The sequence below is a fragment of the Paraglaciecola hydrolytica genome (genome assembly GCF_001565895.1).
Taxonomy (GTDB): domain Bacteria; phylum Pseudomonadota; class Gammaproteobacteria; order Enterobacterales; family Alteromonadaceae; genus Paraglaciecola; species Paraglaciecola hydrolytica.
The window spans coordinates 903722-1113594 of record NZ_LSNE01000003.1; the positions used below are offsets into that span (position 1 = coordinate 903722).

Annotated in this window: 185 protein-coding genes, 1 tRNA gene, 1 other RNA gene, 2 pseudogenes and 1 riboswitch (1 of these 190 cut by a window edge); of the genes and pseudogenes, 100 read left to right on the plus strand and 89 right to left on the minus strand. The window is 42.8% G+C overall.

What is annotated here, in order from left to right; genetic code table 11:
* From AX660_RS06455 to rpmE, 3 genes are all read right to left on the minus strand, one after another.
* Positions 1-1631 carry the 5' end (the start) of an nSTAND1 domain-containing NTPase gene (locus AX660_RS06455; RefSeq protein ID WP_068374156.1) on the minus strand. 1660 nt of this gene lie to the left of the window's left edge, so the window shows 1631 of its 3291 coding nt (coding positions 1-1631); the start codon lies at positions 1629-1631; its stop codon lies beyond the left edge, outside the window.
* A gap of 251 nt (positions 1632-1882) precedes the next feature.
* On the minus strand, positions 1883-2503 hold the full coding sequence (locus tag AX660_RS06460) for a PEP-CTERM sorting domain-containing protein (protein WP_068374159.1): 621 nt from the start codon (positions 2501-2503) through the stop codon (positions 1883-1885).
* A 263-nt stretch (positions 2504-2766) separates the two neighbouring features.
* Positions 2767-2991 (minus strand): 50S ribosomal protein L31, encoded by a 225-nt coding sequence (gene rpmE / locus AX660_RS06465; protein WP_068374162.1) that lies wholly within the window; start codon positions 2989-2991, stop codon positions 2767-2769.
* A gap of 220 nt (positions 2992-3211) precedes the next feature.
* Between rpmE and priA the strand changes: the two genes are divergently transcribed.
* Entirely contained in the window at positions 3212-5392 is a 2181-nt protein-coding gene (priA, locus tag AX660_RS06470) for a primosomal protein N' (protein ID WP_068374164.1), read from the plus strand.
* Positions 5393-6247: 855 nt separating this feature from the next.
* On the plus strand, positions 6248-8146 hold the full coding sequence (locus AX660_RS06480) for a DNA topoisomerase III (protein ID WP_068375297.1): 1899 nt from the start codon (positions 6248-6250) through the stop codon (positions 8144-8146).
* Between the two features lie 76 nt (positions 8147-8222).
* Here AX660_RS06480 and AX660_RS06485 read toward each other — a convergent pair whose 3' ends face one another.
* The 14 genes from AX660_RS06485 to AX660_RS06550 all read right to left on the minus strand — a co-directional run bounded on the left by AX660_RS06485 (position 8223) and on the right by AX660_RS06550 (position 20287).
* Positions 8223-8405 carry a hypothetical protein gene (locus AX660_RS06485; RefSeq protein WP_068374170.1) on the minus strand — a complete coding sequence of 61 codons (183 nt, stop codon included), beginning with the start codon at positions 8403-8405 and terminating at the stop codon, positions 8223-8225.
* Positions 8402-9070: an urease accessory protein UreG gene (gene ureG / locus AX660_RS06490; RefSeq protein WP_068374173.1), complete on the minus strand. Its 669-nt coding sequence runs from the start codon at positions 9068-9070 to the stop codon at positions 8402-8404. Before ureG ends, AX660_RS06485 begins: the two co-directional genes overlap by 4 nt.
* Before the next feature lie 11 nt (positions 9071-9081).
* Positions 9082-9768 (minus strand): urease accessory protein UreF, encoded by a 687-nt coding sequence (locus AX660_RS06495; protein ID WP_068374176.1) that lies wholly within the window; start codon positions 9766-9768, stop codon positions 9082-9084.
* A gap of 3 nt (positions 9769-9771) precedes the next feature.
* Positions 9772-10263 carry an urease accessory protein UreE gene (gene ureE, locus AX660_RS06500; RefSeq protein ID WP_068374178.1) on the minus strand — a complete coding sequence of 164 codons (492 nt, stop codon included), beginning with the start codon at positions 10261-10263 and terminating at the stop codon, positions 9772-9774.
* A 54-nt stretch (positions 10264-10317) separates the two neighbouring features.
* A complete protein-coding gene (gene ureC / locus AX660_RS06505) occupies positions 10318-12021 on the minus strand; it encodes an urease subunit alpha (RefSeq protein ID WP_068374180.1) in 1704 nt (567 codons plus the stop codon).
* On the minus strand, positions 12021-12350 hold the full coding sequence (locus tag AX660_RS06510; protein WP_068374183.1) for an urease subunit beta: 330 nt from the start codon (positions 12348-12350) through the stop codon (positions 12021-12023). The genes ureC and AX660_RS06510 overlap by 1 nt, the downstream gene beginning before the upstream one ends.
* An 8-nt stretch (positions 12351-12358) precedes the next feature.
* A complete protein-coding gene (gene ureA / locus AX660_RS06515) occupies positions 12359-12661 on the minus strand; it encodes an urease subunit gamma (RefSeq protein WP_068374186.1) in 303 nt (100 codons plus the stop codon).
* Positions 12662-12684: 23 nt separating this feature from the next.
* Positions 12685-13656 carry an urease accessory protein UreD gene (locus AX660_RS06520; RefSeq protein WP_082768759.1) on the minus strand — a complete coding sequence of 324 codons (972 nt, stop codon included), beginning with the start codon at positions 13654-13656 and terminating at the stop codon, positions 12685-12687.
* A 44-nt stretch (positions 13657-13700) separates the two neighbouring features.
* Positions 13701-14396: an urea ABC transporter ATP-binding subunit UrtE gene (gene urtE / locus AX660_RS06525; protein WP_068374189.1), complete on the minus strand. Its 696-nt coding sequence runs from the start codon at positions 14394-14396 to the stop codon at positions 13701-13703.
* Positions 14393-15196, minus strand: a complete 804-nt coding sequence (urtD, locus tag AX660_RS06530; RefSeq protein WP_068374192.1) for an urea ABC transporter ATP-binding protein UrtD — start codon at positions 15194-15196, stop codon at positions 14393-14395. Before urtD ends, urtE begins: the two co-directional genes overlap by 4 nt.
* Positions 15193-16314 carry an urea ABC transporter permease subunit UrtC gene (gene urtC, locus AX660_RS06535; RefSeq protein ID WP_068374195.1) on the minus strand — a complete coding sequence of 374 codons (1122 nt, stop codon included), beginning with the start codon at positions 16312-16314 and terminating at the stop codon, positions 15193-15195. Before urtC ends, urtD begins: the two co-directional genes overlap by 4 nt.
* Positions 16311-17924, minus strand: coding sequence for an urea ABC transporter permease subunit UrtB (gene urtB, locus AX660_RS06540; protein ID WP_068374198.1), 1614 nt, complete (start codon positions 17922-17924; stop codon positions 16311-16313). The genes urtC and urtB overlap by 4 nt, the downstream gene beginning before the upstream one ends.
* Before the next feature lie 102 nt (positions 17925-18026).
* On the minus strand, positions 18027-19307 hold the full coding sequence (gene urtA, locus AX660_RS06545; RefSeq protein WP_068374201.1) for an urea ABC transporter substrate-binding protein: 1281 nt from the start codon (positions 19305-19307) through the stop codon (positions 18027-18029).
* Between the two features lie 41 nt (positions 19308-19348).
* Complete coding sequence (locus AX660_RS06550; RefSeq protein WP_068374204.1) at positions 19349-20287, minus strand: porin; 939 nt, start codon at positions 20285-20287, stop codon at positions 19349-19351.
* A gap of 348 nt (positions 20288-20635) precedes the next feature.
* On the opposite strand from AX660_RS06550, the gene AX660_RS06555 reads away from it, so the two are divergent.
* On the plus strand, positions 20636-24016 hold the full coding sequence (locus tag AX660_RS06555; protein ID WP_068374207.1) for an ATP-binding protein: 3381 nt from the start codon (positions 20636-20638) through the stop codon (positions 24014-24016).
* Positions 23997-24884, plus strand: a complete 888-nt coding sequence (locus tag AX660_RS06560) for a response regulator transcription factor (protein WP_068374209.1) — start codon at positions 23997-23999, stop codon at positions 24882-24884. The genes AX660_RS06555 and AX660_RS06560 overlap by 20 nt, the downstream gene beginning before the upstream one ends.
* 64 nt (positions 24885-24948) lie before the next feature.
* Here the strand turns inward: AX660_RS06560 and AX660_RS06565 are convergent, their stop codons facing one another.
* The gene (locus AX660_RS06565) at positions 24949-25221 is read right to left on the minus strand and encodes a ribbon-helix-helix domain-containing protein (RefSeq protein ID WP_068374212.1); all 273 of its coding nucleotides are present in this window, start codon (positions 25219-25221) and stop codon (positions 24949-24951) included.
* Entirely contained in the window at positions 25181-25870 is a 690-nt protein-coding gene (locus tag AX660_RS06570) for an AAA family ATPase (protein ID WP_068374215.1), read from the minus strand. Before AX660_RS06570 ends, AX660_RS06565 begins: the two co-directional genes overlap by 41 nt.
* 110 nt (positions 25871-25980) lie before the next feature.
* Positions 25981-26076, minus strand: a riboswitch (cyclic di-GMP riboswitch).
* A gap of 167 nt (positions 26077-26243) precedes the next feature.
* Between AX660_RS06570 and AX660_RS06575 the strand changes: the two genes are divergently transcribed.
* Entirely contained in the window at positions 26244-27305 is a 1062-nt protein-coding gene (locus AX660_RS06575) for an energy transducer TonB (protein ID WP_068374218.1), read from the plus strand.
* 86 nt (positions 27306-27391) lie between these two features.
* Here the strand turns inward: AX660_RS06575 and AX660_RS06580 are convergent, their stop codons facing one another.
* Positions 27392-29035: a methyl-accepting chemotaxis protein gene (locus tag AX660_RS06580; RefSeq protein ID WP_068374221.1), complete on the minus strand. Its 1644-nt coding sequence runs from the start codon at positions 29033-29035 to the stop codon at positions 27392-27394.
* A 310-nt stretch (positions 29036-29345) separates the two neighbouring features.
* On the opposite strand from AX660_RS06580, the gene AX660_RS06585 reads away from it, so the two are divergent.
* Together AX660_RS06585 and AX660_RS06590 are read left to right on the plus strand one after the other, a co-directional pair.
* On the plus strand, positions 29346-30722 hold the full coding sequence (locus tag AX660_RS06585) for an aldehyde dehydrogenase family protein (RefSeq protein ID WP_068374224.1): 1377 nt from the start codon (positions 29346-29348) through the stop codon (positions 30720-30722).
* A 25-nt stretch (positions 30723-30747) separates the two neighbouring features.
* Positions 30748-31167 (plus strand): VOC family protein, encoded by a 420-nt coding sequence (locus AX660_RS06590; RefSeq protein ID WP_068374227.1) that lies wholly within the window; start codon positions 30748-30750, stop codon positions 31165-31167.
* Positions 31168-31236: 69 nt separating this feature from the next.
* Here the strand turns inward: AX660_RS06590 and AX660_RS06595 are convergent, their stop codons facing one another.
* Positions 31237-32463: a threonine/serine exporter family protein gene (locus AX660_RS06595; protein ID WP_068374230.1), complete on the minus strand. Its 1227-nt coding sequence runs from the start codon at positions 32461-32463 to the stop codon at positions 31237-31239.
* Positions 32464-33058: 595 nt separating this feature from the next.
* Here AX660_RS06595 and AX660_RS06600 point away from each other — a divergent pair.
* Positions 33059-33529 carry a Dps family protein gene (locus AX660_RS06600; protein ID WP_068374234.1) on the plus strand — a complete coding sequence of 157 codons (471 nt, stop codon included), beginning with the start codon at positions 33059-33061 and terminating at the stop codon, positions 33527-33529.
* 87 nt (positions 33530-33616) lie between these two features.
* Here AX660_RS06600 and nhaA read toward each other — a convergent pair whose 3' ends face one another.
* Complete coding sequence (gene nhaA, locus AX660_RS06605) at positions 33617-34822, minus strand: Na+/H+ antiporter NhaA (RefSeq protein ID WP_068375301.1); 1206 nt, start codon at positions 34820-34822, stop codon at positions 33617-33619.
* Positions 34823-35159: 337 nt separating this feature from the next.
* Here nhaA and AX660_RS06610 point away from each other — a divergent pair, with 337 nt between their 5' ends.
* The 3 genes from AX660_RS06610 (at position 35160) to AX660_RS06620 (ending at position 38854) form a co-directional block, all read left to right on the plus strand.
* On the plus strand, positions 35160-36533 hold the full coding sequence (locus AX660_RS06610) for an N-acetylmuramidase domain-containing protein (protein WP_068374237.1): 1374 nt from the start codon (positions 35160-35162) through the stop codon (positions 36531-36533).
* Between the two features lie 15 nt (positions 36534-36548).
* Positions 36549-36980: a 3TM-type holin gene (locus AX660_RS06615; protein ID WP_068374240.1), complete on the plus strand. Its 432-nt coding sequence runs from the start codon at positions 36549-36551 to the stop codon at positions 36978-36980.
* 272 nt (positions 36981-37252) lie between these two features.
* Entirely contained in the window at positions 37253-38854 is a 1602-nt protein-coding gene (locus tag AX660_RS06620) for an ABC-F family ATPase (protein ID WP_068374243.1), read from the plus strand.
* A 50-nt stretch (positions 38855-38904) separates the two neighbouring features.
* Here the strand turns inward: AX660_RS06620 and modC are convergent, their stop codons facing one another.
* Genes modC through modA form a run of 3 tightly spaced genes read right to left on the minus strand, consistent with a single transcriptional unit; the run spans position 38905 to position 41441 of the window.
* Positions 38905-40005 (minus strand): molybdenum ABC transporter ATP-binding protein, encoded by a 1101-nt coding sequence (gene modC / locus AX660_RS06625; protein ID WP_068375304.1) that lies wholly within the window; start codon positions 40003-40005, stop codon positions 38905-38907.
* A 6-nt stretch (positions 40006-40011) separates the two neighbouring features.
* Positions 40012-40707 (minus strand): molybdate ABC transporter permease subunit, encoded by a 696-nt coding sequence (gene modB / locus AX660_RS06630; RefSeq protein ID WP_068374246.1) that lies wholly within the window; start codon positions 40705-40707, stop codon positions 40012-40014.
* Positions 40704-41441, minus strand: coding sequence for a molybdate ABC transporter substrate-binding protein (modA, locus tag AX660_RS06635; protein WP_068374249.1), 738 nt, complete (start codon positions 41439-41441; stop codon positions 40704-40706). Before modA ends, modB begins: the two co-directional genes overlap by 4 nt.
* A gap of 156 nt (positions 41442-41597) precedes the next feature.
* Here modA and AX660_RS06640 point away from each other — a divergent pair, with 156 nt between their 5' ends.
* A complete protein-coding gene (locus AX660_RS06640; protein ID WP_068374252.1) occupies positions 41598-42272 on the plus strand; it encodes a nitroreductase family protein in 675 nt (224 codons plus the stop codon).
* Between the two features lie 23 nt (positions 42273-42295).
* On the opposite strand, the gene AX660_RS06645 is transcribed toward AX660_RS06640, so the two are convergent.
* Positions 42296-43087 carry a substrate-binding periplasmic protein gene (locus AX660_RS06645; RefSeq protein ID WP_068374257.1) on the minus strand — a complete coding sequence of 264 codons (792 nt, stop codon included), beginning with the start codon at positions 43085-43087 and terminating at the stop codon, positions 42296-42298.
* A gap of 310 nt (positions 43088-43397) precedes the next feature.
* Between AX660_RS06645 and AX660_RS06650 the strand changes: the two genes are divergently transcribed.
* On the plus strand, positions 43398-45494 hold the full coding sequence (locus AX660_RS06650; protein ID WP_068374260.1) for an amidohydrolase family protein: 2097 nt from the start codon (positions 43398-43400) through the stop codon (positions 45492-45494).
* 51 nt (positions 45495-45545) lie between these two features.
* Here the strand turns inward: AX660_RS06650 and AX660_RS06655 are convergent, their stop codons facing one another.
* Entirely contained in the window at positions 45546-47009 is a 1464-nt protein-coding gene (locus AX660_RS06655; RefSeq protein ID WP_068375306.1) for a carbon starvation CstA family protein, read from the minus strand.
* Positions 47010-47207: 198 nt separating this feature from the next.
* On the minus strand, positions 47208-48173 hold the full coding sequence (locus AX660_RS06660; protein WP_068374263.1) for a class 1 fructose-bisphosphatase: 966 nt from the start codon (positions 48171-48173) through the stop codon (positions 47208-47210).
* 242 nt (positions 48174-48415) lie between these two features.
* Between AX660_RS06660 and mpl the strand changes: the two genes are divergently transcribed.
* Positions 48416-49771 carry a UDP-N-acetylmuramate:L-alanyl-gamma-D-glutamyl-meso-diaminopimelate ligase gene (gene mpl, locus AX660_RS06665; RefSeq protein WP_068374266.1) on the plus strand — a complete coding sequence of 452 codons (1356 nt, stop codon included), beginning with the start codon at positions 48416-48418 and terminating at the stop codon, positions 49769-49771.
* Positions 49772-49820: 49 nt separating this feature from the next.
* Entirely contained in the window at positions 49821-50597 is a 777-nt protein-coding gene (locus tag AX660_RS06670) for a S1/P1 nuclease (protein ID WP_068374269.1), read from the plus strand.
* 53 nt (positions 50598-50650) lie between these two features.
* Here the strand turns inward: AX660_RS06670 and hemE are convergent, their stop codons facing one another.
* Together hemE and nudC are read right to left on the minus strand one after the other, a co-directional pair.
* Positions 50651-51718 (minus strand): uroporphyrinogen decarboxylase, encoded by a 1068-nt coding sequence (gene hemE / locus AX660_RS06675; protein ID WP_068375309.1) that lies wholly within the window; start codon positions 51716-51718, stop codon positions 50651-50653.
* 244 nt (positions 51719-51962) lie between these two features.
* Positions 51963-52790: an NAD(+) diphosphatase gene (nudC, locus tag AX660_RS06680; protein WP_068374273.1), complete on the minus strand. Its 828-nt coding sequence runs from the start codon at positions 52788-52790 to the stop codon at positions 51963-51965.
* Positions 52791-53146: 356 nt separating this feature from the next.
* Here nudC and AX660_RS06685 point away from each other — a divergent pair, with 356 nt between their 5' ends.
* The 3 genes from AX660_RS06685 (at position 53147) to AX660_RS06695 (ending at position 55658) form a co-directional block, all read left to right on the plus strand.
* Positions 53147-53581 carry a transcriptional repressor gene (locus AX660_RS06685; RefSeq protein ID WP_068374276.1) on the plus strand — a complete coding sequence of 145 codons (435 nt, stop codon included), beginning with the start codon at positions 53147-53149 and terminating at the stop codon, positions 53579-53581.
* A gap of 60 nt (positions 53582-53641) precedes the next feature.
* Positions 53642-54106: a chemotaxis protein CheX gene (locus AX660_RS06690; RefSeq protein ID WP_068374279.1), complete on the plus strand. Its 465-nt coding sequence runs from the start codon at positions 53642-53644 to the stop codon at positions 54104-54106.
* A 346-nt stretch (positions 54107-54452) separates the two neighbouring features.
* Positions 54453-55658: an OmpA family protein gene (locus tag AX660_RS06695; protein WP_068374282.1), complete on the plus strand. Its 1206-nt coding sequence runs from the start codon at positions 54453-54455 to the stop codon at positions 55656-55658.
* A 249-nt stretch (positions 55659-55907) separates the two neighbouring features.
* On the opposite strand, the gene AX660_RS06700 is transcribed toward AX660_RS06695, so the two are convergent.
* Positions 55908-57107 carry a class I SAM-dependent methyltransferase gene (locus AX660_RS06700; protein WP_068374285.1) on the minus strand — a complete coding sequence of 400 codons (1200 nt, stop codon included), beginning with the start codon at positions 57105-57107 and terminating at the stop codon, positions 55908-55910.
* Positions 57108-57331: 224 nt separating this feature from the next.
* Between AX660_RS06700 and AX660_RS06705 the strand changes: the two genes are divergently transcribed.
* Both AX660_RS06705 and AX660_RS06710 read left to right on the plus strand, forming a co-directional pair.
* Positions 57332-57718: a DUF1304 domain-containing protein gene (locus AX660_RS06705; protein ID WP_068374288.1), complete on the plus strand. Its 387-nt coding sequence runs from the start codon at positions 57332-57334 to the stop codon at positions 57716-57718.
* 73 nt (positions 57719-57791) lie between these two features.
* On the plus strand, positions 57792-58973 hold the full coding sequence (locus AX660_RS06710; protein WP_068374291.1) for an acyl-CoA dehydrogenase: 1182 nt from the start codon (positions 57792-57794) through the stop codon (positions 58971-58973).
* Here AX660_RS06710 and AX660_RS06715 read toward each other — a convergent pair.
* From AX660_RS06715 to AX660_RS06730, 4 genes are read right to left on the minus strand one after another with little or no spacing between them, the layout of a single operon-like run.
* Entirely contained in the window at positions 58966-61119 is a 2154-nt protein-coding gene (locus AX660_RS06715; protein ID WP_068374294.1) for a sensor domain-containing protein, read from the minus strand. The two genes, AX660_RS06710 and AX660_RS06715, sit on opposite strands and share 8 nt — an antisense overlap.
* Positions 61116-61613 (minus strand): Rab family GTPase, encoded by a 498-nt coding sequence (locus tag AX660_RS06720; protein ID WP_068374297.1) that lies wholly within the window; start codon positions 61611-61613, stop codon positions 61116-61118. The genes AX660_RS06715 and AX660_RS06720 overlap by 4 nt, the downstream gene beginning before the upstream one ends.
* A gap of 21 nt (positions 61614-61634) precedes the next feature.
* On the minus strand, positions 61635-63401 hold the full coding sequence (locus tag AX660_RS06725) for an OmpA family protein (RefSeq protein ID WP_068374300.1): 1767 nt from the start codon (positions 63399-63401) through the stop codon (positions 61635-61637).
* A gap of 8 nt (positions 63402-63409) precedes the next feature.
* Positions 63410-63952, minus strand: a complete 543-nt coding sequence (locus AX660_RS06730; protein ID WP_068374303.1) for a hypothetical protein — start codon at positions 63950-63952, stop codon at positions 63410-63412.
* A 282-nt stretch (positions 63953-64234) separates the two neighbouring features.
* On the opposite strand from AX660_RS06730, the gene hemH reads away from it, so the two are divergent.
* From hemH to AX660_RS06755, 5 genes are all read left to right on the plus strand, one after another.
* Positions 64235-65311 carry a ferrochelatase gene (hemH, locus tag AX660_RS06735; RefSeq protein ID WP_068375312.1) on the plus strand — a complete coding sequence of 359 codons (1077 nt, stop codon included), beginning with the start codon at positions 64235-64237 and terminating at the stop codon, positions 65309-65311.
* A 170-nt stretch (positions 65312-65481) separates the two neighbouring features.
* Entirely contained in the window at positions 65482-66756 is a 1275-nt protein-coding gene (locus tag AX660_RS06740; RefSeq protein WP_068374306.1) for a DUF819 family protein, read from the plus strand.
* An 8-nt stretch (positions 66757-66764) separates the two neighbouring features.
* Positions 66765-67181, plus strand: a complete 417-nt coding sequence (locus tag AX660_RS06745) for a DUF4112 domain-containing protein (protein WP_068374309.1) — start codon at positions 66765-66767, stop codon at positions 67179-67181.
* Between the two features lie 8 nt (positions 67182-67189).
* Positions 67190-67798 (plus strand): glutathione S-transferase family protein, encoded by a 609-nt coding sequence (locus AX660_RS06750; RefSeq protein ID WP_068374312.1) that lies wholly within the window; start codon positions 67190-67192, stop codon positions 67796-67798.
* Between the two features lie 48 nt (positions 67799-67846).
* Positions 67847-68278, plus strand: a complete 432-nt coding sequence (locus AX660_RS06755; protein ID WP_068374315.1) for a DUF3859 domain-containing protein — start codon at positions 67847-67849, stop codon at positions 68276-68278.
* Positions 68279-68331: 53 nt separating this feature from the next.
* Here AX660_RS06755 and AX660_RS06760 read toward each other — a convergent pair whose 3' ends face one another.
* From AX660_RS06760 to AX660_RS06785, 6 genes are all read right to left on the minus strand, one after another.
* Positions 68332-69159 (minus strand): type 2 periplasmic-binding domain-containing protein, encoded by an 828-nt coding sequence (locus AX660_RS06760; protein WP_068374323.1) that lies wholly within the window; start codon positions 69157-69159, stop codon positions 68332-68334.
* Positions 69160-69252: 93 nt separating this feature from the next.
* Positions 69253-70665, minus strand: coding sequence for a CotH kinase family protein (locus AX660_RS06765; protein ID WP_068374325.1), 1413 nt, complete (start codon positions 70663-70665; stop codon positions 69253-69255).
* A gap of 270 nt (positions 70666-70935) precedes the next feature.
* Complete coding sequence (locus AX660_RS06770) at positions 70936-71643, minus strand: LytR/AlgR family response regulator transcription factor (RefSeq protein ID WP_068374327.1); 708 nt, start codon at positions 71641-71643, stop codon at positions 70936-70938.
* Positions 71628-72677, minus strand: a complete 1050-nt coding sequence (locus tag AX660_RS06775; protein ID WP_068374330.1) for a sensor histidine kinase — start codon at positions 72675-72677, stop codon at positions 71628-71630. The genes AX660_RS06770 and AX660_RS06775 overlap by 16 nt, the downstream gene beginning before the upstream one ends.
* 1 nt (position 72678) lies before the next feature.
* A complete protein-coding gene (locus AX660_RS06780) occupies positions 72679-74076 on the minus strand; it encodes an alpha/beta hydrolase family protein (RefSeq protein ID WP_157884308.1) in 1398 nt (465 codons plus the stop codon).
* A gap of 277 nt (positions 74077-74353) precedes the next feature.
* On the minus strand, positions 74354-76150 hold the full coding sequence (locus AX660_RS06785) for a DEAD/DEAH box helicase (protein WP_068374333.1): 1797 nt from the start codon (positions 76148-76150) through the stop codon (positions 74354-74356).
* A gap of 421 nt (positions 76151-76571) precedes the next feature.
* Between AX660_RS06785 and prsT the strand changes: the two genes are divergently transcribed.
* Complete coding sequence (prsT, locus tag AX660_RS06790; RefSeq protein WP_068374336.1) at positions 76572-79337, plus strand: XrtA/PEP-CTERM system TPR-repeat protein PrsT; 2766 nt, start codon at positions 76572-76574, stop codon at positions 79335-79337.
* 43 nt (positions 79338-79380) lie between these two features.
* Here the strand turns inward: prsT and AX660_RS06795 are convergent, their stop codons facing one another.
* Positions 79381-80196, minus strand: a complete 816-nt coding sequence (locus AX660_RS06795) for an ion transporter (protein ID WP_068374338.1) — start codon at positions 80194-80196, stop codon at positions 79381-79383.
* Between the two features lie 172 nt (positions 80197-80368).
* On the opposite strand from AX660_RS06795, the gene AX660_RS06800 reads away from it, so the two are divergent.
* Positions 80369-81520 carry an iron-containing alcohol dehydrogenase gene (locus tag AX660_RS06800; protein WP_068374341.1) on the plus strand — a complete coding sequence of 384 codons (1152 nt, stop codon included), beginning with the start codon at positions 80369-80371 and terminating at the stop codon, positions 81518-81520.
* A gap of 182 nt (positions 81521-81702) precedes the next feature.
* On the plus strand, positions 81703-82137 hold the full coding sequence (locus AX660_RS06805) for an acyl-CoA thioesterase (RefSeq protein ID WP_068374344.1): 435 nt from the start codon (positions 81703-81705) through the stop codon (positions 82135-82137).
* Between the two features lie 42 nt (positions 82138-82179).
* On the opposite strand, the gene tolC is transcribed toward AX660_RS06805, so the two are convergent.
* Entirely contained in the window at positions 82180-83499 is a 1320-nt protein-coding gene (tolC, locus tag AX660_RS06810; protein WP_068374347.1) for an outer membrane channel protein TolC, read from the minus strand.
* Between the two features lie 247 nt (positions 83500-83746).
* Here tolC and nudF point away from each other — a divergent pair, with 247 nt between their 5' ends.
* The 6 genes from nudF to AX660_RS06840 all read left to right on the plus strand — a co-directional run bounded on the left by nudF (position 83747) and on the right by AX660_RS06840 (position 89478).
* Complete coding sequence (gene nudF, locus AX660_RS06815) at positions 83747-84379, plus strand: ADP-ribose diphosphatase (RefSeq protein WP_068374350.1); 633 nt, start codon at positions 83747-83749, stop codon at positions 84377-84379.
* Positions 84372-84806 carry a DUF1249 domain-containing protein gene (locus AX660_RS06820; RefSeq protein ID WP_068374353.1) on the plus strand — a complete coding sequence of 145 codons (435 nt, stop codon included), beginning with the start codon at positions 84372-84374 and terminating at the stop codon, positions 84804-84806. Before nudF ends, AX660_RS06820 begins: the two co-directional genes overlap by 8 nt.
* A 34-nt stretch (positions 84807-84840) precedes the next feature.
* Positions 84841-85593, plus strand: a complete 753-nt coding sequence (locus AX660_RS06825) for a metallophosphoesterase (protein WP_082768761.1) — start codon at positions 84841-84843, stop codon at positions 85591-85593.
* A 7-nt stretch (positions 85594-85600) separates the two neighbouring features.
* Positions 85601-86179: a YqiA/YcfP family alpha/beta fold hydrolase gene (locus AX660_RS06830; protein WP_068374356.1), complete on the plus strand. Its 579-nt coding sequence runs from the start codon at positions 85601-85603 to the stop codon at positions 86177-86179.
* A gap of 84 nt (positions 86180-86263) precedes the next feature.
* Positions 86264-88153: a DNA topoisomerase IV subunit B gene (gene parE, locus AX660_RS06835; RefSeq protein ID WP_068374359.1), complete on the plus strand. Its 1890-nt coding sequence runs from the start codon at positions 86264-86266 to the stop codon at positions 88151-88153.
* Between the two features lie 44 nt (positions 88154-88197).
* Positions 88198-89478: a hypothetical protein gene (locus tag AX660_RS06840; protein WP_068374362.1), complete on the plus strand. Its 1281-nt coding sequence runs from the start codon at positions 88198-88200 to the stop codon at positions 89476-89478.
* 119 nt (positions 89479-89597) lie between these two features.
* Here the strand turns inward: AX660_RS06840 and AX660_RS06845 are convergent, their stop codons facing one another.
* The gene (locus AX660_RS06845) at positions 89598-89906 is read right to left on the minus strand and encodes a hypothetical protein (RefSeq protein ID WP_068375318.1); all 309 of its coding nucleotides are present in this window, start codon (positions 89904-89906) and stop codon (positions 89598-89600) included.
* 92 nt (positions 89907-89998) lie between these two features.
* On the opposite strand from AX660_RS06845, the gene AX660_RS06850 reads away from it, so the two are divergent.
* Entirely contained in the window at positions 89999-90187 is a 189-nt protein-coding gene (locus AX660_RS06850; RefSeq protein WP_068374365.1) for a hypothetical protein, read from the plus strand.
* Between the two features lie 78 nt (positions 90188-90265).
* On the opposite strand, the gene epmB is transcribed toward AX660_RS06850, so the two are convergent.
* Positions 90266-91291, minus strand: coding sequence for an EF-P beta-lysylation protein EpmB (gene epmB, locus AX660_RS06855; RefSeq protein ID WP_068374368.1), 1026 nt, complete (start codon positions 91289-91291; stop codon positions 90266-90268).
* A 35-nt stretch (positions 91292-91326) separates the two neighbouring features.
* On the opposite strand from epmB, the gene efp reads away from it, so the two are divergent.
* From efp to AX660_RS06875, 4 genes are all read left to right on the plus strand, one after another.
* Positions 91327-91896 carry an elongation factor P gene (gene efp, locus AX660_RS06860; protein WP_068374372.1) on the plus strand — a complete coding sequence of 190 codons (570 nt, stop codon included), beginning with the start codon at positions 91327-91329 and terminating at the stop codon, positions 91894-91896.
* Positions 91897-91973: 77 nt separating this feature from the next.
* Entirely contained in the window at positions 91974-92951 is a 978-nt protein-coding gene (gene epmA / locus AX660_RS06865; RefSeq protein ID WP_068374375.1) for an elongation factor P--(R)-beta-lysine ligase, read from the plus strand.
* Positions 92952-92995: 44 nt separating this feature from the next.
* Complete coding sequence (locus tag AX660_RS06870; RefSeq protein WP_068374378.1) at positions 92996-93430, plus strand: hypothetical protein; 435 nt, start codon at positions 92996-92998, stop codon at positions 93428-93430.
* Positions 93431-93451: 21 nt separating this feature from the next.
* Positions 93452-93967, plus strand: a complete 516-nt coding sequence (locus tag AX660_RS06875) for a GNAT family N-acetyltransferase (protein ID WP_068374381.1) — start codon at positions 93452-93454, stop codon at positions 93965-93967.
* Here the strand turns inward: AX660_RS06875 and AX660_RS06880 are convergent.
* From AX660_RS06880 to AX660_RS06905, 6 genes are all read right to left on the minus strand, one after another.
* Positions 93954-94556: a peptidylprolyl isomerase gene (locus AX660_RS06880; protein ID WP_068374384.1), complete on the minus strand. Its 603-nt coding sequence runs from the start codon at positions 94554-94556 to the stop codon at positions 93954-93956. The two genes, AX660_RS06875 and AX660_RS06880, sit on opposite strands and share 14 nt — an antisense overlap.
* A gap of 279 nt (positions 94557-94835) precedes the next feature.
* The gene (locus tag AX660_RS06885) at positions 94836-95189 is read right to left on the minus strand and encodes a hypothetical protein (RefSeq protein ID WP_068374387.1); all 354 of its coding nucleotides are present in this window, start codon (positions 95187-95189) and stop codon (positions 94836-94838) included.
* A gap of 71 nt (positions 95190-95260) precedes the next feature.
* The gene (locus AX660_RS06890) at positions 95261-95521 is read right to left on the minus strand and encodes a hypothetical protein (protein WP_068374391.1); all 261 of its coding nucleotides are present in this window, start codon (positions 95519-95521) and stop codon (positions 95261-95263) included.
* A 126-nt stretch (positions 95522-95647) separates the two neighbouring features.
* Entirely contained in the window at positions 95648-95941 is a 294-nt protein-coding gene (locus tag AX660_RS06895) for a hypothetical protein (protein ID WP_068374394.1), read from the minus strand.
* The gene (locus AX660_RS06900) at positions 95941-96921 is read right to left on the minus strand and encodes a YHYH protein (protein ID WP_068374397.1); all 981 of its coding nucleotides are present in this window, start codon (positions 96919-96921) and stop codon (positions 95941-95943) included. Before AX660_RS06900 ends, AX660_RS06895 begins: the two co-directional genes overlap by 1 nt.
* 148 nt (positions 96922-97069) lie before the next feature.
* On the minus strand, positions 97070-98215 hold the full coding sequence (locus AX660_RS06905; RefSeq protein ID WP_068374401.1) for a methyltransferase: 1146 nt from the start codon (positions 98213-98215) through the stop codon (positions 97070-97072).
* On the opposite strand from AX660_RS06905, the gene AX660_RS06910 reads away from it, so the two are divergent.
* From AX660_RS06910 to nqrM, 12 genes are all read left to right on the plus strand, one after another.
* The gene (locus tag AX660_RS06910; protein ID WP_235594671.1) at positions 98214-98876 is read left to right on the plus strand and encodes an alpha-ketoglutarate-dependent dioxygenase AlkB family protein; all 663 of its coding nucleotides are present in this window, start codon (positions 98214-98216) and stop codon (positions 98874-98876) included. The two genes, AX660_RS06905 and AX660_RS06910, sit on opposite strands and share 2 nt — an antisense overlap.
* Before the next feature lie 195 nt (positions 98877-99071).
* Entirely contained in the window at positions 99072-99392 is a 321-nt protein-coding gene (gene bolA / locus AX660_RS06915) for a transcriptional regulator BolA (RefSeq protein ID WP_068374404.1), read from the plus strand.
* Positions 99393-99590: 198 nt separating this feature from the next.
* Complete coding sequence (locus tag AX660_RS22765; protein ID WP_082768762.1) at positions 99591-99767, plus strand: YqaE/Pmp3 family membrane protein; 177 nt, start codon at positions 99591-99593, stop codon at positions 99765-99767.
* A gap of 108 nt (positions 99768-99875) precedes the next feature.
* Positions 99876-101054, plus strand: coding sequence for an enoyl-ACP reductase FabV (fabV, locus tag AX660_RS06920; RefSeq protein WP_068374406.1), 1179 nt, complete (start codon positions 99876-99878; stop codon positions 101052-101054).
* 392 nt (positions 101055-101446) lie between these two features.
* On the plus strand, positions 101447-102790 hold the full coding sequence (locus tag AX660_RS06925; protein WP_068374409.1) for a Na(+)-translocating NADH-quinone reductase subunit A: 1344 nt from the start codon (positions 101447-101449) through the stop codon (positions 102788-102790).
* A 3-nt stretch (positions 102791-102793) separates the two neighbouring features.
* Positions 102794-104002 carry an NADH:ubiquinone reductase (Na(+)-transporting) subunit B gene (locus AX660_RS06930; RefSeq protein ID WP_068374412.1) on the plus strand — a complete coding sequence of 403 codons (1209 nt, stop codon included), beginning with the start codon at positions 102794-102796 and terminating at the stop codon, positions 104000-104002.
* Positions 103992-104747: a Na(+)-translocating NADH-quinone reductase subunit C gene (locus tag AX660_RS06935; RefSeq protein WP_068374415.1), complete on the plus strand. Its 756-nt coding sequence runs from the start codon at positions 103992-103994 to the stop codon at positions 104745-104747. Before AX660_RS06930 ends, AX660_RS06935 begins: the two co-directional genes overlap by 11 nt.
* A 12-nt stretch (positions 104748-104759) precedes the next feature.
* Positions 104760-105392, plus strand: coding sequence for an NADH:ubiquinone reductase (Na(+)-transporting) subunit D (locus tag AX660_RS06940; protein WP_068374418.1), 633 nt, complete (start codon positions 104760-104762; stop codon positions 105390-105392).
* 3 nt (positions 105393-105395) lie between these two features.
* Positions 105396-106004, plus strand: coding sequence for an NADH:ubiquinone reductase (Na(+)-transporting) subunit E (gene nqrE / locus AX660_RS06945; protein ID WP_068374421.1), 609 nt, complete (start codon positions 105396-105398; stop codon positions 106002-106004).
* A 27-nt stretch (positions 106005-106031) separates the two neighbouring features.
* On the plus strand, positions 106032-107264 hold the full coding sequence (gene nqrF, locus AX660_RS06950) for an NADH:ubiquinone reductase (Na(+)-transporting) subunit F (RefSeq protein WP_068374424.1): 1233 nt from the start codon (positions 106032-106034) through the stop codon (positions 107262-107264).
* Between the two features lie 106 nt (positions 107265-107370).
* Complete coding sequence (locus AX660_RS06955) at positions 107371-108387, plus strand: FAD:protein FMN transferase (protein WP_068374427.1); 1017 nt, start codon at positions 107371-107373, stop codon at positions 108385-108387.
* 14 nt (positions 108388-108401) lie between these two features.
* The gene (gene nqrM, locus AX660_RS06960; protein ID WP_068374430.1) at positions 108402-108635 is read left to right on the plus strand and encodes a (Na+)-NQR maturation NqrM; all 234 of its coding nucleotides are present in this window, start codon (positions 108402-108404) and stop codon (positions 108633-108635) included.
* A 35-nt stretch (positions 108636-108670) separates the two neighbouring features.
* On the opposite strand, the gene AX660_RS06965 is transcribed toward nqrM, so the two are convergent.
* The 4 genes from AX660_RS06965 to AX660_RS06980 form a co-directional block, all read right to left on the minus strand.
* On the minus strand, positions 108671-110176 hold the full coding sequence (locus AX660_RS06965; RefSeq protein ID WP_068374433.1) for a tryptophan halogenase family protein: 1506 nt from the start codon (positions 110174-110176) through the stop codon (positions 108671-108673).
* 29 nt (positions 110177-110205) lie between these two features.
* Positions 110206-111234 (minus strand): cupin-like domain-containing protein, encoded by a 1029-nt coding sequence (locus AX660_RS06970; RefSeq protein WP_068374436.1) that lies wholly within the window; start codon positions 111232-111234, stop codon positions 110206-110208.
* A gap of 10 nt (positions 111235-111244) precedes the next feature.
* Positions 111245-112762 (minus strand): tryptophan halogenase family protein, encoded by a 1518-nt coding sequence (locus AX660_RS06975; protein WP_068374440.1) that lies wholly within the window; start codon positions 112760-112762, stop codon positions 111245-111247.
* Between the two features lie 154 nt (positions 112763-112916).
* Entirely contained in the window at positions 112917-116183 is a 3267-nt protein-coding gene (locus AX660_RS06980) for a TonB-dependent receptor (protein WP_068374443.1), read from the minus strand.
* Between the two features lie 390 nt (positions 116184-116573).
* Between AX660_RS06980 and AX660_RS06985 the strand changes: the two genes are divergently transcribed.
* The 4 genes from AX660_RS06985 to dinB all read left to right on the plus strand — a co-directional run bounded on the left by AX660_RS06985 (position 116574) and on the right by dinB (position 127267).
* Positions 116574-118100, plus strand: coding sequence for a glycosyl hydrolase family 18 protein (locus tag AX660_RS06985; protein WP_068374446.1), 1527 nt, complete (start codon positions 116574-116576; stop codon positions 118098-118100).
* A 408-nt stretch (positions 118101-118508) separates the two neighbouring features.
* The gene (locus AX660_RS06990) at positions 118509-119198 is read left to right on the plus strand and encodes a PEP-CTERM sorting domain-containing protein (RefSeq protein WP_068374449.1); all 690 of its coding nucleotides are present in this window, start codon (positions 118509-118511) and stop codon (positions 119196-119198) included.
* 14 nt (positions 119199-119212) lie between these two features.
* A complete protein-coding gene (locus AX660_RS23535) occupies positions 119213-126025 on the plus strand; it encodes a di-heme oxidoredictase family protein (protein ID WP_082768763.1) in 6813 nt (2270 codons plus the stop codon).
* Positions 126026-126196: 171 nt separating this feature from the next.
* On the plus strand, positions 126197-127267 hold the full coding sequence (gene dinB, locus AX660_RS07000; RefSeq protein ID WP_082768764.1) for a DNA polymerase IV: 1071 nt from the start codon (positions 126197-126199) through the stop codon (positions 127265-127267).
* 39 nt (positions 127268-127306) lie between these two features.
* Here the strand turns inward: dinB and AX660_RS07005 are convergent, their stop codons facing one another.
* Complete coding sequence (locus tag AX660_RS07005) at positions 127307-127786, minus strand: FKBP-type peptidyl-prolyl cis-trans isomerase (protein WP_068374456.1); 480 nt, start codon at positions 127784-127786, stop codon at positions 127307-127309.
* 209 nt (positions 127787-127995) lie between these two features.
* On the opposite strand from AX660_RS07005, the gene AX660_RS07010 reads away from it, so the two are divergent.
* Positions 127996-129177, plus strand: coding sequence for an MFS transporter (locus tag AX660_RS07010; protein WP_235594672.1), 1182 nt, complete (start codon positions 127996-127998; stop codon positions 129175-129177).
* A gap of 2 nt (positions 129178-129179) precedes the next feature.
* The gene (locus tag AX660_RS07015; protein WP_068374462.1) at positions 129180-129395 is read left to right on the plus strand and encodes a DUF1653 domain-containing protein; all 216 of its coding nucleotides are present in this window, start codon (positions 129180-129182) and stop codon (positions 129393-129395) included.
* 114 nt (positions 129396-129509) lie between these two features.
* Here AX660_RS07015 and AX660_RS07020 read toward each other — a convergent pair whose 3' ends face one another.
* Positions 129510-131264, minus strand: coding sequence for a Na+/H+ antiporter NhaC family protein (locus tag AX660_RS07020; RefSeq protein WP_068374466.1), 1755 nt, complete (start codon positions 131262-131264; stop codon positions 129510-129512).
* Positions 131265-131362: 98 nt separating this feature from the next.
* Between AX660_RS07020 and AX660_RS07025 the strand changes: the two genes are divergently transcribed.
* Positions 131363-132226 (plus strand): MBL fold metallo-hydrolase, encoded by an 864-nt coding sequence (locus tag AX660_RS07025; protein ID WP_068374469.1) that lies wholly within the window; start codon positions 131363-131365, stop codon positions 132224-132226.
* A gap of 3 nt (positions 132227-132229) precedes the next feature.
* Complete coding sequence (locus tag AX660_RS07030) at positions 132230-132748, plus strand: GNAT family N-acetyltransferase (protein WP_068374472.1); 519 nt, start codon at positions 132230-132232, stop codon at positions 132746-132748.
* 1 nt (position 132749) lies between these two features.
* Here the strand turns inward: AX660_RS07030 and AX660_RS07035 are convergent, their stop codons facing one another.
* The 4 genes from AX660_RS07035 to AX660_RS07050 form a co-directional block, all read right to left on the minus strand.
* Positions 132750-134411, minus strand: coding sequence for an amidohydrolase (locus tag AX660_RS07035; RefSeq protein ID WP_068374475.1), 1662 nt, complete (start codon positions 134409-134411; stop codon positions 132750-132752).
* Positions 134412-134496: 85 nt separating this feature from the next.
* Positions 134497-134871, minus strand: a complete 375-nt coding sequence (locus AX660_RS07040; RefSeq protein ID WP_082768765.1) for a hypothetical protein — start codon at positions 134869-134871, stop codon at positions 134497-134499.
* Positions 134872-134921: 50 nt separating this feature from the next.
* Complete coding sequence (locus AX660_RS07045; protein ID WP_068374481.1) at positions 134922-135917, minus strand: serine/threonine dehydratase; 996 nt, start codon at positions 135915-135917, stop codon at positions 134922-134924.
* A gap of 223 nt (positions 135918-136140) precedes the next feature.
* Complete coding sequence (locus tag AX660_RS07050) at positions 136141-138309, minus strand: S9 family peptidase (protein ID WP_407669346.1); 2169 nt, start codon at positions 138307-138309, stop codon at positions 136141-136143.
* Between the two features lie 130 nt (positions 138310-138439).
* On the opposite strand from AX660_RS07050, the gene AX660_RS07055 reads away from it, so the two are divergent.
* The 5 genes from AX660_RS07055 to AX660_RS07075 all read left to right on the plus strand — a co-directional run bounded on the left by AX660_RS07055 (position 138440) and on the right by AX660_RS07075 (position 143907).
* Positions 138440-139069, plus strand: a complete 630-nt coding sequence (locus tag AX660_RS07055) for an NAD(P)H-binding protein (RefSeq protein WP_068374487.1) — start codon at positions 138440-138442, stop codon at positions 139067-139069.
* 6 nt (positions 139070-139075) lie between these two features.
* Positions 139076-139825: a tRNA1(Val) (adenine(37)-N6)-methyltransferase gene (locus AX660_RS07060; protein WP_068374491.1), complete on the plus strand. Its 750-nt coding sequence runs from the start codon at positions 139076-139078 to the stop codon at positions 139823-139825.
* A gap of 107 nt (positions 139826-139932) precedes the next feature.
* Positions 139933-140310: a hypothetical protein gene (locus AX660_RS07065; protein WP_068374494.1), complete on the plus strand. Its 378-nt coding sequence runs from the start codon at positions 139933-139935 to the stop codon at positions 140308-140310.
* Between the two features lie 200 nt (positions 140311-140510).
* Positions 140511-141491 carry an MlaA family lipoprotein gene (locus tag AX660_RS07070; RefSeq protein WP_235594673.1) on the plus strand — a complete coding sequence of 327 codons (981 nt, stop codon included), beginning with the start codon at positions 140511-140513 and terminating at the stop codon, positions 141489-141491.
* A 1-nt stretch (position 141492) separates the two neighbouring features.
* Positions 141493-143907: an efflux RND transporter permease subunit gene (locus tag AX660_RS07075; RefSeq protein ID WP_068374497.1), complete on the plus strand. Its 2415-nt coding sequence runs from the start codon at positions 141493-141495 to the stop codon at positions 143905-143907.
* A 1-nt stretch (position 143908) separates the two neighbouring features.
* Here AX660_RS07075 and queG read toward each other — a convergent pair whose 3' ends face one another.
* Entirely contained in the window at positions 143909-145060 is a 1152-nt protein-coding gene (gene queG, locus AX660_RS07080; RefSeq protein WP_068374500.1) for a tRNA epoxyqueuosine(34) reductase QueG, read from the minus strand.
* A 47-nt stretch (positions 145061-145107) separates the two neighbouring features.
* On the opposite strand from queG, the gene AX660_RS07085 reads away from it, so the two are divergent.
* The 9 genes from AX660_RS07085 to hflC all read left to right on the plus strand — a co-directional run bounded on the left by AX660_RS07085 (position 145108) and on the right by hflC (position 154991).
* Positions 145108-146598, plus strand: coding sequence for an NAD(P)H-hydrate dehydratase (locus AX660_RS07085; RefSeq protein WP_235594674.1), 1491 nt, complete (start codon positions 145108-145110; stop codon positions 146596-146598).
* The gene (gene tsaE / locus AX660_RS07090; protein ID WP_068374503.1) at positions 146595-147077 is read left to right on the plus strand and encodes a tRNA (adenosine(37)-N6)-threonylcarbamoyltransferase complex ATPase subunit type 1 TsaE; all 483 of its coding nucleotides are present in this window, start codon (positions 146595-146597) and stop codon (positions 147075-147077) included. Before AX660_RS07085 ends, tsaE begins: the two co-directional genes overlap by 4 nt.
* 36 nt (positions 147078-147113) lie before the next feature.
* Positions 147114-148460 (plus strand): N-acetylmuramoyl-L-alanine amidase, encoded by a 1347-nt coding sequence (locus tag AX660_RS07095; protein WP_068374506.1) that lies wholly within the window; start codon positions 147114-147116, stop codon positions 148458-148460.
* A 43-nt stretch (positions 148461-148503) separates the two neighbouring features.
* Complete coding sequence (gene mutL, locus AX660_RS07100; RefSeq protein WP_068374509.1) at positions 148504-150300, plus strand: DNA mismatch repair endonuclease MutL; 1797 nt, start codon at positions 148504-148506, stop codon at positions 150298-150300.
* Positions 150293-151237, plus strand: coding sequence for a tRNA (adenosine(37)-N6)-dimethylallyltransferase MiaA (gene miaA, locus AX660_RS07105; protein ID WP_068374512.1), 945 nt, complete (start codon positions 150293-150295; stop codon positions 151235-151237). The genes mutL and miaA overlap by 8 nt, the downstream gene beginning before the upstream one ends.
* A gap of 77 nt (positions 151238-151314) precedes the next feature.
* Positions 151315-151557 carry an RNA chaperone Hfq gene (gene hfq, locus AX660_RS07110; RefSeq protein WP_068374515.1) on the plus strand — a complete coding sequence of 81 codons (243 nt, stop codon included), beginning with the start codon at positions 151315-151317 and terminating at the stop codon, positions 151555-151557.
* A gap of 18 nt (positions 151558-151575) precedes the next feature.
* Positions 151576-152874, plus strand: a complete 1299-nt coding sequence (gene hflX / locus AX660_RS07115) for a ribosome rescue GTPase HflX (protein ID WP_068374518.1) — start codon at positions 151576-151578, stop codon at positions 152872-152874.
* Positions 152875-152957: 83 nt separating this feature from the next.
* A complete protein-coding gene (hflK, locus tag AX660_RS07120; protein WP_068374521.1) occupies positions 152958-154109 on the plus strand; it encodes an FtsH protease activity modulator HflK in 1152 nt (383 codons plus the stop codon).
* Positions 154110-154112: 3 nt separating this feature from the next.
* Entirely contained in the window at positions 154113-154991 is an 879-nt protein-coding gene (hflC, locus tag AX660_RS07125) for a protease modulator HflC (protein WP_068374524.1), read from the plus strand.
* Between the two features lie 249 nt (positions 154992-155240).
* On the opposite strand, the gene AX660_RS07130 is transcribed toward hflC, so the two are convergent.
* The gene (locus AX660_RS07130) at positions 155241-155702 is read right to left on the minus strand and encodes a thioesterase family protein (protein ID WP_068374527.1); all 462 of its coding nucleotides are present in this window, start codon (positions 155700-155702) and stop codon (positions 155241-155243) included.
* 2 nt (positions 155703-155704) lie between these two features.
* Positions 155705-156325 carry a MarC family protein gene (locus AX660_RS07135; protein ID WP_068374530.1) on the minus strand — a complete coding sequence of 207 codons (621 nt, stop codon included), beginning with the start codon at positions 156323-156325 and terminating at the stop codon, positions 155705-155707.
* Positions 156326-156812: 487 nt separating this feature from the next.
* Between AX660_RS07135 and AX660_RS07140 the strand changes: the two genes are divergently transcribed.
* Positions 156813-158543, plus strand: coding sequence for a potassium/proton antiporter (locus AX660_RS07140; RefSeq protein WP_068374533.1), 1731 nt, complete (start codon positions 156813-156815; stop codon positions 158541-158543).
* Positions 158544-158687: 144 nt separating this feature from the next.
* Positions 158688-160469, plus strand: a complete 1782-nt coding sequence (gene recQ, locus AX660_RS07145) for a DNA helicase RecQ (RefSeq protein WP_068374536.1) — start codon at positions 158688-158690, stop codon at positions 160467-160469.
* On the opposite strand, the gene AX660_RS07150 is transcribed toward recQ, so the two are convergent.
* Positions 160466-161050, minus strand: coding sequence for a uracil-DNA glycosylase family protein (locus AX660_RS07150; protein WP_068374539.1), 585 nt, complete (start codon positions 161048-161050; stop codon positions 160466-160468). The two genes, recQ and AX660_RS07150, sit on opposite strands and share 4 nt — an antisense overlap.
* Positions 161051-161146: 96 nt before the next feature.
* On the opposite strand from AX660_RS07150, the gene dnaB reads away from it, so the two are divergent.
* Positions 161147-162553: a replicative DNA helicase gene (gene dnaB, locus AX660_RS07155; RefSeq protein WP_068374542.1), complete on the plus strand. Its 1407-nt coding sequence runs from the start codon at positions 161147-161149 to the stop codon at positions 162551-162553.
* Between the two features lie 74 nt (positions 162554-162627).
* On the opposite strand, the gene AX660_RS07160 is transcribed toward dnaB, so the two are convergent.
* The 5 genes from AX660_RS07160 to AX660_RS07180 form a co-directional block, all read right to left on the minus strand.
* Positions 162628-163587, minus strand: coding sequence for an SMP-30/gluconolactonase/LRE family protein (locus AX660_RS07160; RefSeq protein WP_068374544.1), 960 nt, complete (start codon positions 163585-163587; stop codon positions 162628-162630).
* A 177-nt stretch (positions 163588-163764) separates the two neighbouring features.
* On the minus strand, positions 163765-165756 hold the full coding sequence (locus tag AX660_RS07165; RefSeq protein ID WP_106404050.1) for a YjbH domain-containing protein: 1992 nt from the start codon (positions 165754-165756) through the stop codon (positions 163765-163767).
* 110 nt (positions 165757-165866) lie between these two features.
* Positions 165867-166589: a capsule biosynthesis GfcC family protein gene (locus AX660_RS07170; RefSeq protein ID WP_157884309.1), complete on the minus strand. Its 723-nt coding sequence runs from the start codon at positions 166587-166589 to the stop codon at positions 165867-165869.
* A gap of 32 nt (positions 166590-166621) precedes the next feature.
* Positions 166622-167296, minus strand: a complete 675-nt coding sequence (locus tag AX660_RS07175) for a YjbF family lipoprotein (protein ID WP_157884310.1) — start codon at positions 167294-167296, stop codon at positions 166622-166624.
* 81 nt (positions 167297-167377) lie between these two features.
* Positions 167378-167785 carry a hypothetical protein gene (locus tag AX660_RS07180; RefSeq protein WP_068374557.1) on the minus strand — a complete coding sequence of 136 codons (408 nt, stop codon included), beginning with the start codon at positions 167783-167785 and terminating at the stop codon, positions 167378-167380.
* Between the two features lie 127 nt (positions 167786-167912).
* Between AX660_RS07180 and AX660_RS07185 the strand changes: the two genes are divergently transcribed.
* Together AX660_RS07185 and AX660_RS07190 are read left to right on the plus strand one after the other, a co-directional pair.
* Positions 167913-168611, plus strand: a complete 699-nt coding sequence (locus tag AX660_RS07185; RefSeq protein ID WP_068374561.1) for a transporter substrate-binding domain-containing protein — start codon at positions 167913-167915, stop codon at positions 168609-168611.
* 260 nt (positions 168612-168871) lie between these two features.
* Positions 168872-170122 (plus strand): malic enzyme-like NAD(P)-binding protein, encoded by a 1251-nt coding sequence (locus AX660_RS07190; protein ID WP_068374564.1) that lies wholly within the window; start codon positions 168872-168874, stop codon positions 170120-170122.
* A 98-nt stretch (positions 170123-170220) separates the two neighbouring features.
* On the opposite strand, the gene AX660_RS07195 is transcribed toward AX660_RS07190, so the two are convergent.
* Positions 170221-170730 (minus strand): hypothetical protein, encoded by a 510-nt coding sequence (locus tag AX660_RS07195; protein WP_068374567.1) that lies wholly within the window; start codon positions 170728-170730, stop codon positions 170221-170223.
* Positions 170731-170990: 260 nt separating this feature from the next.
* On the opposite strand from AX660_RS07195, the gene AX660_RS07200 reads away from it, so the two are divergent.
* Positions 170991-171626, plus strand: a complete 636-nt coding sequence (locus tag AX660_RS07200; RefSeq protein WP_068374570.1) for an RpiB/LacA/LacB family sugar-phosphate isomerase — start codon at positions 170991-170993, stop codon at positions 171624-171626.
* A gap of 33 nt (positions 171627-171659) precedes the next feature.
* On the opposite strand, the gene AX660_RS07205 is transcribed toward AX660_RS07200, so the two are convergent.
* From AX660_RS07205 to AX660_RS07215, 3 genes are all read right to left on the minus strand, one after another.
* Positions 171660-172424 (minus strand): substrate-binding periplasmic protein, encoded by a 765-nt coding sequence (locus AX660_RS07205; protein WP_068374572.1) that lies wholly within the window; start codon positions 172422-172424, stop codon positions 171660-171662.
* Between the two features lie 127 nt (positions 172425-172551).
* The gene (locus AX660_RS07210) at positions 172552-174360 is read right to left on the minus strand and encodes a protein-disulfide reductase DsbD (RefSeq protein WP_068374574.1); all 1809 of its coding nucleotides are present in this window, start codon (positions 174358-174360) and stop codon (positions 172552-172554) included.
* A 328-nt stretch (positions 174361-174688) separates the two neighbouring features.
* Complete coding sequence (locus AX660_RS07215; RefSeq protein WP_157884311.1) at positions 174689-175645, minus strand: TlpA family protein disulfide reductase; 957 nt, start codon at positions 175643-175645, stop codon at positions 174689-174691.
* A gap of 237 nt (positions 175646-175882) precedes the next feature.
* Between AX660_RS07215 and pdxR the strand changes: the two genes are divergently transcribed.
* From pdxR to AX660_RS07270, 11 genes are all read left to right on the plus strand, one after another.
* Positions 175883-177355 carry a MocR-like pyridoxine biosynthesis transcription factor PdxR gene (gene pdxR, locus AX660_RS07220; protein ID WP_068374577.1) on the plus strand — a complete coding sequence of 491 codons (1473 nt, stop codon included), beginning with the start codon at positions 175883-175885 and terminating at the stop codon, positions 177353-177355.
* Positions 177356-177464: 109 nt separating this feature from the next.
* Positions 177465-177968, plus strand: coding sequence for an FxsA family protein (locus AX660_RS07225; protein ID WP_068374580.1), 504 nt, complete (start codon positions 177465-177467; stop codon positions 177966-177968).
* A 39-nt stretch (positions 177969-178007) separates the two neighbouring features.
* Positions 178008-178634 (plus strand): tetratricopeptide repeat protein, encoded by a 627-nt coding sequence (locus tag AX660_RS07230; protein WP_068374583.1) that lies wholly within the window; start codon positions 178008-178010, stop codon positions 178632-178634.
* Positions 178635-178704: 70 nt separating this feature from the next.
* Positions 178705-179367 (plus strand): response regulator, encoded by a 663-nt coding sequence (locus AX660_RS07235; protein ID WP_068374586.1) that lies wholly within the window; start codon positions 178705-178707, stop codon positions 179365-179367.
* A 3-nt stretch (positions 179368-179370) separates the two neighbouring features.
* On the plus strand, positions 179371-180696 hold the full coding sequence (locus tag AX660_RS07240; RefSeq protein ID WP_068374589.1) for an ATP-binding protein: 1326 nt from the start codon (positions 179371-179373) through the stop codon (positions 180694-180696).
* Positions 180689-181039, plus strand: coding sequence for a cupredoxin domain-containing protein (locus AX660_RS07245; protein ID WP_068374592.1), 351 nt, complete (start codon positions 180689-180691; stop codon positions 181037-181039). The genes AX660_RS07240 and AX660_RS07245 overlap by 8 nt, the downstream gene beginning before the upstream one ends.
* Positions 181029-181805: an FTR1 family protein gene (locus tag AX660_RS07250; protein WP_068374595.1), complete on the plus strand. Its 777-nt coding sequence runs from the start codon at positions 181029-181031 to the stop codon at positions 181803-181805. Before AX660_RS07245 ends, AX660_RS07250 begins: the two co-directional genes overlap by 11 nt.
* 2 nt (positions 181806-181807) lie before the next feature.
* The gene (locus AX660_RS07255) at positions 181808-182509 is read left to right on the plus strand and encodes a hypothetical protein (RefSeq protein ID WP_082768802.1); all 702 of its coding nucleotides are present in this window, start codon (positions 181808-181810) and stop codon (positions 182507-182509) included.
* Between the two features lie 165 nt (positions 182510-182674).
* Entirely contained in the window at positions 182675-183085 is a 411-nt protein-coding gene (locus tag AX660_RS07260) for a DUF6491 family protein (protein ID WP_068374601.1), read from the plus strand.
* Positions 183086-183195: 110 nt separating this feature from the next.
* A complete protein-coding gene (locus AX660_RS07265; RefSeq protein ID WP_068374604.1) occupies positions 183196-183471 on the plus strand; it encodes a peptidylprolyl isomerase in 276 nt (91 codons plus the stop codon).
* A 98-nt stretch (positions 183472-183569) separates the two neighbouring features.
* On the plus strand, positions 183570-185510 hold the full coding sequence (locus AX660_RS07270; RefSeq protein WP_068374607.1) for an endo-1,4-beta-xylanase: 1941 nt from the start codon (positions 183570-183572) through the stop codon (positions 185508-185510).
* A 20-nt stretch (positions 185511-185530) separates the two neighbouring features.
* Here the strand turns inward: AX660_RS07270 and AX660_RS07275 are convergent, their stop codons facing one another.
* The 10 genes from AX660_RS07275 to AX660_RS07320 form a co-directional block, all read right to left on the minus strand.
* Positions 185531-186364: an FAD:protein FMN transferase gene (locus tag AX660_RS07275; RefSeq protein ID WP_068375333.1), complete on the minus strand. Its 834-nt coding sequence runs from the start codon at positions 186362-186364 to the stop codon at positions 185531-185533.
* A gap of 123 nt (positions 186365-186487) precedes the next feature.
* Entirely contained in the window at positions 186488-187789 is a 1302-nt protein-coding gene (locus tag AX660_RS07280) for a DUF3570 domain-containing protein (protein WP_068374610.1), read from the minus strand.
* Positions 187780-188004 carry a DUF4266 domain-containing protein gene (locus AX660_RS07285; RefSeq protein ID WP_068374613.1) on the minus strand — a complete coding sequence of 75 codons (225 nt, stop codon included), beginning with the start codon at positions 188002-188004 and terminating at the stop codon, positions 187780-187782. The genes AX660_RS07280 and AX660_RS07285 overlap by 10 nt, the downstream gene beginning before the upstream one ends.
* A gap of 5 nt (positions 188005-188009) precedes the next feature.
* Positions 188010-188468 carry a TlpA disulfide reductase family protein gene (locus AX660_RS07290; protein WP_068374616.1) on the minus strand — a complete coding sequence of 153 codons (459 nt, stop codon included), beginning with the start codon at positions 188466-188468 and terminating at the stop codon, positions 188010-188012.
* Between the two features lie 176 nt (positions 188469-188644).
* Positions 188645-189352, minus strand: a complete 708-nt coding sequence (gene arcA, locus AX660_RS07295; RefSeq protein WP_068374619.1) for a two-component system response regulator ArcA — start codon at positions 189350-189352, stop codon at positions 188645-188647.
* A gap of 165 nt (positions 189353-189517) precedes the next feature.
* On the minus strand, positions 189518-191170 hold the full coding sequence (locus AX660_RS07300; RefSeq protein WP_068374622.1) for a sensor histidine kinase: 1653 nt from the start codon (positions 191168-191170) through the stop codon (positions 189518-189520).
* Positions 191171-191328: 158 nt separating this feature from the next.
* The gene (glgA, locus tag AX660_RS07305; protein ID WP_068374625.1) at positions 191329-192756 is read right to left on the minus strand and encodes a glycogen synthase GlgA; all 1428 of its coding nucleotides are present in this window, start codon (positions 192754-192756) and stop codon (positions 191329-191331) included.
* A gap of 88 nt (positions 192757-192844) precedes the next feature.
* A complete protein-coding gene (locus AX660_RS07310) occupies positions 192845-193870 on the minus strand; it encodes a methyltransferase (RefSeq protein WP_068374628.1) in 1026 nt (341 codons plus the stop codon).
* Positions 193870-194589 carry a tRNA (guanosine(46)-N7)-methyltransferase TrmB gene (gene trmB, locus AX660_RS07315; RefSeq protein WP_068374631.1) on the minus strand — a complete coding sequence of 240 codons (720 nt, stop codon included), beginning with the start codon at positions 194587-194589 and terminating at the stop codon, positions 193870-193872. The genes AX660_RS07310 and trmB overlap by 1 nt, the downstream gene beginning before the upstream one ends.
* 104 nt (positions 194590-194693) lie before the next feature.
* Entirely contained in the window at positions 194694-195344 is a 651-nt protein-coding gene (locus AX660_RS07320; RefSeq protein WP_201027411.1) for an alpha/beta fold hydrolase, read from the minus strand.
* A gap of 167 nt (positions 195345-195511) precedes the next feature.
* Between AX660_RS07320 and mutY the strand changes: the two genes are divergently transcribed.
* From mutY to AX660_RS07335, 3 genes are all read left to right on the plus strand, one after another.
* Entirely contained in the window at positions 195512-196585 is a 1074-nt protein-coding gene (mutY, locus tag AX660_RS07325; RefSeq protein WP_068374638.1) for an A/G-specific adenine glycosylase, read from the plus strand.
* Positions 196586-196676: 91 nt separating this feature from the next.
* Positions 196677-196952, plus strand: a complete 276-nt coding sequence (locus AX660_RS07330) for an oxidative damage protection protein (RefSeq protein ID WP_068374641.1) — start codon at positions 196677-196679, stop codon at positions 196950-196952.
* 196 nt (positions 196953-197148) lie between these two features.
* A tRNA-Phe gene (locus tag AX660_RS07335) sits at positions 197149-197224 on the plus strand.
* A gap of 227 nt (positions 197225-197451) precedes the next feature.
* Here AX660_RS07335 and AX660_RS23675 read toward each other — a convergent pair.
* Positions 197452-198087: pseudogene (locus tag AX660_RS23675) on the minus strand (site-specific integrase); the annotation flags it as partial.
* Between the two features lie 49 nt (positions 198088-198136).
* Between AX660_RS23675 and istA the strand changes: the two are divergent.
* Together istA and istB are read left to right on the plus strand one after the other, a co-directional pair.
* Positions 198137-199645: an IS21 family transposase gene (istA, locus tag AX660_RS07340; protein ID WP_164483514.1), complete on the plus strand. Its 1509-nt coding sequence runs from the start codon at positions 198137-198139 to the stop codon at positions 199643-199645.
* Positions 199635-200390 (plus strand): IS21-like element helper ATPase IstB, encoded by a 756-nt coding sequence (istB, locus tag AX660_RS07345; RefSeq protein WP_068374644.1) that lies wholly within the window; start codon positions 199635-199637, stop codon positions 200388-200390. Before istA ends, istB begins: the two co-directional genes overlap by 11 nt.
* Positions 200391-200752: 362 nt before the next feature.
* Here istB and rnpB read toward each other — a convergent pair.
* Positions 200753-201121: RNase P RNA component class A (gene rnpB / locus AX660_RS07350), an RNA gene on the minus strand.
* A 324-nt stretch (positions 201122-201445) separates the two neighbouring features.
* Here rnpB and AX660_RS07355 point away from each other — a divergent pair.
* The 4 genes from AX660_RS07355 to AX660_RS07370 all read left to right on the plus strand — a co-directional run bounded on the left by AX660_RS07355 (position 201446) and on the right by AX660_RS07370 (position 207015).
* The gene (locus AX660_RS07355; protein ID WP_068374647.1) at positions 201446-201886 is read left to right on the plus strand and encodes a hypothetical protein; all 441 of its coding nucleotides are present in this window, start codon (positions 201446-201448) and stop codon (positions 201884-201886) included.
* Positions 201887-201926: 40 nt separating this feature from the next.
* A complete protein-coding gene (locus AX660_RS07360) occupies positions 201927-202679 on the plus strand; it encodes an alpha/beta hydrolase (protein WP_068374650.1) in 753 nt (250 codons plus the stop codon).
* A 187-nt stretch (positions 202680-202866) separates the two neighbouring features.
* A complete protein-coding gene (locus AX660_RS07365) occupies positions 202867-203904 on the plus strand; it encodes an efflux RND transporter periplasmic adaptor subunit (protein WP_068374653.1) in 1038 nt (345 codons plus the stop codon).
* Between the two features lie 9 nt (positions 203905-203913).
* Positions 203914-207015 carry an efflux RND transporter permease subunit gene (locus AX660_RS07370; RefSeq protein WP_068374655.1) on the plus strand — a complete coding sequence of 1034 codons (3102 nt, stop codon included), beginning with the start codon at positions 203914-203916 and terminating at the stop codon, positions 207013-207015.
* Between the two features lie 125 nt (positions 207016-207140).
* On the opposite strand, the gene AX660_RS07375 is transcribed toward AX660_RS07370, so the two are convergent.
* Positions 207141-208082 carry an alpha/beta hydrolase gene (locus AX660_RS07375; protein ID WP_068374660.1) on the minus strand — a complete coding sequence of 314 codons (942 nt, stop codon included), beginning with the start codon at positions 208080-208082 and terminating at the stop codon, positions 207141-207143.
* 287 nt (positions 208083-208369) lie between these two features.
* Here AX660_RS07375 and AX660_RS07380 point away from each other — a divergent pair, with 287 nt between their 5' ends.
* Positions 208370-208612, plus strand: coding sequence for a helix-hairpin-helix domain-containing protein (locus AX660_RS07380; RefSeq protein WP_068374662.1), 243 nt, complete (start codon positions 208370-208372; stop codon positions 208610-208612).
* A gap of 70 nt (positions 208613-208682) precedes the next feature.
* On the opposite strand, the pseudogene AX660_RS23680 reads toward AX660_RS07380, so the two are convergent.
* Together AX660_RS23680 and AX660_RS07385 are read right to left on the minus strand one after the other, a co-directional pair.
* Positions 208683-208745 (minus strand): annotated as a pseudogene (locus AX660_RS23680) (Txe/YoeB family addiction module toxin); the annotation flags it as partial.
* Between the two features lie 257 nt (positions 208746-209002).
* A complete protein-coding gene (locus tag AX660_RS07385) occupies positions 209003-209320 on the minus strand; it encodes a ribonuclease E inhibitor RraB (RefSeq protein WP_068374665.1) in 318 nt (105 codons plus the stop codon).
* Positions 209321-209873 lie beyond the last annotated feature (553 nt).

Below are 209873 nucleotides of genomic sequence, written 5' to 3' on the forward strand. Positions count from 1 at the left end.
CTTTTGCCTTCATTTAACCAGCGTTGGGTCAGTATATGTAAGCGGCTTTTAATCGCCAGACTGTCTTGATGTTCTACGATCCATTCGCTCGCTCGTGACCAGCGGCGTAACAGGGCTTCGTGGGCCAAACTAAAACAGGCTTCATCGTTTTGTAGGTGAGAGACAAATAAACGACTGTCGACCATGGCTTGTACAAATGCGCTTTGGTTTACTTGTTTGAGCTGCGACCAGCGCGCGGCACGGCTGGTAATGGTTTCGCCGTCTGGGTTTAAGGTGACTAATAATGATAAGACATAGGCGAGTTGTAGTTGCTGCTCTTGCGGAAGCTGTTGATAAATCTCTTCAGCTTTTTTACCTATGGCGCCTTCAATACCACCTAAATCTTGATAAACACTAAACAACAATTCATCTTGTTCACTACGTTGCAAATACAGTTCTTGCAAGGTGTATTGCAACATGGGTAGCGAATCAGGATGTTGCGCCGCTTCAGCACATAAAATTTCATCAAGTGGTGTGGCGCTGCTGGGGTCTTGCGACCAACTTAAGTTAGCTGCGATGGCGGGCAAGCGGATCATCTGCATGAGATCGGTGCGCTTAGGCGGCATTAAATCAAAATGCGCACCGTTATCTTTACCTGCCATTAAACTCGGATGGCTCACCACTAAGGGGTAAAAGTCATTGCGACAGGCACTAAACACCAAAATACAACCTGAGGTGGCGAGTGTTTCAATAAGCTTTAAAAATAGGTTTCTTTCATTTTCGCTAAATAAAGGTGAGGAAAGCAGCACTTCAAGACGGTCGATAAACAAAAAAAAGTGTGGTTTAGCAAACTGCTTAGGCGCACGACTTAGCGCCTGTTTGCATTGCTTGAGCACGCTATCACAGTCATGTTGCAGTAGCTCTGCAAGGCTATCGGCACTGAGGCCGTCAAATACCGGCTGGTCGGCAATATCCCAATCAAGTAGGGCAGAGGCCAAATCAATAAATAACCGTTGTTGGTTAATGTCAGCAAAATCTAAACCGCTATAGGACACTGCGCCAATACCATCGTAACCATTACGATGCAGTAATTTGGGTAACAGACCAGCGTTAATTAACGAGGATTTACCTGTACCACTGGGGCCTAAGATCAAACAAAAGCCCCGGCCAAAGTTAATCTGTTTAGACACCCGCTCTAATAAGGTGCTGATTTGCTCATTACGACCAAAAAATACCTGAGCTTCTTTTGGCTCAAAGGCACTTAATCCCGGAAAAGGCGACTCTCCTTGCCAATTACTTTGTTGGGCTTTTAATTCGTCATTTAAAGGAAAGTTGAGCTGCGCAATAATACGATAACCACGTTTACGAATGGTTTCGATGTAAGTGGGCTCAGAGGGTTTGTCGTCAAAAGCTTTACGCAGTTGGTTGATGGCTTTGTGTACAGGGTTATCGCCCATTGCAACATCACCCCAACATTGGTTGGCAATCTCGTCTGCACTGAGTACTTCGCCTTGTTGTTGGCAAAGTACTAACAGCACATCCATTGCCTTGGGCTCAAGCTGCTTAACAACATCACCGCAGCGTACGCTGTTGGTACTAGGCGATACCTGCCACTCACCTAAAAAGAAATGTCGATGGGTTTTTAACACCACTTGTTTAACCTGGGCTCATCAAGGTTAATAACCTTGATACATATTACGTAAACAAAAGTGAGTAGGGACATGGCGCATCATATTCTTCTTTTTATTAGGCTGCGTGTGCCAAGCGGGCACAGGGTAAATGCCAATATACGTGATAATAATCTATAGATCACCTAGGTTTTATAGGCTTAATTTGTAAAATTCAGCAATCAACAGGCACAAAAAAAGGCGCTAAACAGCGCCTTTTTGTTATCTAAACTGAATTAGTTTTTACGACGTTTACCCAAAGCTAAAGCAATAAGACTTAAGCTTAATAATGCCAAAGGCGCAGGCTCAGGAACTTCTGCAAGTGTTCCGAATACATCCAATTTTGCATCAGCTAATCTAAAATTTTGGTTACCCAAGCCTAAATGAGCGAACCATAAGTAAAAATTTTGGTTATCTACAATTTTATCAAAAACATTGTTGTTCACTACGTTGAACGTAAAGCTTTGGGTAAGTGATCCATATGCAGGGATAAGTGTCTGCAAATCTAACAGTTGAGTGGCATCGGTACTAGAGGTAGAGGCCGCAGGGCGAACAGTCCACCATTCAGCAATGCCAAGTGTTCTTGAAAAAGATAAAGTCAGTTCAAAATAATCGATTGTGTCATAATTGATCGAAGATAAATCAAACAAATCATAAAAACGCTGACAGTTGGATGAGTTTCTAATCGTAACCGAATCGCTATTCATAGTATCGCAAGAGTTAGCCGAGTTCAGACTACTAGCTGTGTATTGAGAACCATAGTCATGGGTAATTGAACCAATGAGCGAGGCTTGAGAAAAAGTGGCGATTAAACTTAAGCTGGTGATTGCGGCTATCTTAACAAAAATATTTTTCATACTACTTCCTTAAAAAATGACAACATTTGTTTGGAATAAACTAAAAATCAACAAGGTAAAACTGTCTTAGCAATTAATTGGCCATGTTTGTTATTTTAGATAAAAATTATTTATCATGCTGTTTTTTATATATTTATTTTTTCTATTCAAAATATTTTTTGGCAGATTCAAAAGTGCTGTGTAAAATATTTTGACATTCCTGGCGTAAAATTTAGGCACAAAAAAAGGCGCTTATTAGCGCCTTTTTCCGTTCGAACTAACGATTATTCAGCAGTTGTCTTTTTAGACAAAGCAGTAAAACGTTTGTTGAACTTCTCGATACGACCACCGGTATCTACGTTACGTTGTTTACCAGTATAAAACGGGTGACAAGCAGAACATACGTCAAGGTTAAGTGGTTTCTTAACAGTAGAACGAACTTTGATTACGTTTCCGCAAGCACAAGTTGCAGTCATAACTTGATAATCGGGATGAATACCTTCTTTCATGGGGTTACCTCTTAGTTAAGGCCGTATCGCCATCCAACCCGAAGTTGAACACCATACGAAAATTAAATTCAATTTGATAAGCTTTACGGGCTTGCCGCAAAGTGGCGCGCATATTAATGTACCTGCCTTATGTGATCAAGGCTTTTGCTGTTTTTATCAACAATAGTGCGGCTTTGATTTGCTGATCTGTGATTTTTTAAGCGAGTTGTTAAAAAGCTAGATGACCATTCTGCGTATTGCTTTACCCATTCCCAAACGCCAGTTGTTTGATTATAGCTATCAAGGCCAAACTCCTGAGCTGGGTTGTCGTGTACAAGTTCCTTTTGGCAGTAGAACTTTAGTCGGGGTGGTATGGGAAATTGCCGAGCAATCTCAATGGCCAGAAAACAAACTTAAGGCAGTGATCAAACTGCTCGACACTCAAGCAGTGTTTAATTCTACTCAGCTTAAATTATGTCAGTGGTTAGCCAGTTATTATAAACATCCTATTGGGGATGTAGTGCAAACCGCCCTACCTGTGGCCCTGCGTAAAGGCGTGGCAAATCAGCAAAAACTACAGCAATACTGGTGTTTGACTGAGCAAGCTACAAAGCTTGAACTGAGCGAGCTAAAACGCGCACCCAAACAACAGGCTTTAATCGAGACTTTGCGTCACGCGACCATGGAAAAATCCCAAGTTAATCAGGATTTTGGTTCTGCAACGAGTAAGGCGCTATTAAACAAAGGATTAATCGAATTAGTTGAACAATCCTACGAGGATGGTGAGCCTTGGTCGGCGCAAATCAAAATAAGCGAAAAACCTCAAGCCAATGTGCAACAAGCTTTAGCGATTAGTAGCATTGAAGCAAAACTGGGCGAATTCGGCTGCTTTTTATTAGAAGGCGTTACCGGTAGCGGTAAAACCGAAGTGTATTTACAAGCCATCGAATCGGTATTGTTACGCGGCCAACAAGTCTTGATCTTAGTGCCAGAAATAGGCCTTACGCCCCAAACGGTTTATCGTTTTAAACATCGATTTGGTATACAGGTGGGAGTATTACATTCTGCCTTGACCGATAACGAACGTTTAGAGGTATGGCAACAAAGCGCCCTTGGCCAGCTCGGTTTAATTATTGGTACTCGCTCTGCAATTTTTACCCCCATGCTTAAACCCGGTTTGCTTATCGTCGATGAAGAGCACGATTCATCTTATAAACAGCAAGACGGTCTGCGTTACCACGCCCGCGATCTGGCGGTGATGCGCGCCCATACTGAAAATATCCCTTTGGTGCTTGGTACCGCCACACCAGCACTCGAAACCCTAAACAATGCCTTAAGTGGCAAATACCAACATTTACAATTACCGGTCAGAGCCGGTGATGCTGCCATGGCACGTCAGCAAGTGTTTGATATTCGCCAGCAACCTCTGGAATTTGGTTTAGCCAAAGGCATGTTAGAGCGAGTGGCCCTGCATCTTAAGCAAGGCTCTCAGGTGATGTTGTTTATTAACCGCCGTGGTTATGCGCCAGCCTTGGTATGTCATAGCTGTGGCCACGTTGAACAATGTCATAGCTGTAACAAGCCTTTCACTCTGCATAAGAGTTTATACAAGTTGCAATGCCACCATTGTGCGGCGGCTAAGCCAATACCTAAACGTTGCGAAAATTGTCATTCTGGCGAGCTAACATCACAAGGTGTGGGGACTGAACAACTTGAACAAGGTTTGGCAGACTATTTCCCCGCTTACAAAAGTGTGCGCATCGACAGCGATACTACCCGCGGCAAAAACAAACTCGACGATATGCTGAATAAGATTAACAACAACGAATTTCAGTTGTTAATCGGCACTCAGATCTTATCCAAAGGTCATCATTTTCCTAATGTCACTTTGGTGATCATCCTCGATGTAGATGGTGCCTTGTTTAGCGCCGACTACCGCGCCGCTGAGCATCTGGCGCAGCTCATTACCCAATTAGCAGGACGAGCAGGCCGAGCCGAAAAACCCGGTGAAATGTGGTTGCAAACTCACGACCCAGCCCACCCTTTATTGCAAGATTTAATCAATAACGGTTATGGCCACTTTGCTCGTTATGCCCTGCTTGAGCGCCAGCAAGCCAACTTGCCACCCTATAGTTTTCAAGCCTTGTTCAAAGCCCAAGCTCTGAGCGCCCGTGATGCTCATGAGTTTTTACAACAAGTCGCTGACTTTTTTAGTGGTGCAGAAGGTGTGATGTGTTTAGGGCCCATCCCCGCCTTGATGGAAAAGCGCCAAGGTCAGTACCGCATGCAACTGTTATTACAAAGCAATCAGCGCGGTTTATTGCAACAAGCGCTTAATCAACATGTTGGCTCGGTTGAGGCCTTGCCGTTGGCGACTAAGGTGCGTTGGTCGCTGGATGTGGATCCGCAGGATTTTAGCTAGCGCAGCGGTAGAAGATGCGCTTTGCTTATAAAGCTATGGCCTGCGGCCACAAGGCATCGCTGCGCGACATAGCATTCGCTTCGCTCACCGCAATCCATTGCGTTTTTCAACCGCCATCCCTAGCTGTCGAGCATACTTTTTTGCAACAGCTCCAAAAAGTAGCCAAAAAACGCCGCTCTCCAACCAACTTTCTAAACCAGAAATGGCTCCTGATTTGAATTCAGAGTAAACACGTCCGTGATGATCGGCACCCAGTCTCGCCTTCCATGGCGAGCCGTTCAACTGGGCGCAACTTCTTTGCTAAAAATACCAGTTTCACCCTGTTTGGACATTTGACAAGCCGAAACTTCTATCGGGAACGTTGGAGTCGAGAGAAAATCAAAAGCATCGGCTTCGCCGACAAAATTAGTGTGTGTGCCTGTTTGTGGTGCGCATGTATATTGTTGTAGAGCTTGGAACTCAGAAACCTTCGGTTAAGAGTTTAAGCTACCTCACACAAATCCATCTCTAGATATGACGTGCTGAGTTGAAAGAAATTATGCTGCCATATCCGCTCAGCCGACGACGTATCGTTTCAATAGTACTTTGCTCGACTATGGGATTAAATTTCAGGAACGTTTAGATCACTCATATCGTTGTCTTTATGAAGTGAGTGGCGATAAGGCTTACATCATGTTGATATTACATTCCAGACAAGATCTTGTGAGTGCCTTATATCGCCATCTAATTATCCGCAATGTGAACTAATTCCAGACATAAAACATCACGCCTTTTATGTTTACCAACTTTTGACAAAGCTTGTTACTATACTGTTTTTTCATCCAGTTACTTTTTTATGATCGTTTATATCGCCCTATGATTGTTTATATTGCCGAAAAACCCAGTTTAGGTCGTGCTATTGCGCAGGCCTTTGGTGGTCAGCAACAAAAACGTGATGGTTATATTGAGCTGGCCAACGGCGATTGTGTTACCTGGTGTATTGGTCATTTATTGGAGCAGGCCGAACCGGATAAATATGATCCAGCCTTTGCTAAATGGGCCTTACAGCATTTGCCCATCGTACCCACAAAATGGCAATTGGTACCAAAAAAGAATACCCAAAAACAACTCACTGTAGTCAAACGCCTGTTAAAAACCGCGAGCCATATCGTCAACGCTGGTGATCCTGATCGAGAGGGTCAACTGCTGGTGGATGAAGTTATTACCTATTGCGGCGTCAAAGCCGCCTTGATTGAAAGCGCGGGGCGACTCTTGATCAACGATTTAAACACCTCTGCGGTGCAAAAAGCGCTGCAAAATATGCGTTCTAATAAAGAGTTTGTTGGTTTGTCTACCTCAGCGCTGGCGCGTTCTCGAGCCGATTGGTTATACGGCTTAAACCTAACGCGTGCTTATACTTTGTTAGGCCAGCGTGGTGGTTATAGCGGTGTATTGTCGGTAGGGCGAGTGCAAACACCGGTATTAGGTTTGGTGGTTAGGCGCGACCAAGAGATCGCCAATTTTGTGTCTAAACCCTTTTTTGAGGTGATCGCCACCTTAGAAACACAACAGAAAGTGAGCTTTAGCGCTAAGTGGCAACCTAGTGAAGCTTGCGAGCCTTATCAAGATGAAGAGGGCCGCGTGCTGTCGCGTAAACTCGCGCAAACCGTGGTAGATAAAACCCGTGGTCAACCTGCCTTAGTAAAAGACTATAAAGCCCAGAGCAAACAAAGCCCCCCGCCTTTGCCCTATAGTTTGTCGGCCTTGCAAATTGACGGCTCTAAACGTTTTAACTTATCGCCCAAGGCGGTATTAGATATCTGTCAATCTTTGTACGAAAATCATCAACTCATTACCTATCCTCGCTCGGATTCACGTTATTTGCCCAAAGAACATTTTTCCCAAGCTCGCTCGGTATTAAATGCTATTAAAAATAATGTACCCAGTTATGCAGGCGCGGTGGAAAAAGCTAATCCGGCACTAAAATCTAAAGCGTGGGACGACAGTAAAGTGGATGCTCACCACGCGATTATCCCCACCACTCGTACTCGGGCAGTTGCCAGTTTACGTGGTGATGAAGCTAAAATTTATCAGCTCATTGCTAACCAATATTTGATGCAGTTTTATGGCCCACATCAATATCAAGAACAAATCGCCAAGATTGATATTGCAGGGGGTGTGTTTATCGCTAAGGGCAAAACGACCCTAGAACTCGGCTGGTTAGCCTTGACTATCAGAGACAACAACAAAGTTGAAATGGTATTGCCAACACTAACCAAGGGCGAGCCTTTGCAGTGTATTGACTCGCAACTTGTTGAAAAACAAACCTCAGCCCCTAAACATTTTACTGATGCGACCTTATTGGCGGCCATGACTGGTATTGCCCGTTATGTGCAAGACAGTGAGATTAAAAAAATCCTTAAAGATACGGATGGCCTTGGTACCGAAGCCACTCGCGCGTCGATTATCGATTTGTTATTTAAACGTCAGTTTATGCAAAAAGTGGGTAAAGAAATCCATGCTACAGACACAGGTAAGGCACTGATCAATGCTTTACCCAGCGAAACGACTCATCCGGATATGACAGCGATTTGGGAGTCGAATTTAGACAAAATATCCCAACGGCAAATGCGCTACGAAGCCTTTATGCAGCCCTTAACCGAATCGATAACGCAGTTGATTAAGGGCAGTCAGCAATTGGATACCAGTCAGTTTGCAGGCTTGGCAAGGGCCAAACCTGCAGGTAAGAAGCGTTTTTATAAGAAGAAATCTTAAAATATGTGTTGCGTCAATCTTGTCGCTTCGTAACGTTAAAATGGATAACTACACAAACGCAGTTGATCACCCCCCTTTATTCTGCTGACTTATTTTTAGCTTGCCACCAGCGATAGCCTTTGACTGCGACAACCACAGCTAACAGCCAAAACAATACATGAAATACGTAATGCCAGTTATTGTCTGCCATGCCGTGTCCGGGATGTGCCATCACTAATGAGGTAAATAATAGTTGGCTTAGGGCGATTAATTTTTTCATGCAGATACTCCTTGCACTAGATGGGTTTGAGTGGTCGGTGAGGGTACTAACATGCCCTCTACTTCAATAAATTTAATAATTTCTGCTAAACCATGGCCGCTTTTTAAGTTGCTGAAGACAAAAGGTTTTCCCTTACGCATACGGGTTGAATCTTCGTCCATTACTTTTAAAGACGCGCCTACCAAGGGGGCTAAATCAATTTTATTAATGATCAATAAATCGGATTTAGTAATGCCCGGCCCACCTTTACGGGGGATTTTGTCGCCTGCGGAAACATCGATTACATAGAGGGTTAAGTCGGATAATTCAGGGCTAAAAGTGGCACTAAGGTTATCGCCACCACTTTCGACCAATACAAAATCTAAGTCGGCATGACGTTGTTGTAACTCGTCAATGGCCGCTAAATTCATTGAAGCATCTTCACGAATGGCGGTATGGGGGCAGCCACCGGTTTCAACACCGATAATGCGATCAGCATCCAAGGCACCATGACGAGTAAGAAACTGAGCGTCTTCGTGGGTATAAATGTCGTTGGTGACCACGGCCATATTGTATTTATCCCTAAGGGCTAAACACAGTTCACGCAGTAGCGCGGTTTTACCTGAACCTACCGGACCACCGACGCCAATTCTTAAAGTTTGTTTTTTTGTGATCTGTTTTTCCATAATCAGCTCTCCTATGAGCGAAATAATCGTGAATATTGTTGTTCATGCCAACTGCTGGCCATGCTTAAACCCACCAAAGATTGGCCCAATTGTGAGGCTGGGCCACGTTGATAATTGTCTACGCAGTGGGGGATGACAGCGGCTAGTTTAAACAGTAAATTTTGACTTTGAGTTTGCCCTAAAGGCACCAATTTAGTGGCTGCAGCAATTTGGTTGTCGATGTAGGTCCAAGCAAAACCGGTCAACATGTCAGCATGTTGCACATCAAATAAACACGCGGCCAAGGCAAAACTGCTGATAAAACTCAAAGACTGGTAATCTTGCATCACAGCAAAATATGGGTGAGTTTGTAACTCGTCTAAATTGCCTAATAAACGCAACATGGCCTTACCCATGGCGAGATCGGCCATTAATATTTCGCTGCTTTCGCGGGTCGCTTTGATCCAGTCTTCGTTATGGGCAAAGTCTTCAAGTTCTTGGTTTTGTAAGGCACTAAACTGCGCCGCTAACAAAGGTAAGTCGCTACGCAACATGGCTTGTTGCAGGTAGGTATGGCACCAGTCATAGGTGCTCTCGGCACTGTCTACCCAGCCTAGTTCAACGGCTTGCTCTAAACCTTGGGAAAAGGAAAACCCGCCCACAGGTAAATTGGCACTGCACAGTTGCAACAAACGGGTAAGCGCTAAGCTACTGGTCATAAACTAGTGATCATGGCCGTGGTGATCGTCGTTATGATGAGCATGACCGTGGTTATGACCGGACACACTTAAACCATTGTAAGCGCCATTTTCTGGTTCAAATATGGCGCTTTCATCACTCACACTACAACCTAATTGCTGTACCAGTTCACTTAATACATGGTCGGGTTTAAAACGTAACCAGCGCTCGCCAACTTGTAACTTAGTATGGCGATTACCCAAGTGATAACAGACCTTGGCAAAGGTCAGCCAATCATCACAACTAGCGGTGGTCACTGGCTCCAAAGCGCCGAGTACTTGCACATGCTGGCCACAATCTGACTTTAATACTTCGTTGATCAACAGGGGTTTGCCCCGTTCGATAAAAATACCGGCGTCTAAGCCTTTGTCAGTGGTGATTTTAATCCGCGCTTTTTGTCGTGTATCGTAATCCAGTGTCACACTGTCGTTAGGCACATGATGTACATGGCTCAAACGGGTACTGATCTGCAACATCGTTTTTTCCTTCAAAAAATATAAGCGGCGTGTTTTGGAATAAACATGCCTTGTCTAAAACAAACAATAGCGCTGAGCCAAAGGTAATACCGCCATGGGTTCGCACGTTAATAATTCGCCATTGGCGCGCACTTCGTAAGTTTGTGCGTCAACCTCAATTTTGGGCAACCAGTCATTGAGTATCATGTCTTTTTTACCAATGTTACGGGTATTGATACAAGCCGAAGTCAAGCGTCGCATGCCAATCTTGGCAGGTACACCAGCTTTAATCGAGGCTGCAGACATAAAGGTAATCGAAAGACTAGCGGCTGCGCCCCCCATACTGCCAAACATGGGGCGATAATAAACCGGTTGTGGCGTAGGAATAGAAGCATTGGGGTCACCCATAGGTGCAGCGGCAATAAATCCCGACTTTAAAATCAAGCTGGGTTTAATACCAAAAAAGGCTGGCTTCCATAACACCAAGTCAGCCATTTTTCCCACTTCGATGGAGCCTACTTCATGGCTAATACCGTGGCTGATGGCCGGATTAATGGTGTATTTAGCGACATAACGTTTGGCACGAAAGTTGTCATTTTGCTCGGTATCCGGCACCAATGGTCCCCGTTGCACCTTCATTTTATGGGCGGTTTGCCAAGTACGAGTGATCATTTCACCCACACGTCCCATGGCTTGTGAGTCAGAAGCAATCATGCTGATAGCACCTAAGTCATGCAAGATGTCTTCGGCGGCAATACTTTCTTTACGAATACGCGAGTCAGCAAAAGCCACATCTTCCGGAATCGAAGGATCAAGATGATGGCACACCATCAACATATCTAAATGTTCGTCTATGGTATTAATGGTGTAAGGTCGTGTCGGGTTAGTGGACGAGGGCAGTACATTGGCTTCGCCACAGGCACGGATAATATCCGGTGAATGGCCACCACCGGCACCTTCAGTGTGGTAAGTATGGATAGTACGGCCCTTAAAAGCGCCTATGGTATCTTCAACAAAACCTGACTCATTTAGCGTGTCGGTATGAATGGCTACTTGCACATCATATTGATCTGCCACTGCCAAACAATTATCGATAGAGGCTGGACTAGTGCCCCAATCTTCATGCAATTTTAATCCACAAACCCCAGCCTCAATTTGCTCAATAATCGGGCCGGGTAAACTCACATTACCTTTGCCCAGAAAACCGAAGTTCATTGGCATGTCTTGCGTCGCCAATAACATTTTTTCCATATTCCATGGGCCGGGCGTGCAAGTAGTCGCATTAGTTCCCGTCGCTGGGCCAGTGCCACCACCTATCATAGTAGTGACACCTGACATCAGTGCTTCATCAACCTGCTGAGGGCAGATAAAATGAATATGGGCATCGATGCCACCGGCAGTTAATATTTTGCCTTCACCAGCAATAATTTCGGTGCTGGCACCGATGGCGATGGTCACACCATTTTGAATGTCGGGATTACCGGCTTTACCTATACCACTTATGCGCCCTTGTTTAATGGCCACATCGGCTTTAACTATGCCCCAGGTATCTAAAATCAGGGCATTGGTGATGACTAAATCTGGCACATCGGCATAACCCAACTGGCTTTGCCCCATGCCATCACGAATAACTTTACCGCCACCAAATTTCACTTCTTCGCCGTATAAGGTGAAGTCTTTTTCTACTTCAATAATCAGCTCGGTATCGGCTAAACGTACACGGTCGCCAACGGTTGGGCCAAACATATGGGCATAAGAATAACGGTCAATTTTAGCCATTAATTATTCTCCTTTTTTGCAGCATCCAACTGGCGCATCACTTCACCACGAAAACCAAAAATGCTGCGGCTGCCACCAAGTTCGACCAGTTCAACGGTTCTGGCTTGTCCGGGTTCAAAACGCACGGCGGTACCTGCAGTAATATTTAAACGCCAGCCCAAAGTGGCATCACGTTCAAACTGCAAGGCAGGGTTCACTTCATAAAAATGGTAATGAGAGCCTACTTGAATGGGGCGGTCACCGCTATTGATCACCTGCACACTTTGGGTGTTAGCACCTACATTAAAAACGATGTCGCCAGCGGCAGGAAAAATTTCTCCGGGGATCATGTGAGCTCCTAAACTATTGGATTGTGTACGGTGACCAACTTGGTACCGTCAGGAAATGTCGCTTCAACTTGCACGTCTTCAATGAGTTCACTAATGCCATCCATCACTTGCTCGGTGGTGAGTAAAGTGCGGCCATAGTCCATTAAATCGGCGACCGTTCTGCCGTCTCTGGCACCTTCTAATATGTGCAGCGAAATATAAGCAATAGCTTCCGGATAATTGAGCTTTAAACCACGATTTAGACGGCGCTCAGCTAATAATCCGGCGGTAAATAACAGTAATTTGTCTTTTTCTCTGGGTAATAATTCCACAGCTAACCTCTTTGTAACGTAATTTAGGTGTACCAAATACGCGGTGCATTTTGCATTTTGTTCAATACAAACTGACGCGCACAGCCCCATAATTGATGAAATGTTTCACGGCAGTGTTCACTGCTTTCGCCCAAGTGGCGGATAACGACCACGCCCTGAAGTTCGGTAACCGCAAATTGCTGTGCAAGTTGTTTACTTGCTAAACACTCTCGCAGTTCGGCTACCAATAACGCTATTTGCTGTGGCTGCTTAAGCAAACTTCCAGCACAAATAATAAAATTGCCGATCACATGTTGGCCACCCAAAGCAATTTTTTGCTGATGTAAAGAGTCGAGGGCCGACAAGTCCAAACGATCATGAAATAGCGGTTTTTGCTTGTAATAAAGGGTGGTGGTTTGTTGTAACTTGCCTTGTTTAAAGCCCTGTTGAATATGGGGTAAACCTAAACACAGTACTTCCCAGCCCATATAACACGCCGAGTCTTCAAGGTAGATCTCCACTTGATTGACGGCATTAGCTTGGTCATATACAAGTGTTTCTAAAGGCAAATATTCCAGTACCGCCGCGTCTTTTACCCTAAAAGAGCAAATTTGGCTTTGGCGATTGCTGGCGTCATTGACATCACTTAGAGCACGGTCGCGAGCACGATAAAAGCGATTTGCCCCAGGGGTGGTAAGTAAGGCGCGACTACCTGGTTCTAAAGTTGCACTGATGCGTAACACATCACCTGAGACTATGCCGGCCGGCGGATGCAACAGATACACATGAGCACAACCATCTGGTTCGGGATAAAAAGCGCGCTGTACTCCAAGTGGGCCTTGGTGACGGCAACGACTCAAAACCGTTTTATTGCCACGTAGCGCAAAACCTAGCTCTAATTCGGCTAACCAGCTTGGTGCTGCAGCTTTATTGTCTGCCGCTTTTTTGTCTATCACTTTAACAGGGTCTGACTCTTTTGCTACTTGAGACACTCCCAGAGCCATATCATCTGGCATATGCGCAACCCTGTATTTTGCCTTTCGGCCTCTTAAAATAAGACCTAAACTTGCAAATAACTTTCAATTAGTTTGTCGTCCAAGTTCTCCATAGGACCAGATGCTACCACTTTACCTCTTTCCATCAATTGAAATTGTTCACCTACAGCGCGAGCAAAAGGTAGTTTTTGTTCAACCAGCACTATGGTCATGTTTTTTTCTTTATTCAACGCCAGCAATACGTCACGTATTAACTGCACAATATTGGGTTGAATGCCTTCATTGGGCTCGTCCAAAATCAATACTTTAGGATTAAGCACTAAGGCACGAGCAATGGCCAATTGTTGCTGTTGACCGCCCGATAAATCACCACCACGACGGGCTAACATTTCTTTGAGTACCGGAAAGTAAGTAAACACTTCTTCTGGAATACCTTTATTTTTTTGACGCAAACAATTAAGGCTGACTTTAAGATTTTCTTCCACCGTGAGCTGGCCAAAGATATGCCGTCCTTGAGGTACATAACCCACACCAATGTTTGGCCTGCGTTCAATCCCGCTGCGGCTGAGATCTTCACCATTAATATGAATACTGCCACTGGCGCTAGGCAACATGCCCATCATACATTTAAGTAAGGTAGTTTTACCCACCCCGTTGCGTCCCATAATGCAGGTTCGTGAACCTTCGGGAATGTGCATGTCTACATCCCATAATATTTGACTGCCGCCATAACGCTGATTTAAACCACTGACTTTGATCATGTCGACTCCTCGCCCAAATAAACTCGTTTCACGTCGGGATGGCTCTGAATTTGTGCCATAGTGCCTTCAGCCAATACACTGCCTTGATGCAAGACGGTAACAGTCCGGGCAATGGAGCGTACAAAACTCATGTCGTGTTCAACGACTACAACTGAATGCTCGCCGGCCAATGAAGTTAATAGCTCGGCGGTACGTTCGGTTTCTTGCAAGGTCATGCCAGCAACGGGTTCATCTACTAACAATACCCGAGGTTTGGCCGCCAATAACATGCCAATCTCTAACCACTGTTTCTGTCCATGAGACAAATTGCCGGCCAAACCATGACGTTGTTCAGTTAAACCTATGGTGGCCAAAATACGCTCGATATCGTCTTTCTGTTCGCCATTGAGTTTATGCCACAATGAACACCAAATTCCTTTGTCCATCTTGAGGCTGAGGTAGAGATTTTCATACACACTGAGGGCTTCAAATACTGTGGGTTTTTGAAATTTTCGGCCAATGCCTGCTTGTGCAATCTCCGCTTCGTTAAGCTTAAGTAAATCAATTTGCTGACCAAAGTTAACCTTGCCTTGATCGGGTCGGGTTTTACCGGTTATCACGTCCATTAAGGTGGTTTTGCCTGCACCGTTAGCGCCGATTAAACAGCGCAACTCACCATCATTGATATACAAATTAAGATCATTGAGAGCTTTAAAACCATCAAAACTAACACTGACATTTTCCATATACAGGATCACGCCATGGCGAGTATCAGGGACTAAATTTTCGGTGGCACCCATGACAGAAGCTTGCTGTTTCATAGTGCTTGCTCCTTGGTTTTAGGCCACAGCTGTTGTGCTTTGGCTTTTAATGTTGGCCACAAACCCACGAGTCCTTTTGGTAGCAGCAAGGTTACCAGTACAAACAAACCACCTAAGGCAAACAACCAGGCTTCGGGCATGATGGCGGTAAAACGCGTTTTGGCATAACTCACCACTAAAGCACCTACTATGGCGCCATATAAAGTGCCACGCCCGCCTATGGCCACCCAAATCACCATCTCGATGGAATTGATCGGTGAAAACTCACCGGGATTAATAATGCCCACTTGTGGCACATAAAGCGCACCTGCGATCCCCGCCAGCACTGCCGAAAAGGTGAACAAGGCGACTTTGTAACTGGCCGTGTTATAACCGACAAAACGACTGCGGTTTTCGGCATCACGAATGGCCATCACAATCTTGCCTGCTTTTGAGTTAACAATGCGGTTGCAGATAAAAAAGGCCAGCCATAACACCACAGCGGTAATAATAAACAGACTTAAGCGGGTGCTACCCGATTGCAGCGAATAACCCAATATGTCTTTAAAGTCTGTCAGGCCGTTATTACCACCAAAGCCCATTTCGTTGCGGAAAAATGCCAGTAACAGGGCATAAGTCATGGCTTGCGTCATGATCGACAAATACACCCCACTGACGCGTGAGCGAAACGCCATCACCCCAAAGATATAAGCTAATAATCCTGGTGCCAGCACCACCATTACCACCATCCAGATAAAACTGTCTGAGCCCGCCCAAAACCAAGGCAGGACATCCCAGTTGAGAAATACCATAAAGTCGGGCAAGTCGGCGTTACCGTAAACACCACGATCACCAATCTGGCGCATCAGATACATGCCCATGGCATAGCCGCCTAACGCAAAAAAAGCGCCGTGACCGAGACTCAAAATGCCGCAGTAACCCCAAACTAAATCAACGGATAGAGCCAATAGGGCATAACATAAATACTTGCCCAACAAGGTAACGCTGTAGTCACTGACATATAAAAAAGAATCTGGCGGTAACAAGCCGTTGGCGAGAGTCACATAGAGCGTCACGATGGCGAGTATTCCAGTAACTCGTTGTACGGGAGTGGCAAACAAGGCCATAAAATTTTTCATTCAACCGCCCTGCCTTTTTGTGGAAACAAACCCATGGGGCGTTTTTGGATAAAAAATACCAAACCTACCAACACGATAATGGTGGCCATAACAGGCCCAGTGATAGGCTCTAAAAATTTATTGAGTACACCTAAAGTCATGGCTGATACTAGGGTGCCCCATAAGTTGCCAACCCCACCAAATACCACCACTAAAAACGAATCGATAATATAAGCCTGACCTAAATTGGGTCCTACGTTGGTTAACTGACTCAATACCACGCCGGCAATACCAGCAATGCCTGAACCTAAACCAAAAGTGGCGGCGTCTACCCAGTTACTGCGTATGCTTAAAGCCCTTGCCATATCACGGTTTTGCGCGACGGCACGTACATGCAAACCTAGGGCTGATTTTTTCAAAAATATCAGCAACATAAAAAACACTATCAAGGAAAAAATAATGATGTACAAACGGTTGAAGGTGACTGAAAACACCGGATTAATTTGCCACGAACCACTCATCCACTCGGGCGCAATAACCTGACGATTAAGGGGTGAAAACACCGTTCTCACCAGTTGTTGTAAGATCAAACTTATGCCAAAAGTGGCCAATAGAGTTTCCAGTGGCCGACCTTTAAGAAACTGGATCACGCTACGTTCAATCAATACCCCCACCAAACCCGAGACTAAAAATGCGGCGGGAATGGCAATTAATAAGGAATATTCAATTAAATTAGGAAAACATTGCTGGATCACATAGGTGGTATAGGCACCTAACATCATCATTTCACCATGAGCCATATTGATGACGCCCATCACCCCAAAGGTAATGGCTAGGCCAATGGCCGCGAGCAGTAATACCGAACCTAAGCTCAAGCCAAAAAAGATATTTTCAGCGTAGGAATACAAATTACGTTGGTTTTCAATACTGGCCAAAGTGGCTTTGATCTTGATTTGTACTTCGGGGCTATAACGCTCTTTATCTTGACTGGCTGCGACTAGTACCTGGCGTACATCAGGCTCTAAGCTTGAATCTAAGCTCTCCAAAGCCGCTAACTGTGCTGCGCTATCTTCTTTGCTGAGTTCTTTTAGGGCAGCAATCAAAATCAAAATGTCTGCTACCGCGCTGTTTTCTTCTTTGGTTTGTCTGTCGGCTAAACGTTTATCACTAATACGAGTGACATCGGCCAGCATTTCACGAGCAGCGTTCAAGCGAATGGCTGAGTCTTGGTGATTAAGGTTTAATTGTGCCTGCAGTTGCGCAATTCCGCTGCGGATACTGTTGGTGGTTTTAACTTTGCTCAACTGATTTTTATTAATGTCTTGGACGACTTCGCCACTTATTACATCAACAATGTTGGCAGTACCATCGGCTTGATCAACAACATAAAAAACCTGTTTATCGGACTTTTGGAAATACACTTCACCTTTGGATAAATGTGTAAATAAAGAGCTTACTCGTTGATCATCTAACTCGGCGATGGCCTCTAACAGCTCAGGCAAAGATTTAAAATTTGCCTCAGGAAGTGCCGTCAGGGCTGTTTCAAAATTTTCAAACTCGGCGGCTTTCAGCGGCCAAGACAGAGCGACGATAAACAACATTAAAAAAATCAAACGTGCAAAAAGTATCATCACGTGCCCACCTAAAAAACTAACAAAAAAGGAGGAACCAATTAAGGTTCCTCAAGGGAGTAAAGGGAGCTTAATCCCTAAACTTACACATGAACTGTTGAACTACATTTTTCCAGAACACTTACCAGTAGAAACATCGTAGTTGCCACATGACATAGGAGGAGTCCAATCCGACATCAGGTTTTTAGAGCTAGGTAAAAAGTCAGACCAGGCATCACCAATAACGGTATCTGCTGTTTGCCATACCACTTCAACTTGGCCGTCGTCTTGGATTTCGCCAATAAATACCGGCTTAGACAAATGATGGTTAGCGTTCATGACAGCTATGCCACCGGTAAGGTTAGGCACAGTGACGCCGATCATGGCTTGTTCAACCGCATCGACGTTGGTGCTACCCACTTTCTCAACCGCTTTGGCCCACATTTTGAAACCGATATAGGTGGCTTCCATTGGATCGTTAGTCACACGTTTGTCGTCTTTGATGTATTTTTTCCACTTAGCGATAAACTCTGAGTTGCCTTCAGATTCAATGCTTTGGAAATAATTCCATGCGGCTAAATGACCCACCAATGGCTTAGTATCAAAGCCTGAAAGTTCTTCTTCACCGACTGAGAAAGCCACCACGGGAATATCTTGAGCGGAAATACCTTGGTTACCCAATTCTTTATAAAAGGGGATGTTAGCATCACCGTTAACGGTTGATACCACTGCAGTTTTCATGCCCGCAGAACCAAACTTTTTCACATCAGATACTATGCCTTGCCAATCAGAATGACCAAAAGGTGTGTAGTTGATCATGATGTCTTTATCTTTGACGCCCTTGGATTTTAAGTAGGCTTCCAGAATTTTATTGGTGGTACGTGGATAAACATAATCAGTACCTAACAATACCCAACGAGTCGCGCCAATTTCATTCATTAAATAATCAACCGCTGGAATTGCTTGTTGATTAGGTGCCGCGCCGGTGTAAAACACGTTTTTAGACGACTCTTCACCTTCATATTGCACGGGATAAAACAGTAAACCGTTAAGTTCTTCAATCACCGGTAATACTGATTTACGTGAAACTGAAGTCCAGCAACCAAAGATGACATCCACCTTTTCTTTGGCGAGTAATTCACGAGTTTTTTCTGCAAACAAAGGCCAGTTAGAGGCAGGGTCAACCACTACGGCTTCAAGCTTTTTACCTAACAAACCACCCATTTTATTTTGCTCTTCGATCATCATCAAAACGGTGTCTTTGAGGGTGGTTTCACTGATGGCCATAGTGCCCGACAATGAATGTAGAACACCTACTTTGATGGTGTCGGCGGCGCTTGCTACTTGACTAACTAAACTGCTAGCGATAATTGAGCTAGCAATAAGGAGCTTTTTAAATTTCATTATTCAATTCCTATTTTTATGCGGGTAATTTATATAAATGATTAAAAGGTAATCAGAGCTTCAACAGCCAAATAATCAACATCTACGCCATTGACTTCGTCCATGCGGTATTCAAACACCATCAATAAGTTGTCGTTAACTGAAAAGCTGGGCGAGATAGTGAAACCACTGGCATCTTCAAAAGAAACACCGGCAGCGTCTTCTACTTGGTAATCGTGGTATCTAAGTGTTAAACCAAAAGAACTAAACGCATAATTTGCCATTAACAAATAACCATCTGCTTCACTGCCTGCAAACGCTGTGTCTTCAGAAGAGTTATATTCAGCGGCCAAGGTTAAAGAATCGGCTGAGTAAGAGGCCCAGGTATTTAACATCTTGGTATCGCCATCCACTGAATAAAAACCTTTAAACGTGAGGCTTTCGGTCGGCATAAACGCCACCATAGTTTCTATACCTGGATGCTCAGAATCTGTTGATTGTGGGCCGGCTAAGTCGTTAACCACTGAAACCGCCACGGCAAATTTGTCGCCGCTATACAAAGCAGAGATACCTTGCTGATAATAACCATAAAAATACTGGGCATAACCGGTGCCTGAATACTGAAACAAACCCGTGGGCTCTTCAGCTTCCCAGCCCGAGTAGCTTAAAAAGCGACCGGCTTTTATGCTTAAGTTGTCAGATATTGCGTACGAGATAAAGGCTTGTTCAACATCCACACCTTCAGCATTATTTTGATATTCCACGTCCACTGTTGCGGTCAGTTTGTTGCCAAAATCATAGCCAAAATTTAATTCAACTTGGTCGATGCCAGAGTCATGAGATGAGCCCAGTCCATCCACATCGATAGACAAATAGGACATGTCAATAAAACCACTCACACTTAGATTTTTAGCTGATATTTCAGCTTGTGCAGCAGTGGTCATGCCTAGAGATAGCAAAAGTGTTGCGGCTATCGGGGTAAATTTAGTGCGTAGGTTCATGGTAGTTTTCCAGTAGTAAAGTTAAAAAGTCCGTTAACAATGTGTGTTTAGTTTTTGCTTTTTTTACTTTTGTTGAGAATGCCGCTTAATGCACAAAGCGATTTACGACTGGGTTTAGTATGTGCTGGATTGGCAAGTAACAATATTGGCAAAAACGCGCACTAGGCTACGTAAAACTGCGCATAGGCAGAGGGAGAGGGATTGTGTAGGATACGCGCGTGCGTTATATCTTTAAAATCCCGGATTCTTATAGGTAAAAGTAAGCAGAGTCACTGGCGAAAAAGACTGGCTCGAAGTTGGCGCAAGGCTTGTAACACTAGCCACTCAAAGGAAAAAACTAGGCAGTTCATGCATTCGATAGAAAATATATTACCCACACGCAGAACCTACAACAAACTTGTTGCCAATGAGATGATGGAAGATTTTGCCCTGCGTTTTACCGCCCGGCGCGCACGTCAATGGTCCATGAGTCGCATTGCCGCTACGGCATTGGGTACAGTGTCATTTTTAGTCTTAGAAGCCATTGGCGGCGCCATCACCTTAAACTTTGGTTTTGCCAACTCGGTTTGGGCAATCTTAGCCTTGATTGCAGTGGTATTTCTGACCGGTTTACCCATCAGCTACTACGCCGCCAAGTATGGGGTAGATATAGACTTACTCAGTCGTGGTGCGGGTTTTGGGTATATCGGCTCCACCATAGCATCATTGGTTTACGCCTCGTTTACCTTTATCTTTTTTGCCCTCGAAGCCGCCATTATGTCTATGGCCTTGCAGATATTATTTGGTTTGCCACTGGCCATTGGTTATGTGGTCAGCGCGCTGGTAGTGCTGCCACTTGTCACTCACGGTATCGCCTATATCAGCCGCTTTCAGGTGTGGACCCAACCCTTGTGGATCATCCTACAACTGGCCCCTCTGTATTTTGTATTTCGCCATGAAGACAGCCATTTTCTTGAGTGGATTAGCTTTAATGGTACGGCAGGCAGTGAAGGCCAGTCATTCAACATCATGTTGTTTGGGGCTGCGTCTGCGGTTTTGTTGTCGTTGGTGGCACAAATTGGTGAACAAGTGGATTTTCTGCGCTTTTTGCCCGAATCACCTAAACGCTCAACCTGGCGCTGGTGGGCTGCACTTATCACGGCCGGCCCCGGCTGGATCATCTTTGGCGCGCTTAAACTTTTATTGGGCTCTTTTCTGGCTTATTTTGCGCTGACTCAGGGGGTACCAGCAGCACTGGCAGCAGATCCGGCACATATGTACAATTTGGCCTACAGTCTGGTGTTTGATAATCCCACCATCGCCATTATCGTAGCGTGCAGCTTTGTGGTGCTTTCGCAGTTAAAAATCAATGTCGCCAATGCCTATGCTGGCTCCTTAGCCTGGTCGAACTTTTTTTCGCGAGTCACGCATAACCATCCAGGGCGCGTAGTGTGGATGGTTTTTAACGTTGCCATTGCGTTGTTATTAATGGAGCTGGGGATATACCAAACCATTGAAAGCATGCTGTCGGTGTATTCAGTCATCGTACTGGCCTGGCTAAGCTCAGTGGTCGCTGACTTGATTATCAATAAACCCTTGGGCCTTAGCCCCAAACACATTGAATTCAGACGGGCCAAGTTATATGACATTAACCCAGTCGGCGTGGGCTCGATGATCATCGCCACCTTTGTGGGTTTTACCGCCCATTTTAATTGGTATGGTGAAACCGCCCAGGCGTTGGGCTCGTTTATTGCCTGTGGTTTGCCTTTTGTCACCGTGCCTGTGATTGGGTATTTAACCAAGGGCAAATATTATCTGGTTAAAAATCCGCAAACGCCCATTACAGTCACAACACGCTGTCATATTTGTGAAAACGAATTTGAACAAGAAGACATGAGTTATTGCCCGGCCTATCAAAAGCCGATTTGTTCTTTATGCTGCTCATTGGATGTGCGCTGTGGGGATAAATGTCGGCCAGATGCCACGTTATCTAAACAATCCCAGCACTTTTTTAAACGTTTCCTGAGTACCCGTTTATTACACCTAATGACAACTCCGCTGGCCCAATTTATTACGTTAACCTTGGGTATGAGCATTATCGGCGCCGGTATTTTGTTTTTGATCTACCTGCAAGTACCGCTGGCAGACGAAGCGGTTAAAGATGTATTTAAAGTCACCTTAGTGAAAATATTTTTCTTGTTGTTGATCATCATCGGCATCGTCAGTTGGCTGTTTATTTTAGCCCGTAACAGCAATCAATTAGCCCTCAAAGAATTACGTTCATTGGCAGAAGTACTGGCCACGGAAATCAACGCCCATGAACACACTTCTCTGGCGCTGCAAGATGCCAAAGTGGTGGCCGAATCTGCCAATGAGGCCAAAAGCCGTTATTTGGCAGGTCTTAGCCATGAATTGCGCACCCCTTTAAATGTTATGTTGGGGTATGCGCAACTGCTCAGTCAAGACGAAACCCTACCCCTTAAACAACGGGATATTCTGGGCATAGTGCGGCGTAACGGCGAACATTTGGCTGATTTGATTGAAGGTTTATTGGAGATTTCAAAAATTGAAGCAGGCCGAGTCACTCTGCATCGTGACGAGATCAATCTAAAAACCACCCTGCAACAATTGGTGGATATGTTCCAGATGATTGCGCGGCAAAAAAACATCGAATTTCATTATTTGCCCAGTCTTAATTTGCCAGAAATAGTCACCACTGATAAACAGCGTTTTCGGCAGATTTTGATTAACTTAATTTCTAACGCGATTAAGTTTACCGAACAAGGCTCGGTCAGTTTAAAAATTACTTATCGTAACCAAGTGGCGACTTTTAGCATTATTGATAGCGGCATTGGCATTGCCAAAAGTGACCAAGACGCCATATTCAAACCTTTTGAACAAATCCGTAATGCTCAAACTCAGGCCATTGGTGGAACTGGCTTGGGCTTGACGATTTCGCGCTCACTCACCGAATTAATGGGCGGCGAAATTACCTTGAGCAGTGAACTGGGTAAAGGTTCTACTTTTAATTTACGTTTGATGTTAGTGGCGCCAAGTAAACAAAATATCAAAGCCGAGTTTACGCCCTCTAAAACGATTGGTTACCATGGTGACCGTCAAACAGTGTTGATCATTGACGATGAAATCAATCAACGTTTAATGATGTCTGAGATCCTGACTCCCTTAGGATTTAACGTATTATTGGCCCATGATGCCGCCTCGGGCTTGTTACAACTAAGTCAGTCACACATCGACTTACTTATTTTGGATGTGCGCATGCCTGATGTGGATGGTTGGCAAATGGCCAAGCAATTACGTGAACTAGCCTATAATATGCCTATTTTGATGGTGTCAGCCAATGCTCGTGATGCGGATCATACTCAGGCTGCCGACGGTTACCATAATGGCTATATGGCCAAACCTATAAACTTGCAGGCCTTGGTCAATACCATAGGTGGGCTACTCAATCTGCAATGGCAATATCAAGAAAATATAGCCATTGATAATGTTTCCAGTAAACCGGCTACTCGGCGTAAAACACGTATTGGCAAAAAGCACTACCGAGAGTTGATCACCTTGGCAGAAATCGGTTATTTGTCAGGTTTCAACGACAAATTTGCCCAGCTACAACAAAACTTTGATTTACCCACCGAGGTGAGTCAACAAATCAAGACTTACGTTGAGCTATGTAATTTTCCCAAAATCATTCAGTACTTAGAGGAACGGTGTCATGCAGAACACAATGAGTGATGTCGTATTAGTCGTGGATGATTCACCTGAGTCTTTGGGCATGCTCAATATCGCTTTGAACAATCAGGGTTTTACCGCGCTGGTGGCATTAAATGGCATTCAAGCCTTGGCGATTGCCGAAAAAGTGCGCCCCGACGTGGTACTACTCGATGCCTTGATGCCTGAAATGGATGGTTTTGAAACCTGCCGAAGACTCAAACAAAACCTACCTAATACCCCGGTTATCTTTATGACGGGGCTGAGTGATGTAGAAGATATTGTTAAGGGTTTTGAAGCGGGTGGTATTGATTATGTAACCAAACCCATCTCACCCGATGAAGTGATTGCCCGCATTAAAACTCACATTCGCACGGCCAAACAAGCGCTAAGCGCCCATGATGCATTGGATCATGCAGGCAATACGGTATTTTGTGTCAATGAGTTAGGGCGATTGTCGTGGGCCACGCCTAGAGTGCATCAGCTAATGGATACACTGGCTAGCACTGACGCTAGCCCTTGGGCCACTATCGCACCGCTTATCAAACAGTGGCTGCAAGGAGATCATTCGCAAGATTTACTGATCCCTAGTTTTAGTCAGCCGATTAAACTGGCTTATGAACGCCAGCAAAACGATAAACATTTGTTACGTATTATCCAAGCCAAAACCGAAAAAACGCCGGCGGATCTGCAACAAAGCCTGCCCATCACCAAGCGCGAATCCGAGGTGTTGTATTGGGTGTCTTACGGAAAAACTAGTTGGGAAATTGCACAAATTCTTAGCATGAGCCCACGTACGGTGAATAAACACCTAGAGCAAATTTATAAAAAACTCGGCGTGGATAACCGGACCTCGGCAGCGGCGATTTCTCTGAGGATCTTAGGGGTATAAGCCTGAGAGATAAGCACTGCATGTGCATAATGTTTCGCAGCTAAAGCCGCTTCTACAAAAAATATTAATGGTTCATCTGATTATCCAACCATTGCCTGATTAAACGAGACTTCGCCAAACCTGTTTGACGCGACAAGGCATTTAACTTTGCAATGGCGACCTTACCCAAGGTAAAGGTCGCTCGCTTTAATGGCTCGTCCGACAAGCCTGGCTCTTCATGCATTGAAATCAATTTCAATCCACAAGCATAATATTCGGCGCCTTGGATAAACTCATCTACGCTAAGATTTTGGTGCTCAGCCGACGGCGCGGATTTTTTCAAACTGCTCAGTGACATTGTGCTGTCCTTTACTAAAAAGTTCTTCAACCATCGCGCGGATCTCGGCAGCGGCCTTGCCATCAGGTTCGATTTCCATCACCGACTTGCCTGATTCTTCGCTGTCATCATAAATATTGCGGGCATACGTAATGGCATCGAGCACATCCACTTCAAATGAACGACAAACGTCTTTGGCCTCCAATATGCGTGACGCTAATGAGGGCAATGCAGGACATTGAGTGATCACAAAGGCGGCATTCATTTTAGGATTGACCATTTTACAGGTCGAAACGATGTCTTCCATGTGGGTCACGGTTTTTAGGTCACGGCGTTTAGGACGTAAAGGAATTAAAATATGGTCAGCCACTGACATGGATGAACGTAAGGCCAAATTATCCTGACCACCACAATCGACAATCACGTATTGGTAATGTTTACTCAAACTCAATAATTCATTACGGATTTTACCGTAAAGTTGCACACAATTGATGTTACTGAGTTTGGATGAGCTGTTGCGTTCTTGGATCCAATCTGAGGTAGTGCGCTGTGGATCACAATCCACCATTAATACGGTGGATTTTTTTTCGGTGCGTAAATACACCGCAATATTTTGTGCTAGACAGCTTTTACCGCTGCCACCTTTTTCACCGCCAACTAAAATAATCATATTTTTATCCTTAAAAACGAGGCTCTGCTGGTTCAGAGCTGGTCGTTAACAACTGAGATAATGCGTAAAATATGAAAAAGAAGTTCCAAGCTCTTAAATAAACAAGCTTGTCTGGTAACCCCGCTATCATAGTGCTTACTGTTGTTCAGCGCCTTAGACCGGAAGCTTTGCGTCACAGACTTTCATCTGTTTTGCCTTTTTCACAATGACAACATAAAACGCTGGGAACTATTTTTCCACTCAAACAGGGCATAGCCAATTATTACTAAGGATTAGATTTCATACCCAAGCACAAGTTAAAACTGCAGATTTGCTTTATAGATCTTGGTCGTTTATCTTCTCTAAATTAACTAAAGAAATCCAAGGAAGAAACATGAAAACAAACATAGGCACTCTGATTTACACGGGGATTTTATTGTCCTCATCGAGCTATATTTTTGCCCAAAATAACGACAATTTGTCAGAACATATAGCCACTGTTATTAATGCTAAATCCATTGAGCGTATAGCACCAAAATATCCAATGTCTGCGGCCAGAAGCGGCCAAGAAGGTTGGGCAAAAGTGAGCTTCGTCATCGATAAAGAAGGTAACGTTGTTGATCCTATAATCCAAGATTCCAGTGGCTTAAGCAGCTTTGAAAAAGAAGCGTTAAGAGCCGTAAAAAAGTGGAAATACAGTCCGGCCATGCAAGATGGCGAAGCCATTGAGCAGTGCCAAATGCTGGTGCAAATGGACTTTGTATTAGAGCAGCAAAAAGGGGTTACCCGTAAGTTTAAGGCACGCTACATCGACATCACCGACGCCATTGCCAATAAAGACTTAGCACAAGCCGCAACTATGTTGGCTGAGTTAGGTGATAGCCAGTTATGGAATCACAGTGAAAGTACCTATTTTTATTTAGCTGATGCTGTTTACGCCAAAGCAATAGATGATCAGGAGCGCGAATTAAAAAGCGTAAATCGTGCACTTTCCGGCTCAAAAGAAAAGCTCTCAAGTGACTCCTATTTATATCTCATTCAACGTCAGTTTATTTTGAATCTAAGCAGTCAACAGTATCTGAATGCCTTAGAGAGTATTGAAAGATTAGAGGCCACAGACGACAACGAAAATTTACTGACAAAACTCCAGCCCTATGCGGAACAGGTCAGCCAATTAGTTAAGGGCAGCGAGCCCCTACTTATGGAAGCCACTATTCATGAAGGTGGTCAGTTTTACCACAAACTCAGCCGCGATACGTTTGCCTTAGCGGTAAATCAGGGCTCACTAGACGAAGTGCAAGTTAGATGTGCCAATAAACGTTCGCGCTTTACCGCAGTAAATGGCAATCAATGGCATATTCCTAAAGCATGGGGACAATGCACTATTTTTGTAACCGGCATGCCGGAAACCAAATTTGATGTCTTTGAGACGGGTGCCTATGTGGGTGAAATTTGATAGAGTTGAGTGCTTAGCAAGCGGTAATTTTGTTGTTGCTAAGCACAAGATGACAAACCGCATTTGTCACAGCAAAACGAGTCGGTTTATCTAGCCGATTTATTTAATTTAAAGTCTTTAGTGGAGCTATTAATGTGTTGGTAGATATCTGCTAGCACTCTGGAAGCTTCATCCATTTTATGTACGTGTTGTTGCGAACTATTACTCTGGGTTTCAATGGCACTGAGCGCTGCATTGATATCTTTGGTTTGGCGGTCTTGCTGGGTCATTTCCTGCTCAATCACGTGATTTAAACGATTAATCTGATTAAACGCCTCATGCAATTTATCCACAAATTCCTGGGATTTTTTTGCCTGCTCCAGACTAATCGCGGCCTGTTCTTTACCCTGGCTCATGGCCTTGACCGCTCTATCCGCTTCAGCTTGCAGTTTTTTGATATTATCTGAGATCTGTTTAGTCGATGCTTGGGTTTTAGTCGCTAGCGTTCTGACTTCATCGGCCACCACCGCAAAACCCCGACCGGATTCACCAGCTCTGGCTGCTTCAATGGCCGCATTTAAGGCCAGTAGGTTGGTTTGTTCTGCAATGCCATTGATTACATTAACCACGTTACCTATACCGTCAGTATCCTTTTTGAGGGACTCGATAATGTCAGAGGCATGATTAGTCGCATCCAGCATGCTCTGACTGGTATGCACATTATCTGCAAACATCACTTTGCCCTTGTCTGCCAGGGTATTTGATTCACTAACAAAGGTATTTGCCTGATGGATAGCATCATTCACTGAATCATTAGATTGTGTCATGTCATGCATGTTGCTGCTGAGTTTATTGGTTTCGTTGACTTGGGTGGAAATGCCTTTTTTAAAATACTCAAAAGCGGCAAATAACTCTTCGATAATGCTGCCTAGATGCTGTACGTCTTTAACAATGCCACTGAGTACTTTGCTCAAACCCAGTTGAATCGATTGAAAGTTTTCACCCACCTGACCGATTTGATCGCGGGTCGTCACATTAATCTCACTGGAAAAATCACCTATGGCGATATGTCTCGACACCTTAGCTACATCATTTAAGGGCAACAAAATGCGGCTATTTACAAACCAGCTAACTAACAACAAGGTCATGATACTAGCCAGCACTAAAATAACATTGCTGTATAACAAGGCATTGGCTGATTGAGTTTCCATGGCTTTTTTCATGGTAGTGATTTTTTGGTTAACGACGTCGATTGCCTTATTTAAATTTTCTGTTGGTTCGCGATCAATGCCTTTAACACTCTTGTCTGCCACACTGATATTAAAATTAGCCTCAACAAAGGCACTGTGGCCGTCTTGGTAAGCACTGAGCATAATTGGATAGTTGCCGGCAAAAGCACTTAAAGGCGCATAGGCCGGATGGCTTGAGTCCATTTGACTTAATAATTGGCGATAATGTTGCTGAATTTGTTCGGCCAGTTTGTTGAAACTGCCCCAATATTTGCGCAATTGTTCGGGATCATTGCCGCGTATTAGTGAGTTTTTCCATTCTTGCACCTGAGTTTTAAACTCGACATTTAAGGCGCCCACCTCGGCCATATAATAAACATCATGATTAACTGTATCGCTGTATTCCTGGATAACCGATTTCATTGCGGAAAATCCCGAAAAAGCTGCCGTTAATATAATCAGCAATGCTGAAACAAATAACAGCAACAACTTGTTTCTGATGTTATGGCGTACAAAATTCATGTTTTTAAGATCCTACAACGACTGAATTCAAAAGGGCGGCATTCTATTTGTGGTCTTTGACAAAGAGATGACAAAGAATCGCAAATATTTTAATAGCACAAAGCTTTGTTATTTAACGGCCCAAGTCTTTAATACTTAACGACAATAAGTGCAGCAAACCTTATACGTAGATTACACATAAAATTCATCAATAATTTACTGATTTGAGCTTTTTTGTTAAAACCTGACAATAGAGGCTATGAAAGTGGTCGAACCACAGGGTATAGTCTGTCGCTATTAATGCCCGATTCTATTAATGCAGTGAGATGATATGCAAGCCGATGTTATTACTAACCAAGTTAACCACTTAAAAACCACATTTAGTTCGGGTATTACCCGTGACCTTAAGTGGCGTTTAGCCCAACTCAAACAACTTAAACTCATGTTAGTGGAGCAAGAAGCTGCATTTTTAGCTGGGCTAAAAAGCGACTTAGGCAAAAGTGAACAGGAAGCATGGACATCTGAAATAGGTTTTGTGGTCAGCGATATCGATCATACAGTTAAACACCTCATTAGTTGGGCAAAGGCGCGTAAAGTATCGACACCGATGTTTGTACAACCGGGTAAAAGTTATTTGTTACCAGAACCGCTGGGTACAGTATTAATTATTGGCGCATGGAATTATCCACTGCAGCTAGTGCTGGCTCCTTTAGTGGCTGCCATTGCTGCAGGTAATTGCGCCGTGCTCAAACCCTCTGAATTATCGGTTAAAACAGCTGAATTACTTGCCTTGTACCTGCCACAATATTTAGATCAAAACGCTTATCAGGTTGTGACGGGCGCAGTGCTTGAAACCACCGAATTATTAAAACAGGCCTTCGATCATATTTTATACACAGGTGGCGAAGGGGTTGGCAAAATCGTGATGCGTGCAGCCGCAGAGCATTTAACCCCAGTTACTTTAGAATTAGGTGGCAAGTGTCCTTGCATCGTCGATAGCACTACCGATTTGACTGTTACTGCCGCGCGGATAGCCTGGAGTAAATGGATGAATGCGGGGCAAACCTGTGTTGCTCCTGATTATGTGCTTATTGAAAAATCATTTTTAACGCCTTTTATTGCGGCGCTTAAACAAAAGATCAGCGAATTTTACGGATCTGATATCAGTAAAAGTAAGGACTATGGTCGTATTGTTAATGCTCGTCATTTCGCGCGCCTGACTAGCTATCTGCAAGATCAGGATGTTATTTTGGGTGGTGAGATGGATGTAGATACTAACTATATTGCACCTACTCTTGTGCTTAATCCCAGTGCTGACAGCTCGGTGATGTTAGAAGAGATTTTTGGACCTATTTTAATTATTTTGACGGTCGACAAGATTCAAGATGCCATTCCACTGATCAACAGTAAACCAAAACCATTGGCATTGTATCTATACACCAAAAATACCCAATTTGAGCAACAAGTACTAAGTCAAACCAGTGCCGGTAGCGTAGGGGTGAATGACGGTATGATGTTTATGGCGAATCCGAGTTTACCTTTTGGTGGAGTGGGCAACAGCGGCATGGGGGCGTATCACGGCAAATTTGGTTTTGATACGTTTAGTCATCTCAAATCCGTATTAAAACGCAGTTTTTTGTTTGATGTCGCCTTACGCTATCCGCCTTTTAGTGCGTCAAAACTTAAGATCTTGAAAAAACTGCTGTAAGTTCCGGAACATATAAGGAAGAAGTATGGCTGTCATGCCCTTTCATCTAGCAATCCCCGTTGACTCTCTTGCACATGCTCGCGAATTTTATGGTGAGCTATTAGGCTGTGCGCAAGGTCGCTCATCTGAGCAATGGATTGATTGGAATTTTTTTGGCCACCAACTTGTTACTCATTTGGTGGCGCAGATGCCAAGTCGCCCTACACCTAATGAAGTTGATTCTCACGCGGTGCCAGTCCCCCATTTTGGTGTGGTATTAGCTTGGGATGATTGGCAGCAGTTGGCCGATAAACTCACCGCTGCCAAAACACATTTTATCCTTGAACCCTATATTCGTTTTAAAGGGCAAGTAGGTGAACAAGCGACGTTGTTTTTTCTTGATCCTGCCGGTAACGCGTTGGAATTTAAAGCCTTTAAAGATCTTGGCCAATTGTTTGCAAGTTAGTTGGCGAAGCTTAAATTTCGCCAGCTTAAGCGACTATTCGAAAAACAGGGCGAGTCGCGCTCGTCTAATTTAAAGGGCTTTTTTAGTGGGCATCACTACGTTAGCAAAGATCAAACCTGCCACCAGTGACATAAAGATTAAAAACACTTCCTGACCTATATGTTCTGCCTGCACAAAATCCTGTCCTGAGATAAACGAATTTAAGCCAATATAGGTTTTAGAACCGGGTACCAATACAATCAAACCGTGCATGGCCACTATTGTGGAAGGTGCATTAGCAATGCGGGTAAACAAATTAGCGTAAACGCCTAAGGCAAAAGCGCCAACAAAGGTTCCTAGACCAAAATCTAAATACGCCGAGCTCCACGTTGATGCACCATAGGCAATAAAAGCCGATAACAAAGCCCAAGGTATATGTTTGACTCGGGTACGAAATATAGCGACCAAGGCAAAACATAATAAAAATACCGCCACCCAAGTTGCCCAGTAAGGCAGCGAAGGTTCGGGTACAAATTCGTTTGCCCCAAATATGCTAAAACCCACACTGATACCCAAAAACGCGCCAAAATACAGTTTAAATAACTGCATGATCGCATCCATTATTCGGGCCGTACCCGACATCAAATTGCGCGAAGATAATTCTGCTAAGCCCATCGTCAGCGCCAAACCAGGCACCAAAATAATCACCGATGACAAGACCATCAAAGGGATATTAATGCCCGGTGCAAAATAATAACTAATGGCGCAGGCCAGTAAACCCGCCACAAAGGAGGTGACTGGCTCAAGCATTAAATTCACTCGTTTAGAGTACTGCGCCCACAGGGTCCAAAAATACGCTACCAATCCCAATAAGCCAGACCACATTACCTCACGTAAACTGGCGCCCATCAACATGGCAAAGGCGCTGGTTGCACCTAAAAAAGCCAAGCCAGTCAACAGCTTGCCATAAGGGCTTGGCATCATGCTGATTTCATCTAAACGTTTATCCGCTTCACTCAAAGTGAGTTGCCCTTCTAACAATTGAATGGCTAACTCATCGGTAAGGGATAACAAATTCATATCTAAATCGCCGGGATCAACCCGTGCAGCATGGTTATATTCGTCTTCGTGTTTATCACTCCAAATCACAAAAGTAAGCGAAGTAGGGGTCGATAAAAAAGAGGCATGCACCCCTAAATACAAAGCCACTTCATGCAGGTAGGCCTCAAGGCGAAACGCAGGTGTACCGTACTTGTGTAACATCTTTCCAAGCTTAACGATAAATCGGCGGATCTGAATAAATTCGCTTTTGTCCACTGCATCCTACTCTGAGTTTGGCTATACACTGCCGGGGTCAATAAGGCGCGGATTGTAGTGACTGGAACGCGATACTGCAATGCACATTTTTTAGCCACTAGGATTAGATTAACTAATACTAGATAAAACTACAAACAGCTTACAAATCACTAACAATTATCGTCATTAAAGCGCGGTTTTAGCCGTGTTCCTTAGCTATTTTTTTCTAGCGGATTGCTCGACAGTTAAGGGGGCGCATACTTGGTCACCATAATAATTATTGGGGTAATTACATTGTTTTATACGCCATTGTGCTGCCAGTTTAACCTGCTTTGGAAAAAGAAATTGTTGAATTATAAATTGCATAACCACCTCGTTTAATGTGAGTTTGTTATCATCCTTGAGCTCAAAGTAATAACAAAATGAGAAGAATCGATTAGGCCAATCGTTTTTATATGCTGAGGTTATTGCTTGAATAATGCTAACTTAGCCTCATGTCAGTAAGTGACAAGGTGATTTATGCTTAAGCGATTTGTATAAATATTGAAGGCATTATGTTTTATATCGCAAGCACTGCACCGCAAGATCTTAAACCAAGCTAATTAAGGAGCTATGTATGAGCACTATTGATATTGGAATTAATCAGGTCGATCGTCAAACTATTGCCGACGGGTTAAAAAGTCTATTGGCAGATACTTATACCCTGTATTTGCAAACCCATAATTTTCATTGGAATGTCACTGGCCCACGTTTTCGTGAGTTACATTTAATGTTTGAAGAACACTATACCGAGCTGGCCGTTGCTGTTGACGACATTGCTGAACGTATTCGTACCTTGGATGTTGCGGCACCCGGTACTTATAAAGAGTTTGTGCGTTTGAGTTCTATCGACGAAGTTGAAGGTGTGCCTGAAGCTGCTGAGATGGTGAAGATCTTAGTTAAAAGCCATGAGGCGGTAGTGAAAACGTGCCGTGCGGTATTAAAACCCGCTCAACAAGCTGATGACGAATCAACAGCGGCGTTAGTATCCGATCGCATGCGTTTACATGAAAAAACCGCGTGGATGTTAAGAGCCTTAACTCAATAAGGTTAATTGCACTTTAACAAGCTCGCCTATGCTAAACACAAGACCCGCCAGTTGGCGGGTCTTTTATTTTAAACTACCGATTGCACATTAACTTTGTGCTGTAATCTCTGGATCCTTGCTGAGAGTTGCATCTTTGTTGCTTGCTTTGGCCAGCAAAAATGCGCCCACTAAGGCTGAAATAATAGAGCCAAAAAGCACACCTACTTTGACGCTGGTTTGGTATTGTAAAGGTTGGTCTTCAAAAGCCAAGGTGCCAATAAACAAACTCATGGTAAAACCTATACCACACAGCAGAGTTACACCATAAAGTTGTAACCAGGTCGCTCCTGTTGGCAGTTTGGCAAAACCTAACTTGATGGTAAGCCAACAAATGCCAAAAATACCCAATTGTTTACCAATAAACAGGCCTGCTGCTATGCCGACAGTGATGGGGTTAAATATCGTTTCCATGCTGATGCCCCCTAAAGATACGCCGGCATTGGCAAAAGCAAATAAAGGTAATACCAAAAATGCGACCCAACTATGCAACTTGTGTTCAAGGTGAGGCAGCATGGCATGCCCATCTTCATTTTTAAGTCTTAATGGAATAAACCAAGCTAGGGCAAAACCCGCTAAGGTGGCATGTACACCTGATTTTAATACTGCAGCCCATACCACTACACCAATGAGAATATAAGCGCCTTGAGTGCGAACTTTAAAGCGATTAAAAACAAACAATACCGCCATGCCGCTTAATGCCACAACCAGCGATGTAGCGGATAAATCTTGTGAATAAAACAAGGCAATGATGACAATGGCACCAATGTCATCAAAAATAGCCACACTGAGTAAAAACAGCTTTAAGCTAAGTGGTAGACTTTTACCAAATATAGTAAATACCCCAATGGCAAAAGCAATATCGGTAGCTGAGGGAATAGCCCAGCCCTTTATGGCTATGGGGTCATTAAAATTGAACCACACATAAATCAGCGCAGGGACAGCTATACCTGCAATGGCTGCCACACCTGGCAAAGTAATTTGTGATACGGATGATAAGCTGCCATCAAGGATCTCACGTTTTATCTCAAGTCCCACCAGAAAAAAGAATATGGCCATTAAGCCATCATTCACCCATAAAATCAGTGGTTTAGCGATTTCAAAATCGCCAAAACGAATACTCACAGGGATTTCCAGAAAACCCTGATAAAAACCGTTGAGTGAGGTATTGGCCATGATCATGGCAACTACGGCTGCAAAAACCAGAATAAAACCACCTGCGGCTTCATGCTTAAATATGTTAGTAAAAATACTCATAGCAGATGAATTTTGCATGAAAATATCCTTTTGTGGGTGGTGAGTTTAGCTTCAGTCATAAAACAAGGGCGCTGAATCCTGCATTTTCAAATGGTTTGGGTATATAGGCCCCTGCAACAATTATTACTGCTTCGTATTTATGGGTACTACCGTCAATATTACCAAGTCTTATTCACACTTTATTGGTTATGCCATGCTTGTGTAAATAAAATTCAAGTCTTTACTTAGCACTTTTGACAGGATCTGCTAGTAGTTAAGTTACTCATTATTACATCTACAATACGATTAACATTGTCATGGAATGTCACTCAAAAGCGTGTTTAGGAAATAAGCACTTATGTTAGGCGCAGTGTCAACCCAAGTGCTGAATGTGCGTAGTTTGCCACAAAGCACTAGCTTGATAATTGGCCAACTTACTGAAGGTATGGTGGTGTGTGGTGATGGCCCACATCATGGCTGGCTGCAAATCTCTTATGCAGATACCTTTGGTTTTGTATCCACTCACTACTTGCAACCCGTCAATGATCTAGCGCGCTTAAGTGGCACGGTAACCGCGACCACACTCAATATTCGCCAATCCCCTTCTGTATCAGCCAAAACCTTGGCATCTTTGGCCTTGGGTGCATCGGTAAAAACCCTCGCAGTGGTAAACGATTGGTTAGAAATTGAATTTAATGGTAAGTCGGCTTATGTCATGGCCAAATTTATCGATCTGGTTTATGTCACTAGCGGTTACTACGCCTTAGTCAATGTCACTGCTTTAAATGTAAGATCTGCCCCTTATGTGACAGCCAGTTTATTTGGTCAATTAAGTTTAGATAGTCGAGTGTGGGTTGAAGGTAAACAACTCGATTGGAGCCAAATTCGTTTTAATGGCAACCGAGGCTATGTCAAAAGCGAATATCTGCATATCGACTCGCAGGCAGCGCCACAAGTTACCTCTATACCTAGCGCTTTGGATGAGCAAACGGAAGCAGAGCGAATCCCCATAGTGGAACATGGCCAAACCTTGGCCAGACTCACACCTAAGACTATTTTGACCATAAGTGGGAGTAGTGAACAACGTAATGCCGCTGCAACATGGAACCGTTGGGGCGCGTTGTTACAAGACTTGAGCGATAAAAAACAGCTAGATGTAGCCTGTGCATTAGCGGTGTTATGTGTAGAAAGTTCGGGTAAGGGCTTTGAGCAAAATAACAGTGACAAGATGATTATTCGTTTTGAAAACCATAAGTTTTGGACTTTTTGGGGCAAGAATAATGCGCAGCAGTTTCGTCAGCATTTTCAATATAACAACGATAAGGTTTGGACTGAACATCAGTGGCGTAGCGAACCTCTGGGTGAATGGCAGAGTTTTCACGGAAACCAATCCGCCGAATGGCAGGTGTTCGAATTTGCCTGTCAGTTAGATTCCAAAGCAGCCATGTTATCTATCAGTATGGGCGCCCCACAAATTATGGGCTTTCATTTCGAGCGTATTGGCTATCAATCAGTAGAAGAAATGTTTAAGGCTTTTAGCACTAGCATACAAGGGCAAATCAATGGCCTGTTTGATTTTTTTTCGCCCACTATGCTGCGTTATTTGCAAGAAATGGCTTTTACCGATTTTGCTGGGATGTACAACGGCAAGGGGCAAAAACAGCTCTATGGCAACAAAATTCAACAACATTACACGGCATTTAAAAAACTAATGCCTAATCAAGTGGATTAACTCCGAGGAGGAGACATGAATGTTTTTTCTTTTATCAGCAATATTTTTGAGCCAGCCGCTAAGCTCATTGATGACTTACATACCAGCGACGAAGAAAAATTAAAATTACAAAGTCAGATCAAAGCCGTAGAAAACGAATTGTTGGCCAAGGTCATTGATTACGAAAATAAATTACTCGAAAGTAAAACCGCGATTATAACCGCTGAAGCAACAGGGCAATCGTGGATACAGCGTAACTGGCGGCCAATTACTATGCTGACATTTCTGGTATTGGTGGTGTGCGATAGTTTTGGCTGGTTACCCAATCCATTGGCACAAGATGCCTGGACCTTGTTACAAATTGGTTTAGGTGGTTATGTGGCAGGCCGTTCGGCCGAGAAAATGACACAACAATATTTACAGGCTCGTCCAGCCGAGAATAAAAGTGATGGTATGGCTAAAGGCTAATCACTTATTGGTGACATTAAACCAACTAATATTGTTAATAATTTCAGCAATTTAATAACAAGTCATTGACTTACTTAAGTCATGTGACGGTTTTTAATGTTTTAACACTGCGACAACAACAAATAGTGCAAATATTGAGCAGTCTTGCTCGACTTTTGACGGCCTTTTATATATAGTGCGCGCCGTTTTGAACTGAGTAGTGTTGCACGACGGCTTTCCGCATTTCATGTGTACCTTGGTTTTTTTATCTCTTTACTATCTGGAATACCGTTTTGATTTCTACCGCAAATATCACCATGCAGTTTGGCGCTGAGCCTTTATTTGAAAACATCTCAGCTAAATTTGGTAATGGCAATCGTTATGGCCTGATTGGCGCTAACGGTTGTGGTAAATCCACGTTTATGAAGATTCTTACCGGTGATCTGGTGCCTTCATCTGGCAACGTGTCCGTCACACCTGGGCAAAAACTCGGTAAACTCAGTCAGGATCAATTTGCCTTTGAAAAGTATTCTGTAGTGGATACCGTGATCATGGGCGATATGGAGCTGTGGAAGGTCAAACAGCAACGTGATGAGATTTACGCAAAACCAGAAATGAGTGATGAAGACGGCATGTTAGTGGGCGATTTAGAATCCCAATATGCCGAAATGGATGGTTATACTGCAGAAGCCCGAGCTGGCGAAATTTTATTAGAAGCAGGCATTGAAGAGCACTATCACTATGGTTTGATGTCGCAAGTGTCTCCCGGTTGGAAAGTGCGGGTACTATTAGCCCAAGCCTTGTTTGCTAATCCAGACATCCTGTTACTTGATGAGCCGACCAACAACTTGGATATTTACACCATCAACTGGTTGGCCGAAGTACTCAATCAGCGTAAATCCACCATGGTTATCATCTCGCATGACAGACACTTTTTAAATTCAGTCTGTACTCACATGGCTGATATCGACTACGGTGAATTGCGCATTTATCCGGGTAACTACGAAAAATACCAAGAAGCTGCATCGCTAATTCAAGAGCAATTGTTGCGTGAAAACGCCAAAAAGAGTGAAGAAATCGACGAATTAAAAGCCTTTGTGGCGCGCTTTTCGGCGAACGCATCAAAAGCTAAGTTGGCTACCTCGCGAGCTAAACGTATGGACAAAATCCAACTAGACGAAGTGAAAAGTTCTAGTCGCCGTACTCCACGTATCAGCTTTAAACAGCATCAAAAATTACATCGTCAGGCGCTGATCCTTGAAGATATGAGCTTTGGTTTTGAACAGCCGCCATTATTTAAAGGTGCCAATATATTGCTAGAAGCCGGTGCTCGGTTGGCGATTATCGGTGAAAACGGCGTAGGCAAAACCAGCTTTTTACGTTGTTTGATGAATGAGTTACAAGCCGAAGGTGTGGTTAAGTGGTCTGAAAACGCGGTGGTAGGTTATTGCCCACAAGACAGCACGGTGGATTTTGATGGTGACTTAACTCTGTTTGACTGGATGTCACAATGGCGTACACCTAAACACAATGACTTAATGGTTCGTGGTTTATTAGGTAGTTTGTTATTCAGTGCCGATGACTTTAACAAAAAGGCCAAGGTCTGTTCGGGTGGTGAGAAAAACCGTTTATTGTTTGGTAAGTTAATGATGGCCGACTTAAACGTATTGGTAATGGACGAACCGACCAACCACATGGATATGGAAGCTATCGAAGCCCTGAACAATGCGCTTAAAAACTTTGACGGCACACTGATTTTTGTAAGTCATGATAGAGAATTTGTTTCTTCTCTAGCGACTCGCGTAATAGAAATCAAAGATCATAAAGTTATCGATTTCCAAGGTACTTACGAAGAATATTTATCTCATCAAGGTATGCAACAAGCCGTTGCCTAGCCTTATAAAGCAGATTTAAAACAGCCGTCATCTCGACGGCTTTTTTTTATCTAACTGACTATCGCCACCGATTTAATCTGTGCCCAAACCTGCATACCAATTTCTAATTTAAGATGGCTTAATGAGCGTTGTGTGATCCTCGCCATGATAATGCAGTCGTCTAGGCGTAATTCTACTAACACCATAGCTTTATCTTGATCAGGTTTAAAGGCTTGCACAAGGGCTGGCAGACGGTTAACTATGCTGCTGTCCTGATGTTCGCTCAAACTGATACTTACATCTTTAGCCTGTAATCTGATACGCATGGTGGTGCCGATAGCTTCGCCACTGTCACGCAGCCACAAACAAGCGTCAGTGGTCTGGTTAAGTTTGACTTGAATAAGATTCCACTCAGGGTCTTTGGCGATGAGTGCAGTATCCAATACCACTGAAGCATCTTCGGCCATGCCTACAAACAAGGAGATATGTGGCAGAACTTCATTGAGGTCACCTGCAGCCATGACTTTACCTTGCTGCATCACCACGACATAGTCAGCTAATCTGGCGACTTCGTTGATATCATGGCTGACATAAACAACCGGTACTTTAGTGTTATGTTTGAGTTTTTCAAGATAGGGCAGTATTTCTTGTTTACGGTTTATATCAAGCGAGGCTAATGGTTCATCCATTAATAACAAACTTGGTTCAGTTAACAGGGCTCTAGCGATAGCCACACGCTGCCTTTCTCCGCCTGATAATTGCTCGGGGTGATGATTAAGCAAATCACCGAGATCCATCATCGCGACGATTTGCGCAAGGTTTTGTGCGCTGCGTTGTTTGGCCCGTTTAAGTGCATAGAGTAGATTAGCTTTAACACTTAAATGCGCTAGCAGACTGGATTCTTGAAATACATAACTTAAACCCCGTTTATGGGTAGCCAAGTTGGTTTTGCCATCTTGCCACACCTGGCCATTGACCTGCATCAGGCCCTTGTCGCAGTTTTGTAAACCCGCCATACACCGTAACAAAGTGGTTTTGCCTGAGCCAGAATGGCCAAACAGGGCAATGATACCTTTGCCGGGTAAATATAAATCCACATCAAGATTAAAACCTTGTTGCGCTTGGCTGGTAAAGGCGAGCTTAAAACGGGCTTGGATGTGAGAGTCAGTCATGGGCACTTACAAACCAAAACGCATATTAGAGGCCGACTTTTTATATTGCGAATAATACAGCAGCAATAATACGACAAACGAAAATGCCACTAAACTAGCGGCTAAACCATGAGCTTGCCCGTATTCAAGGGCTTCAACATGGTCGTAAATTTGCACCGATACCACTCGAGTTTGGCCGGGGATATTACCGCCTATCATTAATACCACACCAAATTCGCCTACAGTGTGCGCAAAACCCAATACACTTGCGGCGATAAATCCGGGTTTACTCAGGGGCAATACCACAGTAAAAAATCGATCAAGCGGGCCAGCTCCCAAGGTGGCGGCAACTTCCAGCGGCCTGTTGCCAATAGCTTGCATAGAGCTTTGTAATGGTTGCACTACAAAGGGCAGCGAATAACACATGGAAGCCAGTACTAATCCCCAAAAGGTAAAAGGTAGCAGTCCGATACCTAGCTCTTGAGAGAGTTTCCCCAGCCAGCCATTAGGCCCCATTGCCAGTAATAAATAAAACCCCAATACCGTAGGGGGTAAAACCAAAGGCAGGGCAACAATCGCCGCCACTGGCCCGCGCCATCTAGATTTGCTGGTGGCCAACCACCAAGCCAAAGGTGTGCACAGGATCAATAACAGCACAGTAACGGTTGCGGCGAGTTTTAAGGTCAACTCGATAGCTTGCCAATCGGCAGCGCTTAAGTTCATGGTTGTTTTTGCTCCAAGGTGTAGCCAAACGACCGAATGATATGGCTGGCCTCAGGACCTTGCATAAAGTCCATAAACAGCTTGGCTGTTGTAAGGTGTTTGCTGCGTTTTAAGAGCACCGCATCTTGTTTTATTGGGCGGTATAAGGTGCTTGGCACTATCCAAGCTGAACCTTTTTTTAGTACCGCATTTTGCATGATCTGTGATACTGCCACAAAACCGATATCAGCATTACCACTGGCAATAAACTGATAGGTTTGTGCGATATTTTCGCCCTGTACCCAACGTTTTTGGCTTGCCTCCATTAATTGCATATTAATTAATACATCCATGGCGGCAAGTCCGTATGGAGCCAGTTTAGGGTTGGCGAGTGCTAACTTATTGAAGTTGTCACTCACTAAAACTGAGGCATCATTGTTTATCTTAAGTGGATCGGCTGACCATAAGGCCAGTGCACCTAAAGCATAGGTAAAACGACTGCTTGTTAGAGCTAAGTTTTGGTCGATGAGAGCTTGAGGTTTAGTTTGATCGGCTGAAAAGAAAAGGTCGTAGGGTGCGCCATTAACAATTTGCGCAAAAAATTTTCCAGATGAACCAAAAGCGAGTTGTATCTTATGGGGCTGGGTTTGAGTAAATACTTCGGCAATCTCTTGCATTGGCCCACTAAAATTAGCAGCAACGGCAACCAGCAACTCTTCTGCTTTGCTGGACGATGTCATTAGCAGTGTACACATTAATATCCACGTTAGGTGCTTACTCAAGCTAATAGGCCTCGGATTACAGGTGAGCTTGGCTGGCTCGTAGAGTGATAATTGTTATATATTCAATCATATAGCGAGTCAATGCACTTAAGTTTGTCACTTGCTTGCAGCACAATACAGGATGAAACAATGCAAATACATGATTCAACACCGCTCAATGATTATATCGAATATCCTGAGCATGAAATGTTGGCGCGCTCAGAGCAGTTTTATCTGGATATCAAACGCCGTCACAGTATTCGCCAGTTTAGCGATAGGCCAGTGAGCCAAACCATTATCGAAAATTGCATTAAAGCCGCTGGTACCGCCCCCAATGGCGCCAATCATCAACCTTGGCATTTTGTGGCGATTCAGTCCCAAGACGTTAAACAACAAATACGTGAACAAGCAGAAGTTCATGAACAAGGGTTTTATGCAGGCCGTGCAGGTGAAGAATGGCTGAACGCTTTAAAGCCTTTAGGCACAGATGCAGACAAAGCTTTTTTAGCTCACGCCCCATGGTTAATTGCCATCTTTAGCCAGAAAACCAGCGGCCAAGATAATGATGAAAAACACACCAATTATTACGTACATGAGTCGGTGGGTATCGCTACAGGTTTTTTGATCCAAGCCTTACATCATGCAGGTTTAGTAAGCTTAACCCATACCCCAAAACCCATGAGCTTTTTGTCGAAGATATGCCAGCGCCCTGATAATGAAAGGCCCTTTATGTTGTTAGTGGTGGGTTATCCGGCCGACAATGCTTCTATACCAGAGCATGCTCTACGTAAAAAAAACGTAAATGAAATCCTAACGGTGCTTTAAACATTTAACTTGGCTTATCTATGCTATTTATCAAGATTAACCATCGAGAATTCAACGGGATAGATAATATTGTATTGCTGACGTAACTGGCGGTATTGCTCGGACAATTTAAAATTTGCCATTGCTCTATCAAAGGTCGCTCTAAGTTCAGGATCGCTGATCGCTGCGCTGTAGTGGGTAGGCGGGAATAAAGCGTATACATTCACATCATCCATTTGGTTTTCACCCTTAATGACACGACTGTAATAATTGAAAATATTGACATCCATCACCACCACATCAACACTGCCTACTAGTAGCATTTCTACCTGACGTCGCTGTTCTGGCAATTCAATATAGAGCAAATTTTCTTTGACTGCCGAGGCAAAATCGTTGCCAAGTACCTTACTAGCGCTTTGAAAAGCAATCACACTAAACAGGCGAAAATCACTTAGCTTGTTGAGTTTTATATTGTTTTTTTTCAGGCTGATAGCCACATTTTGATAGGTGATATAGGGTTGGCTTAATATTTCTGGTGGTACTCCAGATTTGGCATTTAAAGTTAAAGCGATATCAGCATTTTCCTGTTTCATGGTTTCATAAGTACGACCATAAGGAACATGAAGCATAGATATACGATGATTGGCAGTCGCTAATACCTGACGGACGAGGTCAACTTCGTAACCACTATCTTGATGTGATATGACGTAGGGAGGTTTATCCCAACCTGCAATCACTAATAAATCTTTAGCCTCAGTAGTATGCCAACAAACCAATAGTAACCATAGCCAATCTTTGAGGCTTGGTTTTCTGCTGGTTTTTACGCAAACACACATGCTAGTTATATGAACTCCAAAAAGCTTAAATTGTACGAGTTTGTGTAAGCCATAGCGATATTCTGCTTAGCGCCAAGTTACACTTAAATTGAACTTATCCTGTTAAATTAAACTTAGCAATAAATCCCGACAATTTACCATTGCTAACGTGTTCACCACGAGGATTCGTTTCGAATTTTGGGGTTAGTTACAAAAGGTAAAATATAGTACGGTTTTACCCAAGTCACTGTGAAATTGGTATTTTTTGGTGGCTTGGGTATACAATCCATTTAACTTGAATCTGTCTATTTGCTTTCAAATGAGAATACATATGTATCCAAAAATCCTCAGTCTTTGTACTTTGTTTTTACTGATTACTATGACACACGCCGCGGAAACCCGTCGTTATACGATCTTGGTGGATAATGGCGTTAAAGCGGGTGAACAAGTAGTGGAGATTGATGACAAAGGTGCAACCAAAGTGCGGTTTATCTTTAAAGATAATGGCCGTGGGCCAGAATTAAATGAAACCATCAGTTTAAAAGACGATGGTACAGTTGCCAATTATAGTGCCAAGGGTAACTCCACTTTTGGCTCTGTCATCAATGAACAATTCAGCCAACAAGGCGACCAAGCCACGTGGAGTGCAGGTGCAAAAACCGGCAGTGCAAAAGTTGCTGGCAGTGCCTTATATATGCCGATAGAAGGCTCGGCTGAGATTTTATCTATTGCCATTAATGCCATAGCTAAAAGTGGTAACAACAGCATAGCTTTATTGCCTTCAGGTACACTGACTCAAGAAGTGGTGAGCGATTTAATCGTTGAAAAAGGCGGTGAAAAACAAAAAGTACAGCTGTTGGTGCAAACGGGTATGGGATTAGAGCCTAGGTTTGTTTGGGCAACCAATGGTGATGACCCTCATTTATTTGCCTTGTTGATCCCAGGTTATCTGACCTTGATTGACGATGGCTGGCAAGCCAATGCCCAAAAAATGAATGCCATTCAACAAGAAGCTGAAACCGCCTTATTACAAGCCAGAGCCAAAGATCTACCAGTCAAGCTTGATGGCTTGACGGTAGTCAGAAATGCGCGGATCTTTGATAGTGCCAGCACTACAGTCACTGCGCCCAGTGATGTGTTCTTTCTGCGCGGTAAAATCACTGCAATTGTTCCCGCAGGCAGCCTAACAACACCAGTGGATAATTTTATTGATGCCCAAGGGCGCATTATGTTGCCTGGCTTATTTGATATGCATGGTCATATTTCACGCTGGGAAGGTGGCTTACATCTGGCTGCAGGGGTAACGTCTTTGCGTGATATGGGTAACGATAATGCCACGCTGCAATTGATGCTGGATGAAATTGACCAAAATAAATTACTCGCCCCGACTATTTTTCCGACTGGATTTTTAGAAGGTGAAAGTGAAATGTCGGCACGTAGTGGTTTTGTGGTAAGTGACTTAGCTGGAGCCAAGGCCGCGATTAATTGGTATGTCACTCATGGTTACCATCAGCTTAAAATTTATAATTCGTTTCCTAAAGAAATACTCAAAGATACGGTGAGTTATGCCCATAGTCGCGGAATGCGAGTCAGTGGACATGTGCCAGCATTCTTAAAAGCAGAAGATGCTATAGAAGCTGGTTTTGATGAAATTCAGCATATTAACCAACTGGTGCTCAATTTTTTAGTTAAACCCGAAACGGATACCCGCACTTTGGAGCGCTTTTATTTACCCGCTCGTGAGTTTGCTGATTTTGACCTACAGGGCAAAAAAATTCAGAACTTTATAAGCTTATTAAAGAACAAAGGTTTGTCCATTGACCCAACCCTAGCAACCTTTGATTTTCTGAAAAAAGTAGACGGCACAGTGGGAGATCCCTGGAAGGATATCGTTGGTCATCTACCACCCGATTTACAACGTCAATATCATACTGCAGAAGTGGATATTCCCGATGCAGCTACCGCCGCTCTTTATGCTAAGTCTTACGCAAAAATGCTTGAATTTACGGGGCTCATGTACAAGGCCGGTATTCCAATAGTAGCGGGGACAGATGAATTAGCAGGCTTTACCTTACAAGGAGAGTTGGAGTTGTTGGTTAAAGCAGGTTTAACACCAGCGCAGGCTCTGCAAGTTGCAACCTTAAATGGCGCTCAATTTAGTAATGCTACTGAGCGTAAAGGCCAGATTACTGTAGGCCGCGATGCCGACTTATTGTTGGTGGATGGTGACCCTACTAAAAATATCAGCGATATCCGTAAGCTTGCGTTAGTTATTACTCAGGGTAAAGCTATCTACCCCACTAAAATTTACCAAGCTATGGGCATCGAGCCCTTTGTCTCTGAATTGCCTGAGATAATGCAAAACAATGCAGCAACCGGCGCAGCCAGTGGTGGCAGTGTTAAAACAGGTCAGCGTCATTTACATTAAAAATAGGCAGTCTGATTAGGGGATTTAATCAGGCTGATATTATTCAGGTGTTCAGGCAATTTTTGTCTTGTGTTTTTTATGAACAAATACCAGCAAGATCAAACCAATAACTCCCACAGCGGCGCCAATAGGTTTGCCCCAATCACTAGACAGATTAAAACCAATGGCCGCTGTCATGATGTAAGACAAAGTAACCGCCGTGGCGATAACTGCAGGGATGCTGGTGATCCAATGAAAGGTGCCTTTGTCGAACAAGTATTTAGTCGCTAGCCACAATACGCTGGTGGATAACAGCATGTTCGAAAACGCGAAATAACGCCAAATGAGGGTGAAATCGAGTTTAGTCATAAAGTAGGCAATGGTTAATATAGGTACTGCGAGCAATAATCGGTTACGCACACTTTGCGGAATATTAAAGGCATCCACTAAGGTCAAGCGCAACGAGCGAAAGGCGGTATCGCCTGAGGTAATAGGGAATACCGCGACCGCGATAATCGCCATAATACCGCCCAAAACACCCAGATAGCTACTGGCGATATGATTTACCACTAAACCCGGACCGCCTTGCGCTAACATGGCTTTAAGTCCAGCGTAACCTTCCGGAAAGGCTGCAATACCTGCCAGCGCCCATACGCACGCTACTATGCCTTCGCACATCATGGCGCCGTAATACACTGGGCGTACGTATTTTTCGTTAGTTAAACATCGGGCAATGATAGGCGCTTGAGTGGAATGAAAACCGCTAATCGCGCCGCAGGTAATAGTGATAAATAATAGTGGCCAAGTAGGTAATCCGTCAGGGTTTGGGGCCAAAAAGTCATGGGCGTGATCGGCCTCAAAATAAGCTAAAAAATCCCCAGCGATAGGCAAATGTGGTGCGTCCATTAGTAGGGCGATGGCAATCATTGATGTCATGACTATCATCAGCAAACCAAAGATGGGGTAAAATTTGGTGATGATTTTATCTATGGGCAACAAGGTGGCTAAAAAGTAATAGGCCAAAATGGCTAATACCCAAAAGGTATTGTTAGCTAAAAACGTGCCTTCAAACGCGTCCAGATTACTGAGTAAACCGGCTGGACTCATGATAAATACCACACCGACAAAAAACAGTAACATGGCAGTAAAGATCAACATTAAACCTTTGAACACTACGTTGTAATAGTGCCCAGCGATTTCAGGTAGGCTTTTGCCGTCTTCTTTGATGCTCATTACACCAGAGAAGTAATCATGCACCGCACCACCTAATACATTTCCTAAAATAATCCACACCAGGGCTACCGGTCCGTACAAGGCACCTAAAATCGGACCAAATATGGGGCCTATACCGGCAATGTTTAGAAACTGAATGAGAAATGCTTTGACGGGATGGATAGCAACATAGTCTACCCCTTCGCTAAAACGACCTTGTGGAGTGACTGCTGTAGGGTCGATTCCGGCCTGTTTTTCAACAAAAGGGCTATAAAATTTATAACCCAGTAACAAAATAGTGATACAGATAAAAAAGATCAGCATAGTTAATAAAGTCTCTGTTGATAACAATAAATAGCGCACATGTTTGCTGCTATGTCACTGGCATTTTGTGCGCATTTTTAACGCGTAACAGACAGGCTTAAGTGGCCGCACTAAATGTATACACAATGCTAGGTAGAAAAATAGAGGTTTGTTTGCTCAAAGGCGCTTAAACAGCGCCTTTGTTTTACCTCAAACCTGTTAGTAGTAACTCAGGCAAGCTTTTACTTCTTCTTTGGAGCCTAATAATACGGGCACACGTTGATGAATTTCAGTGGGCATCACTTCCATAATTCGACCTGTACCTGTTGAAGCTAAACCACCGGCTTGCTCCATTAAAAATGCCATAGGATTGGCTTCATAAAGCAAACGTAATTTGCCCGGTTTATTGGGATTGCGTTTATCAAAGGGATATAAAAAGATACCGCCGCGAGTTAATACACGGTGGATATCACCTACCATGGCTGCCACCCAACGCATGTTGTAATCTTTTTCTCGCGGACCATCTTCACCCGCAATTAAATCGGCTACATAATTTTGAATTGGCTCTTCCCAATGGCGTTGATTGGATGTGTTTATCGCAAATTCTGCGGTTTGTTCTGGCACTTGCACATTGGCTTTGGTTAACAGAAAACCGCCATGGGTTTTATCTAGTGTGTAGATGTGTGTGCCTCTGCCTGTTGTCATGGCTAACATGGCGGAAGGGCCATAAAGCACATAACCTGCCGCTACACTTTGCGTACCGGGTTGTAAAAAGGCAGAAGGATCATCGGGTTTCATCCATTGCGGTGCATGGCTAATAGAGAATATGGTGCCGATCAAACTATTAATATCAGTATTAGATGAGCCATCAAGTGGATCAAAACTAACCAAGTATTTCCCATCAGGATTACATGGCACCACATCGTCTTCTTCTTCAGATGAAATGGCTTTGACATAACCTGAATCTTTGAGGATATCTTTTAGTATCTGATTGGATATGACATCGAGTTTCTTCTGGGTTTCGCCTTGCACGTTTTCACTTAAGGTTGAGCCCAAAACACCTGCTAGTGCACCCTGACTTACCCTAAAGGCGATTTCTTTGCAGCCCGCGAGCAACGTTCTGATCAACAATATAAGCTCCATCGGAGCGCCGTCATCTTGAAGTTGAGAATTCAAACGTTTCATAGTGTGTATACCTTCTTGTGTGTGTAGGGTAGAGAGTAAATCAGCTTATTATTATTTGGTTTGCTGAGTAGTTTTTTCAATCATAACTGGAATAAGGAAAAAACTCTGCTAACAATACCTAAAAATCATAATGTATAAAGTGAAAATTCCGATTTGAAACAAATTAATTTACAACTTGTCACTGGGTTGTACTGAGCGCATCTGGTAGTCTACAAAGCATCTTCAGCTCAGTTATTTGTTATATGCATATTCACATTCTAGGCATCTGCGGCACCTTTATGGGTGGCATTGCTGCCATCGCAAAGTCTTTGGGTCACACCGTTACGGGATCGGATGTTAACGTCTACCCTCCCATGAGCACGCAACTTGAGTCTTTGGGCATTGAGTTGACCGTTGGCTTTGATATCGCACAATTTAATCCACAACCGGATTTAGTCATTATCGGTAACGCCTTATCGCGTGGTAATACCGCAGTTGAGTACGTATTAGATCGAAATATTCCCTATGTCAGTGGGCCACAATGGTTACTTGAAAACGTACTTAAAGATCGTTGGGTATTAGCGGTTGCTGGGACCCATGGAAAAACCACTACTTCCAGTATGTTGGCTTGGATCCTCGAATATTCTGATTTGCATCCAGGTTTTTTAATTGGGGGTATTCCACAAAATTTTGCAGTGTCTGCGCGCCTTGGGGAAAGCCCGTTTTTTGTTATCGAAGCAGATGAATACGACAGCGCTTTTTTTGATAAACGCTCAAAGTTTGTGCATTACCGTCCTCGTACTGTGGTGCTCAACAATTTAGAATTTGATCACGCTGATATATTTGATGATTTGGCGGCGATACAAAAACAATTTCATCATTTAATACGCAGCGTACCCAATAACGGCTTGGTATTAGTGCCACAAGCAGATCAAAACCTCACCCGAGTATTGGACATGGGTTGTTGGACGCCAGTACAGTTTTATGGCAAAGACTGGCAGCTTGGTAAAGTCGCAGATGATGGCAGTGAATTCGAAGTGGTTTTTAAGGGCGAAAGCTTGGGGCAGGTACGCTGGGCTTTATTAGGTCAACATAATATTAATAACGCCATGATGGCGATTGCCGCTGCGCGCCACGCTGGTGTACCTACCACTATCGCCGTTGAAGCTCTCAGCCATTTTGTGAATGTTAAAAGGCGCATGGAAGTCAAAGCTGTTGTGAATGGTATTACCTTATACGATGATTTTGCTCACCATCCCACAGCCATTGAAACCACCTTAAAAGGCCTGCGTGCTAAAGTGGGTGATCAACGCATTTTGGCAGTATTAGAGCCCCGTTCCAATACCATGAAAATGGGTATTCACAAAGATAGCCTAGCCCAGTCTTGGTCAGAAGCTGATCAAGTATTCATTTTTGAACCCAGCAATCTAAGCTGGTCTATGGATGAATTGTTGGCGCAAAGTACCATCACTGCCTTACTGTATAAAGATATGAATATATTGATAAAATCCATAGTGGCTTATGCCAAGCCAGGTGACCATATTGTAGTCATGAGTAATGGCAGTTTTGGTGGTATTCATGAGTTGCTAATAGAACAACTTGGTCATGGCAATACTTAGGTTTATGCTGCCCACTATTAATCGTTTTTAACAATAAGAAAGAAATATGATGAAAACACACAAAATTATTATCTTGCTTGCTTCATTTGCTATCAGTGGACAAGTTTTAGCATGGGGACAAAATGGCCACCGTATTACCGGTGCTATTGCCCAACAGTACTTAGCACCCAAAACTTTAGCCGCAGTTCAACAAATATTACCTAACGAAGATCTAGCAGAAGCCTCCACTTATGCCGATGAAATGAAATCCAACCCTACTGAGTTTTGGAAAAAAACCGCAAATCCTTGGCATTATGTCACTGTACCTGCGGGGCACACATACCATGAAGTTGGTGCGCCAGAAGAGGGAGATGCCATTAGCGCTTTAAATAAATTTACCCTGACCTTAAAAGATCCCAAGGCAACGATGGAGGAAAAACAGCTCGCCTTACGTTTTATAGTACATATTATTGGCGATTTACATCAGCCATTACATGTGGGTGCTGGCAATGACCGAGGCGGAAATGACGTCAAATTGCAATTTTTCTGGAAAGACAGCAATCTGCACAGCGTTTGGGATTCAGGCTTAATTGAGCAAAAAGAACTGTCCTATACAGAATGGACAACATGGTTGAGTAAAAACATATCAGCTGACCAAGCTAAGCAATGGATGGTGTCTGATCCGCAAGTGTGGATCAATGAAAGTGCTGTGATTCGGGATAGCATTTATCCCAAAACAGACAAACTGTCATATGATTATTTGTATGAAAGCATGCCCGTTGTAAAACAACGTTTGCAAATGGGTGGTATTAGAATTGCTGCTTATTTAAACGCTATATTTAAATAGGCATGGCACCAATCACTTGTTGTGGGCTTTAAGAACCCACAACAAGTGTCGTTTTATTGTTGGTGAAAGGGGGCGCTTAAACGATGCACCGCATCAACAAAAACTTTAGCATTCTCAGGCGGAACATCTAGATGAATGCCATGGCCCAGATTAAATACATGCCCAGGTCCTGCACCAAATCCACTTAGTATGCTTTGAACTTCTTGCTCTATGCGGGCAGCAGGTGCATATAACATGGAAGGATCCATATTACCTTGTAACGCTACTTTGTCACCGACACGACTTTTGGCATCGGCAATGTCTATGGTCCAATCCAAACCTACCGCATCACAACCTGTCGCCGCAATAGCTTCAAGCCACATGCCAGCATTTTTGGTAAACAAGGTGACTGGCACTTTACGACCGTCATTTTCGCGGGTCAGACCATCCACTATTTTGTGCATATATTGCAAAGAGAAATCCCGATAATCACGAGGTGACAATACTCCGCCCCAAGTATCAAATACCATGACAGACTGAGCGCCTGCGGCAATTTGTGCATTCAAATAAAGGATGACGGTATCGGCTAATTTATCGAGTAATAAATGTAAAGCCTGTGGCTCACTAAAAGCCATTTTTTTGATTTTAGTGAAAGCCTTGCTCGAACCACCTTCAATCATGTAAGTGGCGAGTGTCCAAGGACTACCAGAAAAACCAATCAAAGGCACACTGCCTTGTAGATTTTTACGAATAGTACGTACCGCATTCATCACGTAAGCTAATTCAACTTCAGGATCGGGTATGCCGAGTTTTTGAATATCACTCATGGAAGTTAAGGGGCGCTCAAAACGTGGACCTTCGCCGTTTTCAAAATATAATCCCAGTCCCATAGCATCTGGGATAGTTAAGATATCTGAAAATAAAATCGCCGCGTCTAGATCAAAACGACGCAAAGGCTGCAAGGTAACTTCACAAGCCAGCTCAGCATTTTTACACAATGACATAAAGTCGCCAGCTTGGGCACGAGTGGCTTTGTATTCAGGTAAATAACGACCGGCCTGACGCATCATCCATACGGGAGTGACATCCACTGGTTGGCGTAATAAGGCTCTCAGATATCTGTCGTTTTGTAATGTTTGCATAGGTGTTCTCACGAGCGCAGTGGCTAAAAAGCCATAAAAAGGCGTCATTGTAGCGGCTTTGTTGGCTTTAAACAGGCTTAATTAAGCTAAATTAGGCAAAAACTTGCATTAGCAAAAGGAGCTTGCTATAAAAGCTGTGCGAAAGCATCCGAACAACAAGAAGCTCGTTGACGAGACCAAAGACGCTAAAATATTCAAACCCCACTTATGTGGGGTTTTTTATTGGGTTTTACTTTGTATATTGTTATTTTGCGGCTTCGGCTTGCTGGATCTCATTGATCGTATGTTGAATTAATTTTCCAGCAATAGATAACATGGGTGGAATAACAGGCAGTTCATCAAATTTAAACCATTTAGCATCAAGAATCTCTACCCCGTCTGCCACAATATCACCACTGTCATAATCAGCTAAAAAACCAACCATGAGTGAATGGGGAAAAGGCCAAGGTTGGCTGCCAAAGTAACGTAAATTTTTAACTTTAACGCCAACTTCTTCAAACACTTCACGATGTACTGCTTCTTCAAGAGTTTCACCACTTTCAACAAATCCAGCCAAAGTAGAATACATTTGTCGTGATTGATGCGCTTTGCCTTGGGCAAGTAGCAATTTATCATGGTTTTTTATGGCGACGATAATACAAGGCGAAATACGTGGGTAACAACGGTGGTGGCAGCGCGAACAGTGCATCGCCATCTCCCAATCAATTTGCTGCATGCTGCTACCACACTGCCCACAAAAACGATGGGTGCGCATAAATAACACAACTTGCCATGCCCGCGCGGCTATACCAAAAAAGGCATCGTCTACCTGCATTAACATTGAGCGCATAGCCACTGGGCTCAAATTTTCCTCAGCAACAAGCTCATTACCCATATCAATTAAATAACAGGCATGCTGCTCATAATGCCCCACTCTGACCATTTGATCTTGATATGCATGGGCAAAAGTTAGTTCACTCCAGGTACTTTTAAGATAACCGGGTTGGTCGGAATATTGCAGAAGCTGGTCTTTAGTGAATACTAACCAGATGGCCGTTTGATCTGCATCAATTTTTATATTTTGCTCAATCATTTACATGCTGACTCATTTTTTTAGAACGGGAGATTAACACAAAAAATTAACGAGTCGAAGTTAAGCAAACAAGTGTTATTTATTATTGTTACCTTATTGGTGTTTCTATTTTGCAACAGTATAAAAAAGCCCTATTTAATTCGCTTAGACCGCTAAAACACTAATGTTGAAGGCATGTCGCTTAGTCGGCTGTCTGTTTTTAGTAACAATTTGTTGGACGTTTCTAAAATAGCTAAGCTTGCGCTCGTATAAGTTGATGCCATGACTAGGTAAGCTTGTAGATAAATGCAATAAAATGACGAAAAATTAATTGGATAAGTGTTATTATTTATCAGTCAACTCAGTAGGAATGTTCAGTGACTAATATTGATCTAAATGTAAATAAGGCACGTATTTTTTGTGAAAAAAAAGGAGCAAGATTTACCACCTTACGTGAAAAAGTATATGCCCTTTTATTGCAACAAGATGGCGCTATCGGTGCTTATGAACTTTTGGACTCATTAAAACTAACTGAATCTGCTGCTAAACCCGCGACGGTTTATCGGACACTGGATTTTTTGCTAGAATTTGGATTAGTCCATAAACTCGAATCAACTAATGCTTTTGTCGCCTGTCATCATTTCGATTGTAATCATCCTGTACAATTTTTAATTTGTGACAGTTGTGGAGAAGTCCAGGAGATTCAATCTCTTGGCTTAAAAGATACCCTGGATAAACAAGCGATGTCGGTAGGGTTTAAAGTCGCTAAACAAACCATAGAAGCTCACGGTACTTGTGCTGCTTGCAAATGAACTAAGCCACGCTAATCGCTGGTACGTTATTTAATTCAATTAACAAGGGATCCGTTATTTATGAACGCTGAATTTATTAATCCTTTTATTAGCGCACTCATCAATGTAATGAGTACGATGGCACAAACCCAGTTAACACCGGGTAAACCGAAAAAAAAGGATGATGACAAAGCGGGTGGTGATATCTCCGGTATGATCGGTATGGTCGGAGAAAATATCCAGGGTTCACTATCCATCTCATTTGAGGAGGGTTTAGTAGTTGAAATCATGGAAAAAATGTTAGGAGAAAAGCCCGACGGAATTAATGCCGATGTGAAAGATATGGTGGGCGAAATTACTAACATGATTTGTGGTGTTGCCAAAAATGAGCTAAGCCAAAAGGGTTATGAGTTTGGCATGGCAACGCCTATGGTAGTATCGGGCAAAAATCATACAGTTAACCATCAGGTCGACGGTAAAAAAATGGTTATGCCATTTAGCCATAAATCCGGAAATTTATATCTGGAAATGTGTTTTAATAAGTAGCAAACATCACCAATTACCTCTGCGTTTTTTATCTATTCCAAGCAATTTTCAATATGACGATGAGCATCTGGCATAACACGTGCTTTAGTCTATTTTAGAATAGCAATTTCAATATAAAATTAAACGTAAAAAACACAGCCTAAAGGCTTTATATATAAGGAAATACGCAGCTTAATACAGATTTATGACCTTAATGGAAATATTTCTGAAGCTAGGAATTATTTACAAATTAGTCGGTAATAGTTACTTTTTAGACACACTTAGTTAAAACAGAAAATACACCTTGGCAGGGTTGATCTCATCAACCATGGCCAGTAAAACACACTTAAACAAGAAGGACATACACATGAAAAAAATTTCACTAGCAAGCAGCATTTTATTGGCTCTTTCCATGCAAGCTTTTGCTGACCCAGGTCAAGAGGGAGATAAGTGGATTGGTGTTTTTGGCGAAGTTTATTCGACCGATAAAGAAAAGTCTGGTTTTCCTGACTACATGAATGATGCCACTGGCTTTGGTGCAGAAGCAGGCTTTCGTTTTGATCCTCAATGGGCAGCTAGATTAGAGTATTCCCACTTAGATATTAATGCTAAAGCTCCTGGTACTGATTTAACCGGCAAACGTTACGGCGTAGATGCGTTGTATTTTTTACCTAATGATATGTTGTATGTTTTTGGTGGTGTAAAACACTTCAAAACCTCAGGCAGTGACAATGTATTTAGTTTTGGTTTGGGTAAACATTGGTCACTTAATGACAATTTGAAAGTCCTCACCGAAGTGGCAGCATACAACGACTTCAGCGATGGCTATAACGACATAGGTCTTAAAATTGGTCTAGCTTACAGTTTTGGCTCTGCAGCGGCTCCAGCCCCTGCTCCGGCTCCTAAAGTACCTAAAGATAGCGATAAAGACGGCGTTTACGATGATGCTGACAAGTGTGCAAACACGCCTGTTGGTAACAAAGTAGATGCATCTGGCTGTGATATTGATTCAGACAATGATGGCGTATTGAATACTATCGATTTATGTCCAAACACTCCTGCTGGAACGCCAGTTGGTGCTAAAGGCTGTAGTTTAGCCTTAGATGCGGATGAAGATGGTGTATTGGATGCAAATGATCAATGTGCAAACACACCTATCACCGATAAAGTTGACGCAGCTGGCTGTAGTATCTTTATGGAACAAGAAGTGAGTCAGAATTTGACTATTCACTTTGCCAATAACAGCTCTATCATTAAAAAAGCCGAAGTAACTGAGATTCAAGAGTTTGTTGATTTCATGAATCGTTATCCTAATACTGATACCGTGATTGAAGGCCATTCATCAGCGCCTGGCTCATCAGAATATAACTTAATGTTGTCTGAAAAACGTGCCAATGCAGTGAGAGCTTTGTTAATCACTAAATTTGGTATTGCGGCAGACCGTATCACTGCCGTAGGATTTGGCGAAACTCAGTTATTAGACTCAGCAAGTAACGAAGCGGCAGATGCTAAAAACCGTCGTATCACTGCTAAAGTTTCTGCTAGCAAACGTGTAAAAGTATTAAAAGACTAATATTTAGCTTAGATACTAAAGAAACGCTATAAGGGCAGTAAGCTGAGAGTTAAGAAATATAATAACGCTCATTAAGATTACTTCCCTGAGATAAAAAATCCGATGTGCGAGAGCCATCGGATTTTTTTATTTAATGCTATATAGATTTATTGCTGCGTTTAAGAAGCCCTTCAATCTGATATTTATTCACAGTTTAGCTACACCCATTTGAATTTACCGAGAGTGATATGTGGCCATGCAGTAAAATGTTTAAACTGTTGAATACTCAGCGTTTAATAACGTTTCGAGGCAATGTTCTTGAATACCATAGTAGGTTTTTAACTCTTGTATTTGTTTAAGTATTGCGGAGTTATCAAGGGTGTTTTTACGTTTGGTGGCGAGGATCATCTTATTTTTATTAGTATGTTCAAGACTGATAAATTCAAAGACTTTAGTTTGATAGCCATGAGCTTCTAATAATAAAGCGCGCAAAGAATCAGTGAGCATTTCTGCTTGTTGGCCTAAATGTATGCCGTATTGCAACATAGGCTGGAGCAGAGGAGGATTGTGTAATTGTGGGCGGATTTGTTTATGGCAGCAGGGTGAACACATAATAATGGCGGCGTTAGCACGTATACCATAGTGGATTGCATAATCGGTGGCGACATCACAAGCATGCAAGGCAATCATTACGTCTGTCTGTGTTGGAGCGTGAGTTTTAACGTCACCACACACAAAATTTAATCCTTTATGCTCTAAGGTTTCTGCGGCATGGGTACACAAGGCGGCTAATTCTGCACGTAATTCAACCCCCGTCACCTGCGAGTCAGTATGCAATTGTTCACGCAAATAATCGTGAATGGCAAAGGTTAAATAGCCTTTACCAGATCCAAAATCAACTACTTGTAAAGCTTGGTCTGCTGCCAGAGGAGACTGTTCGAGCGCCTGACTAAAAACCTCAATAAATTTGTTAATTTGCTTCCATTTACGCGACATAGCGGGGATGAGTTTATATTCTTTATCCGTTACTCCTAGAGCGCTTAAATAAGGACGAGTTAACTCAACGTAGCGGCGTTTTTGTTTATTATGCTCAAGATTAACCGTGCTAGCTTCAGTGCCGGATACTTGCTGGCTACGCAGGCTAATTTTGCCTTTTTTACTGATGTCTAGTTGTACTTCTTGTTGCGGACTGAACAAATGCGCGGCTTTAAATTCGTTTTGCAGTTTTTGTTCGATGTGCAGCAATGCGTCGGCAACAACATAGTTTTTAGTAATATCACGAGTTTTGTAGCTAAAAACAAATGACAACACTGACTGGCCTTTGAGCGTGACAGGCCTGATAGCAATGCGTTGCAACTCTTTATCATCACCACGATTTTTGCTTAGGATTAGTTTAACTAAACACTGCTCATTGGCGTGCTGCTTAACTAAGCTTAAAAATGTACTCAGGTTTTGTTCGTATACAGACATGATGGAGGTTAGCTCAAAATCGCGACTTTAAAAGACGCTAGTGTAACGCTGTTTGTACTTATTTTTCTAATTTTACTGCCAGCTCAACGTTATGTTCAGATACATGCTCAATTCATCCGATGAGCTTGACTTAGCTGGCTATTTGTAAAAATCGGCATTGCAACTTTTTGATAAATCGCACACTATGCCACCTCTCTAATTTTAATAATAATAAAGGAGCCTCAATGAAGTTTCTTGCTGGTCTGCTGACATTTATTGTCGCCTTATTACATCTTGGTTTTATGTCTCTCGAAATGTTTTTTTGGAACAGTCCATTGGGTCATAAAATCTTTGCTATGAGCGCTGAAGTAGCGGCTAGCTCAGAAGTTCTAGCTTTCAATCAAGGTTTATACAACGGCATATTGGCAGTGGGTTTGTTGTGGGCTTTGATGAGCAAGCAACATGGTGTGAAAATATTTTTTTTACTGGCCATTATTGTTGCTGGCGTAGTGGGTGGTCTTACGGCAAAAATGTCGATTATGTATATTCAAGCCTTGCCTGCGTTTGTGGCCTTAATGTTGGTGATGAAAACCAAAGGGCGTAGAGCTGGAGAGCCACGTTTATTTTCATAATATGAGTTGGTGTTAATCAAAAGAGCGACCATTGGCGCTCTTTTTTTGTAGCATTTTTTGAGGAAGTTAGCTTATGTCTCACTCTATTCCACGTTTTGACTGGCAAGATCCCTTGCAGTTGCACAGTATGCTGACGGAAGAAGAAAAGCTAATCCAACACAGTGTGCAACAATATTGTCAGCAAAAACTAATGCCAAGGATCCTGCTGGCTAATCGCAATGAGCATTTTGACCGCGACATCATGTTTGAGATGGGCGAGATGGGTTTGTTAGGTTCTACCCTGCCCGAGATTTATGGTGGTGCTGGTGTTAACCATGTTGCCTATGGCTTGATGGCACGAGAAGTTGAAAGGGTCGACAGTGGTTATCGTAGTGCTATGAGTGTGCAGTCATCCTTGGTGATGTACCCTATTTATGCTTATGGTAATGAACAACAACGTTTGAAATACCTGCCTAAATTGGCCAGTGGTGAATGGCTTGGCTGTTTTGGTTTGACCGAGCCTGATTCAGGCTCAGATCCGGCCAGCATGCTTAGTCGTGCGGTGCAGGATGGTGATGGATATCGCCTCAATGGTAATAAAATGTGGATCACCAACTCGCCCATTGCCGATGTGTTTGTAGTGTGGGCCAAGCTTGATGGTAAAATTCGTGGTTTTATTCTCGAAAAAGGCATGGTCGGTTTAAGCGCGCCAAAAATTTCCGGCAAGTTTGCCTTACGTGCCTCAGTTACCGGCGAGATCGTGATGGATAATGTGTGGGTGCCACAAGACAACTTATTGCCTAATGTAGAAGGTTTGAAAGGTCCCTTTGGTTGCCTGAACAAAGCGCGTTTTGGTATCGCTTGGGGTGCGCTGGGTGCCGCAGAATTTTGTTGGCATAGTGCTCGTCAGTATTGTTTAGATCGACATCAATTTGGCCGCCCGTTAGCGGCTAATCAATTAATTCAAAAAAAGCTGGCTGATATGCAAACAGAAATCAGTCTCGGTCTGTTAGCTTGTTTGCAAGCTGGACGCTTGTTGGATGCAAAGTTACTTGCACCAGAAGCCATCTCGTTAATTAAACGTAATTCTTGTGGTAAAGCCTTGGATATTGCCAGAACAGCCAGAGACATGCATGGTGGTAATGGCATATCCGATGAATTTCATGTGATCCGTCATGTGATGAATCTCGAAGCGGTCAATACCTACGAAGGCACTCACGATGTACATGCTTTGATCCTAGGGCGTGCACAAACAGGTTTACCCGCTTTTAATTAATGGCGTTTGCTTGGTTCGCCAAGAGAGTTGATAATTGGTCGAAAGGAATGGGGCGACTAAACAGGTAACCTTGTGCGGTATGGCAGTTATTCAGTTGCAAAAACTCTTTTTGTTGCTCGGTTTCTACCCCTTCTGCAATGACCTGTAATTTTAAACTGTGGGCCATGGCGATAACCGCCAATACAAGAGCTTTATCATTTTCACTGTGGCTGAGATCTTGTACAAACGAACGATCAATTTTCAGATGGTCGATGGGCAGTTTTTGCAAATAAGCCAGTGAGCTATAGCCGGTACCAAAATCATCAATGGATACACTCAGACCCAGTTTGCGTACTTCATTCAGCAAATACTGCACCTTGGTGAAATTATCAATTAATACCCCTTCTGTAAGCTCCAGTTCTAGCTGACTAGGCAGTACCTGACACTCCGCTACACAATCGGTAATAAATTCGAGCAAGTGTCTGTCATTGACCTGACGGGGTGATAAATTAATGCTTAAGATGATAGCGAGTTTAGCTGCTTGCAATGCAGCAAGTTTTTCACAGGTTTCTTTAATTACCCATTTACCTATGGGTACTATCAAGCCTGTTTGTTCGGCCAATGGAATAAATTCATCAGGTGAAACCATGCCAACATCTGGGCGATTCCAGCGTATCAAGGCTTCGGCTTTGTTGATTTTGCCATCACGCAAGTCAAACATGGGTTGAAAATACAGTTCAAATTCCTGATTTTCCAAGGCCTTACGTAAGGCCACTTCTAACTCAATTCTTTTACGCGATGCTTCTTTAAGTTCTTTGGAGTAAAACTGCAAACTGCTTTTTAATTGTTTTTTAGCAGCAAATACCGCTAAATCCGCATACTTCATTAAATCTTCGGCGTTGTCTGCGTCACTTGGAAAAGCCGCGGCGCCAATGTTAAGGCCTACTTCACAGCGATGGCCTGATTCAATATAAAAAGGCTGTATGCAAGCAGTGATTAATTCCTTGGCCATTTGCTGACATTTATCTTGCTCAACGGCAGATACTTGAGCTGAAAGGCCAGAGGTATGCACTATTAAAGCAAACTCGGTACCCCCAATTCTGGCCAGCATATCACTGCTATTGATGCAGGCTTTTAAACGTCCGGCAAGCTCTTTGATAATACCATCACCGACTAAATGTCCGTGGATTTCGTTGATCTTTTTGAACTGTTTTATTTCCATATACAGTACAAAAAAGGCCTGCTGTTTGCTGATCTGTTGTTCTAACTGCTGCCAGAAATATTGGCGGTTAGGTAATTCGGTCAGTACATCATAGTGAGACAGTTTTTCATTGCGCATCAGTAAGAATTTAAGCTGGCTGATGTCACTAATACTGAGTAACCAAAAATTTTTCTGTTGAGCAGTATTACAGATAGGATGAACAGACACCTTAAACCACTTGCCGGGTTGTGGTGGATTGAGCCAATACAGCTCACCAGCCCAAGCGCTGCCTGTGGCAAAAACCCGGTGATATTCAGGATATTGATTTTCAAATAACTGTAACAGTAACTTATCCGGTGATTGTTTGACTTTTTTACCTGGTATGGCAAACATCTGATACAAAGCTGGATTGCTGTTGAGCAATTGCAGTTTGTCATCAAGGATAGCCACACCTAACTCTGTTTGCTGTAAAGCGTGCTGCAGCGGTTCAGGCTTTTTGTCTGTCGACTGCGAAAGTAAAGTCTCTAAGCGATTAAATACATAATCGTGCTGGGCGAGGACTTTATCATTTCTGATCAATAATTCGCGGGCGACTTGCAAGGTTTGCTGCTGGCGCTGATATTCGTTTTCGATATTGTGGATCAGCAAGTAACAGTTGTTTTCTGCTACTGCGGCACTGGCTTCGAGATGCAACAAGGTTTGATTCGCTTGTTCACGCCAAATGCCAGAATGTATTTGGCCATTTTGTCCGTTTTGCCAAAACTCTTCGGCGTCTAATAAAAAATCGTTTAGAAATGCGGAGTTTTGTTGGTAAATAAAAGGACTGGAACCAAAGGCTTCTGGCATCAATTCTAATAACCAACCTTTTGATTGGTAGAGGGTCTTAAATTGGCCAGGGGCAATGCGCTGAAATATAGAGCTGTTAACCAAGCCTAGGGCTTGAAATAGTGAGGCATCGATGCTCATAGCGACTCAACCAATAACTTTGCTAGCTCAGTAAACATGGGTTCAACACCTTCACCTGTTTTGGCGCTGGTATTAAATGACATCGCAAAAGATGATTTAATTTGTGCGATTTCGCTATCGTTCCAGTGCCAACTCGCTGCTAAGTCAGATTTATTAATTGCTAATATGCCCGGAATATCTGCGACATCTTTGACCATTTGTTGAATTTCATAACCTTCAATCAACGATTGAGAACGGGTTTGGTCGGCCACTAAGATATAAGCAGAGGCACCACGCAGATATTTAGGCTGGAAGCCACAATAACGGTCAATACCTTCAATATCCCATAACATAAACTGTACTTTAGTTGAGGCTAGTTCCAACTCTTTTTTATCAACTTTTACGCCAATAGAAGTCAGATATTTTTCAGAAAAAATCCCTTCAACATACTTTTTGACTAAGCTGGTTTTACCCACGCCAGTCGCACCAAGTAAGCATATTTTTTTCTGAATCATGTCAATTCTGGTCCATCATAATTAGGTTGCATCAAAGTACACTACATTAAATAGTACCTTACGCGCCCCGTCACCAGAAGTTTTTAATTCGATAATGCCCAAACCAATAGCATTCAAGCGATTTTTGTCGATGCCTAACTCTTCGAGTTTGTTTTTAACCACATCCGCGCGTTTTTGACTAAGAGCTTTGTTAAATGCGCTGCTGCCGGTGGCATCACTGGCACCCATAATAATTAGGCCTAAAGACAAGTCTTGTTGCTCAGCGATAGGTAACAAATTAACAAACTCATCTCGAAGTACAATCAGAGAGTTAATATCTTGTTCACTTAAGGTGCTCTCACCTTGTTCGAATTTAATCGTAATGTGTTCTAATTTGGCAATATTTAAGTCTAATATAGCGCGGATAATGGCGGGATCATCGGCGGCATTGCTTTCACTGCCAGCAATGTTAATCCCATCCAACCACTGAGTTTTAAAATCCAAACCAGGTACTTTATTTAATTCGGTTTGTAATCTGAGTTTATTTAAATTACTTAATTCGCCATTAAACGTTGGGAGCTTGTCTTGCCATTCGGCTTGAATACCGACAAAGTTACCTAAGATGCTTTGCACTTTCTGCTTGATAATGGCGGAATCAAGGGACACATAAGCTCGTTCTTTAACGTCAATATCGGCCTTGTCTAACTGTTGTTGGTTCAACCAAGATTCAATGCTTACAGCCTGTGGATCACGCAACACCTTGAGTTGCAGGCTTGCAAAACCACTTAGTTGGGCAAAGGTCAACACGATACCGGGTTCGTCATCTATTAAACGCAGTTTGCCTAGATATTGATTGGCCTGCCAGCGTACAAAACCCAAATAACAGATCACGATAATTACAGCTAAAACTATGCCCCAAGCCATCCAAGGGCGTTTTTGACTTTTGTTTTCGGTGGTTTTTAACTCTGCTAGTAGACAGTCGCGGAGTTGCTGTTCACTATTGATAAAGGCACTCGCGTCACCATTAAACTGTTTTAATTCCTGAGCATAAAGTTTGTGAATTTCTTCTAAGCTTAGCTGCAACTGGTCGGCAACTTTTTGTGGTGCGTTACCACTAATGGCTGCAACTAATACGGCTTTAGGACCCTGTTTTAGCAATAGGGTAAAATCCTCAGTTTTGACCACATCAAGCTGTTGTTCGCCCTTTTCCGCACTGACATTAAAAGAGTCGCTGACAAAATCGTTAATCGCGGTCAGCATCGAAGACACTAAATCTGCATCGGCGCTATTTTGCAGGCCCGCGGATATGGTGTTTAACAATAAACCTGTTTCACGGTGTATCAAAAAAACCTGTTCGACCCTAAAAGCAAAAGTTTGGGTCGCGACATATTGTGAAAAACTGACACCAGATTGCCAGGCTTTAAAGCGCCACTTTAGGCCTTTAATCGTCAGGCTGTTTTCGATCAGTGAATTGGTTTTTTCCATTAAGTCGGTGATAAAGGCGGTGACCGATTTACGTACTAAACTACCCACTAATGGATAGAGGTAACCGACCATTTGCTCGCTGTGATTAGCCACCGAACGTTCAACGGATTTTTCCACTAAGGGCAAAATGACCTTATTAACCGAGCCATCCTTTTTTTCGCGATCAAATAAGGCTTCAGAGAACACCTCGCTGACCACTTGTCTGGCGTTTTCTTGTAGTAACTGTTTAACAACCTGGCCTGATTCGCCTAACACCAACTCGCGCAAGGCGCGCATTTGTTGTTCGTCGTCAGTCGTCGTGTTGTGCTCAGATGATTGTGACATTAACTGCCTTATTCACCGTCATCAATTTCGAGATTAGTTGCCACTGTTGAGAGCAGTTTAGCCAGTGTTTTACGATCGGTTTTATTGGCATTTAGCTCATTAGAAACCTGATTAAGTTTGGCCAGTGCCTGATTCAGTTGTTCGTTAAATTTCTCGGTGAGTAAAGCGATTTCTTTGTCTAGCCTGTTATGTAACTCATCATTTTCTTGTTTATTGTTAGCGTCGGCTAGCTCAAGTTCTGATGAAAGTTTGTCGGCATAGGTATTTAACTCGGCAGCTTTTTGATCCTGTGCCTGGTCAGCTAAGGCAAGTTGTTGAGCGAGCTGCTGGAAACCATCATCCATGGCTGCTTGCATATTTTTGAACTGCTGTGCCGTGTGTTGTTCAAGCTTTTGAAAATGCTCGTTGGTTCGTTGACTGAGAGCTTGAAGTTGTTGTTCGATATCAGCTTTTGCTGCGCCAAAAACTATGTGGCGCAAAGAGGCTAGTTCTGACTCTTGAGATGGGTTATTTTTTACGTCATTTTCAGCACTACTTTTTTTGTCTGCCATACTGCAATCCTCTGCAAGTCTTAGGTCGAATAGAAAACCTCATTTTAGTCATCATTCCACAGAAACGACTGAAAATTAAACTATTTTTATGTACAAACGATTTTTAATGGCAAAAAATCATATGAAAATAAAGGTATTGCTCAGATCTTGAGGTATTGCTGCAATGACTTACCGCAGCCAGTGTTATTTGTTACTGATTTAGATAAACTAAAATACATTGGTCTGTATGCCTGTTTTAAGCGTAATACTGTTCACATTGAAAGATTCAACAAGAGTAAAATTATGAAATATCTTGGAAGCCCAGCATTTAACCATGGGCAAGCCGATAAAATCGGGGTACTAGTGACTAATTTGGGCACTCCCGACGCCCCAGAAAAAGGCGCGCTTAAACGCTATTTAAAAGAGTTTTTATCTGACCCAAGAGTGGTCGAAATTCCGAGAGTATTGTGGTGGCTGATTTTAAACGTGGTTATTTTGAATATTCGCCCTAAACGTTCGGCTAAATCTTATGCCTCTGTGTGGACAGACAGAGGCTCCCCGTTACTCTTTCACACCCAAGATCAAACCATGGCACTACGTCAAAAATTGCAACAGAGTTATGGTGACAATGTGGTGGTTGAATTTGCCATGCGTTATGGTTCACCTTCGATTAATTCTGTTATGGAGTCAATGTTGCAAAAGGGGGTACGCAAGTTGCTGGTTATGCCCTTGTATCCTCAGTATTGCGCCTCAACCACGGCTTCGACTTTTGATATGGTGGCTAAAAATTTAAGCCAGCGCCGCTGGATGCCAGACTTACGTTTTATTACTCACTATCATGATGATCCTGGCTATATTCAAGCCGTGGCGGATAGTATTCGCGCACACTGGCAGTTAAAAGGTCGCGCCGATAAGTTGCTTTTTAGTTATCACGGCATTCCTAAGCGTTATCTGCTAAACGGCGACCCTTATCACTGTGAATGTTATAAAACCTCACGTTTGATTGCTGAAAATTTAGGGCTGAATAAAGATGAACATTTCACCTGTTTTCAATCACGCTTTGGCCGTGAAGAGTGGTTACAACCATATACCGACCACACTCTGAAAGCCTTTCCTGCACAGGGTGTTAAATCAGTGCAAATTGTATGTCCGGGTTTTTCTGCGGATTGCCTCGAGACCATCGAAGAAATCGCTGAGGAAAATCGTGAGTATTTTATGCACGCCGGTGGAGAATCTTATGACTATATACCTGCACTGAATGCACAAGCCCAGCACATTGATGCGCTTGCCGCTTTGATTGAAGCTAATTTGCATGGTTGGTCGGTTGATAATGCCAAACAACGCAGTACTCTGGCGAGTAAACTTGGCGCTGAGCAATAATAGATAGGTGTGCTCACAATCGAGAGAGTGGCTGGCTTGCCCTCTGGTCTTTGAATTGTGCTAACATCACTTGTTGCTTGATGAACTAAACAAACACTGATCAATCCTAAATAAAAATACTGCTGTTGGCTCTGAAAGAGCAAAACAAGCGGAGCTACGCAGGGACTTTTATGTCGATAGAAAAAATAGCTGAGCTTACCTCGGCCCATACACCGCTGTTTACTAACGATGCCACGATCTTTGGCATTTTGTGCATGTTACTTGGTTTGGTTTTTTATACCGCCAATTGTAAAACCCCATTCTGGCAAAAATTTTACATGTTTGTCCCTTCGGTACTGCTTTGTTATTTTTTGCCTTCATTGCTTAATACCTTCGGTTTAATCGATGCCGAGAATTCACAATTATATTATGTCGCGTCGCGTTATTTGTTACCTGCGTGTTTGGTTTTACTAACGATTAGCGTGGATATTAAAGCCATCGCAAAGTTAGGCAGTAAAGCCCTTATCTTATTTTTCACCGGCACCATAGGTATAGTGATTGGTGGCCCTTTGGCCTTACTTATTGTTGCTACCTTTGTGCCAGATTTAATTGGGGTTGAAGGCCCAGAAGCGGTATGGCGGGGCATGACAACCGTGGCTGGCAGTTGGATTGGCGGTAGTGCTAATCAGGCGGCCATGAAAGAGATTTATGGCGCTGGAGACCAAATGTTTTCGGCTATGGTGACTGTCGATATCATAGTGGCTAACTTGTGGATGGCGGTGTTGTTGATTATGGCGGCCAATGCTAAAAAGATTGATGCCAAAACAGGAGCAGATACCAGCGCTATTGACGAATTAAAAGCCAAGGTGCAAGACTTCGAAGCTAAACATTCACGCATTCCTACTTTGACAGACATCATGTTAATTGTGGCGGTTGGCATGGGAGTGACCGCTTTTGCCCATTTATTTGCCGATAATATCACGCCGTATTTTGTTGAGAATTTTCCTGAATTAGACAAGTTTAGTTTTCATAGCTCGTTTTTTTGGATGATTATTTTTGCTAGTACTGTTGGGATAATGTTGTCCTTTACACGGGTGCGTGAATTAGAAGGAGCAGGCGCTTCAAAAATAGGTTCGGCATTTTTATATATCTTAATTGCCACGATTGGCATGCAGATGGATGTCGCTATGATTGCACAAACTCCAGTGTATTTTGTGATTGGTGTTATCTGGATGTTGGTGCATGCGTCACTGATGTTGCTGGTAGCTAAGCTTATCAAAGCCCCCTTGTTTTATATGGCGGTGGGCAGCCAAGCTAATGTAGGTGGCGCGGCATCGGCTCCCATAGTGGCAGCCGCTTTTCATCCTTCACTCGCACCGGTTGCCGTGATGCTTGCAGTATTAGGCTATACCGTAGGCACCTATATGGCGTGGCTGTGTGGGCAAATATTACAAGCGGTGGGTTAAGCTACGCTATGCCACAAACTTTACTTGCTCCCCCCGCCCTGTTACACGCACAAAAATTAGCGCAGTTTTTAGATAATGGTTTTAAAGTGCCGCTGTTAAATATCAGGTTTGGTGTGGATTTTTTAGTGGGTTTGATTCCGGGCGTAGGTGATGCAGTGATGGCATTGGTATCACTGACTATTGTTTATAAAGCCGGACAACTGGGCATGCCTGCCACAATGCAGGCCCAAATGCTAAAAAACATTCTGCTCGATTTTGTTTTGGGCTTGTTGCCGCTAGTGGGCGATATCGCCGACCTTTTTTATCGCGCTAATCAGAAAAACGTCAGAATGATGGAACGCTGGTGGGTCAGTCAGCACTATCAGGTTATTCAAGCTAATAGTCAGGATGCTTTAACAAAGTGGCAGCAGAACAATACGGATTGATATAAACAATGAAAATTTACGAAACCTCTACTGCTCCTTCTCCTCGTCGTGTACGAATTTTCTTAGCTGAAAAAAATATTCCTATGAATTATGTACAGGTGGATATAGCCGGAGGAGAAAATTTGTCAGATGTCCTGCGGGCTAAAAACCCTATGGCCAAGATCCCTATTCTGGAGTTGGATGATGGCACTTGTATCAGCGAAACCATCTCGATTTGCCGTTATTTTGAAACACTACAGCCTGAGCCGGTTTTGTTTGGTTGTGGTGCGCTACAAATCGCGCAGATTGATATGTGGCAGCGTTTTGTAGAGTTACATCTATTTAGCAATGTTGGCATGTGTTTTCAACATACCACAGGCTATTTTAGCGATCGCATGAAACCCAACCAAGAGTACGGTCTTGAGGCGGGAGTGCAGGCGACTAAGTTCTTAGACATTTTGGATAAACAGCTTAGCCAATATCAATATGTTGCCGGTGATGCGTTTAGCGTGGCGGATATCACAGCCTTATGTGCGCTGGATTTTGCCAGAGTAGTCAATATTCGTTTAGCCGATAATCATGTCCATCTTAAACGCTGGTATGCCTTAGTGAATCAAAGACCAAGTAGTAAAGCTTAAACCGCTAGTTGAACTCGCAATGTTTATGCCTAAAGGCAAGGAAAGTTAATGGCAAAACTTAAAGCCAATTTTAGCATCAGCAGTTTTGGGATCTACCAAGAGTGGGATGAAAAAGCGAAACAACTCCCTGTCATTAAGGATTTTACTACTCATATTCCCGCACAACTCGATATCGAATTTGGCTTTATCTTGCATGTACTCAAAGGTAAAGGCTTAAAACTCGATTACACCATTTATCATCCAAATATTCCCGATAAAAAAGGTGAGATCATGGAGCCGTTTAGGGGGGAGGTATATGTACGCAATAATGATTGGGAGTTTTATTTGGGCGATACTTTGTGGGAGCCCATCGAGAATAAAACCGGTGATTGGCGCATGGTGATTGAGCTAAATGGTAAGATTATCGCTGAAAAGACCTTTAGTGTGTTAGTGGAATACGGTGATGGTGAAATACAGTTCTGGAAAAAACGGGGGTACTGACGTTTTGCTAAGTGACCCAAGCTAGTCGAAGTCAGGGTTTTATCACCTTTTACTTAGTTTATTGACGGTTGGTCTAAATTAAATATACGACGTGATCCACTCAGTAATTTTAACGCCGCGGCATTGTTTCCATAGTGAGTAAAGTAATGCTCAAAGCTGCCATTTTCCATGCTTTTAAGCAGGCCATATTCAAGCCTTTTGGCCAGTTTAGTATTGTTTTTTGCGACAAAAAAGTAAGTCTCATTTTGATACTTGAGTATTATGCTTGATTCAATAGCTAAATTGTCTACTTCTGCACCGGCCACTTCATCCTGTATTTCAAGTATCGAGCGAGGGTAATAGTCTACTTTTCCTTCACTCACGAGCCTATACAACTTTGGTATCCATTCCATGGTGGCTACATTTAGACCTGCTTTGCGCATCGTTTTAACTTCGGGCCAGTCTTGCCCCTGAATTGCGGTAAGTTGGGCCAGTTCTTGTAACGATGTTATGGCTGAAAATTTTGCTTGGTCGTCTTTACGGATCATTAATGCGCGGTAACCAAACATACCTTTTAATAAGGGAATTTTTACCGCCAATGCTTGCTTTTCACGTTCGGTACTTGTCGTTGTCCACAATATATCCATCACATCGCTATCTAAACTGGCAAATTTGCGGGCATTTGACATAGCCCCCGATAAAGCGACGAGTTCAACTTCACCATATTCAACAACTGAGTGTTCAACCACGAGTTTAAGCAAACCAATAAAATAGGGTGAAAAGGATTTTATGTTGGCGGAGTTATCTTGATAACGGATCACGTCTTTGGCAAAACATAAGGGAATTGATACGGCAATTAACATCACTAGCGTAATAATCTTGCGTGATAAATTTAAAGACATGCTATTCCCTTATTCTGCGTAATCACTCCTTATGTTGGCATGTAAAAATTACCTACGCTAGTTTTACTCACAATTATAGGCAAGTCGTAATCATCAAAGGTTAGCTATTTCTATATCTAACCAATCTAATCGAGTCGTTAGCCAGTTTTTAAGGTAATTCACTTCATCGCTATAACGACTGCCGACATAATAATTAGGCCATATATAGCTACCTAATATGGGCCACTTAATAAAGTTACGGGTGACGGCTTCCGTATTAAGTAAGGTATTTTGCATTGTCGAAATATGTTGCTCAATCTTAGCATTAGCTAGGTCGTTGGCTCGTAAGGTTAACCAGCGACTTTTTACTTGTTGTTTGAAATCGTCGTCAGCTAATAATTGATACCACCAAAATGGCACACCAAATACCCCACCGGCACAGCGTTCTTCTGAGCGATAAACCCACACTGTGTTTGACCAACCTTCACAATAATCGGCGTTACCAAAGGCTAAGTTATAGTCCCACAAGGGGCCCATGGATAATTTGCTGTTTTTGTCTTTATATAAAAAGGTACTGAGGCGATAACCGTCTACATTGCCGGATAATTCAGTGGCGAGAAAATAATCCACAAAGGTATCCACGTTGATATAGTTGCGGTAACCCTTTTGTTCGTCACGAAAATCACTGCCAGCTAAGGCATCCTCAAAGGCATGTACATAATTCTGAATATAGGTTTTTTGTTGGTCGGTGATTTCATCCGACTTTGGAGTGTGGTAAATAAAATGGTGTTCGCATATCGCGTTTATTTTAGAGCCATGTTTGGAGATAAAACTCATATCATCTGTGTACAAATCATAAGCGCCCGGATTGCCCTCATGTTCACCATTGGTTTTATCGAGTTTGATAATATAACCGCCGGTTAAATCGTTACCTTCATTTTCGTCCTCTTTCAGCTTGTTAATGTTTATACGATTATCATCACGTTTGATTTTTTCGAGTAAGACATATAAACCTTGATAGTCATTTTCTACATAGACTTCTACAAACTGCCAGCGTGAAGAATAATGGCCAAACGACTTAGCCAGTTCAAACATCAAGGCATTACGCATCAGGCTTTTATCACCATAAGGGCCGTGTAATACCCAGTCTTCCTCTTCTGGAAAATCCAACAAGGCCACTGAAATACCTTCTTGGTCGGCATCGCGGGTTTCAATACCAAAATTCTTTTTATCGTAATAAAACTGCGAACTGGAGCCGCGGTATTCCACCCCAATATCACCTTCGTAATTAATAATGGGCTCCTGACCAATAATGTATTGAGTGACTTTCATTTTAGCCGCGATTTTAGGCTCGTCTTGGATTTCACCCGCTAAGGCATAAATATCAAATCTAGCTAAGGTTTCAGTGGTAACCACGGTAGATGTAGGTGGTCTCACAGGTTGCGTTGGCACCGCCGAATCTCCCGAACCGCCACAGCCTTGTAAAACCAATAAAAACAGAGCTGTAAACGTTTTTATTTTTTGCATTGTAATTCCTTAATGATATTGATTTAACGCCCCGTTAAAATTGCTGGTGCAGCAAGGGGTCGCACAACATAAAGGCAAAAGCTTATTAATAGGTAATTAATTTTGGTTTACATATAACTAACAACTATAACAATAATTTATCTTTTGGTCTTATACCTTGATTTGTTAAAGTGTTTTAGAAAACCTAGGGTGCAGATTACTACAGCATTTTTTGGTGATTCGGTCCCATAACGATATGGTTACTATGTGGAGTTGGCATAAAAGCCAATGCTACAAACTTAGTCTTTTTTTAAACTCTGCAGCCTGCCTTCTCGACAGTTCAATTATTTTGCCGTTATCGAGAGTAATCATCAGATTACCGTTTAACGCCAGCTCAACTTGCCTGACAAATTGCATATTGATCAGCTCAGAGCGGTTAGCGCGGAAAAATCCGTGGCTCGGTAAACGCTTTTCAATTTGACCGAGAGACTTATAGATCATCGGTTTATGCTGCTCGAAATAGAGCCGAGTATAGTTACCTATCGATTCAAACAGTTGCACTTGTTGAAGGGTGACTAACCAACACTGTTCGCCATCTTTCACAAAAAACCGACTGTCAGCTGTGAGTTTATCGGTGTTTTCTGCGGTACTGACGTGTAATCTGGCTTTGTTAATCGCTTGTTGTAAACGCTCGGTTTTTATAGGCTTTAACAAATAATCAAGGGCATTAACCTCAAATGACTTAAGCGCGTACTGATCATAAGCCGTCGTAAAAATAACCTGAGGTACGTAGTTGAGTTGTTCTAACATGGCAAAGCCATCCATGCCGGGTAAGTTTATATCTAAAAATAACAAGTCAGGTTGTAGTTGTTCGATTAAGGTGATGCCTTGTTCTGCGTTATCCGCTTCACCAATCACTTCAATATCGGCAAATGGCTTTAGTTGCTCTTTGAGTTCGAGTCTGGCCAAGCGGCTATCTTCAACTATAACAACTTGCATGTCGCAACCTCTGTCATGGGTATTAGCGTTGTTGCTACTACTTTATTGCCCTGTTGAATAATGTCAAAACGGGCCTCATCACCATAAAGCATTTTTAGGCGACTGCGAATATTTTGCAGGCCTATGCCTTGTCCGGTATGAGTTTGTAATAATCCATCGTTACTCACTTCAATACGTAATTGCTGTTGCTCGCAAGAGATATGCAAAATGACTTCGCCCCCTTGTGGTAAGTGGGCGATGCCATGTTTGACGGCGTTTTCTAATAACAACTGAATCAACATCCGTGGCACCAGAATTTGCAAATCGATTGTAGGCTGGATGTGTTGGCTAAAACACAGACGTTGTTCAAACTGAATAGATGCCAGTTGCATAAAGGCGTGGGCTATATCTAATTCAATCTTGAGCACTTCTTGAGCTTGCTGTTTGTCTTGTAAATTATATCGCAGCATATCGGCCATATGCGCCAGCATATCTCTGGCTTTATGGCTGTCCTCCAAAATCAAAGCTCGTATGTTGTTAATGCAGTTAAACATAAAATGCGGATTCAATTGGTTTAGTAGGGCATGTAGTTGCGATTGTTCTAAGTTGTTTTGTAACTCTTGGTGTTGTTGACTGAGATCATCTACCTGCCGTTGGCGGGTAATAAAGAGATATAAACCTGTCCAGATAAATAAAAATAACCACATTAAAAACAAGTTGTATTGAAATATCATGATGGGCTGGGTAATTGGCTGAGCAAAAGCAGGGTGACCAAAGATGAACAATACCGCCATTAAGCCGCTAGTGGCTAAGAAGGCCGCTAACAGACTTAGTAGCAAAGACAGCGGCAATACCTTCCATATGGCTAAACCACGTAAATGATGTTTATACACATAGCGCAAACCATGGCTGGCAAACAAGCCATAGCCGTACAGTACTATTACCGCCACCAATAAAGATGGTTGGAACATATTGGCAATAAATTTGCCCAAAAAATCTAAGCCTAACAGGGTTAGCCAGCCGGCCAGTTGATAGCGCCAGTAGTGTGTATGCATGTTAAAATCTCGCGGCTAGCCAGTCGCTAATGTGAGCAAGCGCGGCTGGATTAAGGGTTTCGCTAATTTGTGCATATTCAGCCGGATGACCCGTTGGCGCCTGCTGAAACAAATGATTTAACTCAGGTAATGATAAAACAGTCACATCCTGATTGGCAGTGTTAGCCATGATTTGTTTGATACCAGTCAAATTGTCTTTGCTGGCAACTTGCATATCTCGTTCACCATTTAAAGCTAACAGCGGCATGTTTAATTTGATTAGGACAGCTTGTGGTTGATAAGCCATTAGTGAATGAGCCCAATCACTGCTTAGCATAGTAGCAAGGGTATTAATCATCTGCTCGTTAGCATTTGGTACTGCTGCAAACAAAGTCTTTATTTGCTCAAAATTGGCCCCTTGTGCAGATAAAGTGGCGGCCTTTAAGTGTAATTGATAAATCATGTCGCCGTCCTGCATGCCAGATGCTAAGCCAATATCTCGTTGTTGGGTGGCCCATAATTGATTGCCCGGCACACCTAAGCCTGCCAGCATAATGACAAAAGCAACTTTAGGTTGGCGCGCGGCAAATAGGGGGCCGGTGACACCACCTTCACTGTGTCCGATTAAACCAATTTTGCTCGGATTGATGTCTTCACGGCTAAGTAAATATTCATACGCGGCTTGAACGTCAGTGGCAAAATCTTCAATAGTTGCACCGCTAAAATTGCCTGCTGATTGGCCAGTACCACGATCATCACTACGCAGCACAGCAAACCCACGCCGCGTCAAAGTGTCGGCTAATAATTTAAAGGGCTTGTGATTGGCCAGCGTTTCATCTCGATCCTGCGGGCCGGAACCGGTGATAAGTATTGCTGCACTAAAAGGGCCTTTGCCTTGGGGTAGAGTCAAGGTGCCAGCAAAATTAAAACCTGCTGATGGATGGGGATACCGCACTTGTTGTTCAATATAAGGATAGGGTGGAAGTGGTTCTTGGGGGCGTTGTTGGCTTGCTGTAATCGCCTCTTGCTGCGCAGTGCTCATTGGTGTTAATACCAGTGGAAATTGCTGCCCTGCTTGATAAAAAGTGCCTTGCAGTTGTTGTTCTTTTAGGTTTGCAACGTAACGGGCACTGATGGCTGCAAATTCGACAGTAAGTTCAGTATCCTTAGTGCTAACCTGACTGGCTGGTATGCCCATGGCGCCTTGATCTGGGCTATCTAGAGTGGCGCTTAGCTTACCATCCTGTTCTTGCAGATTCAGGATCAGGGTTAGTTGCATGCCCGCAGCAACCTCTAATTTTCCTTGCCATTTTTGCTGCCAAGGTGATTGTGCATTACTGTCAGTGATCCACAAAATCAAAAGCAATATGACTAAAAATCCATGACTATAACGTTGTTTACAAAAGGGTAAATTGAACATGATGTCTCTCCTGTTGGTTGTTATACCTTTCATCCTTGAAACTACTCGTTTGTTGGCTGCACTCAATCTAATTACCTAATAAGACTAAGCTCATGGGGCTGAGTTCTTGTGCAGCCGCCGTGCAATTCCAATGATTTGGGGTGTGTACAGATTAACTATGAAAAAACCAATACAGGAAACTTTATGACAAACGTTAAAATAGGCGGATGAGTGGTAGTAAAGCGGAAAATTTCGAAAAAAAAGGAGCCAAGAGGCTCCCCGAATGGAAAGGTAAATCTTACTCTTTAAAACTAGGTTTTGCACGTGATTTGGGTGGCGTATCAGACCACTCACGCATACCTAAAGCTCGGCCGGCAACACGGGTTTTTTGTAATACATCCTGCGTGGCTTTTGGCATATTATTAGGTAAATCCACTGTGCTGAAATTGTCATAAATTTCAATCGCACCAATGTTTTTACTACTGATATTTGCTTCGTTGGCTATCGCACCTACGATATTGCCAGGCTTAGCACCATGAGTATGGCCCACTTCGATGCGATAACGTTTCATGCCTTCGCTGGGTGGCGCAGATTTGCGTTCACGTTTAGGACGGTCGCCGCCACGTTCAGCTCTATCACCACGCTCAGGACGATCACCACGGGAAGGTCTGTCACCACGTGCGGGTCTGTCACCAAAATCACGACCACCGTCACGGCTCGGACGGTCTCCACGTTCACCACGAGGAGCACGTTCTTCAAGATTAGGGCGATCAGATTCTTTAAGGATTAATGGTTCATCGCCTTGAGCTATCTTCGCTAAGGCAGCCATCACAACTTCTGGTGATGCATCAGCTTCTTTCATAATTGATTCAACAATGGGGATCATGGTTTCGATGCTGGCATCGTTCATGGCTTCCATTACGCTGGTTTTGAAACGAGTCAAACGTGTTTCATTCAATTGTGAAATAGACGGAATCGGCATGGCTTCGATAGATTGGTTAGTGGCCTTTTCAATCGAAAACAGCATGCGTTTTTCACGGTGTGAAATAAACAATATTGCATCACCTTGACGACCAGCACGACCGGTACGGCCGATACGGTGTACATAGGATTCGGTATCATAAGGAATGTCATAGTTGATAACGTGGCTAACGCGTTCAACGTCTAAACCACGCGCCACTACGTCAGTTGCGACTAAAATATCGATGTTACCTTTTTTCAGGCGGTCAACTGTACGTTCACGGGCGTTTTGCGGAATATCGCCATTGAGTGGTTCTACGTCATAACCTCGGGCAGATAATTTTTCTGCAAGTTCAAGTGTGGCAGTTTTAGTACGCACAAAAATGATTACGCCGTCAAAATCTTCAACTTCGAGGATACGTGTTAAGGCTTCTAATTTATGGTGGCCTGCGACTTGGCAATAACGCTGGGTAATTTGCGCAGCAGTAGTCACGTTAGAGGCAATTTTGACGTGTTTTGGATCTTTCAGATAACGCTGAGTGATCTTGCGGATTGCGTCTGGCATGGTGGCAGAAAACAACGCAGTTTGGCGCTCTTTAGGTGCATGGCTCAAAATCCATTCAACGTCATCAATAAAGCCCATACGCAACATTTCGTCGGCTTCATCGAGTACTAAAAACTTAAGTTGATCAAGTTTTAAAGTGCCTTTGTTGATGTGGTCAATAACTCGGCCTGGTGTACCTACAACAACCTGTACACCACGTTTTAACTGGCGAATTTGGTTTTCGTATGACGAACCGCCGTAAACGGGCAATACGCGAATTTTGCGGCTGAAGCTGGCATAAACCTGAAAGGCTTCAGCTACCTGAATAGCTAATTCACGAGTCGGAGCCAGTACTAACAACTGAGTATAATCAGCATCAGGATCGATATTGGCCAACATAGGTAAGGCGAATGCTGCAGTTTTTCCGGTTCCGGTTTGCGCTGTGCCTAGTATGTCATGTCCTTGAAGAATAAGAGGAATGGCTTCTGCTTGGATTGGAGAAGGTTTTTCATAACCTACTTTTTCCAAAGCCTTCAGGATTTCTTCAGGTAAGTTTAAGTCTTTAAATGTTAAATCAGATGTGGTGGTCATCAATAGTCCCAGGGTACTAGCAGGCACAGCATAATTTGAATCGGTAAAACAATTTTTTTAGGCGAAGCCGGCTCGGTTTCAAAGGCTGAATTATATTCGATAACCTTAATTTACTCCACGTAATGCTTTGTTTAATTGTCATTTTTTTGTACTTTTACAAAATATATACGCTGAAATTACACTTTATTGTCAATCTTGTTGCAAAAATGTCATTGAATTGAATTGCTTAATTAACATACAGCCAATTTGTGGTATCTGGATGAAATTTCAGCTGCAGTTTAAAACAAGGTATTTACCCAAACGGAAAGTGGATATATTGTTAAATTCTTACGATAAAAGTCTGTAATTGCGACACAACTGTAAGTATCGTAGTGTCAGCAACTTGCTTATCTCCTACGCGACTCACTTAAGGATTGAGAAAATGAATAAAACAATGCCAACTTTGATTAAGTTGGGACTATTTAGTCTTGGTATCTCACTTTTATCTGCCTGTGGCCCTAAAACAGCCGATGAATATATCGCCCAAGCTGCACAGTTTATGAGCGAAGATAATAACCCGGCCGCTATTGTAGCATTGAAAAATGCTGTGCAGGCTGACCCTAAGTCGGCCTCTGCCCGTTTCGAATTAGGTAAAGCCTATTTGCAAACCAAGCAGTATGAAAGTGCCGAAAAAGAACTTAACCGTGCATTTGAATATGGCTATGGTCCGGCCAAAGTATTGCCTCTATTAACTCAGGCTTATAAACAAACCGGAGCCTATTCGGCTTTGAGTAAAATCGAACATAAACAAGAGGGCTTAACCTCTGTTGAGCGCGCTGAAATTGGTTATTTTAAAGTCTTGTCTTTAGTCAGATTGGAAAAAGCTGATGAAGCTCGGCTGTTAATCGAAGAACTTGCTGCCCTTGATACTAATTCAATCTACAAAGGTTTAACTGCAGCCTATGTCTATGTATTAGATAAAGATTTTGATGCTGCTTTAGCCGCTATTTCTGAGTTACGTAAACAAGCACCACAAGATGCTGAAGTATTAAAACTGCTAGCACAACTGCATTTGGCTTTGAACAATCCACAAGCGGCGGCAGAGGTATTTAAAGAATATGTGCAATTTTATCCAGCAGACAATCAGATAAGTTTTGTATTAGCTAAGTTATTGGTCGATTTGGGGCATCCTGAAGAAGCCGAACCCTTAGTGGATAAATTACTCCCGATCAACCCCAAAAACCCTTTGTTAAATCAGCTTAAAGCCGTTGCAAGAGCGTCGCAAAAGGATTTCACTAAGGCTTTACAATACGCGGAAACAGCCATTACCAATGGCGCGAATGATCCTGCTTTACGTTTAATAGCTGGTTACGCGGCCTACCAAATTGCTGATTATAACGGTGCTAATCGACATTTTTCCTTTGTCGCGAGTTTGTTGCCCGATAGTCATCCTGCCTTAAAATTACTGGCAGCCAGTCAGTTACAGTTAGGTTTGACCAATGAAGCAGGGGATGTGCTGGAACGTATCGATGAATTGAGCGCGGGAGATGCGCCATTATTGTCTAAAGCCAGTTACCAGCTATTAAAAGAGGGTTACGAAAAAGATGCCCGTCATTTGGTCGAGAAGTCTTCTGATATCAGTGTTACAGCCGAAGATTTGACTCGTCTGGGTTTATTACAATTGTCGCTAAATAATCTCGAAGGCATTGTTAATTTAGAGGAGGCAGTCGAAAAATCACCTGATTTAGTCAGTGCGCAAACGACTTTAGCAACAGCGTATTTAGCGACAGGTCAGTTAGATAAAGCTTTAGAACTCGCTACTCGTTGGAAAACCAGTCACCCTAAGGAAATAAAAGCCTATATGCTCAAAGGTGAGACTCACCTTAAGCGCAAAGAATATGCAGAGGCCCAGAGCGAATTTGAGCAAGCCGCAAACTTAGATAATAAGGCACCAGAGCCGCCGATGGCTTTGATAAAACTGGATATATTGCAGCAAAAAATTGAGCCCGCTAGTGAAAAAATGCAGCAACTGCTAACTAATCACGCTAGTTATTTACCGGCCCTTGCTACCAATTATTTATTGCAAAAGAAACAAGGCCAAGTTGCGCAGGCAATCGACAAAGTAAAATCTGTACACAGTAAACAGCCTGACAATTTAGATTTACGTTTACTGTTAGCGCGGATTTACTTGGCTGAGACAAATTATCAAGAAGCCATTAATATCTTAGATAGCGTAAAAGATGTGACTAACATGCCTGCTAGCTACTGGAAAATCAAAGGTCAGAGCTTGATTAATAGTAACCAACGTAGTGCTGCAGAAAAACATTACGAAGCTTGGTTACAGGTCTATCCCAATGATAAAGATGCCACTCTAGGGCGTTTATTGTTACTTGACAGTGAAAACAAATTTGCCGACGGCATTAAGTTATCAAAAAGCTATTTAGAAAATCGTGATGATCTGCAAATGCAATTGTTACTAACGCATTTTTTGATTATGAACGGCGATATCGTGCTAGCAAAAAAAGCATACGAAAACTTGCCAGCAGAAAGTTTAAAACTGCCTTTGGTTAAAGGTTTTCAGGCTCGTTTACAGTTACTGGATAAAAAGCCTGCCGAGGCTCTCGAAAACGCCAAGATAGCTTATCAGGCATCCCCTAATTATCGAAACTCAGTATTGTTGGTAGCCATTTTTGAGCAATTAAAACAAGCCGAACAAGCGGTGGCGTTTTTAAAACAGCATCTTGCTAATTATCCAGATGATATTCCCTCAAGAATGTTATTAGCTGAGCGTCAGATTGGTGATGATACTGACAATGCCATGCTCTCCTATGAATATGCGATCAAGAAAAATCCGCAGAACTATATTGCGTTTAATAACTTAGCTTATCTGAATTTACAAAATGGCCAGTTAAAAAAGGCCAAAGAATACGCTGATAAAGCGGTTGCGTTAAAACCAAACGATCCCGCCACCGTGGATACAATGGCGCAAATATTGGTAGCAGAAAAAGAGTATGACAAGGCCATCAAACTTTATGACCGTGTTGTGGACGACAAAATGCAAATAGAAGAAGTTTACCTAAACTATGTCGAGGCATTGTTGTTAGCCAAACAAGATTTTTTAGCAAACCGTAAGTTAGAACAACGACAACTCAACGATCCTGAATCGATTAAACGCATTGCTGCGCTTAAAGCACGATTCCAATTTTAATAGTAGCTAGAGCCTTGGTAATGAATTGCCAAGGCCTTTTTATCTAATCTGCTTTAGCTATCTTCAATTGCTGAAGCTGTTTTTGTAATTCACTAATTTGTTGTGATATTTGTTTGAGTGAGGGTTCGCCTTCTTCTGCACTTGCTTCGGCTTTGACTTTGGCATTTTCTTCTTCCATCACGTTTACCACTATGCCGATCACCATATTTAAAAATGCAAAGGTGGTAAAAAAGATAAAGGTCAAATAAAACAGCCAGCTAAAGGGATAGACCTCCATGGTTTCGTACATCACATCGGTCCAATCTTCGAAGGTCATGACCCTGAATAAAGTCAGTAGAGATATAGTGATATCACCCCATAATGTTGGGTTGATCGTTTCAAACAAGGTGCTACCAATTGCCGCGTAAATATAAAAGATGATAAACATCAGCAACATTACATAGCCCAGTTGTGGCATGGCTTTAACCAACGAAACTAACAAAATCCGTAATTCTGGGATGATGGAAATCATCCGTAGTACTCGGAAAACTCTGACTAACCTAGCGATTAAAGCTAACTCGGTATCATCTGCAGGGATCATGCTGATCACCACAATCAAAGTATCAAAAACATTCCAGAAACTTTTGAAAAAATCCCGTTTACGTGGTTCAGCAACAAATCGGATACCGATTTCGGTCAAAAAGAAAATAGTGATAAACCAATCCAAAAAGTGCGCGATTTGCAGCATAGTGGAGGACATTTCATAGGTTTTTGCGCCAACTAATAAGGCAGAAAATATAATCACTGATACAACGAATATTTCGAAAAGTTTGTTGCTGCGAATACGTACAAATTGGTCTTTGAGCTTGGCTGCTTGCATGGGTATAACAGATTAATAAAATGGCTCGCTAGGTTAGTGATTTAGCAGAAACTGTCAATCCTCAGCCAAGGCTATTTTTATATATCAATATTTATGATACCGCAGAATCTTTGGCTCGCTGGGTGAGTACGTTATAGTGTTTTAAGCTAATTATCAGGGCTTGGGATGATTTATGGCACAACAGTTTAGCTTTCAAACGGTGGGTGATATCCGCTGCGGCGCTTATTGTAGTCAGCAACTTGGCGAAATACTAAAACAAAAGTTTAGCGTGACGCAGGTGCTGATCATTACCGACAGTATATTGCTCAAACTGGGGAAACTGGATGATGCTATATCATCCCTTAACGCTACTGGTATCAAAGTTAATGTTTTCGGCGAAGTCAAAGCTGATCCGCCCGAAGCAGTAATGTTAAAAGCGACTGAACAAGCCTTGGAAGCTGATGTGATTATAGGTTTTGGTGGTGGCAGTTCAATGGATACTGCCAAGTTAGTGGCGGTACTGGCTATGGAACAGCAGGCTTTGCCAGCGATGTATGGTGTCGATAATATTCGTTCCAAGCGCAAGCCCTTAGTACAAATCCCTACCACGGCAGGAACTGGCTCTGAGGTCACGCCTATAGCAGTGGTGACTACCGGTGAATTTACTAAGTCGGGTGTCGTGTCTCCGGTGCTCTATGCTGATTTGGTAATGCTGGATGCCACCTTGTTACTTGGCATGCCCGCCAGTATCACCGCTGAAACCGGAATTGATGCCATGGTGCATGCTATTGAGGCTTATACCAGTAAGCTTAAAAAGAATCCTCTATCGGATAATCTTGCCAGACAGGCTTTACAATTGCTGAGCAAGGCTTTACCACTAGCTTACATCAATGGTAATGACCCCAGTTATCGTCAGGATACTATGTTGGGTGCGATGTTAGCTGGGCAGGCTTTTGCGAATGCACCGGTGGCCGGTGTGCATGCTTTAGCCTATCCCCTTGGTGGTATTTATCATCTGGCGCACGGCTTAACTAATGCCTTGATGTTGCCCCATATACTCAGGTTTAACTTAAGCGCTGCCGTAAATGACTATGCTGAGTTGGCTAGTTTATTACTAACTGACTTACCGGCTGATACTTTGTCTCGAGCGGAATGTTTTATCACTAAAATGCAAAGCTTGGCACTCGAGGTCGGCTTAGATAAAAAACTCAGGGACTACGGGGTTAAGCAAGATGACTTACCATTGCTCGCCACAGAGGCTATGAAACAAACCCGCTTATTACAAAATAACCCCAAGCCGATAAGTTATGAAGATGCACTGAGCTTATATCAAAGTGCCTGGTAGAAATGTATCCCCTTCATCCGTGAAACTGCACGTTTGTTGGCTGCTCTCACTCAACCTCACTCTATTCGGCGACCGCGTTACACTGAGTACGGCTAAGCACATGGAGCTGAGTTCCTTTACCGCCGTCGCGCAATCCCAATGATAAGGGGGATAGACCTACTGGATAACCAAACGGATAAGCTATGAACACTGAAATTTGCAACAAAAGTGACTACCCATATTTCGAAACTCTGCCAACACGCTGGGCGGATAACGACATGTATGGCCATGTTAATAACGTGGTGTACTACGCCTATTGTGATACTGTGGTGAATCGTTTATTAATTAATAAAGGCTGGCTTAATCCTTTAGAAGATAAGGTAATTGCCGTGGTGGCTGAAACTCAGTGCCGCTTTTTTGCCTCGGTGGCTTATCCACAGATTTTGGAAATAGGTCTATTGGTGGAGCGAGTAGGTAATAGTTCGGTGACTTATCGTTTAGGGGTATTTAAGCAAGACAGTGTTGAGCCTGCGGCACAAGGGCGTTTTGTACATGTGTATGTGGATAGTCAAACGCGTCAGCCAGTGGCTATTCCTGCGGCAGTGCGTCAGGGGTTGTTGGCATTGACAGCTGTATAGTAAAAAGGCAGCCGTAGCTGCCTTTAGATCTAATACTTTTGCTTATTTAACTTGAGCAGTTAAACCCATATCAATGTCTTTAACATCTTGTTCTGACAAAGTACCTGCGGCTAATTTCAGGTTCATCATGCTAGTCACGTAACCGTATCTAACCCGTGATAAATTACGGCGGGCATCAAACAAGTTACGGGTACTGTTAAGTACATCGACTATGGTACGAGTACCTACATCAAAGCCTGCTTCAGTGGCTTTTAAAGCACTTTCGGCTGATACCACGGCTTGCTCAAAAGCTTTAATACGAGAAATCGCGGCTTTTACGTCGTTGTAGTTTGAACGTACGCTACGGATCACTGAGCGATGAATTCTTTCGCGCTCTTCACTGTTAGCAATAAAACTGTATTTAGCTGAGTCAACGTTAGCCGTGGTACGGCCACCACTATATAGAGGTATGGATACCGACAAACCTATGCCATAAGTATTGTAACGATCATCTGAGGATGAAAGACCGTCCTCAGTTATCACCGGCGTATTACCGTTATCTGACGAGTTCGCATTTGCCGTTAAACTTACCGTTGGATAATGACCTGCTCTGGCGCTTTTAATATCAAACTTGGCAATGTCTACACTGGTATTAGAAGCTAATAATTGTAAATTTCGCTCTTCAGCCAATTTTAACCAATCATTGATATCATTTGGGCTAGGCATGCTGGCCGAAAAAGTTTGCGTGTTTAGTACATTAAGCTGTTGATAATACGCACCGGTAATTTCACGTAGTGCTTCTAGATTAGTTTCAACGGCATTTTCTGCGCTTATTTCAGCAGCCACTGACGTATCGTATTGAGCTTGGGCTTCATGTACGTCGGTAATGGCAGTCAAACCTACTTCAAAACGTTGTTTGGTTTGCTCTAACTGACGTTCGATGGCGCGTTTTTCTGCTTGGGCAAACTCCAAATCATCCTGAGCTTGTAAAGTGTTGAAATAACTACTTACTGCTCTCACAATCAAGTTTTGCATGGCGCTGGCGTAGTTTGTATCGGCACGACTAGCAACAAGTTCTGCTCGATCAAGGGCTATCCAATTGGAATGGTCGTAAATACTTTGGCTTAAATTTATTCTAGCGCTGTTACTCGAGCCGTCACTGTCACCGTAGGTTTTGCTGGCTGATAATGCTAACGATACTTGGGGTAACAAACTTGCACGGCTTTTATCGATATCAATGAAAGCCGCTTCTTTAGTCGCTTTAGACTGTAAGGTGGCTGGATCGTTTTGTAATGCTTGCTGGTAAACATCAAACAATGAATCAGCGTAAGCTGATGAGGTTATGCTTATCCCTATCAGTAGCGACAAAAGTGTTTTTTTCATTAGTTTTCCTATGGTAGTTCCTGATCCGATCTTAGCTGAACAGACGCTTTAGCCGAATATGCGATTATTTGTGTAAAGTGTAAGCAAATCAAGCGATAAGCGAAAACGCTTAGTGGTAACACTTAAGGTTCAAGTGTAACAGAATATTTTGTAATAAGACCACTCGTACGGTTAGCCGAATTTAAACGATTATATGCTAGGATAATGACTCAAGTATTTTAAAAAACCAGCTGTTAAAGGAACTGTTTTGTCGAAGATCCAACAATTTTCTGCGCAAGATGTAGAAATCATTAAAAAAGACTCTCTTTATAATGGTTTTTTCAAGATGGTTAAATATGCTTTCAGGTATCGTCTGTTTCAAGGTGGCTGGAGCGAGGTGATTGAGCGGGAAATTTTTGAGCGTGGCCATGCCGTAGCGGTATTACTCTATGATCCAGCATTAGCCGAGTTTGTCTTGATTGAACAGATACGTATAGGTGCTTTAGCCACCTCGAATTCACCCTGGTTAGTTGAGATCGTCGCGGGCATTATTGATCCCGGTGAAGCGCCAGCAGAAGTGTGTAAACGTGAAGCCTTAGAAGAAGCTGGTGTTGAGATAAGCCATTTACGTAAAGCACTAAGTTATTTAGCAAGTCCTGGCGGCACTACCGAAAGATTACATATTTATGTGGCTAAAGTAGATGCGCGCAAAGCCCAAGGTGTACATGGCTTAGATTACGAAAGTGAAGATATTTTGGTACATAGAGTAGCAGAGCAGCAAGCGATGGTTTGGCTCGAAAATGGTGTAGTTGAAAATGCGGCAACCTTAATCGCCTTACAATGGTTTGCCCTAAACAAACAACAGGTATTACAAGAGTGGGAACAACAAGACAATGAATAAAACGCGGTATGTGCCTAAGTTAGCCAACATGCACAAGGTGTGTGAGCATAACTACGCGCGTTTATTATCCTTGTTACCCGATTGTGATACCGAGTCGCTCGAATATCATTTTACAGTGAATGCTTCGCTGAGTTATCAAATGAAAATTATCGATAGTAGTCGCTATACCAGTACGGTTGAAATGTCACAACGATGCATGGAAGGCCCTGACTTTTTAAAACCAGTGGTGGTGGTGCGACTTTATCATGATGCCCAAATGGCCGAGGTCTTGAGCTCGCAACATATTGCCGCACTCAAACCAAGCTACGAATACCCCAACAATAAAATGTATCAACGTAATGAAAAAGAGTTGGTTAACTTATTTCTTGGCGAATGGTTAGTGTTTTGTTTGAAACACAGTGATCAATTGCAATCAACTAGTGTTTGATTCGCCAATGCCAAGCAAAGGTTAAAGTTTAGTTGTGATACAGCTTGCACAAATCTCTGACTGCCACCTGTTTGCGGATATGCAACAAAGCGCTTATGGGCACATCAATCCTTATCAAAGTCTCGGCAAAGTATTAGTTGAATTGGTCCAGCATAAACTTGATTTATTGCTTGTCACCGGTGATTTAAGTGCCGATGGCAGTGCCCAAAGTTACCAGCATTTTAAACAGCTTGTCGATGCGAGTGGTATCACGTGCCCCTATGTGATTTTGCCGGGTAATCATGATGATATCGCCAATTTACAGCAGCAGTTTGAGCTTGAACAATTATGGCTAAACTATCCATGTGAGTCTCCGTTGACGCTGGCGAATTGGCAGTTCCATTTGCTCAATACCAAAACGACTACCAGCAATGGTGCTTTGTCGATACAAACTTTAGTAAAGCTAGAGCGGGCTTTGGCTAACGCTTCTGATCACTTTCATGTGATCGCGGCTCATCATCATCCCCTGCCATGTAATGGGTGGATGGATAAACATCACTGGCATAACGCCATTGATTTTGTTGCCACCCTAAGCCGTTATCCAGCAGTTAAAGCCATGGTTCATGGACACATCCATCATGCTAGCGAGCAACAAATTGACAACTGCAATTATATGGCCTGCCCCAGTACTTGTTGGCAATGGGCAATGCAGGCACAATTTGATATAAGCTCACAAGTAGCGGGTTATCGTTTGTTACAACTGACTACTAACGGACAAGTCGCAACACAAATCTTCAGGGTGGAATAAAGCCAATATGGAAAAAGTTGTTATATATCTACATGGATTTTTAAGCTCTCCACAATCGTTAAAAGCCCAACAGACTTTGGCATTTGTTAATACTCACTATCCTAATTTAACTCTAGAAATACCAAATCTAGCTAACTATCCCGCCGAGGCTCACACCATTATCGAAACAGTCATTAAAGAGCATGCAGATAAACAGTGTTGTTTTATCGGCAGTTCAATGGGCGGTTATTTCTCGACTTATATGCAGCAAAAGTTTGGTGGCAAGGCGGTATTGATCAATCCAGCGGTGAAACCCTATGAATTACTAGTGGACTATTTAGGTGAACATGTTAACCCCTACACCCAGCAGCACTTTACGCTGCAACACAGTCATATTGACGAGTTGATTGGCTTAGATGTGCCTCTGGTTAAATGCTGTGAAAATATTTGGGTACTATTACAAACTGGCGATGAAACCTTGGATTATCGCCAGGCTGAATATAAGTATCAGGGGGCAAAAATGACCATAGAGCAGGGCGGCGATCACAGTTTTCAAGATTTTGAGCGATTCTTGCCAGAAATTTTTAGGTTTCTACTGCAAGACTAAATGAAGCTTGGTATAACATGAACTAGACCGACAACCGCTGTTGTCAACATTCTGTGCTTACTCAACTGATAAATAATAAGAACTATGTCAAATCAATATAATGCAGATGCCATCGAAGTACTTAACGGTTTAGAACCTGTTAAGCGCCGTCCCGGTATGTATACCGATACTACCCGTCCTAATCACTTGAGTCAGGAAGTCATCGACAACAGTGTGGATGAAGCCTTAGGTGGATACGCTACCTCGATTAAAGTGGTACTGCATGAAGATCAGTCATTATCGGTAACCGATGATGGCCGTGGTATGCCAGTGGATATTCACCCTGAAGAAAAAATTTCTGGGGTGGAATTGATCATGACCAAGCTCCATGCCGGCGGTAAATTTTCCAATAAAAATTATCAGTTTTCCGGTGGTTTGCACGGTGTGGGGATTTCTGTAGTTAACGCCCTATCAAAACGGGTTGAAGTCAGCATCCGCCGTGATGGTAATGTGTACCAGATGGCCTTTGAAAACGGCGATAAAGTTGAAGAGCTTAAAGTTGTTGATACCTGCGGTAAACGCAATACCGGTACCAAGGTGCATTTTTGGCCTGACCCCCAATATTTTGATTCAGCGAAATTTTCGGTTACTAAACTTTTACATATTCTGCGGGCTAAGGCGGTATTGTGCCCCGGTTTACGGATTCGTTTTGACAATAAAATCAGCAACGAAAGTCAGGAATGGTATTTTGAAGATGGCCTCCGCGACTATCTTATTCAGGCGGTCAAAGATTCGATTACTCTGCCAGACGATGCGCCTTTTGTCGGCTCTTTTTCGGGGAATAATGAAGCTGCTGATTGGGCAGTAATATGGTTGCCTGAAGGTGGTGAGTTAACGACCGAAAGCTATGTTAATCTTATCCCGACTGCGCAAGGTGGTACTCATGTCAACGGCTTACGCCAAGGTTTGCTGGAGTCGATGCGCGAGTTTTGTGAGTTCCGTAATTTGTTGCCCAGAGGGGTTAAATTAACCCCCGAAGATATCTGGGATCGTTGCAGTTATATCCTTTCCACAAAAATGCAAGACCCCCAGTTTGCCGGGCAGATCAAAGAGCGGTTATCCTCTCGCCAAGCGGCGGCATTTGTCTCGGGTGTGGTGAAAGATGCCTTTAGTTTATGGCTTAATCGCCATACAGATATTGCCGAATTACTGGCAGATATGTGTATTAACAATGCCCAGAGTCGTTTGCGTCAAAGCAAAAAAGTCGCCCGTAAAAAGGTTACCCAAGGCCCTGCTTTACCAGGTAAATTAACCGATTGCTCAACTCAAGATACCAGTCGTTCAGAATTATTTTTGGTTGAAGGTGATTCGGCAGGTGGCTCGGCTAAACAAGCTCGAGATCGTGATTTTCAGGCGATCATGCCGCTGCGCGGAAAAATATTAAACAGTTGGGAGGTGGATTCATCGCAAGTATTAGCATCGCAAGAAATCCACGACATTTCGGTGGCATTGGGCATCGATCCTGATTCCACCGATTTAAGTGGTTTGCGCTACAACAAGATATGTATCTTGGCCGATGCCGACTCAGACGGATTACACATTGCCACCTTGTTGTGTGCCTTATTTGTCAAACATTTCCGCACCTTAGTTAATGAAGGTCATGTGTATGTGGCTATGCCTCCCCTATTTAGAATCGATGTGGGTAAAGACGTGTATTACGCCCTCGATGAAGGTGAAAAACAAGGTGTACTCGATCGCATTGCCGCCGAAAACAAACGTGGCAAAATAAACGTGCAGCGCTTTAAAGGTTTGGGTGAAATGAATCCCCTGCAACTGCGAGAAACCACTATGGATCCTAATACTCGGCGTTTAGTGCAACTTACGGTAGACGATGCTGAAGGTATGTTGGAAATGATGGATATGCTGTTATCTAAAAAACGCGCACCTGATCGTAAAGAATGGCTTGAGTCAAAAGGTAATATGGCTGAAGTATAAGCTGTTTATTACTAAGGAAATTATTGTGTTAAAGGAGAAGCCAGGTGTTTAAGTTAATTAAGTTTTTATTCATTTTAATGTTTTTGTTGCTTGTGGGCATAGCGGGTTTGTTATGGATGTCTGTTGAACCCACTCCTTTGGTGGTCGAAAACAGCAGTCAGCAAGTTGAAGATGCAGATTCGGTAAAAGAGTTGATGCGTCAAATCAGTGATAGCTTAAAAAATCGCTCTACTAGTCAGCGTATCGACCTCACTCAAAATCAATTAAGTAGTTTGGTGGGTTTTGCTCAACGTGCCCGCAAAAACTTTAACGGTAAAGTGACTATTTCCGAAGCTGGCACAGGCTTTTATGCCACTTATAAGCTACCTGCCAATCCCCTAGGCCCTTATATCAACTTGGATATATTGTTATTGCCGGCCGATGGCATAGCCCTTGAGCATGTCAAAGTCGGTACCATGGCTATTCCGGGGCAATGGGCTATTTCGATGATCACTACACTAACCGATTGGTATACGGGTAGTGATATTGCCACACAGTTTATTGGTCAAGTTGAAAACATTGCCATGACTGAGCAGAAAATGACTATCAGTATTAGGCCGATTGATGACTTTTTACGAGAACTCAATACCGTAAAAGAAGGTCTGAGTCGCGCTGGAGATGAAGAATTAACCTTGCGTACGGCTTTCTATCTTAATTATCTCAATGAACTTGAAGTGGGCAAAAAATCCAGCGCTCAATCATTGGCTAAATTTATCGGTCCTGTATTTGCTCAGGCGCAAAAACGCTCTAATTATGACACTGCTGCTAAAGAAAATGAGGCTGCGATCATGGCATTGGCCATTTATGCAGGTCACTATCGTTTTGCAAATTTTGTTGGTGATGTGCAGCCCGCTGCTAACAAACTTGCCATGCCTAAAACGCCACCAGTATTAGCTAAACGTGGTGACTTAAATCAACACTTTATCTTTTCAGCGGGGATAAAAATCCTGTCTGAACAAGGTTTAAGTATCGCCATTGGCGAATTCAAAGAGTTGATGGATAGAGGTAATGGTGGCAGTGGTTACAGTTTTGTGGATTTAAGTGCCGACTTTGCAGGTGTTAAATTTGCCCAGAGCGCAACTGAGCCTGAAAAAGCCCAAAAAATCCAAGCTTTATTGGCAAACTCGACAGATGAAGCCTTGTTTTTCCCTAATATCAAAGGCTTACCAGAAGGATTAAATAAGGCTGCATTTACTAAACAGTTTAAAAAAGTCGATAGTCCCGAATATCAAACTATGGTGCAAGAGATCCACCGCCGCGTGGATGCTTTAGCTATACATCAATAAAGCCCTGCCGGGTAAGCGAGCTGAGAACTAAAGGCCGACAATGAGTTAATTGTCGGCCTTTAGTTCGTGATAATACTATGTTGACGTGTTGAGCACGACTGACACAAGTGCTATTTCACTTAGCGTACGCTGCGTTGAAACTGCCCTAAGGTCGAAAGTAACAATTCCATTTTTTTAACTATGGGAGCCAGCGCGGTTTTTTGCGTTTCATCGTCTAGTTCGGTTAGTTGTTTGATGTCGCTGGCCAGTTCTTCAACATAGGCTTTAAAAAACTTTCCCTGATGACTAAAACCTGAATCAGAGGGGAAAATGGCTGTGAACTTGCCCTTTCCATCAGTGCGTAAGCGGCTGATTGCTTCATCTGCATCAATGGCTTTGCGGTAAATAAGCTGCATATTTTCAGTTAATTTTTCAATAATGATATTCATGGCTAAAGTTTTTCTATAGTTGGTCGATAACGTAGCGAGGCGGGCAATTCTGCCCGTTTTTAAACCTTGCGACAAGCAATAGGGGAGTTGGTATGGATATTCAAGGGGCTGGTTCCTCTGGTGCATCCGGTGCGGCGCTTGAAGTAAAAGCTTTGCAACTTGCTAAATCACAGCAAGAACGTGAAGGTAAAGCGACGCTTCAACTGCTGGATTCAGCAGCTGACGTGCCAAAAATATCGGCCAATGGGACATTAGGATCTAACGTGGATACTTTTGCCTGATATTGACCTCATGGCTCTTCATATTCTTAATGGCTGGTTTTACTAGCTAAGAGTATGAAGGGTTATTTTTTGTAAACCCTAAGGCTGTAACAACAAATCCAGTGGTGTTTTACCTGGTTGTCCTGCGATTTCTCTCACTAATTTAGGTACTAGATAGCCTGGTAGCCGTTTGATCAAACCTGCCATTAATAATCTTGCCTCTTGCTCGTCTGTATCAAAATGACTGGCACCCTGTACTTTATCTAACAGATGCAAGTAATAAGGCAGTATGCCGCCTTCAAACAAGGCCTCGCTTAAGGCGACTTGTTGTTCAACCTCATCATTAATGCCTTTGAGTAACACTGTCTGATTCAGCAAAGTGACTCCAGCTTGCTTGAGCTTTGCCATGGCGCGCTTGACAGATTCATCTATTTCATTGGCGTGATTAATATGCAGTACCATGACAGGTTTGAGTCGGGTATTGGTCAGCCAACTGATTAACTCGTTGGTAATGCGAGAGGGGATCACGACCGGTAAACGAGTATGAATGCGTAAACGGGTAATATGGGGGATAGTGGCAATTTCTTGAGTTAACCACGCTAAAAAATCATCTTTGGCCATCAAAGGATCGCCACCAGAATAAATGACTTCATTGAGTTGGGTATCTGCTCTTATGTAGTCCAAAGCTGTCACCCATTCAGCGCGATTTAAATGGTTGTCGGCATAAGGAAAGTGCCGTCTGAAACAATATCGGCAATTTACCGCGCAGCCTCCACGGATCAACATTAACAGACGGCTTTGGTATTTATGTAGGATACCGGGTTGACTGTTTTGATGCTCACCTAGAGGATCGGTGCTGTAGTTATCGTTGTTATTAAATTCTAACTGGCTGGTAAAAACCTGTTTAAACAAAGGATCATGGCGATCATTTTTAGCCATACGTGCAGCAAAAGGACGCGGTATGCGCAAGGGAAATAAGGCCCTAGCTTTGATGTCTTCATCAAACTCTGCCAGCGGAAGTTGCAGGTAGTTAAGTAGCTCAACGGGGTCAGAAAAGGCCATTGCCAGTTCTTTTTGCCAGTTATGCTCTACAGCGATGATTTTTTTAGGTATTATTGCCAACAATTAGAGACTCAGCATAGTTATATTTACGAGGATACATGGCTACTATAGGTACAAACGAATTTAAAGCGGGCCTTAAAATAATGCTCGACGGCGAGCCTACTAACATTCTTGAAAACGAATTTGTTAAGCCAGGTAAAGGACAAGCCTTTAGTCGGGTTAGGTTACGTAAACTAATTTCCAACAAAGTGCTTGAAAAAACCTTTAAATCCAATGAAACATTTGAAACTGCCGACGTCATGGACGTTGAACTCGCTTATTTATATTCAGATGGCGAATTCTGGCACTTCATGAACAATGATACGTTTGAGCAAATCGCTGCTGATTCTAAAGCATTGGGCGACAATCTTAAATGGTTGGTTGAAAACAATCTTTGTACTATTACTTTATGGAATGGTATTCCGATTACAGTATATCCCCCTAACTTTGTTGAATTAGAAATTGTGCAAACCGATCCAGGTTTGAAAGGTGATACCGCTGGCACAGGTGGCAAACCAGCTACATTATCTACCGGAGCTGTGGTACGTGTACCTTTGTTTGTGCAACAAGGTGAAATCGTTAAGGTTGATACCCGTAGTGGCGAATATGTGTCACGAGCGCAAAAGTAATTTTAAGAGTTAACTTTTAGAAAGCTCACTTAGGTGAGCTTTTTTGTTACTGGCAACTTTCGAGTGTAAACAACTCTATGACACATACTATTGATTGGCGCCCTTCGGCCAGTATAGAAACCTTACAGCAGCGCGCTAACATTATCCGTCAGATAAGAGATTTTTTTTATCAGCGAGAGGTATTGGAAGTAGACACCCCTGCCTTAAGTCATGCCAGTGTGACTGACTTACATTTACGGGCTTTTAGTACCCAGTTCAATGATCCCGGTGCACCAAAGGCATCAACACTTTATCTGCAAACCTCACCTGAGTTTGCCATGAAACGGCTATTGTGTGCAGGCAGTGGAGCGATTTTTCAGCTCAGTAAAGCCTTTCGTAATGAAGAAGCGGGACGTTGGCATAATCCCGAATTTACGATGCTCGAATGGTACAGACCGGATTTTGACCATTTTATGCTAATGGATGAAATGGACGACTTGGTAATGCCCATATTGGCTACAGGTAAGGCTCAAAGGCTGACTTACCAACAAGCCTTTATGCAAGTGCTGGCTTGTGATCCTATTGCTACAGATTTGGTCGAACTACAAAGATTATGTGTGGAATTGGGTTATGCAGAGCTAGCTGTTAAGGAAGACGACAAGGATGTATTGCTCAATTTATTGTTTAGCCAACATATTGAACCAGCGATCAGTCAGCAGCAGCCGTGTTTTGTTTATGACTTCCCGGCTAGTCAGGCGGCTCTAGCCAAGCTTAATCCTGAAGATCCCAGAGTCGCACAGCGCTTTGAGCTGTATTATAAGGGAGTCGAACTCGCCAATGGTTTTCATGAATTGTCTGATCCACAGGAACAGCGCCAGCGCTTTTTGCAAGACAATATCAAAAGGCAGCAGCATGGCTTACCCATAATTGCGGTAGACGAATATTTTTTGGCCGCGCTGGAAAATGGTTTGCCGCCCTGTGCTGGCGTAGCATTAGGCGTTGATCGATTGCTTATGTTGGCTTTGGATTGCAAACGAGTATCCCAAGTCTTGGCTTTTAGTCATACAAACGCTTAAAGTAGGTAATGCATTGCTTCTTCATCAATTTTTAAAGGTTAATTATGCAAAACGATTCAATCCAGCTTTATCAACAAGAATGGACAACTCTGCAAAATCAATTTGATAGCTACGAGAAGTTTTCGTTAGTGATCAAATTACTGAATATTTCTCTCAGTTCACTGTTGCTATTTTATTGGCAGGCAGGGCTGTGGACGGTACTCGTTACCGGCATGTTATGGTTACAAGATGCTATCTGGAAGACTTTTCAGGATCGTATTAATCAACGTTTACTGTTAATAGAAGAGGCACTGAAACAAGCTTTGACTAACAACGAAAGCGAGGAAGTTTTGCCCTTGCAGTTTAATCAAAGCTGGTCTTTGTCACGTTCCAGTGTCACATCATTATTTAATGAATATCTGACTCAGGCTTTAAAACCCACAGTCGCTTATCCTCATGTGGCGTTGATAGCCTTAAGTCTATTATTTGGTATTTTTTAGTTTTTTCATGTTGAGAAAAAAATGGAAGACTTATTTACCAGCAGATTAAAACTCAGAGCTTTAACACTGAAAGATGCGCCTTTTATATATGAGCTAGTGACAGATCCAGACTGGCTGACCTACATAGGCGACAAAGGTGTGCATAATATTGATGATGCCAAAAGCTATATTATCAATGGCCCGCAAACAATGTATCAACAATATGGTTTTGGTTTGCTGGTGGTTGAAACCATTGAGCACAAAAAGCCGCTAGGTTTATGTGGTTTATTGCAGCGCGACAATCTAACAATGCCAGATATTGGTTTTGCTTATCTACCCGCAGCTAGAGGTCAAGGTTTTGCCACAGAAGCCGCGCAAGCAGTGATTGATTATGCTTTTAAGCAACTGAATGTTGAGCACTTAGCAGGCATCACCACCCCGCATAATCAGGCATCAATTAAACTATTACAAAAACTGGGATTTGTTTTTGTGGGTAGCCACCAAATGAGTCAAGATTCAGCGCACAGCAATCTGTATCAACGGACTAAAACTGCATAGGCAGAATAGTTACTTTGTTTAAAATAACCTTTTCGACAGGAACATCGGGCCAGCCATAGGTTGGGTCGATATCAGTGGGTGTTAAGGATATTTTATCCAGCACTTCATAACCTTCTACTACCGAACCAAAAACGGTATAACCCCAATCTCGGCCTGGATCTAAGCTGACATTGTCTTCCATATTAAAAAAGAACTGTCGATTTGCCGAGTGAGGATCGTTTTGCCGTGCCATGGCCAGACTATATTTCTGGTTTTTTAAACCATTACCTGACTCATTGATGATATTACCGTAGGAGCCTAAGGTCGCAAATTTCTCATCATAACCGCCGCCCTGCACCACAAAATCGGCAATTACTCGATGAAAGATCGTACCTTCATAACCGCGCTTAAGGGCATAACGTAAAAAATTGTTCACAGCCAGCGGTGCCTTTGAGCGGTTGAGTTCAACGATAATGTCGCCCATGGTGGTTTCAAATTTTACTCTGGGATAATAATTATCGGCTTGAATTTGCGAACCATCGTCTTTGACTGCGGCCCAACTTACACTCGAAACCAATAACAGAATAGATATAAAGATGCTGCGAAACATGAGAAAGCCTTTTTAAATTCAAAGTAGTGGTGACATTACGGGGCTGAAACTAGCAAATTTCCACACTTTCTAAAAGTGAAAATAATATTTTACTCATTTTGTTGAACGCTTGATGATATTCGTTGGTGAGACGGATTGACATGCTCATCGCCGCTTTTTTTGTAGAACTGAGTCGGCGGTTTTTGGCACTAAGTCGTATTAAACTAGTTAATAAGGGGTTGCTAAAGAAAGTGCATAAAAGGCAACACATGTTTCAATATGTGTTGCTTTATTTAATCATTAAGCAAAAACATCAATAATATTTTGACTATTTGATTGACTTGAATTTCCTGAGACACTTTTTAGAGCGCTCAAAAACGATTTGCCCAACTCTTCGTCAGACATGGATGACGCACTGCTTTTGAGCTCATTTAAGATACTTTTTAGTTCATCTTGTTGCTCTTTGCTCAAGGATTCCAAGGTGGCAGAAACGCTATCTTGTTCATCCTCAGATAACGTTGATACCGCACTTTCTAAACCAGGTGGAGGCCCGCCAGGAGGTGGCCCACCATTTGGTGGAGGGGGACGCTGACCGCTTTGAACGGCAGTGTTGGCAGCCGTAAATATTTGGCTACTTGCACCATCTATTTGCATATTAAGTACTCCGATTGATTTTAAATTTATGTGTAAGACTCAGCTTGCACAAGATGCTACCTCACTACTTCCTAGTCTTTTTTAGGGCCTTGGCGTCCGCCATTCGCGGGCACAGCCACAAGTTGCTCTTCAATTTTTTTGCAGGTGCCTTCAAGTGTATCGCCACGGCGAGTTTCAAAACTTACTGTGTCTCCTTCAGACTTTCCTTCACAGGCTTTGATGGCCTCAGGGGGAGGCGTATTACCACGTTTTTGACTGTCTTGCTGGGCTAGTGCATTACCTGTTAGCAAGGTAAAAGCGGCGCATAAAATAACGATATTAAATTTTTTCATATTGTTTCCAATTAGCGGGTTGATTCAAGTTCAAATATGCCAAAAGAGTGTGCAGAACCTGTGCAGGTTTTATGGATAAATAGGGGATTATGCATATTATGAGATGCCACTTTTTAGCAAATAGTTTCATTGAATTGTTTTGCTAGTTTCAAGCTGATGTTGATGACTCAAAAGAGGTTCGGATATTTGATGAAATATACTGTTTGAACGCTCTATTGGCTGGTTACGTACACACATCATGGCTTCCAAAATTAAGCGGCAATTGCCTTTATAACGATCGGCCACTTGGTTTTGATATTCACAGGCATCATTCACTTGTTTATCTGTGCAGGCAAGCATTGCCGCATCTTCGATATGGCCTTGATGGGCAAGGGCAGTACTACTAAGTAACATAGCCAAAATTAAATAAATTGATTTCATTATTGCGTCTCGCTGATCGAGCCTTGAGCGCCATGAAAACAGCCAATAAACATATTTTCTCCGGCACTGGCTGAATGATAATGATAACCACGTATTTCGTCGCTGTGACCACGACACTCATCTAAGTCTGTTTCTTCAAACCCACTAGCATCTAACATGGCAAAAATACCGTAGCCGTCTAAGGCAAAACCCAATAAACTCGCGTGACCGTCTATTTGTGAACTCAGTTCTGTACAGCCAGTTGAGGCATGATAGTGATAACCTTCAAATGGATTTATGTGTCCCCCACAGTCATCAAAAGCAGCAATCGTGTAGTTTGCTAGTATGGCGTTGACGGGGGCGGCTGGTGCGAAGACTACTCCATCAAGGCTGACCCCAAGGTCACTATTGATATTGGCGGGGTTATTTAATACAACAGGAGACGTTGGGATCAAAAAGGTTTGTGATATGCCGCCACGAACATAGTCTAAAGAACATTGCACACAGTAATTTTGATAGGCGGGATCAACATTGGGTCTTGCTGCTGCTTCACAGGCTGCCTGAGTATTAGTGATATTAACCAAACCTGTTTCTACATTATACAACTGCCAACCGCTACCGTATAAGCTATCGAGTTTAAGGATAAAGTCACCGTCAATATCATAGACTTCACCGCTACCATCAAACCAAATACCACCTTCAGAGGCATCGGAAGTAATACTGGGGGGACAAAACGGACCAACCTCGCGGTTAGCTGGTTTTCCTGCAATCACCACTTTATAACAGGTGCTTACCGTACCATTGGATAAGGTACAAGATTGAGTGCTGATGTCTTCAAGTAGGGCATCAGCAATAAAAAATTCTGGGTCAAAAAAACTACTGGTGGTTGTGGTTGGACTCGCATCTTCTATTGCTGAGTCACTACCGCTACCACATGCACTTAACACACAAGCCAGCATGCTGCTTACGATAAGGGGATAACAATTTAGCAATTTTAGCATCGCAACTATCCTAATCTCTAATAATCGGATGCTAAGGTTAACAATGAAAAGTGCAGTTTATGTGCAGATTGTGCACATCTTTGCGTGATTTTCGAATATTTTAAATTACTGATGGCAAACGGAATATTTGGCAGATATCCACTAAATTTTATTTAGTGGCAGTGAAAATACTGAATTTTTGATTGGTCGCCGTTTGTTTAACTGCACGAAACATGCGTTTGAGTTTAACGGGATAGTCTAGATGGCGGTTACCCACTACGATTAATTCTCCACCATTGGCTAAAGCTTTTTTGGCGTCGCTAAACATTTGCAAGGCGATATGGTCGGTGATGGCATTTTGTTGATGAAAAGGTGGATTGCACAATACAAGATCAACGGCTTGGTGCTCAGCTTGATTGAGAAATTCATCCAGACAATTACTGACTTGGAATTCACAACGTGGCAGAGCCTCTGGTAAATTGCGTTGGACATTTTCTTGCGCAGACGCAACCGCCATATAGGACTCATCCACAAAGATCACTTTTGACTCAGGGTATTTGTACAAGATACTTAAACCTAACACTCCATTGCCACAACCCAAGTCAATCAGGGTTTTACCATTAGCTTTAGGCAAATATTGCAGCATAAAACGGGCGCCGATGTCTAATTGCTGACGGGCAAAGACATTGGCATGATTACTTAATTCAAACTTAGGACTTTCACTAAACCAGTGGGTGGGATAAGGACTTTTATGTTTGGGTTTGCCTGTCGGTTGGCAAAAAATCAGTCTGGCCTTCTTTTTAGCCAGTGATGTGGTGGTAATGCCAAGATACTTTTCGAACAAGGCCAAAGTCGATTTTTGAATAGCATTGGCTTTAGCTGCGGCAATAATCAACGTTTGTGGGCCTACAGAATCCTGCAGATCGATTAATTGTTGTTCTAATAAAGCAGTGGTTTTAGGGATCTTGATCAAAACTAATTCAGTTGGCGAGATGATTTTATCCAAGGATGTGCGAAAGGTTACCAGTGCTGAATCAATATTATTAAGTGCGAGATTATCCTGACACGAACGCAAAGCGACGTAAGAATCGCTGATCCATGTTGGTTTTTGATTGGCAAACCAACAGCTTAGCGCGCCAAAATCATCATTATAAATACGCAGCCCTTTGGCTTTAGCTAGTTCAGGCCTTTCTTGGAGATATTCGATGATGTATTCATCAGCCGCATCCCATGCCTGCCAACTCGGGTGTTGTAGATGTTCAGGGTATCTGACTAGCTGTAGTGCTTGATCAAATAAGGTTAAACTGGCTTTCATGTACGACTTTACCTCTGGTGGTTTAACGCTTATGCAACAGGATCTGTTTACTCATGGGGACGATCAACTTGAAACATGCATCAGGCTAGCTATGCCGGATGCTGACGTTTGCTATTATCCAGATTTTTTGAGTGCTGACCAAGCGCAACATTATTTTAATGTAATACAAGACTCATTGTTATGGCATCAAGAACAGATCTCCTTGTATGGAAAAACGTTTCAAATGCCGCGACTACAAGCCTGGTACGGTGACAAAGAGGCAAGATATTCTTATTCAAATTTAAATTTAACTCCCAATGTTTGGACAGCAGAATTATTAAGTTTAAAACAACGTTGTGAGCAACAATGTGCTGCGGTTTTTAATTCGGTACTAGCGAATTTATATCGTGATGGTCAGGATAGCATGGGTAAACATGCCGATGATGAGGCTGAATTAGGCCAACAACCTGTGATTGCTTCATTGAGTTTGGGGGCAACACGTACCTTGCTTTTTTCCCATAAAGAAACCAAACAAAGCATGAAACTGCCGTTGGCAGCAGGTAGTTTATTAGTGATGAAAGGCACAACTCAGCAGTTTTGGCTGCACGCTATAGCTAAACGTAAGACTGCCGTAGCGGGCAGAATTAATCTGACATTTCGTTATATTTACCCCGATATTTAAACATTCAGCTAATAATCGAGCTGCTAAAAAATAACTTACTATGGCTCAATGGTTTAGCTGTTTTTTGCGCCTAAATATAAAAAACAGATTTTTTTAGTGCGCATTTAAGGCTAAATTTAAGTTGTCGGCCACCCATAGCCAAAGACTCAAAATACCCGTTTGTGACATCAGCACAGAGGGACTTGGAGAGAGAATATGAATATCCAAAACAACATTGAAATGAAACTGCTTGCCCATTTTGATCCAGCCCATTTGGAAGTGATCAACGAAAGCTTTATGCACAATGTTCCAGCGGGTTCTGAAAGTCACTTCAAGGTGGTGCTGGTTACCCCTAAGTTTGCGGGTGAACGTTTAATTAATCGCCATCGTGCCGTTAATGCGGTACTGAAAGAAGAACTTGCCCTTCACATTCATGCTTTAGCATTACATACCTACACTCATGACGAGTGGCACCATCTTTATGGTGATGTACCAGACTCACCCAAGTGTCTCGGTGGTATGCAAAGACAAGCATGAAGTCTTTTACTTGTTCGGTTATCCCAGCATTGAGCGGATAACCGACAACCTAGCATTACATTATATCCTTTCTTTTCACGATATTTTTGATATAAACAAACACTGCAATCTGTATCGGTTTCAGATGGTTAGTGTTTGAATATGAGCAAAATCGTTCTACCCTATCTCATTAAAAATTTGTTTAACAAGGATAACTATATGCAAAAAGTCGATCCACTTACCTTAATATTGGCCATTTTTTTACCACCTATTGGTGCGTTGCTAAAAGTCGGCTTAACGGCGCATTTTTTTATTAATGTATTATTAACCTTATTTGGGGTCTTACCTGGCACCATACACGCGGTGTGGTTAGTGCTGAGCGATAAAAAAGCCTAATAGCTTGATAAATCATCAATTTTAAAGCTGTTCAGATCTGTTTAACAGCGTGAAGCAAGTAGACTGCAGTAAGTAAACGAATGTTAAGTATAAAATTAGGAAGACAACATGATTATTAAGCCCAAAATACGTGGCTTTATTTGTACTAATGCCCATCCAAAGGGATGTGCAGCAAGTGTGCAGCAACAAATTGACTATGTGCAGTCACAAGGTGAATTACCTAATAAACCTAAAAATGTATTGGTGATTGGTTGTTCAACAGGTTACGGATTGGCGTCAAGAATTACCGCAGCTTTTGCTGGTGGCGCGAATACCCTAGGTGTGTGTTTTGAAAAACCACCCAGTGAAACCAAAACAGGAACGGCTGGTTGGTACAATACTGCCGCTTTTCATCAAGCAGCAAAAGCTGCCGGTTTGTATGCGGATACCTTGAATGGTGATGCTTTTGGCAAGGAGATGAAACAGCAAGTTATCGATACCCTTAAAGCCAATATGGGTAAAGTGGATTTGGTTATTTATAGTTTAGCCTCGCCACGTCGTACTGATCCTGAAACAGGAGAAATCTACAAATCGACGCTTAAACCTGTTGGGCAATCTTTTAAAACCAAAACCTATGACACAGATAAAAATCTGGTGCACGAGATTGCTTTAGAGCCCGCCAACGAAGACGAAATCCAGCAAACCATTAAAGTCATGGGCGGTGAGGATTGGGAGTTATGGCTCAATGCTCTAGCTGATGCAGATTTGTTGGCCGATGGTTGCAAAACCACGGCGTATACCTATGTTGGCAAAGAGTTAACTTGGCCGATTTATGGGCAAGCAACAATAGGCAAAGCCAAAGAAGATTTGGATCGCGCTGCTGCAGCGATTGTTAAGAGTAAGGCTGCGCTGAACGTGCAGGCTTATGTTTCTTCGCTTAAGGCTTTAGTGACCCAAGCGAGTTCAGCCATTCCGGTAATGCCGCTGTATATCTCACTTATCTATAAAGTGATGAAAGACGAAGGCACTCATCAAGGTTGTATTGGACAAATCTATGATTTGTTTGCAGATAAACTTACCCAAACTCAGCCACAAACTGATGCCTTGGGGCGTTTGTATATGAACGACAAAGAAACCAATGATGCAACGCAGGCAAAAATCAAAACATTGTGGGATCAAGTTACTCAAGAAAACTTTCATGAGCTGAGTGATTATGCTGGTTATCATCACGACTTTTTACAACTATTTGGTTTTGACGTGCAAGGTGTTGATTATGACGCCGAAGTTGAGCCTTTGGTTAGTTGGTAAGTCAAAAACGTAAGTCTATTGTTGTATAAAAAAACCGCATTCAGTGCGGTTTTTTTATTTCTAGTTTTCAATGGGATAGAATTGCAGGACGAAATTAATCAGGATTAACAAAAAAGTTCAAAAAAATGTGGTAAAAAAAGTGTTTAAACAATAATTTGCATGGCAGACAGCCTTAGGTTGATGCTAAAATTCCCCTGCTAAGTACAAGGACTTTATTTTTACAGTTTTATTGGTAAAAACTAAAAGCCGGGCAACAAGTCAATATTCCACAGCTAGTTTCAGTGGATAGAACATACACAATACCCATCACGACTAGGTTTTTATTAAGACTCACAAGGGCTAATAACAAGAGTCTAATCGTGCTGTGTATTAATTAGAGTAGTGTATTGCTTATGATAAAAATCACGAAAGGGCTAGATCTTCCCATCGAGGGAGTGCCGCAACAAACTATCCATGAGGGTAATCCGCTTAGCCGGGTTGCTATTTTGGGTGAAGAATATATTGGCATGCGTCCAACCATGCATGTCCAAGAAGGCGACGTGGTAAAAAAAGGCCAGATACTTTTTGAAGACAAAAAGAATCCTGGCGTAATGTTTACTGCACCAGCAGCCGGTAAGGTTGTCGAGATCAATCGCGGTGCAAAACGCGTATTGCAATCGGTCGTTATTGAAATAGCCGGTGAAGATAGTGAAACTTTTACTAAGTTCTCGCAAACTGAACTTGGCACACTGGAAAGCGCGCAGGTGCAGGACATTCTAGTTAAATCTGGAATGTGGACTGCCATCCGGACGCGGCCTTACAGTAAATCTCCTGCTTTAGATAGCAAACCTCATTCAATCTTTATCAGCGCGATGGATACCAATCCTTTGGCAGCAGACCCACAAATTATCATTGCTAAGCGCAGTGCTGATTTTGTTAATGGTTTGCAAGTACTGAGTCAATTGACTGAAGGCAAAGTGTTTGTTAACAAAGCGCCGGGTGCAGATATTGCTGTTGGTAGTGTGAGTAAAGTTGTTACTAACGAATTTGCTGGTCCGCATCCTGCAGGACTTGTTGGCACACACATTCACTTTCTTGATGGTGTAGGCCAAGGCAAAAAAGTCTGGCATGTCGGTTATCAAGATGTCATCGCTATAGGTCATTTGTTTACAACTGGTGAGTTAGATAGCAGTCGTATTGTGTCTTTGGCTGGTCCTGCGGTAAAAAATCCACGTTTAGTCTCAACCTTGTTAGGTGCTGATCTTGCTCAGTTGACAGCAAACGAAGTGAGCGATGGTGAACTGCGGGTTATCTCTGGCTCCGTATTACTAGGTAATAAAGCCAGCGGTGTACACGGCTTTTTAGGTCGTTTTCATGTGCAGGTTTCAGTGTTACGTGAAGGCCGTGAAAAAGAGTTTTTGGGCTGGATCAAACCCGGTGCTAAGCAACACTCAGTGACTCGTGCTTATCTTGCACATTTAAGTCCTAAACGTTTGTTTAATATGACTACCACTACTAATGGTTCAGATCGTTCTATGGTGCCTATCGGTAACTACGAACGCATTATGCCTTTGGATATATTACCAACCTTATTGCTCAGAGATATGATCTCAGGTGATACCGATGGTGCGCAAAGTTTAGGCTGTCTTGAACTGGACGAAGAAGATTTGGCGCTGTGTACCTATGTTTGCCCAGGCAAATATAGCTACGGTCCAATCTTACGTGATTGTCTAGATAAGATAGAGAAAGAGGGTTAAGTCATGGGTTTAAAAGCATATTTAGAAAAGATTGAACCTAATTTCGAAGCCGGTGGTAAGTACGAAAAGTTTTATGCTTTGTACGAAGCGGCTGCGACAATTTTTTATACACCTGGAAAAGTCAATAAATCCAATACTCATGTGCGTGACAGTATCGATCTGAAACGTATTATGATCATGGTATGGATGGCAACCTTTCCTGCGATGTTTTACGGCATGTACAACATAGGTCATCAGGCCCATGATGCCATTTTAGCTGGTGCGGGTACCTTACCTGACTTGTGGCAAGCTGCCTTATTTACTGCCTTAGGTGGTCAAATTGGTTTGGATGCAACCACTGGGCTGTCGATGTTTTTATACGGAGCGTGTTTCTTCATACCCGTATACGCCGTTACTTTTATAGTGGGTGGCTTTTGGGAAGTGTTGTTTGCCTCGGTGCGTAAACATGAAATTAATGAAGGATTTTTTGTTACTTCAGTACTGTTTGCCTTAACCCTGCCCGCGACAATTCCATTATGGCAAGTTGCTCTAGGTATTACCTTTGGTGTGGTTATCGCCAAAGAGGTATTTGGTGGCACAGGTCGTAACTTCTTAAACCCTGCCTTATCAGGTCGTGCTTTCTTGTATTTCGCTTATCCAGCGCAAATTTCAGGTGATGCTATCTGGACTGCAGTAGATGGTTTTTCTGGCGCAACATGGTTGAGCAAAGCCGCTGCTGAAGCACAAAGCTGGAGCTTAGATGCAAACTGGTGGGATGCCTTCTTTGGTAATATCCAAGGTTCCATGGGTGAAGTATCAACTCTGGCGATTATGCTAGGTGGCTTGTTTATCATTTATTTACGTATCGCTTCTTGGCGTATCGTGCTGGGTGTCTTATTGGGGGGCGCAGCGTTTAGTTTATTACTTAACTTTGTAGGTAGTGATACAAACCATATGTTTGCAATGCCTTGGTATTGGCATTTGGTTACGGGTGGTTTTGCCTTTGGTATGTTTTTTATGGCGACCGATCCGGTATCAGCTTCTTTCACCAATCAAGGTAAATGGGCTTACGGTATTTTGATTGGCGCTATGTGTGTCATGATCCGTGTACTCAACCCGGCCTTCCCTGAAGGTATGATGTTAGCAATATTGTTTGCGAATTTGTGGGCACCTTTGTTTGATTACTTTGTCGCTCAAAACAATATAAAACGGAGGATCGCTCGTGTCGGCTAAAAAAGAAACTTTAGGTAAAACACTAGGTGTTGTCGTCGCCGTTTGTTTGGTCTGTTCAATTATCGTGTCAGGTTCGGCAGTTGGTTTACGCAGCTTACAAGAAACTAACGCTAAATTAGATCAGCAGTCCAACATTATTGAAGCGGCTGGTTTGGTAGAAGTGGCCGCAGGAGATATTGCTGGTGCTTACGATAAATACGTAGAAGAACGTTTTATTGATTTGAGTACGGGTGAGTATGTTGAAGTGGCTAAAGACTTTGATATGTACAAAGCGGCCAAACAAGATAAATACAGCGTTAAAGTTGAAAACAGCAATGTGGGTTTTCAATATCGTTCGAGCGTAGCTAATGTCTTTTTAGTTAAAGATGATGCTGGTCAAGTAACGCGTATTATCCTGCCGGTACATGGCAGCGGTTTGTGGGACATGATGTATGGTTATTTAGCCCTTGATGTTGATGGCAATACCGTACGTGAACTTGTGTACTACAAACAAAAAGAAACCCCAGGATTAGGCGGCGAAATACAAAACCCAAGCTGGAAAAAGCAGTGGGATGGCAAAAAACTTTTCAATGATGGCGAAGTGGCTATTCAAGTTAAGAAAAATGCTGACTCATCCAGCGACTATGTGGTCGATGCATTATCAGGTGCAACCCTAACCAGTAACGGTGTGCAAAACACCTTGAATTATTGGCTAGGTGATAATGGTTATGGACCTTTCCTCAAAAACCAGACTTGGAAATCATAAGGGCTTCGTACAATGGCTGAAACTAAAGAAATGAAAAAGGTACTGTTCGGGCCACTTCTGGACAATAACCCTATCGCATTGCAAGTTCTGGGCGTATGTTCGGCACTGGCAATTACTACTAAATTAGAAACTGCTTTGGTCATGGGCTTGGCCTTGACCACAGTTACGGCGTTTTCTAACTTATTTATCTCCCTTATTCGTAAGCAAATTCCATCTAGTGTGCGGATTATTATCCAGATGACCATTATTGCGTCATTGGTAATCGTAGTAGACCAAATTTTGAAGGCCTATTCTTACGAAATATCCAAACAGTTATCGGTGTTTGTAGGTTTGATTATTACTAACTGTATCGTAATGGGTCGAGCTGAGGCTTACGCCATGAAGAGTCCACCCTTTATGTCGTTTCTAGACGGTATCGGTAACGGCCTTGGTTATTCTTTGGTATTGATCATTATCGGTACTATTAAAGAATTGGCTGGTTTCGGTACACTGTTGGGTTTTGAAATTCTGCCTCTTGTGCAAAATGGTGGCTGGTACCAAGGTAATGGTTTATTGATATTACCTTTCAGCTCATTCTTTTTGATTGCTGGTTTAATTTGGGTGATCCGTACTATTCGTCCAGCACAAGTCGAGCCAAAGGGGTAACACATGGAACATTACATTAGTATATTCGTAAAATCCGTGTTCATTGAGAACATGGCTCTGTCATTGTTTTTGGGTATGTGTACCTTTCTGGCCGTATCGAAAAAAGTCAAAACTGCCATGGGTTTAGGTGTAGCAGTTGTCGTAGTTTTGGGGATTTCAGTACCGGTTAACCAAGTCATCTACGTTAATATCTTGGCACCTGGCGCTTTAGCATGGGCAGGTTTTCCAGAAGCTGATTTAAGCTTTTTGAATTTCTTGACTTTCATTGGCGTCATTGCTGCGTTAGTACAAGTATTGGAAATGACTTTAGACAAGTTTTTCCCTGCGCTTTACAACGCTTTAGGTATCTTCTTGCCATTGATTACGGTTAACTGCGCCATTTTTGGTGGTGTGGCTTTTGCGGTTCAACGTGAATACAACTTTAGTGAAAGCATAGTTTATGGCATTGGTAGTGGTCTAGGTTGGGCTATTGCCATTACCTTAATGGCTGCTGTGCGTGAAAAACTTAAGTACGCTGATATGCCTGAGGGTATCAGAGGACTGGGTTCGGTGTTTATGATCGCGGGTTTAATGGCCCTTGGTTTTCAATCGTTCACCGGCATTTCGCTGTAACCCACACTGAGTAGGAGTATTTAATAAATGAATCCATCTGAAATATATCTTGGTGTTGGCATGTTTATCATCATCGTACTGGCTTTGGTAGCGATCATTATGTTCGCTAAATCCAAGTTGGTGCCTGAAGGTGAAATTACCATCACCATTAATGGTGACCCCAATAAACGTATTACTGCACAGCCCGGTGACAAATTACTTGGCGCCTTAGCAAATAACGGTATTTTTGTATCGTCTGCTTGTGGCGGCGGTGGTTCTTGTGGTCAGTGTCGTGTTGATGTTAAGTCAGGCGGCGGCGAAATTTTGCCAACTGAGCTTGATCATATTAGTAAAAAAGAAGCCAAACACGGTTGTCGTTTATCTTGCCAATTATCCATTAAACAAGACATGGAAATTGAGCTAGAAGAAGAGATCTTTGGTATTAAAAAATGGGATTGTGAAGTTATCTCTAATGATAACAAAGCAACTTTCATCAAAGAACTTAAACTGAAAATTCCAAATGGTGAAAGTGTACCTTTCAAAGCTGGCGGTTATATTCAAATTGAAGCCCCTGCTCACCATGTTAAATATAAAGAATTTGAAGTTCCAGATAAGTATCGTGGCGATTGGGAGCGTTTTGGATTTTTCAACATTGAATCTAAAGTCGATGAAGAAACGATCCGCGCCTATTCAATGGCTAACTACCCAGAAGAAGAAGGCATTATTATGTTGAACGTGCGTATTGCTACGCCGCCACCTAATAACCTGACTTTGCCAGCGGGTAAAATGTCATCTTATATTTGGAGTTTGAAAAAAGGCGATAAAGCGACTATTTCTGGTCCATTTGGTGAGTTCTTTGCTAAAGAAACTAAAGCAGAAATGGTCTTTGTGGGTGGTGGTGCAGGTATGGCACCCATGCGTTCGCACATATTTGACCAATTACGTCGTCTTAAAACCGATCGTAAGATAACGTTCTGGTACGGTGCTCGTTCATTACGCGAAATGTTCTATGTTGAAGATTTCGATATGTTAGCTAAAGAAAATGACAACTTTACTTGGCATGTGGCCTTGTCTGATCCTCAACCAGAAGATAATTGGACTGGGTATACAGGCTTTATCCATCAGGTATTGCTGAAAAACTATCTGAAAGATCACCCAGCACCAGAAGATTGTGAGTTCTATATGTGTGGACCTCCTATGATGAATGCGGCCGTTATTAACATGCTCAAAGAAATGGGTGTGGAAGACGAAAACATTATGCTTGATGATTTTGGTGGTTAAGTAAGTTTAATCAAAGTGTATACCCTGATTATCAGGACACAAAAAAGGGGCTAAGGCCCCTTTTTTATTATTCGACCTTTAGCTGACAATTTTTAGCGGAACAATTATGCAAAGCTGTTTAAGATTATTGATAAGCGCACTATTTCTGACTTTAGTGCTGGCTTGTAGCCCCCCACCAGAATCTGAATTTCATTTAAGTGGCCCCACAATGGGCACAACCTACAACGTTAAGTTTATAAATTCAGCCGACATTAAGCCAGCTGACTTACAGGAAAAAATCGATGTGGTATTAGTTGAAGTTAACCAACTAATGTCGACTTATATCAAAGATTCTGAGCTTTCACGTTTCAACCAATGGCATAGTACGGATGTATTTGAATTGTCTCCTCAGACTTTGCTGGTCATGCAAGAAGCTAAAAGATTAGGTGAGTTAAGTGAGGGTTTACTCGATGTGACTGTGGGCCCATTAGTTAATCTATGGGGTTTTGGTCCACAAGCTAGACCGGAAAAAGTACCGACACAAGAGCAGGTCGATGCAGCAAAAGCACATATTGGCTTGGATAAACTTACTTTAGGTGAAAGTTGGGCACAAAAAACCGATCCCATGTTGTACGTTGACTTATCGACCATAGCTAAAGGTTATGGCGTTGATCGTGTAGCGCAAGTACTGGAAGAGCAGCACATCACTAACTATTTGGTGGAAATAGGCGGTGAAATGCGTTTGTCTGGCCAAAAAGCCAGTGGCAAAGACTGGCGTGTCGCGATTGAAAAACCTGTGACGACTGAGCGCGCGGTTGAACGGATTATCAGTGTAGGTAATAACGCGGTTGCTACTTCAGGTGATTACCGTATTTATTTTGAAAACGATGGTAAACGATATTCTCATTTGATTAATCCAGAAACGGGTTCGCCTATTACCCATAACCTAGTCTCGGTAACCGTGGTGCACCCTTCGTCGATGACAGCTGATGGACTTGCTACGGCACTTAGTATCATGGGTAAGGATAAGGCTCTGGCAGTAGCAGAACTAAATCAACTTGCGGTTTTACTGATAACCAAAGAAGCCGATAGTTTTAAAGAGTATACTAGTAGCCAGTTTAGCCAAATAGTTACCATTCATTAAGTAGGAGTCATAGTGTGAGTACCTTTATTCTCGCTTTTATATTTTTTGTGGTTGTCGTTGGCGCCATGTCGGTAGGTTATTGGATGCAAAAAAAAACCATTAGCGGAAGTTGTGGTGGACTTGGGGCTTTGGGTATAGCTAAAGCCTGTGATTGCCCTGAACCCTGTGATCGCAAAAAAGCGCGTCTAGAACGTGAAGAGCTGCGCCAAGACAAGCTGAATGAATGGAAGAAAAACCAGATCCTCTAAGTCCCGACTTATAAGCCTTTTTGTTAACGCTTTAGCTAGTTACTCAGGAGCTCGTTGTGGCTCTTAAAGTTTAAGCCACAACGTCTAATAAAATCATTCAAGGCATCGATCTCGTGTTGATGCATTGAATAATCAATCGAAGGGTCACTGCTTGTTGGCGGAAATACACCGTAACCGGCAAGCATGCAGGCCCATGATTTAGCTTGATAACTCCCCATCAACTTAGACCTTTGCATATCACCAGCAAAATCAGGGCTGTGCTGCCACAGCTGGATGATTCTATTTAGGGTGTCTGATATTTTGTTATTGGCCGCATTATCGCGCCAATAGGCAGTGTCCCTGCGTTGATTGGTTTTGTAGTGACACACCACATAGTCTTTGATGCCATCAAATCTGCTATTAATATCTTGGTTAAAAGCATCTTCAAATTGATTGCTAAACTGACCTTGCTGAAAATACTGCATAAATTGCGCAATGGTATTAAAGGACAAGGCAATTGCGGTTGCTTCCAAAGGTTCGATAAAACCTTGTGCTAGCCCAACGGCCAGACAATTTTTGTACCAATGCTTTTCAACTCGCCCTACTTGCATTTTTAAATGGCGAGCTTCAACGTCGCTGTGCAATAAGCCCAAATGTTGCCTCAGCTCTGTCTCAGCTTGATTTGCATCAATGTAGTCACTGCTGAACACATAACCATTGCCAAAACGATTTCTAAGCGGAATTTGCCAGGCCCAACCGTTAGACAAGGCAGTAGCTTTGGTTTCTACTGGTAGCTCTTGGGAAATGACACTTGGCATCACTACAGCTGCATCATTGAACAAACACTCTTTAAAACTCCGATAGCCGACCTTCAAGGTTTTTTGTATCAATAAAGAATTAAAACCCGAACAATCGATGAAAAAGTCTGCCTCCATCATGGTGCCATCGCTGAGTATTGCCGCGTTTAGCTCGCCATGATTGTTCTGACTTACCTTAGTGACGGTGCCATATACTCTTTTAACACCAAGGCTTTGAGCATGTTCTGCTAAAAATTGCCCAAGCAGAGCGGAATCAAAGTGATAGCCATAAGCAAGCCCAAAAGGAAAAGTGTCATTTGGCAACGGGCCTAGTTTGTTTGCGGCTAAATAGCTTTCTAAAAAGTACTTATCGGGGTGGGCATCAACTTTATAACCTTGCATGCGCGCTTGAATATTTTTGAAAAAAAGCGGTACGGTGAATACATCGTCAGTTTGCGCTGCAAAGGGATGAAAGTAAGACTCAAAACCCTTCACTGTTGACCAACCATCAAAAGTAATACCATTTTTGTAAGTCGCGTTACAGCGTGGCATCCACTGAGAGTCCGCCACATTAATGGCATCAAAAAACAACTTTAAGTGAGGAGTACTACCTTCTCCGACGCCAATAATGCCGATGTCTTTTGACTCCACTAAACAAATCTCAGTGTCTTGCCACTTAGTTGCCAACAAGTTAGCTGCCATCCAACCTGCGGTGCCACCGCCCACAATCAGGATTTTTTTAGGTTTGCCCTTACTTTCTAACATAGGTATTTACCATTAATAATTTCTCATCTTTACTTTTGAAGCTTTTTTATAAAGTAGTCTTTGACGGTTTTTGCGTAGTCATCTGATATTTCACCGAGTAAATGCAGTTGATGTTCGGGAATGTAAGCCTTCGGATGTGATGTCGAGTCTGGGTTTTGCTGAAATAAATAGTGATCAAACATATTGCGCCAGGCATTGCGTTGTAAAGGGCTTAGATCTCGCATGGCCAGCAATGCCAAGTTCAAACTATCAATGGGACTCGGCGACATTGAGTTTGGTGCTGATGAGCCTGTCCACCAGTAATTCATTAAGGCGTTCACTTTTTCCAAGGATTCAACATGATGCCACCACAACATAGGAATAAAAATCCCATCACCAGGGCCTAATTCAACACTGTAGGCTTCAGCCAGGGCATGTTTGAACAGTGGAAAGCGGTCAAAATCAGGCTTGTTTAAATCAACCAAACTGGTAGGTGCACCGGCTGGGGTAAAGTTAAGTGGACCGGGGTATAAATGGCCAGTTTGCTCGGGTGGAAACAGCACAAAACGTCGACGCCCGGCGATAACACAAGCCACATTATCCGAACCATCATAATGGGCGCTAACAATGCCCTCGTTGCCTACCCATAAACGAGGCTCTAATTCTGGGAAAAATGCCGAGCGATTTTCATCCACTAAACCCGGTAATATCTCACTCGTGAGGGTGTTTTGCATGGAAATAGCTGGATAAACTTCTCTATCGATTAGCTCTAACAAGCGACCTAAAAACAAATCTATACGCTCTTCCCCACTCAAATAATTTACATCTGTCATCTCATCGTTGTAATAAAAACGTTTGTTGGCAGAGGGCGGCGCCACCACCATTTTGGTTTTTTTACCTGTATAAAACTGATTAAGATAGGCAACAAAATCAGCTGGCGATTGTTGCGCAGCAGCGACTAATGGCCAATTACTCGCAAATCCACGTATCACTATCGGTAGTTGTGCCGGCGCAATCTCTGCAAAAAATTGCTGAGGACTTAATGTGGCATATTCTGCAATAGTTTTGTATGTCGTCATGGCTCGGTTATCACGTCTTCATATTTGAATTTGCAGAGCAGTGCGCCTGAATATAATCATGGTGATTGGGCATTTTTAGCACTGCCGTTTGGATATCTTGCACATTTTTATTGAGTGTCGTAGCTAAACTTTGGCTATCAAAAGCGTCGAGCAAGGGATGATATTTTTGTGGGCGTATTTTCATGCCTTCTAAAATAGAACACCAACTATCACTGCTAAAAAACTGACCTTGAGTATGATCTAACAATCCTCTTTGTTTAAATAGACGGATCTTTTCACTTAAGGATTCAGGCACAGGCATCGTTTGGCACCAACGCCAAAACTCAGTATCGTCACGGCCTGCAGTAGAATAATGCAAAATAATAAAATCGCGGATCTCTAGGTAATCGGCATCGATTAGTTGGTTAAAGCGTTGTTCGTTATCAGTGTCAAAATCCCTATCAGGAAAATGTTTAATAAAATGCACTAGGGTTTTATACACTAAATGAATCGCGGTAGATTCCAAGGGCTCTAAAAAACCGCTGGCAAGTCCTAAGGTTAAACAGTTGTTATGCCAGATTTTTTTCCGCTTACCGGTAGTAAAAGGAATGATCCTTGGTTCATTAAGCAAGGTACCACTCACACTTTTTAGTAAGGTATTGATAGCTTCTTCATCACTGCAAAAACGGCTAGCATATACATAACCGTTACCAGTACGGTTTTGCAAAGGGATTTTCCATGTCCAGCCTGCTTCACGAGCGGTTGCTACAGTATAGGGGACGGGATTAGCCGTATTAGTTGTTTGTAGCGCTACAGCGCGATCACAAGGTAAATAGTCAGACCAATCCTCAAAGCCCACCTTTAAGGATTTTTCAATCAAAAGCCCAGAGTAGCCAGTACAATCAATAAAAAACTCACTTTCCACCGTCGCCCCGTTATCCAACTTTACGCTGCGAATAAAGGCTTTTTTATCGACAATAACGTTTTTTACTGTTGCTTCAATTCTTGTTACCCCACGTTGCTGGCAAAGTTCGCGCAGATACCTTGCAACGAGCACCGCATCTAAGTGAAAGGCATGGGCATAGCTGGCTAATACCCAATCTTGAGATTGTTGGGGCCGCAACATAAAGCGCTCATGTTCGGCCATTACCGCAGCCGGGGAATAAGCAAGCCAAGGTATTGTTTGCCCGTCAGCCTGCGACTTTAACCAGGCCTGATAGAAATCAAAACCATTAATATCTTTGCCCACTTTACCAAAAGGATGAAAGTAGCTTTGGTTAGGTGCGTGCCAATCGTCGAAGCGAATACCTAATTTAAATGTGGCAGAGGTAGCTTGGATAAATTCTTTAAGGTTAATTTGACTAGCTTGGATAAACTCCAGTATGGACGGTACGGTAGACTCACCTACACCAATGGTGGCGATATCTGGGGATTCAATCACCGTGATCTGGATCTTGCTGCCCCTTAGGATACTCGATAATAAGGTTGCGGCCATCCAACCCGCGGTGCCACCACCAACAATACAGAGTGATTTTAGTGTGTTTTGCATCGTGAAACTGTCGTTAGTTTAATCATCATCTCATCGTGCCAGACTAACATTTAGTTGTTGGTTTAAAGTACAAAATTGGTGCTTAAAAACAAAGAAAAACTGCGTAGCATTGCTACTACGCAGTTTCTATTTTTGCATTCACTATGTTTAACGATTAAAAAGTCGCTCTAACCGTTAAGGCATAACGACGGTCTGTCATGAAAGTAAATGCATCAGTTAAGGTGCCTTCCTGATTTTGTTGGTATTGGGTTTGGGTATCTGTACCCAGTACGTTATTAACTTGTAAGCCGACTTTTAGTTGCTCGTTTATCGCATAAAAGAAGCTTGCATCCATCATGCCCTGGGCCTTTGAATAGGCCGGCACAAACTCTTCCGACTCACGTAAGGTCAACAAGTATTCTGACCGCCATGTATAAGCTAAACGGAACGAAATGTCGTTTTTCTCATACATGCCTACAATATTAAAGTTTTGGTCTGAATAACCCTGTAATGGCAAGTCAGTAAACTGTCTAAAGGTATTACGATTGTCTAGGATCGGCACACCAGCACCGTTAAATTGCAGTGCTTGAGTAGGATTGGTATTAGGATCTTCCAGCCCGTTTTGGTCGATGTAGGTATAGTTAAACTGTGTACCTAAACCACTCCATAAACCGGGTAACATATCGTAAAACTGAGTATACGAAAGCTCGAAACCACGAATGGTGCCCGAACCTGTGTTATCTGGACCATAAGCAGACACAGGGAAGCTAGTGCCATCCACTTCGACTTCAGTGGCAAATTGTTTATTACGAATGATGTTCGACAGTTTTTTATGGAACAAACCAAGGGTCAACGAACCGGCAGGCGCAAAGTACCATTCAGCGGTTAAATCCAAGTTAACCGATTCTTCTGGCTCTAAGAAAGCGTTACGGGCATTAGCACTGATTTCAATGTTTTTTAGATCAATAACGGGGTTAGTGGTGTCATCTCTGGCTTCATTAGGATCCTGTAGTACCTGTTGATAATCCAGGTTCAGCACCATTTTGTTAGCCGAATCAACCAGACTTGGATAATAAAGCCCTTTAGACGCGCCAAATCTCACCACAAACTCGTCAGTAAGGCCGAAGCTCAGGTTTAAGCTAGGCAGTACAGTTGTATAATCTGTCCCATCTATGGTGCTAGAGATAGCTTCGCCTGAAGCGAAGGCAAAAATACTCGGGTATTGATTCAACATAACTTGGTAAAGCGAACCTGCTTCATCGGTGCCACGTCTAGCCGTTGAGGGGAAATTGATCCCTCCAGTCGATTCAAGCTGGTAACTAACATAACGTAAGCCAAAATTACCTTTGACTAGTACATCAGACATCTCAACATCAAAATCGGCACGTACATAAAACTCATTACGTTCAGTGCTACTTGAACTAATATGACGCGGCGCAAAATGACTGAAAGTACGATCAGCTAAGTCTGCATAGGGCACCGCACAAGTGCCGCTGCCATCCATTGCATTTCCCACGGCATTCCATGTACCACAACCATCTCGTAAGGATTGTGCGTAATTTTGTACCAAATCCATACGCGGAAACAAAAAGCTGTTATAAGCTCCCATTAGCGTACTGCCATCATTGTGGTCAGCAAAACTAATACGTTCAAATAATTCGGGCACCACTTGTGGAGACGCATTGTAGGAGTTTTGTGCAACCCATGGCGTACCTAAGGCTTGCCATCCTTCGTATTCAGTATTACGTACGGTCAACTCTTTCTTGGAAAGATAGAGTCCGGTTTTAATGGCGGTAAACGCTCCATCTAGTTTGTACTCTAGATCTAACTTAAAGGTATTAGCCTTAGCTTCATTAAACTCTTCTTGTTGCATGCCGCTACCTAATCGCAGAATAGGGGCGGTATTGGCTTCGACGTCTGGCGGAGTAGAAGTATTGGCACTTAAATACTCAAGAGTTGGATTTGAACCGCGTAAATCCAAGAAAAACGGCGCATTTATAGCGGTTTGATTGCCATTCATGATGGAAGTCATGCCGTTGTTGTGCACAGTTTGATCAGAATCAACATACTGATAATCCACTACCGCGGTTAAACGATCGGTAGGTTTAAACACGACATTTAATGAAGTGTCTTGAACAGTGTTTTCATTGAAGTTGTAACGAGAGCGGAACTGCAGAGGAACATTTGGCTCATTTGCACGGCCTACACCTGAGGTGACATAGCCGTTACTATCTACTGTTAATGGACGGCCTTCATCACTTTCATCAAACCATTGAATAGTATTAGGTGTGAAGGACAAAAAGCCACGATCACCAGAGGCAACGACACGTTCACGCCAATCTAGAGATGCTTTAGAACTAATATGTTCTAAGGTAGCGGTAATCTTTTCATCCACACTCTGCCATTGTAATGACGCGGTAAAACCTTGGCGTTTACGATCATTTTCTGCAGATGTCATGGTATAACTCGCTGGTGCAAACCAAGTTACGCCATCGGGTTGGCCTTCAAGGGCTTGTCCATCAAATTCAGGAACATAATTGGCGGCGTCAGTGGCAGTATACTGAACCGTATCTTCAAAACCGGGACCACAAGCGCGCCAACCTGGATCCCCAGGAATACAAGGATTAGAATATTGGCCAGCGTTAACGCCTGGGCTGGGCGTGCCCCATTCATCGTAGGAAAAAGTATCAACCGGACCACGGCTGTGGTAATTGCCTAAACCAAAACCATCACCACGAGTTTTAAATTCAGACTGAGACGCCGCAACCAATAAACCAAACTTACCCGCATCGGTATCCCAATTATCAGAAAAAAGTGCAGAAAACGAGGGAGTGGTTTCTTCGCGGTAATCACCGTAATTGGCTTGTGCACTTACAGAAATTAAACGTTTATCAGAATCAAAAGGTTTACGCGTAATTAAATTAACGGTACCCGAAATACCACCAGAAATAAGATCAGCAGTTTGGTTTTTTACCACTTCTACTGCACCTAACAATTCAGCAGGAAAATCTTCATAACTGAGTCCGCCCCATGGATTAGCACTGAAAGAGTCACGGCCATTAATTTCACTGCGCACCCGATCCAAACCACGCACCAACACGCTAGTACCTTCATCGGCATAATGTTTAGGATCATCAGATGAAGCAAAACGCTCAATGGTTACACCCGGCACACGTTGTAGTGCTTCTGTAACAGAGCTATCTGGCAGTGCGCCAATGTCTGAGGCAGTAATAACGTCTTTTACTGTATCAGCTAATTTTTTCAAATCTTGCGCTGTTTGAATGCTGTTACGCATACCGCGAATTTCGATTGTTTCTGTAGAGTCATCTAAATTTTGCGTTGCAGAGGCTGTTTCTTGTGCAAAAACTGATGCCGAGAATGCACAAGAAATAGCCGCAGATACTGCAATGACTAGACGTTTTTTCTTAAAATTGTTAGACATGTTTCACCCTCAGTATTTTTTATATATTTTGGTTTTCTATTAATAATAATATTCGTAAAGTGTTCGTCTGACACCGTTGTCATTTTTGGTTAAAACGACGACTTGCATCAACAAGTTTACCTAAAGAATAATTTTAAAAGTTACTAACTAACACTAATAAAGTTGAGATAATGTTATTTTTTAACACTGATGTGCTTATTAAATCAACAACTTTTTGCACATGTGGCGTTTTTATTTTGATAATTACCAATAATTGAAAAGGTAATTAGGTACTAAAGGACTTATAGCAAATAAATCCAAATGCCATCCTTAACGGATGGCCCTTACGGTTTTATATTGTTGAATTATTTTTATCAGTAAATAATTTGACAGCGTTGTCATCGGCTTCTAATGTGGTTCACAAATATTCTAGTGCAGTGTGACTTAGGCAATTTTTTTGCAGGGGATGTATTAAGTTTTTATATCTTGCATAACGGCACCGCGATTAACTTTTTTGCACAATTTGAGAACCAAATGAAAATATTTTTGATTTTAGTTTTAGCGACATTATTGATTTCCTGTGGTGGAACCTCATCAGATATACCACTTCAGAGACCAGCTCAGCAGCCTAGTCCTCAAACCAATCTGGTGCCCGAAGTATGCCGTCCTGCGGAACAAAATAGTCAAATTAGCCAAGGTGGTAAATGGCAACTCGTGTGGGCCGATGAATTTGATGGTAAGGCAATCGATGGGAGTAAATGGCAATACGAAACTAACTGTGCTGGCGGAGGTAATAATGAATTGCAATGTTATGTCGAAGACGATGCTAATGCCTTTGTTGCAGAGGGCCAGTTACATATAGTTGCGTTAAATCAGCCTGTTACAGGAGATTCTGGTTGGTTTGGTAATTCAGGCAATGTGGTGTCCCGTGATTATTCATCAGCACGGTTACATACGCTTGAAACTGCTACCAAACCACGTGTAGTGGGTTACTTACCAGGTTATAAGGGACTAACTGAAAGTATTAAAAATGTGGATTTGCATAATCTAACTCACCTTAATTTATCTTTTGCTAATCCCAATGCCGAGGGGGATTTTCTACTTAATGAAAATTTATTGTGTATGCCTGGATACAGCACAGAGCATGTCAAAGGTGATGAAATACGTGAGGTGGTAGAACGTGCCCATCAAGCAGGAGTTCAAGTATTGATGTCGTTGGCGGGCGGGGTGATCCCTAGTTGTTCAGGGGATTGGCACCGCTTATTACAGAGTGAAAATCGCCCACAACTGGTCAGCAAATTAATCAACTTGATGACAGACTTAAACCTTGATGGTTTGGATATAGATCTTGAAGGGATTTTGCTGACTCAAATTGATAATGCAGGTAATTACACGCCTTTTATTCAGGCGCTGTCGGCCCAATTAAAACCTCAAGGTAAATTATTAACAAGTGCCACCGCCTCTTATGAGGGGGGCATGATCCCGATAGATTCGATCTCTTATTTTGATTTTGTGAATATCATGTCGTATGACGCTATTGGTCCTAGTTGGGGGCAAGCTGGTATTGAACATTCTACGTATCAGCAAGCAGTGCAGGATGTGCAGCTATGGCTCCACCGAGGTTTAACTAAACAACAGTTAGTGTTGGGATTACCTTTTTACGGCTATGGCTTTGGCCAGTATCGGAGTGATTACGCTATTAAAGATCTGGTTGCTTTGTATGGTAGTGACATTTTGCAACAGGATGTCATGGGTAATTTGTGTGCAGGTTGTGACTACATTACTTACAACGGTTTAGTTACTTTACAAGCCAAAACTGAATTGGCACTTAAACATGGCTCAGGTGTGATGATTTGGGAGTTGTCTCACGACTCAAGTCGTACTTCAAATATTTTGGCAACTATTGCCTCTCAGGTCGCTGCCCCCAAAACTCTTTAAGAGTTTTGGTGCAGTAGTTTTTTTATACGTTTATGTATTTCCATGGCCAACTACGTAGATATCCCGCTCGTAAATTAATTTATTAACAATATAAGATATTTATTAACATGATAAGCAACTTTGATTTATTAACATTTCAATCAAGATTGAAATTTTTATGTTGATAAAAAACAATAGCTTAATTTATTGTCTTCAAGTTATTTCGACTGTTTTTGTTCACCTTAATGCGTTTTTAGAGTGGAAAACAAAGCATTGATTATTTTTTGAACTTCGCATAGTCTCTGTTTGTTAAAAATATGTAAGCGCTTTCAATAGAAATGTAAGCGCTTACAATTTTGATTTGATAGGGCTTCGCAAAATGCAAACAGCGTTTTGCATACATAAAAAGATATGTCAGGAGATACATAAATGAACAAATTGAAGGCAATGTTGGGCGGTTTAGTGGTTATTTTTATGAGTGGGTCTTTGTCTGCAGCGATGATTACCAATGGCGATTTTGCCAACTCATGTAGCTTAAACGGTTGGCAAACCGATACTGATGGCTTTGCGGGTGGAACAAATGACTTCACTCTTGATGGCAGTGCTCCCAATTGCGCAGCTTCAATCAATGTTGATTATGCCAATACCGATGTTTATTACGCAGCCAATACACTATTTCAAAATCTCGATCTTAGTGGTGCAAGTAGCAGTACTTTTTTACTGACTATGGATTTTAGTGTCTTTAGCGAATCGAACAGTAACGAACAGGATTTTATTGCAGATTATTTCATGATTGCTTTGTTTGATGGCAGTGACTATTACAATCAACATGGCGATTTTGGGTTTTTGGTATCACCCACCGATATCGATGGTAGTCAAAACTACAACTTGTCTTTTGAGCTTGATAGCTCCTTTGCTAACCAAACTAACTGGAGTTTGGATTTTCAGGTGTTACTAGGCATTGCAGGGTTTGATACTGACTTTTTTGGTTCCACCCTGTCTATCAGTAGTGTCAGCTTAACTGAGCAAAAAGCCGTGGTGGGTGCATCGACTCCCGCATCTTTGGCACTGTTTGCACTTGGCTTATTTGGTCTAGCTGTTCGTCGCAAAACATTTTAAACAAGGATGTCAGTATGAAAACCTTTAATTTATTAAGAGGTCTCGTTTGTGGCCTCTGTTTTATTTGGTCTGTTCCTTCGTTAGCAGATTGGAGCCCCATTGACGCGGGGCTTGATTTAAGCTCCTCTCGTCCAGTACTTGATCGAGTAACTCGCACCAACAAAGTATTGGTGACCATCAAAAATACGTCTGCAACAGCCTTAGCTGGACCTTTTCACTTAGTCATTGGTAATACCTCTGTGCCTGTGGTCAATGCTGACGGACAAACCACCGAAGAACAACCTTATCTGTTAGTGAACAAAGAACAACTTGCTGCCGGTGAGTCTTTTAACATTAATGTTGCTTTTGAGCTTACCCGTGGTGCCATCACTTTTGATTTAAGCCTACAGAATAACGCTTCAGACTGGACTATGGTGTGGAACGATGAATTTGATGGCAGCAACATTGACCTGAATAAGTGGAGCTACGCCTTAGATTGTAACGGTGGTGGCAATGCTGAAAAACAATGTTATACCGACAATGCTGAAAATGCTTATTTGGATAATGGCGTGCTCAAGATTGTGGCTAAGCCACAAGCGGGACAACCATTGCCTTATAGCTCAGCTAAATTGCTGACCAAAGGTAAAGCGGATTGGACTTACGGCCGTTTTGAAATTCGTGCCAAGGCGCCTAGAGGTCAAGGTTCATGGCCAGCAATTTGGATGTTACCGACTGAGCAAGTTTATGGTGGTTGGCCACATTCTGGTGAAATAGATATTTTTGAAGCAGTTAACCTCGGTGCGCCTTTATCTGCTGGTTCTGCCGAGGTGCAAACTGATGTATATGGCACATTGCATTATGGTAAAAGCTGGCCGAATAACGATCATTCCGGTCATAACTATGTATTAGCGAATAAAGAAAACCCAGCGGATGCTTTTCATGTTTATGCCCTTGAATGGGAAGAGGGAGAGATGCGTTGGTATATGGACGGCGTGTTGTATGCAACCCAGCGCCAGTCTGAAGTAACAGTAAACGGGCAAGGGCAGCCTGATGGTTTGTCACACAAAGGCTGGTATACCGAAATCAATGGTGAAGTAGTGTGGAATGCCGCTCCCTTTGATGAAAAATTTCATTTGATCTTAAATTTTGCAGTGGGTGGTAGTTGGCCTGAAAACGTTAATACTGGCGGTGTTGATCCCAGTGCTTTTCATCAAAATAATATCTTTGAAGTGGATTATGTGCGTGTTTATGAATGTTCAATCTCTCCGCTTAATGGCCAAGGCTGTGCCACGGTGACCCCCGGCTATGATGAGCTAATTCAAAATGGCGGCACCCTAAAACAAGGTCAAGCGCCTACGCCGGTGCCACCTTCTGATGGTATTGCCCGCGAGTTGGTGATATTTGCCGATGAGATGCATGAAAGCTGGCCAGCTTGGGATTGTTGTGGTGGTTCAACACCAGCAGTAGTGTTAGAGGACGGAGAGCACGGCGGTGTGGTGGAGTTTGCCATCGGCTCAACACCTACCGTAGTGGGTTTTAATACCAATGTTTCTAATCTACCTAAACCCTATGATGGTTCGCCGATGTTAAATAACGGCGTATTAGAATTTGATCTTAAACTGGTCAGCGCGCCTACCAATACCAGCGCTAGTTGGAATCTTAAAGTAGAGCAAGCAGGTGCTACCACTGAGGCTGTTGTCACTATTAAAACCCCTACGACTGAATGGCAGCATTATGCTATTCCGCTACGTAATCTTGCAGGGGGTGGACTTAACCTAAACGGTATCGACGTGGTGATGATTTTTCCTGATTGGGGACAAGGTGAAGGTGCAGTATTCAGAGTCGATAATGTGGCTTTTGTCGAAGGTGAGGTAGCTCCGCCGGGTAATGGCCTGGATAAACAGGTATTAGTGGATTTTGAACAAACTCAGGCAAGTTATGGTTTTAACAATTTTGATGGTGGGGTTTCTACTGTCATTGCCAATCCACACAGTAGCAGTGCTAATTCCAGTGCCCAAGTCGTGCAAATGCAGAAGTTTGCCGCCCAATCTTGGGGTGGTACTACTTTCAATCTAGCTGCGCCCATCGATGTAGATAATAGTTTGTTTAGCATGAAGGTGTGGTCTGATCGAGCAGTCAATGTGCTGTTTAAACTAGAGGGCATGAATGTTGAGCGCAATGTGGCTCATAGTGGTTCTGGCTGGGAAGAACTGACCTTTGACTTTAGCGGTGCAGTAGGCACAGGTGTAACAAAAATCACGGTTATTTTTGATTTAGGTATCATGGGTAATGCTGCAGGTAATCCGAGCAACTGGACCTTTTTCTACGACGATGTTGCCTTCTATGTGGAGCCACAAAACGAGGTGCTGGATTTTGAACAAGCGGTTAACTCTTATGGGTTTAATAACTTTGATGGTGGTGTTTCTACTGTCATAGCTAACCCACATAGCACAGATATCAATATCAGTGCACAAGTGGTGCAAATGCAAAAATTTGCCGCGCAATCTTGGGGTGGTTCTACCTTAGATTTGCCTGCGCCTATTGATGTTGATGGTACAGTGTTCAAGATGAAAGTCTGGTCGAACCGAGTGGTCAATGTGTTGTTTAAGCTTGAAGGCATGAATGTCGAACGTAACGTGGCACACAGCGGTTCGGGTTGGGAAGAACTCATTTTTGACTTTGCCGGCGCAGTGGGTACTAACGTCAGTAAAATAACCATCATCTTTGATTTAGGTGTGATGGGTGATGCCAATAACAATCCAGATAATTGGACCTTCTACTACGACGACATTACTTATCCCAAGGCTGAGGAAGTGGTTGAGCCACCACCGCCAGCCTCTGGTTTTAAAGTGGATTTTGAGTCTGCGCCCTCAAGTTACGTTTTTGTCAATTTTGATGGTGGTGTATCCACAGTTGTTGCTAACCCTCATAGTGGTGCAGGTAATAGCAGTGCCCAAGTGGTAAAAATGCAAAAATATGCTGGGCAGCATTGGGGTGGCTCTACCTTGAATTTGAGCTCAGCCATCAATGTTGATAATTCAGTGTTTAGCCTTAAAGTCTGGTCAGACCGAGCCGTTGATGTGCTGTTTAAACTTGAAGGCATGAATGTTGAACGCATCGTTGCTCATAGTGGTTCTGGCTGGGAGCTATTAAATTTTGATTTTGCTGGAGCAGTGGGTAGTGGTGTCAGCCAAATTACCTTGATTTTTGATTTGGGCACTTTGGGTAATGCTGATTCTGATCCGGCTAACTGGACCTTTTATTACGACGATATGGGCTTTGCAACTGACGAGGAAGCCGACTCATCTACCTTGTTAGTTGATTTTGAAGCAAGCCCTGCCAGTTATACTTTCACCAACTTTGATGGCGGCGTGGCAACGGTTATCGCCAATCCACAAAATAGTGCGGCCAATACCAGTGTGCAAGTAGCACAAATGCAAAAATTTGCAGCTCAACATTGGGGGGGCACGACGCTAAATCTGGATTCACCTGTGGATATTGATAACACTATCTTCACGATGAAAGTCTGGTCGGCACGGGCAGTTAACGTACTGTTTAAACTCGAAGGATTAAATCAAGAACGCAACGTGGCCCATAGCGGCAGCGGCTGGGAGGTCTTGCCCTTTGATTTTACGGGAGTTACCGGCAGTCTTAGTCAAATTACCCTTATTTATGATCTGGGTATAATGGGCGATGCCGCCGGTAATGCTGCGGCTTGGACTTTTTATTTTGACGATATAGCCTATTTAGGTTCTTCAGCAGCAACAGATACCGACGGTGATGGGGTGTTAGACGGTGATGATTTATGCCCTAATACTCCCGCGGGTACTGCAGTCGATGAAAACGGCTGTACCCTTGTGGCCAATGTTGATAGCGATGGTGACGGTGTGTATGACAATGTTGATGCCTGTCCAGGTACACCTGCAGGTACACCAGTGAATGCCGCAGGTTGTGCCATTGTTACTGGCAGTGTCACAGGTATAGAGCAATTTAGTGCCAATGCAGTGGTATTTTATGTGAATACTGTGGGTTGGGCCGATGTGCATTATCGCCTTAACGGAGGTGGTCAACAAAATCTGCGTATGCAAAATGCTGGCTCACGCAATACCTATAACCTTGGCAATCTGACCAGTGGTGATGTGATCAGCTACAACTTTACCTATTTACAAGATAGTGGCCCGGTAATTGATTCTCCTATCGCTACTTATATTGTAGGTAATGATTTGTCTGCTGATACCGATGGTGATGGAGTGGGAGATCCTTTTGATAATTGCCCTAATACACCAGCAGGTGATGAAGTTGATGCCAACGGCTGTACCATTGTAGTTATCGGCGACAGTGATAATGATGGTGTACTGGATGATGTTGATCTTTGCCCCAATACCGCACCTGGTGTTGATGTAGATGCTGATGGTTGTGCCTTAATCCCCATTGACGATGCTGATAATGATGGCGTGGCTGATGAGTTTGACCAATGCCCAGCAACCCCTGCTAACAGCTTAGTTGATGCGCAAGGCTGCCCCATAGTGCAATCGGTCAGCGAAGTATCGTCGATTAATGATATTTTAGTGGGTGGTTACGGCTCTCCGCGCGCAGGTTTTGCTCTCTACGTGTTTGACAATGATTTACCCATTGTTGACGGCAGTATTTGTAATGATGGCTGCGCCACCAACTGGCCGCCGCTATTAGTGGCTGACGGTGTAGCTTCTGGTGTAGCGGGTTTAAGCACAATTACTCGTGACGATGGCAGCATCCAAGCTACCCATAACGACCGTCCTTTGTATTTTTACAGTGGTGATTTGGCCGCTGGCGATACCAACGGCGATGGTTTAGGTGGTGTGTGGCATCTGGTTGCTTACAGTATCAATATTGGCGACATTACGCCCTTATATAGTGGTAGCACAACGTTAGAGCAACCTATCTCCTTTGACCGGGGTGATGCTTTAGTCACACGCTTTGCCGACCGTGGCCGAGATCGTCATGCCAAAGAAGATCAGTTCCAAATTTACGATCATTACCTTTCACATTATTGGACTCACCGTACTGCACAATTTGAATTTGTCGATTATGTGGCTAAAGGTGGCTCCACCATCGAGGTTAATTTTATTACTGAATGGAAACTAGGCGCTCGTGAGTTCAGAGCTTGGTACCGCGGTTTAGGCACAGTAGCCGAATATCACGGTAACTACTTTGGTGGCGGCGCGGTAGTAGAGGTTGATAACGGTAGTTACGATTTTAACTTTAATAAAATCAGTAATGTTGGGGATCAATACCGTTACCGTGTAGTGATTGAGGATTATCGCCCGCTAAACTGGAGTGCTTCAAACGGAATGTTGCCTTTAGAGGTAGGTCAACGTATGGAAGTGGAAGTCAGCCAGTTCCTTGATGCGCCGCCTGAAGGTCGCGAAAACTACTACGGTACTACCTACTTGTACATTGTAGGGCAAGGTATGGTGCCGTGGAAAACTGTCGGTACTTTTGGTGATTTAGCCTCAGAGCGTGAAGACTCTTATCCTATTGATCAGTCTGCCTGGTTAGGCGGTAAAACCACTTTGCCTTATAACTACACCAATGAGCCAGACAATCACTTTATGCAAATGGCCACTAACTTGTCGAATGTAAATGGTCAGGTATTTGTAGAAGGTCGTCGGGTGCATCACAGCAGTTTTATTAATGGACAACATGATGAACACGGTGGTGAGAATGGCATATTTAATGAAGTTGTAGGCAAAGCAGGTACTCACTACGTTAATGAGAGCTGTGCAGGTTGCCACGTCCGTAATGGTCGCGCTGCACCAGTTGCTATTGGTGAGTCATTAGATAAGTGGGTGTTCAAAGTCGGTGATATTAGCGGCGCGCCGGATGCTAATATTGGTCGTATCTTGCAACCCAAAAATGTCGGTATTGATAACAACACCCAAGGAGAAGGCAATGTATCTATTGCTTCGTGGACCGAGAACAACGGTTTACGCTCACCAAATTACCAATTCAGTAAAGCTACACCTGCACAGTTTTCGGCACGTATAGCGCCACAACTGGTGGGTTTAGGTTTGTTAGAAGCCATTCCTGAATCGGCCATCATCGCCATGGAAGACGCTGATGATCTAGATGATGATGGGATCTCAGGTCGCGCCCAACGCACATTAGATCCACAGACTGGTGAAACCCGTTTAGGCCGCTTTGGTTATAAAGCTGCGGCTTTTAGTATCAAACATCAGGTAGCCACTGCCTTTAACAATGATATGGGTGTTATGAATAGCATATTGCCTGAGCCAGATTGTGGTTCTGCGCAAACGACTTGTGGAGTTGCAGGTTCAGAAGTTTCCGACAAACACCTGGATGAACTGAGTAAATATATTTCATTGTTGGGCGTGCGCGCACAACGTGATATTGATAGTACGCAAGTTCAACAAGGTAAAGCCCTGTTCTCCAACATTGGTTGTGTGGGTTGTCATACTGATACTTTACAAACCAGTGAATTCCATCCTTTATCGGAGTTAAGAAGTCAAACCATCCATCCTTATACTGACTTGCTATTGCATGATATGGGGGAAGGTTTAGCTGATTCCTTGGCTGAAGGGCAGGCCAGTGGTGCCGAATGGCGTACTGCGCCGTTATGGGGTTTAGGGTTGTCAGCTTGTGTGACGGCCGGCGTAACCAATCCTATCGGAGGCCAAGGCAATGAAATATGCACACCGGAACATAGTTATTTGCATGATGGTCGTGCACGTACTATTGAAGAAGCTGTGTTGTGGCATGGTGGCGAATCTGCGGCATCAAGAGTCGCTTTTGAAAGCCTTAACTCAGGTGATAAAGCCGCAGTTTTGGCGTTTTTAAACTCTTTATAAACGTTAGATTCTGATAATCAATAATAAGGCCCTAAGCTGTTAAACCAGCTTAGGGGCTTTTTGTTATTTACCTTTCATCAAATTTTAAATTGACTAAGTATACAGTGGTTTATACAGTATATTTATTCAGTCTTTCTGCACACAGAGCTAAGGCTCTTCGATGTTTTCAACATGCGTAAAATAATACATATCGACATGGACTGCTTTTACGCAGCGGTAGAAATGCGCGACAACCCCGCTTTGCGAGAAGTGCCTTTAGCCATTGGCGGCAGTAGTGACAGGCGTGGAGTGATTTCTACCTGTAATTATATTGCCCGTCAATTTGGCGTGCGTTCTGCCATGGCCACAGCTCATGCGTTTAAACTCTGTCCTAATTTAGTTTTGGCTCCTGGGCGTATGGAAGTTTACAGTGATATTTCTAAACAAATCCGTGAAATTTTTGCCCGCTATACCGATAAAATCGAACCATTGTCACTCGACGAAGCCTACTTGGATGTGAGTGATTCAGAGTTGTTTGCTGGCAGTGCCACTTTGATCGCTCAGGATATTCGCAAGGCAATTTTTGCCGAAACTGGCTTGACGGCCTCAGCAGGCGTAGCACCCTGTAAATTTGTCGCCAAAATTGCCAGCGACGAAAACAAGCCAGATGGTATTTGTGTGATAACCCCAGACAAGTTGGATGCTTTTGTCTTAAAACAGCCTCTACGTAAAATTCCTGGTGTAGGTAAAGTTACCTGTGAAAAACTCAATACTATGGGTTTGCACACGTGTGCGGATGTAAGACAGTTTCCTTTTGATGAATTGATTAAACGTTTTGGTAAATTTGGTGCGGTGATTTGGGCCCGAAGCCACGGTGAAGATGAACGAGAGCTGCAAACCGACAGACTACGTAAATCGGTCGGTGTGGAGCGCACTATGGCCCAAGACATTAGCAGTAAAACCGAGTGCCAGCAAATGGTTGAAGCCTTGTTTCCTATGTTAAAAAAACGTTTGCTCAAAGCCAGCCCCGATCTGCATATTCAAAGTCAGGGGATCAAATTAAAATTCAGTGATTTTCAACAAACTACCGTTGAACACCGTTGCAAGGTACTAACTAAAAGCTATTTTGCAGAGCTACTGAAGCAAGCCCTTGAACGCCAGCAAAACCGTGGCATCCGCTTAGTCGGCTTACATGTGGGTTTAATGCCAGAGCGCACAGAGCAACAACTGAGTTTTGATTTTAACCATCAAATGTCGAGCTAATAAAGCCCTTACATGGCAGATGCAGATCATATTGCTTAGTTATTGAATCTTTAGTAGCTCCATATCAAACATCAGTGCTTCATCATAACCAGCGTTGGATGGCTGGGATTTACAGCCATAAGCGAGTTTTGCTGGTACATAAACAAGCCATGAATCACCTACCACCATTTCGCTTAAGGCCAGTTTCCAGCCTTCAATGACTTTAGAAACGGGCAGAGCTGCACGGATGCCACTATCAATGACCGTTCCATCCAAGCGGCGGGTAATATAATTGACTAACACGGTATCGCCTGATTTGGGATGTTGAGTGCCCTTACCTTGCTGGACTATTTTGTATTGATAACCCAGCGGCGATTTTTGTACACCTTGTTGTTTGGCGTTTTTGATAAAAAACATTTGTGCATTTACCTGATTTAAAGCCGCGCCAGGTTTAGTGCACACCTCTGAAGTTGAACTACAACTGGTTAAAATAACCATGGTTAAAGAGGCTATAAGAGGCCGAGCAAAAATCTTGTTCATGTTGAATTCTATCTATTTATACTATGTCGCCAAATAGTAAATAATTCAGCGGCTTATAGATAGGGATGTAAGCCCTGTTTGCTTGTATTTTCTAGGTCTTACAGCTCCTGTAAACATTGCTTACAACAAAAGCTTGTGGGCTTTAACTATATGGGTAGACTATTTTTTCATACTTAATTTTTAAACTAGGTAATAAGGTTATGCGCGCCATGCCGGCTAATGTTTGGTTATTAACCCTGATTCAGGCACTGGTGATGTGTGTTGGTACTATGATGGTATTGTCGGGCGGCGTATTAGGTGCCCAGCTTGCCCCTGATCCTAAGTGGGCAACTTTACCCTTAGCCATGATGATTGTTGGAGTTGCTACCGGTGTATTGCCCCTTACCCGCTTGATGCAACACTTTGGGCGTAAACCTGTGTTTAGTGCTCTGGCACTATCATCGTGTGTGGCCTGTATTTTTGCGGCGTGGAGCATTACTCAACAAAACTTTAGTGCCTTTACCTTGAGTGGTTTTATGTTGGGGATCAGCACAGCAGGGTTTCAGCAAATTCGTTTTGCTGCGATGGAATCTGTCAGTCCTGAATTGATGCCCAAGGCTGCGTCCACTGTACTTTTGGGTGGTTTGCTGGCGGCTTTTATCGGGCCAGAGCTGGTTATGTTGGGTAATCGATTAGTCACAACGGAATTTATTGGCGGTTTTTATTTGATGGCCGGTATTTTGGTACTTGCCTGTCTATTATTCACTGCAACCAATAATACTCATGTTGCAATCAACAAGCAGGACGGCACTGGGCGGCCCTTAAGGATTATCATCAAACAACCGGTGTTTATCTTAGCGGTATCGGCTTCAGTAGTGGGTTATGCGCTGATGAGTTTTATTATGACCGCTACACCCGTGCATATGCATGTGATAGAGCATCACAGTTTGCAACATACCAAATGGGTGATCCAAAGCCATATCTTTGCGATGTTTTTCCCGTCTTTATTCAGTGGCTGGCTGATGACTAAGATAGGCGTGAATCGTGTGATTATGCTGGGCATTGCCGCCTATATACTGACCATAGTTGCAGGCTTAAGTGGTGGGCATTTGCTTAACTACTGGGTCGCACTAGTATTATTAGGTATTGGTTGGAATTTTTTGTTTGTAGGTGGCACCGTGTTATTAGCTAAAAGCTACTTAACGGCAGAAAAATTTAAAGTACAGGGCCTTAATGAGTTTATGGTCTTTGGATGTCAGGCGCTTGCTTCACTCAGTGCAGGATTACTGCTCAACCTCTTAGGCTGGCAAGGTCTGTTAGTGTTTAGTTTAGCGATTGTGGCCTTGTTAGTGGTAGTTGTAGGCATACAAGGCAGTAAAGGATTATTTAGTTTAAAGCGGGGAGTGAGTTAATTATGACTATAGTTGCAGGCAAGTATCGCCATTATAAAGGCAACGATTATCAAGTAATTGGTATTGCCAAACATTCTGAAGATGAGTCTGAATTGGTCGTTTATCGGCCACTTTACGGTGAACAAGGCTTATGGGTTAGACCTTTAGCCATGTTCAGTGAAAGGGTGATGGTTGATGACATTGATATGCCACGTTTTAGCTTGATAGAGGCCGATTAATTACTATCGTTGATGAAATAAACGGTAGGTTAGCCTTGAGGCCGCTTATAACAACATCTCTATTTTGAAGGGCTAAAGCCGCTATCTACAACAAGCCAAGATAATTCCAAACGATCAGGCAAAAAACACGACAGTCAGCGTCCAACATAGTGCCGCTAATGTGGCGGCATAAGTTGCAGGGATAATCTGGCTTTTAACATGATCCATCAAGTCACAGCCTGTCGTCATCGAACTTAAAATCGTGGTATCTGAGATAGGCGAACACTGATCGCCATATACACTGCCATTAAGCACAGTGGCAAAACACACCATTAAATACAATTCTGGATGGGCCAATCCTTGCGTTTGGGCGATAGTCCAAGCCAAAGGCAGTGCCAGCGGAAAAGCGATGGCATAAGTGCCCCAACTGGTACCGGTAGAAAAGGCAATTAGCATGGTCATTAATTGCAAGATAACCGGCAGGCACCAAAAAGGAATTTGAGCGCCTAAGGATTCTACCAAATATATTCCACCACCAAGCTGTTTGCTTAACATGCCAATAGTGAGTGCTAACATTAAAATTACCGATGCGACGACCACGCCTTTTAAACCATTGCCAAAACCATCTAATACCGCACTTAAGCCGATGCCCTTATACAGCGCGATAATAATCGAGAGTAATAAAGCACTGGCAAAAGCCCAATGAATTTGCGGTGAGCCCATCACAAAGTGAGAAACAATAGCGACTAAAATTAAGCTGACTAAAGGCAAAATAAATTCAAGCACATGGGCTTTATATCCTGGTGCTGATTGGGCGCTGTGTAATTCTTTGGCGGCGATTGGGGATGCATTGGGCGCATCTAGTTCACCGGTTGTGCTAGCTCGCAGATTGGCTCTTTTCAATAAAGGACCACTAAAAGTGGTGATATTCAAACTGAGTAATAAGGTGCCAATAATCGCAAAAATGGCGTAAAAACTCAGGGGCACGCTGGCAAAAAAGAAGGCGATACGATCACTCTCGGTGGCTAAAAAAGCCACGCCGGGTATAAACAAAAAGCCCTGAATATAAGCAGGCCAAGCGTTAAATGCGATAAGCGACGCGACTGGAGAGGCGGTGGAATCAACCACATAACTGAGTTCTTCATGGCTCACTCCTGCTTTATCTGCGAGGGGTTTAACTGTGGTGCCCACTAGTACCGTGCTCATGGTGCCACCTTGAAAAAAGATAATACCTAAAAACCAAGTGACGACTTTGGCCGAGCGTGGACCTTTAACATAATGAAGGCTCATATAGTCTGCAAACGCTTGGGCTGCACCGGTTTTAGCCCAAATGCCCATCAATCCACCTAACAACCATAAATATAAAATCAGGATGGAGGCGGCGTTTGTGGTGCCAATGGTAGGGATCAAAACAAGATTTAATATGTCAAATTGCCCTAGCATTATGGCGCCTACCACTATGCCACTTGCGAGGGCAACCAGTGGCTCTCGGGTTAACAAACATAAAACGATGGCGATAAAAGCAGGTAATAGCGACCAGATGCCAAAATGAAAATCGGCCTTAAGCAACACCAGATTTGCAGCGACTTCCTCAGCTGTTATGTTTGCGTCGGTCGGCAAGCTAACCCACTGTTGTTTAATGCTAGGCGCTCCACTCAGTTTATCTAAGGCTTGCTGACTCAGTTCGGAATCTTGATAAGCCACGATATTATCGATAGCAATAGTTTTACCGGCCGCTCTATACATCCAATTACCCTCTGCATCCGTATAGGTTTGGTAGCGTAATTGGGATTCAACCCAAGTGGCAGGAATGTTGAAGTTGATATAAAAAGCGCTGGCGATACAAATTAAAAATAAAATTAAGGTAAACTGTTTGTTGAGCTTCGACATGCTGTATTCTTTTATTTTATTGTTAGCATTAATAACTCAATCTAACATTTACTTTCCATTTTTACTTTTACTTTTCAAATAAAAAAGGGCTAAAAACAATGTCTATAAAGGTACTGACTCTGGCAAGCATTTTTGCTTCATTAGGGATTTTTTCGGCGCAGGCACAAGATGCCTTTGCAACCGCTAAAATAACGGCTCAGCATGTGAGTGAATCAGTCCACATGTTAACTGGCATGGGCGGTAACATTGGTGTATCAGCCGGTAGTGATGGTTTGTTGGTGATTGATGATCAATACGTACCCATGGCAGAAAAGATTGCCGAAGCTTTAGGTACCTTGGATAAATCTAAGGTCAAATACTTGATCAACACTCACTATCATGGCGATCACACCGGCTCAAATGCCTATTTCAAAGATACGCAAGACAGCACTATTTTTGCTCATGAAAATGTACGTAATCGTTTGGCCGAAGATGCAGAATTAAGTACCTCAGCTTTGCCTATGGTCACTTATGAAGAAGGGCTTACTTTTCACTTTAATAGTGAAACCATTCAGGTGATGCATTTGCCAGCCGGTCATACCGATAGCGATAGCGTGATTTGGTTTAAAGAGGCTAATGTATTACACGCTGGCGATTTGTTTTTTGAAGGGCGTTTTCCTTATGTTGATTTGAATGGCGGCGGCACGGTAGCGGGTTATATCAAGAATGTGCAAAGCTTGTTAACTATGCTCAATAGTGACAGTCGTATTATTCCGGGCCATGGCAAATTAGCCACTAAAGCAGATTATCAAACCTTGCTGGATATGATGATTGAAACGGCCGCTTTTGTTAAAACCAAAAAAAATCAGGGTGTGAGCCTCGATGATTTAATCGCTGTGGGTTTGGGTGATAAGTGGAAAGGCTGGTCTTGGCAATTTATTACTGAAGAAAAGTGGATCAGCACTTTATATAATGGGCAGTAAATAATGCAACAAAGCAGTCGCGAAAACTATCAACTGGTTAACGCTACTGAGCAGCACTTGCTCAGTGTTAAAACCTGGTTTAACAGCACTGCACAAATATTTACTTGGGGTGGGCCGAATATGGTTTACCCCATGGCTGACAATGACTTTTTAGATTTAATGCAAGCTGAGCATCTTAATTCTTATGTATTAACAGACAATTCTCAGCAGATGCTGGCCTTTGGCCAGTTTTATATGCGCTTGGGGCGCCACCATCTAGGACGTTTAGGGGTAAATCCATCGTTCAGAGGGCAGGGGCTTGCTAAACCTTTGATAAAAAAACTGTTGGCCCTTGCCCATAAACAACAAAACGCCCAAGGGGCGTCATTGTTTGTATTTGCCGATAATCTAGTCGCTTTGCAATGTTACGCCTCACTGGGATTTGAGCTAGCTAACTATCCCGATCCTATGCCTGGCAATATGCAAAACTGTTTGTATATGGTTCTTGAGCAAACCTCTTTATTAGCTTTGATTACAAATTAGCTTATTTATTCTCGGCATCGGCTAAAACGTAACGTTGTTCACCCGCAATCCAGGTTTCGATTACTTGAGTTTTCCAGATATCTTGCGCTTTAATCTTAAAAATATCCTGATCAACCAATATAAAATCGGCCCACTTACCCACCGTCAATCCACCTAAGATATTTTCTTGATGGGCGGCATAGGCTGCATCAAGGGTAAAAGCCCGAAATGCTTGTTGAATGCTTAACGCTTCTTCAGGGATCCAACCAGCAACTGGCTGATTGTCACGATCTTGCCGCGTTACTGCCGCATGTAAACCGTAAAATGGATTGGCGAGTTCTACCGGAAAATCTGAACCAAAGGCCAGTGGTGAGCCTTGTTTTAAAAAGGTATGCCAAGCGTAAGCGCCTTTTAAACGTTCTGCGCCAATGCGATCTTCGGCCATGTTTTTGTCGCTGGTGGCGTGAGTGGGTTGCATGGAAGGAATGATGTTTAAACTGAGGAAGCGAGGAATATCTTCCACCGCTACCACTTGGGCATGTTCAACTCGGTTACGAAGGTCTTGACCACCAATTCGTTTAAAGCTGTCGGCAAATTGATCTAATACCATGCGGTTCGCTCGGTCACCGATGGCATGAAAGTTAAGTTGAAAGCCATGACTTAGGACAAGATCAAAAAGGGGTTTAAAATCTGCTTCACGGGTGAGCAATAAACCACTATTGTCTGGTGCATCTGAATAAGGTGCTAATAATGCAGCACCTCGGCTGCCTAAAGCCCCGTCACCATAAGCTTTTACACTGCGAATAGATAAGTAGTCATACTGGTCTTGTACAAAGCCTCTTTTAAGCATAGCGCTTAGATGGGGGTCACTAGCCGACAGCATTGGGTAGATACGTACAGGTAAAGAATGCTCTGCTTGGCGCTTTATATAATAATCATAAATATCTTCACCAATACCAGCATCATGAACACTAGTAATCCCTAGTGATAGCAGGTGCTCACCTGCGACATCTAGTTTGTTTTTTGTACTGGCTTCTGAGGATTGAGGTAGGTGCTGCCAAACTAAACTATCTGCTTTATCTATCAGTACGCCAGTGGGGTTGCCCTTGGCATCACGAATAATTTTGCCACCCGGTGGATCTAAGGTTTCTTTAGTAATGCCAGCTAATTCTAAAGCCTTGCTATTTACCCAACTGGCGTGTCCATCTACCCGAGATAATATGACAGGCCTATCTTGAATATATTCATCCAACAACTGGGCGCTTGGAAATTGTTTGTCGGGCCACAATACTTGATTCCAACCACCGCCAGTAATCCACTGTAATTCAGGATGTTTTTTTGCGTAATCACTGACTTGTTGGGCCGCAATACTGGCTGAGCCAACACCACGTAAGTCAACTTCAAGTAAGGATTCACCTAAACCCATAACATGACCATGGGCATCAATTAATCCAGGTAGTAGTACCTTATTGTGACCGTCAAGCTGGGTGGCATGAGGGTATTTTTTGGATAGCTCGCTCCCACCAATGGCGATTACTTTGCCACCATCAAATACCAAATTACTAAAGCTTAATAATTTGCCATCGTTGTCGAGTGTGTAACCTTTCACGTTAAATAGTTGGCTAGGGGCAGCCTGCACGGCAGTACTCAACAGCATAAGTACAGTGATTAACAACGTTTTCATGGGTACTTCCTAGAAATCAGCTGGATAAGTACTGATAACTTGCCTTAAGCAAGACAGACAAGCAAGAGTTTGCCTTGTTTAAATATCACTCAGGACAGGCAAGTACCAAAGTAACAAGGGTGACTGAGCCAGTGTGTCTACTGATTTCAAAACCCTTTGAGTCGAGCACCACTGCTTGATTGGTGTTGGCGGGCAGTTGATAGCGTTCCCGCAACAAACTACGTTCGCGGCCAGTCACACTAAGGTAGGGCGCTTCGTAGTACCAATTATTCAAATCAATTAAGTGAATGTTTTGGCGTTTAAGTTGGGCATCTAACTGAGTTACTTCGTCGATAAAATAAGACTCAGCATTACGTTGTAATGAATAAATAATCGTACAAGTGGGGCTAAACTCGACAGTGGCTTTAACCGGTAAAACAGGCAGGCACAGCAATAAGGTTAATAGCAAGCTTAAGCGCAAAATGAGGTTCCCAAACGTAAAATAGTCTTAGTTATGGCAGTATTCTGCCTTTAAATCAACAAATTAGGTAGTTCTTCTAGGTGATTGGTCTGCCAGATTTTTTGCATTTTGCTTTGGTCAATGTTGCCACCTGAGAGGATCACCAATACGGTTTGCGGACTGTTTTGGTTTTTTAACCACTGACAAACCGCTTGCATACTCATGGCACTGGTAGGTTCGACGTGGATTTTTAATAGATGTTGTAACCATTGGGTCCAATAGGCAATTTGGGTCTCGCTTACTTCAACTATGTCATCGAGTTGTTGTAAAAAGGGAAAGGTCTCTTCTCCTACTGCCAAGGTCGCTGCGCCATCCGCCAAAGTATTGGGTGAATCATCCAGAGATTGAATAGTACCAGCACGCAAGGACTGGGCTGCGTCATTACCCATAAGGGGTTCAGAGCCTACGACCGCGCAATTAGGATTGATGCCTTTGGCATAAATCAAAGTACCCGCAACTAAACCACCACCACCAACAGGAGCAAATACGCCATTCACGGGTCCCGTTTGCTCTAAGGCATCGGCCACTACAGTGCCTTGTCCGGCAATAATGTCGGCATGATTAAAAGGTGGCACCCACAAAGTATCAGGCTCACTGGCGGCAAGTTTAACTTGTTGGTCGGCTTCTCTGCGGGTTGGATATAATTTTAACTCTGCACCATAAAAACGGGTGGCTGCGGCTTTAACACTAGAAATATTTTGGCCACTAAATATCGTGGCTTTTTTACCCAATAACTTAGCAGCATAGGCTACAGCTTGCGCATGATTACCTGAACTGCTGGCCACGATGTGGCTGGCGAGAGTGCCTTCTTCCTGCGCTTTTAACAACATGTTGAGTGCGCCACGAATTTTAAAGGCGCCAATTTTTTGTAAACACTCAGCCTTAAACAAGATGCGGTGTCCTAACCATTCGTTGAGTAAAGTTGACTCGAGAATAGGAGTTTGATTGATAAAAGGTTGTATACGTTGCTGTGCTTGCTGGATGTCTTGAAGGCTGACTGACGACATAGTTCGTTAATTTTCAAAGGCAGGTAATGGGCTTAGGTGCATATTAACATGATGAATTAGTTTATGACTTACTTTATGACTGACTTGAATTCAGTCCCTTACAAAAAATTTTTGTAAGGGAGAAAAAACATGAGTTTATTAGATGCCTTGTTAGATAAAACGACACAAGTAACTCATTTATGTTTACTAGTGGCCATTTACTAGCCACTAGTAAGTGGTTTTGTTACATACCAAAATGTTTATCAAAAAAGTTGGTGATGGTTTTATACAAGTGGATACCGGTGTTTTTGCCATTTATGCTGTGTTTTTTACCAGGGTAATCCATGCTTTCAAAAGGAATGGCTAAGTCTTGTAAGTGTTTATACAACATGGTGCTGTGAGTAAACAAGACGTTGTCGTCGGCCATACCGTGATAGATCAGCAAGTCGCCTTTTAGGTCTTTTGCGTATGGGAATACCGAAGAAGCGGTATAGGCTGCTTTATCGGTTCTGGGGTCACCCATATAACGCTCAGTGTAGAAAGTATCATAGAGTTCCCAGTCGGTTACTGGTGCGCCAGCTACCCCTGCTTGAAAATAATCGCCAGCTTTAAACATGCCCATTAAGGTCATGTATCCGCCATAACTGTGACCGTGAATACCAATTCTTGTGGCATCCACATAAGGCAAATTGCGTAAAAACTTAACACCTTCTATCTGATCCCGTACTTCGATATCACCCATTTTTTTGTAAATAGGATCTTCAAAAGCTTTACCACGGTAGTTTGAGCCACGGTTATCTAGGGTAAACACAACATAACCTTTGTTTACCCAATGTTGGAATAACAAACCACGATTGCCAGCCCAGCTGTTAGTGACTTGTTGGGCATGGGGACCGCCGTATAGATAAACGATAACTGGATGTTTTTCTTGCAGATTTTGCGGTTTATACAGGCGGTAATAAAGCTCTGTACCATCTTCTGCTTTAAAACTAGCAATATCCGGTTTAACCCATTGCTCCTGATAGGCAAATAAGGGGTGATTGGTATCAATGGCATTTTCGCTCAACCAAGTGATATGTTCGCCATTAGCCCGATGCAAGCTAACTTGAGCAGGGCTGTTGACCGTAGAAAAATTGTCCACATAAATGCTGGCATCTTGGCTAAAGCTTATGTTGTGAAAACCGCGGCGCTGAGTAATGCGTTTTAGCTCGTCATTTTTTAGGGATACAGAATAAAGATGGGCTTCAGTGGGCGTATCAACTCTGCCGGTAAAATAGATAAGTTGTTTCTTTTCATCTATTGCCTTGATGTCGTCAACCACCCAAGGACCTTTAGTGAGTTGTTTTACCAACGTGCCGTCGTTGTTGTACAAATATAGATGTTTAAAACCATCACGTTCTGAGGCCCAAACAAATTGTTTTTTGTCGCTTAAAAAATGTAAGTCGTCATGTAGGTTAATCCACATTGCACTGGTTTCTGTTAATAAAGTGCTCTGTTTTTTATCATGCAGATTATACGCCTTGAGCAACAAGGTTTGCTGACTACGCGGCTGCATTTGATAAGTTAAATTACGGCTGTCAGCCATCCAATCTACGCGATTTAAATAAATGTCTTTATCTTCACCCAAGTCCACCCATTGAGTTTGCTGACTGGCAACGTCCATCACGGCCAGTTTAATCAGTACGTTAGGCGTACCAGCGGCAGGATAACGTTGAGTGATCATCTGAATAGAATCCGCATAAATTTCACTGCGGGTGACTTGTTGTACTGGGCTTTCATCAATTTGGGTAAAGGCGATATAACGCTCGTCTGGTGACCACCAATAACCTGTCATGCGGCTCATTTCTTCCTGAGCGACAAATTCAGCCATGGCATTTTTAATATTGCCTTGGCCATCATGAGTTAAGCGGGTTTCGACACCGTTTTTGATATGTTTGATGTACAAATCTTGGTTTCGTACATATGACACATAGTTGCCATTAGGCGATAACTTAAAGTCGGTTTCAAACTCAGGAGTATCAAGCAATTGCAGGGCTTTTTTAGCGCCCAATTTAAAATAATATAGATCTCCAGCCAAAGGGAATAATAAGGCCGTGCCATCTGGTGACCATTCATAACTTACTATACCTGTGCCACTTAAACGCATACGCTCGCGGCGGGCTTTTTCTTCATCTGAGAGTGCTTCTGGGCCTGAACTTAAATCATCGGAGTTAAATAATATCTGGGTCTTTTTAGTTTTGAGGTCGTACTCCCACAAATCTAGGCGCTCATAGTCACTGCTTTTACCTTGTAAAAAAGTCACTCGTTTGCCGTCTGGTGATATTTTTAAATTGCGTGGCGCGCTGCCATCTAAAGCTGGCGAAGTGAATATACGTTCTATGCTTAGGGTGTCACTGTGGCTGGTGTTTGTCATAAAACTGAGTCCCAAAAATAAAAGACAGGTGAGTTTTTTCATTATTATCAGTATCCTGCTTGAGTTACATTAGCTTCTGTCATTGGTTGAACGTGGCCAAGTCCTTTAAGTATTATTGTGCAGGTAAAACATGTCAGTAAAAATTCATGCATTAGTGCTGGGGGCCACGGGATTAGTTGGAAAAGCCTTGGTTGAACAACTGCTCGTAGATGAGCGCTATGAAACTATTACCTGTTTGTTGCGTAAGCCTTTAAGCCGCCAGCTTTTTAACAACCAACAGGCTAAATTGCAACCCATAGTTATTGATTTTGAGCGCTTACAAGAATATCAGGGCTACTTTGGTGCCCAGCATATTTATGTGTGTTTAGGTACCACAATTAAACAGGCTGGTAGTCGTGCTGCCTTTCGTAAAGTGGATTTTGAATATGTGCATATCGCTGCTCAATTAGCCCGTGCTCAGCGAGCCTTAAGTTTTGTGTGGATATCTTCCGTTGGAGCCAATGCTAAAAGTCGTAGTTTTTACTTACGCGTTAAAGGCGAGCTTGAAAACGCCATCATGGCCATGTCGGGATTGCCTCAATCATCGGCGGTGAGACCTTCTTTACTACTGGGAGAACGCAAAGAACAACGCTTTGCTGAAACCTTGGCCGCTAATATTGCGAGTTTTATAAGCCCTGTATTCAAAGGCAAATTGGCAAAATACCGCCCTGTACATGCTGCCGAAGTAGCGGCGCAGATGATCCGTTTGCAACAATTTTGAGTAAACATGACAGGCAAAAATAAGGGATTTCAGTTTAAGCAGTTTTATATCGAACATAGTCGCTGTGCCATGAAAGTGGGCACCGACAGCATTATGTTAGGTAGCTGGATTGAACCAGCAGGCGCAACAAACATCTTGGATATCGGCACTGGGTCAGGTTTGTTAGCGTTGATGTTGGCACAAAAATCCACTTCCACCGCAAAGATTTTAGGCATAGATATTGATCATGAAGCTGTTGAGCAAGCTAAGGTTAATGGTGTAAATAGCCCCTGGGCTGACAAGCTGAGTTTTGTCCAACTAGCGGCGCAAGAGTTACAAACTGCAACGCACTGTTGTCAGTCTTTTGATTTGATCGTCAGTAACCCACCGTATTTTCCCTTAAATATTACTGCTAACCAACAAAATGCACCTAAAGCCGATTTGTCACGTATCGTTGCTAGACAAACCACGAGTTTGTTGCACACCGAATTATTAAATTATGTAAACATTCACCTATCACAGAGCGGTTGTTTTTATTGTGTTTTACCAGCAGATTGTGCCGAAAATTTTATTAACTATGGGGCACTACTTGGTTTGCATCTTGAGCAACAATTACTGGTGCAAACTCAGCCAGCAGCAAAATTCACTCGAGTATTATTAAAATTCAGTCGTTATAAAAAGGAGGCGCAAATTAATCGGTTGACTATTTATAATAAAGACAAGCATTATTCAGATGACTACATTAGTTTGTGTAAAGCGTTTTATTTAGCTTTTTAAACGTTTATTACCTTTACATAAACTTAGTGCAGTAAGGCAGCTAAAATTGGAATGACACTCTAGTCTTGATAAAAGTCTAGTACTCACGAAAGTTATAGGAGAGCGCGATGCGGACACTTAAATTGCCTTTATCCATCACCACACTGGTCGAACAACTGCAGATTGTAGAGCTTAGCTGGCAAGGGATCCCTATTCAGCTGCCTAAATTTGCTGTTTATGCCGTATTAGACAAACCCCTATTTGATAAAGTGATATACCGTAATGGTAGGCAAATTGGCTTGTTGCAGTTTGGCCGTTATGCCATTCCGGTACTTGATCCTTTCCGTGCCGATGTTGATCCTCAGCCCAATTTTGCCATAGTCATTAGTCACGCTCGAGATAATCGTTTTGGTTTGTACGCTTACACTGCTGATCATATTAACTTCGATATCTCTGTGCCTTTTGGTCATGGCTCAGTGGCAAAAATCGTTCAGGCTTATGTTTAGCTATCTTACAAAGGTAGATGTAAGCTTTACCGACGCAATGTGTAAAAATGCCAATTTTCTTTAAGTCTCGGTGATCCCTATTACGCCCTGATGCGTATGAAATCTAGCTAGTTGCACTTGGAATGAAATTTGATACTCATTTACGTTAAGCTGTTTTTAAAATGGTTTAGTGTTGATATGCAGTTAAACAAGGATTGAGTATGTGTTCTTACAGTAAAGTGAATGACTTTAGTTATTATTTTTTCAGCACAGATTATGTAAATAAAAAGATCGTAAGTAGCATGGTAAAAGTGGTAATGGTCTTAGCGGTGAGTCTATTTTTAAACGCTTGTGCGGCTAAGCCTGAGCCACAAAGAATATCAACTGAAAATAGTACATCAACTGAAAATACCTCGACACCCAAGGCAGAAAAACTGCTGGTTAAAAGCTCTCATGGCACCTTTGAACTTGAACCAACGGTTGTCGCCTATGAGCCAGAAACCTTTAATGATCCATTAGAAGGTTTTAATCGGCCAGTTTTTGCATTCAACGATTTTATGTTTCGTTATGTTTTGATCCCCGCCAGTCATGGTTATCAAGCTGTGGTGCCATCACCGGTGCGCAGTGGTGTGAGCAATTTTTTCAGTAATATCCGCGAACCTCTAAATGCCATAAATCATGCCATGCAAGGCAGTGGCTCTAGCCTTGGCACCAGTGTTTCGCGCTTTTTGATTAACTCTACTGTTGGTATTTTGGGTTTATTTGACCCAGCCGATCACTGGTTTGATATTAAAGAAAAAAAAGCCACCTTAAACCAGACATTAGCATCTTATGATATGGGGTATGGCGCGTTTTTAGTTTTGCCTTTTTTGGGTCAAACCGATACCCGCAATGGCTTTTCAACTGTGGTAGAAGGCATAGTGCATCCGATAAATGCGTTAAGCAATTCGCCTGAGACTCTATATATCCAGTCCTATAACAGTTTTCATGAGTTTGCCCCTCAAGCAGACGGTTACGAAACGCTCAAGCAACAAGCTGAAGATCCTTATTTATTTTTCCGTAATCTGTATTTGCAAGGCGTCTTACGTGATCAACAATTTTCAGAAAAGGTAGTGGGCAGTGAGTCTTTTCCATTAAATCCTCATTCTACTGGTCATCAAAAAGCCCAAATTAAGTCTGAAGAACCGATGGCGGAGCAATAAGATGCAAGGACTAGCGCGTTTTATCACCGCAAATAACAAGTGGATAATTGGTTTTTTTATCGTCATTACCCTTGTACTAGCTTGGTTTGTGCAAAACTTTAGGATCGATGCTTCAGCCGAAACGTTGTTAGTTAAAAACAACAAGCTTTATATTGAATCACAAGTGATTAATCAGCGATTTTCGCCCCAAGAATTTGTTTTAGTCGCTTACCAACCTAAACAGGCGGAGCTATTTTCTGACGATACTTTTGCGGTTTTGGGCGAGTTAAGTCTTAAATTTGCACAGCTCGACAGAGTAGAAGCCCTTACTAGCATATTGAATGTGCCCTTACTGTCTAAGGCTGGGTCTTTAGATAGTGAGCTAAATCCTGATGATTGGACTTGGGAAAAACAAGCTTATGCACCCCAAGAAATGCGGCAGATATTTGTCAAACATCCTCTTTATACCGACTTGTTAGTTAACGAAAAGATGGATGCGACGGCTATTCAAATCGTATTTAAGTCCGATGAAGAGCTGACAAAAATTACCGACCAAATAACCGAGCTACAACAAAAAGTACTGAGCGATACATTTACTGACGAGGATCAACTTAAGGTCGATGAACTGCGCGAGCAGGCGGACCCTTTAGAGCAAAAACTAGCTAAACAACGTCAACAAGAAATCGAACAAATCTATCAAATTATCGAACCCTACCAAACTAACGCCAATATCTATTTAGGTGGCGCCCATGTTTTGGGTTTTCAGCTAATTGATATTATTCAGAATGACTTAGTGTTGTTTGGCAGCGCTATAGCTGGGGCAATTTGTGTTTTGTTATTGGTGATATTTCGTCAATTTCGTTGGGTTTTGGTGCCAATTATTTGCTGCGCGGTCAGTGTGGTTTGGACCATAGGTTTATTTGGTTTATTGGATTTACGTACCACGGTTATTTCGTCGAATTTTGTGGCTTTACAACTAATCCTGACACTCGCCATCGTCATCCATTTATTAGTGGAATACGGCCAGATTGCTCAAGACAATCCGCAGGATAGCCAAGTCGATTTGGTACAAAAGACGTTTTTACACAAACTCAGTCCGTGTTTTTATGCCGGTATCACGACTTGTGTGGGTTTTGGCTCTTTGTTGTTTAGTGGCATTCAGCCAGTAGTGTCTTTTGGCTGGATGATGATGGTGGCCATGGTCATATCTATTCTGGTCAGCTTGATTTTGTTTCCGGCCATTGTGTGTTTGTTCAAACGCAAAGATAAAAAACAGGGGCATAAGTTATCCAATAAACTTATCGCGCTGTTACAAAATCTCAGTCTAAAACGCAGCTCGTGGATTTTTGCGGCCAGTGGCGTAGTACTGGTACTGAGTATTGTGGGTTTACTTAAGCTCAACGTTGAAAACAGCTTTATTAATTATTTTGCTTCCGATACTCGGGTATTTAAAGAATTATCCTTTATTGATCAACAATTTGGTGGTTCGACCCAACTTGATGTCATCTATGATATTCCTCAGCAACAGCATGATAAAGACTTAGTGTTGACGGCAGAAAGTATTCAGTCATTACAAAAAGTACAGTTTGTGATGCGCCAATTTGAGGCCATGGGCAACGTGACTTCTATCGTGAATTTTACTGAGCTTGCCAAGATCATCAATGACGGCAAACCGTTGACCGAATATGAATTAACCGTGATCTATCGCTTGATTGATAAGTCGCTGACTGAAAAGTTACTCGGTTCTTATTTTGCACCAGAGCACAATCAGTTGCGCATCAGTAGCCGCATTAAAGATACTACCGAGGGTTTGAATCGCGCCGAGTTTATGCAGACTCTAAAAAGTGATATTGAAGGAGTGTCGGTGGTGGCCAACTCCTTTACCCTGGGTAATTTGTTTGTACTTTATCAAGACATATTGCAACGATTATTTAGCTCACAAATTTTAACTATGGGCATAGTCTATGTGGCTTTATTTGTGGTGTTACTGGGCATTTTCCGTTCGTTTAAAATTGCCGCCATTGCCATTGTGCCAAATATTATTTCGACTCTTGTGGTCTTAGGTACTATGGGCTGGTTTAACATTCCGCTGGATTTGATGACGATTACTATCGCTGCGATTGCTATGGGCATCGCGGTGGATGATACCATTCATTTTGTGCATCGTTTTACCGAAGAATCACAAACGCAATCGAGCATTGAAGCGGTTAAAGCTACGTATGGCAGCATAGGTTTTGCCCTGCTGTATACCTCGTTTATTATTACTTTGGGTTTCTCGTTGCTGAGTTTTTCAGACTTTGTACCCAGTGTGATGTTTGGTTTGTTGACCGGTTTAGCCATGTTAGTGGCACTGCTGACGGATTTAACTTTACTACCCGCCATGCTGGCGCGGTTTTGTAAGTCTAAGGCAGATAAAACTGAAGTGGCTGAGGCCTGAGCTAGGCATCCCTTGGCAGGCCTTTTTCGACACTACGGATCAAACGTTCGGTTAAACGCTGTTGAGGCTCGGGCGCTTTAATGGCTAGTGCTTTGATCGCTTGTTGTTCAAGCGCCCAATCAATATGTTCTTTTACTAAGTCGCTGGCCTGAGCTTTGGCTTTTATTAAAACATCAACTATCTCTGATGAATAAGGTGCATTACCTAAACCTACAGCTAGATTACGCTGCCAACGTTCGTAACCTATTCGACGAATAGCCGAACCTTCGGTAAGTTTCAAAAATGTTTGTTCGTCCCAGTTAAATAAGTCGACTAATTCTTTGGCTAATAAGTCTTTACGTGGCTGAAAATCGGCTTCGGCGGTGATGCTGGCATAACGATTCCAAGGGCAAATTAGCTGGCAATCATCACAACCATAAATACGATTGCCTATGAGTGTTCTAAATTCTGTGGGGATCGCGCCTTTTTGTTCAATGGTTAAATAGGATATGCAACGCCGAGCATCCACCACATAGGGTTCGACTATGGCTTGGGTGGGGCAGATGGTTATGCATGCTGTGCAGCTACCACAGTGTTCTGTGGCGGGAGCATCAACGGGTAAGGGCAAATCAATTAATAACTCGCCTAAAAAAAACCACGAACCGGCTTTTTTGTTGAGAGTAAGTGAATGTTTTCCTGTCCAGCCAAGCCCCGCTTTTTCAGCTAGGGCATGTTCCAATACAGGGGCAGAATCAACAAAGGGGCGATAGTTAAGCTCGCCACATTCAGCTTTAATTTTTTCGCCTAGTTGTTTTAAGCGCGCGCGCATTAACTTGTGATAGTCACGGCCTAAAGCATAACGGCTGATATAAGCTTGATTTTTGTTTTTGAGGCTGCGGGCAAATTGCGCGTCGGGAGGCAGATAGTCCATACGCACACTGATGGCACGTAAGGTGCCGGGTTGCAATTCTGCTGGGCGCGCGCGTTTCATACCGTGTTCACTCATGTAGTGCATTTCACCGGCATAACCTTGATCTAGCCAGTTTTGTAACCTGCCTTCATGTTGACTCAGATCAACATCGCAGATACCGACTTGCTGAAAGCCTAGTGTTTTGCCCCAAGCCTTGATATTTTCAGCTAATAAGACCAGTGCCTGAGTATCCAATTGTGTCATTACCTATAAGACTAAATTCAAAAACGCCGCCAAGTTTAGCATATAAATTGCATAACGCAGCCCAGGTTAGAGAGCATGAAGCTGCGGCTGCTCAGGCACAAAACGCTAGCTTATTTGATTTGATGCAACGTGCTGGAGCCGGTGCCTTTAAGCACTTGTTAGAGCGTTATCCCTTAGCAACTAAGCTCATTGTTCTGGTCGGCTGGGGCAATAATGCGGGCGACGGTTATATCTTGGCAAACTTAGCCCACCAACATGGTTTGTGTGTTGAACTCGCCTGTGCCGACCCTGCACGAATATTGACAGGTGATGCTTTATTGGCTCAGCAACTGTGTTTGCAAGCTGGGCTTCAGCTTGTCAGTTGGCAGCAAGTTGATTGTAGTAAGGCAGATGTATTGGTGGATGCTTTGCTGGGCACGGGACTAAGGGGCGAGATACGTCCTTTAATGCAGAATATTATCGAACACCTCAACCAAGTTACTGTGCCCATATTGAGTCTCGATTTACCTTCGGGCTTAGATGCTGACACTGGCTCACCCATGCCTGTGGCAGTAAAAGCCGCTAGTACCGTGAGTTTTGTGGCACTCAAACCGGGTTTAGTCACTGGCATAGCTAAAACCTATTGTGGTGAGCTAGTGCTGGATGAGTTGGGTATTAGCCACGCTTTTAGCCAGTTAGCCACAAGCTCGGCTGAACTGGTGTCGTGGGCAAGTTTAGCGCCGCTGTCTGTGCGAGATAAGCATGCCAACAAAGGACATTTTGGCCGCTTGTTATGTATAGGTGGCAACCGTGGCATGGGCGGTGCAATTCGATTAAGTGCCGAAGCGGCTTTGCGCTCAGGTGTGGGTTTAGTCAAAGTATTTTGTCATGAACAAAGCCAGTGGCAAGTCAGTACTGGGCGACCCGAAATCATGCTCAATATTGATAGTGGTACTGCCGCCTTAAAGGCTGCATTAGACTGGTGTACTTGCATTGTGCTGGGGCCAGGTTTGGGTACAGACAGCTGGGCGCAAAGTCAGTTTGAGCAGGTACTCTGTTATGTGCAACTAAGTCAAAAACCACTGCTTATTGATGCGGATGGTTTGAATTTGTTAGCGCTGAAAAAAGCGCAGTCTACTCACTTGAGTTTACCAATGTGTATTGTGACTCCCCATCCTGGTGAGGCTGCTCGATTACTTGATACAAGGGTCAAAGATATTGAACAAAATCGTTATCGAGCCTGCCAGGATATCGCACAACAATATGGTGTGGTCGTGGTATTAAAAGGCGCAGGCACTGTGATTGGTAGTTCACAAACCAATGAAGTGCAGGTTTGTGCCGATGGTAATCCCGGTATGGCAACCGCAGGCATGGGTGATGTATTAAGCGGGGTCATTGCCGCTATGATTGCACAGGGTTTAGTTGCACAGTTAGCTGCCACTTATGGTGTGTGTCTACACGCAGCCGCGGGTGATAGGGTTGCCAGTATCTATGGGCAGCGTGGTATGATAGCCGGCGATTTGTTTGAGCCCCTACGGACACTGTTAAATTACCAATGACAACCTTAAAACCTAACTTGTTATCTCAACGTGATTTTGATTTGCCTGACGAAGAATCCATGGTGCAACTGGCTGGACGCTTGGCTTCAGTCTGCCAACACTCTTGTGTAATCTATTTACAAGGTGACTTAGGTGCGGGTAAAACCACTTTTAGCCGTGGTTTTATTAAGGGTATGGGCCACAAGGGCAAAGTTAAAAGTCCCACTTATACCTTGGTCGAACCATACGAAATTGGACCTTGGCGAATTTTTCATTTTGACTTATATCGCTTGGCAGATGCGGAAGAACTCGAATTTATGGGGATCAGAGATTATTTTGAAGAAGACTGTATTTGCCTTATCGAATGGCCAGATAAAGGGCACGGGCTCTTGGCAGCAGCGGATTTAACCATTAGTATTGACTACACACCACTGGGAAGACGTTTGTCGATGTTAGCATTGTCCGCACGAGGACAATCATTGCTCGAGGTCTTGACCTAAGATTTTGGTAACTGAGTCAGCAATAAGAAAAATAATATGCAAAGCCATCGATTTTTAGCAAAATTAGTGCAGCGAGTTACAGCTTTAGTGTTGCTTGCCAGCCTGTTGTTGAGCGCCGGTTTGCACGCGCAAAATAACATTGATGGATTACGTATTTGGCCCTCCCCCGCCAATACTCGTTTGGTCTTTGATTTAGCCCAAGCGCCAGATTTTAGTTATTTCACCCTGAGTAATCCTGAACGTCTGGTCATCGACATTGCCAATACCAATGATAACTTTAACTTTTCTCAGGTGGAAAATCAGAGTTCTCTGGTAAAAAAAATCCGTTACAGCACGGCCAAAGATAAAAAGTCCATACGAGTTGTTATCGAATTGCCTAAAAAGCTCGAACTAACGGTGTTTTCGCTGCCCCCGACTACTCCTTACAACGATCGTTTAGTCATTGATCTAACCGATGATAAACCTCAACCTTCTATTATACTCGATGCAAAAACAGCCAGTTCTGAGCGTGATATTATTGTGGTGATTGATGCTGGGCACGGTGGTGAAGATCCTGGCTCGGTGGGCAGTGCTGGCAGTTATGAAAAACACGTTACCCTGAGTATTGCAAAACATCTGGAAGATCTGATCAAACGTGAGGTGGGTATTCAAGCGGTAATGACCCGTACCGGTGATTATTATATTTCACCGAATAAACGCCCGGAAATTGCCCGTAAACATAAAGCTGATTTGCTGGTATCAATTCATGCAGATGCTTTTGTCACTCCGCAACCCAGTGGTGCATCAGTGTGGGTATTATCCATGAGTCGAGCCAACTCTGAACTAGGTCGTTGGATGGAAAACACCGAAAAACATTCTGAGTTACTCGGTGGTGCAGCTGAGATCATTCAAGATACCGCCAGCGAATTGTATTTAACTCAGGCCTTGCTGGATATGTCGATGGATCACTCCTTAACGACTAGTTATGACCTTAGTCGCGATGTTATCACGCAATTACGCGCTGTTACCAAGATGCATAAAACAGCGCCGCAGGCAGCGAGTTTGGCGGTATTAACCTCGCCGGATATAGCTTCTATTTTGGTTGAAACGGGTTTTATTTCTAATCCGGGTGAAGAAAAAAATCTAAATAATCAAGTTCATCGCCAACGTTTAGCCCAATCAATTTTTGATGGTTTGAAAAAATACTTTAAACGTTTACCCCCTGATGGCTCCTTGTGGGCGAGACTTAAAAAAGAACATCGCACTCATCAGGTACGCAGTGGGGAGTCTCTGTCTTTATTAGCCCAACGTTATAATGTGGATGTGGGTCAGTTGAAAAAGGCCAATAATATGAATACCGATGTGGTGCGTATTGGCCAGATACTAACCATTCCGCAAACCTAGTTTTTGCTAGCTTTTCGCCCTATTTAAACCAACAGGTTGTGCTGTGCCGATACAAATTTTACCTGCCATTTTAGCCAACCAGATTGCCGCCGGTGAGGTAGTTGAACGCCCCGCATCGGTAGTTAAAGAGCTAGTTGAAAATAGTCTGGATTCAGGCGCCAGCCTTATTGAAATAGAAATCGAAAAAGGCGGCCACAAACAAATATTAGTGCGCGACAACGGCAACGGTATTCCACAGCAAGAATTAGCCTTGGCGTTAAGTCGCCATGCTACCAGTAAAATCAGTAGCTTAGATGATCTTGAACATATAGTGAGTTTAGGATTTAGAGGAGAAGCACTCGCCAGTATCAGCTCGGTTTCACGTTTGAGTTTAAGTTCTAAACCGGCTGAACAAAATGAAGCTTGGCAAGCCCACAGTGAAGGGCGCGATATGCAAGTGCAGCTCACGCCGATTGCCCATCCTAAAGGCACCAGCGTTGATGTCACTGATTTGTTTTTTAATACCCCTGCACGGCGCAAATTTTTAAAGGCCGAAAAAACCGAATTTAGCCACATTGATGAAATTATTCGGCGGATTGCCTTAAGTCGTTTTGATGTGGCCTTTAGCTTAAAACATAACGGCAAGTTGTTGCGCAAATATCCTGCGGCTGACAACTCAGTATCCAAACACAAGCGCTTAATCAGTATTTGTGGCAAGGAGTTTGGTGAGCAGGCCATTGAGCTAAATAGCCAATATCAGGATTTTAGCTTGCAAGGCTGGTTAGCTCCGCCTAACACAGCAAAACCTCAGGTTGATTGCCAGTATTTTTATGTCAACGGTCGCATGATGCGTGACAAATTGCTCAATCATGCAGTACGTCAGGCCTTGGAGGGAGTGATTGCGCCAGAGCATCAGTTAGCTTATGTCTTGTATTTTAGTCTCGATACCGCTCAAGTAGATGTCAACGTACATCCCGCCAAACACGAAGTACGCTTTCATCAAAGTAGATTGGTGCACGATTTTGTCTATCGGGCTTTAAGCGACGCCATCAATCAGTATTTTTCTGCCAGCCCGCAAGCTGGTAATGAATGTAATGAACTCGCTCCAGTTGAGCCAAATCATAGTTATATTCAGCCGCTACGTCAGGCTCAGCCCAACGAAGTAAATGAGCGACATAGACAACATTCTGAATTTAAATCAGCACATGCAAGTGCTAGTCAAAGTGTCGCCGTCAACTATGCAGCACAACCAACTAGCAGACAGTCCCACCTTGGGAATTCTGCCCAAGCCGCCCAGCATTATCAGCAACTGATGAGCGCGCCAGAGCCTAATGGCACATTAGCAGGCTCGTGGCTAAAAATTGATGATAAACAATTATTGGTGAGTACCAAGGCGGTTTTTTATCTTGTGCCTATCAAAGCCTTACTTAAGGCTCAGCTACAACGTAACTACGCACATGCCATGCCGGTGAGTCAGCCTTTGTTGTTACCCATTTCTATTGAAGGTGATGTGTCCTTACTAGCCCAAGCAAAAGCTTTGAGTGAGGTATTGTTGCAAAACAGTATCGACATCACTTGGCAACACAAGCGCATTATATTACGCAAAATTCCAGCGGGAATGCGTCAATACAATTGGAGTGTGATCCTCGAAAAGGTTTTACAGACACCGGAACACTCGGCTCAAAGTGTTAAACAATATTTGTTAGATTGTCTGGCTGAGCAACAAAGTGAGTTAGCAGAGCCGCAAATTTCACTATTGTGGACGGATTTTTGCCAACCTGCGTTGCTATCATTAGATCAACAACTTGCCGCTATTGGTCGTAAAGTACCTTTGCAGGAGTGGATAGCAAAACATGACTGAAAACGTATCCACTACACTACCGCCAGCGATATTTTTAATGGGGCCGACGGCCTCAGGTAAAACCGCCTTGGCTATTGAGTTATGTCAAAAACTACCTTGTGAGATCATCAGTGTGGATTCGGCGCTGATTTATCAGGGCATGGACATAGGTACTGCTAAACCCACAGCGGCAGAACTCGCCTTAGCCCCCCATCGACTCATAGACATACTCGATCCTGCGCAAAGTTACTCAGTGGCCGAATTTCGCCGTGATGCCTTGCGAGAGATGGCTGAAATAACGGCCAAGGGGAATATCCCGTTGTTGGTGGGAGGCACTATGCTGTATTTCAAAGCGCTAATTGATGGGTTATCCCCCTTGCCTGAATCTAATCCAGCAGTGCGCGCACGTATCGAGCAACAAGCACAGCAGTTAGGCTGGCAGCATATGCATGAGCAACTGGCGAAAATTGATCCACAATCGGCATTGCGCATTCATCCAAATGATCCTCAGCGGCTATTACGCGCGCTAGAAGTATATGAATTAACTAATAATTCTATGACAACTTTGATGGCTACCAAGTCAGCACCTTTGCCTTATAACGTGAGTCAATTTTCTATCGCTCCGGCCGATAGAGCAGTATTGCACCAACGAATTGCCCAACGATTTCAACTGATGTTAGACGGTGGATTTGAAAAAGAAGTTGAAAAATTGCGCCAACGTATTGATTTACATCTAAATTTACCTTCAATACGCTGTGTGGGTTATAGGCAGATGTGGCAATATTTAGAAGGGGATTTTGCTTTTGATGAAATGCGCGAAAAAGGTGTCGCGGCTACTCGTCAGTTAGCCAAACGTCAGTTAACGTGGTTACGTAGTTGGGACAAGGTATTTAGTTTGGACACATTTGCAAAAGACAATTTGACTCAGGTGATTAAACTGAGCAAACTTCGCACTTAGCAGCGCTATACAGCTTTTTGAAAATCTGTATAATCCTGTTTAGGGTATTTTTTATAATAAAAAGAAAAGGATAGATCATGGCTAAAGGGCAATCACTACAAGACCCGTTCTTAAATGCACTGCGCAAAGAACGTATTCCTGTGTCTATTTACCTTGTTAACGGAATAAAACTCCAAGGGCAGGTCGAGTCATTCGATCAGTTTGTCATCCTGTTGAAAAATACCGTCAGCCAAATGGTTTATAAACACGCAATTTCAACTGTTGTGCCTTCGCGCGCAATTCCCATGTCGGCAACCGGATCAGAGTCAGACGAAGATTAATGGTGCTAGGAGAGTGGCTTGTTTGACCGTTATGCAGCTGGTGAGCAAGCTGTTTTAGTACACGTCGATTTTGCTGATGAAAATAGCAGAGAAGATTTATTAGAGTTACAGCTACTTGTATCCTCCGCTGGTGTGAACGCTGTTGATGTTGTTTCAGGTTCGCGCCAAACACCTAAGGCCCGCTACTTTGTTGGTAGTGGTAAAGCCGAAGAAATAGCCAATTCTGTACGTGCCAATCAGGCTGATGTGGTTATTTTTAATCATAGTTTAACTCCTTCGCAAGAACGTAACTTAGAGAAGCTGTGTCAATGTCGAGTGCTCGACAGAACCGGTTTGATCTTGGATATTTTTGCTCAGCGTGCCCGTACCCACGAAGGTAAGTTGCAAGTTGAGCTCGCTCAGTTAAAACATATGAGTACTCGTTTGATCCGCGGCTGGACTCACCTTGAACGTCAAAAAGGCGGGATAGGTTTACGCGGTCCGGGTGAAACTCAGTTAGAAACTGACAGACGGTTATTACGTGAACGTATTAAAAGTATTACCCGTCGCTTGGCGAAAGTGCAGGTTCAGCGTGAACAAGGGCGGCGTGCTCGTTTACGTGCTGAAATTCCCACGGTTTCTCTTGTAGGTTATACCAACGCAGGTAAATCAACCTTATTTAATACCGTGACTCAGTCAGCGGTTTATGCGGCTGATCAGTTGTTTGCGACGCTAGATCCGACTTTACGAAAAATTCAGTTACAAGATATAGGTTCAGCAATATTGGCTGATACGGTTGGTTTTATCCGTCATCTCCCCCATGATCTGATAGCGGCCTTTAAAGCCACTTTGCAAGAAACCCAACAAGCCGATTTATTATTGCATGTGGTTGATTACGCAGATGAGCAATTTCGGGAAAATACCGATCAGGTCAATAAGGTGTTGGAAGAAATTGAAGCTGATGATATTAAGCAATTAGTAGTCTGTAATAAAATTGATCGCATGGAAGGTGTTGAAGCGAGAATTGACCGTGACGAAGAAAATGTACCTATACGTGTATGGGTGTCTGCGCAACAGGGTTTAGGAATAGATTTATTGCTCAGCGCAATAAGCGAATGTTTATCAAAAAATATGGTACAACATACCTTACGTATTCCGCCTAGTTTGAGTAAATTACGCGGTGCCTTGTATGAAATGAATTGTATTGCGGAACAAAGTTATACCGACAACGGTGATTGGCAAGTTGCGGTGCGTATGGAACAAAGCGACTGGCAACGTCTAATAAAGCGCTCAGAAATAAACTTGCAAGACTATATTGTTAGTGACAATCAAAACTAAGTAACAAACAGAAAATAGGCATAATGTAAGTTAACATTGTGCCAATCAATTATTTTAGTGAATCAACTAGTTGGAGAGTGAAGATGGCTTGGAATGAGCCCGGTGGTAACAACAATGATCCTTGGAAAAACAAGGGTGGTAAAGATCAAGGTCCGCCTGATTTAGACGAAGTGTTTAAAAACATTATGGCTAAATTTGGCAAATTTGGCGGTGGCAAAGGCGGTTCCGCACCCAGTGGAAAAAGCTTTGGTGGCATTGGCCTCAGTGTGATTTTAGGCATTATCGTTGCTGTATGGGTTCTGAGTGGTTTTTACACCATTCGTGAAGCAGAACGTGGTGTCGTACTTAGATTTGGTGAATTCAGCCATTTTGTTGAGCCAGGTTTACGTTGGAAACCCACCTTTATTGACTCAATCGTGCCGGTAGATGTACAAACTGTACGTTCTATGGCGTCGTCTGGTTCTATGTTAACCGAAGACGAAAACGTAGTACGAGTCGAAATGGAAGTGCAGTACCGCATACTTGAACCTTATAAGTATAGTTTTGCCGTGACTGTGCCTGAAGAAAGTTTAAGCCAAGCTTTTGATAGTGCTATCCGCTACGTGGTTGGTCATTCAAAAATGGATGCTGTCTTAACCAGTGGTCGTGAAGTCGCCCGTCAAAACGTACGTGATGAACTGCAAACCATCATAGAATCCTATGATATGGGTTTGGCCATAGTTGATATGAACTTTAAAGATGCACGTCCACCTGAAGAAGTTAAAGCTTCTTTTGATGATGCGATTGCCGCTCAAGAAGATGAACAACGTTTTATCAATGAAGCCGATGCTTATGCCCGTGAAATCGAACCTCGCGCTCGTGGTCAGGTAAACCGTATGGCTCAGGAAGCACAAGCTTATAAAGAGCGTGTAACCCTAGAAGCACAAGGTGAAATCGCTCGTTTCGAAGAGTTATTACCACAATATAAGGCGGCGCCTGAAGTTACACGTAGCCGTATTTACATTGAAACTTTAGAAGAAGTGTATAGCAATACCAGCAAAATACTGGTGGATACCAAAGGTACAGGCAACATGATGTACTTGCCCCTTGATAAGATATTAGAGCGTCAATCGGGCTCTAATGTGCCTGCGAATATTCGTAGTACGTTAGAAGGTTTACGTAATCAGGATAGTGATGGTGTAAATGACAATTCAACGGTTACTTCTCGCAGTAACAGCCGTACGGGGAGAAACTAAGCCATGAAAAATTTTATCGGTGTCATTGTTATTTTGCTTGGTTTTTTAGCTTATGGCTCATTGTTTGTGGTGAGTGAAGGCAACAAAGCCATTGTTATCCAGTTTGGTAAAGTACAGCGTGATGGCGAAAATCAAACCGTGGTATTTGAGCCAGGTTTGCATTTTAAACTACCCATTTTTGATCGTGTGGTAGTGCTTGATGCACGTATTCAAACCTTGGATGAAATGCCTAGTCGTTTTGTTACGTCAGAGAAAAAAGACTTAATTGTTGATCTCTATGTTAAATGGAAAATCAAGGACTTTGCTAAGTACTACTTGTCTACTGGTGCTATCAAAGGTAATGCTGAAATACTCTTGCAACAAAAGGTCAATAACGGTCTTCGTTCAGAGTTTGGTACTCGTACTATTTCACAAATCGTGTCTGGCGAACGTTCTGAATTGATGGATGAAGCGATGAATCAAGCTTCAACTAGTTCAGATGAATTGGGTATTGAGATTGTTGATGTGCGGGTTAAACAAATCAACTTACCACCTGAAGTACGTAACTTTATATTTGAGCGTATGCGCACAGAACGCGAAGCGGTTGCTCGTGAACATCGTTCTGAAGGTAAGAAAAAAGCTGATTTTATCAAAGCCGATGTAGACGCAAAAGTAACTGTATTATTAGCTGACGCTGATCGTAACGCCCGTAAATTGAAGGGTGAAGGTGATGCTCAAGCGGCTAAAATCTACGCAGATACTTATTCTAAAGATCCAGAGTTTTATAGCTTCTTACGTAGTATGGATGCTTATAGAACCAGCTTTAGTAGCAAAAATGATGTCTTAGTGGTAGAGCCTACCAGTGACTTTTTCCGTTACATGAAAGGTAAACAAGGTAAATAATCGACTACTTTGTATTTTGCTTACAAGGTACTTCGAGTTTAATATCATCAGTAAAAAATATTAATGATGGTTCATTTTTGCCCTGATAAAAAATCCGATGCGCGTTAGCCATCGGATTTTTTGTTTAAAAACACTTAAACCGTTGGATGCGTTCTGAGTGCATATTTATTTAATAGAATTGGTATTAGGTTTATCTAATCGTTTTGACAATAGCACAGCTCGAAAAACTCTAGTGATAGGTATCACTGATTAAACGATGTAGGTTGCTGTACCTGTGGCGATATGTAAGTTGTCTTCATTGTGCAGTTCCATGCGACATACCGCGACTTTATTGCCTCGTCGTATAACCTGAGCCGTTGCGATAAAGTGCTTACCCTTACCTGGGCGCAAATAATCCACCCGCATATCTAAGGTGCCACCGTAGGGTAGTTGCTCGTAAAAAGCTTTTACCGCATCTTCGTTTTCTAACTGCTGTATTCCATAAAATAAGGCCGCGATACTACCTACCGTGTCTAGTACGGCAGCAGTTACCCCACCATGCAGGATTTTGTGTACCGGATTGCCCATTAGTTTATCTTGCCAATCTAAGCGAATTTCGGCTTGAAAGTTATCTAGTTGGCTAACTGTTAAGCCCAATACTTGATTAAAGGGCATTTGCTGATTAAAAAAATCAGTTACAAAATTTTGAAGTTGTTGTTTATGCAGTGTCATTGTTAGCTGACTCCCGTTAAACCGAAATACAGGCTAATCCCCTGCAATACGGCACTAACCGCAATTGAAGCGAGGATCATGCCCATCACTCTGCTCACCACACTAGCTCCGGCTTCACCAATGATGTTGAGGATGCGGCTGGCAAGCAACATAAATATTAAGGTGACGAGCAATACGGCAAGCATAACAAGGGTTGTTATACCTTGATGCAGCACAGAAAAACGATGGTTATCAGTAAGCAACACTGCGGCCATCATGGCGCCAGGCGAGGCTATGGATGGAATGGCAAGGGGGAACACATACTTGTGTAAATTTTTTTTCACTAAATGCATTTCGACTTCTGGTTTGCTTTCACCGAATATCATCGTCAGCGCAAAAAGGAATAACACTATGCCCCCTGCAATTTGAAAAGCAGATAAGGGTATTTGCATGGCATCAAGCAAATACTCACCGACGAGTACAAAAAAGAGCAATACAATGGCGGCAACTAGGGTGGCTTTCAGAGCTATGGTACGGGCCATTCCCTTGCTCATTCCTATCGTTACCGCAATGAATACCGGTATGGTGCCGATGGGGTCGATTACCGCCCAAAGCAGTACAAATTGTTTAAAAATTTCATCCATTTTGATCTTTGCCTAAGTTAGTTGACTATAGATTGGTTGTTATATTGATAGCGGTGTTTGACTCTTCGCCGTTCGTGTCAACGCTGAAAGTACGGAACGTTGCGGTATAAAAACGAACGGGTGGATTTCTCATCGTGATGTTACTAAAACTTGCAACAAGCACCCAAATGATAATATTAATGGTAACAGATGAACCTTGGAATGTTCTAACATGCTCGGGCTATATACCCAAGCTCCCTCAGAAACGCTCAAACTCGTATCTTCAGGTTGTTTGGGTATATTCATAGCTCATTTTAAATTGATTCTCATTTTGACATGAATGTAATCGGGTTGTTTGTTAACCCTGTTTCAGATTTTTTATGTCTTTTATGCTAGAGTTCAAGCCTCATAAACTGCATTAATGAATCATTTCCAAAGAGTCTATAAAACCTAGTGTTGCAGTATAAGGCACTACTTTTGTAATTTGATTTAAGGAGGCTAAGTCGGAATGACAATTGAGCTTACCAGCCAATTTATTTTTATAGGCTCAATACTGGCAGTGTTATGCATTTTGGCCAGTATTCTATCTCGTCGTTTTGGTGCTCCCCTGTTACTTGTTTTTCTCATTCTAGGTATGTTGGCCGGAGAAGATGGCTTAGGAGGAATTACCTTTAACGATTTTTCCTTAGCTTTTCTATTAGGGAATTTAGCCTTAGCGATAATCATTTTTGATGGTGGTTTAGGTACTCGTAAAAGTACCTTCAGAGTCAGCCTTAAACCAGCATTGTCGTTGGCAACGGTTGGGGTAATAGTGACGGCTGGGATCACCGGTTATTTTGCCCACTGGTTGCTGGATTTAACCTGGCAAGAAGGTTTGCTCATTGGTGCGATTGTCGGCTCAACCGATGCCGCCGCCGTGTTTGGACTTTTACGAACCGCCGGATTGGATCTTAAAGAGCGGGCTGGGGCAACATTGGAAATTGAGTCAGGTAGTAATGATCCCATGGCCATTTTCCTCACTATTGCGATGGTGCAACTGTTAGTACAAGATACTGATAATCCAGGATGGTCATTTTTAATCGAGTTTATTCAGCAAATTGGACTGGGAGCTATTGTCGGGCTGACTTGTGGTTATTTACTGACCGAACTAGTAAAACGCATTAGTTTACCCAGCGCTTTGTACCCTCTGCTTGCCTTGGCGGGTGGCTTGAGCGTATTTGGAGTCGCCAACTTGTTGGGCGGCAGTGGTTTTTTAGCGATTTATATTACGGGAGTCTTGGTTGGTAATAGACCCTTGCCTTATGGCAATGATATTCATCGTTTTCATGATGGCATAGCGTGGTTAAGTCAGATTGGCATGTTTTTGATGCTGGGGCTATTGATTACACCCAGTCATTTACCACCTATTATTTTGCCTGCTATCGGTATCGCTGTAGTGCTTATTTTTGTCGCCCGTCCCCTTGCAGTATTAGTCGCATTGTTGCCCTTTCGTTTCCCGTGGCGCGAACAAGTTTTTGTTGGTTGGTGTGGACTAAGAGGCGCAGTACCCATCATTCTGGCGCTATTTCCTTCTCTGGCAGGTATGGAGAATACGGTTATCTATTTTGAGTTGGTGTTTTTTGTGGTGTTGATATCATTATTACTGCAAGGATGGACTATTGCCCCCGTGGCAAGATGGTTGAAAATTGATTTACCCCCTTTACCTCGCAACCCAACTCATTTTTCTCTGACGGTTTCCACTGAGCAGCAAAAGGAGCTGCTCGTTTATGAGATATTAGAAAATACACCCGTATTAGGCATGAAGCAGCATCAATTACCGATGACACAAGGATCACAGGTCGTAGGCATTATTCGTTTAGGGGTTTTAGTGGAAGCGCCGGCCCAACAAATTTTGCAAGCAAAAGATCAACTGCTAATACTGGCCTTGTCAGATGCCAAAGCAACGCTCAATAATAGCTTTGCCGCTCCAAGGACGGCGACCAATATTGAACTGCGCAGCTATTTTGGCATGTTTACCATCAGAGCGGAGACGTCGTTGGGAGACTTATCCCTAGTTTACGGTTTTAGCGTCGATGATGGTTTACTCGATACGCCTATTGCTCAATTTATTGAAAATCGGTTTCACGGTAAACCTGTTGTTGGTGACAGGGTTCGCTTTGGTTCAGTGCAATTTGTGGTCAGAGAAGTGGTGATGGGAAAAATTACGGTTGTGGGTTTAAAGCTACATACTGAGACGTAGCGGTTTAAATTCCCTTCATCCTTAAAACAGCAAGTTTGTTGGTTAATTATTTGTAGTCTAGCAAGTGAACCTCAGATTAAAAACCGTTAGACTTGCGGCCTAATTTTGCGACGAAGAAATTTTTTGAGTTTAAGTACCCCTTTAATGGAGCAAGCCGTTCAAGTACTGAGCCAAACTTTTGGTTACAGTGAGTTTCGTGCTGGGCAAGCCGAAGTCATCGAGCAGGTATTGGCTCATCGTGATGTCTTAGTGTTGATGCCAACCGGCGGTGGTAAATCACTCTGTTACCAAATTCCTGCTTTGGTCTTGCCTGGTTTGAGCATAGTTGTATCCCCGCTTATTTCCTTAATGAAAGATCAGGTTGATGCCCTCAATGCTTATGGTGTGAGTGCGGCTTATGTTAATTCCAACTTAAATTCTGAGCAGTTAGTTAGTGTATTTCGGGGTATGCAGGAAGGGCGCTACAAGCTGATTTATGTGGCACCTGAGCGTTTGATGAAAATGGATTTTATCGAACGGTTACAGCACTTGGATATCAGTTTAATTGCCGTCGATGAGGCCCATTGTGTATCACACTGGGGCCATGATTTTCGTAAAGACTATCGTTTGTTAGGTCAACTTAAAGCGCAGTTTCCTCATGTGCCGATGTTGGGTTTAACTGCCACTGCTGATTTAGCTACTCGTGCGGATATTGCTCAGCAGTTAAACTTGCAGCAACCTTTTGTATTTAAAGGTAGCTTTGACCGGCCGAACATTCGTTATAATCAAATCACAAAATATAAGGCTACCGACCAAGTTATCCAGTTTGTAAAACAACAGGACGGCAGTGGGATCATTTATTGTAACAGTCGTAAAAAGGTTGATGAACTTGCGCTTGCGCTGGCTCGGCAAGGGGTCAATTGCGCGGGTTACCATGCTGGGCTAGAAGGTAATATCCGTGACCTTATTCAACGTGACTTTATTCAGGACCGTATCGACATCATAGTTGCCACGGTTGCTTTTGGTATGGGTATTGATAAATCCAACGTGCGTTTTGTGGTGCATTTTGATTTACCCCGCAGTATCGAGTCCTATTATCAAGAGATTGGTCGAGCAGGGCGTGATGGCATGCCTGCCGAAGCTTTATTGTTATACGATGAAAAGGATGCTGTACGTATTCGTCAGTGGATAGCCAGCGGCGAAAACGTAGAACGCAATGAAGTAGAATTACAAAAATTTACTGCTATTGAGGCCTTTGGCGAAGCGCAAACCTGTCGCCGTCAGATCTTACTTAATTATTTTGCCGAATATTCCGCCGGTCAGTGTCAAAACTGTGATATTTGCCTCGATCCACCTAAAGCCTTTGACGGCACTTTAGATGCGCAAAAAGTGCTATCTTGCGTGCTACGTTTACAGCAACAAGTTGGCAGTCAGTATCTAATTGATGTACTGCGAGGCAAGCAGCTCAAACGCATATTTGAGTTACAGCATGAGCAACTCAGTACTTTTGGCATTGGCAAGGCACAAAGTGATGCCTACTGGCATAACATTATTAATCAACTGATTCATCGTGGTTTATTACGGGTGGATATCACTCAACATGCGGTATTAAAACTTACGGAAGAAGCGCGCCCAGTGCTGCGTCAAACACAAACTGTGCAACTAGCAGTGCCGCGATTAACCATAGATCTAGGTAAGAAAAAACGGGTTTCTGAACAAGACTATGATCGACCTTTGTTTGCCAAACTTAAACATCTGCGTAAAAGTATTGCCGAACAAGATAATGTGCCACCTTTTGTGGTGTTCAGTGATGCTAGTTTGGCCGATATGGCCGCTAAATTTCCTCAATCCAGTAGTGATTTTTTACAAATATCAGGCGTCGGTCAAACCAAACTAGAGCGCTATGGTCAACGTTTTATCGAAGTGATATCCAAACATTTGGATTAAGTTAAATCGAGAGCTGTTGCTACTCGCTTGCGCAACTCAGGTACAAGCTCTTGTTCAAACCATAGATTGCGTTTCAGCCAAATGTTATTGCGTGGACTCGGATGGGGCAGAGGCAGCAGTTTTGGCCCAAACTGCCGCCAATTTTGCACGTTTTCAGTTAAGGTTGGTGCTGGCGTGGGCAAATAATAATGTTGTGCGTATTGTCCAATCAACAAAGTGAGTTTGAGCTCTTTCAGGTGACTTAATAGCTGTGCATGCCACGTTGGGATACATTCTGGACGTGGTGGTAGATCACCACTTTTACCCTTACCGGGGTAACAAAACCCCATTGGTACTATTGCAACTCGGTTTTTGTCGTAAAAAATATTTGCGTTAATGCCCAACCACTGCCGCAAACGTTCGCCACTGGCATCGTTAAACGGGATGCCAGTTTCATGCACTTTACGGCCAGGTGCTTGCCCTATAATGAGTAACTTAGCCGATGGTTGGATTTGCACAACTGGGCGAGGTTCATCGCTAAGATGACTCGCGCAAAGTGTGCAGTGCTGGACACGGTTTAACAAAGATTCGAATGAGTCCATTAGGTTTTTCTCTTTGCTGTCGTTTGTTAAAGCCTATGTAACAGACCTTTCTATCTGACGCAATTTATCGCATACTTAGCGGCCGTTTTTGCGCTGATGATTGTTATTTCCGTGAAAGATACTCCCAAAAAAAAATCTGATCCTAAAGTCGAAAGACTCAAGATCCCACCTCATTCCATAGAAGCCGAACAATCGGTTTTGGGTAGTATGCTGATTGCCCCCGATTCTTGGGACAAAGTCGCTGAATTAGTCACCGACGAAGATTTCTATAATCGTTCACATCAAATTATATTTCGCGCCATACTGCGTTTGTTAACCAAAAGCCATCCAGTTGATTTAATTACCGTTTCTGAAAATTTAGAAGAGCGTGATGAGCTCGATGATGCCGGTGGTTTTGCCTATTTGGGAGAATTGGCGCGCAATACACCTAGTGCTGCGAACGTAACGGCCTACGCGCAGATCATTAAAGAGCGTGCGGTAACACGTGAGCTCATTGGTGTTGCCCATGAGATAGCTGAAGCGGGTTATAATCCGGAAGGCCGCAATAGCGGTGAAATTCTGGATATGGCTGAGAGCAAGGTTTTTGAGATTGCCGAAAAACGAACGGGCAAAGACGAAGGTCCTAAGAATGTTGAGACCGTATTAGGTAAAACTATCGATCGTCTAGAAATCCTAGTTAAAAGTAATAAAGAAGTGACAGGAGTATCCACCGGTTATACGGATTTAGATAAAAAAACCAGTGGTTTACAGCCTTCAGATTTGATCATCGTTGCTGCTCGTCCTTCTATGGGTAAAACCACCTTTGCGATGAATTTGTGTGAAAACGCCATGTTACTGGAAACCAAACCCGTATTGGTATTCAGTCTTGAGATGCCTTCCGAACAGATCATGATGAGGATGTTAGCCTCACTCAGCCGAGTAGACCAGACCAAGATCCGAACCGCTCAACTCAATGACGAAGATTGGGCGCGTATTTCCAATACCATGGCCATGCTCAAAGACAAAGATAATTTATTTATTGATGATTCCTCTGGTTTAACGCCCATGGATGTGCGCACTCGAGCGCGTAAACTCGCTCGTGATAAAGGGGGGATCAGCTTGATAATGATCGACTACTTGCAGTTAATGCGAGTACCGAGTCTAAGTGATAACCGTACCTTAGAAATTGCTGAAATCTCGCGCTCGTTAAAATCCTTAGCGAAAGAATTAGAAGTACCTGTGGTGGCACTGTCACAGCTAAACCGTAGTTTGGAACAACGTGCGGATAAACGTCCAATCAACTCTGATTTACGTGAATCAGGCTCTATCGAACAAGACGCCGACTTAATTATGTTTATTTACCGTGATGAGGTTTATCACGAAGAAAGCGCAGATAAAGGGGTGGCTGAAATCATAATCGGTAAACAGCGTAACGGCCCAATCGGCACCAGCCGTTTAACCTTTCAGGGCCAATTTTCTCGTTTTGATAATTATGCAGGGCCAGCGGTAGCAGACGATTATTAAAGACTTAGTTTCTTAAATCCATCTAATGCCAGTTAAGGTTAAACTTAATTTTAACCTTAACTGGCAATTACGAATTAATACGGCAGTCCAGCAATCGGGCTTGTTATGGTAAATAACTTACCGCCTGCCGTGATTAATATTGTTTTGCGCTCTGGGCCACCAAAGGCAACGTTGGTCAACCGCGGGGCGATATCCAGTTTGGCAAGCTCCAAGCCTTGTGGCGACAAAACATATAATTTACCTGCTGTATGGCTTGCGACATATAAGTTTCCTGCGCAGTCCATCGCCATGCCATCAGGATGCGGTACTTCGGCAAACTCTTTACGTTCAGCAGTAGAACCATCTGAATTAACTGCGTAACGGCCAATTTTGCCATTAGCATCCCCAACATATAACCATTGCTGGTTGACTGATAGCGCAACGCCATTGGGTTTACGCAAAGTGCCATCCACTAGGCTGACTTCACCCTTGGCTGCAAGTCGATAAACTCCTGTCATGCCGGTTTGATTTGCACGACTACCTAACTGCCAGTCTGGATCGCTAAAATAGATATCTCCACGATTGGATATCGCTAAATCATTAGGTGAATTAAATTGTTTACCTTCAAAGGTATCGAGTACTTCACTGCGCTTTTTAGTTGTTAGGCTGTAACGAGTGATTCCTTGATCATCATGGGTAGTTGCAAGCAAATCTTGACCATCAGTAGCGAGCCCATTACTGCCAGCATTGTCGATAAATGGTGTGATTTTATTTGGTAAACTTAGTTGATGTATAACAGAGCGTGGGCCATTTTCCTGTGGCCCACTAAAGTCCATTTCTGAAAATAAGAAACTGTTTAAAGACTCAATCCAAACTGGGCCTTCGAGAAAAACAAAGCCATCTGCAATCAAACTAACTGCGCTATCACTTACAATAGTTTGTGTTTCACCAGCTATGCAATACGCCGGTAGCTGAGGTGTTTGGGCCGCAGTATTGGATGAATGACAGGCTAACAGTAGGATACTAGCCAACAAAGTAACAGCGGGATATTTCATCTTTCTAAATCCATATTGAAAACGAAAGCAGTAGACTAATGAAATTTACGTATTTCACAATGCTTTTGCTTAATATTTATCGTTTGTTAAGGTGTTCAGAAGGGAATTAGGGCTGGTCAACTAAAACCAGCACTATCAATAAAATAACAAAAACTAAACTTTGCGAACACCATTTTATTAGTCATAAAAAGGTGAGCGAACTTCAGTGATATTTCTAAGTTCAACAGGGCGAGTGAGCTTTTGACCACCATCACGGGCAATGGGGATCCAAGGTAGTTTACCTCTGCCTCTAGCTGGCTCAAGGGTAAATAATTCAAAGGGTAGTGAGATATAAAATCCTTTGGTAAAACTACCTTCTCCATATTCTTCGGCAGATACGTTCGTAAAGGCCGCGTAAGCACCGACAATAATGCCGCTATCAAAACGTTTGGCAAAATCAATATTAACGCCTTTGTCTTTCGCTAAAAATTGTCCGGCACTGACTATTATTTGGGTATCGGGTAAAAACGAAGGTTGCCAATAGATACTTGCATGGCCAGTTAAAACTTTATAATCGAAAAAGTCCCAATCATTTTCATAAGAGCGCTGTTGCACATAATTTACATCCACACCAAAAGCAAAGTTACTGTCAACTGGCCGATAGAGTAATTCACCACCAATGCCCCCAAACATGCTTTCCAGATAACCTGCATAAGCTTGGGCATAAGTGTTTTCTGCTATGCGATCAAACCAACTTACATAGGCCGTTTCCATGGTGACTTTACTACGAGTGACGTACTCTCTTGCATAAGTTCTGACGCGCGGTACAGAAGTGTCTTGGTTATCTACCTTAAAAGTAAACTTATCGAAATTTTCGACAAGCGTGGCTTTAACGCTACTCACAACGGAAAAATTATTAAAGGCATAACCTCCACTTAAGAATAAACCGCCTTGATAAAGGTAAAAATCTTCAGGGCTGCCAAAGGTCTGGATCCAGAAACTATCAGCACTATAAAACACTCCAGACGTTCTGTTGGGTTTAAAGTTTTCTAGAGTATCTATGTCGGTATCCTGACGAAAGTAACTAGCCTTAATATCATTTTCCAAAGACTCTAGGCGAGCGGCGGACTTAAATTTTTCTGCATCTATAACCGTTTCCAACATCGGAACCGCGCCAGTAGTCTCTACAATGCTATATTTTTTAATGTCATTAGGGAGCTCTGAGGCAATAATGCGACCTACACGTTCAATCGCCTCATCTTTTTCTCTGTAGTTTAGTTGCATGCCATAAAAGGTCATTTCATCGGCAGTGGTATGGGTTGCACTAAGCGAAAAACCTCCCTGCGAGTACAGCTCATTATAAAGTCTATTACGATCTAACTCTTCCATTGAAGCAGCAGGCTGACTATTAAACAGTGGCCGTGGGGGACTATCAATTTTTGCTTGACTGACCGTATGCATATTAAATTTGTAACTCACACCAAAGCCTACAGTATTGCCCCGTTGATAGTTCAAACTAAAATCAAAATCCTGCCATTGATATACTGCGCCTAAATTCCAATAACTATCTTGTTGCAAATTACCAGCACGATCATTGATATAGTTTTTTGCTTCGTATTCCAGCTTAAGCCTAAGCCCTTCGATAGGGGTTACATATTCAAGACCACCAAATAAAGCGGTGGTTCCGGTAAAAAATTTATCAAACTCAACTATACCACCACGACCTGAAAAACCTGATGTACGATTACAATATGAATCACTGAGTTCACAAAATGGATTAGATAGATTATCACCGGTTCCGAGGTATCCCCATCCGAGACCTAAATGAAAATCGAAAGGACCGATGGCTTTACTAGCAGTAATATACTCACTGGCAAACCAGCCTGTACCACCTATATCAGTAAATCCAACAGCAATGTTGGGTAAATAATAGTTCTCTTGCAATAAACGGAACTTAACATCAATACCTTTATCTTTAAGAGTTTGCTCACCACTAAAAGAAGGTACATCACTGTATAAACGAGTGCGTGCGTCAGTATATCTGACAGTCGACTCCATCCAGGGAAAGAGCTGTAAGCTTGCTGACCAAAAACGGTATTCTTCGTTATCAGTATAGTTAACACTTAAGCTACCATTAGCGGCCATACGTGCCGTTGGTACTTGCCATAGACCAACTCCACCACGCACCATTTGCGAAACTTGCCCATTGGAATATGGCAATTCGTTTGCTTGTGTTACCGCAAGGATTAATAGATAGCTAAGTAATAAACTCAATCTGGTCAGAAACAACGGTTTATAACTCACTGAACAATCCTATTTTTGGCTAACATAACAATTTGTTCGTTTAATAAGCTGTTATCCTGAAAGAATTGCGATTCTGGCAATGGCAAGTAAATCTGACTGCCCGGCATAACATCAACGCATTCCGTATTCCAATATGCAATGCCAATTTTTTTAGTAGTGCCATCAGGTTGGATAAGGTAAGCATAATCGTGATTGATTAGGTCTTCCGATAAGGCTCTAATATGCTGGTGAGCACATTGTTTATTACTTAGATCAATTGAGAAAGTAGCGCTAATTAATCCAAATACACTGGCAGACTTCGGTCGTGTTATAAGATCTAAGCGATATGAACCATTTTCAAAGCGAGGATTATTGTTGGCATTCATTTGTGCTGCATCATAATCAATTTTGATATTAACGCGTTCGGCTAAGTTCCATTGATTGATTTGTCCAATTAAGCCATTCACTTTGGTGGCATCTTCTTGACTCAAAGATAATTGTATATATGCAAGTCGGTTAATGATCTCACGTCGCTGTTTTTCTACCAATAGCGACTCTAAGCGATATAAAGCACTAGCCGGCCAATACCATTGCTGGTTTTCGGTTACTTTAGCGAGCACTTCAACTAAACGGGGATTATTTGCAAAACTATAAAATTCGTTATTTACTTGGATAGATACCTTAGCAGAGGCGCTAAACGTAGAAGCTAAAAAATAGAGAATGAGTAAGCGAGGTGTCAATTTAGAGTTTCCATTTAAAAGCATCAAAAATTTTAGAGCCTTAATGCCCTGCTAATATAGGTTATATCAACAAAATCACTGTTTGGCGTAATTTTTTGATTACTACGTATGACTCTGCCTGATGATTTGTTAAGCCAGAACTGATTTAGCCATTCACTTTCACTAAAATCATGATCGTTGTTTTCGATTACCCTTACGCGTTCTTCTATTAAAACAACTTCTATATTTTGTTCTAGAATAGCCAAGACTTGAGATCCCTTTTGAGAAAATACCGAATCTAGTTGAACGCCAAAATGAGAACCATCAAAGTCTATCTCTCTTTGCCAAGTGGCAGAATCTTTGATAGCCAAAGGATGGATTAGAGGATCTTCCACATCGGCCGTGACAAAATCAAGATTATGATCCAACGAAAGAGTTTTTATAATTCGTCCATTTTGCTCAATCAAAGACGCCTTATCTGACGAAATCCACTTATATTCATCGTTTTCAATAAAAGCCAGAGCAAGCACAATAGTAGGGAAACTTCCTTTTTTAACGTAAATAAGATCAACAGGAGATTGACTGATATCATTTGTTTGCAAAATTATGTCTTGTGATTCATCGAAGGCTAATTTTAGAGTTCGTAAATAGGCTTGATGAGTTGATGAACAAGAGGATAATAAACTTAACAATATAAAAATATAATAATAGCTATAGATTCGACTCATTGGCATATTGTTCTGTTATATCTAGGCAGTGATTTACAATAAAAAAGCCGCCCATTAGGCGGCTCGTAAAATAACAACTTCTTAGCTAGGGATAGTAGGAAGATAAGTAAATGTTACAGGGACATAAATTGTCGTAGTTCCAGATACGGTTACTGTTACATTAGTACCGATACATACTCCGTCCACTAATGGATCATCACCTTCACATACTGGGTCAGTTGGCCCAACAGGCACACACACACCACCAACCAAAACCTCATCACTCTCACATACTGGAGGCTTAATTGGAGCTTTGACTATTCTGCCATTACTATTCGCAACACCAGCAACAATTAAGCCACCTACCACAGTACCAACGATAACTGCGGTCTTTTTCATTTCACCAGAGGCCCAAACAGAACCCTCAGAACCACCAGCCATTTCGTCTGCGTGCAAACCACTCGAAATTAACAAACCAGCACTTAATAATGCCATAGCAATTTTTTTCATAAAAAATCCTTATTAAAATAATTATCCGTATACTAATGCAAGCTTGAAGTGATCTCAATGCTTATTTTGACAGCAATAATGGCTGGCTATAACATCTGATATCAACATCTTAACAAAAGGAGATGCATTGAAAATAATAACCTTAGTGGTGATTATTTTGTTAGCGTGTAATTGTCACGCAAAAAACAAAATAGTATTAGCTGCAGAGGATAGTTGGCCACCTTTTTCTCGCAGTGATGGTGAGGGTATTTCGCAGCAAACTATTTTACAGGCATACCAGTTAGTGGGTGTAGAAGTGGAATTTGTTGTTGTGCCTTATGCCAGAGCACTGCATATGGCCAAAATGGGTGAGGCAGATGGTGCGTTTAATGTCACTAAGCAGCAGAGTACCATTGCGCAATTTAGTTTTGGTGAAGAGCCTTTATTACAAGCAAAGGCCAGCTTCTATTATCCTTCCACGTCGCACTTAGATTTCACGTCCATTAATGAAGCACCTGATAGTTTAGTTATCGCTTTGATACTGGGATATGAATACGGAGAGTCGTATGAAATGAACCGTAGTAGATTTAAAGAAATTAGAGTATCTAATCAAATTCAAATCATTAATTTAATGCTGAAAAACCGCGTAGATATGGCCATCATGTTTGATGATGTTGCTGAGTTTTATTTAAGTAAAATGCAAGTTCCAACGACTATCCTTAAAAAAGGTCAGGTAAATCACATCAGTGATATCTATGTAGCGTTTAACAACAAACCTGAAATTCAGCCGTTAATTGACAAATTGGATCTGGGTTTACGTTTGATGCGAAGCGTTGAGCAGCCCTAAAAATAACCTTATCTGCCTATTTGCTACTATTGTTATTCGCAGTTTTTGTAGAGTTATCACCTCCGTTTATAGTAATTATTCGCTAAAAAATCCCCTCATCTGATATGTGCCACTTAGTTTGTTATGTTACATTCCGTCTTGCAGAGATATCAAAAAAACAATAATAAACTCATGGAGTTAGATGATTCTGTAAGTAGTGTTGAAATAATTCAATAAAGACAACACTTTAGCTATTCACCCTACACAGGACTAACACATCAATGACTGATTTTCGTCAACAAGCACTTGATTATCACGCTTTGCCCACGCCGGGAAAAATTAGCATCGAAATAACTAAACCCGCCGAAAGTGTCACCGATCTTGCGTTAGCATACAGCCCTGGTGTTGCTGAACCAGTGCGCGAAATTGCGGCTAATCCAGATGCGGCATATCAATATACAGCCAAAGGTAATTTGGTCGCTGTTATCTCCAATGGTACGGCTATTCTGGGCTTAGGTAATTTAGGCCCATTGGCTTCTAAACCTGTCATGGAAGGCAAAGCGTTACTCTTCAAACGTTTTGCTGGGATAGATTCCATCGATATTGAAGTAAGTCACAGCAGCACCGACGATTTTATTAATACTGTGGCTAATATAGCTGATACGTTTGGGGGCATAAATCTCGAAGATATTAAGGCTCCAGAATGTTTTGTGATTGAAAAGGCACTTATTGAGCGCTGTAATATTCCAGTTTTCCATGATGATCAACATGGCACTGCTATTGTGACCGCGGCAGGTATGTTGAATGCTCTTGAAGTGCAAGGCAAAGAAATAAGCGAAGTGACTGTAGTGTGCATGGGGGCAGGCGCTGCCGCAATTGCTTGCATGGAGCTACTGGTAAAATGTGGGGCAAAACGCGAGCGTATTTATATGCTCGACAGACAAGGTGTTATCCATACTCGGCGTAGTGATCTAACAGAATATAAGTCCTTGTTTGCCAATAATACCGACAAGCGCACTTTAGAAGATGCCTTAGAAAATGCCGATGTTTTTGTTGGGGTATCTGGGCCTGATGTATTGCCTCCCGAAGCTTTAGCCCTAATGGCGGCTAATCCTATTGTGTTTGCCTGCTCTAATCCTGACCCTGAAATCAAACCTGAAATAGCCCACGCTGTTAGAAGTGATTTGATTATGGCGACGGGGCGCTCAGACTACCCCAATCAAGTGAACAACGTATTGTGTTTCCCGTTTATTTTTCGTGGCGCTTTGGATGTTCGTGCGGCACGAATTAATGATGAAATGAAAATTGCCGCAGTGGATGCTATTCGTTCAATCGCTAAAGAACCAGTACCTGAATCTGTGTTAAAAGCCAGTAAGGTAACAAGTTTGAGTTTTGGTAAGGATTACATCATTCCCAAACCTATGGATCCTCGTTTACTCAAACGTGTAGCCAAAGCTGTGGCGCTAGCGGCTATTGAGTCAGGAGTGGCGAGAATAACCACATTACCTGTGGACTATATGTCTGAACTCTAAGGCTTAAGTTTTTTGCTCAGCAACCTCAATTTCGGATAAGAACCCTAGACTGTCTAGCTTCTTCGCTCGAATGAATAAGATAGACAGTACTATATATGCTAGAAATTGATAACGATGTTACTACCCCGTAGCGCTATGTTTTTAGGTTGTAATCCGGGCAATAATTGACCTATTTGTTTCATGTCGAGCAGAAAAATCATGGGTAATTGCTGTCCAATTGCTTGTTTAAGTGTATTGATGGTCTGCTCAGATTGAGCGATTGAATTATCCAAAATAGTAAACTCAACCAAACTGGGCTTGATAATCTCAATGACTTGTTCTTTTTGGTTATAGTTTATTTGGCCTTGGACGCTGGCGATGGCTCGTAGTTTTTGACCGTTTTGTTGAGCCAATATCACACTTTTGACCTTAATATTATTTATTGCACCTTCTATATTTACTTTTGGATCTGAAAAAGTGATATCAAAACCCTGATAACTCTGACGCACAGGGAATCTTATTTGCAACATGTCGCTGACTTGTTGTTCAGTAAGTGTGACTTCAAAGGCAGAAGCTTTAGGCATAACAACATTTAACAAACAGAATAACAGCACTAAAAAGGTTTTCATCTTAACTCCTATAATATTAATGCAAGAGTCTAATGCTTTTCACTCAGACTAAATAGGATACTCAATACAAAATTCAACCTTAAAAAAGTCATAGGCTAAGCTTGAGCTATTTTTTTAGTCTGTTCGGTGATGTGTCGTCAATAATCAAGCAAACATAATCAAAATTATTCATAACTAAACAAAATTTGCGGTTGTAATATTTTTCTCTTACTAAAAATGCCAAAATTAACTATCAGCTATATTTTAAATTTGGAGTCTATATGAAAATCGCCCTAATGAACGAATTCAGCCAAGCGGCTAAAAACGCTGTGGTACTGGAGCAACTTAATGATGTCGCCTCAGGCTTAGGTCATAGTGTGTTCAACGTAGGTATGAGTGACGATAATGATCACCGTCTAACCTACATTCATCTTGGTATAATCGCATCGTTGTTAATTAACTCAAAAGCCGTTGATTTTGTTGTTGCTGGCTGTGGGACAGGGCAGGGAGCCTTGATGTCATTAAACGCCTACCCTGGGGTCAATTGTGGTTATTGTATCGATCCGGCTGATGCTTATCTGTTTGCACAAATCAATAATGGTAATGCACTGTCATTGGCTTTTGCTAAAGGCTTTGGTTGGGGCGCGGAACTCAACGTGCGTTATATTTTTGAGAAAGCCTTTACTGGCGCTAAAGGGCTTGGCTATCCGCCTGAGCGCCGAGAATCTCAAGCAGCTAATGCTGGGATCTTAGAATCAATAAAAGCGGCTACAACTAAACCTTACCTTGAAGGTTTGAAAGCGATTGATCCAGAATTACTGAAAACTGCAGTAGGCGGCGAGCGTTTTCAAGCATGTTTTTTTGAAAATTGTCAGGATGATGAACTTGCGGCTTTTGTAAAAACCTTAATTGCTTAATTTGAAGTGCACACAGGGAAGTGTGCACAAGCATTAATGTACATTGTAATTTTGCAGAATTTGTTTGATTTGACCGTTCTTTTGTAGCAAAACAATAGCGCGGTTAAAGGCTGGGATGAATTCGCTGTATTCTTTACGCAGTCTGATAACAATATCACCCTGTGAATGGACTGTTGCAAGGCTAATAGCTACTTGATGCATATTAGCCCAATAAGTCGCCGTTACACCTTCCAATATTACCGCTTCAAAACGTAGCTTGGCTAAACCTTCAATTAAGTGACTTTCAGATAAAAAATCCTCTCGGGTAAATTTATCATCATCTCGATAAGAATAACCTGCAACTGTGCCTATTCTTTTACCATAAATTGCTTCAGTGTGAGTAAATTTCTGGGCATTTTGGGGTAATGTTACGACGTATTCTATCAGGTCAAAAATGGCAATTGTTGTTACAAATTCATCACCAATATCACCATTTTTAAACCATTCTGGACTCACAAAGTCAAAATCAAGATTACCATCTTCAATAGCCATTTCGGCGCGCTTCGGCGGATAGTAATAAAACTCATAGGGGATTGCTGTGTGTTGCATAATCGCATGTATAACATCGGCAAAAATCCCCTGCTTCTTTGGGTCACCAAAATAACCGTATGGCACCCATGCAGAACTGCCACCTAAGTTGTAGCGCAAAGTGGGTAAGGCGGCTTCTTCAGCGCAAAGTTTTTGCGTGTTTATTACGACTAAACTGAGCAGTATTAAAGAAGGAATTAACTTGTTGAATATAAAAATCAATATACGCAAAAGCCTAGTTGTCCCTAAATTGCCGTTATTAAAACTAACGCACCTTCATAGTATGTGCTAGTTATTGCGGAATAAGTTCAGTTAGTCAACGTAGGCTAGTTGAATTGTGTAAATTTTATCTTTTAAATTAGCGCTGAAATATGCCTTTTACATGCTCTGCAAAAGGCCTTGCCTGCATAAAACCCGTAACACGAGCGGATTTAAGCTCTGCCCCTTGTTTATCAAAAAACAAAATAGTGGGTAAACCAAGTACCGCAAAATGTTCCTGAAATGCTAGGTTGACGGGTGTGTTGTCAGTTAGGTCAATTTGCATCCACTCTGTGTTACCTAAGGCCTCTATCACGGCGGGATCGGGAAAAGTATATTTTTCAAACTCCTTACAGGCTACGCACCAGTCAGCATAAAGATCGACCATAACGGTCTTGCCTTCGGCGTTAGCTTTAGCAAGTTTTTGCTCAAAATCCTCAATACTTTTTACTAACATAAAATCTGGGTGCTCAGAGTTAGCAGACTGTTGATGTATGGTGCTGGTAACAGACGCAACAGAAACTAACGGGGCAATAGAGCTATAGCCGTATAAAGCGGAAGCAAGCAGGCCGATAAAAATCAACATTACCCTGAGACCTTTAAAAAAGCTTGTTTTGCTATTGGCGTTCATCACATAAAAGTAGCTGAAAGCACACAAACCAAGTAAAGCCCAGGCTATATCAGTGGCAAAATGACTGACTAAACGTTCTACAAACATTAAGGCCACGGCTAACATCATAAAACCGAAGGTAACTTTAACTATATTCATCCAGTTACCGGCTTTAGGCAGCAGTTTTCCACCAGTAATACCAAACAAAATAAGGGGTATGCCCATGCCTAAACTTAGGGCGTATAAGGCTGAAAAGCCTAAAAGCAAATCACCACTTTGGGCGATGAATAATAAAATTCCAGTGAGTGGCGCTGTGGTACAGGGCGATGCAACTAAACCTGATATTGCCCCCATTACAAATACCCCAATATAACTACCACTTTTTTGTTGGTTGCTCATTGAATTGAGTTTTTCTTGCCAGCTAGAAGGCATTTGCAATTCATAAGCCCCAAACATTACCACCGCCAATAAAACAAAAATGACGATCAAGCTGATTAAAATCGCCGGGTGTTGCAAGCTCGCTTGAAATTGCACCCCCGCCGAAGCAACTATCAAACCTAGGAGTGAATAAGTTAACGCCATACCTTGTACGTAAATAAACGATAAACTAAAGGCGCGAGAGCTACTGATACCTTTACCCTGGCCAATAACTATACCGGATAAAATTGGGTACATAGGAAACACACAAGGGGTAAACGCCAGGCCAATACCCAAACCTAAAAATAACAACAAGGTCCACATTAGGCTTTGTTCGCTGGTGAGTAAATCGGCTAATTCGAATTGTTGTGATACCGGTACATCAGCTGTTGCTGTTGGAATTATTGGCTCAGCTGGGGGGGGAGTTTGTAGACCTGCCACTTCATTTAAATAAACAACTTTGATGGTTGGTGGATAACATAGACCAGCATCGGCACAGCCTTGATATTGAATTTTAACCACACCATCCTGTACCGAATGAATAATGGGATAAGTAATGGCTACTTGCTGGCGAAATATGTCCGAAAGCCCAAAAAATTCGTCTTCAATTTGTTCTGAGACAGGGTAAGTTGGCTCCGCTAGTTCAGCATTTTTAACTACAGTCTTAAATTGTTTTTTATATAAATAGTAACCCTCGGCTACCGTCCAGCTCAGCACCAACTCATTATTATGCTGTTTAAAATCAAATTGAAAAGCCTCATCGACAGGCAAAAACTCAGGCTCTTCAGCAAACAGCTCACTGAAAGGGTCACCTTGCTGTGCAATGCTAGTCAGTGTGGTAAATAAGGCCAATAAAATCAGTAGTGGGCGAATCAATTTCATAGAACGGCAAGTCTCATTGTAGGCTTAGGTTTATCTAAATCAGATATTCCCCTCGCCATAGTTTGTATAAAAGGGTGCACTATAAAAGTGCCTGCTTAAGATTAACTTAAACAAATTAAGTGCTTCAAGTAATGCGCGCACTTTAGCGTCGCTTTAAGCCTGATCTCTGTTGTAACAAGAGTATCAGGCAGCGCAGAAAAACCCTACACAACTCGGACTTAATTGACCTGTAGAGCCTAAGATAAATTTCACTGTTTTAGCATTTACTATTGTTTGGCTTCTGCTTTAGCAATTATATATAGGTAGAAAGCAAAAACAGGCCACTAGGCTAGGGCATTAACCATTGCTGAATAGCTGCTAAAAGCTGCGAATTATTGACAATATCAGCAGTGCGGTAGCGTTCTACCCCATCTTTAAAAATAATAAGGCTAGGAAAAGCATGCACACCGTAACTAAAAAAAGCATCGCCTCCATTATCCACGGCCACAGGGTATTTTATTTGGTACTTTTTACTATAAGCATCAAGATCTTCTTCACTTGTCCATAAGTGATTTAGGATGCCATACCAGTGCAAGTGGGGCATGGCTTGTTGTAGACGATTGATTTCTTGTTGCCCTTCGATACAGGCTTTTGACATTTCCGAGCGTGTTTCAGCTAGATACCAATCGCACCAAGTTGCGGTAAAGAAAACCAAGCCATCAGTTTGTTTAATATCGGCTAATTGAGTGGTGTGGCCACTATTATCAGTCAGTGGTGTGGTGGCAATGTTTGCGCCGTTGTCGGCCGCCAGTAATTGTAATTTATGATCTAATTTGTTATTAGCCTGATGACCGCTGTGCACTACCTTGCCTTGTTTATTGAGCAATACATGATAAGGCGTGCCGAGCATTTTATAATGATAAGTTAAGGCACTATCATGATCTAAGGCGATAGGTAAAGTAAGATCAAAACGCTGAATAACGGCAGCAATATCTTGCTGGGTTTCATTAATATTGACATTGACCGCGATAATCTCGATTTGCTCTGCGTATTTTTCATAGGCATGCTGCAAATGAGGCATTTCTTGCATACAAGGCTGACACCAACTAGCCCAAAATTTTAGATAAACGGGCTTTTGCCCTACATAGCTTTGTAAGTTAAGTGTTTGACCATTTAACAAACTGATGGGCTGCGCATAAAGCGCTTCGCTATTTACTTCTTCAGCCACTGCATAAAAAGAAAAACTGCAGATTGCCACCATCATGGCAATTGTAGGTATAAATAATGCCAAGTAAGTTTTAATCATCGTCATTACTGCACTACCGTGCATCCCGCTCTTTATCATGTTTCTCATATTTAATTCGTCCCAATGTTAAAAACGTCACTCCTAATAATGATAATAGTGTGTTGGATAAGTTGGTTCTTTTAAAGAGCCAACTATGAGTGTTTTTATAGATCCAATTTCACTGAGGCCTTACACTCAGTACGGCCAATTAACACTGGTTTTAGCCAACGAACGGTCAATAAAAAACAGGGGCAGTAAATGGATCCTATATTTGAATTAAATATTTGTTTACCCAAAAACAAAGGAGAGCAGTTACAGCAATCTATTGCCCAACAATTAAAAACGGCCATTGCAGATGGCCGTCTGCAAGCCAATTTAAACATGCCACCTAGCCGTAAATTAGCTGAGCACTTAGGTGTATCCCGCAATACCGTTATTGCTGTTTACGCCACCCTCAGTAGCGAAGGGTATTTGTATTCTCACGCTGGGGCTGGTACCTATGTGGCTGATATACATCAACAACAATTGAAAAAAGTATTACAGCAAACATCCTCCCAGTCCGCTCTTGCTCGTCAACAACAGCAACAAAAAAAGCTCAGTGCTTTTTGGCGCGAGCAATCTGCGCCGCAGTTTGTTGTAAATAATACACCGATCGAATTTGATTTTAGTGTGGGTATTCCTGAACTCGGATTTTTTCCTTTTACCCTATGGCGAAAATTACTTACACAGGCATCTCGATTACAAGAGCAAGGCCGTTTGGCAGCACCTATTGCGGCAGGACAGTTGTCATTACGCTCTGCTATTGCACAGCATGTTTCAGTATCACGGGCAGTAGCCTGCCATATCGATAATATTGTTGTGACTGCGGGAGCTCAGCAAGCCTTAGATATACTTGCAAGGATCCTAATAACACCTGGCCAGACCCAAGTTGCCATGGAGAGCCCAGGCTACCCTTTTGCGCGGCATATTTTTGCTGCAGCGGGGGCAAAAATTATCGATGTTAGCGTTGATGAGCAAGGTATAGTGGTAGAGCAGATTCCGGCGAATTGTAAGGTCATTTATGTCACCCCATCCCATCAGTTTCCTACTGGCGTGAAAATGTCGGCGCCACGTCGATTACAGTTATTGGCATTTGCACAACAACATAGTGCATCGATTATTGAAGACGATTACGATAGTGAAATTCGCTTTCAGGGCAGCCCCTTAGATGCCTTGCAAACCTTAGATAACAATGGTTTGGTATTTTATGTTGGTACATTTTCAAAATGTTTGATGCCAGATTTACGACTAGGTTTTTTAGTTACCCCCCATTGGGCAAGAGAGGCGATAGTGACTGCAAAACTCTACTGTGATTGGCATAGCCCCATTTTACTGCAAGAAACCTTAGCCATGTTTATTCACCAAGGACATCTTGTTCGTCACATTCAAAAATTACGTAAGTGTTATCATCAACGTTTAGATTCATTGCAGTGGGCACTTGAGCACTACTTAAAAGATAAAGTAGAACCTATTGTGATTTCATCTGGAGCACATATGACGGCATTGATCACAGCCGATTTTAATGCTCAAGCCCTTGCCAACAAAGTCTTACAGCGAGGTGTAAAACTATATGCTATTAACGATTTATCTAATGATAGCAGCAATATAAATGGCTTGATTTTTGGTTTAGGTGGAATCGACAACAAGCTTATTAGTGAAGGTATTTTTCGCTTATCGCAATGCATGGCATAGTCACTTCAAAGGTAACAATATGTGTTTTTGCATTGAAGTATAGGAACTAAAACCCATACCCTTAGCCTAGCCATGTTATAGTGAGGCAAACGTTACCGGAGGCTTTCCATTGGGAAAATTATTTTTTCTATTTGCTCTTTTACCCATTTTAGAAATCACCATTCTAGTTAATGTAGGTGAACAAATTGGTGGCTGGAATACGGTTGCGATAGTGATCGCTACGGCATTTTTAGGTGCGTATTTGGTTAGGCAACAAGGTTTAAGTACTTTACTGAGCGCGCAACAAAAAATGCAAACTGGCACTATCCCAGGCCAAGAAATGGCCGAAGGTTTGTTGTTAGTCATATCGGGCGTGCTGTTGGTTACACCTGGTTTTATCACCGACATCTTTGGCTTTTTACTCTGTTTACCTTTCACGCGCCCCATCATCGCAAAAGCCTTGTTAAAACAAATGTCTTTAAAAGTGGTACAAGCAAGTGCTCAACAAGGACCTTTTTCGGGTACACACTATCAGCAAACCTCATCATCAAATCCTCAGCAAGGTGATATCATTGAGGGTGAATTTGAAAATAAAGATGACCCGATTAAGCAAGGCTTAAGAAAACCTGACTAATATCCTGCTTCATACTTAAACTCGTTAAAATGTCTACTCATGTTAAAACAATTGGTTATTGTTGGATGTTGTTTGCTGCATGCTGCCGGGCACGCGACAACAGATGACAAGGTTTCAGCCTTGTACAACGACTGGCAAGATTCAGCCATGTTTGTCAATCAGGAGCTGTATAAAAATCAGTTGGGCAGCTTAGTAAAACAAGCCCAACAACTTTGCCAAGACCACGTTGATAATCCACAAGCCTGTGCCTTAAGTGGCATTATGCAAACCCACTACGCGACACAAGTTAATCATCTGCAAGGTTTAAAAGTGGCTAAACAAGCCCGCGATGATTTACAACATGCCTTATCACTTGACCCCTTGGTTTACCGCGGCGAAGCCTATGCCGAGCTTGGTACCTTGTACCATCAAACTCCGGGTTGGCCATTTTCTTTTGGCAGCCAAGTGATGGCAGAGCGATTATTGCGTAAAGCTTATGAAGTTGAGCCAGATGGTTTAATCAGTAATTTACGTTTAGGCGAGTTTTTATTTGACCAACAACGCTACCCTGAAGCCCAACACTATTTGCAACAGGCCGTGGACGTTGCGCGTCTGGAGCCACAACTATCAAGGTTAGAATTCCAGCTCATACAGGCTAAACAACGGTTGGCCAAAATACAGCACTAAACAGAAACTATAGAGCATGTTAATCTGAGTCTAGGTTATGTTAAACCAATTAAAAATGTGAGATCTGCGTATGCGAATACTGCTTGTTGAAGACGATATGCAACTCGCCAGAGGCTTACACCAGTCACTGCGGGCTGAAGGATTTACCGCTAATCATGTGAATAATGCCAAGTCAGCTTGGCTGACAATTCAAACCAACGAATGTGATATGTTAATCCTTGATTTGGGTTTGCCAGATATGGATGGACTGAGTCTGTTAAAAAAAATTCGTCAGCATAACTTGCGACTGCCTGTGCTCATCTTAACCGCCCGCGACTCCATGGAAGACAAAATTAAAGGCCTTGATCAAGGTGCAGATGATTATTTAAGCAAGCCTTTTGATGTAAATGAATTGATTGCGCGCTTGCGGGTAATTGAGCGGCGTTTAGGCACGGCCACCAGCAGTGTGATTGTGATCAATCAAGTTAGTTTAGATCTCGCTGCGCATCAGGTTACCTTGGATAAACAACTCCTCGATGTGCCACGTAAAGAGTTTATGGTGTTAAAAGTATTGATGGAACAAGCCGGTCGAATTCAGTCCCGTGAGCAATTAGAGTCAAAACTCTATGAGTGGGGTGAAGAAGTGGCGAGTAATGCCATTGAAGTCCACATTCATCACTTACGTAAAAAACTACCGGATGGCTTTATTAAAACTATTCGTGGGGTAGGTTACAGTGTTGCTAAAGGTCAATAAGCCTTGTCTATCCGCCGCTACCTGACTCTTATACTCATTTCGGTTATTACCCTAGTGACCTTTGCCTCGGCAATTCAAGGTTATCGTAGCAGTATGCTCAAGGCTGCCACGGTGTTTGACGATGAACTGTATGCTTTGGCTCTAGTTTTGTCGGCCACGGTATCGACAGTTCAACCTGCTCTTAGCTTCGATGAGACGGCGTTTACCTATCAAGTTTGGCAAGATGAACAATTACTCTTAAGTTCCAATGCCCGTTTAACTTCACCCATAGCGGCATTTCAGCAGGGTTTTAGTGAAAGTAATTTTTTAGCCCAGCGCTGGCGCACTTACAGCCTTTGGTTAACAGAGCAACAACGCTGGCTTATTGTTGCCCAGCCTCTTAATCGACGTTTTGAACTGGCAGAAAGCGTGATTTTGGCCGCTGTGACCCCGCTTATTTTGTCTATAGGGGTACTGGCTGTGCTGACTTTTTGGATCATCAGTGCCGGTTTAAAACCACTAAATTTATTATCTGAAGCACTACAAGAAAAAAAGGCCGATGACTTACGTCCTCTCCCTGCCGTGCCTCAGGCGGCAGAATTGGTGCCGGTTGTGGATACGCTAAATCAACTGTTTGAGCGTTTAGATGGCGCATTTATGCGCGAAAAACGTTTTGCGGCTGATGCCGCCCACGAACTTCGAACGCCACTGAGTGTATTAAAAATTAACGCGCATAATTTAGCGCTGGAATTAAAACACGATAGCCAAGCCCAATGTAACATGGACTTTTTACAGCAAGGCATAGAGCGCATGAGCCACGTTGTTGAGCAGATTTTATTATTAAACCACACCAACCCTGAGCAGTACCGCGGCAATTTTGTCAGTTTGGATCTCAATGCATTGTGCCAAACGGTGATTGCGTCGATTTACCCACAAATTGCTCAAAAACAACAAGAAATTGAACTGCTTGGGGGGACCGAAGCTATTGTTGGTGATGAGTTTGCACTTGGCATATTGCTGCAAAATCTTATTTCAAATGCCAGCAAATATACGCCTGCGGCGGGGTTAATCAGAGTCACTTTAGCTACTCAGCAAAACACACCTGTAGTGCGGATTGAGGATTCGGGCCCAGGTATGGAGCCAGCAGAATATGAACGTGTGTTTGAGCGTTTTTATCGCATTGGCGGTGACAGGCATGCCAGCAATGTTGCTGGTTGTGGTTTGGGATTAGCCATCGCCAAACATATTGCTCAATTACATAAGGCGCAGTTGCAACTGAGTCACTCTGCAGACCTAGGTGGTTTAGCAGTGGATATACTCTTTGCAGCTCGGGGCAATACTCATGTTTAGATTGTTTATCAGCTTGCTGCTTGCTTTTTTCAGCTCTTCGCTGTGGGCGATTAGCGAATATCATCTGGAAATTAAAGATCATTTGTTTTTTCCTTCACGTATTACTATTCCCGCTGGTCAAAAAGTAAAACTGATAATCCATAATTTAGATGAAACACCTGAGGAGTTTGAAAGTTTTAGTTTAAACCGTGAAAAAGTGATTTTTGCTCAAAGCCAAGCGGTTATTTTTATTGGTCCTTTAAAACCGGGCGAATACGAGTTTGTTGGAGAATATAATCCTAATTCCGCCCGTGGCTCTGTGGTGGTTATTTTAGAAAAGGCGGGAGACGGCAATGTTGATTAATACCGTCATCTTGTTTTTGCGTGATGCTTTGCCGATCTTTGTGCTTCTGGGTTTAGTGTTGGCGCAGGTGCGTATAAGTTTCAATATGCTGTGCACGGCATTGATTAGTGGACTTTTACTGGCCTTGGTTTTTATCCGTCAAGTGGATAGTTTAGGCTCGATGTTTGAAGGTGCAGGTATCGAGATAAGTTTATGGCTATTAAATGTTGCTCTCTACTTTGTGGTGCTAATGCTGGGCCATTCGCTGGTAAAAACCAATAAGGCTTTCTGTAAACCCCAATGGCTGGCATTGGCTTTGATCGTTCTCATCATTATTGCCAAAGGCAGTAACTTTTTATTGTATTTTGATGGTTATCTTAATCAAGCCAATGCTCTGCAATCGATGTTTTTAGGGATCTTACTTGGTGCAGGCATTTGTTTGAGTCTGGCCGTATTGTTATTCTTTTTTGTCACGGCGCTGCGCTCTCGTTTTGGCTGGTCAGCGCCACTGTTAGTGTTATTGATTTTTGCCTCAGGGCAATTGATCAACGCTTTGAATCTGTTGGTGCAAGTTGATTTACTGCCTACATCATCGGTTGTATGGGATAGCCAATGGTTGATTGATGATGAATCTGAATATGGGCATTTATTAAATGTGCTCATTGGTTATGTCGCCACCCCATCAAGGATACAAGTAGCCATTTATCTAGCTGCGATTGTGCTGCCTTGGTTTTATTACCAAAAACTCAAGGGGTTTTCTCATTTTTCAAGAGGTAATACTCTGTGAACATTTTACGTTTAATTTTTATACTTGGGCTGAGTTTATTAGGCTTTGCCGAGCAAGTTTGGGCTGACGGTAATCCCGTCGATAAGGTTTATCATCCGCGGGTAGTAGCGAATGAGCGTAAGTTTGAATGGCGCTTTGCATCCCGGCAAACGAGTGAAGAAAATGTCCTAGCGCAGCGTTTTGCCTATGGACAGGCTTTGACTGAATATCTCATAGTCGAGGCCTATATTAGTGGCGAGCGTGACGAAACTGACGATTATGGTTTGCAGGGTTATGAGTTAGAAGCGCGTTATATGTTGACCGAACAAGGGCAGTACTGGGCAGATTGGGGAGTGTTAGTTGAATTTGAAAAACAGCATGATGAGGGCAATTACGAAATTACCACCGGACTCCTATTTGAAAAAGAGTTTACTCATACCAGTTTAACCATGAATGCCTTATTGGTATATGAGTGGGGAGATAGCATAGATAAAGAGTACGAAACGGAATTCAGATTACAATATCGCTATCGTTTTATGCCTGAGGTTCAGCCTGCAATCGAGATTTATACCGGCGAAGATTTTGTCGGTATTGGTCCTGCCTTTATGGGCGTGCACCGCTATGAGGGGATCAAACAATTAAAATGGGAACTGGCCTTTATCTCTGGGTTAAACGGAAAAGGTAAAGATCACACTCTGCGTTTTGCTTTAGAATATGATTTTTAACGATGGTGTGTGAGTGCTGGGCAATAAACTTGCCATTTAACTTAACTTCAAGTAGTTTTACATAAGTGGCGTTTTTTAAGATTACATAAGCCTTAAGTTATTAAACTAGCCATGAATAAACAAAAAACGAAGTTTATATGCACCTAGCAAATTAAGGGAAATAGCATGAAAAAATCAATTGTTCTATTCACAGTGTTAATCACTAGTGCCGCCAGTGCGACCGCACACACGCTGACTTTAGCTGAAAAAAATAAAAGCTATGCAGAATTTGTACAAGCAGAAAAGCTTAGTGACATTGATAATATACGCAGTTTTAGGTACACAGGTTGGAAAGCTCTTTCTGACGATTACCTAGTAATCACCAATACTAAAAAAGAAGATTACTTGATTGAGTTCAAATCAAGATGTTTAGGCTTGAGCAAAGCAAAAGCTGTCAAACTAAATCGTTTTTCAGACTCAAGCCTAAGCAGCCAATACGATACTGTATCTGTTGTTGGACCAGCAGCTGAAACCTGTCGAATTGAGTCAATTTATCCTATCAGTGCCGAGCAATCTCTTACCTTATCTAAGGTATAAATTGGTTTTTAAATACAGCATTTTTTTGTGAGTAAAGCTGCTGTACTACCCACAAAACAGTAAGTTGGTTAAACTGCAGCTCTCCAACTAACTGTATTTAAGAGAACAAGATGAAAGCCTGTGCTTGCCACATCTTAGTAAAAACCCAAAGTGAAGCAGAAAAAATTAAAGCTTTGATAGATAAAGGCGGAAATTTTCAGCAACTAGCCAAAAAATATTCCTTGTGTCCTTCAGGTAAAAAAGGCGGTGATTTAGGTGAGTTTAGACCAGGACAAATGGTCAAGGCCTTTGATAATGTGGTCTTTAAAAAGCCAATATTGGAAGTGCATGGGCCAGTTAAGACCCAGTTTGGTTTTCACCTGATAAAAACCTTATATCGCAATTAGAATAAGTAAATTTTAACTAGTCAGGCCGCTGAATTTACATTTTAATTACTCCTCGTTTACAAGTTGAATGTAATGTTGTGCGGGCTGAGGAAAGTTAAATGTTGTTACAGCGTTTTAGATTATGTGTATTTGTTGGTTTTAGTATGGTTTTTTTATCATCCTGTGGTAGTTCTGGTGGGCAAGCTGCAACACCGGTAATACCGCGACCGCCATCTGTGCCAACGCCTCCACCTGCTCCAACACCACCCACTACACCAGTGAATAGTGATATTCCAAGTGGTGGCGATCTGGTAGTTACAAGCAGTGAAGCCTTAAACCCCGTCACACATCTTGGTAATGCGAATAACCCTGCCGCAAAAGTCACTGTGGTGGCGGCAACTCATGAGCATTTTAGTCAAGCATTGAAAGTAGAAGTGCTAAACCCAGGTGGTGAGTTTTGGGATGGTCAAATTCTGATCCCCTTAAATAAAGCGGTGGCAAAAGATGATGTGATGTTGGTGCATTTGTATTTTCGTACTACCAAAACTCTATCCGAAACCGGTAGCGGTTTTACCACGGTGTTTATGGAAGGCCCTGCACCTGATTACACTAAGTATATGGTCAGAGAAATTATCAGCGATAGCGAATGGCAAGAATACCTCATCCCAGTACAAATTGGCCAAGCCTTCGCCAAAGGTGGTATACATTTAAAGTTTGGCCTAGGCGCAGGTGATAAGGCACAGACTTATGAAATTGGCGGCATCGAGTTATATAACTATGGTGCATCCAAAGAATTGTCGAGTTTGCCCAAAACTGAATTAAGTTACGAAGGTCGTGCACTCGATGCAGCTTGGCGCGCAGATGCGTTAGAAAGAATTGAAACCCATCGTAAAGGGGATTTTAATTTAATCGTCAAAAATAGTGAGGGCCAACTTGTAGCTAATGCTGATGTTAAGCTTGAGTTTGTACGTCATGCCTATCACTTTGGTTCTGTTATCGCTGCTGGAAAATTATTAGAATCATCAGATGACGGCGATAAATATCGTCAAACCCTACTTAAGTACTTTAATCAGTCTGGTACTGAAAATGACTTAAAATGGGCGCCTTGGGCGGGTGAATGGGGCTCGTCATTTAACCAGCAACAAACACTTGAAGCATTGACGTGGCTTAAAGATAATCAATTTTATACTCGTGGTCACGTATTGGTGTGGCCCTCAAAACGCAACTTACCTAATTTAATGCAAGAGTATTTGCCAGAAGATTTCAGTCAAGCGGATCCGGCGGCTAAACAAGTTGTACTGGATCATATTGACGACATCACCCAAAAAACCAGTCAGTATTTGGATGAGTGGGATGTGTTAAATGAGCCTTTTGATAACCATTATTTGATGGACGCCTTTGGACAGCCAGTAATGTTAGATTGGTTTAATCAGGCACGTATTAACCTGCCAGAACACGGCTTGTTTATTAACGATTATTCAATTTTATCTGGTGGTGGACGCAATGCACCTCATCAACAACATTATGAGGATACTATTCGTTATTTAGTCGACAATAATGCCCCAATTACCGGCATTGGCTTGCAAAGTCATTTTGGTGAAAACCTGACGCCAATGAACACCTTGTACAACTTGCTTGATCGTTACCATAGTGCTTTTCCTGAACTTGCCATTCGCGCGACGGAATTTGATATCAATACCAAAGATGAACAGTTACAGGCCGACTATACCCGTGATTTCCTTATTTTATTTTTTAGTCACCCTGCTACTGTCGGTGTGCAGCTTTGGGGCTTTTGGGCGGGCCAACACTGGTTGCCTGAAGCGGCGATGTTTACTCAAGACTGGCAGGTAAAACCCAATGCAGAGGCTTGGTATCAATTGATCTATCAACAGTGGTGGAATAATTTTAGTGGTACAACAAATGACGCCGGCACGTTTGCTGAGCGCGGATTTTATGGTGATTATCAAGTTACCGTAACAGTGGGTGAAACCAGCAAAATGTTTGATATTACTGTGACAAAAGGACAAATAGCTAATTTTGAACTGGTAATGGATCACTAGGTTTTAATCCATAACATTGATTAGCGATAACACCAAAACTGTAGGTTTTGCTCTTGTAAAAAGGCTTCAGCTTGTTGGCCATGCAATAAAGCCAGTGTGGCCAACAAACCTGCTTGAATACAGTGGGGAGCGGCAACGGTAACTGAGCGTGGGGCATTCATGATCGGATAGCCAGTTTTAGGGTTAAGGATATGGCTATAACGTACACCATCTTTGATTAAGAAACGTCGAGCATCGCCACTGGTTGCCAATCCGCCATTTTTAATTTTAAGGATCTTAATTGCTGCTTTTTCATCAGCCAGACTTTCAATACCGATATGCCAATCTTGCTGGTTTTTTCTGGGTTGAGTCACTTGTATGTCACCACCAAAATTAACCACTATTGAGGTATCAGGTGCTTTAAGCTGACAAAGTTTAGCCACACAATCCACTGCGTACTCTTTGCCTATACCGCCTAAATCCAATTCCATGCCCTTGGGCATTTGTATGGTTTTATGATCAAACCGCACTTTAGACCAGCCAATTAAGGGCAGTAGCTTATTAACCGCTTGCGTAGAGGGTATACGTTCAGAGCCATCAAAAAGCCAAGCCTGACGCAATATACCAGAGCTCAAATCAAACATGCCGTCACTTAACTCATAACAAGTTTGCGCAAAGCTTAATAGTCGATACGTTTCGTCATCAATAACCACAGGGCTGCCGATGGCGTGATTGATTTGGTAAAGAAGATTATCCTTTTGATAGCGACTGAATTTATGTTCGATGCGTTTACTTTCTTGCCACGCCAACAAAGTAAGCTGTTGAGCTAGCTCGTGATCTTGAGTTTCAATTAATAATTCACAGGGGCTGGCCATAGCCGTAAAACGACCACAGTAGTGGTCGTTTTTGGCTTCTATGCTAAAGGCGTTTATTGTGTTGTTGGCTAACAAACTACTTCCTGTCGATTAAGCGTGGGTAATGGAGCAAGATAAACCAGCTTAAAAGCGATAGCTAACTTGTGCAATTACTGCTTTAACGGTGGGATATAGTTCCATGTCTTGCAAAACACCCGGTTCATCAAATCCTGCATTTTTTGGACTTTGTTGATAATACTCAAGTCTAAAAGACAGTTCATCACCATTGTCCAATTCCATGCCGTATTTTAAGCCTAGGGTATAGGCGGTCATTTCTCCCAGTCGATAGTCTGCGCTAGCAAACTCGGGCAGCGTTTCGCCTTCCTGCATAAAAGGCTGAAAGAACTCTGCCGCTGCTTGTTGGTAGTAACGAAAATGTGGCTGAATATAGGTGGTGTCCGACAGATTAATGCGTAAACGTGAATCTATGGTATGTGAATCTATTTTCCAATCATCAGTGGCAAAACGATAGGAAATATCCGCCACACCAAAATCCATGGCATATTTTGTCTGCCAGTAAAAACTATGGCGAGTACGCGTATCGGGTCTGTTTTCGTAAACTAAACTTTGGGTTAAACCTTGTTCATCCACTACAGATAAATATTTAAAGGGATCGTTGGTATAACCGTCTACCGTGGATAAACCATAATTAAACTGCATTAATAGTCGGCGATTAATGACTTGGGTCAGCCCCAGCATTACATCAAGGGTATTTTTGCTATCTGAGTCTGTTGCCCGCGTGCTGTTGTAATTATCTTCGAATTCAGTGCTGTCTTCTTGCTCAGGATTGGGGTTAAATGCCACCGTAGCAAGTGCAAGAGGAATACCTCCTTCAGGTTTTATGGTGTCTAAGGCATAAGACAAGCCGAGTGACAGAGTGGTATTTTTCTGATTTAAGTCATAAGCCAATGAGCCATTTAGCGCAAAAGACAAATAGTCATATTCATTAGAAAACTGTAGTCCACCACTAGCACGTAAATCCTGCGCAATAGGCTGAGTCCACTGGGCGTTGAGCTGTAACCTAGTATCATGAAAGGTATCATCCAAGGGCGTTTCACCAGCGGCAATCTCATAGTTGCCATTACCTGAAGGGCGGGTAAAGGTTTGCGCTGTAGGTTGTGCTACTGCCCCTGTCGCTGACGCGCCAGTCAAACCATCTATGGTAAGTTTGCCACTAAAAATATGTTCGTCACCAAAGTCTTTTGTGGCGGCAATCACACCCTCAACCGCCGTCACGCGATCGGTTTCACCGTAATACATTAGCGCAGTATCAAATTTCCATAACTCAGTATTCTCTTCTGCTTGTGCCGCTGTGACTCCTAATAGTGCACAAGTAGCTGTTGCAAGTACCGCACTGATATTGATTGGTTTATGACTTAATTGCATCCGCAACCTCCGCCAGCAAAGGCTCTACCACCACTAGTGGCTTCTTTACTGAAATAGATATGATCATCTAAAGCTAAATCGAGTTTTTCAGCATCTAAGGCCATTTCATCTTTGGCGAGTAAATCTCTCTCCCAAGGTTGTACACCTAAACTGGCGCAACTAGCGAGCTGAATTAATAATAGTGAGGCAAAGATTTTTACGATTTTTGACTGCATTTGATTTACTCCATTTCTGCCAAAAGATAAGTTATTTCTTGTTCATACTGTTGTTGTTTTGCACTAAAAAAACCTTGGTGGGTAAAACGTATTTGGCCTTTTTTATCAATAAGATAACTGCTGGGCATGCCGACCAAGGCATAAGCGCTGGCAATAAGCCCTTGAGGGTCATAGATGATGGGCATGATGGCGGGTACCTTAGTTAAAAACGTTGCAGCTAGCTCAGGTTCGACATCAAGGTTAATAGCTAAAATTTGCAAACCTGCGTCAGCATGTTTTTGCTGCATAGCATTCATCCATGGAAAAGATTTCCGGCAGGGTTTGCACCAACTCGCCCAAAAATCTACATAGACAACTTTGCCTTGTAAGTCTTGTAAGGTGCCGGTGAGTTGCGGGGTATTAATGGTGAAATTTGTTGCCGGTTTGAGCTCTGTTACAGCATGAGCAGAGTCTGTCGTTAACAACAAGCAACTTAGGAGTAGTGAATAGATAATGAAGCGCAAAATACAGGCCTTTTAAACTGGAATAGTCCGAGGATAAAAGAACAATCTTAAATAAAACTTAACAAGGGATAATTTTATGGCAGATATAAAAAAAGCAGCTCAATGCTGCTTTTTTATAGCGTATAAATGAATGAAGATTACGCGTCTACTGAACCACAAAAGCGGTAGCCTTCGCCGTGGATAGTCACGATCAAATCATCAGCATTCACTTCAGATTCAAAATGTTTACGGATTCGACGAATCGTCACATCAACAGTACGGTCATTGGGGCGTAATTCACGACCAGTCATTTCTAAAATCAACTGTTCGCGAGTTAATATCTTGCCGGGGTTACTTAAAAATAAATGTAAGGCACGAAATTCACTGCGTGGTAAACGGAATTCTTTGCTGCTAGGCGAAATCAAACTACGACTGTCACCATCTAATACCCAACCATTAAAGTTAACACGGCTTGGAAGATCATCGTCTTCATTCGTATTACTAGTACGAGCTAATAAATTGCGTGCACGGATCGTTAACTCACGAGGATTAAATGGTTTTGTTAAATAATCATCAGCACCGATTTCTAAACCGAGGATACGATCAACATCGTTATCACGACCAGTTAAAAAGATCAGACCTATATTTTTACGACCTCTAACTTCACGCGCTAAGATAAGTCCGTTTTTGCCTGGTAGATTAATATCCATAATAACCAGGTTGATGTTGTTATTTTCGAAAAAATCATGCATTTGTTCGCCATTTTCTGCTTCAAATACATTATATCCTTCCGCCTCGAATAAACTTTTCAGGGTCGTGCGGGTTACGACTTCATCTTCGACAATTAAAATATTGGGTGTCTGCATGTTTTCACGCCGTGTTAATAAATTTGGTTAAAAGTTTATCAGAAAATATCTAAAAATCAGGGTTTTATCTAGTTAAAATTGATTTATACCAAGAAAATTTAATATTAATTCAACAAAAATGCCTTATTGGGACATTTTTAAACGGATCTGGTTCACCAAGGCCGGTTAAAATATTGCAGATCTTGGCAGGTTGGCAGGATTAATGCGCTTTACTGGGAAAATGATTTTAAATTCTACACCCTTACCCGTTTCACTTTGCACAGAAATAGAGCCATTCAAACCCTGAGTGACTAGATTGTAAACTAAATGCATACCCAAACCACTGCCACCTTGTCCACGTTTAGTGGTTACAAAGGGATCAAAGATGCGTTTACGCAGTTGTTCTGGAATACCTTCACCATTGTCTTTAAAGGTAATGCATATTTTTTTATCATCCAGCATCACGATATCGATATCGATTGTGCCTTTTTCTATAAACTCAAAACCGTGAATGATTGAGTTCATGATCAGGTTGATCATGATCTGATTAATCGGCCCAGCTTTAGATTCGATATACAAATCATCTGCACAATGGATAACAATCTCGTGATCAACCCTTTTTAACTTAGGCCGCATCGACATTAGAATTTCTTCCATCAACTTGGCAAACGAGAAAGTACGGTTATTTTCTGACGATTGATCGACAGCAACTTGTTTAAAGCTAGATATGAGCTCTGCTGCACGATTTAAGTTGCGATAAATGATATTGAGATTTTCTTCGCTTTCGGCAATAAATTTTGCAAGTGCGCTGGCTTTAAGCGTTTTTTCTTCAAATCCTTTGCGCATATCCGCCAAGCGGTCGAGCATCATAGTAGAGGCGGTAACACCTAATCCAATAGGGGTATTAACCTCGTGAGCAACACCGGCAACCATATCACCTAAAGACGCCATTTTTTCATTTTGTACCATCTGGCGTTGAAACTGATGGAGTTTTTCTAAGGTTTGGATTAATTCACCGTTAGCTTCTTTTAAAGCCATTGTGCGTTGATTGACTTTCTCTTCCAGGCTGACATTGAGTGTGCGGTACTCTTGCTCTGCATTTGCTTGGCGTTGCATATGGCCTTGGGTTCTTTCTAACATACCATTAAAAGCATCTATCAAGATGTCTAGCTCTTTAATGCCATTGGGTTCAGCTCGGTTTGAAAAATCTTTTTGGCGAGTAATGCGTTGGACCAGTCTGACCAGAATTTGAATGGGAGAGGTAATGGCACTTTGTAATTTGAGCGTGAGAAAAAAACAAATTGCGATACAGATTAGAAATACCACCAGGGTAAGCATAATCGAGCGACTAATATGTGCCTCAAGTGCTTCAGCCGAGGCGCGTAAATAAATATAACCAATAAGCTCATTTTTTTCGGCAAAAATAGGTCGAATAATTTCAGCTACTTCACTTGTTACGACGGGATTGGATAAATCATTCGTTTGTTCAAACTTGGCTTTAACAGGCGCAATACCTGCTTTGTTGTAACTAGCAAAAAAATCTAAAGTGTTGTTATCAATCACTTTATACAAATGCACATTCTCAATAATTTTAGCAGCAGATAATACGAGTAAGTTTTTTTCCAGTTCTGCGCCTTCATCGAGCTGCAGGGCATTAATTGCACTGTTGCCAATTAACTCAGCCAGAGTAGTAACGTCGGCTTTTAATTCGGCTTGATAAGAGCTGATTTGGGAAAAAAGATTAACACTAGATGCAACGATTAAAGATAACGAAGTAATAGCCATAACGACCCAAATGATCAGGCTTTTGATTGATAGAAACTTCGCTGTGTTTGGCATATTTGAAACGGATCAACTCTCTTTAAAGTAAGAATGGGCTTAAAGTAATCCTAGCACTCTTGTGCAATTCTGTCTTACTACCAATAGACTGTATACAAATAATGATATTTGGACAAATTCATTCGCGTTTTTAAGGCGAAGTTTTCTTACTACTCTTCTTAACCTAACGCTTTTAAGTAGAGTTTTTCATATTCTTTAGCTGCCGCTTGCCAAGTGAAACGGGTTTGCATGGCCCGTTGCTGGATAAGCGCAAATTTTTCAGGGAATTCATGATAAAACAATAATGCTCGTTGCACGCAGGCTAGTAGCGCTTGATCATTGGGCTGTTCAAACACAAAGCCGGTTGCGGCTTGCGGATCCTCGGCTACATCTACCACTGTATCTTTTAATCCGCCTACAGCACGCACGATAGGCAAAGTAGCAAAGGCTAAGCTATACATCTGATTCAAACCACAAGGTTCAAATAAAGATGGCATTAAAAAGAAGTCGCTGCCAGCTTCAATCATATGGGCTTTTCTGACACTAAAGTCTTGATGAAAGGCCAATTTCTGCGGAAAGCGCTGCGCCATATCATGTAAATAGCGACAAATATCCGGATCACCGGTACCCACTATGGCCAGTTGTACTTTGTGCTGCATCAACTTATCCAACATAGGTAGGATAAAACCAAAACCTTTTTGCTCGGTTAAGCGACAAACCATGCCAATGACAGGGGTTTTAGGCTCAGCAGGCAAAGTAAGTTCTTTCTGTAAATCTGCTTTACAGGCAGCTTTGCCTTTAAAGTTTTTACTGTCGTAGGTTTGAATGATGTGGGGATCATTGACCGGATCCCATTGTGAATAGTCACAACCATTAAGGATGCCAGAAACATCACCACGTCGCTGAGTGAACTCATAAAACAAGTGATGTGAGCCCAAGGGGGTGAGTAATTCCTGTGCATAGTTAGGGCTTACGGTATTAATTTTAGTCGCGTAACGAATCCCCATACGTACAAAATTCAAGGCGTCACCATCGAGCTGTGCAGCTAACTGATGGTGAGGGCGTAAATAGGGAATATCGACAAAGCGATGGGTACCCTGATAGGCACCATTATGAATGGTAAAAATGCTTTTACTGTGGTTAAAAAAGCCAGAATCATCAATATGCAAAAAGTATGGGGTTAAAGCGGTATGCCAGTCATTGCAATGCACTATGTCTGGTTGAAAATTAACGGCTTGGGCTGTTTTTAGCGCGGCATGGGCAAAAAAAGCAAAACGCTCAGCATTGTCTGGATAGGCGTGATAATCGTCGGAATATAAACCTTTACGCGCAAAAAAATCAGGATAGTCAACACACAAGACTCGCAAGCCTTGCAATTGAATTTCTCGAATTGCAAATTCATAAGGTGTTTGTTCAGAATAAAGTATTTGTTTGGGTGCACATTCAGCAGCGGAAAATTGAGTTGCTAATGCCTGATAATAGGGCATCACTATCAGCACTTCATGACTTAGGTCACGCAGGGCAAGAGGCAAAGACTTAGCTACGTCAGCTAAACCACCGGTTTTCACCAGATCTTCAACTTCTGATACCACAAATAGTATTTTCATCGACTTCCTATTTTATGCTCAAGCAACACACTTTAAATTATTGATTTCACTCTAACTCACCACTTTCTATTGGAGAAAAAGGGCGTTGTTATTTACTTCGCTGACACAGGTATACACTAAACTGGGTTGTTTGTTTGATCAAATTGACGGCTTTAAAACGTTTTTCCAAGAGCTCGGCATAACGTAAAAATTGATTCGCCACTAGGATCAAAGAGCCCTCAGAGGTTAAATAATTTTTAAGGCCAGCAATGAAGTTTTCAGTCACCGAATAATCAGTTTGAATGCCTGTATGAAAAGGTGGGTTAGTGATCACTGTGGTAAATTTGGGACTAAGATCCTGTAAACCATTGGAGGCCACGACATCTATTTCAAGCTTATTGAGTAAGGCACTTTGTTTCGCACAATGCACGGCGAGAGCGCTGACATCACTCATTACCACTTTAGTGTCTTTTTTAGTCAGCGCGACAAAACAACCGATAATGCCGGCGCCGCAACCAAAGTCCAGTACTCGTCCGCCGTGGTAAGGGGGTAAGTTTTCTAATAATACTCGTGTACCAGTATCAACTTGACCATGGTTAAACACGCCGGGCAAGGAGCAAATCTGATACTGTAAACCGGCAATTTCAATCGTTTGAGTTGTTTGCCATTGTGCCAGAACAAAAGGTTTAGCAACTTTACTGACTTGCCCGCCATAGAGGGCACAATGCCGTGCCGAATCGATTTTATTCACTTGCTCACAATAAGGCTCAAGCATTTTATCAGCGCTTTTTACACCACTTTTATTTTCGCCGACCAACAACAAATTAGCGCCTTGTTTTAAACAAGCAGCCACATTGGCCAGTAACATTTTGGCGTGTTCTTTGGCTTTAGGCATATAAATAACCGCACCGTCAAACTGCTGATTGGTGGGATAAGCAGCACCAAATGTATGCTCAGCGGTTTTACCTGCCTGTTTGCTTTGTTGGTAGATATCGTAAAACTGATGGAATACGGCAATATTGCTGTTGCCTAAGGCCTGACAAACGTGGGCATCCGTTGGATTAACCAATAACCACTTACCTGTACTAAATAATTCGGCATTGCGTTCCAATACTTGACTGGCTGGCGATAACATTAACTTACCTTCTCAAACATTAAATCCCATACACCATGACCAAGGCGATGACCACGTTGTTCAAACTTAGTCAAAGGCCTTTGTTCTGGGCGGGGTACATAATCATTGCTGGTGGATTGATTTTTAAATCCTGCAGCCTGCGACATCACTTCGAGCATATGCTCTGCATAGTTTTCCCAATCAGTGGCCATGTGAAATACGCCACCCATCTCAAGTTTTGCCCGTAATTTTTGCACAAAATCTGGCTGTACTATGCGGCGTTTATGATGACGAGTTTTATGCCAAGGATCTGGGAAAAACAACTGCATTCTACTCAAACTGTTATCCGCAATACAGTCAGCTAATATCTCCACAGCATCATGATCATAAACCCGCAAATTAGTCACACCTTGTTCGGCCGCATCGGCTAAACAGGCGCCCACACCAGGGGTATGCACTTCAATGCCAATAAAATCTTTGTCTGGTTCATTTTTAGCCATTTCGACTAATGATTTACCCATGCCAAAACCGATTTCCAAAACAAGAGGAGCAACTCGGCCAAAAACTTCCGCAAGGTTAAGTAAGCCATCTTTATGCTCTAAACCCATAGTTGGCCAATGTAGTTCAAGCGCCTTGGCTTGACCATTGGTCAAACGGCCTTCGCGTTTTACAAAGCTTTGGATTTTGCGGATATAGACACCGGATTCAGCGGCCTCTTGTTCAGATTTATACTGACTCATGTTGCTTACTCATAACTGATAAAAGGGTTTTGGAGGTATTTTACCCAAGTGACTTGGGTATATAGGCGCGCATTATCCTGTGACAGTAAATGAATGCAAGGATTTCAGGCATTTTCAATTAATCCATATAAATATTCAGCCAATATGAGTGGCTGTTCGAGGCTTAACATATGCCCTGCATCGGCTATCAACTTAACAGTACTCGCTGGAATTTGCTCTTGCGCCTCGTTTAGTTGTGCTGCGCTGACTAGGTGGTCTTGTGCACCAGCAACAAAGTGCACCGGGAACTGACATTTGGCTAATTGAGGTAATACGTTTTTTCGCTCACTGGTAGCCGCCATCTGACTAGCCAGTACCGGCATGCCTAAATCTTGTTCCATATCCCGAATTATACTGATTATGCCCTTATCTCCACTGTTATTAACATGCAACATAGTGGCTATCTGTTTATCACTCATGCCTTTGAATTTGGCTTGTTTTATCGCCGCTAACAACATCTTACGTTGACTCAGTTCGTCTGAGGGTAAGGCTTGGCCGCTAGAAGCCAGCAAAGTCAAAGAGGCAATTTTGTGTGGAGTAGCAAGTGCAAGCAACGCGGCGATATAACCGCCCATGGAAAACCCAACTACATGCACAGGTTTATCAAAATAATCGAGGCGATCATGGCTCAAGGCCAACATTTGTTCGAGATCATCAGCCCACTGCAGCGGCACATAAGCTTGATAAGGAATATCTAGATATCGCCAGCACGGCATAAAAACCCGTTCATCACATAAGGTACCAGGCAAAAAAACGACTGGGTGGGAAATCTGGTAAGTCGGCGGGTTTGTTGTATGCACTGAGTTCTAAGTAAACCAAATAGCTTGAGATAAGGTATTATCCCGCATATCAGTTCAGAAGCAAAATAAGCATTAAAATAAGCATGGTAGTCGCACAAAATAAATCATTAGACATTTCAACATTTTCACAGCGTATTCTCACGTGGTTTGACCAAAACGGGCGTAAAGATCTGCCGTGGCAACAAAGTAAAACCGCCTATTCAGTGTGGATCTCTGAAATCATGCTGCAGCAAACTCAAGTCACAACAGTTATCCCGTATTATCAGCGTTTTATGCAGCGCTTTCCTGATGTTGCGGCGCTGGCGTTTGCTGAACAAGATGAAGTACTCCACCACTGGACAGGACTGGGTTATTACGCTCGCGCTCGCAACTTACACAAAACCGCAAAATTCATAATCAGTGAACATGCTGGAGTATTTCCGCAAACGTTTGAACAAGTCATGGCCTTGCCTGGGATTGGCCGCTCAACAGCAGCAGCAATTTTATCCTTAGCTCATGATCAACATCACAGCATACTGGATGGCAATGTAAAACGGGTATTGGGACGTTATGCCGCAGTGACAGGTTGGCCTGGTGAGAAAAAAGTAGAACAAAGTTTATGGGACTTAGCTGACAAACTCACGCCGGCACTGCGCACCGCTAACTACAATCAGGCCATGATGGATATGGGCGCAACTCTGTGTACTCGCAGCTCTCCAAAGTGTAATGTTTGCCCTGTTGCTGCTGACTGCCAAGGCTTCGCTCAGGGCACGCCAACAGCTTTCCCAGGGAAAAAAGCCAAAAAAACCATTCCGGTACGCTCTACTATTATGCTGATACCGCAGTGGCAAGAAAAAGTACTGTTACATAAAAGACCGCCCAGTGGCATTTGGGGCGGATTGTGGGGGTTTTATCAGATTGAACAGCTGGATGAACTGAGTCGGCAAGCTTCATCCTTAGGGCTAAGCGAATATTCAGCCAAGTTTTTGTTACCGTTTCGCCACACCTTTAGCCATTTTCATTTGGATATTCAACCCTTGTTACTCACCATGCATCAGCCACCCGACGGCGGGCAGGTGCAAGACAGCCAGCAAGTTTGGTATAACTTAATTCAACCTCCGGCCTTGGGTTTAGCTGCACCCACTCAGCAAATTTTGCAGCTGCTAACTTCGATCTAATCGGATTTAGTACTACGACTAGGGGGAGTAACTTTGCTAAACTGTTGCACTTTAATTTATAGGCCAAAGGCCAAGCCCAAAAGGATTGCAAATGAGCAGAATCGTACATTGCCAATATCTGAAAAAAGAAGCTGATGGTTTGGAGTTTCAATTATACCCCGGTGAACTGGGTAAACGAATATTCGACAATATCAGCAAAGAAGCGTGGGCCTTATGGCAGAAAAAACAAATTATGTTGATCAACGAAAAAAAACTCAACATGATGAATGTCGAACACCGCCAGTTTCTTGAAGGTGCAATGCAAGACTTTTTATTTGAAGGTAAAGACGTTGAAGTAGAAGGCTACGTGCCTGTTAAACCTCAATAAAACCGAGCAAAAATACGGCAATTAAGTTTTAAACGATTAGGGATTTAATAATATTGACGGTTTTTGCAGCAGTCAGCACAAAAATCAAAATATTTACGACAAAATAGTTGACTTAAATCCCCATAATCCGTTTAATACGCACCCACGACGAAGCAGGTCCTACTTAAACAAGTAAGCAGCAAGTCAAAGAGTTTTAGCCCAGATAGCTCAGTCGGTAGAGCAGAGGATTGAAAATCCTCGTGTCCCTGGTTCGATTCCGGGTCTGGGCACCATGTTTAAAACCTGTTAACTTTTTGAAAGTTAACAGGTTTTTCCATTTCTGGGCCTCATCTTTTAGTACGTTCAAACCACATACTGTGACAAAGTGAGACGATTTTTTGTCACAGCTCTGTTTTTCATCAGCATTTGTCACAACGTTATCTTCATTACTTACTGTAAGTGATTTTTCTACAATATTGTTCGCTTGCTGACTGAGATAGTCCAAACTAGGATGCGTATAGCGTTGCACCATCTCTAGTGTTTTCCAGCCACCTAATTCTTTAATCGCCAATATGTCAGTGCCTTTCTCCGCATGCCTCGATGCCCAGTTATGCCGTAGGTCATGAAAGCGCAAACCAACTAGATTTGAACTTTTACATGCTCGATACCAAATACGGCGATTAAGATCGTTAATCGGTAAGCCACTTTCGTTTAGGAATACGAAATCAGATTTTTTATTTGCAGCAAGATTTTTGAGTAACGTTACAACCGTTTCATTAATAGGATGCAGCATCGCTGAACCACTTTTATGACTGTCGGCATCTATCCGAATAACCTTCTTGTCTAAATCAAGCTTTTTCCAAGTCAGTCCAATGATGTTAGATGCTCTAAATCCCGTTGAAAGGGCGAAAAGGATTATAGGTCGCATAAACTCAGGGGAAGCTAACAATAAACGCTCTACGTCGTCTTCAGTGAGCTTATAAAATGGTTTCTCTCGTTCTTTGTAGGTTTTGATGACAGGAACTCGGTCAATCCACTCTAGCTCTTTGTGAACAAAATTTAAAAAGGATTTTATTTCAGACAGATACCGGTTGTTAATTTGCATCCAGAACTGATCCACTTTACCCCCTAATTTGCATCGAAAACTGATCCACATATTTAATACCTCCTGCCGCCTCTAAGCAGGAGAATGTGGAGTGATAGATGTGTCATTATTAAGTGTTATGCGTCGATGGTATTTTCGTGATGGATTGTCCCAACGAGAAATTACTAAACGCACTGGATTGTCTCGCAATACCGTACGTCGTTATCTTAAAAACGACATTGCAGAGCCTATTTACACCAAGCGGCAGACCTTGGGCAAAGTCGACGAGTTCGAAGAACTGCTTATTAGCTGGCTTAAACGTGAAGCCAGGCGGCGCAGGAAAGAGCGCAAAACCGTTAAAAACCTTTATGAGGACTTATTGCCGCTTGGCTATTCAGGCTCATATGACAGGGTTGCTGCGTTTGTACGTAAGTGGCGTGAAGAGCAGCGATTAGCGGCATCCAATCAAGTTTACGTGCCATTAGAGTTTGCAGCAGGTGAAGCCTTTCAATTCGATTGGGGCGAAAACTATGCCTTTATTGATGGTCGTAAAACCAAGCTGCAAGTCGCTCATTTCAAACTCAGCCATAGCCGAGCCTTTATCCTGCGAGCCTATCTTACCCAAAGTCATGAAATGCTGTTTGACGCCCACAACCATGCGTTTAGGGTGTTTAATGGCGTGCCTGAGCGTGGTATTTACGACAACATGAAAACAGCGGTTGATAAGGTGCAAAGGGGTAAAGAACGCATTGTTAATCGCCGTTTCCTGACCATGGTTAGTCATTATCTGTTTGAAGCAGACTTCTGCAATCCGGCAGCGGGATGGGAAAAAGGCCAAGTAGAGAAGAATGTTCGTGATGCTCGCTCAGTAATTTGGCAACGCCTGCCGCGTGTTAGCTCACTGACTGAACTCAATGATTGGTTAGAAACTCAATGTATAAAAGACTGGCAAACACGCAAGCACCCGCAGTTCACAGATAGAACAATTGAGGAAGTGTGGTATCAAGAGCAGCGCCAATTAATGAAGGTGAATGCGACCTTTGATGGCTTCATTGAGCACAGTAAAAAGGTATCTTCCACCTGCTTAGTCAACTTCGACCGCAATAAATACTCCGTGCCCGCCAGCTTCGCTAATCGGCGTATCAGTCTGCATGTTTATCCAAGCCGACTTGTCTTTATTGCACAAGGCCAGAAAATAGCCGAGCACCACCGCGTGTTCATGAGTAACCATGATATACCGGGTAAAATTGTGTATGACTGGCAACACTACTTGCTGGTTGCACAACGTAAGCCGGGCGCCCTGCGCAATGGCGCACCGTTTAACACTATGCCCGATAGCTTTAAACACCTGCAATCCATTCTATTGCAACGTGAGCGTGGGGATAGAGAAATGGTTGAGGTGTTATCGCTGATATTACATCACGATGAAGCCGATGTTGTGAGGGCTGTTGAAATGGCATTAGACGTGGGCTGCCCGTCCAAACAACATGTCATGAACTGCCTGAGCCGACTACTTAACCCTGCACCTCCTGCGCCAGTCCCCATAATTAATGGTCTGCAATTAATCACTGAGCCGACCAGCGATACATCACGCTACGACACATTAAGAGGTAAACGTTATGCACACTGAAGCCCTATTACATACCCTAAAAATACTTAAACTACACGGCATGGCAAGCAGTGTTGCCGAGTTAACCTCGCAAGATTCCCCCGCCTACAAACAAGCCTTACCCATACTCGACACACTTGTAAAAGCTGAGGTAGCCGATAGAGAAGTGCGCAGTATCGCCTACCAAATGAAAACGGCTAGATTCCCTGTTTACCGAGACCTTTATGGCTTTGACTTCAGTGAAAGTGAGGTGGATGAATACCTCATCAGAGGCTTGCATCGCTGCGAGTTTATCGAAGATTGCCAAAATGCCGTGTTCGTTGGTGGCCCCGGCACAGGGAAAACCCATTTAGCGACGGCACTTGGCGTACAAGCCATTCAGCACCATCAATATCGCGTACGGTTCTTATCCACTATCGAACTAGTCAATACACTGGAATTAGAGAAACAAGCGGGTCACGTTGGTCGAATGGCAAGTCGTTTAGCGAATTGTGATTTAGTCATATTAGATGAATTAGGCTATGTACCCTTTAGCCAAGCAGGTGGCACCTTACTGTTTCATTTACTCAGTAAACTCTACGAAACAACCAGCGTACTTATCACCACCAACCTGAATTTCACGGAATGGTCAAAGGTGTTTGGAGATGCAAAACTGACAACCGCCTTATTAGACAGATTAACCCATCATTGCCACATCATCGAAACGGGTAATGACAGCTACAGATTTAAACAATCAACTAAAAAATCAAAGGAGAAAAAGCGCTAGAAACTAAAATAGGATTATGGTCATATAAGACTACTTGGGTGGATCAGTTTTCGATGCAAATCGTGGATCAGTTTTAAGTACAAATTAACAATGAAAACAGGCTTCAAACTCTAGGGTTGATTCTACTTCAACAAAACTATTGTTTTTGAAGCTAGCAAATCGATGAATATTATTTATCGCAGATTTTGTAAGTTTACGCTTATACACGTTCATTTCTTCTTGTTTTTGTAAACTAATTACAAAAATAGATTATTTTTTGAACAATGACAAGCTATACTTGTCACGAATGACAAGATATGCTTGGATTATGACAAGATATGCTTGGATCAACATAATCCCTTTAAAATAAAGGGATTGATAGAAGTCGGAGTTGGCCGATAAGCCGGGTTCTGTCTTGGGCAATCATTCATCTAGGCCAGCAATCACTCACTGGCTCAAGCAACACACCCGATCCCAACGTGGGCCACGCCATACGGGATCCTATTTGGTCTTGCTCCGGGTGGAGTTTACCTTGCCACAAACTGTTGCCAGCTGCGCGGTGCGCTCTTACCGCACCCTTTCACCCTTACCGATTGGTTACGAATAACCAACAGGCGGTCTGCTCTCTGCTGCACTTGTCGTCGGCTCTCGCCGCCCAGGCATTACCTGGCACCCTGCCCTATGGAGCCCGGACTTTCCTCCCCTTATCAACACACGAATGCCCGATAAGCGACGATTGCCTGGCCAACTCCGGAGGCGGATTCTACGCAGGTTGTAAGCCGGTGACAAACATTAATCTGCACTCACAGTAATGCGACTAAGTTTATTGATTATTTTTGGCTTGAAATAAATAGCTAGGTACAAACTCAACTATAATATCGCTGTTTAAGCTCGAGGTGTTTTTCCCAAATAACACTTTGACAGCCAATTACGACACTTGTAGCCAGAAAGTTAAATATGCATAATAATTTGACCTTTAATTAAACGACACTTACACAAAGTCGCTTAATTAAGTCCTGATATACAGAGGTCAGGCAATACGATGTAGTGAAATTCTGATTTGCACAGGAACACATATGTTTGAACAGCACGGTAAGTTTCAATTAGCTTGTGAGCAAAATATCATTATCTTTATCGCTGAAGGTGCTTGGAATTATGAAGCATCACTTAATGCCACTACGCAAATTAAGTACATAATCGACCGTCTAGAGCATAAACAACATGCCTTTATTTTTGAAACCCAACATGTCGAAGGGATGACACCCGACGCATTTAGCACTTGGTCAGATGCAGTTAACTATTGGCTAGAACACGGTTTTCGAGCCATCGCAAGGGTTACCGATCCTTCCGAGTCCCATTATAAAATGTTTATCGAGCCTTTTGATTTAAGGCTAAAAGACTTAATGCCCCTTACCTTTACTGACGATTTAGCAAGCGCGGTTAACTGGCTACATGGCTTAGGCTATCGCGGCTTTGAGCAAGGCATTGATTTAACCAAGTTTGTATCTAATCAATAAAATCAAGCATCTACGGCAGCAGTGCATTATTATCGTCACTATGCGTACTTCACTTATAACACTATTACTCAGTTGTCTTTTGTGCTCAACGCCAGTCCTTGCTGTTGTCAGCGACAATATTCGCATCCACAGTGAGATACTCTCTTACGATCTGCAATACCGCATTTACCGCCCTGCCAATGTCAGCCCTGAGATTCAACTTCCTGTCGTTTATGTCACCGATGGTGAGTGGTATTTACATGAACTAGACATGCCCAAAGTCTTAGATAAACTGATCAATAAAGGCGCTATCCATCCCTTGCAAGTTGTCTTTGTTGATAGCCGTAATCCAGACGATTTGACGCAGAATCGCCGCAATCAGCAGTTTATGTGTAATAAAGACTACGTTTTGTTTTTTGTTAACGAACTTATCCCCAAGATTGAAACACAAGATAATAAAAACACTGCTCAACGGCTCATTGTGGGATTGTCTTTTGGTGGCATCAATGCCGCTTGTTTTGGGCTGATGCTGCCCGATGTTTTCCCTAACATCGCGATGCTCTCGCCCTTTGGCAATGAAAAGGTTTCAGTCATCAGTGACTTATATCGCAAGCAGGACAAACTAGCATTAAAGCTATTTTTGTCTGTTGGTAAAATCAATGACAGTGCCTCGTCCGTGCGAAAATTCAAGCAAGTACTACTTAATAAAAACTACGACCTTACTTATAAAGAAGTCAATTTTGGCCATGAATGGGACAACTGGCGTTCAGTAATGAATGAGATGTTATTGACATTTTTTGCCCTACCTAAATAAAGCGATTAGGCTAAACACTCACTGCTTTGCCAGCTACGAAATATACCTAATTTTTATTAATATATTATTGTGTTGATCAAAATCACGATACATTTCGTACTAAGTAGCCATAAAGCTGACACTGTAATGTTAAACTAAACCTGCGTGCGAAAATATTTGAGCACGGCGACAGCAATTTTCAGGAATAATGATGACACCAAAGATTACCCTCTTGATGTGGTTTACTTTTACCCTAGCTTTTTTCTACCACCCCAATGCTTTGACCCAACAACAATCACACAACGCCGTCACAAAGGTGATTGTTAGCCAACTGCAAATCGAAAATAATCGCGAACGCATACAAGCTGTTGGCAGTGCCGAAGCGATCAATTCTGTGGTGCTGTATCCCGCAGTGGCAGACAAAGTGACGGAGGTGCTTTTTAAAACCGGCGACCTCGTCGAAAAAGAACAGATTTTGTTGCATCTAGATGATCGTCGCCAACGAGTGGCCTTAGAGCGTGCAAGAATCAATCTACAAGATGCACAGCGCACCTTAAACCGGTTGAAAGAAAGTCGCGCTCAGGGCGCCATTCCACAAAACGACTTAGACGATGCGCTAACTGCTTTTAATTTGAGTCAAGTCGCAGTACAAGAAGCCCAAGTAGAATTAGAAGACCGTATGGTGCGCGCACCATTTTCTGGGGTCGTGGGTTTCACCGAGATTGAAGTGGGTGATCGCATTACGGTACAAACACCAATCACTACCCTAGATAACCGTTCCCAATTACTGATTAATTTTACTGCCCCCGAAGTTGCACTCCCCATGTTAAGTGCCAAACCGACCCTAACCTTGCAACCTTGGTTAGATACCCAAACTCCGGTTGAGGCGGTGATAAGCCAAATAGACTCGCGTATCGATAAAAGCAGTCGCTCATTTAAAGTGCGTGCCTTGTTAAACAATAAGGATGATACATTTCGCCCCGGCATGAGTTTTCGGGTTGAGCTCCTATTGGAAGGTGAATCTTATGCCTCAATACCGGAAATTGCGCTGATGTGGGACGCTGTTGGCGCTTATGTATGGATCGCTCAAGAGCAAAAGGCCAAGCGGGTCGAGGTCGCAATCAAACAACGGCTCGCCGGTAGAATTTTAGTTGATGGTGATTTGCAAGCCGGACAATGGTTAATTACCGAAGGCATCCAACGTTTGCGCACTGGCCAGCCAGTCACTTTTGCAACAACACAGTAGGTTAGGTTTATGAAACTTAACATGCAATTATTCAGTAATGATTTACCGTCCTTATCTATTCGTCGTCCTGTACTTATTATCGTATTAAATCTGTTAGTGATGATCGCGGGTCTAGCGGCCATTAACGCCATTGAAGTACGTGAATTACCTGATGTAGATCGCCCAGTGCTCACCGTGCGCGCCGTCTTGCCCGGAGGCTCACCTGAAACCATTGATACCGAAATCACTAGTCGACTCGAAGGCGCGGTTGCCAGAGTAAGTGGTGTTAAGTCGATTCGCGCCCAAAGCGAAGAAAACAGCTCGCGTATTGTGGTGGAGTTTCGCCCCGGCATTAACTTAGATGACGCCGCCAATGAAACTCGCGAATCCGTCAGTCGTGTGCAACGTGAATTACCCGACGATGTAGAACAACTGTCGGTGATTAAAGCCGATAACGATGCCGAATCAGTAGTGAGTTTGGCTATTTCCAGTAGCGTACTGGATTTAGAAAGCATGACAGAAAGAGTAGATAAAGATTTAGCGCCTTTATTTTTAAGTATTCCAGGGGTTGCCGATGTACGTTTAAACGGAGATAGACCACGAGTATTGCGCGTTATGCTCGACACCATGCGCCTAACCAGTTACGGCTTAACGGTTTCTCAAGTTGCTAACGTATTGCGCCAAGCTCCCTTCGATGTACCCGCTGGAAGTTTTCGTTCCACTGACCATCAATTGATTGTGCGTGCTGATGCAACGTCAACCTCCGCCCAACAAATCAAAGACATGATTATCGCCGGTGAAACCCGCATCGGCGATGTCGCTGATGTCTATTTTGGTCCTGCTGACGGGCAAAATTTAGTACGCCTCAATGGGGTACCCGTTATAGGTTTGGAAATCATTCGGCAAGCTCGCTCCAACACCATCGAAATCTCTGACGAGGTCTTGTCATTAGTCGCCAGTATCGGGGAGCGATTCAACGATTTAGATATTCAAGTGACCTCTGATGATGCCGAATTTATTCGTGGCTCAGTCTCCGAAGTACTGACGTCGTTGTTATTTACCGTGTTGTTAGTTATTGCCACACTATGGGTGTTTATTGGTTCATGGCGCGCCACCATAGTGCCTGCCCTGTCTATTCCGGTATCCCTTATTGGCGTACTGGCTGTTATCTGGGCACTTGGGTTTTCAATTAATATCTTAACCTTGTTGGCCTTAGTACTTGCCACCGGCCTGATTGTAGATGATGCCATAGTAGTATCCGAAAACATTCAACGTCGCCGTGGCATGGGCTTAGGTAGCCGGGCGGCAGCGGTGATTGGCACCCGCGAAGTGTTTTTTGCAGTCTTAGCCACTACCGCGGTATTGGTCGCAGTATTTTTGCCTATCGCCTTTTTGCCCTCAACGGCTGGGCGTTTATTTCGTGAATTTGGTGGAGTATTAGCCGGTGCGGTGATTATCTCCTCCTTTGTTGCCTTGTCGCTGGTACCCGCCTTAACCGCCAAACTCACTAGCCGCAATAAAAACAAAAAACATCTGTTTGCGCCCATAGGCAATAAGCTTCTCAACACTTATAAACTGGCACTCAAGTGGAGTCTTAATCATGCATGGCTGGTATTTTTTATCAGTTTATTGTCAGCCGCCGGCGCAGCCAGTTTATATTGGCAACTGGAAAATCAACTCATGCCCAATGAAGATCGCGGCCTGATCAGAGTCTTTGCTCGTGGCCCAGACGGCGTTGGACTTAACTTTATGGACAGACAAGCCCTGCAGATGGAAGATATTTTATTACCCTATGTAGAAAAGGGCGAAATCGATTCTATCTATACCGTAGTGGGGCAATGGGATCCCAATATCGTCTCCATTACTGCGCCCCTTAAAGATTGGTCACTGCGAAGTCAAAGCCAACAACAAATTATTGAGCAAATTCGTGAGCCACTAGCTAATATACCCGGTGCTCCTGCCCGCGCTTTTGGCACCAATAGTCTCAGTTTAAGAGGACAAGGTGGGGGCTTAGAAATCGCCTTGACCGGACAAAGCTATGAGCAAATATTTGCTGCTGCAGTGACTTTTGCCAATACATTGGAAACCCAATATCCACAATTTGGTAAACCGGATATTTCCTACCAACCCACTCAACCACAACTGCGCTTAGAAATTGATCGCCAACGTGCAGAAGAGTTAGGCGTGCCACTTAACGATATTGCAACGACCTTAAGAGCAGCCATTAATGGTGACGACTTGGCCGATCTCAACGTGGGCGACCAAGCGGCACCGATCATCCTGCAAGCCAATCGCTCCACCATTAGCGACCCTTCTGATTTAGCCAACTTATTTGTCGGTGCGCAAGGTGGCAGCCTAGTTCCACTTTCGAGTGTGGCCGTTATTCGAGAAGAAGGTGTGGCGGCAGAGTTAGAACGCCATGCCCAGCGCCGCGCCATCGAGATTAATTTAGAATTACCCGAAGATATGCCTATCGATGTGGCAGTTAGTATTCTTAATGCCACGGCCGAACAAGTATTACCGGATAATGTTGGTTTAGTCTTCTTAGGTGAAGCTCTCGCCTATGAAGAAACAGCCAGAGAAGTGACCTTAACCTATGTGCTGGCTTTTTTGATTGTACTTTTAGTCCTCGCGGCGCAATTTGAAAGTGTCAATAGTGCCGTGGTAGTAATGATGACCGTGCCCTTTGGTATAGCTGCTGCTTTATTTGCTCTGTACTTAACCGACACCAGTATCAATATTTATTCACAAATAGGCCTCGTCATGTTGATCGGTTTGCTTGCCAAAAACTCGATTTTGCTGGTGGAGTTTGCCGACCAATTACGTGACAAAGGCTTAGCGGTAAGAGAGGCTGTTGAACAAGCAGCAATTATACGCTTGCGACCCATTACCATGACTCTGATATCAACCTTGCTTGGTGGTTTACCTTTGATCTTATCAACAGGCGCAGGCGCTGAAGCGCGCAATGCCATAGGCTGGGTAGTGTTTGGTGGATTAGGATTTGCGGTGCTGTTTACTCTATTTTTGACCCCAGTACTGTATTTAGCCATGGCGCGATTGGTCAAACCTAGGGGCGATGAAAGCAAACGCCTTGAAAGTGAACTTCAAGAAGTGGAAGCTTTAGAGCACTAAGTTGCCACGTAGTAGATTACGTTAAGGTAATTCAGGTGATTTAAAAAACAACAAACACTTCATCAGCATTTACGCTCGTGAAGTGTTTATTAGGCACACAGGGGATTTTTATCACAGCCCAGCATTTATTCTTTTGGCGACAGTAACTTGTTAACTTCTAACCAGTACATAAACGAATCAAACCACTTGTTGCTGGTGCGATCAGGATTACCCAAGCCAAAACCATGCCCACCGTTTTGGTATAGATGAAGTTCAACTGGTATTTTGGCGTCATACCAAGATTTGACCACACCAAATTCTCCGTTAAACAAAAAATCATCAGTGGCGATAGCCATAAACATTGGCGGAGCGTTTTTGGGCACCTCAACAGCCCCCATGCCACCATAAATGGGGCCAATAAACGCCAATTTTACTTTTTTAGATTGCAATGTCGTTGCCATAGTCAGCCCCGCACCTGCCGAAAACCCAATCATACCAATTCTATCTTTGTCCACGCCCCATTCATCGGCACGTTCCAGCATCATGGCATACGCTGCTTCAACATCGGCAAGTTGATTCGACAGATCCCAGCGTGGCCTTGGGTTGTCTTCTTTGGCTTCTGTTGCGGGCTTGGGTGTCGCCTCGGCAAAGCGTTGTTTCATTTGTTTATCAAAACCCTCGAGGCTATCAGGGGTTGGTTGCAAGCGATATTTTAAGACAAAAGCATTGATCCCACGAGCGGCAAGTGCTTGAGCCACTTCCCAGCCCTCATTGCCTAAAGACAACCACATAAAACCACCACCCGGCGCCACGATAACACTAGTACCATTGGCTTTTTTGGGGTCAGCCAATACTGGGGTTAAGGTTGCAACGGTAATATTACGCGCCATAGGGTCACCCCATTGGCGAAACCATGATTCTTTTGCGGTTTGACCCTCAACTCCACCGGTATTCAAGGGGATAGCATTGGGTTCGGCAGGTGCATCCATGGGATACATGGTCCCGTCTTGAGCAAATAATTGAACGTTGAAAATGACTGAAATCGTAATTACGCTATTAATAAATCTACGTCTGATGAGTTCTAACATTACAAAAACCTCCTTCCTTTTACTTGGTTATAATTATGTTTCTTAATTGTTAAGTACTCATTAAATCTCTTCTCGTGCCAAGCGGCGTATTACTTTATTTTTAAATTGCTGAATTTTTTTAGTCTTGCGCAGCGGCATTTTGGTTAATACCTATACAAAGTGCTAAATTGTTGCACAAACAAATTGGCCTAAACCTGAGTTGCTGCGCTGTCATTAGCGCTGATATGGATGATGCATGAACAAGCTCAATTATCATTTTAGGAAAATCACAAAGAAGGATAAAAAGAGTGGCGTTTTCTAAAGCAGAAAGAGAGGCACTTTTAACCGTAAAGGGAGTAGGCCCTACCGTGATAAAACGCTTTGAAGAAATTGGCATAGATTCTTTTGCGAAGCTGGCAACGAGTCAGGTTGATACTATTGCTGACGTCGTCGCCTCCATGTTAAAAACCACCTGCTGGAAAAACAGCCCACAGGCTAAATCAGCGATAGAAGCGGCTATTGCTAGAGCACAAGCTGGGCTGGTGGGATAAAATTATCGGAAATGAGTTTGAACATCGTTAGTTGGCAATCGGGAGCCACATGGATTAGCTGCCGCGAAAACTAGTAATGATACCGACAGGATATTACCGTTAAATATGCATCGGATACAGCGTAAACTAACCGCCTGCTCTGTTAACACAACAACACGATTAAATTTATTACCCGCACTGTAAAACAACCTTGAGCAAAACTGCAATGTTTAAGCGCATGTTAGGTTGAACTGATACTGATAAAACTGTTGGAAACGTAGCGAGTTGTTCGGCAAAAAACTGAAAGAACGATTACCGAAAAAGGCCTTAGCCAAACACACTAGAAAACACGAGTACTGTGGCCGAAGGCCAGCGCGTGGTTTTCTCAGTGACGCGCCTTGTTATATGCTATTAGTGCAAAACACCCCATGATTCACATACTCCACCAAAAGTAGATACCAAAGATGAGGCCTTTCGTTGCGTGTCCACGATCAGCTCATAAGATACGATTGAAGTGATATTAAAAAGTACGTATCCATCACTTTCTTCTTCAGGCTCAAAAATTTCAATAGCACCGTACTCTTTCTCCAGAATATTTAATGCTTCTTGAGAAGGCGGCCAACTATTAAAATCAACATTGAAATCAATTTCCCAAGTTTTCGAAAAATCGAAACCAGAATCGTCTAGCCGCCTTAGAACATCACCGTCAACATCATTTGGGAAATTCAATCAATGCTCCTTGGCATATATTGCCCCAAACAGGGGATTTTGTGGGTGTTTTTCAGCAAATAAAATTATCGCTGACTTGGCTTGTTATAAGTTGAATACTCAGCAATCACTACCGGAATCGCCACAATCATTGCTGCCTATTAACGAATAAACACCGAATACTTCATTGCCACTACCTGATTTAATAGCTTTAGAGCCAATAGATTTAGGCCACGAATGGGGCTTGGCTACAGTAAGCTCATTTTCTAATCCACAAAACGGACAAGTAACGGAATTTGGATTTGTCGTAAAAGGTAGTAAGTTTTTACACTTTGTACATTTATTGTCTTCCACTTAAATACTCCTTAACCTCTAAATTTATAACGCTTAGCGCGCGCGAACCTTGGTGAGCGACGCTGCTCCCGCAAAGTGCCGCGCCTTGTTCACCAGTTAAAATAGACACCCAAAATAATAAAGTACTCAATCACAGCCCGTTCAACTAGTGTCACCTTGAGAGAAATGTGCATTTGTTATGTTTAAAAACGAGTCGTTTTGTCTGTTTTTTTTGATAGAT

Coding starts and splice junctions, on each gene's coding strand:
- hemE (WP_068375309.1), bottom strand. CDS start 51,718: ATGCAAACATTACAAAACGACAGATATCTGAGAGCCTTATTACGCCAA.
- AX660_RS06750 (WP_068374312.1), top strand. CDS start 67,190: ATGAAAATTTACGAAACCTCTACTGCTCCTTCTCCTCGTCGTGTACGA.
- AX660_RS06885 (WP_068374387.1), bottom strand. CDS start 95,189: ATGCAAATAGATGGTGCAAGTAGCCAAATATTTACGGCTGCCAACACT.
- fabV (WP_068374406.1), top strand. CDS start 99,876: ATGATTATTAAGCCCAAAATACGTGGCTTTATTTGTACTAATGCCCAT.
- AX660_RS07320 (WP_201027411.1), bottom strand. CDS start 195,344: ATGCCGTGCTGGCGATATCTAGATATTCCTTATCAAGCTTATGTGCCG.
- nhaA (WP_068375301.1), bottom strand. CDS start 34,822: ATGAGTATTTTTACTAACATATTTAAGCATGAAGCCGCAGGTGGTTTT.
- AX660_RS06940 (WP_068374418.1), top strand. CDS start 104,760: ATGGCTGAAACTAAAGAAATGAAAAAGGTACTGTTCGGGCCACTTCTG.
- urtC (WP_068374195.1), bottom strand. CDS start 16,314: ATGAAAAATTTTATGGCCTTGTTTGCCACTCCCGTACAACGAGTTACT.
- trmB (WP_068374631.1), bottom strand. CDS start 194,589: ATGAGTCAGTATAAATCTGAACAAGAGGCCGCTGAATCCGGTGTCTAT.
- epmA (WP_068374375.1), top strand. CDS start 91,974: ATGACACATACTATTGATTGGCGCCCTTCGGCCAGTATAGAAACCTTA.
- AX660_RS07045 (WP_068374481.1), bottom strand. CDS start 135,917: ATGTCGTCAGTCAGCCTTCAAGACATCCAGCAAGCACAGCAACGTATA.
- istB (WP_068374644.1), top strand. CDS start 199,635: ATGCACACTGAAGCCCTATTACATACCCTAAAAATACTTAAACTACAC.
- AX660_RS07270 (WP_068374607.1), top strand. CDS start 183,570: ATGTTGTTACAGCGTTTTAGATTATGTGTATTTGTTGGTTTTAGTATG.
- AX660_RS07285 (WP_068374613.1), bottom strand. CDS start 188,004: ATGCAGTCAAAAATCGTAAAAATCTTTGCCTCACTATTATTAATTCAG.
- modC (WP_068375304.1), bottom strand. CDS start 40,005: ATGACTGACTCTCACATCCAAGCCCGTTTTAAGCTCGCCTTTACCAGC.
- nqrF (WP_068374424.1), top strand. CDS start 106,032: ATGAATCCATCTGAAATATATCTTGGTGTTGGCATGTTTATCATCATC.
- nudC (WP_068374273.1), bottom strand. CDS start 52,790: ATGATTGAGCAAAATATAAAAATTGATGCAGATCAAACGGCCATCTGG.
- AX660_RS07175 (WP_157884310.1), bottom strand. CDS start 167,296: ATGAGTCGAATCTATAGCTATTATTATATTTTTATATTGTTAAGTTTA.
- AX660_RS07355 (WP_068374647.1), top strand. CDS start 201,446: ATGTTTGAACAGCACGGTAAGTTTCAATTAGCTTGTGAGCAAAATATC.
- AX660_RS06905 (WP_068374401.1), bottom strand. CDS start 98,215: ATGAAAGCCAGTTTAACCTTATTTGATCAAGCACTACAGCTAGTCAGA.
- AX660_RS06655 (WP_068375306.1), bottom strand. CDS start 47,009: ATGCTGATCTTTTTTATCTGTATCACTATTTTGTTACTGGGTTATAAA.
- AX660_RS07015 (WP_068374462.1), top strand. CDS start 129,180: ATGACTATAGTTGCAGGCAAGTATCGCCATTATAAAGGCAACGATTAT.
- AX660_RS07180 (WP_068374557.1), bottom strand. CDS start 167,785: ATGAAAAAAATTGCTATGGCATTATTAAGTGCTGGTTTGTTAATTTCG.
- AX660_RS06555 (WP_068374207.1), top strand. CDS start 20,636: ATGCATTCGATAGAAAATATATTACCCACACGCAGAACCTACAACAAA.
- AX660_RS06700 (WP_068374285.1), bottom strand. CDS start 57,107: ATGTCTGTATACGAACAAAACCTGAGTACATTTTTAAGCTTAGTTAAG.
- AX660_RS06880 (WP_068374384.1), bottom strand. CDS start 94,556: ATGTTTCGCAGCATCTTTATATCTATTCTGTTATTGGTTTCGAGTGTA.
- AX660_RS07150 (WP_068374539.1), bottom strand. CDS start 161,050: ATGGACTCATTCGAATCTTTGTTAAACCGTGTCCAGCACTGCACACTT.
- AX660_RS06980 (WP_068374443.1), bottom strand. CDS start 116,183: ATGTCTAACAATTTTAAGAAAAAACGTCTAGTCATTGCAGTATCTGCG.
- AX660_RS06805 (WP_068374344.1), top strand. CDS start 81,703: ATGAACACTGAAATTTGCAACAAAAGTGACTACCCATATTTCGAAACT.
- AX660_RS06740 (WP_068374306.1), top strand. CDS start 65,482: ATGTCGATAGAAAAAATAGCTGAGCTTACCTCGGCCCATACACCGCTG.
- AX660_RS06875 (WP_068374381.1), top strand. CDS start 93,452: ATGGAAGACTTATTTACCAGCAGATTAAAACTCAGAGCTTTAACACTG.
- AX660_RS06565 (WP_068374212.1), bottom strand. CDS start 25,221: ATGTCACTGAGCAGTTTGAAAAAATCCGCGCCGTCGGCTGAGCACCAA.
- bolA (WP_068374404.1), top strand. CDS start 99,072: ATGAATATCCAAAACAACATTGAAATGAAACTGCTTGCCCATTTTGAT.
- AX660_RS07260 (WP_068374601.1), top strand. CDS start 182,675: ATGAAAAAATCAATTGTTCTATTCACAGTGTTAATCACTAGTGCCGCC.
- AX660_RS07200 (WP_068374570.1), top strand. CDS start 170,991: ATGAAAATCGCCCTAATGAACGAATTCAGCCAAGCGGCTAAAAACGCT.
- AX660_RS07160 (WP_068374544.1), bottom strand. CDS start 163,587: ATGAAATATCCCGCTGTTACTTTGTTGGCTAGTATCCTACTGTTAGCC.
- AX660_RS06640 (WP_068374252.1), top strand. CDS start 41,598: ATGCAAATACATGATTCAACACCGCTCAATGATTATATCGAATATCCT.
- AX660_RS07135 (WP_068374530.1), bottom strand. CDS start 156,325: ATGGATGAAATTTTTAAACAATTTGTACTGCTTTGGGCGGTAATCGAC.
- AX660_RS06985 (WP_068374446.1), top strand. CDS start 116,574: ATGTGGTTCACAAATATTCTAGTGCAGTGTGACTTAGGCAATTTTTTT.
- AX660_RS06580 (WP_068374221.1), bottom strand. CDS start 29,035: ATGAATTTTGTACGCCATAACATCAGAAACAAGTTGTTGCTGTTATTT.
- AX660_RS06670 (WP_068374269.1), top strand. CDS start 49,821: ATGAAAACACACAAAATTATTATCTTGCTTGCTTCATTTGCTATCAGT.
- AX660_RS06480 (WP_068375297.1), top strand. CDS start 6,248: ATGATTGTTTATATTGCCGAAAAACCCAGTTTAGGTCGTGCTATTGCG.
- mpl (WP_068374266.1), top strand. CDS start 48,416: ATGCATATTCACATTCTAGGCATCTGCGGCACCTTTATGGGTGGCATT.
- AX660_RS07370 (WP_068374655.1), top strand. CDS start 203,914: ATGAAACTTAACATGCAATTATTCAGTAATGATTTACCGTCCTTATCT.
- AX660_RS06690 (WP_068374279.1), top strand. CDS start 53,642: ATGAACGCTGAATTTATTAATCCTTTTATTAGCGCACTCATCAATGTA.
- AX660_RS07215 (WP_157884311.1), bottom strand. CDS start 175,645: ATGATTAAAACTTACTTGGCATTATTTATACCTACAATTGCCATGATG.
- dnaB (WP_068374542.1), top strand. CDS start 161,147: ATGATTGTTATTTCCGTGAAAGATACTCCCAAAAAAAAATCTGATCCT.
- AX660_RS07280 (WP_068374610.1), bottom strand. CDS start 187,789: ATGCAATTAAGTCATAAACCAATCAATATCAGTGCGGTACTTGCAACA.
- AX660_RS06660 (WP_068374263.1), bottom strand. CDS start 48,173: ATGAAACGTTTGAATTCTCAACTTCAAGATGACGGCGCTCCGATGGAG.
- efp (WP_068374372.1), top strand. CDS start 91,327: ATGGCTACTATAGGTACAAACGAATTTAAAGCGGGCCTTAAAATAATG.
- AX660_RS06715 (WP_068374294.1), bottom strand. CDS start 61,119: ATGAGCATCGATGCCTCACTATTTCAAGCCCTAGGCTTGGTTAACAGC.
- AX660_RS06560 (WP_068374209.1), top strand. CDS start 23,997: ATGCAGAACACAATGAGTGATGTCGTATTAGTCGTGGATGATTCACCT.
- ureC (WP_068374180.1), bottom strand. CDS start 12,021: ATGGCTAAAATTGACCGTTATTCTTATGCCCATATGTTTGGCCCAACC.
- AX660_RS06910 (WP_235594671.1), top strand. CDS start 98,214: ATGTACGACTTTACCTCTGGTGGTTTAACGCTTATGCAACAGGATCTG.
- AX660_RS06795 (WP_068374338.1), bottom strand. CDS start 80,196: ATGCAAGCAGCCAAGCTCAAAGACCAATTTGTACGTATTCGCAGCAAC.
- AX660_RS06775 (WP_068374330.1), bottom strand. CDS start 72,677: ATGCATACACACTACTGGCGCTATCAACTGGCCGGCTGGCTAACCCTG.
- AX660_RS06495 (WP_068374176.1), bottom strand. CDS start 9,768: ATGACCAGTAGCTTAGCGCTTACCCGTTTGTTGCAACTGTGCAGTGCC.
- AX660_RS07140 (WP_068374533.1), top strand. CDS start 156,813: ATGACAATTGAGCTTACCAGCCAATTTATTTTTATAGGCTCAATACTG.
- AX660_RS06800 (WP_068374341.1), top strand. CDS start 80,369: ATGGCACAACAGTTTAGCTTTCAAACGGTGGGTGATATCCGCTGCGGC.
- AX660_RS07005 (WP_068374456.1), bottom strand. CDS start 127,786: ATGAACAAGATTTTTGCTCGGCCTCTTATAGCCTCTTTAACCATGGTT.
- AX660_RS06705 (WP_068374288.1), top strand. CDS start 57,332: ATGAAGTTTCTTGCTGGTCTGCTGACATTTATTGTCGCCTTATTACAT.
- AX660_RS06955 (WP_068374427.1), top strand. CDS start 107,371: ATGCAAAGCTGTTTAAGATTATTGATAAGCGCACTATTTCTGACTTTA.
- AX660_RS23535 (WP_082768763.1), top strand. CDS start 119,213: ATGAAAACCTTTAATTTATTAAGAGGTCTCGTTTGTGGCCTCTGTTTT.
- AX660_RS06930 (WP_068374412.1), top strand. CDS start 102,794: ATGGGTTTAAAAGCATATTTAGAAAAGATTGAACCTAATTTCGAAGCC.
- arcA (WP_068374619.1), bottom strand. CDS start 189,352: ATGCAGACACCCAATATTTTAATTGTCGAAGATGAAGTCGTAACCCGC.
- AX660_RS06850 (WP_068374365.1), top strand. CDS start 89,999: ATGGATATTCAAGGGGCTGGTTCCTCTGGTGCATCCGGTGCGGCGCTT.
- urtE (WP_068374189.1), bottom strand. CDS start 14,396: ATGATCAAAGTCAGTGGTTTAAATCAGCGTTATGGCGGCAGTCAAATA.
- AX660_RS06975 (WP_068374440.1), bottom strand. CDS start 112,762: ATGCAAAACACACTAAAATCACTCTGTATTGTTGGTGGTGGCACCGCG.
- AX660_RS07375 (WP_068374660.1), bottom strand. CDS start 208,082: ATGTTAGAACTCATCAGACGTAGATTTATTAATAGCGTAATTACGATT.
- AX660_RS06745 (WP_068374309.1), top strand. CDS start 66,765: ATGCCACAAACTTTACTTGCTCCCCCCGCCCTGTTACACGCACAAAAA.
- AX660_RS06570 (WP_068374215.1), bottom strand. CDS start 25,870: ATGATTATTTTAGTTGGCGGTGAAAAAGGTGGCAGCGGTAAAAGCTGT.
- modB (WP_068374246.1), bottom strand. CDS start 40,707: ATGAACTTAAGCGCTGCCGATTGGCAAGCTATCGAGTTGACCTTAAAA.
- urtD (WP_068374192.1), bottom strand. CDS start 15,196: ATGAAACAGCAAGCTTCTGTCATGGGTGCCACCGAAAATTTAGTCCCT.
- AX660_RS06585 (WP_068374224.1), top strand. CDS start 29,346: ATGCAAGCCGATGTTATTACTAACCAAGTTAACCACTTAAAAACCACA.
- AX660_RS06600 (WP_068374234.1), top strand. CDS start 33,059: ATGAGCACTATTGATATTGGAATTAATCAGGTCGATCGTCAAACTATT.
- AX660_RS06575 (WP_068374218.1), top strand. CDS start 26,244: ATGAAAACAAACATAGGCACTCTGATTTACACGGGGATTTTATTGTCC.
- AX660_RS07030 (WP_068374472.1), top strand. CDS start 132,230: ATGCAACAAAGCAGTCGCGAAAACTATCAACTGGTTAACGCTACTGAG.
- hflC (WP_068374524.1), top strand. CDS start 154,113: ATGAAAAATTTTATCGGTGTCATTGTTATTTTGCTTGGTTTTTTAGCT.
- AX660_RS07235 (WP_068374586.1), top strand. CDS start 178,705: ATGCGAATACTGCTTGTTGAAGACGATATGCAACTCGCCAGAGGCTTA.
- AX660_RS07165 (WP_106404050.1), bottom strand. CDS start 165,756: ATGGTGCGTGGTGGAGTTGGTCTATGGCAAGTACCAACGGCACGTATG.
- ureE (WP_068374178.1), bottom strand. CDS start 10,263: ATGTTGCAGATCAGTACCCGTTTGAGCCATGTACATCATGTGCCTAAC.
- AX660_RS06720 (WP_068374297.1), bottom strand. CDS start 61,613: ATGATTCAGAAAAAAATATGCTTACTTGGTGCGACTGGCGTGGGTAAA.
- AX660_RS06550 (WP_068374204.1), bottom strand. CDS start 20,287: ATGAACCTACGCACTAAATTTACCCCGATAGCCGCAACACTTTTGCTA.
- urtA (WP_068374201.1), bottom strand. CDS start 19,307: ATGAAATTTAAAAAGCTCCTTATTGCTAGCTCAATTATCGCTAGCAGT.
- mutY (WP_068374638.1), top strand. CDS start 195,512: ATGGTAGTCGCACAAAATAAATCATTAGACATTTCAACATTTTCACAG.
- AX660_RS06590 (WP_068374227.1), top strand. CDS start 30,748: ATGGCTGTCATGCCCTTTCATCTAGCAATCCCCGTTGACTCTCTTGCA.
- AX660_RS07010 (WP_235594672.1), top strand. CDS start 127,996: ATGCCGGCTAATGTTTGGTTATTAACCCTGATTCAGGCACTGGTGATG.
- AX660_RS06615 (WP_068374240.1), top strand. CDS start 36,549: ATGAATGTTTTTTCTTTTATCAGCAATATTTTTGAGCCAGCCGCTAAG.
- modA (WP_068374249.1), bottom strand. CDS start 41,441: ATGTGTACACTGCTAATGACATCGTCCAGCAAAGCAGAAGAGTTGCTG.
- AX660_RS06650 (WP_068374260.1), top strand. CDS start 43,398: ATGTATCCAAAAATCCTCAGTCTTTGTACTTTGTTTTTACTGATTACT.
- AX660_RS06645 (WP_068374257.1), bottom strand. CDS start 43,087: ATGTGTGTTTGCGTAAAAACCAGCAGAAAACCAAGCCTCAAAGATTGG.
- AX660_RS06845 (WP_068375318.1), bottom strand. CDS start 89,906: ATGAATATCATTATTGAAAAATTAACTGAAAATATGCAGCTTATTTAC.
- AX660_RS07265 (WP_068374604.1), top strand. CDS start 183,196: ATGAAAGCCTGTGCTTGCCACATCTTAGTAAAAACCCAAAGTGAAGCA.
- AX660_RS07230 (WP_068374583.1), top strand. CDS start 178,008: ATGTTAAAACAATTGGTTATTGTTGGATGTTGTTTGCTGCATGCTGCC.
- AX660_RS06695 (WP_068374282.1), top strand. CDS start 54,453: ATGAAAAAAATTTCACTAGCAAGCAGCATTTTATTGGCTCTTTCCATG.
- AX660_RS07075 (WP_068374497.1), top strand. CDS start 141,493: ATGCAAGGACTAGCGCGTTTTATCACCGCAAATAACAAGTGGATAATT.
- AX660_RS07250 (WP_068374595.1), top strand. CDS start 181,029: ATGTTGATTAATACCGTCATCTTGTTTTTGCGTGATGCTTTGCCGATC.
- queG (WP_068374500.1), bottom strand. CDS start 145,060: ATGACACAATTGGATACTCAGGCACTGGTCTTATTAGCTGAAAATATC.
- hflK (WP_068374521.1), top strand. CDS start 152,958: ATGGCTTGGAATGAGCCCGGTGGTAACAACAATGATCCTTGGAAAAAC.
- AX660_RS07190 (WP_068374564.1), top strand. CDS start 168,872: ATGACTGATTTTCGTCAACAAGCACTTGATTATCACGCTTTGCCCACG.
- AX660_RS06710 (WP_068374291.1), top strand. CDS start 57,792: ATGTCTCACTCTATTCCACGTTTTGACTGGCAAGATCCCTTGCAGTTG.
- AX660_RS06965 (WP_068374433.1), bottom strand. CDS start 110,176: ATGTTAGAAAGTAAGGGCAAACCTAAAAAAATCCTGATTGTGGGCGGT.
- AX660_RS07020 (WP_068374466.1), bottom strand. CDS start 131,264: ATGTCGAAGCTCAACAAACAGTTTACCTTAATTTTATTTTTAATTTGT.
- AX660_RS07035 (WP_068374475.1), bottom strand. CDS start 134,411: ATGAAAACGTTGTTAATCACTGTACTTATGCTGTTGAGTACTGCCGTG.
- AX660_RS06780 (WP_157884308.1), bottom strand. CDS start 74,076: ATGTTCAATTTACCCTTTTGTAAACAACGTTATAGTCATGGATTTTTA.
- AX660_RS06765 (WP_068374325.1), bottom strand. CDS start 70,665: ATGCAAAAAATAAAAACGTTTACAGCTCTGTTTTTATTGGTTTTACAA.
- AX660_RS07050 (WP_407669346.1), bottom strand. CDS start 138,309: ATGACAAACACCAGCCACAGTGACACCCTAAGCATAGAACGTATATTC.
- AX660_RS07245 (WP_068374592.1), top strand. CDS start 180,689: ATGTTTAGATTGTTTATCAGCTTGCTGCTTGCTTTTTTCAGCTCTTCG.
- ureG (WP_068374173.1), bottom strand. CDS start 9,070: ATGGAAAAACAGATCACAAAAAAACAAACTTTAAGAATTGGCGTCGGT.
- AX660_RS07130 (WP_068374527.1), bottom strand. CDS start 155,702: ATGACACTGCATAAACAACAACTTCAAAATTTTGTAACTGATTTTTTT.
- AX660_RS06900 (WP_068374397.1), bottom strand. CDS start 96,921: ATGCTAAAATTGCTAAATTGTTATCCCCTTATCGTAAGCAGCATGCTG.
- AX660_RS07095 (WP_068374506.1), top strand. CDS start 147,114: ATGCAAAGCCATCGATTTTTAGCAAAATTAGTGCAGCGAGTTACAGCT.
- glgA (WP_068374625.1), bottom strand. CDS start 192,756: ATGAAAATACTATTTGTGGTATCAGAAGTTGAAGATCTGGTGAAAACC.
- AX660_RS06460 (WP_068374159.1), bottom strand. CDS start 2,503: ATGAAAAATATTTTTGTTAAGATAGCCGCAATCACCAGCTTAAGTTTA.
- AX660_RS06820 (WP_068374353.1), top strand. CDS start 84,372: ATGAATAAAACGCGGTATGTGCCTAAGTTAGCCAACATGCACAAGGTG.
- AX660_RS22765 (WP_082768762.1), top strand. CDS start 99,591: ATGCAAAAAGTCGATCCACTTACCTTAATATTGGCCATTTTTTTACCA.
- AX660_RS06770 (WP_068374327.1), bottom strand. CDS start 71,643: ATGCAAGTTGTTATAGTTGAAGATAGCCGCTTGGCCAGACTCGAACTC.
- AX660_RS06895 (WP_068374394.1), bottom strand. CDS start 95,941: ATGAAATCAATTTATTTAATTTTGGCTATGTTACTTAGTAGTACTGCC.
- AX660_RS06785 (WP_068374333.1), bottom strand. CDS start 76,150: ATGACCACCACATCTGATTTAACATTTAAAGACTTAAACTTACCTGAA.
- AX660_RS07195 (WP_068374567.1), bottom strand. CDS start 170,730: ATGAAAACCTTTTTAGTGCTGTTATTCTGTTTGTTAAATGTTGTTATG.
- pdxR (WP_068374577.1), top strand. CDS start 175,883: ATGGATCCTATATTTGAATTAAATATTTGTTTACCCAAAAACAAAGGA.
- prsT (WP_068374336.1), top strand. CDS start 76,572: ATGAATAAAACAATGCCAACTTTGATTAAGTTGGGACTATTTAGTCTT.
- AX660_RS06725 (WP_068374300.1), bottom strand. CDS start 63,401: ATGTCACAATCATCTGAGCACAACACGACGACTGACGACGAACAACAA.
- AX660_RS06730 (WP_068374303.1), bottom strand. CDS start 63,952: ATGGCAGACAAAAAAAGTAGTGCTGAAAATGACGTAAAAAATAACCCA.
- AX660_RS07300 (WP_068374622.1), bottom strand. CDS start 191,170: ATGCCAAACACAGCGAAGTTTCTATCAATCAAAAGCCTGATCATTTGG.
- AX660_RS07275 (WP_068375333.1), bottom strand. CDS start 186,364: ATGGCCAGCCCCTGTGAATTATTAATTGAAACTCAAGATCACGAGCTA.
- miaA (WP_068374512.1), top strand. CDS start 150,293: ATGACTGAAAACGTATCCACTACACTACCGCCAGCGATATTTTTAATG.
- AX660_RS07365 (WP_068374653.1), top strand. CDS start 202,867: ATGATGACACCAAAGATTACCCTCTTGATGTGGTTTACTTTTACCCTA.
- AX660_RS07065 (WP_068374494.1), top strand. CDS start 139,933: ATGCGGACACTTAAATTGCCTTTATCCATCACCACACTGGTCGAACAA.
- AX660_RS06485 (WP_068374170.1), bottom strand. CDS start 8,405: ATGAAAAAATTAATCGCCCTAAGCCAACTATTATTTACCTCATTAGTG.
- AX660_RS07210 (WP_068374574.1), bottom strand. CDS start 174,360: ATGAAATTGATTCGCCCACTACTGATTTTATTGGCCTTATTTACCACA.
- AX660_RS07330 (WP_068374641.1), top strand. CDS start 196,677: ATGAGCAGAATCGTACATTGCCAATATCTGAAAAAAGAAGCTGATGGT.
- AX660_RS06830 (WP_068374356.1), top strand. CDS start 85,601: ATGGAAAAAGTTGTTATATATCTACATGGATTTTTAAGCTCTCCACAA.
- priA (WP_068374164.1), top strand. CDS start 3,212: ATGACCATTCTGCGTATTGCTTTACCCATTCCCAAACGCCAGTTGTTT.
- AX660_RS07310 (WP_068374628.1), bottom strand. CDS start 193,870: ATGTTATCGCCAGCCAGTCAAGTATTGGAACGCAATGCCGAATTATTT.
- tolC (WP_068374347.1), bottom strand. CDS start 83,499: ATGAAAAAAACACTTTTGTCGCTACTGATAGGGATAAGCATAACCTCA.
- urtB (WP_068374198.1), bottom strand. CDS start 17,924: ATGATACTTTTTGCACGTTTGATTTTTTTAATGTTGTTTATCGTCGCT.
- AX660_RS06970 (WP_068374436.1), bottom strand. CDS start 111,234: ATGACGACATACAAAACTATTGCAGAATATGCCACATTAAGTCCTCAG.
- AX660_RS06990 (WP_068374449.1), top strand. CDS start 118,509: ATGAACAAATTGAAGGCAATGTTGGGCGGTTTAGTGGTTATTTTTATG.
- rpmE (WP_068374162.1), bottom strand. CDS start 2,991: ATGAAAGAAGGTATTCATCCCGATTATCAAGTTATGACTGCAACTTGT.
- hfq (WP_068374515.1), top strand. CDS start 151,315: ATGGCTAAAGGGCAATCACTACAAGACCCGTTCTTAAATGCACTGCGC.
- recQ (WP_068374536.1), top strand. CDS start 158,688: ATGGAGCAAGCCGTTCAAGTACTGAGCCAAACTTTTGGTTACAGTGAG.
- AX660_RS06760 (WP_068374323.1), bottom strand. CDS start 69,159: ATGTCTTTAAATTTATCACGCAAGATTATTACGCTAGTGATGTTAATT.
- hemH (WP_068375312.1), top strand. CDS start 64,235: ATGAAATATCTTGGAAGCCCAGCATTTAACCATGGGCAAGCCGATAAA.
- AX660_RS06520 (WP_082768759.1), bottom strand. CDS start 13,656: ATGCCAGATGATATGGCTCTGGGAGTGTCTCAAGTAGCAAAAGAGTCA.
- AX660_RS07055 (WP_068374487.1), top strand. CDS start 138,440: ATGTCAGTAAAAATTCATGCATTAGTGCTGGGGGCCACGGGATTAGTT.
- tsaE (WP_068374503.1), top strand. CDS start 146,595: ATGACAACCTTAAAACCTAACTTGTTATCTCAACGTGATTTTGATTTG.
- AX660_RS07360 (WP_068374650.1), top strand. CDS start 201,927: ATGCGTACTTCACTTATAACACTATTACTCAGTTGTCTTTTGTGCTCA.
- AX660_RS07060 (WP_068374491.1), top strand. CDS start 139,076: ATGACAGGCAAAAATAAGGGATTTCAGTTTAAGCAGTTTTATATCGAA.
- parE (WP_068374359.1), top strand. CDS start 86,264: ATGTCAAATCAATATAATGCAGATGCCATCGAAGTACTTAACGGTTTA.
- AX660_RS07025 (WP_068374469.1), top strand. CDS start 131,363: ATGTCTATAAAGGTACTGACTCTGGCAAGCATTTTTGCTTCATTAGGG.
- AX660_RS06610 (WP_068374237.1), top strand. CDS start 35,160: ATGTTAGGCGCAGTGTCAACCCAAGTGCTGAATGTGCGTAGTTTGCCA.
- AX660_RS06510 (WP_068374183.1), bottom strand. CDS start 12,350: ATGATCCCCGGAGAAATTTTTCCTGCCGCTGGCGACATCGTTTTTAAT.
- AX660_RS06925 (WP_068374409.1), top strand. CDS start 101,447: ATGATAAAAATCACGAAAGGGCTAGATCTTCCCATCGAGGGAGTGCCG.
- AX660_RS06890 (WP_068374391.1), bottom strand. CDS start 95,521: ATGAAAAAATTTAATATCGTTATTTTATGCGCCGCTTTTACCTTGCTA.
- AX660_RS07070 (WP_235594673.1), top strand. CDS start 140,511: ATGTGTTCTTACAGTAAAGTGAATGACTTTAGTTATTATTTTTTCAGC.
- nqrE (WP_068374421.1), top strand. CDS start 105,396: ATGGAACATTACATTAGTATATTCGTAAAATCCGTGTTCATTGAGAAC.
- AX660_RS06755 (WP_068374315.1), top strand. CDS start 67,847: ATGGCAAAACTTAAAGCCAATTTTAGCATCAGCAGTTTTGGGATCTAC.
- AX660_RS06870 (WP_068374378.1), top strand. CDS start 92,996: ATGCAAAACGATTCAATCCAGCTTTATCAACAAGAATGGACAACTCTG.
- dinB (WP_082768764.1), top strand. CDS start 126,197: ATGCGTAAAATAATACATATCGACATGGACTGCTTTTACGCAGCGGTA.